Origin of the sequence: Streptomyces sp. NPDC051364 (assembly GCF_040682115.1) — a bacterium.
In the GTDB taxonomy this organism is placed as follows: domain Bacteria; phylum Actinomycetota; class Actinomycetes; order Streptomycetales; family Streptomycetaceae; genus Streptomyces.
Map to the genome: position 1 here is coordinate 110722 of NZ_JBFBAH010000006.1, position 166108 is coordinate 276829.

The window sequence follows — 166108 nt, forward strand, 5'->3', positions numbered from 1 at the left end:
CTTCGGGGAGTACGGCCAGGCGCTCGGCTTCGTAGGGGTCCCCGCCGGCTTGGGAGAGCGCGGATTCGAAAGCGGCTGCCACGCTGCGGGAGACACCCGGGCGGGTCTCTTCCTTGCGGGTGTCGCTCATGACGCCCTTGAGCGTGCGGTCTACGTAGGCGAAGAACTCCGCCACGGTCGTACCGGAGAAGCGGCTCAGGCACTCCCACACGGCTATGCGGCCGGTCTGGGCAAGGTCTTCGGCAAGGGTGGCGTCTGTGCGGCCACGGCCGGTGGCGTACTTCCGCGCCAACTGGTTGACCCGGTCTTCGGTGGCTTCCACGACGGCGGTGACGGCCGCAATGTCGTTGGCCTTGGCGGCAGAAAGCTGGGCTTCGTTGAGCTGAATCAAGGGGGGCGCTCCGCGTGTTCCTGGGCTGGTTGCGCTCCCGGGGGGAGCGCGTGGGTTGCCCGGAACGGGGCGGAGCGTGCGCAAGACCTGAGTGACCGAAGCCAGCCGAAGCGTCTGGACATGCAGGGGCACGACAAAGCCCCGTCCGGATTCGCTCGGACGGGGCTTGCGCATTGCCTTCGTCGTCGCTGACGCCTACCTAAATTCGGAAAGCGAAAAGCGACCACGGGTTAGATATAGAATTAGACTGCTTGTCTTTTGGGGGTGGAATGGCTGTGATTTAGCCGGGACCGACCGTCAGACTTGGGCAGGAGGAATAGGTAAGGGGTTCTCCTTCTCAGGGATGACGGGAAGCGCCTCAGGTAACGGGCGGGTCACGGGGCAGTGCGTCACGTGACGGGGTGCTCAGAAGTCAGCGCCGTAGAGGGACCCCCACGACCGTTTTCCTACGTCGGCGGTGGCCACGATGGGCACGCCGAAGAGGTCCATCGTCATGGCCTTTTCAAACTCACGGGCGACTTCTTCGGCGTCCGCCGCCGGTGCCGACGCGAGGATTTCGTCATGGATCGGCAAGCGCATCAGGTGGCCGACGCCTGCCGCCTCGGCGTTGAGCATGGCCTGTCCCAACAGGTCACGGGCGGCCGACTGGCACTGATAGTTGACGACGGCGTATGTCCGATCACGGTCCAACGGCATGCGCCGGCCCGTGGCCGATACCGTGACCATGCCGGTTGCGCGGGCTTCGCGTTGCCAGCGTGCGGACGCTCGCTTGATCTCAGGAAACGCCCGGTCGTACTCCGCGAAGGCGCGGGCCATGTCCTCTTCCGGGGCACCCGTCTGGCGGGCTGCCGTACTGACTCCGCCCCCGTAGACCTTCGAGAAGCCAGCCCCCTTGAAAACTTTCCTGTCTTTCTCGTCGGCAGCCAATCCCTTGATTAGCTGAGCCGTGAACATGTGAATATCAAAGTCGGTTCCGCCGCCCTGGAACCCCTCCTTCATGCGGCGGACGTTTGCCAGCGCTGCCAGGACCCGCATTTCTACAGCCTGAAAGTCCGTACTGATGATTACGTGGCCTTCGTCGGCAAGAAGTGCGCGGCGAATCATCTGGTCCGAAGAGGGCAGCGTTTGAAGCGCCGGGCGGGTCACACTCATACGTCCCGTGCGTGCGGCCAATGACTGCACATTGGGGTGCACCCTGCCGGACGGATCCACCGTTTCTAGGAACGTCCCGACGTACGCGGACCGCCACTTTCCAGCGCGCTTCGACCTGAGCACGGCTTCGGCAAGGGGGTTGGGTGTGCGGGTGCCGAGACGCTGCCAACGAAGGTCCATGTCGGCCATGGCCAGCAAGACGTTCTTGTCCACCTTGAGGGCGCCGCCGGCCGTGCGGTCCGTCAGGGTTTCTCCCATGCCCAGCAGCGCGTCAGCTATCTGTCGGGTGCTGTTGACGGATTCGACTCCGTATCGGGCTGCCAGCACGGCGAAGGAGTCGGCCTCTTCGCCCAGCATGCCGTCAAGCTCACGCGTGTACGGCTGATCAAGGACCATGCCCCGGCGCTGCATGAGGGCGCACAGCCGGGAAATTTCGTGCTCGTACTCAACCAGCCGGTCACGGACGCCAAGGCGGTGGAGTTCTTCGAGTAGGCGGGGGTACAGCCGGGCCGTGAAGATCACGTCAAGTCCGGCGTACAGGTTGTACGTTGGGTTTCCCAGGTCGATGCGGGCAAAGCCGTTGGCCTTCGTGAGCCCCAGCCCGCGGAAGACCGTCGTGAGGTCTCCTTGGGTGTCGGGGGCCGTGCGGTCCACGTAGTACGCGGACAGGGGTTTGAGGCCCGACCCGATCCCCCCTTCTTGTGGCTGCCGGGGGTCAACCAGCGTGGCCATGACCTTCGTGTCACGGGTTCGCGGGGCCAGCTCTTCAAGCGGGATGCCGGCGTGCTGGTCCAGGACCAGCCAGTCAAAGGCCGCGTTGTGGATCAAGAACCGGCGGACCCGGGTCAGGGCCTCAAGGGCTGTTTGCCGGAAGGGCCCGCCCCGCTCCCAGTGGATGACCCACGCGTCGTGGGCGTCTCCGAACTGCACCGTGCGAAGTCGGTAGCCGCTGGAAAAGACATCGAGACCGCTGGTCTCTGTGTCCAGCGCGACCGGACCGCGCCGATTGGCTTCTGTAAGCCACGCGGTGAAGGCGTCAAGGTCTGCACGGTCCTGGGGAACGTGGACGGTAATGGTGTCGTCGGCCACGGGGTGGCGGTAGGTCTGCACTGTCTCTCCCCCCAGACAGCAAAAAGCCCACCCGGGGTCACCGAATGGGCTTTCTGCTGTCCTGTGTAGTTGGCTATGCGAGTAGGCGCCTCAGGGCCTCAATCGCCTGTTGGGGCATGACTCCGTTGCCGATGGCGCGGAGCTGGTCCGCACGCTGGAGGCCATCGACTTCGGTGACCCATCCGGCGGGCAGCCCCATGAGCCATTCCGCCCATGCGGCGGCCAGACGTAGGCCCCCGCGGGGGCCCCGCTCAGTGGGCGGGGGTGCGGCGCGTCCGGTCAGGTCTTCCCACCCCTCTCTGTCAGTCTTGGGTGAGACATCCCGCTTTGGCGGGTTAGCCTGAGAGGGCACGACAGGAGTACCACCCCTCATGACCAGCAAGAACATCCCCGGCATAGACCCTGCGTCGAGGCCGAAGCGTCGTTCCTTCTCTCCCGAGTACAAGCTGCGGATCGTGGCCGAGTACGACGCCGCCCCGAAGAATGAGAAGGGCGCGGTCCTGCGCCGCGAGCGTCTGTACCACTCGCACGTCACCGAGTGGCGGGCCGCGTGTGATGCCGGGGCCCTGGAGAAGCTGGTCGACCGCCGCACGAGCCCGGCGCGCCCGAAGAAGTCCGGCCTGGAGGCGGAGAACGGGAAGTTGCGGCGCCAGGTGGAGCGGCTGGAGAAGGAACTGGCCCGGAACAAGGCCGCGTTGGAGGTCCTGGGAAAAGCGTCGGCGCTCTTGGAAATGATCTCCGAGAGCGCGGACTGACGCACGCCGCCGAGCCGGTCGTGGACGCCGCGTTCACCGGGGTCGAGGGCGAGCTGGGCGTGACGGCCGCGTGCCGGCTGACTGGCCGGTCGCGGGCCAGTCACTACCGCAGACTCAAGCCGCCGCTGGTGCGTGACCACACGCCGAGGCCGTCGCCGCCCTCGGCGCTGGACGCGGGTGAGCGGGCCGCGGTGCTTCAGCTGATGAACTCGCCCGAGTACGCCGAGCTGCCGCCGGCCCAGATCTGGGCCCGTGAGCTGGACGCGGGCCGCTACCACTGCTCCGTCTCGACGATGTACCGGATCCTGCGGGAGAGGGGCCAGTCCGGCGAACGCCGACGCCAGGCCACCCACCCGGCCCGGGTCGTGCCCGAGCTGGTCGCCACCGGACCGTCGCAGGTGTTCACCTGGGACATCACCAAGCTGGCCGGGCCCGCCAAGGGCATGTGGTTTCACGCCTACGTCATCATCGACATCTTCAGCCGGTACGTCGTCGGCCATACCGTCGAGAAGGCCGAATCCGCGGAGCGGGCCGAGGAGTTGATCCGCGAGACCATCGAGCGCAACGGCCTGATACCCGAGACCGTGCACGCCGACCGCGGCACGTCGATGACCAGCAAGAAGGTCTCTCAGCTGCTGATCGACCTCGGAGTCACCAGAAGTCACTCACGGCCCAAGGTCAGCAACGACAACCCCTACTCGGAGGCCCAGTTCAAGACCACCAAGTACGTTTCCGACTACCCCGAACAGTTCGATTCGCTGGCCCACGCCCGCGAATGGTTCGACGCGTTCACCTCGTATTACAACCATGAGCACCGACATTCCGGTATCGGCTTCCATACCCCGGCCAGCGTTCACTTCGGCACCGCCGACGAGGTCCGTGACCAGCGGGCCACCACCCTCGCCGAGGCATACGCCCGCCACCCTGACCGTTTCGGCCGGCGCCCGAGACCACCCCGGATCCCTCAGCGAGCCTGGATCAACGACCCGGCCAAACGCCGGGAACCCGCACTACAAACCCCATAGCGACACAACCGTCTCACTTGACTTGAAATCTTCCGCACTGCCGGACGGCGGGGAGGTAGTCCCCCCACCATGCGGCAGGAGAGTGACCAGGGTCCTGAGGTTGTGGCCACCCTGCCGACTCTTCGAGTAGCCGGGTCCGCCAGTCCCGTCGGACGCCACCGGAGTCGGGAAGACGAAGGTGAGCTTCGCCGGCATCGCGGGCAGCTCCGGAGAGTTGACCGGCCCCGGCGGAAGCGGCCCCTTGTCCAAGCCCTTCGACGGCGTGACGCCATCGGGCCCACGGATCTGCCCCCAGCGTGCGGGGGACGGCAGCGCAGAACCACCGTTCACGGCTGTGGGCCGCGCCGACTTCGGTAGCTCGAATGCTGATCCATCTACTGTCGTACCCTGCTTCGGCCAGTCCCCCGAGAACTTCCGGGAGTCCTCTTCGGCGGATTGCGGCCACGTTTTCCAGGCAGACAAGTTCGGGTCGTATTGCGCGAATGGACTTGAGGACGTCAAACCAAATCGCTGATCTTTCGTCGGCCAGCCCCTTTCTCTTCCCGGCGTTGGATATTCCCTGGCAGGGGAATCCCGCCGTGGTGACGTTGACTTCGCCGATGAGCGAAGCCCAGTCGATGGCCGTCACGTCGCCCAGGTTCACAGCCTGTGGAAAACGGGCGGCAAGAATCTTCGACGCGTGGGGGTCCACTTCCGCCACGTAGTGCAGTCGTTCCCCGGTTAGCGCTTCGACGGCCAGGCCAAGCCCGCCGTAGCCGGCGCACAGCTCAAGAATCGGCATGTGCCCCCTACTCAGCTTCCGAAGATGCCGGGGCCTTCGCCCCGCGGGTCGGCCTCACGGATGCCCACCAGGACCACGCCCTTGCGGACCACCTTCCGGGTCACTCCGCGCTCTTCCATGGCCGCGTAGAAGGTGCGGCGGGTCCAACGCTCACGGGTGGGAAGGTTCTCGGCTTCACACCAGTCGAGATAGGCGGAGAAGCCCTCATTGCCGCTCATGGTGTGGTCGTCGCTGGCAGGCTCAAGGACACCCGGGAAGAAGCCCGCCAGGGCATCGGACGTCTCCCTGTACTCCTTGCTTGCCCGCACGACGACGGACGGGTCTCGAAGCCCGTCACTGTGCCACTGCACGGCCCCCTGTACTGCCCAAGCTGCGATGCCTTCGGCTTCGGCCATGAGCTTGGCGTCTAGGGTGTAGTCGCGCTCATGAGGGGCGAACCAACGCCGGAAGGGCACCAACTTCACGCGCCGCCAAAGCCCTTCGTCGGCGCCCCTGAAACGGGGCTTGTGGTTCGTCGCCAGCAGCAGCAGGAACGTGGGCTTGTACTCAAAAAATTCTTGCCTCAGAAAACGGGCGCTGATCATGTCCTTGCCCGTGACCCGCTTGAGTACGGCTTCGGACATGGGCTTGCCCGCTTCACCCTCCGACGCCATGACGAGCCTGGACCCGCGCAACGCGGCAATGTCATTCGGGATGCCGCCGGACGTCTTTTCTTCGAAAGTCGCGAATGGCGTCGTCTTCGAAATGGTGCGGAAGACGTGCGTGAGGACGTCGGTAAGAACGCTTTTTCCGTTGGCACCCTTTCCCCACAACACGGCGAACGACTGCTCTGCCGTACTGCCCGTGATGCCGTAACCGATGAGCCGCTGAATGTAGGCGGGGAGGTCCGGATTATCGGGGAAGATTTCCGTGAGGAACTGTTCCCAGCGGGGGCACGTGGCTTGGGGTCGATAGTCGATGTCCAGCGCATACGTGAGCATGTCGCTTTGGTCGTGCGGCTTGAGCTGGCCCGTGCGAAGGTCCACGGTGCCGTTCTTGAAGCTGAGGAGTTCGGGCCGGTCATCGAATTCGGACGCGTCCACGTGGACGGTCGGGACGCTGCGAAGTTCTGTCAGCAGGGCGTCAATGCGCGTGGTCATCGTGAAGCCGCGCGCCTTCTGTGTCTCGCCGGCCAGGACCAGCGCGGCGCCCATGCGGTGGATCTCCTGCCTGACCTTGACCTCTGAGCGCTCCCACACGGATCCGTTCCACACGTAGTAGCCCAGCCCCGGGGCGAAGCGCACCCGCCCGTTTGTCCACGCCACTAGAGCGTGCGCGTTCATGGCGTCGGATTCGCCGTACCGGTTGATGAGCCCAGCCAGGATGCGGGCAGCGTCGGCGCCCTGGTCCCGGCTGACGACGTCGGACCCGGTTCGTGTGGTCAGCTCTGCAGATGCGGCTTCGGCCTTCTCGTCTTCGGGGGCCGGTACCGGTCGGGCAGTCTTTACCGCACTATGCAGCCCCGGCGCGAAGGCGTGCGGGTCCCTCTCGCGCCAGCTGGTCAGGTCGTCCCCGTCGCCCGGAATCGGGAGGGCGTACACGGTGATCCCGTACGGCTTGAGCCCTTCGGCAAGTCGCCGGTTGAACCCCCGCCCTGCCGGGTCGTTGTCTCCGGCCGCGATGACGTGGCTGCCCTTGAGTCCTTCGGCCAGCTCCGCCACCAGCTCCGGACTGCCGGCGAGTGCGGCACCGCGGATGACTACGGCGTCGTAGCCGACGGCCACGGCGGTGAGGCCGTCGCCCGGTCCTTCGGAGACGATGGTGACTCCGTAGCCGCCTTGCCCCTTGAACACGCCGTAAGGTGCCCAGCGCGCCCCGCGTGGATTCATCAGCGAGACCCAGCGTCCGGGGCATTCCCCGCTGAGGTCTCGCCCCTGGAGACCACGGGGCACCCCCCGGAAGTCCATGAGCGGGACCGTCAGTCGTGGGAACTTCGTGAAGGCGCCCGACAGGAACGGGAAGCCTCCGGCGGCGCTGCCGTCGTCGGCTCCCAGCTCGAGGTCAGCGGCAAGGTCATCGTCCACCCCGAAACGGGTGGCCATGTAGCCGCGGGCCCGCTCGCCTACTTCGCTGGTGAAGTCGAAGAGCTGGGCGGAAGCCCGGTCCACGTACGCAGCAAGGGCGGCCGTCGGGCCGGGACCCACCAGGGCGGGACGCTCGTGCGGGACCGTGGCGCCGGGCCCGGTTGCGTCGAAGAGATCCGACCATGTGAGGCCGACGGACTTGACCACGTCTTCGTTCGGGCAGCCGGCCCGGCATGTCAGCCGTACCTTCCCGTCAGTACCCCGCCAGATGCGCAGAGACGGACGGGTGTCCCCGTGGGCGGGACACAGGGACAGATAGCCGCCGTCCGCCTCTTCGGTCACCTGGGAAAATCGGCTCAGCACGTCAATGAACTGCACGTCAGCAACTCCTTTAGTCCCCTACTGGGGAGCGCGAGGGTTGCTAGCGGGCGGAACGGACGTCCCGCAGCAGAGCGCTGAATGCCTCAAGGTCGGTGGTCATGTACCACTTGCCCGTGTCCAGCCCGCGCAGTGACGGCGTGAACCTGTACCGCTCCGTCATGTCGCCGGCAGCCAGCCCCACGGCCAGGCGTACGCGGGTCCATGTGCGAATGGTGAAGTGGACCTTGCCCCGGCCCGGCCCCTGCCGCGGGACCTTGACGACGGCTACGCCGTACGGAAAGCCCGCGTGGACGGCTTCGACTTCGGCTTGACGCAGGAAGCCCGGCACGCTCGGACGCTTCACGTTCTTGCACTCAAGGACGAAGGGGACCGCATGCACATCCCCCACGTCAGCCGCACCTTCCTGAGCGGGGCGCCTCACGTTGTGCGGGTCAAAGGGGTCGCGGAACCGCCCATAGACGTCCACCAGCCCGCCCGTCATGTTCAGGTAGTTCCGTACGTCGGACTCCCACTGTGTCCCTTTGGCCTTGTTGGGGTTAGCCATGGCGTCGCCCGAAGAGGACGGCGCCGACGAAGACCCCGGCGTTGAAGCACAGCCACCCGATAAGAATGCTCACCGGCGCTCCCAACGGGAGTCGGCACCGCGCCGTACAGCGTGGGCTATCGCGTCTGCGTAGCGGGTCCAATCGCGCCGCTGTGGCGCCGTCTCGTCAATGTGCACCGTGTCCCCCGTCTTCATCGCTCGCACGTCCCCCAGGGCAGGGGCGGAACTCGCGCTAATCACCCGGTCCATGTCCCTCCTTGCGTGGATACGCCGAAGGGCCGGACGGCCCCGTGATGGGATTCCGTCCGGCCCTTTCGTGGTGGTGCTAGTCGCCTGTCGCGTTCGCCATGACAAGGCGCGTGTGCTCTGCGCTGATCCACTCCGCGCGCATGGTCCGCCGCTTGGCGAAGCCGGACTCAGTGCCGGTCGGCTGGACCTTGAGCATGGGGCGAAGCCGCCCGTCCACCAGCTTGGCCGTGGCCTTGACGATGAGCGCGTCAGCCATGCGCACGCGGTTTCCCTGCCGTGCCGCGTAGGCGATCAAATCCCCCTCGTACAGCTCTTCGCCGGCGTAGTCCGTGATCACTCCGCGCTTACCCAATGTCGCCCCCGTCGTCGTCCACGCCGAACCGGCGTCGTCTCTCGCTGATCACTGCCTTGCGTTCCTGCGGTGCCCACTCCCACAGCGGGGAGCGGATCACGTCGTCAGGCACGGTGCGAAGCCGTGCCCGAAGCCCCGTCCCCACGGTCAGCGCTCATCGGTAATGGCGTCGTCGTACGCCTTGAGCACCTTCACGACCGGCTTGACGTAGGACACCTGTCGGCCCTTGTTCGGGCCCTTCTTGACCACGTACTCCACCAGCTCAAGGGAGAGGTCAGCGAGCGCCGGCCCGTCCACGGCCTCAAGCGCGTTCTCGTACTCGTGGAGCACGCTCGCGAGCGTCCAGCTACCGGACTGGAATCGGAAGAGTCCAAGGTCCGGGTCATCAGCCAGGCGGAACGTGATGGTGATGGACGGCGCCGGACCGATGAAGTCCTTCGCTGCCTGCTTGCGCTCCGCGAAGAGTTCCGGGCAACCGCACGCCTTGCCCGCCTTCTCCTCAGGGCTCAGGAACTCCGACCCGTCGCAGTGGTGGACCAGCTTCGACCGGTTCCACAGCTTCATGTCCGCGTAGATGGCGTCAGGCCCGTCCAGCACAACCGGGATAGACGCGCGGGTCGTGAAGACGTCCACGAAGTTTTCGGACGGCCGCTCGCTCTCGATCGGCTCACCGCCGAAGAGCTGGGCAACCGCCTGAGCAACGACCGGGTCACCGGTGCTGATCCGCCATTCACTCAGTGCCTCAGGGGTCCCGTCCTCCCCCTGGATGCCGGAGTGAAACCGGCCCACCGTGTCGTCAGTGAAGGTGACCCGCTCCTTCGGCTTGGCGTTCGGGTCGGTGTCGAAAATGGTCATCTTGTTAGCCATGAAAACCCCCCGGGCGTAGTAAGTGGTGGGGGCGAGCGGGAGAGGTACGGAGCACCAAGTCACGTGACGCGGTGGTCTTCCGTCTGCCGCCCGCCCCTTCTGCGTGACCTAGAGCGGGTCGGTTGCCCGGGGGCTACTTCGCGCGGCGCTGCGTGCCGGTGATCAGTGCGCCGGCGCTCTTCGCGATGGCACGGCCGATGACCGTCTTCGAGACCTCCCGGTCCCACACGAAGACCCGGCGCAGCGTCAGGAAGAACTCAAAAATCTCCGCGTCAATCCGGACGGGCTTGAGCGCCCACTGATCCGGGGTGATGTGCAGTACGGCGGCGCCGTCGAAGTCGGGCATCGGCAAGGCCGTGCCGTCCGGAGAGATCACAAGCTCCGCGTGGGCGTATGCGGCCATCTGTAGCGCGACGTCCGCATACGTGTCCTTGGACGTCTTCCAGTCCACTATCAGCAGATGCGGAGTACCGGATCGGTCAGGGGTCGGCTTCCCCTCTTCGTCCAGCCATACCGTGATCACCGCATCGAAGCTGCCGGCGTAACCGTGAGCATCGCTCCAAGCCACATCTTCCGCCCGCTCAAGGCGGGGGTTCACGGCCTTGAGGAAGTCCGCGAAGTGGGCCCGGTAGGGCTCAAGGTCCGGGTGGACGTGGCCGACCGTCTCACCGCGGATCATGCGCTCAAAGAGGTCATGGGCGGCGCTGCCGACGTCGGCGCGGATCTTCGTGTACCTGCGGGCGGCACCCTTCAAGTAGTCGATGGCGCCGGCGCGGTCCCGCTCTGCCATCTGCGCTACGAAGTGCAGTGAATCGACGGCCAGTTCAGCCGTCATCTTGGCGTACCAGAACGTCAGGAAGGGCTTCGGCAGCATGCCGATAATGGACGTCACACCCGGGTGCTTGATCTCCGGCTTGTCCGGGTGGATATAGAAGCGGCTGCCGCTTCGCTGGATGGTTCGTACGCGTCCCACTGTGCCCCCTACGGGCTAGGCGTTGTGTCGCCTTGTGTGGAGCGCGGGGGTTGGTCCGTGAACGCAAAAACCCCGCCCGGCGCGTGGCCGGACGGGGCTGGTTGGGTGTCCGTGGGGGCTATTCCTGGTCGTCCGTGTCGGCGTCCTCAGCGTCCTTCGGCATGTTGTTGCGGATCTCCCGGCGGACGTCGGTGAGGATGGCGGCAAGTTCCTTGAGCCGCTTCTCCTTGGCCTTCGGGTCCTCAATGGACTTGGCGTCTTCCACCAGGTCCATGAGCGTGGTCCGTGCCTTCTTCGCGGCCCTCTTCCGAATCTCCGCGGGCTCGGGCTGGGGGTTGAGGGACGCCTCAGCCTCTTCGGCGGTGATGTCTCCCGCCTCAACTGCCGCTTCCAACTCCGCCTTGCGTCGCGCCTTGACGGCCCGGTCGTTTCGCGCCTTCTCCGCGCGGGTCAGGCGGGGCAGCGGCTTGCCCAAGGCTTCGTAGTAGTCGAAGACCTTCTCAGAGAACGGCTTGTCGTTGTACTTCTCATCGGCGAACATGGCCGCCGCGTTGTGGAACCGGGCCCGCTCAACTTCGAATTTGGCCGTGGCCTCTTCGTCCTCAGGGTTCGGAACGATGTCCAGCCCCCGGACGTATTCGGGGACAAGTGAACGCAGTGCCAGACTGGCGTCAGACTGGATGGACTTGACCTTGGCGCGGACGGCATCCGCGTCTTCGTCCTCCCCTTCGTCGGGCAGCCCGGCAACAACAGCGCCGTAGAGGTTACTGGACCCGGTCTTGGAGACGTGGGTACGGCCGCCCAGGTCCGGGTCAAGGTCTTTGTCCAGGGTGTTGAGCCGAAGGGAAAGCTGGACTTCTCCAACGCCCCGCCCCTTCTCCCAGGAATCAACTGCCGCTTCCTTGACGCGCTGGATGCCCAGGGAGAGCAGGGGGCCGTAGTCGGGAATCTCCGAGACGTCCTGAGTCTGGGCGCGGACCACGTCAGTGGCGGCAGGCGTGTCCGCCTCAGGCTCTTTCCGAGTTTGCGCGGGGATCTTCACTGCGTCGAGAAGAGCCCCTTGCAGCTCCTTCTTCACCTTGACCGATCCCTGGCCCTTGACCGTGCCGATCAACTCGTTGGTCTCCTCTACCAGCTCCGCCAGCGCTTCGGCGGAACCCTCCCCCTCACGGGCCAGCGAGACCACCCGCTCTACGTTCGCCATTACTTCCGCCGTGATCGTGTCGTGCGAACCCATGTCGGACCCTCTCCCCTGTTTTGTTCGGTTCAAGCCGCTGGTACAGCCCCGTTTTCTGCGCCGACCGTACCAGCAACCTTCTTGTTTTTGCTTAGACTTCGCGCTTTTCAGATGAGCGTTTTTGGACATGCCGAAGCCCCCCACCGGTGAGGGTGAGGGGCGATCGGTCACGGGCGCTTCGTCAGCCAGTCGGCATAGCCATCCAGGTCAGCGAGCGTGCCGGTATTGGTGACCGTCAGGTCTGCCGGGTAGGCATCCAGGGCGGATTCACTTTCATGAGTAGCCGGAGCGTCGGTGAAGCCGGGCCGCACAACCCGAACCAGGGTGAATCCGCGGGCCCGAAGCGCTTCGGCTTCGTTGGGATAGCGGCAGTCGGTGACCACCACAGGCAGCGCCCACGTGTCGGCCACGGCCACCTTGTCCAGCGCAAGGCCCAGCCAGAATCCGGAGTCTTGCCCGCGGACTGCCTGACCGGCGCGCTGTAGGGTGCGGCGGACTTCGGGGAACTTGTCCTTGGCCCGTTCCCATCCGTGACGCTGGACGATGGCGCTCAGGCGCGTGGGCAGGGGGCCGTAACCCGAAGGTTCGTAGGCGACGATGGGGTCAAGGCTGAGCACAACGTCCTTGAGCGGGTCCGCGAAGGCAAGCCGGGTATAGGCGTGCCGGCGGATCAGTGCGGCGGCCAATGAGTCCTTGCCGGACCTTGCTCGGCCTATCAGTGCGATGTGTGGGTACCCCATGGGTCAGCTCCCGCGGCTAGGTGTTCGGTCCCTGCCACGGGAGCGCGTGGGTTGCTACTGGATGCGGTGCCGTCCGGCAAGCTCCGCCGCCAGGCGCGCAGCGTCGGTCTTGCCGTCCTCAAGGCGCTGGACCGCCTCACCGGTACCGAGCACGGCCGCCGCCACGCCGAGGATCAGCACGGTCGGCAGCGCCGGCACGTAGTGGGCCACCAGGGCGAGCACGGCCACCAGCACGGCGTAGAAGCGGGTGGCGTGGGTCTTTACGAAGGTCATGCGGTTCTCTCCTTGGGTTGTAGATGATCAGATGCGGGGCACGCGGAGCGCATCCCACGTGGTCGGGCCGGGCCAGCCGTCGGCGTCACTTCCGGTGAAGCCCCGCTTGCGCTGCCACGCCGCGTACGACTTGCGGTCGGATTCCGTCCACTGGGGACCGGGGCCGGAGCTGTAGCGGCTGCACCCCTCAGCTACCAGCCGCTTGCCCATGGCTGTGATCAGTGCGCTGTACGGCTCGGACTTGAACCAGCCGGCGCCGGGAAACGGGGCGTACTGCGGTTCCGGCTTCGGGTCCGGAACAGTGCCCCCGTTGACTGCCGCGACGATGCCGGGGAAGACGACGTTGCGGAACTGGCGGATCCGCTCCGCCCCCGGGCACGCGGTGCCCCCGTCGGACCACTGGGGGTAGAGCGAGTGGTAACCGAATCCGGGATCGGAGTGCGACCGGCAGATACGGAGCGGTACGCCGTGCGTCTTGTGCATCCACACGCCCAGCGCAATGAGCGCACCTATCTGTGCGTCCGTCCACGGGTCGGAGTGGTCATCGTCGCTGGCCGTCTCGACACTGACGGCGCCGGTTCCGTCCGACCTGAGGTTGGCGTACATGTTGGCGTCGGCCTTCGTCTGCGTGCCGATGTACTGCGCCAGCCGGCCGTCATAGCCAAGCCCGAAGTGGGACTCGAGGTTGGTCGAATCCCGCCAGTATTCGTACGTCCTCTCCGGCGTCCAGGGGGCTGCAATCGAGTGAAGGATGAGCTGTGTCGGTCGGATGGCCGCCTGAGCGTCGCTCTCAGGCTGTAGCTCCATCTTCTTGGCCCCGGGGTACCACGCCATGCGGTTGCTCCTTCGTAGTCAGGCACCACGTCACGTGACGTGGTGGCCCTGACTGAGGAGCGGGAAGGTTGCTAGCCCAGCCCAACCCAAAAGCGGTTTGCCCCGTTGTCGATGTTGGCCGGGTCGAAGCTGGCCGGGGGCGTGGTGGCAACGGCGCCGTTCCACACGCCAAAGCGCTTGACGCTGTTGAGTCCGAAGACGTTGGGCGGTGCCCCGAATCCGTTCTCAAGCTGGAGCAACATCGGTCCATCGGATGCGGCGTACCGGAAGACGAAGCCCACGTAATACACCCCGGGCGTCAAGCTCACGCTTGCCGTGAGGGCGGCCCCCACGGTTGCCCCACCCGCGTTGTGCACGCCCGGCACGACGGCCACCCCCGCCATGTCCGCCGTGGCCCCCTTGAGTGCTCCCGCTGTGGTGTAGATGCCCGCCCATGAGCCTGCCGTCAGCTTTTCGCTGTACCCACCGAAGTGGAAAGCGATCTTGCCTATGGTGACGGTCTCCCTGATGACGACTGCCACGAATCGCAGCGTGCCGTTACCCGTGAAGGCGGGGGAGGATATCGCCGTTGCCGGGTCGAACGCCCACGCCTTGAGCCCCAGGTCCGCGGGCGCCCATTCATCAGGGATCGCCAGGTCGGGCAGGTTGGCCACAGGTACGCGAGACCCGGCGTCCAGGGGCGCTACACCGTTGGCGGCACTACGCGCCGTGGTTGCCAGGGCGGAGACGTCCGCGGCCGTCAGGGTGACCGTGGGGCCCGGCTTGCTGTTGACGCTAGTTACCACTCCGGCGGGGGTGGAGAGCTGGGCAGCCGGTACTTTCCCGCCGGCGTCCAGCGTGGCCACGCCGCTAGCGGCCCCCTTCTCTGTCGCCGGTATCGCGCCGACGTCTGCCGCCACCAGGACCACGTCAGGGCCCAACTTGCCGTTGACCTTGTTGACGCTGCCGTTGCCGGGGTCACCCTTCGGCCCTTGGGCGCCGGTCGCCCCCGTGGCCCCCGTATCACCCTTCGGTCCCTTGATGCTGCCCTTGCTGGTCCAGCCGGTCCCGGCCACGTACTGATAGAGGGTCCCCGTATCCGTGCGGATGGCGAAGTCATCGACCACGCCGACCCCCGACGCCTCAGCGCCACTAGCGAAGGCGTACACCTTGCTTCCGGCAGTCCCGACGTCACCCTTCGGCCCCTTGAGATTGCCGATGGCCGTTCCCCAGCCGGATCCGCTTCGCTGCCAGATATCGCCAGAGTCGGCGCGCAAAAGCATGTCCCCCGGCTTGGCGTCGGTGCTGGGCGTGGTGGTGCTGTTGACGTACCACTGGCTTCCGCGGACGTCGCCCCCGACCCTCGACCACGCGCCGGCCGCCCTGGTCCACATCGTGACCGTGGTGTGTGTGACGCCCAACAGGGTCCGGGTGTCGTACTGCGTGTAAAAGTCCCCGTCGCGCCCCAGTGCGGGCGCGGGAACGGCGGCACCCGTGAGGATCTGAGATCCCGCCACAGGCTGATAGTTGGGCGTCGTCGGGTCAGCGGGGGCAAGGTCGGCAAGGTCCACGTCCGGCTTCGCCCTGGGCAGCAGCAGCGAGAACGTTCGTCCGCCGATGACCCCGGATAGGTTCTCCTTCACCACGTACGCCCATCCCGACGGATTCATGCCGGGTGCATCCGTCGCGGGGAGCTTGACCTCAAAGCGGCCGTTCTCGTCCAGTACGGCGACGACGGGGCCAGCGACGAAGAGGTCACTGTCTGGGAAGGTCAGCATGTTGGGCGGGGAGAAGGTAACTGATCCGGCGAGTGGTCGCGCGTCCGGCCCCACATAGGTGCCGTGAACGGTGACGGTCGGGATATTGACGGGTAGTGCAGCCACGGGCCCCCCTAACGCAAAGGCCACCGCGTCACGTGACGTGGTGGCCTCTTCGGTCTCTGGTCTATCGGTTCAGCAGTTCGGTGATGCGGTCTCGCAGCTCCCTGTTCTCCCGTCTGAGTTCCTTGATCTCTTCGCGCAGTGAGGCAAGCTCTTCGGCTTGCCGCTCCGTCTTGCTGGCCAGGGCTTCCGCCTCTTCCCGCCAGACGTCGCGCATACCGGTCTTCCATCGGGCCAGCACCACGCCGACGAAGACCAACACGGGTGCGACAATTTCGGCGGCGCCGTACAGGCGTGCCAAGTCCATGTAGCCCCCTAAACGCCGAAGTCGTCTTCGGTGACATCGGGGTCACGGCCCCACGATGCGCCGGTGTTCCACCATGTGCCGGTGCCCTTGGCGGTTGCCTGCGGGAGTCGTTCCTTGGGGAGTCCTACGCAGTAGTGCATAGCGCTGATTCCGTACGCCCCGGATTCGTCGGCGCCGTCGGGAATCGTCACGTATCCGATCCCGCTGCGGTTGTTGCCGGACTGGTAGGCCACCCAGTTGCCGCCGCCCACATCGATGCCGCCGCCCCCGTCGGCGCCTCGCTCCTTCTCGAGCTTGTTCATGGCGAAGACCTGCGTCCGGTTGGACACGAAGGGTTCGGGGCCGACCTTGTAACGGTGCTGGAGTTCGATCGTGTAAATGGTGGTGGAGTCCGAGTAATCCCAGCCGTACGGGATTCCGTGAATCCAGCGCAGTACCACCACGCCGATTCCACGTGTGGGGTTGCCGGTGATGTTGAGAACGCTGGACGCGCTGACACAGGTTCGGCTGTTGCCGTTGTGTCGGTAGGCGGCAAGCCTGACTTCGGCTTCTCGCTTTCCTGTCAGCATGTGGTCGGTGATGAACTTGGTTTCGATTCTGTCGAAGGTCATTCCGGTCACGTTCGCGATGCCGACACTGGACCAGACGTTGCCGCTTACGTCGGGGCGGCCCTGGGCTGCCCACTCGACCACTGGATACCGGTCGAAGCGGGTGACCGGTTCCGGTGCCCGCTCAATGGCGGACATGCGTCGCTTGAGTTCGGCTAGCTCGTTCACAAGGGACGGCGGGACGGCGTTAGCTTGGGTTGGCATTGCTCCACAACTCCTTTGAGGCCAGGGCCAGACGGATGGATTCGTTGCCGTTGGCGTCCACGGTCGTGCCGCATTCGGTAACGGTAAATTCGTCGTACAGCGCGACGTATCCGGCATCGACGTTGACGGCCGTGAAGTCGCCAGGCTTGAAGCTCAGGGGGTCGTACTGCCCCGGGTACAAGGTGAGTTCCGGGATGGCGACGGGTACGGCGCCGGCGTTTACGGTGGCCTGCGCCTTGTCGATGAGCGTTCGGGTTTCCTTGACGTCGGAGTAAGAGCCGATCATCACGCGCTCTGGCATTCGCGCGGCCAATGCGGGGTTCTCGAAGATGCCGACCACCTTCTCTCCGGCCCCGTTGTCGGCCCCGGTCGCGTAGGCCACGGTGCACAGCGCTGTGCTGTCGTAGGAGACCGTGGTGACGTCGCAGTTGACGCGGTGGGTCAGCACGTGAGGCGACGTGGCGGCGCCCCTCTTCGTGAGGATCAGCCGGTGTCCAAGCCGCTTGCCCGCCTCTATCCAGTACGGGACGTAACGGAAAATGAAGCCGCCAAGGTTGTCGGCCAACTCCTCTATTGCTTCGGCCACGTTTTTGAGTTCGTAGCGCGTCCACACAGTGGTTCTCAGGTTGCCCGTCGGGCGGATTTCGTCCGTATCGGTGTTGATGCCGTTGTCTGCGTTGGCGGCTGTGATCCACGCCTTGACGATGTCCGCTTGTTCCTTGGACTTCGCCGTGTACCCGTCCACCAGGTGGCGGCCCTGGTAGTGCGAGTGGTAGCCGGATGCTGACAGGCTCAGCGTGCCGGCGGCTATGTCGGCTGCCAGCGCCCACAGGATTCCAGCCCACACGATGGCGCCGTCTCGGACGATGGCAAGGCCGCTGATACCGGGGCTGAGGGATTCGGGGTCGGCCTCAGGGGCGAACAGGGGAATCCCGACCGTGGCCGCCCCGGACGCGTTGAGAGTGTGCGTGAACTGGATACCGGTTACCGGCAGCTGCTTGATGACGTTGCCGGTTCGGACGTCGGTCTGTAGGACCGTGTACTTGGCGCTCATCAGACCCACCGGTCCCGCCATGTGACAACGGCCGTGGTCGGGCTGTTGACGGCAGCGCTGGTCAGGGTGAGTCGGTGGTCACCGAATCCGAATTCGGGCCAGGTGGACCCGGCGGTGATCCTGTCGTTGAAGTTGGTTCCGCTCGCCGTGGCCGTGACCGTCTGAGACTCGGAGTCGATGGTGAGACCCCCGGCCAGGTTGGTCATGCCGAACCACAGACCGGTGACTTCGTCCTTGAGGACACAGTCTTTGGCGTTGGTCAGCTTGATGAGCGGCAACACTGGTTCTGATCCCGGGGACGTGAATCTCAGTTTGGGGTCTGACCCCTGCCACGGGGCGGCCAGCGTTCGCGTGACCAGCGCATCCCCGTAGACGTGAGGGTCGGTTGCGTACAGCTCAACATTGACGTTGCACACCAGGTAGCCGAAGTTCAGGTCAATGGGCGCGACGCGCTTGCGAGCCCGGACGTTGACGAAGGCGGTTCGGTCGCCGGCCAAGCCGGGGAACTTGAACCGTAGGGGCCTCTCCCGCTCCGCCGGTCGGAAGGCCGCTTGAACGGCCCCCAGTGCTTCCGCGAACTCAGCCCGTGTGCGCCCGTAGACCTCAAGGGTCAGAGTGACGGCGCGGCCCCCCATGTAGTCGTCACCCGGGTACAGCCCATGGCGCTGCACAAGGGTGAGGTCTGCGGACCGGATGTCCGGCAGCGAGACCAGCCCGTCCACGGCCACCAGAGAGAGGGCGGAGTCTGGGCGACCGATGACCAACCCGTTGAACTCACACGTCCAGTCGTCCAACTCCATACCCGCCCCCTGTTGTGTTGTCGTTGCGGCATCGCGTCACGTGACGCGGTGGTCTACCGGGCGCCGACCCGAAGGGCCCAAGCCACTTCCCGACCAATGGCGTGCGGGTCCGCGGTGCTGCGGACGTTCACGACGACTCCCCCGCCGGTCGATGCGGCGTGGTTGGGGACGACGTGGGAACCACTGGGGAGGTAGACCTCTTCGGGTCCGCGCTCGCCTACGCGAGTCCAGCCGGAAGCCGGGCCACCCATGGCGCGGATTTTCGGGATCGGATTCTTGGGCAGGTCCACGCCCACGGGGCCAATGCCAAGCCTGTCGGGGATGGCCCAGTTGAGAAGGTCAATCAGTTGGTTGATGGAGTCCTTTACGGCTCGCCAGACAGCGGACCCGATGTCCTGACCGAAGGACGAAAGCCGAGACAGCCCCTCACCCAACTTGTTGATCAGTTCTGCGCCGACCTCACGCGCGGCACTTCCCATGCTGCCGACGTAGCCCATGATCCGGCCCGGCAGATCACGGAAGAATCCGATGACGGCATCTAGTCCTTCCTGGGCTTTGTCTCGCACCCATAGAAAGGCTTCGGCTGTCTTCGTCTTGATCGTGTCCCAGTGTTTGATCAGCAGACCGGGGCCGGTGAAATTCAGGAAGAGATCAACCAGCCAGGCGAAGACCTGTTGGACCTTTTGCCAGACCCATTCGAAGGCTTCCGACGTCCACGCTTTGATCTTGTCCCAGTTGGCCCAGATCAGCAGAGCGAGCCCGACTATGGCCGCGATGATCAGCGGGATCGGGCCCATGGCGAGAAGCCACGCGGCAGCCATCCGGGCGCCCTGTATGAGGGACTGCGTGCCCATGAGAACCCACTGAGCAACCATGATCGCGCCGTTGACGACGGCAGCGGCAGCGCCGGCAACCCACTGTCCCGCGATGACAAGACCGGAGACGACTGCCTGACCGGCTGCCTTGAGCCACCCTCCGACCACTGCCCAGTGAGCGAGCACCTGTGTGGCTGAGCTACTGGTGGCTGTGGCGGTGCTGGTGAGCCACGCGGTGGCGCTCGCTATCCCGGACTGTACGGACGTGACGCCCCACGCGATGATTGCGGGCAGGAGAACGACGGTGATGACGCCCGCGATGGTGAGGAAGATTCCCTTGTTGTCCTCAACGAAGCGAATCGTTTCTTCTGTGCCGTCCTTGAGTGCCTTGAGGACCGGAAGAACCTTCGCAGCCAAGTCCATGGCGGCGCTGCCAATGGGGGCGAACTTCTTCGCCAGGGCCTCGAGCCGGGGCAGCACTTCCCCGCCGATGACTTCGACGGCGCCCTGTTGCAGCGTCCGCCAGAACGCCGTCAGACGCGTCGAAGCGTTGTCGTGCAAGGTGTCACCGGCCGTCTTGGCGGCGCCGGCGAAGTTGCCCAGGGAAGCGGCAGCCGTCTTCGGGTCCATGGCCGCCAACGCCCCACCAAGGTCTTCTGCCTTCGTACCGAAGAGCCCCAAGGCCACGGTGTTGAGCTTTACCGGGTCCTTGATCTTGTGCATGGCAGTGAAGATCGCCTCAGTGGCGGCAGCGGCCTTCGGACCACCGCCGGCGAGCGCCTTCACCATGGCTTCGCCGTTGAGGCCAAGCTCCTTGTACGCATCCCCCGACGCCTTGAGATCCAGGCTCAGGAGCGTGAACTCCTTGATCGCATCAGCCGCCGTATCCGCGTCTCGCGCACCCGCCTGTAGGGCCTGATTCATCAGACCAATGGCGGTGGGGCCATCCATTCCGATCTTGCGGAATTGAGTGCTGTACTCATTCATCGTGTCCAAGAAATCCTCGGACTTGTTGATGCCCACCTGTGTGCCGCGAACGAGCAAGTCCATGGCTTCGTCAAAGTCCTTGACTAGCCCGTTCTTGAGCATCTGCCCGGCAGCGTTGGCCGTCGGGCCCAGGTCTTCGCCCATGATTTTCGAGACGTCCATGAGCTTGGACCCGATGCCGGATATCTCGTCTGCCGTGGCACCGGCGGGAATGAGTCCCTGCTGCCAAAGGCTCTTCAAGCCCTCATTGACTTCGGCCACCGATTCGCCCAACCCGGACGCGTAGATTCGTCCGGCCGCCTGGCCGAGGGTCTTGGCCTGTTCCGGTGTGGCGCCGACCTGGGCGGCAAGAAGGTCATTGCTGGCTTCCTGGTCCATGGACTCTTTGAGTCCCATCACCAAGGCGGCACCGATGGCGAGACCCGCGGCAGCCGCAAGCCCGCCGAACTTCGACGCGAAGCCGTCCATCTCCTTACCGGCTTCGTCTCCGGCGTCGGCTACCTCAGCGCCCAGCTTCCCAGCCTCTTCGGTGGCCGCCTTGAGTGCGTCTTCGACCTTGTCAGCGAAGCCGGTGACGTCGGCCACGCCCTCACTCAGGGACGCGCTCAAGTCGTCCAGATCACCGAGGAGGGTGATCGTAATTGGCTTGGCCACGGCGGCGCCCCCTATGCAGTTACGTCATTACTGGCGTCCGTCGCTCCCCTTGCGTCGGCGCCCCGGAACGGCCGCGTGTTCCGCGTCGCTCCGCCTTGCGTTGTGCCTCTATGTCGTCGGTCATCTGGTCAATCAGCGCGTTGAAGTCCCTCAACGGGAGCGCGCGAACGTCCGACCACGTGAGCCCCCGGAAGTGGCCGGTGATCCGCGCGCACGCGACTACCCGTTGAGCGCGGGAGGGTCCTGCCGGGCCTTCTGCTTGAACTCGATTCGCAGCTTCCCGGCGTCCTCGGCGGAGAAGGACGGGTCTTCGCGCTGCTTGATGACCACAGCCATGGCACGCAGGAGCTTGGCCTTACGGGCGCCGGGCTTGGCCAGGGAGTCCAGGGGGCCGTCAATGATGTCTTCGATGACGTCAATCTCATCGATGGTGAGACTGTCGATATCCAGGCTCAGCACGTCGCCCAGGGCGCCGGCGTCCGTCTTCTTACCCATGTGTCAGCTCTCCAGTTTGGATCGGAGTACGGCGGAGATCTCACGCTCGTACGTTTCGGAAACGGCGCCGCTCTTGCGCGCCATGGCCCGGTAGAGAAACCTGTTCGGCTTGATGCCCCGGCGGGGGAACCCGAAGTGAATGGCCCCCGCATACGGGGAGCGGGCGGCAGTGCCCGCCTTGATGGCGGCAGAGTTGGCCGACGCGACCACCTTGACGGATTTGGCCAGCTTGCCGGGCCGGTACTTCTTCGCGTCCTTCGGGGAGCGTCGGTGTTGCGGGACGCCCCGTTGGGCTTCGGGCTGGACCAGCTCCGCCGCCATCTTGTTGACCTCACGCACGCGCTTGCTCAGGTCTTTGTCCTTGAGCTGGCGAAGCGTCTTCTTGAGCTGGTTGAGCCCTTCGACCTGGACCGAAAAGCGTGACCCTGCCACGGCGCCCCCCAGCACCGCGTCACGTGACGTGGTGGTCTACTTCGGCGGGACGAATCCCGGGGTCGGCTCGACGTAAGTGACCTTGACGGCCGCGCGACTGTCGCCCGGGTCCAGGATTCGGAAGGGCAGCTCAGTGACGGTGACGTCGTCCACGCTGGCTTCCGGGGAGTCGCCGGTGAACTGCACGGCGGGAAGTTCCACCTTCATGGACGTGCCCGGGGCAACACCGGCGAAGTCCACCACCAGGGCGGCCACCTTGCCGGCGGTAAACGCTTCGTACGCCTTGAGGGCGCCTGCGGTGAACTCTCCGGCCAACGTGCCTTCGTAGGTAGGCATGGCGGCCCGAGTCGGAACCTTCTTGAGCGCGTTCGCTCGCAGGAAACGCCGGTCAGTCTTCATGCCCCGGTCTCCGGACAGTTCAACGCTGTTGATGTCCAGCGGCACGGCGGTGCCGTCGATGCTCAGGGCAATGGCCGTACGGGTCCAGTCGTAGGCGTAGGCGATGGCCGGGTATGCGATGGGGAGGGCATCGGCGGGCTTGTCCGAGTGCGTCACGTCCTGGAAGTCGAAGCCGACTGTCAGCGTGACGGCGTTCTCCACTTCCGCCTTGATGGCCCACTCCGTGGCCACACACCCGACGTGCTTGTATGCCACGGTCTTGCCGTCGGTGGTCGGGCGGAGCATCTGGGCGGTGAAGCTGGGCGCCTCGCTCAGCGGACCGGTCTCGAAGACGTGGCGGGTGACTCCGGCCTGCGCGTCTGGGGTCGGCCCCGTGTACCGGTCGAAGGCGGCAGACAGGAGAGCGGCGGCGCCGGCGTCCAACATGTCGATCTCTAGTTCGCCCTCACCGCCCATATTGACCACGTTTCGACGGTCGGCGCGGGCGGTCTGCTGACCTGCCCGGAATCCAACGCTCTCGATGAATTCGCGGGTTGTCTTCCAACTGTCGGCCTTGCCTTCGTAGCCGAGCATGGCCGTGGCCGCCGTGCCGTAGGTGGCTTCCTTGCCAATGCCGATGGCAGCGTCAAGCGCCATGTGTTCCCCCTATGTGACTCTGCCGCGGATTCGAACGCGGACGGTAAGTGCGGCGAAGGCGCCGTCAGTTGATTCGGCCGTCTCGGTTTCGGACGACTCGGGGCGCACGTCCAGTAGCCCGGGGACGGCTCCGGCGGGAACCGCGCGACAGGCGTCCGCAATGGCCTCACGCAGTACGTACACGGACCGCTCAGCGGCCATGGGACTACCGGGCTGCACCACCAGGGCGTGAACGTCCACGAAGGCCGTGACGGCGGTGGGCTTGCGCGGCCCCTGCCGGAGCGCCGTCACGGCCATGTCGTCTTCCGTGGTGGCGCCCATCCACACCTGTTGGCGCCGGTCGGCCTTGCCGGTCTCAGCCCATGTGCACTGAACCCCCGCGGGGACTGCCGCCTTGAGTGCGTCGAACAGGGCCGACTTCGCTTCGAAGGTGAACGACACGGCAACCCCTTACATGAAGATGAATGGCAGCCGGACCCTGTACCTGTTCAAGTGCGCGTTGACCTCAGGCAGGGAGGTAGGGCGCCAGTTGCCGCCCGCTTGTGCTAGCTGGACCGATCCGAATTCGGATTGGAGCTGTAGCGCCCGGTCCGGTACGCGTGACACAAGGTCCAGGCAGTATTGGCGGGCCAGAGTGCGGACGCACCAGCGGATCGTTTCCGGGGGTGCGTCGGTGCCCTCCCACTTCCGGCCGCAGTAGCCTTCAACCACTTCCACGGCGTACGCGATGGCGTCGGCCAGGGTTCCGTCAGGGAAGGTCGATGCGTCGTCCAGGCCGTCTAGAGCCCGGACGTCTTCAATCGTCGCGTAAGACATTCCACCCCCAGGGGGCCACCACGTCACGTGACGTGGTGGCCCGTGTCGGCTGCCTTACGGCTTCGGCGTGACGGTCAGAACCTTCGCGGCGCGAAGGTCGGTCAGGAGACCGTCCGCGCGCTGGATGAACCGGTAGACGATCTGGTCCGTGGTGAACTTCGCATCGACGGAGCGCTCAACGCGGAGCGGACCGGCAAGCCGGATCTTGTACTTGCTCAGGTCCGCGAACAGAACCTTGTCGTCCGGCATGACGGCGTCGGTCTCGATCGTCTTGCCGTTGAAGGTGTCCGGCGCACCAGCGGTAAGAGCGGACTGCCACAGGTAGGCGCCGTTCGCGTCCTTGAGCTTGCGCATGGTCGCTGCGGTCTTGTCCGACACGATGAACGTAGCCCCGCCCCGGTAGGACGACGGCAGTTCGTAGAAGAGGTCAATGAACGCGTCACTGACCTTGCCGTCGGTCGCGCCGGCGGTCCAGGTGGCCACCGCCGGAGAAGCCGAAGGCACGAGGCCCTTGGGCTGGCCGGTGCCGGTACCCGTCAGCCAGTGGGCGCCCATGCCGTGGCCCAGTGCCGGACCCGCGTCGCCCACCAGGAAACCGACCAGGTCAAGGGCCTGATCCTGGACGAACTCCGTGGACACCACGGACGCATACGCGTACTTGAACGCGCCGACCGACCGCTGAACGGTGGTCGGGGTGGACTCAGGAATGTTGGCATTCTCGGCAACGATGCCCGCAGACGCCCGACCGGTGACGACCGTGAAGTCTATGGACTCACCGCCACTGGTGGTCAGCAGGGACGCGCCGTTGCGCATGACCGTGGACCGCTCCACAGCCTCAGCGAGGAGCTGACCGAAGAGGGTCCGCGGGATGACGTTCTTGCCGGTGGTGGTATCCACGGCGCGGGTCTCAGGCGCAAAGGTGGCCGACTCGTGCAGGCCCAGCGAGCGAAGCTGTGCAGCCGCTTCGGTGAGCTTGTCCTGAGTGGCCTTCTTGCTGCCGGTGCCCTTGAGCCCGCCCATGAGAGAGGTGATGGACTCCGACGCCTTGAGGGCTTCCACCCCCCGCTTGATGCGGCCGTCAAAGTCCGCAATGGCGTCAAGGAGCTTGTCCTCCTTCTCGCGCGCCGACGCGTCCATGTCCTTGCCGGCGAACTCCTCAGCGAGCGTACGCAGCTCCGCCGTGGCCTTCTCCCGCGCTTCGAAGTTTGCGCTGAGCGTGATTGCGTCCATTACTGGACACCCCCCTTGGTGAGAGCGCGGAACAGTTCACGCGCCGGATGGAATGGCGCCGCTTCAAGCGGCGTGGTGGACGCCTGACCGATCCCGAGACTCAGTGCGATGGAGCGGCTGAGACCGGCGTCTGTGGTCGGGTAGGCGGGATTCAGAACCGGCCCCAGCTCCACCACGTTCATGCTGGTGATCTCCCGAATGGGGAGACCGGATTCTTCGTCAAGGACGTCGTGGACTCGCTGGCCCCCGTCGTTCACGCGGAAGGTGAAGGAGGACCCGCGGACGTCTCCGCGCTTGAGGAGTTCGGCAAGGTCCCGACCGGCCGTGGTGTTGGGAAGGTCGATTTCGTACCAGCCGCCTTCGGCGTCTTCGCCGGTCCGCAGCGTCCCCGAACTCATACGTCCTAGAGCGAGGTTGTTGTCATGGTTGAAGGTGGCGATCACATCGTTTGCGCGAAGGGAGTCCGCGCCGGCGCCGGGAATGATCCGCTCACGGAAGCCGCCAAGATCAAGGCTCAGCTCATGGAAGCGGTAGGCGTACCCGCGCATGGTGACGGTCTCGCCTTCGGCGCGAACCTCAGCCGGAAGGGTCAGGTTCCTGCGTTCCATCATCGGGAGACTCCCCCTTGTCGTCGTCTTCCCCGGCGTCTGCCGGGGGCTCTTCTACGGGTGGGGGCGCGATGGGCTCGGGCTCTTCGTCGGCCGTCACCTCAGCCAGATTCATGGGCACGCGGTGCGTCTGGCCCAGACCGTCCGGCAGGGGCGGAAGGTCTTCCCATGCGCGGACTTCATCCAGCGTGTAAATGCCCTGCTGTAGGCCGACGCTGTAGACGTTCACGCGCTCGCTGCGGGCCCCCCGCCGGATGCGCGAAAGGTCGAAGCGGACTTCAAGAAGACGGTTCGCCGTCTCCGCGTAGATCAGCCGTGTGAACCCCGCCTGAATGCGTTCGATCCACGGCTGTAGGGAGAAGTCCGAGAAGGCTTCGTTCTGCTCAGCCAGGCCCGATCCCCAGCTAGTTGAGTTCGTCGCGTCGGCAATCAGGTGGGGTGGCACCCCGAAAATCCGGGCTATCTCCGGAACCTGAAACTGCCGGGTCTGCAAGAACTGGGCTTCATCCGGCGACAGGGCCACCTTCGAGAACTTGGCGCCTTCGGTGAGCAAGGCAACGCGGTGGGCATTCTCGGCACCGCTGTTGGCCAGGCGCCACGCCTCACGGGCGCGGGCAAGCCCCTCTTCGGACATCGCGCCGGGCACTTCGATGAGCGCGCCGGGCATCGCCCCATTGGCGAAAAATTTCGCGCCGTAGGTCTGCGCGGCCATGGCCAGGCCGATGGACTCACGGGCGAACGCGATGGGTGAAGCGCCGGTCACCTCACCTGGCAGGGTCATGCCGGGGATGTGAAGGATCTCCCGCGTGGTGTACCAGCCCAGCGCGATTTCATTTCCGTCGTCGTCGTAGTCGGCAACGTGGAAGACCTTGCGCCGGCGACCACCGGCAACCACCGAATGGACTTCAATGCGGCTGGGGTCCAGTACCTCAAGGCCGACGATTGACGGGCCGTCCCAGATGATCGCCAGATAGGCGTTCCCGTCCAGCAGCAGACTGAGCACTATCTGAGACAGAAGGTCGATGCGGCCCACCCCACCCGGGTCCGCGTTCGGGTAGTCCAGCCACGCCGGAGACTTGACCTGTCGCACCACACCACCACGGGTGGAGTACAGCGCCACGGGCAGCGTGCATATCGTCTCGGAGAGAAGCCGAACGCATGCGAAGACCGCGGAGACCGTGAGGGCTGCGTTCGCGTCCACCTTCTGACCGGCAGCCGACATGACACCCGGTAGCGGGAACAGATCCGTTGCCGGGTCCCACTGGGCGCGGGTCACCACTTCCCGTGTCGGCCACCGAATGAGGTCACGCCAAAAGCCCATGCGGGCCACCCCCTCTTGCCCGCACGGCAGGCCACCGCGTCACGTGACGTGGTGGCGCCCAGGGCTACAGATCATCGAAGAATTCGGCGGACCCGCCGAAGGTGAACACCGCGCCGTCGCTCTCCCACGTGGCGACAATCGGCGCGTCTATCAGGCTGGGGTTTTCCTCACGCCACATGACGGCGCCGTGGACCGCCAAGATCATGGCGACGGCTAGGTCAATTTTTCGGCGTGAGGCCGCGAACTCCTTCGTGATGCGGGCCCCGTACTTGTCCTCACGAAGCACCGCGTTGCCGATGTGGCGGGCAAGCGCCGGGCTGCCGTCGTGTGACAGGCGGCCATCCCGTGCAGCGTCGTACACGGCCTGAGTCGCCGGAACCATTCGAGCGAGTGAGTTGGTCGGAAACGCTTCGACCGGGAAGCCTTCGGCCTCAAGGTTCTCTAGCGTCTCCTCCCACCTGTAGGGGTCGGCCACCAGGTTCCGCACCGTGTACGTGTCCAGCGCGGAGCGGAGCGCGTCCCGTACGTCCACCATGGGCACGCGCCAATGCGCATCGTCAGCCGGCGCCTCCCAGTGGCCCAACACGAAGACGCGAAGGTCTGCCACGCGGGTGGCCACCAGCCCCGTGCTGTCGCCCTTCCAAGATCCGTCGAAGCCCAACACAACTGCGTCTCCGGGCTGCAAGGTGTCGTCCACTGCCAGGGAGTCCCACAGGCCGTGAGGCAGCCACGTGGACGCACCACGGACGAACTGAGACAGCCTGTAGATACGGAAGCTGGCCTCAGTGCTTCGCTGGGCTGCTGCCTTGAAGTCCTCTTCGTTGAGGATGTCGAAGCTGGGGTTGCATGCGCGCCAAACTTCCGGGTCCAGGTGGTCCACCTGGGCCCCGATGCGGGGGCCCCATGACCGATAGAAGAGAGTCGGGTCCTTGGCCTCACCAGAGTTGACCCGCTCGCCCTGTTCGCAGAGCATCGCGAAGGGCCCGTCAGGGTCGGGTCCGGCAGTCGAGACCACCCAAGTCATGGGCTGGTTGCGGGCAGCAGAACCCAGCGTCAGCGCGTCGAAGAGATCAGCGTTCTTGGAGAAGGCGTATTCGTCCAGGCTTACAGCGCTGGGGTTGAGACCCTGCTGACGGCCAGCGTCCGCGGACACCACGCGGTAGGTCGAATCCTTGAAGCGGATGACGTCCCGCTGGACGTCGCACACGGCCGACAACTTCGGGGACGCGTTGACCATTTGCTTGGCAGCGTCAAAGACCATGCGGGCTTGGTTCCGGTCGTTGGCCGCCGCAATGATCTGCCGCTGACTGTCAGCCCGGTCCGCCACCAGGTGATAGAGCATGATGGCCGCGGCAATCGTGCTCTTCCCGTTCTTGCGCGCGATGCACACCACGGCCATGCGGTGCTTGCGGCGCCACCCGCCGAAGTCGTCCCGCTCAAGGCGGTACGCGTCGATGAGAAGTTCCCGCTGCCAGGGCAGCAATGCAAAGCGCTGACCGGCAAAGGACCCTGTGAGGTAGCAGAACCGTTCGATCCACGCGGCCACCCGGTAGCCCTCACTCGGGAACGGGGCGCCGGCGGGGATGTGGCGGGCGATGACTGGATCAATCGACTCCATGCCCGCCCCCTTAATTCACTAGTGCCCATCCCAGAGCGAGGGCCCTTGCAGGTGGTTCGACCCCAACGCACAATGGATGTGAGAGCCTGTTTCCGGCCCCAAAATTCATGCCACCCAAGGGGGCCTGAGGTCGGCGCCTGCCGGGCAGTGAACTTGCCGACCGCACCTTGGCGACTAAGGGAGGCGGGATGAATATCTGGCGACAGATTCGACGCCTCCGGGGCCTACCCCGGGGCATTTACTACGAGTACGCACCAGACGAGTGCCCTCACGAACGCGTCGTGGAAAAGACAATCGAGTACGAACGGCAGGACGGCGACTGGCATACGAGGAACGAATCCAAGTGCAGGCAATGCGGCCGTGAATGGGGATAACTTCTAGAAGTCCTCCGGGCCGGAAGCCACTCGGCGAGCCTCAGCCGCCACGATCCCCAGACGCATACGCGCTTCCGGCGTGAAGCCGATGACGGTCTCAATGGCGCGGAGTTCGCGCTCCGTGGATTCCACGTACTTCATGGCCGGATGTACGGCGGGCTGACCGGTAGACCCCACGGTCATGAGCCCGTCATTCTCGACGGCAGCGAGAAGGGCCGCGCGCCGGTCGTGCAGCTCCGCGTACCGCTGGATGATGTTGCGGTCCGTGTCGGGCGAGTAGGCGCCGGACCCGGCAGCCCATACAGCGCGCCAGACCTCACGGCCAATCGGCTTGAGGTGAGACGGCACGCGCGGGGCACGCCCCTCGTACACGACAGGGGCGACCGGGTCAGCGGCCGTGTTGGCGTTGCCCGTCCGCTGGTCTGCCGCCTTGCTTCGGGACATGCTGACACCACCTTCCGGGGGCTTACGCACCCCTTAGCGGTGCCTTTCTCGTCGGCCCGAAGCGGGGCTTGCCCAGTCGCCCCAAGGGTCGGCCACCCAAAAACAGGGCCACACCTAGAGCGCGTGTTTCGAGCTTGGGCCGGGATCGCCGGCAGGCACGCGCGGGAACTTCGGGACCGCTTTCCCCTCCCTCGGAAGGGAGGAGCGGCACAACCCGCGCCCATCGTTGCCGTGAGGTACGGACCGCACTGTGAGATCCGGACCAAAACGCTGGCAACAGTCCAGGATTTAGGGTCTACCAACGGCATCGCGGTAGACAGGCAGCCCAACATCCCCTCTACTCTCCCCATCCAGTCGCTCACGGATTGCAGAAGTCTTGAGGGAGAGCCATCACATGGAACGCACCCCGAAAGCCCCCGTGCTGGACATCCGAATCGGTGGATTCCACATGACAGTTCAGCGCGTCCCCGTACGTCTCGTGACAGCCCTGGTGACACTCGGCGGCTCTGCGCTGACCACATGGTTCACCACGCGATGAACACGTCAGAACGGCGGAGCCGAGTAGCCCATGTCCACGCGGGTCTTCGCCTTGTGGCACGGACGGCATAGAGCCTGCACATTGCCGGCGACGTCCTCACCACCACGGGCCAGCGGGATCACGTGGTCCACGTCCACGGCCGATGCAAGGAATGTCAGGCCGCAGCGCGCGCACGCACAACACCCAGCCTTGCGGATGGCTCGTCGCATGATGGCTGCTGCGTTGTGCCCACGCGCGATGGCCTCACGGCGCTTGCGGTGGGACTGGCGTGCACGCCCGTTCTCGTACGCCTTGTGATGCACGGGGCAACGCCCCTTGAGGGTGGCCCACTCACGGCACTCTAGACACCTGACGCGCATGGGCCACCCCCCCTACATGAGCACCGCGTCACGTGACGTGGTGGTATCTGGTCGATGTCCACGCCGCACCGCCCGAACGGTCTTACAACCCTGTTCGGCACACCCCCTCAAGGGGCGGGTTACTGGTGGGCGGTTCAGGCGCCATGAACGGCGTGGACAAGCACCCGCCCCGGGATTCGAACCCGGATCTCTGTGGCCTTCGCCCCGGGACAAGCCGGGTGGCCACGCACCTCTACCGATTGGGTCAGGCGGGCTAGCTTGCGACGGACCGGATTCGAACCGGTGTTGACCCCTGCCCGGGGTTGTCTTGGGCCGCTAGACGACCGTCGCTTTAGGCGATTCCGTGAGAGCTACCCACCACGCCAAGGGATCGTTGCCGAGCCCCAAGGAGTCGAGAACGGGCCGGACTCAGTCCGCCGTATCCGCTGAGGGGTGCGCGGCACCCGGCCCGTTCTCTGCCCTTACTAGAGCGCGTGGGTTGCCCGGAACGGGAACGGGCAACACGGGCCCGACGGAGCGCCGTTGAGGCTGTGCGGTGTTGCGGTGGTTCTAAGTCGTTTTTCGTTTCCCTCGTAGGTTTCTATATGCATTCCAAAAAACTCAAAGAATCACCGCAACACCGCGCCCGCTGACTCTGAGCAAGCGCCGAACCCGTCATGCGTTACGCTGCGTGGCCACACAAGACGTGTTCATGTCAAGTTGCCGCCACGAAAGAACCCCGCCGGCCCGAAGGGGGCTAGCGGGGCTCAGTGGGGCTACGCCGCTTCTGCTAGGTCTTCCTGGTCAGGGTCGTCGTCATCCACCGTCGCCCAGACGATTTCAACTCGGTTCGGTCCATCGAACCGGCCGCTTCCCTCTGGGGCCTTGCACACCTTCACGTAGTCGATGGCAAGCCCGATCAGATCACGCTTCATCGCGTCGTCCGCGGCTTCCCACGCCCCCACGGAATGCCCCTCCAAAAGGAATGTCACATCCGTCGTGCTTCCGCCGGTCAGTTCCTTGACTCGCGCTTCGGCAGCGTCCAACTTCTCTTCTGCCTCTCGCTTCGTGGGTAGGCGGTACCGAGCAGACCGGCCCTTGTAGAAGCCGTCCCGGTCGTCCTGGTGGAACTTGTCCAAGGCCGCGTTCGCCTCACGGACGGCCGCTTGCGCCTCACGCAGCTCCGTTGACTCCTTGGGATGTCGAAGCTCGTAGAGACGGTCCGCAATGATGCTCAGAAGGGGGTCTTCGTTGTCCGCGGCACTCAGGCGAGCGTGCCAGCGATCCAAGACATACGCTTCGAGCGGTGGCCGGTAGGCCATGGCCGGGCTTGGGCAATCCGGCCCGCTGCACTGATACGAAGTGCCGTTGAGCGTCATTGCGTAGTCGCAACCGGCGCACCGCGTTCGTTCGGTCAGCGGATACTTCGGGCGCCCTGCCACGGGGGTGTTATCCAGGATCAAATGCCCCTTGAGCACCTGCCGGGCCTTCTCTGCGGTGGCCGCCGGAATCATCTTGCGCTTGTCCGCAGCGACGATGACGCGCCTCCCGTTGTCGTCCAGGTAGGGCACGGGCTTTCGATTTACGGTGACCGTGAGCCAACCCTCATACACGGGGTTGTGCACGATGTAGCGGATTGTTTCGGCCCGCCACGGCTTGCCCCAGGGCGACGGAATTCCTTCGTCGTTGAACTTGATCGCCAATCCTCGCGCCGATATGCCGGCCACGATCTCCTTGAAGATCCGAAGGACGATTTGCCACGGCGTGTGACGAAAACCGGAGACCTTGGCCCGGTCCGGGGACAGCTTTTTGGTGACCTTGTCCACGGATAGCCCATAGGGCGCGCGTGAAAGCCAGCGTCCCTCTCTCCGCTGCTTGGCCTTGGTGTTTGTCACATTGTGGGACAGCCGATTGGAGTATTCGCGGGCGTTCTCTGCGCGGTCGATGATCCACCGTCGGTCGCGTTCGTCCATAGAGTCGAGACGTTCGTAATCGAAGATCACGCGCGCCTTACCGAGGATCGGAACGACCGCTTCGGCGCCCTTCCGACTGAACCTGTCCATCGCGTAAACCCACAGACAAGGAACCTCACCCGCCAGAACCGCATCCATAGCAGCGTCGTACTTTGGCCGCCTGACGTCCGACCACGCCGAAAGGTTCTCCTTCCACACCTTCCGAACCCTGTAGCCGTTCTCATCAGCCCACGAACGCCCCCGGTCCTCCTGCGCGCGGATGGACAGGGCGTCCTCACCCTCCCGTACCACCTTCGACTTACGTAGGAGTAGATCCACCCATGGCCGGTCGTCTGTCGTGCTCTGACTCATGCCCACACCCTCTGATCTGCGGAAACGATCCGCAAGCGGTTTATTGCAAGGGTGTCCGAGTGCTCCAGATGAACCAGCTCCACACTCCGAAGGCGAGCAGGAACCAGGAGACGGCGCGGCTGAGTTTCATGCCCCCAGTATCGGTTTGGTCCCCAGGACGGACGCGTCGGGGTGGGCTGTACCGGCGGTGGTTCGGACAAGTTGGCCGGTCCCGGGCTGCAGACAGCCGATCGGGATGTACTTTCACCTGCGTGTCTGCCAAGAAGACCGCGCTGACGGTCCTTTCCGCCGGGCTGCTGGTCCCCGCGATGCTCGTGGTGCCCGCGCACGCCGCGCCCACCCCGCCGCAGGACAGGAAGGGGCAGCCGCCCAAGGCCCCGGCCGCGGCCGGGCCGCCGGCGTCTATGTCCACCGTCGGCGGAGCTCTGCTCGGCAAGCCGGGCGTCCAGGTGAACCCGCTGGCCGGCGCCCCCGCCCTGCCGACGAACCTGACGGGGCGTTCGTGGATCGTGGCCGACGCCGAGACCGGCGAGGTCCTGGCCGCCAACAACGCGCACTGGCGGCTGCCCCCGGCCTCCACCCTGAAGATGCTCTTCGCGGACACGGTGCTGCCCAGCCTCCCGAAGGACAAGGTCCACAAGGTCACCGACCACGACATGGAGGGCGTCGGGGCCGGCTCCAGCCTGGTCGGGGTCAAGGAGGACCACGAGTACTCCGTGCACGACCTGTGGCTCGGGGTGTTCCTGCGGTCCGGGAACGACGCCGTGCACGTGCTCGCCGCCATGAACGGCGGCATCGAGAAGACCGTCAAGGACATGCAGGCGCACGCCGAGGAGCTCCAGGCCCTCGACACCCACGTCGTGTCCCCCGACGGGTACGACGCCCCGGAGCAGGTGTCGAGCGCGTACGACCTCACCCTCATCGCCCGCTCCGGCCTGCAGAAGCAGGACTTCCGTGAGTACTGCGGGACGGCGGAGGCGAAGTTCCCCGGCCTGCAGGAGCCCGGGAAGCCGCGCGAGTACTTCGAGATCCAGAACACCAACCGGCTGATGACGGGCTCGGGCAGCCTCTCCCCGTACAAGGGCATCGCCGGGGTGAAGAACGGCAACACGACCATGGCCGGCTCCACCTTCACCGGCGCGGCGCAGCAGGGCAACAAGAAGCTGCTGGTCACGGTGATGAACCCGAGCGCGGGCGGCCTGAACTCCGTCTACGAGGAGACCGCCGGCCTCTTCGACTGGGGCTTCGCGGCGATCGGGAAGGTCAAGCCGGTGGGCGAGCTGGTCCCGCCGAAGAGCGCGGACACCTCCTCGCTCGGCTCCCCCGCCCAGTCGCACGAGAACAACCCCTCGGCGGCCGGCGAGGGCGCGGGCGGCGGTGTCGGCACCGCGCTCGGCGTCGCGGGCGGGGCGCTGGCCGTGATCGCGGGCGGGGCGTACGCCGTCAACCGCCGCTGGCCGCGCGGCCCGCGCGGCCGCCGCAGCGGCGGCGGCCAGGCGTCCTAGGCCTCCTAGGCCTCTTGCTCCTGGTTCGCGGGCTCCTCGAGGTCTTCCGCGCCGTCGCCGTCCGCGGCGGCGCGGGTGGCCGTCCAGGCCGAGCAGTACAGCAGCAGCTTCGCCATCAGGTTGATCCAGATCAGCAGGGCGACCGGCACGCCGAAGGCCCCGTACATGCTCTTCGCGGCGACCCCGCGCATATAGCCGCTGAGCAGGAGTTTCAGCAGTTCGAAGCCGGCCGCGCCGAGGAGGGCCGCCTGGATGAGGTGGCGGCGCGGCGGTTCGACGCCCGGCAGCAGGGTCAGCACGTAGAGCAGGAGCAGGAAGGCCGCCACGACGCCGACGAGGAAGGCGCCGGCCCGCAGGAGTGCGCCGCCCGCGCCGTGCTGCGGCACGCCCAGCCAGCTGCCGAATCTGCCGACCGCGCTGGAGCCGAGGATCGAGGCCGCGGCCGAGCACAGGCCCACGCCGCCGAGGCCGACGAGCACGAGCGCGTCCTTGCCCTTGCGGACGACGGGGTTGCCCAGGTCCTCGTCGTCCTTGTCCCACACGGCGCGCAGGCAGTCCCGCATCGAGCCGACCCACCCGATGCCGGTGACGAGCAGGAGGGCGCCGGCGACGAGCCCGACCGTGCCCGCGTTGGCGACGAGGCCGTTGATGTCGAGCTGCTCGGAGATGCCGGGGACCTGCTCGGCGAGGCTCTTCTGGAGCCGGTCCAGCTGCTCCTGGCTGAGCAGCGCCGCGCCGATGGCGGCGGCCACGGTGATCAGGGGGAAGAGCGCGATGAAGCTGATGAAGGTGATCGCGGAGGCGAGCCGGCTCCAGTGGACCCGGTCGAGGCGTTCGTAGGCACGCCACGCGTGCGTCCGCATCAGCCGTACCACGAGTGGCCCGATCACCGGGAGTTTCGTCAGCCAGTCCATAGGGTCACCGTAAAGGAGCTGACGGAAATAGCCAGGATTGCCGGTTTTGGGCACTACGGTCGTCGATTGTGACTTTTCGCGAAGCGCGTCCGATGGACGACCGCCCGTTCCACACCCTGGTCCTGCGCACGCTCCGGTTCCACGCCCGCCAGACGCTCAGGCCGCGCCGTCAGGAGCGCCGTACGGCGGTCCCGGCCGCACCGGCGGCCCCCGCGGCCTCGTCGACCGGTGACCCGAGCTGCGCCGGGACGCCGGTGATCGGGCCGCTGCCGAAGGGGTACTCGCGCAGCTTGCGCCAGACCCCGTCCGAGCCCTGCTCGTAGAGCGCGAAGCCCGTGCAGGTCCACTGCGCCGCGTACTCGGCGAGGGTCGTGAACGCCAGGTCCATCGCCTCCTCGGAGATCCCGTGGGCGACCGTGACGTGCGGGTGGTACGGGAACGCCAGCTCCCGGTCGAGCGGCCCGTCCGGGTCGCGGACCAGGCCCTGGAGCCGGGTGCAGCCCGTACCGCCCTCGACGACCTGGACGAAGACCACCGGGGAGAGCGGGCGGAACGTGCCGGTGCCGGCGAGCCGCATCGCGAAGGGGCCGAAGGCGGCCGCGACCTCGGTCAGGTGGGCCCTGATCTCCGGCAGCCGGTCCGCCTCCACCTCGGTGGGCGGGAGGAGGGTGACATGCGTGGGGATGCCGTGCGCGGCAGCGTCCCCGAAGCCGGCGCGCAGCTCCTGGAGCTGGCTGCCGTACGGCTCCGGGACCGCGATCGAAACGCCGAGCGTTACGGTCCCCACGTATGTCTCCTCCGTCGTCCGGTCCGTCGTCCGGTGCGTACAGGTTGTGTACGGGTCCTGTCGACCCAGTGTGGGGCCAGCACCCCCCGGATTGCCAGGGCCTCTTTCCCTGACCGATTTGTCAGCCCCGGTTCAGTGCTTGGCGGGGACCAGGCCGAGGCGGTCGTAGGCCTGCGCCAGGGTCTCGGCGGCGACCGCGCGGGCCTTCTCCGCGCCCTTGGCGAGGATGGAGTCCAGCGTCTCCGGGTCGTCCAGGTATTCCTGGGTGCGCTGCTTGAACGGTGTGACGAAATCGACCATCACACCGGCCAGGTCCGTCTTCAGCGCGCCGTAGCCCTTGCCCTCGTACTTGGCCTCGAGGGCGGGGATCGGCTCCCCCGTGAGGGTGGAGTAGATCGTGAGCAGGTTGCTGACGCCGGGCTTGTGCTCGGCGTCGAAGCGGACCTCGGCCTCGGTGTCGGTGACCGCGCTCTTGATCTTCTTCTCCGTGACCTTGGGCTCGTCGAGGAGGTTGATCAGGCCCTTGGGGGACGACGCGGACTTCGACATCTTGATCGTCGGGTCCTGGAGGTCGTAGATCTTCGCGACCTCCTTGACGATGTGCGCGGCGGGGAGGGTGAAGGTCTGGCCGTAGCGCTGGTTGAAACGCTCGGCCAGGTCGCGGGTCAGCTCGATGTGCTGGCGCTGGTCCTCGCCGACGGGGACGGCGTTCGCCTGGTAGAGCAGGATGTCGGCGACCTGGAGGATCGGGTACGTGAACAGGCCGACGGTGGCGTTGTTGACGCCGCCCTTGGCGGACTTGTCCTTGAACTGGGTCATCCGGCTGGCCTCGCCGAAGCCGGTGATGCAGTTCATCACCCAGCCGAGCTGCGCGTGCTCGGGGACGTGGCTCTGGATGAAGAGGGTGCAGCGCTCGGGGTCGAGACCGGCGGCGAGCAGCTGCGCGGCGGAGAGCCGGGTGTTCGCGCGGAGATCCTTCGGATCCTGCGGCATGGTGATCGCGTGCAGGTCGACCACCATGTAGAAGGCGTCGTGCGTCTCCTGCAGGGCGACGTACTGGCGGATGGCTCCGAGGTAGTTCCCGAGGTGGAACGAACCGGAGGTGGGCTGGATACCGGAGAGCGCGCGAGGACGATCAGAAGCCATGGCTCCATTCTCTCAGGTACCGAAGCCCTGCCGGGCCGCACCCGACCGATTCCCGCGGCTCCGCCCCGGACCCCGCGCCTCAAACGCCGGCGGGGCTGGATTTGCCGCACAGCGGCATCTTCAGCCCGTCCGGCGTTCGAGGACGTCCCGGGTCAGGACAGGGGGAGGCCCGGGGCCGGGAAGGCCGACAGGAGATCCGCCACCTCCGTGCGGATTGCCGCAAGGGCCGACTCGTCCGACTTGGCGGCGGCGTCCACGGCTCGGGAGATCCAGTCCGCCACCACCGGCATGTGCTCCACGCCCAGGCCCCGCGACGTCAGCGACGGCGTGCCGATGCGGATGCCCGACGGGTCGAACGGCTTGCGCGGGTCGAACGGGACCGTGTTGTAGTTCACCACGATCCCCGCGCGGTCCAGCGCCTTGGCCGCCACCTTGCCCGGGACCCCCCGCGAGGTCAGGTCCATCAGGATCAGGTGGTTGTCCGTACCGCCCGAGACCAGGTCGAAGCCCCGGGAGAGCAGGGCCGCCGCCAGCGCCTTCGCGTTCGCCACCACCGCATGCGCGTACGTCACGAACGACGGCTGCGCCGCCTCGTGCAGCGCCACCGCGATGCCCGCCGTCGTCTGGTTGTGCGGACCGCCCTGGAGGCCCGGGAACACCGCCTTGTCGATGGCCTTCGCGTGCTCCTCCCGGCACATCAGCATGGCGCCCCGCGGGCCGCGCAGCGTCTTGTGGGTAGTCGTGGAGACCACGTCCACGTGCCCGACGGGCGACGGGTGCGCCCCGCCCGCGATCAGGCCCGCGATGTGCGCCACGTCCGCGACCAGGATCGAGCCCGCCTCCTGCGCGATCGAGGCGAACGCCTCGAAGTCGATCGTGCGCGGGAGCGCCGTACCGCCACAGAAGATGATCTTCGGGCGCTCCGCGAGCGCGAGGTCGCGCACCGCGTCGTAGTCGATCAGGCCCGTCTCGGCGGACACCCCGTACTGCACGCCCCGGAACCAGGACCCCGTCGCCGAGACGCCCCAGCCGTGCGTCAGGTGCCCGCCCATCGGCAGGGCCATGCCCATCACCGTGTCGCCGGGCTTCGCGAAGGCCAGGTACACCGCGAGGTTCGCCGGCGAGCCGGAGTACGGCTGGACGTTGGCGTGGTCCACCCCGAACAGGCCCTTCGCCCGCTCGACGGCCAGCGCCTCGACGCGGTCGATGTTCTGCTGGCCCTCGTAGTAGCGGCGGCCCGGGTAGCCCTCGCTGTACTTGTTCTGCAGCACCGTGCCGGAGGCCTCGAGCACGGCGGCGGACACGTAGTTCTCACTGGGTATCAGGCGCAGGGTCTCCGCCTGCAGGGATTCCTCGGCGGTGACGTAGGACGCCAGCTCGGGGTCGGTGGCAAGAAGGGCGGGGTGGCGGCTCGCGCTCATGGCGGCTCCTCCGGGGTCGATGTCAGTTCTCGTCCCCGCGAGGCCCAGGCGAGCGGCCCTGAATGCGGTCGTGCGCGCACGACTCCCCCGGAGTTGGTTCTCCGTACGCCAGTCGCCGTGCGTGCCGCCCACCTTAGCGGGCGGTCCACAGGAAAGGTTTCCCCGTCCGGTATACGAGCGACGTATAGCCGTATACAAGGTGATGTGACGCCGGTGGCACCACCCTCGTCACCCCTGTCACCCGGCCCGCCTGACCGACGATCGGAGACCCCGTGTCGACAACTGCTGAAGCCATGCGTTCCGCCGAGGCCCACAGCGCGCACAACTACCACCCGCTGCCCGTCGTCGTGGCGTCCGCGGAAGGCGCGTGGATGACCGACGTGGAGGGCCGCCGCTACCTGGACATGCTCGCGGGCTACTCGGCGCTCAACTTCGGCCACGGCAACCGGCGTCTGCTCGACGCCGCCAAGGCGCAGCTGGAGCGGGTCACCCTCACGTCGCGGGCCTTCCACCACGACCGGTTCGCCGACTTCTGCACCGAGCTCGCCGCGCTGTGCGGCAAGGAGATGGTGCTGCCGATGAACACGGGTGCGGAGGCCGTGGAGACGGCGGTGAAGACCGCGCGCAAGTGGGGTTACGAGGTCAAGGGCGTCCCGGACGGGCAGGCCAAGATCGTGGTCGCGTCAGGCAACTTCCACGGCCGGACGACGACGATCGTGAGCTTCTCGACGGACCACGAGGCCCGCGACCACTACGGGCCCTACACGCCGGGGTTCGAGATCGTCCCGTACGGGGACCTCACCGCGCTCGCCGCGGCCGTCACGGCGAACACCGTGGCCGTGCTGCTGGAGCCGATCCAGGGCGAGGCGGGGGTGCTGGTGCCGCCCGCCGGGTACCTGCGGGGCGTACGGGAGCTCACGCGCGAGCGGAACGTGCTGTTCATGGCGGACGAGATCCAGTCGGGGCTGGGCCGGACCGGGAAGACGTTCGCGTGCGAGCACGAGGAGGTCGTGCCGGACGTGTACATCCTCGGCAAGGCGCTGGGCGGCGGCGTGGTCCCGGTGTCGGCCGTCGTCGCCGACCGGGACGTGCTCGGGGTGTTCCGGCCCGGCGAGCACGGCTCCACCTTCGGCGGCAACCCGCTGGCCTGCGCGGTCGCCCTGGAGGTGATCGCGATGCTGCGCACCGGCGAGTACCAGCAGCGCGCCACCGAGCTCGGCGACCACCTGCACCGGGAGCTGAACCTGCTGGTCGGCGGGGGTGCGGTGACCGCCGTACGCGGGCGCGGGCTCTGGGCCGGCGTCGACATCGCCCCGGGGCACGGCACGGGCCGGGAGATCTCCGAGAGGCTGATGGAGCTGGGCGTGCTGGTCAAGGACACGCACGGGTCGACGATCCGGATCGCGCCGCCGCTGGTGATCAGCAAGGAGGACCTGGACTGGGGCCTGGACCAGCTGCGGTCCGTGCTCGCAGCCGGCTGACCCCGGATCCGCCACCGCGGGCGCGGCCGGGAACCGGGCAGGTCCCCGGCCGCGCTTGCGGCTACAGGATGACGTGCGGCAGGAAGCGGGCGTATTCGTCCGTGACCGGGCCCGCCGACTCGCGGATGCCGAGGCCCGCCGCCTCCTCCTCCACGACCCACGCGCCGAGCACCACGCGGTTGCCGTCGAAGTCGGGCAGCGGGGCCAGGCCCTGGAAGACGTACGCCTCGCCCTCGTCCGGTACGAACGGCTCGCCGCCGCCGGCCGGGTGCAGGGTGACCCCTGCGCCCTCGCGGCCCAGCAGGGGCTTCGCGGCGTACCCGGTGGTCTCCGCGAGCTCGCGCGGGCCGTCGAGGTAGGCCGGCAGCAGGTTCGGGTGCTCCGGGAAGAGCTCCCACAGGATCGCCAGCAGTGCCTTGTTGGACAGCAGCATCTTCCACAGTGGCTCGATCCAGGTGGTGGTCCCGGTTCCGCCGCCGTGGTCGTACGTACCGAGGACCTGCGGGCCGAACGCGTCGGTGGCCAGCCATTCCCACGGGTAGAGCTTGAAGCAGCTGCGGATGAAGCCGAGCTTCTGGTCCACGAACCGGCCGGACAGGCTGTCCCAGCCGATCTGCTCGACGGCCAGCGCCTCGGTCTCCAGGCCCGCCTGCTCGGCGGTCTCCTGGAGGTAGGCGACCGTCATCAGGTCCTCGCCGAGCTCGTCGGTCTCGGAGTGCGCGAAGTGCAGCGGGCCGGGCGGCAGCAGCTCCGCCTGCCGGCGCCAGGCCTCGACGAGCCGCTCGTGGAGGGAGTTCCACTGGTCGGCGCCGGGGAAGCGCTCCTCCATCCAGAACCACTGCGGACTGGCCGCCTCCACGAGGGAGGTGGGGGTGTCGGCGTTGTACTCCAGCATCTTGGCCGGGCTGCCGTCGCCCTCGTAGCGCAGGTCGAACCGGCCGTACAGGGACGGCTGTTCGGCGCGTCGGCGCCAGGACTCGGCGATGCGCTCCGCGAGGTGCGGGTCGGTGATGCCGAGGTCCGCGAAGCGGTCGTGCTCCACGATGTGCGCGGCCGCGGCCAGGCACATGGCGTGCAGCTCCTCGACGACGTTCTCCAGCGCCTCGACCTCGGGGAGCGAGAAGGAGTAGTACGCGCTCTCGTCCCAGTAGGGGCGCAGGGAGTCGTCGGGGTAGCGGGTGAGCGGGTAGACGAGCCCCTGCTCCTCGACGGTCTTCTGCCAGTCGGGGCGCGGCTCGATGGTGTGACGGCGCACGCGGTTCAGCCGCCGCTGGAGCTGGAGTGGCCGCCGATGCCGCCGCGGGTGACGGCGGACTTGTCGAAGCTGCCGCCGCTGACCCGGTTGTTGGAGACGCTGCCGCCGTAGTAGTACACGCCGCGGCTGCTGCTGCTTCCGCTGCCGCTCTTGCACTCCTTGCTGTTCAGCTTCTCCATGGTGGCGCGGTCCACGCAGCGCTTGTCGGGCTCGCTGCTGCTGCCGCAGGCCACGAGGGCGGCGGCGAGCAGGCCCATGCCGCCGAGGGCGACGCTGCCGGAGCGCATACGGCGTCGGGTGGTGCTGCTTCTACTACTACTGCTGCTGCTGCTGTCGTCCATGCCATCCATGGCGGACAGACTAGAACGGGGCGGCGAAGCGATGGAATCCGGCCGTCGAAACCCTCTCATCACCTCCATGACCTAGAGTCAATTCGTGCTTCTTGGGATGGTTTGCGCGCTCGGTGCGGCGGTCTGCTTCGGCACGGCGTCGGTCCTTCAGGCGATGGCCGCGCGGGCGGTGGAGCCGGGAACCGGGTCGGGGGTGGACACGGCACTGCTGCTGCGGGCGGCACGGCAGTGGCGGTACGTGCTGGGCCTGGGGCTGGACGCGGCCGGGTTCGTCCTCCAGATCGTGGCGCTGAAGAACATCCCGATCTACACGGTGGGGGCGGCGCTGGCGGCGAGCCTCGCGGTGACGGCGGTGGTCTCGGCGTGGCTGCTGCACGTACGGCTGCGCGGGGCCGAGTGGGGCGCGGTGGGCGTGGTGTGCGCGGGGCTGGCGATGCTGGGGCTGGCGTCGGGCGAGGAGGGCTCGGGGACGGGGTCGTTCGCGCTGCAGCTGGGGCTGCTGGTGGTGGCGGGGCTGGTGCTGCTGGTGGGGGCCGCGGCCGGCGGACTCCCGGACCGCTCCCGGGCGCTGGTCCTCGGCCTGGCGGCGGGGACGGGCTTCGGGGTGGTGGAGGTGGCGGTCCGCCTCATCGACGACATCTCGTTCGCGTCGCTCACGAACCCGGCGCTGTACGCACTGCTGCTGGGCGGGGGCGCGGCGTTCCTGCTGCTCACCTCGGCGCTGCAGCGGGGCTCGGTGACGACGGCCACGGCGGGCATGGTGATCGGCGAAACGATCGGCCCGGCGGTGGTCGGGGTGGTCTGGCTCGGCGACCGCACCCGCGAGGGCCTGACCTGGCTGGCCGTCCTCGGCTTCGCGGTATCGGTCGCCGGAGCCCTCCTCCTGACCCGCTTCGGCGAACCCCCGACGGAACCCGGCCCCGCCGGCGTCTGAGGCGCGGGGGCTCGGGGGCGGAGGCTCGGGGGCGGAGGCTCGGGGGCGGAGCCCCTGCAACGGCGCCGCACCGGGACCGGCACCCGCACCGGCCCCCGCACCCGCACCCGCACGCGTCACGGCAGAGCGGAAAGCAGGGCCGCCAGCGTCGGGGACCATGCGCTCGTCGATGGGGTCCCGTAGCCCACCACCAGCGCCTCGCGGGGCGGAAACCCCGCCTCCGGGTGGGTGTAGCGGGACAGGGTCTCCAGGGCCAGGTCCTGCCAGGCCGCGGCCCGGAGCACCGAGGCCTGCGTCCCCGCCGGGAGGTCCAGCACCGCGTGCAGGCCCGCCGCGATGCCCGACACCGCCACCCGGCCGGAGACGGCCGCGACCAGCTCGTCCCGGCGCCTCCGGTACCGCAGCCGCATCCCGCGCACGTGCCGGTCGTACGCCCCGGACCGGATGAACTCCGCGAGCGTCAGCTGGTCCAGCGCACTCGACGTCCAGTCGGTCCGCCCCTTCGCCGCGACGACCTCGTCCAGCAGCCCCGGCGGCACCACCATCCACCCCATCCGCAGCCCCGGCGCGAGCGACTTGCTCGCCGTGCCGAGGTACACCACCCGGTCCGGGTCCAGTCCCTGCAACGCCCCCACCGACTGGCGGTCGTAGCGGAACTCCCCGTCGTAGTCGTCCTCCAGGATCAGCCCGCCCGTGGTCCGGGCCCAGTCGACCGCCGCCGCCCGCCGGGCCGGGGTCAGTGCCGCCCCGGTGGGGAACTGATGGGCGGGGGTCAGCAGCACCGCCCCCGACTCGGCGGACAGGTCCGGCGTCCGCGCCCCCGAGGCGTCCACCGTCAGCGGCCGGGTCCGCAGCCCCGCTCCCGTCAGCAGGTCCCGGTGCAGGTCGAGGCTGTACCCCTCCACCGCCACCTCCCGTACCCGCCGCGCCCGCAGCACCCCCGCCAGCAGCGTCAGGGCATGCACGAACCCCGCGCACAGCACGATCCGCTCCGGGTCCGCGTACACCCCGCGCGCCCGCGCCAGGTACCCGGCGAGCGCCTCCCGCAGCTCCACCCGGCCCCGCGCGTCGATCCCGTACCCGAAGGCATCGTTCGGCGCGTCCGTCAGCGCCCGCCGGGCGGCCGTCAGCCAGGCGGCGCGCGGGAAGCCGCCCAGGTCCGGGGTGCCCGGCTGCAGGTTGTACGAGGGCCGCCGCCGCTCGGGATGCCGGACCCGGGCGGCGCCCGCGGGCCGCCGCGGCCGGGCCCGTTCGGCGACCCGGGTGCCCGAGCCCTGCCGGGCCGTCAGCCAGCCCTCGGCGACGAGCTCGGCGTACGCCTCCGCGACCGTGTTGCGCGCGATCCCGAGGTCGGCGGCGAACGACCGTGAGGACGGCAGCCGGGTCCCGGGCGCCAGCCGCCCGCTGCGCGCGGCCTCGCGCAGCGCGTCGGCGAGACCGGCCCGCAGACCTCGCCCGGCGGAGAGGTCCAGATGCAGGTCGGCACCGAAAGTGGCCCATGATTCCGTCATGGATATGGACCATATCGGCGGGCCGCCTGCTGCCTAGGGTGGAGACATGACCACCACGCACGAACACACCGCCGCACACGCACCCGAGCACACCCCCCGCATGGGCTGGGCCCAGCACGCACCCGAGGTCTACAAGGCCATCGTGGGCCTGGAGATCGCCTCGAAGAAGGGCCTGGACCCGGTCCTGGTCGAGCTGGTCAAGATCCGCGCCTCGCAGCTCAACCACTGCGCGTTCTGCCTGGACATGCACTCGAAGGACGCGCTCGCCGCGGGCGAGAGCGTCGAGCGGATCGTCCAGCTCGCCGCCTGGGAGGAGTCGCGCCACTTCTACACCGAGAAGGAGGCCGCGGCGCTCGAGCTGACCGAGGCCGTGACCGTCCTGACCGACGGGTTCGTTCCCGACGAGGTGTACGAGAGGGCCGCGAAGCACTTCGAGGAGAAGGAGCTCGCCCAGCTGATCGCCGTGATCGCGACGATCAACGTCTGGAACCGCTTCGCGGTGACCACCCGCATGGTCCCGGGCCACTACACGCCGGGCATGTTCAAGTAGCGGGCAGCCGGTCCGGCGGCCGGACTGACGACCGCTGTCAGTCCGGCCGGAACGAGCCCAGGGCCGCCGCCACGCGCGTGCGGACGGCCTTGGCCTCGGCGACCGGGCCGAACCCCATGAGCACCCAGCGGCTGCCGTCGGACGCGACGGTCAGCCGCCCGACGGCGTGCACGGTCTCGTTCAGGCTCCCGTCGGGGAGTTCGTAGACGATCTCGCAGCCCGTGGTGTCCCTCGATTCGAGCGAGATCCGCCGGAAGCCGTCCCGGGAACTCAGCTCCTTGGTGCCCTCGACCAGGACCTCGCACGGGTTGTCGGGGCCGCTGGTGATCCGGAGGACCTGGAGCAGGCTGTCCCGGCCCGTCTCGGGGCGGAACACCGTGCCGGCTGCGGTGCCGCTCTCGGAGGTGCTGAGCTGCCAGTCGTCCGGGACCGCGACCTGGAAGCCCGACCCGGCACTGCGCAGCACCTTGTACCCGTCGGGCAGCGCCGTCGTCGGGTCCGCCATCAGGTACGAGGTCGCCAGCGCGGCCCCGCCGACGGTCACCGCCACGCCGATCGCGATCCCGAGGCGGAGCCGCCACCGGCGCCCCGTGCGCTGCGCGGGCGGGGCGTCGGCCGCGGTGTCCGCGTCCTCCGGGTCCGGCGGCTCGGTGCCCGGCGGGTAGGCCGGCATCGGCGGGAGCTTCGGCCCCCCGGGTCCTGGCTCCCCGCGCCCGGCCCCGGGCTCAGGGCGCCCCCGTCGGCTGCGCCGCTCCGGGTCCTCCGGGCGCTCCCACTGCTGCGACTGCGGGTTCCAGCGGACGGGGCCGCTCTCCGGGGCCACGGATCACCCCCCGAACGAGGTCAGCAGGGCGGCCAGCGCCGTGGCCGCGCTCACCGAGTCCACCAGCGGGGCCCACCGTTCCAGCGCCCCGCGCAGCCGGGCGGGCAGGCCCGGCCGGAACTCCTCGCCCGCCGACTCCAACTCCTGGGCCGCCGCGTCCAGTTCGGCATCGAGGGCGGCCCGCCCGTCGCTGCGCGGCAGCCGTACGAGGGCCGCGCGGAGGTCTCGTACGGCCTCCAGCAGCTCCTCCGCGGTCGGGCCGGCCGCACCTGTGCCCGGGTCCGTACCGGCGTGGTTGACCGTGCTGTTGCCGACGTCCGTGCCGCCGATGCTGAAGGCGCTGCCCTGCACGTCGCCGATCCGCACCGAGGGCAGCGGCTGCCCGGCGTCTGCGCTACTTGCCACTTCTGCTCTCCTTGCCCGCGCGCACGCGCCCGTCCTTGCGTTCCGCCTTGTCCGTCGTCCCGTTGTTCACCGTGCTGTTGTGGCTCACGCCGTGGATCCCGAAGGCGCTGTTGCTCACCGACTGGATGAACACCCCGCCTTCCGCGACGTTGACGGCGCGCTCCGCGAACTCCTCGGTGTGCCAGCCCGCGTCGTGCAGCGCCAGCGTCACGCCGCCGACGATCCGCTCCTGGATGGTCTTCAGGTACCGGTCCAGGTCCATCAGCTGGAACAGCGATCCGTCCTCCTGCGACGCCAGTTCGCGTACGGAGGCGGCCGGCCCCGCCGCGTACGCGACGCCGTGCCCGGCGGTCGCCAGCCGCCACGGGACCCGGCAGGCCCCGCCCAGCGTCGCGAGGGCCACGCCGAGGGAGCCGGGCGCATGGGTGAGGGCCAGGAGCACCTTGGCCACGGGGGTGTTGCGGCGGTACCGGCGGGCGATGTCGTCGGCCCGCTGGAAATCGGGCCGCACCGGCAGCAGCACGTGCGGCGCGACCTCCAGCATCAGCATGCCGCCCTGCGTGTGGACCCGGATGAAGACGGTGATGACGAGGTTCTCGTCCCAGCCGCCGATCCGGACGCGCAGGAAGTGCCGGCGCCGCTCGCCGCCCTCCTCGACCGCGGCGGCGCGGTGCTCGGCGAAGGCCTCCGCGGACAGGTCCACCGCGTCCACGTCGGGCACTCCGGCGGCCGGCAGGAACACGCACTCGTCGACGACCAGCTCGCGCAGCCGGTCCAGTACGGCGTCGTCCGCCGCCTCGGAACCGCGCGGCGAGGGGGTCCGCAGGGCCTCCAGCCTGGGCCGGATCTGCTCGATGATCCGTTCGTTGTCGAGGCGCCGGGCTCCCGCCCCGGTGCGCGGGCGCAGCTCCACGGCGAGCTGCCACGGCAGATGGGCCTTGCCGGCGCCGCAGAACGGATTGCCGACGTCGTAAAGGACCAGCGGCGCGTGCTGGGCGCGCTCGATGTCCTCCCGGGCCCGCTCGAAGCGCCGGCCCGCCGCGGGGTCGCCGGACCGGTCCTCGTACTGTGCCCGGCTGAGCGAGGAGCGGATGATCTGCGCGAAGTGCCCGCGCTGCAGGCCGACGAGGACCGTGACCAGCACGACGATCAGGACGACCGTCCACGAGTAGGCCTCCCCGTATACCTGGCCGATCCTCGGGATCTCCAGGAAGACGGCCGGCGGGTCGGTCTGCAGAAGCTGGGTCAGGTACGTGCCGAGGTCGCTGAGGTCCAGGTTGTCCCCGTTGCTCGCGTCGTCCGCGAAGAACCCGCGGAGCACACCCCACAGGATGCGGCCGAGGAGGAAGCAGGCGCAGCCGCGCAGGATCCATTCGAAGACCCGGCCGCCGCCACGGCCGTTCCGCTCGCGGCGCTTCTTGATCCGCCCGGCCCCGCTCAGGAGCAGCGCCGGGACGAGCAGGAAGACGAAGAACGCACGGGTGAGGAAAAGGCCGAGGCCCCACGCCGCGACGATCGCAGCCGACCAGGCCACTTCGGTGCGCAGGGCACGCAGGGCGTGGGCGAGTACGCGGGCTGCGTCGAACCCGTACGAGGGGGCGGGGAACCGTTCCTCGTGGACGTACAGCTCCTCGATCACCCGGTCGCGGTAGGCGGCGTCGAGGTAGGTGCCGGCGCACAGGAGGCGTCCCGCCTCCGATACCGCCGGATCCACGGGAGTCCTGCCGTCCGGTGTGCCGCTCACGAGTTCCCCTCGGTCGGGAGGAGGGAAACCGTACGGGGCGGGTGGGGTGAGGGACAGGGTGGTTCACGCCAAAAGGCCCCGGCGCGCAGTGCGCCGGGGCCCTTTCAGGCGTTTCGGATCAGACCGGCCGGATCGGATCGGCCGGATCGGATCAGATCAGGCCGAGCTCGCGGACCGCGTCGCGCTCCTCGACGAGCTCGGCGACCGAGGCGTCGATGCGGGTGCGGGAGAACTCGTTGATGTCCAGGCCCTGGACGATCTCGTACTTGCCGTCCTTGGTGGTGACGGGGAAGGAGGAGATGATGCCCTCAGGGACGCCGTAGGAGCCGTCCGACGGGATGCCCATGGAGGTCCAGTCGCCCGCGGCGGTGCCGTTGACCCACGTGTGGACGTGGTCGATGGCGGCGTTGGCGGCCGAGGCGGCCGAGGACGCGCCACGGGCCTCGATGATCGCGGCGCCGCGCTTGGCGACGGTCGGGATGAAGGTGTCGGCGAGCCACAGCTCGTCGCTGACGACCTCGGCGGCGTTCTTGCCGGCGATCTCCGCGTGGAAGATGTCCGGGTACTGGGTCGCCGAGTGGTTGCCCCAGATGGTGAGGCGCTTGATGTCGGAGACGGCGGTGCCGGTCTTCGCGGCGAGCTGCGAGATCGCGCGGTTGTGGTCCAGGCGGGTCATCGCGGTGAAGCGCTCGGCCGGTACGTCCGGGGCGGCGGCCTGCGCGATGAGCGCGTTGGTGTTGGCCGGGTTGCCCACGACCAGGACCTTGATGTCGTCCGCGGCGTGCGCGTTGATCGCGGCGCCCTGCGGCTTGAAGATGCCGCCGTTGGCGGCGAGCAGGTCACCGCGCTCCATGCCCTTGGTGCGCGGGCGGGCGCCCACGAGCAGGGCGACGTTCGCACCCTCGAAGCCCGCGTTCGGGTCGTCGAAGATGTCGATGCCCTTGAGCAGCGGGAAGGCGCAGTCGTCGAGCTCCATGGCGGTGCCCTCGGCGGCCTTCATGCCCTGGGGGATCTCCAGAAGACGGAGCTTGACCGGCACGTCCGCGCCGAGCAGGTGACCGGAAGCGATGCGGAAGAGCAGCGCGTAGCCGATCTGGCCGGCGGCGCCGGTGACGGTGACATTCACGGGAGTGCGGGTCATGGCCTTCTCCGTTAGACAGCTGGCGGTGGGGCGTCCCCGCCCCATGTGCTGGCGGACGCCGCTCCCCTGCGAATCTTGACGTGAAGAGACATCCGGCGTCAGGCTATCCGACCTTCCGGCGGCCCAATCCCCCGGTCTGTGTGGTGCACGGCACACGGACCGGGAGTTCGAAGGCGCGGAGCGGGATTTCCCCCCGCTTTTCAGCCATCCAGTACCGCCGGACGGGTGTCGCGCAGGCGTACGAAAGGCTCGGCGGGCCTCCGTGGGCGCCTCAGCGGACCGTGAAGCGGACCGCGCTCTCCAGGAACGGGATCTCCAGCAACGGCCTGGGCTCCATCACCAGCGCAAGCAGCGTGATCGCCACCCCCAGCAGCCCGTACGTGACCATGTCCGTGAAGCGGGAGCGCACCGCGAGCATCCCCACCGACGGCAGCACGCGCCGCAGTACGGAGGCCGTGATCAGCGCCACGCCGATCACCAGGCAGCCGGCGCGGGGGTGTCCCAGCGCGGTCAGGAGCAGTCCGACCGCGGTCGCGGCGAGCACGCTGAGCATCGGCCACTGGCGCGCCGCGAGGGCGTCCCCGGGCGCGGCGCGGCCGTGGCCCTCGGGGCGGGCCGTGTCCTGGGTGACGGAGGGGAAGCGGCGCGACTTCGCGGCCTCCGTGCCCGCGGCCCCGGCCGCGGCGGCTTCGGCGCCACGGCCGGCTTCGGACGTGGCGCCGGTGTCGGCGCCGCCGCCGATGCCGGCCCCGGGGCCGATGCCGGCGCCGGCGCCGGTCCCCGAGTCGGCGCCGGTCCCGGCTTCCGCTTCGTGCTCAGCCTGCACTGGTCGACGTCCGTTCCGCCGCCTCGACGACGTTCACGAGCAGCTGCGCGCGGGTCATCGGACCGACTCCGCCCGGGTTGGGGGAGATCCAGCCGGCCACCTCGGCGACGCCCGGGTGCACGTCGCCGACGATCTTGCCGTGCTCGTCGCGGCTGACGCCCACGTCCAGGACGGCCGCGCCGGGCTTCACGTCCTCCGGCTTGACCAGGTGCGGGACGCCGGCGGCCGCGACGACGATGTCCGCCTGGCGCAGCTGGGCGGGCAGGTCGCGGGTGCCGGTGTGGCACAGGGTCACGGTGGCGTTCTCCGACTTGCGGGTCAGCAGCAGGCCCATGGAGCGCCCGACGGTGATGCCGCGGCCGAGGAGCACCACGTGCGCGCCGTTGATCTCGATGCCGTGGTGGCGCAGCAGCCGGACGATTCCGTACGGGGTGCAGGGCAGCGGGCCCGGCTCGTTCAGCACCAGCCGGCCGAGTGACATCGGGTGCAGGCCGTCGGCGTCCTTGGCCGGGTCCATCAGCTCCAGGACCCGGTTGGTGTCGATGCCCTTGGGGAGCGGGAGTTGGACGATGTAGCCGGTGCACTCCGGGTTCGCGTTGAGTTCCCGTACGACCGCCTCGATGTCCTCCTGGGAGGCCGTCGCGGGCAGTTCGCGCTGGATGGACGCGATGCCGACCTCGGCGCAGTCCTTGTGCTTGCCGTTGACGTACCAGCGGCTGCCCGGGTCGTCGCCGACCAGCAGGGTGCCGAGGCCGGGGGTGATGCCCCGGGCCTTGAGCGCCGCCACGCGGGCGGTCAGTTCGGACTTGATCGCGGCGGCGGTGGCCTTGCCATCGAGAATCTGGGCGGTCATGGACCCATCCTCCCGGATGGGACGCCCCCGGTTCCAGTCGTGGGGCCGCCGCGGGTTCGTCACAGGCTTGAACCATTCATTGCACTTGCACAACAAGTGACGGGTCGGTCGCACCGCGGCTGGACAACTCCGGCCCGATCGGACGACGATGAACGAAAGAGTGCCGCGGGCAGTGCCGGGGGGTGGACCGCAAATCGCAGTATTTTCCTCCGTGCGTGCCGTGCGTCCCCGCACTTCCACGGAGGAACACCCCAAGATGAGCTTCGGCGACCCGAACAACCCGTACGGGCAGCAGCAGCCGGCCCCGCAGGGGCAGCCCGGCTACGGCTACCCCCAGCAGGCACCGCCCAGCGTCCCGCCGCAGGGTGGCTACGCCTACCCGCAGCAGGCACCGATGGGCTACCCGAACCAGGCTTACCCGGCGGGTCCCGGCGGATACCCGGGCGCCCAGATGCCCATGCCCGGCGGGGTGAAGGCCGCTCGCGTCATCCTGTTCATCGTCGGTGGTCTCCAGGTCCTGGGCGGGATCGTCGTCCTTCTCGGCGGGGCCCTGTTCGCCTCGGCGTTCTCGGGCTCCTCCAGCTCCTCGGACTACGGCTCCTCGGCGAGCGACGCGGGCGCGCTCGCGGGCGGCGTGATCGTCGTCGCCGGCATCTTCGCTCTGGCCTTGGCGCTGTGGCCCATCCTGACCGCCGCCAAGCTGGGCAAGGGCCGCGGCGGTGTCCGGGTCTCCGGCATCATCTACGGCTCGCTGATGACCCTCTTCTCCGGGATCAGCCTGATCGTCAACTTCGTGGCGCTCGGCAGCGACACGGTGGCGGGGGCCGTCGTGTTCTCGCTGCTCCTGGCCCTGATCCAGTTCGGACTGGCCCTGTGGGTCCTCGTCGGTCTGGCCAACTCGGCCGCCGGCGCGTACTTCCGGCGCCCGCAGTACTAGGACGCAGCACAAGACCCCGTCAGTACGGCGAAGGCCGCCACCCGCAGTGCTGCGGGTGGCGGCCTTCGCCGTACTCGGGGCGCCGGCCCGGCGCCCGGTGCTCAGTGGAAGAAGTGCCGGGTGCCGGTGAAGTACATGGTCACTCCGGCCGCCTTCGCAGCCTCGACGACCTGCTCGTCACGGACCGAACCGCCCGGCTGGACCACGGCCTTGATGCCCGCGGCGGTCAGGATCTCCAGCCCGTCCGGGAAGGGGAAGAAGGCGTCGGAGGCGGCGTACGAGCCCTGCGCGCGCTCGGCGCCCGCCCGCTCGACGGCGAGCTTCGCCGAGTCGACGCGGTTGACCTGTCCCATGCCGACGCCGACCGAGGCGCCGTCCTTGGCGAGCAGGATCGCGTTGGACTTGACGGCCCGGCAGGCCTTCCACGCGAAGGCGAGCTCGGCGAGCTCCTCCGGGGAGAGGGCGTCGCCGGTGGCGAGGGTCCAGTTCTTCGGGTCGTCACCCTCGGCCTGGAAGAGGTCGCTCTGCTGGAGCAGCGCGCCGCCGGAGATCGGCTTCAGGTCACCGGGCTGCTGCGGGGTGCCGTCGACCTTCAGGACGCGGATGTTCTTCTTCTTGGCCAGGATCTCGACCGCGCCGTCCTCATACGCCGGGGCGGCGATGACCTCGGTGAAGATCTCCGCGACCTGCTCGGCGAGCTCGACGGTCACCGGGCGGTTGACCGCGATGACGCCGCCGAAGGCCGAGAGCGGGTCGCAGGCGTGGGCCTTGCGGTGCGCGCCGGCGACGTCCGCACCGATGGCGATGCCGCACGGGTTGGCGTGCTTGATGATCGCGACGCAGGGCTCGTCGTGGTCGTACGCGGCACGGCGGGCGGCCTCGGTGTCCACGTAGTTGTTGAAGGACATCTCCTTGCCGTGCAGCTGCTCGGCGTTGGCGAGCCCGCCCGGCTGCCCGTCCGTGTACAGCGCGGCGGCCTGGTGCGGGTTCTCGCCGTAGCGGAGGGTGGACTTGCGGTCCCACGCGCCGGCCAGGAACTCGGGCAGCACGGCCTCCGGCTCCGGGGCGTACGCATTCGTGAACCAGGAGGCCACGGCGACGTCGTACGCGGCGGTGTGCTGGAAGGCCTCGGCCGCCAGCCGCTTGCGCGCGGTGAGGTCGAAGCCGCCGCCCTGGGCCGCGGCGAGGACGTCGGCGTACCGGGCGGGGCTGGTGACGACGGCGACCGAGGGGTGGTTCTTGGCGGCGGCGCGGACCATCGACGGGCCGCCGATGTCGATCTGCTCGACGCACTCGTCGGGGGTGGCGCCCGAGGCGACGGTCTCCCGGAACGGGTAGAGGTTGACGATCACCAGGTCGAACGGCTCGATGCCGAGCTCGGCGAGCTGGCTCCGGTGGTCCTCCAGGCGCAGGTCGGCGAGGATGCCGGCGTGCACGCGCGGGTGCAGGGTCTTGACCCGGCCGTCCAGGCACTCGGGGAAGCCGGTGAGCTCCTCGACCTTGGTGACGGGCACGCCGACGGCGGCGATCTTGGAGGCGGTGGAGCCGGTGGAGACGAGCGCGACGCCCGCCTCGTGCAGGCCGCGGGCCAGCTCCTCCAGTCCCGTCTTGTCGTAGACACTGACGAGCGCGCGCCGGATCGGTCGCTTCGACGAGCTCGACGAGGTGGTGCTGCTCTCTACGGCGGTCACTGGATTGTTACCTTTCGTCCCTCAATGCGGTAGCCGTGCCGGGCCAGGCGCCCCACGACGTCGACGAGCAGCTGGCGCTCGACTTCCTTGATGCGCTCGTGCAGAGCGGCTTCGTCGTCCTCGTCCCGGACCTCGACGACACCCTGGGCGATGATCGGACCGGTGTCCACGCCGGCGTCCACGAAGTGGACCGTGCAGCCGGTGACCTTCGCGCCGTAGGCGAGGGTGTCCCGTACGCCGTGGGCGCCCGGGAAGGCCGGGAGGAGGGCGGGGTGCGTGTTGATGAAGCGGCCGCCGAAGCGGCCGATGAACGACGCGCCCACGATCTTCATGAACCCGGCGGACACGACGAGGTCCGGCGCGTGGGCGGCGGTCGCCTCGGCGAGGGCGGCGTCCCACTCCTCACGGGTCCCGTACGCCTTGACCGGGCACACGAAGGTGGGGATCCCCGCCTTCTCGGCCCGCTCCAGGCCGACGATGTTCTCGCGGTCGGCCCCCACGGCGACGACTTCGGCGCCGAAGCCCTCGGATCCGCCCGGGTGGGCGTCGATGGCGTCGAGCAGGGCCTGGAGGTTGGTGCCGGAACCGGAGACCAGCACGACCAGGCGGGAGGCGGCCATGGGAGGCCCTTTCTGCGGGAATGCTTCCATACATCTTGTGTGATCAGACAAAACTTCGGTATCCCGAAATACGGGGGACCCTACGAAGCCGCCGACCGCCTGCAACGATACCGGCACACCGGACAGCCCCCGAGGGACGGGGGGACGGGCGGGCGGTAGCGTCTGGCGTACAAGCCGCAAACGGCCACGACACAGGGGAAGAAACGCACTCGATGCCGGATCGCCGCCAGCCCGACTCCTCCACTGACGACAACCCCTTCGCGGCTCCCCCGGAAGGCCGGCCCGACCAGCCGTGGCAGCCGCGCAGCGGTGGCGACGGCGATGGCGGCCGCCCCGGTGAGGACCCCGGGACGGGCCCGAGCGGACCCGTGCGCTGGGACCCGACGGACCCGGTCCAGCGGCGCGCCCGGTACGCGCTGCTGGCCGGCATGTGGGGCTTCTTCTTCGGGATCTTCGGGATCCCGTCGGTGGGGCTGCTGCTGGGTGCGCTCGCCATGTACTGGGGGATCAGCGGGCTGCGCGGAAGGCCGGCGGCCGGATCCGCGTCGGACGCGAGGGCCGACGCCGTGGCGGGCCCCGCCGCCCAGGGGGGCCTGGCGGCGCTCGGGCCGGCCGCCCGCCCCCAGCGGACGGCGGCGCTCGGCGGGCTGGTCACGGCCTCGCTGGCGATCCTGCTGGCCCTGAGCTCGTACGGCTTGCAGCTGGCGTACAAGGACTTCTACATCTGCCGCGAGGACGCCCTCACGAAGTCGGCGGAGCTGCAGTGCAACACGCTGCTGCCGGACAACATGCTCGGCAAGATCCTCAAGGTCCAGCAGTAGCGTCCGGCAGCAGCGGCCACCGGTTGCGATTCCGCCGGCTCAGGCCGGGGGCTTGCGGCGGGCCAGTACGCGGGCGCCGGTCACGGGCGGTACGAGTGACCCGGACGGCTCGGGTTCCTGTGGCGGGGCCTGCTCCGCCGGGACCGGAGCCGGCGTCAGGTCCAGGTGAAGTCCCGTCACGACGGTGAACCGGCGCGATGGTTTGACGGGTGCGGCGGGTGCGGCGGGGGCCGGGGCGGCGGGCACGGGCTCGGCGGGGGCCGGCGGCGCGTCCTGGGTCAGGTCGGGGATCAGGGCGCCCGCGGCACGCCGCAGGGCCTCCCAGCGCAGCTCCCGTCCGCCGCTGTCGTGCCACTCGTCCTCCCCCTCCATGGCGATCGCGTCCGCCTGCCGGGCGGGCCGGTTCCGCCAGGAGTGCACGGCCACCGCCACCGGCACCGCCGGGAGCAGCGTCCACGCGAAGGCCGCCGCGCCGGTCGCCCACCACACCGGGCCGAAGCTCGCCAGCCCCCGCGAGCCGAGCGGCCCCGACGAGGCCGCCGCGAGCCCGGCCAGCACCAGCGCGCACACGAGGGCGCCCAGAGCAGCCGTCAGAGCGGTTTCCCTGTACGAGACTTCACGCGCCCGGCGTACTGCGAACCACCCGACTGCCAGCCCGGCCACCAGCGGCACCCCGGCGGTCGCACAGGTCAGCAGCGTCCCCGGCCCCTCCGGCGGCAGCGCCGCCAGCAGCGGGAACCTCGGCAGCGCGGGTACTCCGGCGAAGCCGAGCGGGGTCGCGGTCGCGCCGGCGCCGAGGGCGAAGCCGGGCCCCAGGGAGTAGGCCGCGCCCCACACCACGGCGTTCGGGAGCAGCGCAAGGGCGAGGAGCAGGACGGCGAAGCGGCCGGACCAGACCCCGGTCAGCGTCAGGAAGGACCCCTGAACCTCCGCGGCGTGCCAGGCGAGCGAGGCCCCGACGAGCAGCGCGCCGCCGCCCAGGAGGACGAGGGCCCCGGCGGCTCCGGCGCGCAGCGCGAGGGCGTAGCGGGGGCGTGCGACGGCCCTCCGTACGCCCCCTGGCACCCACTCGGGCAGCGGCCCCACCGGACGCCCCTTGGCCGCCCACACCCCGCCGGCGGCGGCGAGCACGGCGACCAGCGGGACGTGCCAGGCCGCGCTGAGCGGGTCGGCGGGCATGGGGCCGCCGGCCGCATAGACGGTGGCCAGCGATCCGACGGAGAGGTATCCGCAGGTCACGGCGGAGAAGACGGCGCCGGCGGGCAGGACCTCGTCCCCGTCGCTGCCGTCCCCCGAGGCGCTGCCGAGGCGGGCGGCCCGGCGCATGAGCAGGGCGGGCAACGCGACGAGCAGCAGCGGGGTCACCCCGACGGGGGCCGGGACCCCGGAGAGGGTCTCGTACCGGACGAGCTCGGTCCCGTGGGCGAGCAGCCAGAGCCCGGCGGCCAGGTGCAGGGCGCCGCCGGGGCCGCTGTCGGGGTACGGGGAGCTGATCCACAGCACGATGACGAGCACGGCGAGGAAGCCGAGCCCCAGCCCGGCGGCCACGGCCCCGCCCAGCACACAGGCCGCGGCGGCCGGCGAACGGCGCCGCCCGGCGGCGGCCCGCGGGGCGGGCGGCAACGCCGTCGGCAACGGGGTGCCGCGTTCGGTCACTTGGGTCACCCCGCCATGGTGCCAACGACACGCGCTATGGGCTAGTAACAGGCGAATGTCCGTGGTGTCGCTCAATATACGTTTTATGTACTTTTTCGCCCAGGGCTGCCGGCAGGTCACGGGGAGTGTGGCATGACAGAGAGCGTCGAGGAGCCGAGGCTCCCCTCGCCCAAGGAACGCCGCAGACTGCGCGAGGCGGCGGGCCTGACGTACGAGGACGTCGCGACGGCGGTGGGCGTCACGGTCAGCACGGTCCGCTCGTGGGAGACGGGCCGCACGGGCCCCCGAGGCCGCAAACGCGAGGCGTACGCGGGCTTCCTGACGGCCCTCCACCCCCCGGAGGCGCAGAAGTCCGCCGCTGCGGAGTCGGACCCGGGCACGGACCCCGCCCGAGCCGCCGGGCCTGCGCCGGGAGACACGGACGCGAACGCGCAGAGCACCGGCGCGGCCGACATCGAAGCGACCCCGGCGCGGATGGCAGGCGGCATCCGGCCCTTCGGCATGGGCGGGCACGGGCCGTGGACCCGGCCGCCGGTCGCGGCCAAGCGGGCTACGAGGCCCCCCGCGGCCATGCCCCGCCACGCGGCCGAGATCAACGTCAAGGCCACCGCCCGCGGCATCGGCACGCCCGGGCGCGGGGCCTCCGGCCCGGCCGACCGCCCCCCGGAGCCCCCGCATCACGACGGCCACGCACCCACGTCCGAGCAGGAACCGCCCCACGCCCCGTCAGAAACCACCCCGGAGGGGCACGAGCACGCGCCCGCCGGTGAGGCCGCACCCCACCCGGAGGGTCCGGGACAGACCCCCGCTGACACCGCGCCCGCAACCCCGGAGGAGCACGGGCCCACACCCGAAGGGGCCACTGCACCCCACCCCGGAGGGCCGGCACAGGTGCCGGCCGGGCCGGAGGGGCACCCGCAGCCACCGGACGGCGCCACCGGGCAGCCCGGGGCGTCGCCCGACGCGGCCCAGCCCGAGGGGGAGGGACAGGCGCCGGGCGGGGCGGAGGGGGAGCCGGAGGTTCCGGATGACGGGGCTGCGGAGGGGCCGTTGGGGCCCAGAGAGGTGTTCGATGCGCTGTACGGGTACGCCGCCCCCGCCCTCACGCGGCAGGCGTACCTGCTCACCGGCCGCCGCCGCCTCTCCCAAGAGGCCGTCGAGCGGGCGTTCCAGGTCGCCTGGGCGCGGTGGCCCGAGGTGGCCACCGATCCCGACCCCGTCGGCTGGGTGCGCGCAGCCGCGTACGAGTACGCCCTCTCCCCCTGGCACCGGTTCCGCCGCGCCCACAAGCACCCCGACAAGGCCCCGGCCGCCCCTGCCGACCGGATCCTGATGGACGCCATGCTGGCGCTCCCACCGACCCACCGCCGTACGGTCCTGCTCTACGACGGCGTCGGCCTCGACCTCCCCGACACCGCCGCCGAGACCGAGGCCAGCACCCCCACCGCCGGCAACCGCCTCCTGCACGCGCACGCCGCCCTCGCCGACCGGATCCCGGAACTGGCCGCTGCGCCGCCCGAGAACCGGTCCGCGCTGCTGCGCGAGCGGCTCGGCGCGGTCAAGCCGGCCGTCCGGCTGGAACCCCGCGCCGCAGCCGCCGTACGCGTCGCCGCCGAGCACCGCGCCACGCGGTTGACCCGCGCGGTCCTCGGCCTGAGCGCCGTGATCGCCGTCGCGACCGCGTACACCGCCGCGACCGCGCCCCGGCAGTACGAGCCCCCCATCGCGGCCGGCGCGAGCGTCTCCGGGGTCCCCCCGCTCGGCGGCCCCCAGCGGCTCACCGACGAGACCCGGCAGCTGCGCGAGAAGCTGCGCGCGCATCCGGCGCACAGGCCCGAGCGGCTCGCCCCCAGCCTGGAGTAGAAACGGAGCAGAAACGGGCGTGGCCCGCACCCCATCCGGGATGCGGGCCACGCCCGTACAGCCGTACACACGTACACACGTACGGCAGCGGCAAGCGTTACTTCGCGGCGTTCAGGATCTCGCGCGCGAGCTTCGCCGTCTCGGTCGGCGTCTTGCCGACCTTGACGCCGGCGGCCTCGAGGGCCTCCTTCTTGGCCTGCGCGGTGCCGGAGGAGCCGGAGACGATGGCGCCGGCGTGGCCCATGGTCTTGCCCTCGGGGGCGGTGAAGCCCGCGACGTAGCCGACGACCGGCTTGGTGACGTTCTTCGCGATGAAGTCCGCCGCACGCTCCTCGGCGTCGCCGCCGATCTCGCCGATCATGACGATCAGCTCGGTGTCCGGGTCGGCCTCGAAGGCCTCCAGGGCGTCGATGTGCGTGGTGCCGATGACCGGGTCGCCACCGATGCCGACGGCGGAGGTGAAGCCGATGTCACGGAGCTCGTACATCATCTGGTAGGTCAGCGTGCCGGACTTGGACACGAGACCGATCTTGCCGGGCTTGGTGATGTCGCCCGGGATGATGCCGGCGTTGGACTGGCCGGGGGTGATCAGACCCGGGCAGTTCGGGCCGATGATCCGGGTCTTGTTGCCCTTGGCGGTCGCGTACGCCCAGAAGGCGGCGGAGTCGTGCACCGCGATGCCCTCGGTGATGACGACGGCCAGCGGGATCTCGGCGTCGATGGCCTCGACGACGGCGGCCTTGGCGAAGGCCGGCGGGACGAAGAGGACGGAGACGTTGGCGCCCGTCGCCTTCATCGCCTCTTCGACGGAGCCGAAGACCGGGACCTCGGTGCCGTCGAAGTCGACGGTCGTGCCGGCCTTGCGCGGGTTCACGCCACCGACGATGTTGGTGCCGTCAGCCAGCATCAGCTTGGTGTGCTTCATGCCCGTGGCACCGGTCATGCCCTGGACGATGACCTTGCTGTCCTTGTTGAGGAAGATAGCCATGTGAGTCTGTGACCTCTGCCCTTACTTCGCAGCCGCGAGCTCGGCGGCCTTGTCGGCCGCGCCGTCCATGGTGTCCACGCGCTGCACCAGCGGGTGGTTGGCGTCCGAGAGGATCTTGCGACCCAGCTCGGCGTTGTTGCCGTCGAGACGGACGACGAGCGGCTTGGTGACCGCCTCGCCCTTCTCCTCCAGCAGGGCCAGCGCCTGGACGATGCCGTTGGCGACCTCGTCACAAGCGGTGATGCCACCGAAGACGTTGACGAAGACGGACTTGACGTCCGGGTCGCCGAGGATGATCTCGAGACCGTTGGCCATGACGGCGGCGGAGGCGCCACCGCCGATGTCCAGGAAGTTGGCGGGCTTGACGCCACCGTGGTTCTCGCCGGCGTAGGCGACGACGTCGAGGGTGCTCATGACGAGACCCGCGCCGTTGCCGATGATGCCGACCTCACCGTCGAGCTTGACGTAGTTGAGGTTCTTCGCCTTGGCGGCGGCCTCGAGCGGGTTCGCGGCCGCGTGGTCCACGAACTCCTCGTGGCCCGGCTGGCGGAACTCGGCGTTCTCGTCGAGCGAGACCTTGCCGTCGAGCGCGATGACGTCGCCGTTGGCGACCTTCGCGAGCGGGTTGACCTCGACGAGGAGCGCGTCCTCGGCGATGAAGGTCGCCCACAGGGTCACGAGGACCTCGGCGACCTTCTCGGCGACCTCGGCCGGGAACTGCGCCAGCGCGACGATCTCGCGGGCCTTCTCGATGGTCACGCCCTCGTTGGCGTTCACCGGGACCTTGGCGAGCTTCTCCGGGGCCTCCTCGGCGACCTGCTCGATGTCCATGCCACCCGCGACCGAGGCCATGGCCAGGAAGGTGCGGTTGGTGCGGTCCAGCAGGTACGAGACGTAGTACTCCTCGAGGATCTCGGGAGCGGTCTCGGCGATCATCACCTTGTGGACCGTGTGGCCCTTGATGTCCATGCCCAGGATGTCCGTCGCACGGGCGACGGCCTCGTCCGGGGTGGCGGCGAGCTTGACGCCGCCGGCCTTGCCGCGGCCGCCGACCTTCACCTGCGCCTTGACGACCGACTTGCCGCCCAGCCGCTCGGTGGCCTCGCGAGCCGCCTCAGGCGTGTCGATGACTTCACCGGCCAGCACCGGTACACCGTGCTTGGCGAAGAGGTCCCTCGCCTGGTACTCGAACAGGTCCACGCGCGTCCGTCCCTTGTCTTCAAAGATTCGCAGTGATTCGCGGTTGTCTGCGTGGGCGTGCCGCGGAGGGCAACGTGACGGCGCTGTCACTAGGGAGGCGCACACGGTGACCGTGGACGCGGCATGTCCGTCCCGCAGGTTATCCCCGTGGGACGTGGGTCCCTAAATCGCAGATCACACCTGAGCGGTGATACCTGTCACAGATCGCCTCACGGTTGAACTGGAAGTTCGTGTGATCTGCCATGCCCGGCGGCGCCGATCGGGGACGGGTCAGGGGGCGGGCAGGGGGCGCTTCTCCAGGGCCGCGGCCATGATCTCCGGGAACAGGTCGGGGGTGCAGGCGAAGGCCGGGGCGCCCAGTGCCGCAAGGGCCGCGGCGTGCTCGCGGTCGTAGGCGGGAGCGCCCTCGTCGGAGAGGGCCAGGAGGGTCACGAACTCGACTCCCGACGCCTTCATCGCCGCGACGCGGCCCAGCATCTCGTTGCGTATGCCGCCCTCGTAGAGATCACTGATCAGGACCACGACGGTGTCGGCAGGGCGGGTGATCTTCGACTGGCAGTAGGCGAGGGCGCGGTTGATGTCGGTGCCGCCGCCGAGCTGCATGCCGAACAGGACGTCGACCGGATCATCAAGCTGATCCGTCAAGTCCACGACGGCGGTGTCGAAGACGACGAGCCGGGTCGCGATCGAACGCATCGAGGCGAGCACCGCGCCGAAGACGGAGGCGTAGACGACGGAGGCGGCCATCGATCCGGACTGGTCGATGCAGAGGACCACCTCCTTCTTCACCGCCTGGGCGGCGCGCCCGTACCCGACGAGCCGCTCAGGGACGACGGTCTTGTACTCCGGCAGGTAGTTCTTCAGATTCGCCCGGATGGTCCGGTCCCAGTCGATGTCGGCATGCCGGGGGCGGCCGGTCCGGGCGGAGCGGTCGAGGGCGCCGGTGAGGGTGGCGCGGGTGCGGGACGCGAGCCGCTTCTCCAACTGCTCGACCACCTTGCGGACGACGGCGCGGGCCGTCTCCCGGGTCGTCTCGGGCATGACCTTGTTGAGGGAAAGCAGCGTTCCCACGAGATGGACGTCGGGCTCGACGGCCTCCAGCATCTCGGGCTCCAGGAGGAGGGTGGACAGGCCGAGCCGCTCGATGGCGTCCCGCTGCATGACCTGGACGACGGAGCCGGGGAAGTACGTACGGATGTCCCCGAGCCAGCGGGCCACATGGGGCGCGGACCCCCCGAGCCCCCCACTCCGCTCCCCGCCGCTCTTCGCGGCCCCGCCTGCGCCGTACAGCGCCGAGAGCGCGGCGTCCATGCCGGCATCCCGCCCGCTCAACACGCACCCGGTCCCGTCCCCGTCCCCCCCGAGCACCATCCGCCACCTCCGCAACCGCGCCTCCGCGGCGGCGTCGCCCACTGCCGGGATCCCCGTACTGCTCATCTACCCGTCCCCCTGCTCATCCCGGCCACCGGCCCGTGCCGACGGCGCGTATCCATTCCGTCTCCGATGCACCGAGCCCCCGTACCCACCGGATGCCGTGCGTCCCGCCCCGCCCCACCGCTGCGCGGAGCCTCTCCCCGCCCCGCCCTTCCCCCGTTCCCCGGGCTCCGCCCGGACCCGCCCGAATCCAGCCCCGCCGGCGATTGAGGCGCAAGGCCCAGGGAGCCTGGCGGGGCGTCGGTGGTCGTCACGGGGCGGGGAGAAGGAGGCGGAGGACGGGGAGGACTGCGTCCGCGCGGGTGGGGTCCAGGGTGAGGGCGAAGCCCTCGGGGGCCTGGGACGGCGCGGGCTTCGCCGACGGGCCGCGGCGGACCAGCTCGCCCAGGCTTCGCTTCACGCCCGCCTCGTACGCCCCGAACGTCCTCCGCAGCAGCGGCAGTACGTCGGTGAAGGCCTGCTCCGGCACCCCCGCCAGCCACGCGTCGATCAGCCCCAGCAGCCGCTCGTCGTGGACCAGCAACGTGCCCCCGCCCCCCGCGAATCCGTCGATCCAGCCCGCCGCGTCCGCCGGCGACGCCGCCGGGGACAGGGCGAGCCCCATCAGCCGCGCCGTCTCCTGCGCCGGCAGCTGCCCGTCGTCCAGGAGCAGCCGGGCCGCCCGCCCGCGGATCACCCCCGGCACCGTGTCCCGCCCGGCCAGCGCCCGCAGCACCGCCGCCCAGCGCTCCCGCAGGCCGCCCGCCTCCAGGAGTCCGATCGCGCCGTGGACCCCGTCCACATGGCCCCGCAGTTCCGCCGCCGCGTCCCCGTCCAGACCCGCCGCGCACGCGGGCGGCAGCGCCACGCATATCCGCTCCGCGAGCCCGCCCGCGACCGTGCCCAGGGCCGACGCGTCCGTCCCCCGTACGTCTCCGTACCGCAGCGAACGGGCCAGCGCCGGCAGGGCCTTGGCGAGCCGTGCCACGTCGGTGTCCAGTGCGGCCCGGTCCGCGAGGGCCCGCAGTACGGCGGGCAGGGCTTCGGACAGCCCGGCCAGCAGGCACCGCTCGGCCAGCGCCGTCACCTCGCCGAGCTCCGCCGCCCCGGCCGCATCCGCCTCGGCCTTGGCGGTGGCGGCCGCCACGACGGTGGTGCCCCAGATCCCGGCCTCGGCGACCCGCACCGACAGCTCCGGCTCCCAGCGCAGCCGCCACGTCTCGCGGAACGTCCCCGTGCTCCCCCGCGAGGCGGCCGGCGTGCCCCAGTCGATGCCGAGCAGCCGCAGCCGGTGCAGCAGCAGGGACTTGGCCGCGTCGGTGTCCTTGCGCAGGTCGAGCTCCAGCTCGCGCTCCTGCGCCTCGGCCTTGAGCCGCAGCGAGCGCTGCTGCCGGGTAAGGTCCCGCTGCAGCGGCACGACGGGCGCCCCGTCGGGGATCTCGCCGAGCACGTCGCCGACGACCAGGCGGTCCTCGACGAGCGCGAGCGGTATGTCGGAGCCGTCGCACATCACAGCCCGCACCGCCTCGAGGGTCTCCGTCAGCCCGGCCACCGGCCGCCCCCGCACCGCGGCCAGCGTCCCCGCCAGCCGGACCGCCTCGATGACGTGTGCCGGGGAGACCTGCCGGTCCTCCTCCCGCAGCAGCCCGGCGACCTTGGTCAGCCAGCGCTCCACCGGCCGGTCCCGGGCCGCGAAGAGGTGCGCGTACCAGCCGGGCGAGGTGATGCCCGCGCCGTACCCGCCGGCCCGGGCGAGCCGCCGGTGGGTCCAGGGCACCCAGGTGGTCTCCACCTTGACCTTGGGGAGCCCGGTGAGCAGCGCCTTGTCCGCGGCGGCCGTGGTCTTCGCGCGCAGCGCCGGCACGTGCCAGGCCCCGCACACGACGGCGTACGCGTCCCCGAACTCCCGGCGGGCGGCCCGCATCCGCTGCCGCATGTACGCCTCGCGCACCAGGTCCCGGGCGTGGCCGCCGTCCCCGTACGCCTCGCGCAGCGCTCCCATCGCCTCCCCGAGGGCCTCGAACGCGGCGAGAGGGTCTTCCCGGACGGCGCCGCGGTGCTCGACCACGTCCTCCCACCAGCGCTCGGGGTCGTCGTACCCGGCCGTTCCGGCCAGCACCGCGAGGGGGTCCGGCCGTACGGACTCGGCCGCATCCGGGTCGGTGTCGGTGTCGGTCTGCGCGGCCAGCGTGTGCGCGGCCGGGAGGTCGATGAACCGCACCGGAACGGGTACTTCCTGCTCCTGCGCCCAGCGGATGGCGACCCACTCCGGCGAGAACGCGGCCAGCGGCCAGAGCGCGGCCCTGCCCGGATCGTCGGCGGCGTGCGCGAGCAGGGCGACGGGCGGCCGCATCCCCGGGTCGGCGGCCAGCGGCAGCAGCGCGTCCCCCTCCGGCGGGCCCTCGATCAGCACGGCCGCCGGGCGGGCCGCGTCGAGGGCGGCCCGCACCGCGCGGGCCGAGCCGGGCCCGTGGTGCCGTACGCCCAGCAGCAGCGGCCCCCGCCACCCGGCGGCCGGGCTGCCCGTACCGTTCACGCCGTCACCTCCCGGCAGGCGCGGTAGAAGTCCTTCCAGCCGTCCCGCTCGCGCACCACGGCCTCGAGGTACTCCTGCCAGACAATCTTGTCGGCGGCCGGGTCCCGGACCACGGCGCCGAGGATCCCGGCGGCCACGTCGGACGGGCGCAGTACGCCGTCCCCGAAGTGGGCCGCCAGGGCGAGACCGCCGGTGACGACCGATATGGCCTCGGCGGTGGACAGGGTGCCGCTCGGCGACTTCACCTTCGTACGGCCGTCGCCGGTGACCCCGTCGCGCAGCTCGCGGAAGACGGTGACGACGCGGCGGATCTCCTCCAGGCCCTCGGGCACGGCCGGCAGGTCGAGGGCGCGGCCCATCTGGTCGACGCGGCGGGCGACGATGTCGACCTCGGCGTCGGCGGTGGCGGGCAGCGGCAGCACGACGGTGTTGAAGCGGCGGCGCAGCGCGCTGGAGAGCTCGTTGACCCCGCGGTCGCGGTCGTTGGCGGTGGCGATGAGGTTGAAGCCGCGCACGGCCTGCACCTCCTGGCCGAGCTCCGGTATGGGGAGCGTCTTCTCGGACAGGACGGTGATGAGGGTGTCCTGGACGTCGGCCGGGATGCGGGTGAGCTCCTCGACGCGGGCGGTCATGCCCTCGGCCATGGCCCGCATGACGGGACTCGGTACGAGGGCTTCGCGGCTGGGCCCCTGGGCGAGGAGGCGGGCGTAGTTCCAGCCGTACCGGATCGCCTCCTCGGGGGTGCCGGCGGTGCCCTGGACGAGGAGGGTGGAGTCTCCGCTGACGGCTGCGGCCAGATGCTCGGACACCCACGTCTTGGCGGTGCCGGGGACGCCGAGCAGGAGCAGGGCGCGGTCGGTCGCGAGGGTGGTGACGGCGACCTCGACGATGCGGCGCGGGCCGACGTACTTGGGCGTGATGACCGTGCCGTCGTCGAGGGTGCCGCCCAGGAGGTAGGTCGCGACGGCCCACGGGGAGAGCTTCCAGCGCGTCGGGCGGGGCCGGTCGTCGGCGGCCGCGAGGGCTTTCAGTTCGTCCGCGAAGGCGTCTTCGGCGTGCGGTCGCAGCACCTCGGCGCCCTTGCCGTTCTCGGGCATGGTCATGGTCCCCCTCCAATGCTCGGCAGCCGCTCCCGACTGCTGGAACAACCGTGCACCACACCACTGACAACGCTCCCCGCTCGCACGGTTGTTGCAGGTCAGAGCGATTGTCAGTGGGGGTCTCTACGGTGGGACACATGACTGAGCAGGGGGTCCGCCGGACGGCGGAACAGGTACTGGCTCTGGCTCCTGACGATGCATCACGCAAGGCGGGGGCCAAGCTGGGCGGGGCGGGTCCGTGGTCACAGACCGGAGATTCCGCTTCCGGTTCGGTGTGGGGGTTGTGCAAGGGCAGCGGCAGTACGCCGTACCGGACGGTCGTGGACCTGAGGGGCCCGGCGTACAAGTGCTCCTGTCCGAGCCGGAAGTTCCCGTGCAAGCACGCGCTCGGGCTGCTGCTGCTCTGGGCGGCGGAGGGGTTCGGCGAGCCCGGCGAGGCGCCGGACTGGGCCGCCGGGTGGCTGGCGGAGCGGGTGGCGAAGGCCGAGCGCCCCGCGGCCGCGGCAGGCAGACCGGTGGACGAGGAGGCGGCGAAGCGCCGGGCCGAACGGAGGGCGGCCCGGATCAGTGCGGGCGTCGGCGAACTGGAGCAGCGGCTCGAGGACGTGCTGCGCGCGGGCCTGGCCGGCCAGCAGCAGGCGGGGTACGCACCCTGGGAGGAGACGGCCGCCCGGATGGTCGACGCCCAGGCGCCCGGACTGGCGGCGCGGGTGAGGGAGTTGGGGACGATACCCAGTTGCGGTCCCGGATGGCCCGCCCGGATGCTGGAGGAGGGCGCGCTGCTGCACCTGCTGAACCGGGGTTGGCTCGGGCTGGCAGGCCTGCCGGAGCCGCTCGCCGCGACGGTCCGGAGCAGGGTGGGGCTTCCGGGTACCGCCGCGGAGGGGGAGGTCGTACGGGACCGCTGGCTGGTGCTCGCCCAGTACGACTCGGTGTCACCGGACGGCCGGCTCACCACCCGGCGGACTTGGCTGCGCGGGCTGGGGAGCGGGCGCCCGGCCCTGGTACTGGACTTCGGTCCGCCCGGGCGGCCTCCGGGGCTGGCACTGCCCGTGGGGCTGGTGCTGGAGGCGGAGGCTCGCTTCCGGCCCGGTTCGGCGGGGCTGCGGGCGGATCTCGGGGAGAGATCCGCGGCGGCCACGCCGTGCGACCGGGTCCCGGCCGGGGTCGGTACGGGGGCGGCACTGGAGGCGTACGGGGCGGCGCTGCGGGAGGACCCGTGGCTCGACTCGTGGCCGGTGGTGCTGGGCCCGGTGATCCCGATACCGGGGGAACCGGGCTGGCAGCTGGCGGATGCCGAGGGCAACTCCGCGCTGCCGGTCGCGCTCGCCGACGGCGGGTCGCGGTCCGGGCTGTGGCAGCTGGCCGCGCTCTCGGGCGGCGGCCCGGTCACGGTGTTCGGCGAATGCGGACACCGCGGATTCACTCCATTGACGGCGTGGCATCCGGGCTGCCCGGAACCGGTCGCCTTGGGGTGACGGGGCCGGGGGGCCCGTAGGGGAGGGAGCGTTGGCGCGGGGGCGCCGGCGTGCACGAACGACGAAGCCGGGGGGCTTTTGTGAACGACAACCACGCAAGCTGAAGGGTCGGCAGACGGGGCGCGAAAGCTGCTCCGGTCCCGCGGAGGGGGCGGGACCGGAGCACTGCACGACGAGAGGGAGGGACGCGGTGACGGCCACGACGACCATGGGCACGACGACAACCACGACTACGACTACGACTACGGGTGCTACCGCGAACGCGGTTTACGGGGAGTGGGAGGAGCTGGTCGGGGCCGCGCTGTTGGGGACCGGGCGGCGGCAAGGGAGTCCGGCGGCGCTGCTCGATGCGGCGGCCGTGCAGACCGTACGGCGCCGGGCCGGGCTGCGGCCCGCCGAGGCGGGTCCGCGGCCGGAGCCCGCACCGCGGGATCCGCGCCCGGCCCCGCCGGAGCCGGCCCGGCGGCGGCTCGCCCAGCTGCTGGCCGGCCGGACCGGCGCGGGCAGCGGCGGCGGGCGGCGCGGGGCCGCCCCGGATCTGACGGAGCTGCTGCCGCAGTGGCTGGCCGCCGCCGGGCGGTACGGATACCGGGCGCCGGCCGCGCTGGTGCCGGCGCTGCTGGACGCGGCCCGGGCCCGTACGGACCTGCGCCCGCAGGCGCTGGCCCTGGCCGGGGCGCGGGGACTGTGGCTGGCCCGGCTGAACCCGGACTGGCGGTTCGCCCTGCGCGGCGGCGCGGGCGGCGCCGGGAAACTGCCTGACCCCGAGGACCGGGCAGGGGTGGAACGGCTGTGGCAGGAAGGACTGTTCGCGGAACGCGTGGCCCTGCTGGGAGCCGTACGGGCGCACGAGGCGGCGGCCGCGACACGGCTGCTGTCGACGACCTGGGCGACGGAACGGGCCGAGGACCGGCTGATGTTCCTCGATTCGCTGCGGGTGGGGCTGAGGGCGGGCGACGAGCCGTTCCTGGAGGCGGCCCTGGGCGACCGGAGCCGCAACGTCCGGGCGACGGCCGCCGAGCTGCTGTCCGCGCTGCCGGAGTCCGCGCTGGCCGGGCGGATGGCGGAGCGGGCGCTGGCCTGCGTGGGGCCGGAGGGGGTGACTCCGCCGGCCGAGTGCGATGCGGGGATGCAACGGGACGGAGTGGTCAGACGGCCGCCGGCCGGGCGCGGGGAGCGGGCCTGGTGGCTGGGCCAGCTGGTGGAGGCGGCGCCGCTGTCCTGCTGGCGGGAGCGGTTCGGCGGGCTTGCCCCGGCGGAGATCGTGGCGCTGCCGGTGGCCGAGGGCGAGAGCTGGCGGGAGGAGCTGCATGCGGCGTGGTGCCGGGCGGCGGTCCGCCAGCGTGATCCGGACTGGTCGAAGGCCCTGCTCGGCGCGGCCTCGGCACCGCCCGCGACGGCCCCCGGCACGGCGTCGCTCGCGGAGCGGGCGAAGCTGCTGTCGATCCTGCCGGACGGGGAACGGGCGGAGTGGGTCGCGGGGTTCATACGGGCCCACGGCCTCTCGGAGGCCTTCCAGCTGCTCGGCGTGTGCCTGGTGCCGTGGGCGGGGACGCTGGGGCGGGCGGTGGTGGACGCGCTGGACGCCGCACGGGAGGCGGGCAGCTACCCGTGGAGCTTCAGCGGGGTGATGGGCCTGGCCGAGCGCTGCCTGGATCCCGCGGCGGCCAACCATCTGGAGTCCCTGACGACGGCGTCGGACGGCCCGCCGGACACGTCCCCGGGCGCGGCGGCGTACTGGTCGGAGGCCTTCCAACGCCTGGTCGCCACGCTGCGCCTACGCGCCACGATGCTCGCGGAGCTGGCCCCGAGGCCCTGACCTGCCCGGGGTACCGCTGCGCAGCATCGACTCCGCGCAGCGGTGGCCCGGCGGCTACACGGTACGGACGTTGGCGCGGACCCAGTCCACGATCGACGTCGTCGTTGCGCCCGGGGTGAAGATTTCGGCAACGCCCTTTTCCTTCAGGGGGGCGATGTCGTCGTCCGGGATGATGCCGCCGCCGAAGACCTTGATGTCCTCCGCGTCGCGCTCCTTGAGGAGCTCGAGGACGCGCGCGAACAGCGTGTTGTGGGCGCCGGAGAGGATCGAGAGGCCGATCGCGTCGGCGTCCTCCTGGATGGCGGTGTCCACGATCTGCTCGGGGGTCTGGTGGAGGCCGGTGTAGATGACCTCCATGCCCGCGTCCCGCAGCGCACGCGCGATCACCTTGGCCCCGCGGTCGTGGCCGTCGAGACCCGGCTTGGCCACCACCACACGGATCGGACCGGTCACACCCATCGCACTGCCTCCCGAGTGAACGAACGTTAAGTACAGCATCGCGCACACCCCCGTTTCACGGTGAACCACGAGGGGGAAATCACACGTGGGACGGCGTTGATTCACCGCCAGGGGAGCCGCACCGGGGGCGCTGCGCCACCGTACCGACAGCCGCACGGCACGGTGGCGCGGCCTGCCTCAGCCCCAAGAGGCGCTGTCCCACAAGGCTTAGGGGGGCCGTCCATGGGGGTGTCCATACCCGTACCCGTGTCCGGGGCCGCACTGCGGGCGGGCGTGCTCGAGGCGGTGGTCCTCGGCGGCCATCTGCTTCTCTACCCGACCGGGATACGCCAGGAGAAGCCCGCCGAAACCAGCAGAAAACACCTCGGGCAGACACCCGCACTCCTCCTGCACGGGTTCACCGACAACCGGTCCGTCTTCGTCCTGCTGCGCCGCACGCTCGCCGCGGGCGGACGGCGGCAGGTGGAGACGTACAACTACTCCCCCTTCACCCGCGACCTGCGCGTCACCGCCCGCCACCTCGCCCGGCGCGTCGAGGAGCTGTGCGAGCGCACGGGACAGGAGCAGGTGGACCTGGTCGGGCACAGCCTGGGCGGGCTGGTCGGGCGGTACTACGTCCAGCGCCTCGGCGGCGAGGCCCGCGTCCGCACGCTCGTCACGCTCGGCACCCCGCATTCCGGCACGCGGGTCGCCCCCTTCATGGACGCCCACCCGCTGGTCCGGCAGATGCGCCCGGATTCCGAGGTGATGGCCGAACTGCGGGCACCCGCACCCGGCTGCCGGACCCGATGCGTGGCGTTCTGGAGCGAGTTCGACGAGCTGATGGATCCGACCGAGACGGCCCGCATCGAGCATCCGGATCTCCGCGTCGAGAACGTGCAGGTCACCGGCATCGGACACCTCGCCCTGCCCGCCCATCCCGCCGTGACGGCGGCGGTCCGGCGCGCGCTCGACGGTCCCGGTCCGGCCGCGGTCGAGAACCTGGGAGACGCCGCTTCCGTCGCGTGAACTCCAACCCACCCGGACTCGAACGAATTTCGAACTCAAGGCCAAGGCTCGGCCTTGCCGCGACCGAAAGGCGGCCGAATGCCCGGTTCCGGAAAGCTCGGAACCCCTCGAAGATTGTCGTTGCCAGTAACCGCCGGGTACAGTCACGCCACTGCTCTCCCCAGGGAACCTCGAGTTCCCTGGCCACCCAGGCCCCCACTGCCGAGGCGAAAGAGAAGTTGGTGAACGACCGCCCCTCGTCGGGCCTGTACCCCGATTCCGGGTACGACGGCCTTTCCGACACCACTTTCACTGGTGGCTCGGCCTACGTTTCCTACGAAACGCAGGGCCAGGGGTACGACTACGCCTCTTACGCCTCCTACGAGACCGGCGCGTACGACTCCACCGCCTGGTCCGCCCAGGGCAGTTACACGCAGGACGGCGGCTATCTGTCGACCATCCCCGCCCAGGGCGGCGTCACCGAGGACGCCGGCACCGGACAGTGGGATGCGAGCGCCTGGAACCAGCCGGGCAGCACGGACTACCAGGCCACCGCCTTCGGCTACGAGCAGACCGGGCAGGCCGCTCAGACCGGGCAGTGGGCGATGCCGGGTTACGGCACCACGGGCACCGAGACCGGCGCGTACGACGCCACCGCCTGGAACACCGTCCCGCAGCACGAGCAGCAGACGCAGACCTTCTCGTACGACTACCAGTACGAGTACCAGCAGCAGCACGAGGCACAGCCGCAGCAGCACCACCAGCAGCAGCAGGACACGGCCTACGCCTACGAGGCGCCGGCCGCCCCCGCCGCCGACGTCTACAGCGAGACCGCAGTCTTCGAGGTCCTCGACAACGAAGCCCCCGAGCAGGACCACGACCTCGGCCTCGACCACGACTTCGGGCTCGATCTCGAGCACGGCCTCGACCACGACTTCGGGCTCGATCTCGATGCCGACCTCGCGGCCGCCCCGGTGCACGACCTGCCCACCCAGGCCATGCCGGTCACCCCGGCCGCCGCGCCCGTGCCGCGCGGCTCGCGCCGGGCCGGCGCCAAGACCAAGTCGGCGTCCACGGCCGCTTCCCCCTCCGGAAGCGGCGGCAACAGCCGGCGCCGCACCCCGGCGAAGCGTTCCGCCTTGCTGACCGTGGCCGTGCCCTCCGCCTGCGTGATGGGCGTCGCCGGTGTCGCGGCCGCCTCCGTCGGCGGACTCAGCGCCGTGGACAGGCCCGCCGAGGACACCACCACGATGGCCGCGCCCGACCCGGCCTCGGTGAAGCCCGTAGCGGCGAACAGCAAGCTCGACACCCAGCTGACGGCTCTCAGCGCCGACGCGGGCGACTTCGCGGACCGCGCGAGCCGCACGCAGGAGCGCATCGACCTCCACCAGCGCCAGGAAGACGAAAAGAAGAAGAAGGCGGAGGAGGAGGCGGCCAAGGAAGCGGCCCGCCCCAAGTTCGCGATCCCGGTCGGGCAGCACGGCCTCAGCGCCAGCTTCGGCCAGGCCGGCGGCATGTGGATGTCCGTGCACACCGGCATCGACTTCCCGGTCTCCTACGGCACCCCGGTCATGGCCGCCACCGACGGCACCGTGCGCACCCAGTGGAACAGCGCCTACGGCAACATGGCCATAGTGACCTCGCCCGACGGCACCGAGACCTGGTACTGCCACCTCAGCAGCACCAAGATCCGGTCCGGCAAGGTCAAGGCGGGCGACGTCATCGCCTACTCGGGCAACTCGGGCAACTCCACCGGCCCGCACCTCCACTTCGAGGTACGCCCCGGCGGCGGCTCGGCGATCGACCCCCTGCCCTGGCTCCGCAGCCACGGCCTGGATCCGACCTAAGCCCGACCGGCCGGGGAACCGATCCCCCGGCTCCGGCCCCGGCCCCCCGGTTACAGCTTCTGCACCGGCGCGTAGCGCAGCAGCAGGCGCTTCGGCTTGTCGTCCCCGAAGTCGACGGTGGCCTGCGCGTCCGCGCCGGCGCCCCTGACCTCCATGACCGTGCCCAGCCCGAACTGGTCGTGCGTCACCCGGTCCCCGACCGCCAGCGCGATGACCGGCTTGTCGGCGGCCCGACGCGTCGCGAACCCGGACGGCCCCGACTTCGTACGGGACGAGGACAGGAACGCCTCCGGCGAGGTGCCGAACGTGGCCTTCCCGCCGCCCGAGCCGGACGACCCGTACCCCGAGCCCGAACTCCGCATCGGGCCCGCCGGCTTCTGCGCGGCGCCCGTGCGCTTCCACTGCAGGTACTCCGCCGGGATCTCCTCGAGGAACCGCGAAGGCGGGTTGTACGAGGGGGTGCCCCAGGCGCTGCGCATGCTCGACCGGGTCAGGTACAGCCGCTCGCGCGCCCGCGTGATGCCCACGTACGCGAGGCGGCGCTCCTCCTCCAGCTCCTTGGTCTGGCCTAGCGCCCGCATGTGCGGGAAGACCCCGTCCTCCATGCCGGTCAGGAAGACCACCGGGAACTCGAGGCCCTTGGCGGTGTGCAGGGTCATCAGCGTGATGACGCCCGAGCCGTCCTCGTCCTCGTCCGGGATCTGGTCGGAGTCGGCGACGAGCGCGACCTGCTCCAGGAACTCCGCGAGGGTACCGGGGTTGTCCTCTCCCCGGGCCTGCTCGAACTCCAGGGCCACGGCCGCGAGTTCCTGGAGGTTCTCGATCCGCGTCTCGTCCTGCGGGTCGGTCGATGCCTGGAGCTCGGCGAGGTAGCCCGTACGCTCCAGCACCGCCTCGAGGACCACCGCCGGGCCCGCGCCCGAGTCGACGATCGTGCGGAGCTCCTCCATCAGCACGTTGAACCGCTTCACCGCGTTGGTCGAGCGCGCGGCCATGCCGAAGGCCTCGTCCACACGCCGCAGCGCCTGCGGGAAGGTGATCTTCTCGCGCATCGCGAGGGCGTCGACCATCGCTTCGGCGCGCTCGCCGATGCCGCGCTTGGGCACGTTCAGGATCCGGCGCAGCGGGACGTTGTCTTCCGGGTTCGCGAGGACGCGCAGGTACGCGAGGACGTCGCGGACCTCCTTGCGCTCGTAGAAGCGGACGCCGCCGACGACCTTGTAGGGCAGTCCGACGCGGATGAAGATCTCCTCGAACACACGCGACTGCGCATTCGTCCGGTAGAAGATCGCCACGTCGCCCGCCTTGGCGTCGCCCGCGTCCGTCAGCCGGTCGATCTCGTCGGCGACGAACTGCGCCTCGTCGTGCTCGGTGTCCGCGACGTAACCGGTGATGACGGCGCCGGTGCCGGCCTGGGTCCACAGGTTCTTGGCGCGGCGGTTCTCGTTGCGCTCGATCACCGCATTGGCGGCGGAGAGGATCGTCTGCGTGGAGCGGTAGTTCTGCTCCAGCAGGATCGTCGTCGCGTCCTTGTAGTCCTCCTCGAACTGGAGGATGTTGCGGATGGTCGCGCCGCGGAAGGCGTAGATCGACTGGTCGGCGTCACCCACCACGCACAGCTCGGCCGGCGGCAGGTCCGGGTAGCCGGTGCCGACGAGCTCGCGCACCAGCGTGTACTGGGCGTGGTTGGTGTCCTGGTACTCGTCCACCAGGACGTGCCGGAAGCGGCGCCGGTAGTGCTCGGCGACGTCCGGGAAGGCCTGGAGCAGGTGGACGGTGGTCATGATGATGTCGTCGAAGTCGAGCGCGTTGGCCTCGCGCAGCCGCCCCTGGTACATCGCGTACGCCTGGGCGAGCGTCTTCTCGAAGCCGTCGGCGGCCTGGCCGGCGAACGCGTCCTCGTCGATGAGCTCGTTCTTGAGGTTCGAGATCTTGGCGTTGAAGGCCTTGGGCGGGAACTTCTTCGGGTCCAGGTCCAGGTCGCGGCAGACGAGCGCCATCAGGCGCTTCGAGTCGGCCGCGTCGTAGATCGAGAAGGACGAGGTGAAGCCGAGCCGCTTCGACTCGCGGCGCAGGATGCGCACGCACGCGCTGTGGAAGGTGGACACCCACATGGCGTTGGCGCGCGGGCCGACCAGGCCCTCGACGCGCTCCTTCATCTCGCCGGCGGCCTTGTTGGTGAAGGTGATCGCCAGGATCTGGCCGGGGTGGACGTTCCGCGCGGCCAGCAGGTGGCCGATGCGGTGGGTCAGCACCCGGGTCTTGCCGGAGCCGGCGCCGGCCACGATGAGCAGCGGGGATCCCGCGTGCACCACGGCCGCGGCCTGCTCCTCGTTCAGCCCGTCCAGGAGGGTCGCGGGGTCGATGACGGGCTTCGGGGAGCCGTCCCGGTAGTACGCGTCACCACCCATGGGCGCGTCGAAGCGGCCCCCGAAGAGATCGTCCGCACCCGGCTCCGGGGCGGCGTGCTCCTCGGGCGGCGGAGGGACCTCGTCGGAGGGGGTGAGGTCCGCCAGGAAACTGTCGTCAAAGAGGCTGCTCATCGCTTTCCGAGTCTAGAGGGCGGGACCGACACGCCAGTACGAGTTCCAGCAGACCGGGGAAACGCATCTCCAGGTCGTCCCGGCGCAGCGTGAGGCAGAGCCTGCGGCCCTGCGGGCTCTGGCGGATCACCCCGCCCTCGCGAAGCGTCTTGAGGTGGTGCGTGACGCTCGACCTGGGCAGGTCGGGGACCACCTCGCCGCAGAACGTCTCCTCGCCGGAGGCGAGCTTGCGGACGATCTCGAGGCGGGCCGGGTGCCCGAGGGCCGCGAGCACCTCGGCCAGGCCGAGATCCTCGGCGCAGGGGTGGGTCGGCTCGGCGGCGGCAGGCATGCCGCCACTGTACGCAGATCTCGTACGGACCCTCCCGGACGAGCGGACCCGCTTCCGGGGCCGCCCGGGAGCCCCCGTACGCTCGGCGCCATGGACGTACTCATCAATGTCTTCGTGGGCCTGCACATCATCGGTATCGCCGCCCTCCTCGGCGGCTTCCTGACCCAGATGAAGGCGATGAGCGCCGGCACCGCCCGCTTCGTGCCCGCGATGCTGCACGGCGCGCTGACGATGCTCGTCACGGGCGCCCTGCTGGTCGGCTTCCGTGAGATGGACGGCGGCCACGTCAACAACATCAAGATCGGCGTGAAGCTCGCCGTCCTCTTCGTGATCCTCGTCCTCGTCTACGTGAAGCGGGACGAGGAGCGGGTGGAGAAGGCGCTGTTCGGCGCGGTCGGCGGTCTAACCGTGGTCAATATCTTCATCGCCGTCCTCTGGCGCTGATCCGCAAGCGCCATATCCGGTCACGTCGGGTCACGTCAGGGCACTTGCGATCATCTCGTCATCCGACCGTTACCTTCAGGTCTAGCGTCCTCCTCCAAGCACCGAGCTCCCGAGCGAGGAAGGACGTGAGGCCCTCGTGGCCAGTCACCGAAAGCCCAGGCAGCGCCCGCTCCACCCGCTCTCCCGCGGCACCGTACGGACCGCCGCCACGCTCGCCCTCGCGGGCGCTGCCACCGCCACCGCCTTCGAAGGCACCTCGCAGGCCGACCCCCAGCAGACGCCCTCCCAGGTGAAGACGGAGGTGGACGGGCTCTACGAGGAGGCCGAGGCGGCGACCGAGCGGTACAACGGGGCGAAGGAGAAGGCCGACGAGGCCCAGCGCGCGCTCGACGGGCTGCGCGACGAGACGGCCCGCAAGACCGACCGGCTCAACACCGCCCGCAGGGCGCTCGGCTCCCTGGCCGCCGGCCAGTACCGCAGCGGCGGCCTGGGGCCCGCCATGCAGCTGGCGCTGGCCGCGGACCCGCAGGAGTACCTGGCCCGGGCCTCGTTCCTCACCCGGACCGGCGACCGCAGCGCCGCCGAGATCTCCTCCGTACGGCGGCAGCTCGACGAGGTCGGACAGCTGAGGGACCGGGCCGCCGGCCGGCTCGCCGACCTGCGCTCCCGCGAGGGCGAACTCGCCGAGTACAAGGCCACCGTCGAGGGCAAGCTCGCCGCCGCCAGGCGGCTGCTGGCCAAGCTCACCGCCGAGCAGCGCGCCGCGTACGAGGCGCAGTCGGCCGGCGCGGCCCCGGCCGGTCCGCGGGCCACGACCCCGCCGGTGCCTGAATGGGGGCACCTCCCAGCGGTAGCTGGGGGAGGTACGCGCGCCGCCCGCGCGGTGGCCTTCGCGTACGGGGCGATCGGCAAGCCGTACGTGTGGGGCGCGACGGGACCGGGCTCGTTCGACTGCTCCGGGCTGACCCAGGCGGCCTGGCGCTCGGCCGGGGTCTCCCTTCCGCGCACCACCTACACGCAGATCAACGCCGGACAGCGCGTCTCGCGCGACCAGCTGGCCCCCGGCGACCTGGTGTTCTTCTACTCCGGGGTCACCCACGTCGGCCTGTACATCGGCAACGGCCAGATGATCCACGCCCCCCGCCCCGGCTCGACGGTCCGCGTGGCCCCGATCGACTCGATGCCCTGGGCCGGCGCCGCTCGCCCGGCGTGAGGGGCCCTACGGCGCCTTGACCTGCGTGTTCAGCCAGCCGAAGGTCTGCGGGATCTGCTTCGACCACGAGTCGAGGTTGTGGCCGCCGACCACCTTCTCGGCGTGCACCGTGGTCGGGTTCTGCGCGATGGCCTTGAGGTCCGTGCCGGAAAGGTAGCCGTCCTGCTCGGCGCCCGACATCCACAGCGCGACCGCCGGCGGCGTGGGCGCGGCCTTGAGCAGGGCCTTCAGGTTGTGGGTGCGCCGCATCTCCGGGTCCTGGGCGACCAGCGAGGTGGGCTCCTGGCCCGGGTCGTTGTAGCCGGACAGGGAGACGGCCGCGCTGTAGCGGTCGGGGTGGAGGATGCCGAGCTTGGCGGCGCAGTACGCGCCTGCCGAGTACCCGGCCACGCCCCAGGTGCGGGCCTCGTCCGACGCCCGGAAGTTGTCGACGACCATCTTGCGGACGTCGACGCTGAACCAGCTGTCCGCGTTGACCTTGCCGGGGATGTTCGCGCAGCCGGTGTCGCCGTTGCCCAGCAGCATGGCGCGCGGCGAGACCAGGATGAACGGCTGCACCTTGCCGCTCTTCATCAGCGGCTCCAGCACCTCGTGCGCCTTGAGCCCCTGGAACCAGGACTTGCCCGTCCCCGGTATGCCCGGGATCAGCTCGACCACGGGGAACTTCTTGTTCTTGAACGCCGGGTCGTCGTACTGCGGCGGGAGCCACACCATGACCTCGCCCTTGACCCCGGAGATCTTGCCGTTGAGCTCGGTCTTCTTGACCCGGCCGCCGAGGCCGTCGACCGGCTGGAACTCCTGGAGCACCTTCGGCTCCGCCTTGACCTCCGTGGCCTTCTTCCCGCCGAGCCCGTCCGGGCCCAGGTCGGGGGCGGCGGTGACGTACTTGCCGGTGCCGAGCAGATCGCCCCAGGAGTTGTAGAAGGTCTCCTGCCGGTTCACCGCGATGAACACCAGCGCAACGGCGGTGACCTGGGCGAACACCACCATCAGGGCGCGGGTCGACACGCGTACGGCGGCGGGGCCGCGCACCTTGCTCCACACGGCCAGCGGCAGGACGACGGCGATCGCCGTGAGGGCGATCGCCGTCGCGAAGAGGGGGATCCCGGTCAAGCTCATCACGCCACCCAAGAGTGCCGCGTGACGCCGCGCGGTTGCCCCCGCCCCCTGCGGCGTGGGTCACACGCGCGCAGACCCGCACCTGCTCGGACCGGTGCGTACTCAGACCAGGCGGCGCGCCGTCGCCCAGCGGGTCAGCTCGTGCCGGTTGGAGAGCTGGAGCTTCCTGAGCACCGCCGAGACGTGCGATTCGACGGTCTTCACCGAGATGAAGAGCTGCTTGGCGATCTCCTTGTACGCGTACCCGCGCGCGATCAGCCGCAGCACCTCGCGCTCGCGCTGCGTGAGGCGGTCCAGGTCCTCGTCGACCGGCGGCGCGTCCGTCGAGGCGAACGCGTCGAGCACGAAGCCCGCCAGCCGCGGCGAGAACACCGCGTCGCCCTCCTGCACCCGGAAGACCGAGTCCACCAGGTCGGTCCCGGTGATGGTCTTGGTGACGTACCCGCGTGCGCCGCCCCGGATGACCCCGATGACGTCCTCGGCCGCGTCCGACACCGACAGGGCCAGGAACCGCACCGGGTCCTCGGCCGCCGACATCAGCGGGGCGCAGCGCCGCAGCACCTCGACCCCGCCGCCGCCGGGCAGGTGCACGTCGAGCAGGACCACCTCGGGCCGGGTTGCGGTGATGACGGTGACGGCCTGGTCGACGTCGGCCGCCTCGCCGACGACCTCGACGCCGGTCCGCGCGGTCTCGCCGATCTCGGCCTGCACGCCCGTACGGAACATCCGGTGGTCGTCGACGAGCACCACCCGAACGTTCCTGGCCACTCCCCCGCTGCCGGTCTCTTCGGTCATGCTGCGTTCGCCGCCCTCTCCATCTCCAGCTCGACTTCCGTGCCGCCGTCGGGCGCGGACCGCAGCCGTGCGGTCCCCCCGTTGCGCTGCATCCGGCCGATGATCGATTCTCGTACGCCCATGCGGTCGTCCGGTACCGCGTCGATGTCGAAGCCCGGTCCCCGGTCCCGTACGGACACGAACACCGTCTGCCCCTCCACCTCGGCGTACACCTGCACCGGCCCTCCCTCGCCACCGTACTTGGCGGCGTTGACCATCGCCTCGCGCGCGGCCTGGATCTGTGCGGCGAGCTTCTCGTCCAGCGGGCAGTCGCCGACCACGACGACCTCGATCGGGACCCCGTGGTGGTCCTCGACCTCGGCGGCCGTCTTCTTGACGGCCTCCGCGAGGGTGGCCGGTTCCTCGGCCTCGTCCTTGCCGGTGCCCTCCGGCTTGTACAGCCAGTTCCGCAGCTCCCGCTCCTGGGCGCGGGCGAGGCGGCGCACCTCGCCCACGTCCTCCGCGTTGCGCTGGATCAGGGTGAGCGTGTGCAGCACCGAGTCGTGCACGTGGGCGGCGACCTCGGCGCGCTCCTGGGCGCGGATGCGCATCAGGCGCTCCTCGGAGAGGTCCTGGGTCATCCGGATCAGCCAGGGCCCGGCGAGCAGGGCGGTGCCGACGAGGACGGCGAGGGCTGCGGTGAGCACGTTGCCGAGCTGCGCCGCGGAGCCGCGTACGACGATGAAGACGGTCAGGCCCACGCCGACCAGCGCGACCCCGGCGAACCCTCGGGCCATCTGCAGGAGGCGGGCATTGCGCCCGCCGGCGGCGCCCCAGTGGGCGCGGCGGGCGTTGTCGGCCTGCCGCCAGACGAGGACCACGCCGGCGCCGACCAGCAGCGTCGGCCACACGTAGCGCCCGGAAGCGCCGCCGACCTGGACCTTGGCGATGAAGATCCCGGCGCCGATGCACAGCGCGATGAGCGCGGTGATCTGCCCCTTGTCGGGCTTGCGCAGGCGCCGGGTGCCGTCCGGGAGGGTCTCGAAGAAGGAGCGGTGGCCGGTGCGCCCGCCGACGCCCAGCGGTACGAAGACCCAGAACGCGGCGTAGAGCAGCACGCCCAGCCCGTCGCCCCACATGAACAGGCCGAGGAAGGCGAGCCGGACCCAGATGACGGGCAGCCCGAGGTGTCCGGCGAGACCGCGCGCGACACCGCCGAGCATCCGGCCGTCGGCGCTGCGGTACAGCTTGCGCTGCGGCGGTTCGTCGGCGTCTGCTGCGTGCGGGGGACGGGGGGCGGCGGAAACGGGCATGTTCCTGATGGTCACACGCGCGCGGCGCGCGGGGCATCAGGGCATCCCCCCAGTTCTGTAGGGGGGATATCAGGGTTGTGCCAGGGTCGGGCCCGGTGCCGCGGGGCGCGGCGGCCCGTCACCATGGATCCATGACCAAGCACGACTCCCCGCCGTCGCCGGCCGGTGCCGGCACGGCACCGCCGCCGGGCGAGCCCGCCGCGGGCAGCCACTCCGCGGACCGGCCTACGGACCGGCCCGCAGACCGCGCCGCCGATCGCGCCGACCGGCCGCCCCTGCGCCGCAGCAAGCGCGACAAGGTCCTCGCGGGCGTATGCGGCGGCCTCGGCCGGTATTTCGACCTGGACCCGGCGATCTTCCGGATCGTGCTCGGCGTCCTCGCGGTCACCGGCGGCGTCGGCCTGATCTTCTACGGCTTCGCCTGGCTGCTGCTGCCGGTGGAGGGCGAGGACGACAGCGAGGCGAAGAAGCTGCTGACGGGCCGGGTCGAGGGCGCCACCCTGGCCGCGGTGTTCGCGGCCCTGGTCGGCTGCGCGCTGTTCCTGTCGATGCTGGACAACGGCGGACTGGCCGTGTTCTCCGTGCTGGTCATCCTGGCCCTCGGCGGGGCCTCGTACTGGTCGCAGCGGCGCCGCAGCACCGCCGCCCCCGAGGCGGAGCCCCAGGCGGCCCACCGCCCGGGCCCGCCGGAGACCCAGGCTCCGCCCGTGCCCGGCGCCCCCTCCTGGTGGCGGGACCCGCTGGTCAAGGACGGCACCACCGGCCCCGTCGGGGCCACCGGATACCTGTGGGGCCCGGACGACTCCGCCGAGGCCGGCGCCGTCCCGGACACCGCGGGCGGCAAGGCCGCGGTGGCGCCCGAGCGGGCCGCCGTCCCGAGGGTCCCGCGCGGCGGCATCGGCGGCCGGGTGTTCGTACTGGCCCTGCTGGCCGGGGGCGCCGCCACGGCCTCGGTCTGGCAGGGCAGCACCCTCTCGCACGCCCTGCAGATCGGGCTCGCCTCGGCCCTGGCGGTCTTCGGTCTCGGCCTCGCGGTCAGCTCGGTCAAGGGCCGCACCGGCTTCGGCACCGTCCTGCTCGCGATGATCACCGCCGGGCTGCTCGCCGGGGCCTCCGGGCTGCCCCGGGAGATCGGCACCGACTGGAAGGCCGTGGCCTGGCGGCCGGCCGCGGTGGCCGACGTCAAACCCCTGTACACGGCGGGCACCGGGCTCGCCACGCTGGACCTGAGCCGACTGGACGTGCCGAAGGGCACCACCCTGTCCGTCCGCGCCACCGCGGAGGCGGGCCGGCTCAAGGTGATCGTGCCCCGCGAGGTCACGGCGCAGGCCGACGTCTCGGTGAAGCTGGGCGACATCAGGCTGCCCGGGGACACCAGCCAGGAAGTACGTATCAAGAGCGGCGGCGAAACCCAGCAGGCGACCCTCAGGCCGCCCGCCGGCACCGAGGCCGGGGGAACGATCGAGCTGCACCTGAACGCAGGTGTGGGACAGGTGGAGGTGGCCCGTGCGGCGTCATGAGTTCCAGCCCGGACGGCTGCTGGCCGGCCTGGTCCTGGTGGCCGCGGGCGTGCTGTACCTGCTCGACGCGACCGGCGAGGCCGACCTGCCCTGGTTCCTGGTCATCCCGATGACCATGGGCGGCCTCTGCCTGGCCGCGCTGGTCGGGGTGGTGACCTACGCCGTACGCCGGGACCGGCGCGACCGGATCACCGAGTCCAGCGACAGGTAGGGAGCACCGGCCAGGATCATCGGGATCCAGGCCATCAGGTAGATCAGGTCGTTGCCGTAGTAGTACGGGGACACCTGCCAGGTCACCGTGAGCCACAGGCTGAGCGAGATCAGCGCTCCGCCGGTGGCCGCGATCCGGGTCAGCAGGCCGGCCAGGACCCCGAGGCCCACCAGGAGCTCCCCGATGGCGAGCACCACGGCGAAGCCGACGGGCGAGAGCAGGGCCCAGTCCACCAGGGCGGGGATCGCGGAGGTGTCGCGCACGCCGTGCATCAGCTCGCCGATGGATCCGGGGCCGGAGGCGGACAGGAACGCGGAGTCGGTCAGCTTGTCCAAGCCCGCGTAGACGAAGGTCACGCCGAGGAAGATCCGCAGCGGCAGCAGGGCGTACCGGGCGGCCTGTTCCCGCAGTCCGGCCGGGGCGGCGGAAGGGACATCAGTTCGGGTCACGCCCCATGTGTACCCCGTTCACTCGGCCACGTCGATGGTGCAACGGTTGGATTCCACTCCGGCGGCCGTGACCACCTGGACGTCGATGCGCCCGGGTTCCACTTCCGCCGGGACCGGCACCGTCAGGACCGAGTCCGAGGGGTTGGTGAAACCGCCCGCGACCGGCACCAGCGGCACGTGCACGTGCACCGCGCCGACCCGTACGACCAGCCGGGCCAGCATCTCCGGCGTCTGCGCCCCCGGCGGTACGAAACCCACGCCGCGGATCTCGATGTCGTCGCCCGGCCGGATGGCCGCGTCGAAGTCGCCGGGCTCCCGTCTGCGGACCACCGACAGCACCAGCGGACGGGTCACCTCCGCGTACTTCGCCGCGAGGTACACCGCCGCCGACAGGGCCACCAGCACGGCCAGCGCCCACGGCAGCCGCGGCAGCCGGTCCGGGAACCGGGCCATCGACACCGCCGCGAAGGCCAGCACGACCGTGGAGACCAGCACGTACTGCGCGTCCGGGAAACTCCCGCGGCCCGCGTCGTCCGTCAGCAGGTCCACCCCGCGCGGCCGGTCCGCCGGCAGCTTCTGCATCCGCTGGGCCATGATCCGTACGGTGACCACCCGGCGCACCAGCACCGCCACGGCCGAGGTCAGCGCGACCACCGCCAGCAGCGGCAGCGCCCGCCCCAGCGCCAGCCCCGCGTACAGCGCCTGCCGCTCCGGCCCGGGCGAGGAGGCCGCCAGCCGCAGCGCGGGCAGCAGCGCGGCGAACGCCGTCAGCACCACCCACGCGCTCGGCACCGCCTTCGAGGTGGACAGCCGGTTGTCCTCCCCGACCAGCGGGGCGAGCAGCCCGCCGCGCACCGACTGGGCGCGGGCGGCGACCGTGAGCAGCCCGGCCAGGACCACCGCCGCGAGCAGCCCGGCGGTGCGCGCCGCGGACCAGCCGGTGCCGAGCGCGGTGCCGACCTGGACCAGCAGCAGCACCCCGGCGGCGATCCACACGGCGAGCACGGCCCGCCGCGAGAACAGGTACAGCCAGGAGTTGCCGGCCTCCCGGCCCCGGTCGGCGACCGTACGGGCCGACAGGGTCAGCTCGTCGGAGACCCACTGCCGGGACGCCCCGGCGGACCGGGCCACCGCCGCCGGCAGGCCCTGGCCCGCGGCGAACTCGTCCCTCTTCTCCGTGAACGCGGCGACCGCGCGCCGGTGCCCCTCCTGCGCGCCGTGCGGGCAGTCGTCACAGGTGCAGGTGCCGCCGTGGGTGCTGCGGGACATCTCTTGGACAGCCACGTGCGTACCGCCTCTCTGAACTACGGTGCAATGCCAGCGAATTGTGCACCACTGCGGCACTGCTCCGGATTGCGCACGATGTCAGAGCAGGTGATTAACCGTTCATGATGTTGACGTCACCCGCCCGGCCCAGTCCCGCGTCACGGGGCGACGGTCTGCCAGAGGGGCTGGTAGCTGACCCAGGCGGCGAGATCCGAGCCGAACCGCTCCCGCGCCGCGAGCGCACTGCGGTGGTCGACCGGCACCGGCTTTCCGGCGGCCCGCGCGATCAGCTGCACCTGCGCCGCGCGCTCCGCCGCGACGAACCACCAGGCCGCCGCGTCCACGGAGTCGCCGACCGTCAGCAGCCCGCGGTTGCGCAGGACCAGCGCCTTGTGCGGGCCCAGGGCGCGGGCGATCCTCCCCGAGTCCTCCGGCCCCGCGAACCCGTCCAGGAGTGCGTGGTCCTCGTAGAAGGCGCAGGCCTCCTCGCTGATCGGGGCGAGCAGTTCCCCGAGCGCGGCCAGCGCCCTGCCGTACGGGGCGTGCGTGTGCACCACGGAGACGGCCTCGGGGCGGGCCCGGTGCACGGCCGCGTGCACGGCGAAGGCCAGCTCGTTGACCCGCCGGTCCCCCCGGCGCACGCGTCCGTCCCCGTCGACGAGGAGCAGGTCGTCGGCGGTGAGTGCGGACAGGGCCTGCCCGAAGGGGTTCACCCAGTAGCAGTCCTCGAACTCCGGGTCCCGCGCGCTGGCATGGCCGGTGACCCCGTCCTCGTACCCGAGCCGCCCGAACAGCCGCAGCGCCCCGGCCAGCCGCTCCTTGCGGTACGCGCGCTCCTCGGCCGCCCCGGTGTGCACGGGCGGCATCGAGAACCGCAGCCGGTCCACCGGGACGGGTGCGGGTGCGAGTGCGGGCTGCTGGGCCATGGGCGCTCCTTCGACGGCTCGGCTCGGCTCGGCTCGGCTCGGCTCGGCTCGGCTCGGCTCGCGGCGCAAGGTACCGGCGGCTCCCGCAACAGGCCATACCAACGGCGAAGCCGCCGCTCCCCGGGGGGAACGGCGGCTTCGTCACGGGCGGCGCGTGGGGACTACTCCCACTCGATGGTGCCCGGGGGCTTGCTCGTGCAGTCGAGGACCACGCGGTTCACGTCCGGCACCTCGTTGGTGATGCGGGTGGAGATCTGGGCGAGCACCTCGTACGGCATGCGCGTCCAGTCCGCGGTCATGGCGTCCTCGGACGAGACGGGGCGCAGCACGATCGGGTGGCCGTACGTGCGGCCGTCGCCCTGGACGCCGACGCTGCGGACGTCCGCGAGCAGGACGACCGGGCACTGCCAGATCTCGCGGTCCAGACCGGCCGCGGTCAGCTCGTGGCGGGCGATGGCGTCGGCCTCGCGGAGCAGGTCCAGGCGGTCCTTGGTGACCTCGCCGACGATGCGGATGCCGAGGCCGGGGCCCGGGAAGGGCTGGCGCTGGACGATCTCGTCGGGCAGGCCGAGCTCCTGGCCGACCATCCGGACCTCGTCCTTGAACAGCTGGCGCAGGGGCTCGACGAGCTCGAACTCGATGTCGTCCGGGAGGCCGCCCACGTTGTGGTGGGACTTGATGTTCGCGGTGCCGGTGCCGCCGCCGGACTCGACGACGTCCGGGTACAGGGTGCCCTGGACCAGGAAGGCAACCGCGGGGCCGTCCTCCTGGAGGATCTCCAGCTGGGCCTGCTCGAAGACGCGGATGAACTCGCGGCCGATGATCTTCCGCTTGGTCTCCGGGTCGGAGACGCCGGCGAGTGCGCTCAGGAAGCGCTCCTGCGCGTCGACGACCTTCAGCTGCACGCCGGTGGCGGCGACGAAGTCCTTCTCGACCTGCTCGGTCTCGCCCTTGCGCATCAGGCCGTGGTCGACGTACACGCAGGTCAGCTGGGAGCCGATGGCCTTCTGGACGAGGGCCGCGGCGACCGCGGAGTCCACGCCGCCGGAGAGGCCGCAGATGGCGCGCTTGTCGCCGACCTGCTCGCGGATGGCCGCGATCTGCTCCTCGACGATGTTGCCGGTGGTCCAGGTGGGCTCGAGGCCGGCGCCGCGGTAGAGGAAGTGCTCCAGCACCTGCTGGCCGTGCGTGGAGTGCATCACCTCGGGGTGGTACTGCACGCCGTACAGCTTCTTCTCGTCGTTCTCGAAGGCCGCGACCGGGACGACGTTCGTCGACGCGGTGACGGTGAAGCCCTCGGGGGCGGCGGAGCAGGCGTCGCCGTGGGACATCCACACCGACTGGTTCTCGGGGGTGCCCTCGAAGAGGGTCGAGCCGGCCTTGGAGACGGCGAGCGGCGTACGGCCGTACTCGCGGGCGCCGGTGTTGTCGACGGTGCCGCCGAGGGTGGTCGCCATCAGCTGGAAGCCGTAGCACATGCCGAAGACCGGGACCCCGGACTCGAAGAGGGCGCGGGCCTCGTCCAGACGCGGGGCGCCCTCCTCGTAGACGGAGGACGGGCCGCCGGAGAGGATGATCGCCTTGGGGTTCTTGGCCAGCATCTCGGCCACGGGCGTCGTGCTGGGCACGATCTCGCTGTAGACCCGAGCCTCGCGGACGCGGCGGGCGATGAGCTGGGCGTACTGGGCGCCGAAGTCGACGACGAGAACCGTGTCCGGGGCGCTGTCGTGGGCGGCGGAGGGTGCTTCTGGCACGGGGCGGCCTTCCGGCGGAAGAGGTGGCTGTTTTGTCGATTCTACCGGTGGCGCCGGCCGCCACTTTGTCGCACCATCCGAGGCCCACGTCACGGTGACGTCCCGCGACACCCCGGTCACAGCGCCCGCCGCGCCTCCCCGATCACCCGCTGGGCGTCGGCCCCGTAGACGGCGGACTCCCGCAGGGTGTTCCACACCCGGAGGTACGTCGCGACGCCGCCCGCGTCGTCGATCCAGAGCTCGGCGTGCCAGTCCTCGACGATCACCAGCCGCTCGTCATAGATCCAGAACCCGTTCCCAGGGTGGATCTTCAACGGCGCGGTGAAGGGGATGACGCCCAGCTCGACCGTGTCCAGGCCGATGATGCTCAGCAGCCGGTCGAGCTGCGCCGCCAGGACCGACGCCGGACAGACCCGGGCGTGCAGCGCCCCTTCCCACATCATGATCAGATGCCGCTTGTCGGAGTCGTACAGCGCTTCCTGACGGCGGACCCGTGCACGCACGGCGTCCTCGGTGTCCCGAGGCGACTGCATGAGTTCGGCGTGCCGGGTGAAGACCGCGCGGGCATAGTCGGCTGTCTGGAGCATGCCCGCGACGACGCAGTTCTCCCAGATGCGCAGATTGCTGGTGCGGGCGTGTTCGGCGGTGATCGCGTCCTGCACCACGCGGTGGCCCGAAGCCAGTTGGCGGCGCCAGGAGCGGATGTGCGATTCGAGGCCGCCGAGACGCGCGTGCAGTTCGCCGGCGGCGCCGGGCTGACCGGTCGCCTCGGCCCATGCCTTGAGGTCCTCAGCGGTCGCGGTCTGGCGGCCGTTCTCCAGCTTGTAGATCTTGGAGTGCGGCCAGCCGAGCCGGTCCGCGAGCTGTGTCCCGGTGAGCCTGCCGCCAGGCGCCGAGACCCGCAGGTCCCGGAGCCTGGCGCCGAGGGCGGCTCGCGCCGCCTGGAAGTCTGTGCTCACCAGGACACGCTACTTCGCGGTCTGGTCATCCGGTCAGGCCCGCGGCGAACTCCTCGTACCGCACGGCGTAATGCCAAGCAACGTCCCGTACCTGGGCGTAGCGGTTGACCTCCGCCGGCTCGGTGATCAGCTCGACGTCGAGCAGGTTGTCGTCGTCGTCGAAGTTGAGCAGGACGGCGAATCGGGAGTCGAAGATCCAGAAATCCTCAGCCGGCAGGCGCAGACGGTTCGCTTCCGCACGCGAGAGGTTTCGGATGTCCTCCCCCACCGCGCAGTTGCGCTTGGCGTTGTCGAGCAGGTACAGCTGCCCGGGCGTCGGCGGGTCGTCGACGAGCCGCACGCGCTCGACCCGCTTTCCCTGGGAAGTCTGCGACCGGATGGTGCGTGACCACTCGTCGTCGTAGTCCCACTCGACGGGCAGACCTGCCGTGAACTGGGCGTAGGTTTCGGCAGCTTCGTCGGAGGCGAAGCGGCGCCGCGTCTCCAGCCGCCAGGCGGTGTGCTCGAAGGTTTTGAAGAGCCGCCCGAACGCGTCCAGGTCGATGATGCGCGGCACGCGGACGACTTCCTTGGGGCCGAAGTCGACCAGCAGCTCTCGCGGGACCACGATCGGGATTTCACCCTCGCCCAGGTGCTGGAGCTGCGCGATGTCCTCAGGGTCACTGAGCGGGGTTCCGTGAACGATGACCTCTCGGCTGTCCAGGTCTTCGTGGACGGCCGGGCAGCCGCCACCCACTGATCCCGTGCCGTTGAAGCGCAGTCGACGCGCCATGGTCACACCCTTTCGCCGGAAACTGGTAGGCCCAGCATTCATGGGACCGCGATCGCCGCGATAGTCCATACCCGAGACCATCCGAGAACATGCGAGAACACCCGGCCGGCGTACGAGAACAGTCGAGAACATCGGATGGCACCATCCAACAAGCCAGTCCTAGCGTCCAGTTCATGGCAACTCGGACCACCATGAGCCCGCCCGTCCACCTTTCCCTGCCCCTCGACGCCCCCAGACCGGCCGTCGGCTGTGACGTGTGTGCGGCGCTGGCCGGGCAGCGTTCGGAGGCGTACCGGCGGGGGGACCGCTCGGCGGTGTCGGACTGCAACGTCGAGATCGTCGCGCACCGCGGGCGGAGCCGGTGCTGAGCCCGCGCGGCGTGTTCCGGTACGTAGCGCACACCATCCGGCATGCCCCCGAGGGCGGGATCACCTACGAGGTGTTCTGCGCCGCCTACCGGTGCGGGGCGGAGTCGGGCCCGCAGGACGAGCAGGGAGCGGCACAGGAGTGGGCGCTGCGGCACACGGGCCGGACCGGCCACGACCTGTTCCGCCGGGTGTTCACCGACCATGCGCGCGTCACCCGGGACGCCGAGCCGTCTCACGATCCGGGCCGGGTTGGCCCGGGCGGGGGCGGGCGGCCATAATCCACTCCATGCGCAAGCAGCTGAGCTTCCTCTTTACCTATGGCACCGGCCGGTCCGGTCGCCATGGGTCCTCGTGATGCTCGCTTGAGCCGCTGACTTCCCAGAGCGCCCCGGTCCGACAGGACCGGGGCGCTCTGGCGTTTCCGCTCCTGCCGGAACTACCCACAGGAGTAAGAACATGACCGTGACCACCACCCCCGCGCAGCTGATCGCCGACTCCCGCCGGCGCATCGACGCCATCGACGACCGGATCATCGGCCTGATCCAGGAGCGGATGGCCGTCTCGACCGTCATCCAGGAGGCCCGGATCTCCTCGGGCGGCCGCCGGGTAAACCTCTCGCGCGAGATGGAGGTGCTCGAGCACTGGCGCGATGCCCTCGGGAAGCCCGGGACCGCACTCGCCATGACCCTGCTGGAGCTGTGCCGCGGCCGCGTCTGACGCCGTCCCCGCCCCGTGCGCCTGCGCCTGCGCCTCTCGCGCCTCTTACGCCTGTTCGTCACTCGTCCGGACCGTGACCGGCCCCGACGGGCTTCGTTGGTGTGGATGGCCGCGTCAGCCAGGCGCGGGACCGAGCACCACGCGTGGCTCCGCCGGAGCGATGAGACGTACGGCCCGTCGGGGACGTGCGTCGTGGGACCTCGCTCCTTCGCGTGACCGGACGGCAGGGGACAGCAGCCCGGTCACCCCAAAAAAGGACGGCCGGCCCAGGGGACGCCCCGAGCCGGCCGTTCTCTGTGTTTCCGGCGCTTACGCGTGCCCGCCGGACCGGCGGCGCACCCCCACGTACAGCGCACCGCCGACGGCCACGGCCGCCAGCGCGCCCAGCGCGACCGGGCCGACGGAGCTGCCGGTCGAGGCCAGGTTGCCGCCCGTACCGCCGACAGCGGTGGTGGAGGACGACGCGGAGGGCGTGGCCGACGCCGAGGCGGACGCGGACCCGGACGGCGACGGCGACGCGGAGGCCGAGGTGCTCGGGCTCGGGCTCGTGCCGCCCTTGACCTCGACCACGAACGCGGCCTGGGCGTTGCCCGCGACCGGGTCGAAGGCGAGCGGCTTGGTGCCGCCCGCGACCGGCTCGCCGACGGTGACCGAGCCCTTGGCGTCCGCCACGGCCTTGTCGATCTTCATCGCGAACCGGCTGGCGTACGTACCGGGGACGTCCGCGAACAGCCCGCCGTCACAGAAGTAGCGCGGCGCGCCCAGCTGCTCCGCGCGGTCGCTCCCGTCGGCGTTGACCGCGCGGCAGTTCCGGGGCACGTCGGTGACCTGCACGCCGGCCGGCATGACGATGTCGGTACGGGCCACGCTCTGGCCCGAGCGCAGGTGGCTGATCACGGCCGGGCCCTTGTTGCGGAAGCCGAGCTCGGCCACGACCGTGTCGCCCACCTTGCCGGAGGGCGAGGCGGTGACCGCCTCGAAGTCGGCCCGGGCGCCGTTGGCGGTGAACTCGAAGCTGCGCTGGTTGTCACCGGGGTTGAGGTCGGTGTTTTCGGCGTGCCTGGCGTCCCGCGGGTCCGGGTTGGAGTCCGTGACCGGCACCGCGGCCGGCGCCTTGACCAGCTTCAGCTTCTTGCCGGTGGCCGGCTTGTCATCGGGCGCGTCCTTGCTGGGCGCCGGGTCGGGGACGACCCCGTACCTCAGCTGGTCCCGGTAGGCGCGCTCGGTCGTCTTGAGGTGCAGCGGGGAGTCGGGGGCGAGCTGGTAGGACTCGCCCGGCAGGAACTCGCCCTCGACGAGGCACACCGTGGTGGCGCCCATACCGCCGTGGTCCTGCCGCCGGCAGTTGTCGTACGTCTCCACCGGCTCGAGGCCGGCCGAGGTGTCCAGCTCCAGCGCCACCGACTTGGCGGGCAGCGTGCCCCGGTTCGCGAAGGCGAGCGGCAGGTCCTGCTGCTCGCCGGCCGTCACCTCGGCCTTGGGCTTCAACTCCCCCAGGTGCAGGTCGGGGCCGCCGACGGTCAGCTTGGTGGTGACGGGCGTGACGCTCGCCCCCGTCACCTTCCCGGTGATGGCGATCTCGCCGCTTGCGCCGTTCTTGCTGCCCTGGGCGGCGGCGACGAGCAGGTCGAAGCGGTTGTCGGCCGGGTTGCCGGCCGACAGGCCCTGCTGCTTGCAGACGATCGCGGTGGCGCTCGCGGTGCAGTTCGGCCGGGGCTTGGCCGGGTCGAGCCGGACCGACGCCACCCCGGCGACCTTGGTCAGGTCGACGGTGACGGTGAACTCGCCCGGGAAGCTGTTCCCGGGGCCCACGTAGTCGAGGGTGTAGCGAAGGCTCCGCTCCTTCGGGGCGCCCGTGTCCGGGTACGGCTGGAGCACCTGGGCGGAGGGGCCTTCGAGCGGGAAGGCGGGTTCCGCGGCGAGCGCGGGGGCGGCCACGCCGAGGCTCAGCGTCGCCAACCCCGTAGCTGCCAAAAGGGAGATGCGCTTGTCCATGAAGATCGAGACCGCCGAGGGCGGGTCACAGTTGCACACTTCGCGGCGTGACGGGCATCACATGCAACCATCCGGACTGATCACCTGTCACTTATGTACGCGGCGGCGGGTTCTGCGCTCGGAGGGGGAGCGCAGACCCTGCCGCCGCTACACGTGTCACGCCTTCTTCGGAACCTCCGGCACCGGCAGCAGCAAAGGCAGCCGCAACGCGCCGAACGCCTCCTTCGGGACCGCCGGACGGGCGGGTTCCACCGCCGCCAGCCGGGCGTAGGCCCCGCCCTGCTCCGGCCTCGGGTCCTGCTCGCCGTTGTTCGGCCAGTACGACATCGCCCGCTCCGCCTGCGCCGTGATCGTCAGCGACGGGTTCACCCCGAGGTTCGCGGAGACTGCCGAGCCGTCCACCACCGAGATGCCCGGGTGCCCGTACAGCCGGTGGTACGGGTCCACCACGCCCTCCTCCGCGGAGGCGCCGATCGGGCAGCCGCCGAGGAAGTGCGCCGTCAGCGGGGTGCCCATCAGCTCGCCGATGTTGCTGCCCGGGAAGCCGTTGATCTCCTCGGCCAGCAGGGTGGCCGCCTCGGTGGCCTCCTTGATCTGCACCGGGTTCGGCGCGCCGTGCCCCTGGCGGGCGGTGAGCAGGCCCTTCCCGAGCCCGCCGGGCTTGCGGTACGTCGTCAGCGAGTTGTCCAGCGACTGCATGACCAGCCCGATGATCGTCCGCTCCGACCAGCGCCGGTTGGACAGCGAGCGCGCCAGCTGCACCGGGTGCTTCGCGGTCCTGGCGAACCAGGCCCGGACCCGGTGCCTGCTGAACGGCACCTGGAGGACGGTCATGAACCCCATGGCATTGGAGCCCTTGCCGTAGCGGACGGGCTCGATGTGGGTGTCGGCGTCGGGGTGCACGGACGAGGTGATCGCCACACCCCGGGTGAAGTCCGCGCGCTGCTCCTTGCCGGGGCCCGCGCCGGGGCGCCGACGGTAGCGGCGGTCGTCGGTCTGCGCGCCGACCAGGCCCTCCGAGTTGGTCCGGGTCAGCTCCCCGAGCCGGTCCGAGATCCGCGGGAGGAGCCCGTTGTCCTTCATGGTGTGCAGCAGGGTCTGGGTGCCGTAGGTGCCCGCCGCGACGACCACGTACCGGGCGCGCAGCTCCTTGGCGATTCCCCGGCGGCGCGCGTCGGTGGGGACGGTACGGATCCGGTAGCCGCCGTCGGGGTGCTCGGCGAGCGCGGTGACGGTGGTCATCGGGTGGATGACGGCGCCGGCGCGCTCGGCGAGGTGCAGGTAGTTCTCGTTCAGGGTGTTCTTCGCGCCGTGCCGGCAGCCGGTCATGCACTCGCCGCATTCGGTGCAGGCCTTGCGGGCGGGGCCGGCGCCCCCGAAGTACGGGTCGGGCACCTCCTGGCCGGGGCGGGCCTCGCAGCCGCCCTCGGCGTCCGCGCCGTCGCCGAAGAAGACGCCGACCGGGGCCATGTGGAAGGAGTCCCCGACGCCCATCTTCTCGGCGGCGGCCTTCAGGTGGACGTCGGAGGGGGTCAGCGTCGGGTTGAGGCGTACGCCGAGCATCCGCTTGGCCTGGTCGTAGTACGGGGCGAGTTCCTCGCGCCAGTCGGTGATGGACGCCCATTGCCGATCCTCGAAGAAGGCGGCGGGCGGCACGTACAGGGTGTTGGCGTAGTTGAGCGAGCCGCCGCCCACCCCGGCGCCCGCGAGCACCATCACGTTTCCGAGCAGGTGGATCCGCTGGATCCCGTACAGCCCGAGGGCCGGGGCCCAGAGGTAGTTCCGCAGGTCCCAGCTGTTGCGGGGCAGGCTCTCGCGGGTGAACCGGCGCCCCGCCTCCAGGACGCCGACCCGGTACCCCTTCTCGGTCAGCCGCAGCGCCGAGACCGACCCTCCGAAGCCCGATCCGATGACGATGACGTCGTAATCGTGGTCGTACGACACTGCTTGTGCCTCCCGGTTGGGTCTCAGCGGTCTCGGGGAAGTGGGGTGCGTTTGCGCGTCGTGCGGTGCGGTGGATCGCACGGCGGAGCGGCGCCCCCGTACCGGGCGCACTCGGGTGCCGCGACAACGCGGCGACGTGCCGTGCCGGGCGACGCGGGGGCGTGCCCCACTTCCCCGAGACCGCTCAGCGCAGACGGAGAGCCTTCATGACCTTGAGGCTGCGGGTCATGAACGCCGCGTACTTCTCATCGTCCATGCCCAGCGAGGGCGCCATCGGCAGCAGCCGCTGGTGGGCGACGGTCTGGGCCTCGGTGTACTTGAGGATGCCCTCGGAGCCGTGGCGGCGGCCGAGGCCGGAGTCCTTCATACCGCCCATGGGCGCCTGGGCGCTGCCGTAGGCGGGGGCGTAGCCCTCGTTGATGTTGACCGTGCCGGTGCGCAGGCGGGCGGCGACGGCGTGGCCGCGGCGGGCGTCCTTGGTCCAGACGCTGGAGTTGAGCCCGTACGCGGTGGAGTTGGCCTGCGCGACGGCCTCGTCCTCGTCGGTGAACCGGTAGATGGAGACGACCGGGCCGAACGTTTCCTCGCCGCAGACCGCCATCGGCGCCTCGACGCCGTCGAGGATGGTGGGCTCGTAGAACAGCGGGCCGATGTCGGGGCGGGCGGTGCCGCCCGCGACGAGGGTGGCGCCCTTGGCGACGGCCTCGTCGACGTGCCGCTGGACGGTCTCCAGCTGGCGCTCGCCGACCAGCGAGCCCATGTCCGCGCCGTATGCGAGGGAGGCGCCGAGCCGCATGGCCTTCGTACGGGCGGCGAAGCGCTCGACGAACGCGTCGGCGATCGAGGCGTGGACGTACAGCCGCTCGATGGAGATGCAGAGCTGGCCGGCGGAGGAGAAGCAGGCGCGGACGGCGCCCGCGGCGGCCTTCTCGATGTCGGCGTCGTGCAGGACGAGCATGGCGTTCTTGCCGCCGAGCTCGAGCGAGACCCCGACGAGGCGGGCGGCCGCGCCCTGGGCGACCTCGCGGCCGGTGCGGGTGGAGCCGGTGAAGGAGACGTAGTCGGCGTGCCGGACCACCTCGGGGCCGACGACGGGTCCGTCGCCGAGGACTATCTGGAAGACCTCGGCGGGCAGTCCGGCCTCGATCAGCAGGTCACGGGCCCACAGGGCGGTGAGCGCGGTCTCGGTGTCGGGCTTCATGACGACGGCGTTGCCGGAGACGAAGGCGGGCAGCGCGTCACCGACGGACAGTTCGAGGGGGTAGTTCCAGGGCGCGATCTGGCCGACGACCCCGCGCGGCTGGCGCAGCTCGGTGACCTTGGTGAGGGTGGGCATGGCGCCCGTGTGGCCCTTGGGGCGCAGGTACGCGGGGGCCTTGCGGCCGTAGTGCCGGGCGGCGATGGCGACGGCCTGGACCTCCTCGTGGGCGTGCAGGCGCGCTTTGCCGGTCTCCAGCTGGATGAGGTCGAGCACCTCGGCCTGGCGGGCCAGGACCAGGTCGTGGAAGCGCAGCAGTACGGCGGCCCGCTTGCGTGCGGGGACCGCGGCCCAGGCGCTCTGGGCGGCGCGGGCCCGGTCGAAGGCCTCGGCCACGTCCTCGGGGGTGGCCTCGGGCAGGTCCGCCAGCTCGGCCCCGGTGAACGGGGTGTGGTTGGCGGTCCGGCCGGAGCCGATCACTCCGCGGGTGAGCCGGGTGACCAGGTCGGGGGTCACCACGTCGGCGGCGGTACGGGCACCGGCCGGGGCGGGGGCGACCGGGTTGGTGGGCTGCGGTGCGCTGCGGAGGGGGGCCGGGGCCTGCGAGTCCGTCATGGCGGTGAGCGTATTCCGCCTGCGGGGCTTTGGGTACCCGTCGGTAACCGGATTTTGCCATTTCTGCCAGCGATCGCTGGCAGGATGACGGAATCGGCCCGGAAAGCTCAGGGCTTCCCGGCGGGCGGCTCCCAGCCGCTGAGCACGACGTCGAACTGCTGGCGGGTCGTGTTCCAGTCGGCGACGGGGCTCGACATGTAGATCGCGTACTCGGTGCCGTCCGGGGCGACGTACATCTGCTCGATGGCCCGGCGCGGTCCGGCGTGCGTGCCCTTCTCGGTCCAGCTGAAGTCCCAGAGCGCGGCCCGGGTGCTGTCCCGGAAGGTGTTCTGGTTCAGCCGCTGCTTCTTGTAGTCCGTCCGCTTCGCCACCTGCTTCTCCAGGTCGGTCAGGTGCGCGTACGGGGTCTCGTAGTCCGGGGTCGGGTCGGCGGCGATCCGGATGAAGTGCTTCCCGTTGTCCGGGGTGTAGTCGATCTGGTCGCCGTCCATCTGGCGCTTCCAGCCCGCCGGGACGAAGAGGGTGAAGCCGGTGGGGTCGGTGACCTGGGTGTAGCCCGCGGGCGGGGCGTCCTCTTCGTCGCTGTCCTGCTGGTCGGGGGCGCTCGCGTTCTTGTCGGAGCCGCCGTCCTTCCCCGCCTCCGCGTCCCCGGTGAACTTCAGGACGCCGAAGACGGCGCCGCCGCCGACCAGAGCCGCCACGAGGGCGACGGCGGTGGCCCGCTTGATCCGGCCGCCGCCTGCGGTCGCCGGTGCGGGCGCGGGGCCGGGCTGTTCGGGCAGGGCTGCGGTGCGCGCCGGGTCGGGGGCCGGGGCGGGAGCGGGCTCCGCCTCCGGCGTCGTTTCCTCGGCGGCGTCGGCGAGCTCCTCCGGAGTCACCGCGCGGGTGGGCACGTACGCGTGCGCCGCCTTCGGCTCCCGGCCCTCCATCGCCTCGATCAGCATCCGCTCGGTCTCCTGGGCCGAGGGCCGCTCGTCCGGATCCTTGCGCAGCAGGGCGGTGATGACCGGCCCCAGGGCCCCCGACTGCCGCAGCGCCGGCGGCTCGTCGTTGACCACGGCCTGCAGGCTGGAGATGGGCGAGGTGCGGCGGAAGGGCGAACGGGCCTCGACGGCCGTGTACAGGGTCGCGCCCAGCGACCACAGGTCGGAGGCCGTGCCGGGGGTGCCGCCGGTGACCCGCTCCGGGGCCAGGTAGTCGATGGAGCCGACGATCTCGCCGGTCCGCGTGATGGAGGAGTCGCCCTCGATCGCGGCGATCCCGAAGTCCGTGAGCAGGACCCGCCCGTCCTTGGCGAGCAGCACGTTGCCGGGCTTCACGTCCCGGTGCAGGACGCCGACCGCGTGCGCGGCGCGCAGCGCGCCCAGTACGTGCAGCCCGATCCGGGCCGCCTCGGTGGGCTCGATCCGGCCGGCCGCCTTGGCCGCGTCCGCGAGGGAGGGGCCGTCGATGTACTCCATGACGATCCACGGCCGGTCGTCGTGCTCCAGCACGTCGTGGACGACGACGACCGCAGGGTGCTGGATCCTGGCCGCGGCCCGGGCCTCTTTCTGCGTCCGGGCGTGCAGGACCTCCCGGTCGGCCTGGGCGACGTACAGACCCGCCGTCAGTTCCTTGACGGCGACGGTCCTGTGGAGCAGCTCGTCATGCGCGCGCCACACCTTGCCCATGCCGCCGCTGCCGATGGGCTCCACGAGCCGGTACCGGCCAGCGAGCACCGCGCCCGCACCTGTCTGCTGTTCCACGAAACCCCGCCACTCTGTGCACTTCGGGCCAGATTACGGAGCGCCCGGGGCTCCCGGAACCGTGAAGGCTCGGTTCCGGCAGCACTGTGACGCAATCGCCGTACTGAGTCACCGTCAGTCGGCCTCAGCCGCCTGATTTGTAACTCCCCGTGGCCTTTTCGAAGACCTCGGTGACCTTGCCCTCCCCGTCCTGCGGACCGGTGACCATGACGACGTGGTAGCTGCCGCCGAGCGCCACGACGAAATTCCGGGCGACGACGCTGCGGCCGTTGCCGTCGATCCACGTGTACCGGCCGGTGACGCGGAGCTGGTTGCCGACCTTCGTGGTCTTGACGTCGCCGCCGCTGGCCCAGGTGGAGGACCGGTACGGGGCCAGCTCCGGCTCCTTGTCCTTCTGGTACGTCGCCGGGTCCGGGTTGCCGTCGACCTTGTCCCGGCCGGGGACGACGGTCAGGACGTACTCCCCGTCGGTGTAGCGGACCTGCCCGGCCTCGTTCATACCGCGCCGCTCCCAGCCGCCCGGGACGGCGATCTCGAAGTGCTCGGGGTCCTGCTGGGTGGTGTAGCCGGGCGGGGCGGGGGCGGGGGCCCCGGTCTGGGGCGTCTGGGGCGTCTGGCTCTGCTTCGGCGAGGGCGGAGCGGAGGGGGACGGGGACGGAGACTGCTGCGCCACCGGGGTCTTGTCGTCGGCATCCCCCTGGTCCCCGTCCCCGGGCAGGAAGAGCATGGCGTAGGCCACGGTCCCGGCGAGCAGGGCGAGGATGCCGACGAGCAGCATCCGCCCCAGCGAGCGCGGCTTGCGGGAGGGGGCGGGGTTGCGGTGCCGGCCGTGCAGGTCGCCCCGCCGGCGTACGACGGGCAGCCGCGCGGGATCCGGCTCCGGCATCGGGAGCGCGCCGAGGCCGCCGTCCGGCTCGGGGGCCGACCGTACGAGCGAGCGCAGCCAGCCGCGGAGCTCCTCGAAGTCGGGGCGCTCGGTGGGGTCCTGGCGCAGCAGCGACTCCACGACCGGGCGCAGCGGGCCGCACTCCTCGGCGAAGGCGGGGGACTCGGCGCAGACCATCTCGACGAGCTCGGTGACGCTGTCCTCGGGGTACGGGGCATGGCCCTGGACGGCGCGGTACAGCAGCGCGCCGAGCGCCCAGAGGTCGGTGGCGGGCCCGACGGGGGCGGCCAGCTGCCAGGGCCCGGTGACGGGCCCGGCCTGCTCGGGGGCCCACCGTTCGGTGACGGCCCCGACGACGGCCATCCGCGTCTGCCGCGCCCGCTCGGCGTCCAAGCCACTCCGAATCCCCCCACCGCCCCAACCCCCGCCGTGGCCGGGCCGGCTGGGCCGGCTGGTCTGGAGCAGGGCAGCCGACTCGCCGGGGAGCACGTACGAGCCCGTGTCCGTGCCCTCGGACCCGTTCTGCCGAACGGGGCCGGGCTCGCCCGGGGGCAGGTACGAGGCCATGTCCGGGCCCTCCGTCCCCTGCGGCGAGGCCGGGGGCGGGGGGTCGGCCTGGTGGTAGCCCTGGGGCAGGGCGAGTTGGGCGGGCAGCGCGGGACGGGGCGGCGCCGGGTCGGGCTGCGACTCGGGCTCGGGTTCCGGCTCCGGCTGCTCGGCGGGCGGAAGGGCGGCCTGCCGGCGCGGGGTGGCCCCGTGCCACGGCGCGCTCGTACCGCTCTCCGGGCCGCCGTAGGGGTACGAGTACCCCTGCGGCAGGTTCGACCCCTGCGGCCTCGGCTCCGGCGCGGGCTCGGAGCCACCCTTGCGCTGCTCGGTGACCCGCGCGGCGGCGGCCTGTGCCCCCGCCCGGTACGCGGCGATGGCCCCGGCGCGGGCGGCCGCCCTGAGGTCGGGCCGCTCCTCGGTCGCCGCGGGGGTGATGTGGTCGGAGTACCGCGGTCCGGTGTCGTAGCCGGGCGCCACGAGGGGCGCATAACCGCCCGCGCCCGGACCGGCATCCCGCCCGCCGCCCGCCGGCTCGTCCGGGTCCCTGCCCTGGGACCCCCGTACGGCAAGTCCCGCACCGGGCGGCGTCCCCCAGTCCTGCTCCCCGCCAGGGTTCGGTGCCGTGCCCCGGCCCGGGCCGGCGGCTAAGACGTCCGTGCCCGAGTCCGGTGACGCCGGGGGCGGTGTCATCCGGGCCTGGGCCGCGGAGTTCCGGCCCGGACCGGTGTCTGGGTTCGGGGAGGCCGCGGGGGGCTTGACCCAGCCCCGGGGCGGGGCTGGGGGCGGCGCTGCGGCGGGCGGGGCCCAGGCGTCGGATCCGCCGGGGTTCGGCGGGACCGGGTCGTAGCCGCACAGGGCGTCCTCGGCGGCACCCGCCGCCAGCCCCGTCAGCACGACCCTCCCGTCCTCGCATATCAACACGGTCCGGACCGTGATGTTCCGGTGCGTCCAGCCATGCGCGTGCAGCACCCGCAACGCGGTCAGCACGTCCGCAGCGACCTCCGCCGCCCGGTACGGGCTCAGCGGTTCATCGGCGATGAGCGCGGCCAGCGGACGCGCCGGCACCAACTCGCTCACTATCCACAGCGACCCGCCTTCGGCGAACACGTCGAAGACCTGGTCCAGCCGCGGATGGTCCGGCACGGACGCGGCCGCCTGTGCAGCGGCGATGGCCCTCCGTACGGCCGGCAGATCCCCCGCCGCCCGGCGCCCGGGCACCATCGGGGCCCGCGCCCCGGCTCCGGCCGCCGCATCCCCGTCCAGCAGCTCGGCATCCACGAGCTCCGGCAACGGCACCTGCCGTACCAGGACTTCCTGCCCGCTGCGGGTGTCGAAGGCGCGGGTCTCGACCAGTTCGTACTCGTCCGACGGCGGCAGCGGCAGACGGTAGCGGTCGGCCAGGATCCGGCCCGCGTAGTCCTCCACTTCGCCTCCCCCGAGTGCTGGGGGCGCACGTGTCCCATGGCCCCGCTGCCACGATACGTCGCGCAGGGCGCCCGCGTCCCGGGCCTGGAAAGGCTCGTGGCGAGCGGCTGCTCAGCCGAGCGGCTGGAAGGTCTGGAACGCCGTGTTGCGCATCGTCGTGCACTCCGGGCCGTCCCACTGGTCCGCCGCGCAGCTGATCATGATGGCGTAGCCGCGCTTCGCGTCCACCTTGAAGCCGCGGTTGAGCACCCGGACCTTGATGCCCTTCTGCTCGCGCTCGAACTCCCAGTCGGCGACGGTCGGGTAGCCGTTGTACTCCGTCGCGTCGATACGGATCGTGCGGTAGTTGGTGCTGTCGCTCGCCACCCCCGCGACGGCCGCGGCCCACGCGGCGCGGGCGTCGTTGCCGGGCCTGTTGGTGTAGTCGACCTGGATGCGCGGGAAACCGCCGTCGCGGTTGTATATCGCGCCGGAGTTCTCGCCGGCTATGCCCATCACCTTGAAGCCCGACGGCATCGCCATGGAGAAGTGGAACCCCGGGTCCGTCACCTTGGCGTAGCCCTCGGGGAGTCCGGCTCCGGGACCGCCCGGCGAGGCGCCCTGGCCCTGGCCCTGGCTCTGGCCCTGGCTCTGGCCCTGCTGCCCGCCCGGGGACTGGCCCTGGCTCGGCTCGGTGCTGCCGGAGCCGGTCCCGGTGCCGCCGCTGCCCTTGCCCGCGGTGGCATTGGTCTCGCCCGCCTTGGCGGACCCGCTGGGGTTCGGTGTGCCGGAAGCCGTCGTACCCGGACCGCCCTTGCCCTCTTCCTTCTTCTTGCCGGACGGGTCGTCACCGCTGATCGCGTACGCGATCAGGGATCCGATGACGGCGAGCACGACGACCACGCCCGTTATCGCGAGGGCGATGGTGCGGCGGGACATGACGTCGGTGAGGGGCGCCGCGACCGGCGAGCGCTTGCCCGTCGCCGGGGGCTCGGCCGCCGAGGCCGCCGTCGTCGCCGCTGCGGCTGCCGCGGCCTTGCGGGTCGCCTTCAGCGCAGCGCGGGCCCGTTCGCGCTGCTCGCGCTCGAGCCGCTCGCGCTCCTTCTTCTCCGCCTTCTCGGCGGCCCTTTCGGCGGTGACCTTGGCCGCGGCCTCCTTCGCGTCGGCCAGCGAGATCTGCCGGGTCTCCTCGACGGCCGGGGCAAGGACCGGGGCGGGGGGCGGCTCCGGCGCGTTGATGACGGCGGTGAGCATCGCCCGGGCGCGCGCGTCGTCGAGGCGGCGGGCAGGGTCCTTGGCCAGCAGGCCGTAGATGACCTCGGTCAGCGGACCCGCGTTCTTGGGCGGATCCACGGGCTCGGTCATCACGGCGGTGAGGGTGGCGAGCGCGGACCCCTTGTCGTACGGGGGGACGCCCTCGACGGCGGCGTAGAGCAGTCCGCCGAGGGACCACATGTCGGCGGGCGGGCCGGGCTTCTGGCCGCGGGCGCGCTCGGGGGAGATGTACGAGGGGGCGCCGACGAGCATGCCGGTGGAGGTGACGGAGGGGTCGCCCTCGACCTGGGCGATGCCGAAGTCGGTGAGGACGACGCGGCCGGTGCGGGCGATGAGCACGTTGGACGGCTTCACGTCCCGGTGCAGGATGCCCTGGCCGTGCGCGGCGCGGAGCACGTCGAGTACGGCGAGGCCGACCTCGGCGGCGCGGTGTGGGGTCAGCGGGCCCTGTTCACGGATGAACTCGGCGAGCGAGGGGCCCTCGATGAGCTCCATGACGATCCACGGGCGGGCGTCCTCGTCCACGACGTCGAAGACGGTGACGGCGCCGCCGCTGCGGATCCGGGCAATGGCCTTGGCTTCGCGCAGGGTGCGGGTGATGAGGCGGCGCTTCTCGTCCTCGTCGACGCCGCTGCTGAAGCGGAGTTCCTTGACGGCGACCGTTCGGCCGAGGGTCTCGTCCTCGGCGCGCCAGACGGTGCCCATGCCGCCCTTGCCGAGCACTTCGCGCAGCCGGTAGCGCCGCGCGAGCAACCGCCCCTCGTCCTGCCCGCCCCCGGCGGCCTTGGCGGCAGCCGCCTTGACCGCAGCCGCAACGGCATCGGCCTTCTCGACGACGGAATTCCCGGCGGCCACAGGCTTCGCCGCAGCAGCAGGCTTCTTGTCCTCAACCTCGGCAGACGCCGCGGCAGCCTTGCCCGGGTCCGGCTTCCCGCCCTCGGCGACACCGGCGGCAGCCGCAGGCTTGCCCAGGTCGGCCTTCGCCGCAGCAGGCTCCTTGCCCTCCGGCTCCGCCGGCTCGGCAGACGCAGCGGCAGGCTTCGCGTCCTCGGACGCACCACCACCGGCCCCGCCCGGGGCCGACTTCCCGGCCTCGGCGGCACCAGCCGCAGCCTCGGCCGGCTCTGCGGCACCAGACGCAGGCTTGCCCACGTTCGGCTTCGCCGCAGGCGGGACGGCAGGCTTCGCAGCGTCAGGCTTCGCAGCCTGCGGTGCCTCAGGCTTCGCCGTAGGCGACTCCGGCTCCGCCGACACAGGCTTCGCCCGGTCCTGCTTCGCCGCAGGCGACTCGGCGGGCGACTCGGTGTGCTCCGGCTTCGACATGCGTCCCCTCTGCGATCGTGCCGCCTGCTCCGGCTGCTCCGGCAGCCTCCGGGGTCCCCGGTGGTTTGCCCCGGGAGAACCCGTGCGGTAACCCGCCCCGGCGGAACCCTCATTGTTCCTCACTCCGCAACGGACGGGCGCCCCGGGTCCGCGGTTCCCCCCTCCGCATCCCGGAGTTACAACGGAACGATGTCGGGAGCCCCCAACCGCGCCGCATCCGCCGTCTGGTCGTCCGGCTGACGTTGCGATTCCCGTTCCGCCTGTACCCGCTTCTCGTAGTGTTCCACTTCCTTCTCGATCTGCTGCTTGTCCCACCCCAGGACCGGAGCCATCAGCTCCGCGCACTCCCTCGCCGACCGCGTCCCACGGTCGAACGTCTCGATCGAGATCCGCGTCCGCCGCGTCAGTACGTCGTCCAGGTGCCGCGCCCCCTCGTGCGAGGCCGCGTAGACCACCTCCGCCCGCAGGTAGTCGTCCGCCCCGCCCAGCGGCTGTCCCAGCCCGGGGTCCGCCGCGATCAGGTCCAGCAGTTCTTCCGTCATCGAGCCGTACCGGTTCAACAGGTGCTCCACCCGCACCACGTGAAGGCCCGTCCGGGCCGCCATCCGGACCCGCCCGTTCCACAGCGCCCGATACCCCTCCGCCCCCACCAGCGGCACGTCCTCCGTCACGCATTCCGCGACCCGCTGGTCCAGCCCGTGCACCGCCTCGTCCACGGCGTCCTTCGCCATGACCCGGTACGTCGTGTACTTGCCGCCCGCGACCACCACCAGCCCCGGTACGGGATGGGCCACCGTGTGCTCGCGCGAAAGCTTGCTCGTCGCGTCCGATTCCCCGGCCAGCAGCGGCCGCAGGCCCGCGTACACCCCCTGCACGTCGTCCCGCGTCAGCGGTACCGCCAGCACCGAGTTCACGTGCTCCAGCAGGTAGTCGATGTCCGCGCTGGACGCCGCCGGATGCGCCTTGTCCAGGTCCCAGTCGGTGTCCGTCGTCCCCACGATCCAGCTCCGCCCCCACGGGATCACGAACAGCACGGACTTCTCCGTCCGCAGGATCAGGCCCGTCGAGGAGTGGATCCGGTCCTTCGGGACGACCAGGTGGATGCCCTTCGACGCCCGGACGTGGAACTGCCCCCGCTCCCCGATCAGCGCCTGCGTGTCGTCCGTCCACACCCCCGTCGCGTTCACGACCTGCCGCGCGCGGACCTCGTACTCGCCGCCGCCCTCCACGTCCTGCACCCGCGCCCCGACGACCCGCTCCCCCTCGCGCAGGAAGCCGACCACCCTCGCCCGATTGGCGCACTGCGCCCCGTACGCCGCGGCCGTCCGGACCAGCGTGGCCACGTACCGCGCATCGTCCATCTGGGCGTCGTAGTACTGCAGGGCCCCCACCAGCGCGTCCTTGCGCAGCGCCGGCGCGACCCGCAGCGCGCGCTTGCGCGACAGGTGCCGGTGCACCGGCAGCCCCCGCCCGTGCCCGCTGGACACCGACATCGCGTCGTACAGCGCGACGCCCGATCCGGCGTAGAACCGCTCCCAGCCCTTGTGCCGGAGCGGATACAGGAACGGCACGGGCTTGACCAGGTGCGGGGCCAGCCGCTCCAGCAGCAGGCCGCGCTCCTTGAGGGCCTCCCGTACGAGGGCGAAGTCCAGCATCTCCAGGTACCGCAGACCGCCGTGGATCAGCTTGCTCGACCGGCTGGAGGTGCCGGACGCCCAGTCCCGGGCCTCCACCAGCCCCGTCGAGAGGCCTCTGGTCGCGGCGTCGAGGGCGGTGCCGGCGCCCACCACGCCCGCGCCCACCACCAGCACGTCCAGTTCCCGCTCGGCCATCCGGGCGAGCGCCTCTTCGCGCTGGACCGGCCCCAGTGTCGCTGTCCTCACGGCTGCCTCCCGTTCGGTGCGGGTGTTCCCCGCTCGGTGCGGGTGATCCCGCTCACATCCCCCGCCCTCGATTCTGACCCGCCGCACCCACATCAGCCACCGCCTGTGGACAACACAACGGCGACCATCACCCCGTAATACGACACATCGGTCATATATACGCCTAGTGTGACATCGCGCCAGCTCCACACCTGGACCCGCACGGTCCACAGGACTTGCGCACCCAGCCCCCTCATGCATGCCAGGGAAGGGACGGCACCCCATGCCCGCAGATCTCGCCGTCATCGGACTCGGCCACCTCGGCCTCCCGCTGGCCCAGGCGGCCGTCGCCGCCGGAATCGAGACGGTCGGCTACGACAGCGGTCCGGCCACGGACTCCACCCTCACCGCCGCCGAGGTCCGCCGCATGTCGGCCGCCGGCTTCCGGGTCACCACCAACCCCGCCGAACTCGGCAGGGTCCGCACCGCCGTCATCTGCGCCCCCACCCAGCTCGGCGCCGACCGCGCGCTCGACCTCTCCGCCGTCGGCGAGGCGGGCCGCACGCTCGCCGCCCGGCTGCGCCCGCACACCACCGTCATCCTCGAGTCCGCCGCCCACCCGGGCGTCACCGAGGACTACCTGCGCCCGATCCTCGAGGCCGGCTCCGGACTGCGCGCGGGCCGGGACTTCCATCTGGCCTACTCCCCCAGCCGCCTCGACCCGGGCAACCGCACCCACGGCATCGCCAACACCCCCAAGGTGATCGGCGGCCTCACCCCCGCCTGCACCGAGTCCGCGCACGCCTTCTACGCCCGTCTCACCGAGAAGGTGGTCCGCGCACGCGGCCTGCGCGAGGCCGAGACCGTACAGCTCCTGGAGACCAACTACCGGCACGTCAACATCGCCCTCATGAACGAGATGGCGGTGCTCTGCCACGACCTCGGCGTCGACCTGTGGGACGTCATCCGCTGCGCCGAGACCAAGCCGTACGGATTCCAGGCCTTCCGGCCCGGCCCGGGGGTCGGCGGCCACGGTGTCCCCCTCGACCCCAACTACCTCCCCCACACCACCCGCACCCCGGGCCACCCCCTGCGCATGGTCGGGCTGGCGCAGGAGATCAACGGCCGGATGCCCCAGTACGTCATCCAGCGTTCCGCCACCCTGCTGAACGAGCACGGGAAATCGGCCCGCGGGGCCCGGGTCCTGCTGCTCGGCGTCACGTACAAGCCCGATCTGGGCGACCAGGAGGGCTCACCGGCCTGCGAGATCGCCAGCCGCCTCCTCGACCTCGGCGCACTGATCAGCTACCACGACCCGTACATCGCCGGATGGCGCGTCAGGGACCAGCCCGTCCCCCGCGCCGAATCGTTGTACGAGGCCGCCGCGAACGCCGATCTGACGATCCTGCTCCAGCACCACCGCACGTACGACCTCCAAGGTCTGGCGGTGAAGGCACAGTTGCTCCTGGACACCCGCGGCGCCAGCCCGGCGGGCGCGGCACACCGGCTCTGACCACGCCCCAAATCCCTTCTCCGGATGTCGGATCCGGCTGCTAGCCTGCGGCGACTTATCTCGCACATACGTCCGCGGCGCCCCGTGCCTCCTGCACACGCCCCACGTATGCCCGAATCCCTGGGGGGGATTTCTCCATGAGCCAGCACATCCAGCCGCCCGCGCCCGACTCCGCGACCCCGGCCGTCCCGTACCCGGCCGAGCCCGCCCGGACCGGCAACATCGGCCTCGGCATCGCCGCGGCCCTGGTCGCCGCCCTCGCCGCGGCCGCCGCGTACGGCGGGATGATGAACGCGATCGACCGTCAGGTCGGCTACGCGGCGGTCGGCGTCGGCATCCTGGTCGGCTTCGCCGCCGGAAAGCTCGGCGGCAAGAACCCCGTGCTCCCCGTGGTCGGCGCGATCCTCTCGCTCGGCGCCGTCTACCTCGGCCAGCTGTTCTACATCGCGCTGAAGCTGGCCGACTACGGCAACGTCGGCCTCGTCGACGTCCTGAACCACGCGGGCGTCAGCGGCCTGGGCGACATCTGGCAGGAGGGCGCGGAGGCGATGGACTACGCCTTCCTCGTCATCGGCGGCTTCGTCGCCTTCGGTACCGCCAAGAAGATCAGCGACTGATCCAAGGGCGGCTCTGAGCAGGCACGTTCGGCAGAAATCCCTGTTGACGGCCCGTCCGGCGCTCATATGATCCGCACGTGTCCGCTCACCCCCGGCTCGGCCGTTCCCGTGGGACTGCATCGGCGGCTCCGACCACGAGGCCGAGTTCAGCCGCCACCGCATGACCGCCCTGGCGAAGGGCTGAGGGGGACACCATGGACACGACCGACGCCGACGGCATCACCACCACCACCGTGGACGGCATCCGCACCGTCCTCGCCCCCCGCTCGGGACTCCTCGGCGCCGGGCTCCTCTTCCGCGTCGGACGCGCCGACGAGACCCTCGCCACCAGCGGCATCACCCATCTGGTCGAGCACCTCGCCCTGCACCGGCACGGCCTCGGCGACGTGCACCACAACGGCGCCACCGCCGCCGCGTACACCCAGTTCCACGTCACCGGCACTCCCGCCGACGTGGTCGAGTACCTCAACGGCGTGTGCGCGGCGCTGCGCGACCTCCCGATGGACCGGCTGGAGACCGAGAAGGAGATCCTGCGCACCGAGGCCGCCGGCAAGAGCCACGGCCCGGCCCACGCCGCCACCCTGTGGCGCTACGGCTCCCGCTCGTACGGACTCACCGGCTACGCCGAGACGGGCCTGTACCGCCTGACCGCGGACGACGTCCGCGCATGGGTGCAGACCCGGTTCACCGCCGAGAACGCCGTCCTGTGGATCACCGGCGACACCGTCCCCGAGGGCCTCGACCTCACGCTCCCGAGCGGCGAGTGGCACCCGGCCCCGGCGGCCACCTCCGCGCTGCCCGCCACCCCCGCCTACTTCCAGGGCGACGACCGCGGCGTCGTCCTGACCGCGGTCGTGCCCCGTTCCACCGAAGCGGGCCTGTTCGCCGAGGTCCTGGGCAAGGAGCTGTTCCGCGAGCTGCGCCAGAAGGGCGGCCACTCCTACACCGCGATCGGCGACTACTCCCCGCGCGACGCCGACTCCGCGACCGTCACCGCGTACGCCGACGCCCTCCCGCAGAAGCAGGACGCCCTGGTCGGCGCCTTCGTCGACGTCTTCGCGAAGCTCCGGGCCGGCCGGATCGAACAGGCCGACCTGGACTCCGTACGAGCATCCGCACTGGCGCAGTTCGACGCGCCGGAGCTCGCCGGCTGCATGCTCCCCGGGCATGCCATGAACCTGCTGCTGGGCCACCGCAACCTCACCGTCGCCGAGGCGAAGGCCGAGATCGAGGCGGTCACCGTCGCCGACCTGCACCGGGTCGCCCTCGCCGTGTGGGACGACGCCCTGATGCAGGTGCCCGGCCGGGGCGTGGACCGGGCGGGCCTGGCGGCCGCACCCACCGATTCCCCGGAGATCGTCAGCGGCAGGCGCCACCCGGCGGTGGCGGACACGGGCGTCTTCCTGCGTCTGGCGGACGACGGCGTCAGCCGGGTCTCGCCGGGCCAGCGGGTCACCGTCCGCTACGCCGAATGCTCGCTGATGCAGGTCTACCCGGACGGCGCCCGCCACCTGGTCGGCCACGACGGGTTCACCGTCACCGTCGAGCCGACCCTCTACCACCGGATCACCCCTGCCGAACTGGCGGCGATCGACACGGCCGTCCCGCCCGCGGTGGTGGTCGCGATGCCGCCCCGCCACCCGTCGCGGATCCCGCAGCCGGCCGCGCCCGGACCGGTGGCCGCGCCCGCCGTGCGCTCCGTCTGGTTCACCGCGCTGCTGTGGGTGCTCGGTGTGCCCGGGCTGCTCATCGGCGGGTCGGTGCTCCTGCTGGGCATCGCCCTGGGTGACGATCACGACCAGATACCCCAGGACACCGCGCAGGACCTGCTCAAGTGGCTGATCTTCGCGGGCGTCTTCCTGATCCCGTGGGGCGTCTGCCTGGATCGCCGGATCAAGGGCAAGAACTGACGCCGAACGCCGAAGGGCCGGCTCCCCCTCGGGGGAGCCGGCCCTTCGCGTGCGTGCGTGGGGGTCAGCGGCGGTGCTGCGAGTCCGCGACCGTGACCTCGACCCGCTGGAACTCCTTGAGCTCGCTGTAGCCGGTGGTGGCCATCGAGCGGCGCAGCGCGCCGAAGATGTTCATCGAGCCGTCCGAGATGTGCGACGGGCCGGTGAGGATCTCCTCGGTGGTGCCGACCGTGCCCAGGTCGACCTTCTTGCCGCGCGGCACGTCCTCGTGGACGGCCTCCATGCCCCAGTGGTGGCCCTTGCCGGGCGCGTCGGTGGCGCGGGCCAGCGGGGAGCCCATCATCACGGCGTCGGCGCCGCAGGCGACGGCCTTCGGGATGTCGCCGGACCAGCCCACGCCGCCGTCGGCGATGACGTGCACGTAGCGGCCGCCGGACTCGTCCATGTAGTCGCGGCGCGCCGCGGCCACGTCCGCGACGGCGGTGGCCATCGGGACCTGGATGCCGAGCACGTTGCGCGTGGTGTGCGCGGCGCCGCCGCCGAAGCCGACCAGGACGCCCGCGGCGCCGGTGCGCATCAGGTGCAGGGCCGCGGTGTACGTGGCGCAGCCGCCGACGATGACCGGGACGTCGAGCTCGTAGATGAACTGCTTCAGGTTCAGCGGCTCGGCGGCGCCGGAGACGTGCTCCGCCGACACGGTGGTGCCGCGGATCACGAAGATGTCCACGCCGGCGTCGACGACGGCCTTGGAGAACTCGGCGGTGCGCTGCGGGGAGAGCGCGGCGGCGGTGACGACACCGGAGTCGCGGACCTCCTTGATGCGCTGCCGGATCAGGTCCGCCTGGATCGGGGCGGAGTAGATCTCCTGGAGACGACGGGTCGCGGACTCCTCGTCCAGCTCCGTGATCTCGTCGAGCAGCGGCTGCGGGTCCTCGTACCGGGTCCACAGGCCTTCGAGGTTCAGCACGCCGAGGCCGCCGAGCTCGCCGATGCGGATGGCGGTCTGCGGGGAGACGACCGAGTCCATGGGGGCGGCGAGGAACGGGAGCTCGAAGCGGTAGGCGTCGATCTGCCAGGCGATCGAGACCTCCTTCGGGTCCCGCGTCCGCCGGCTCGGGACGATGGCGATGTCGTCGAACGCGTACGCCCTGCGGCCGCGCTTGCCGCGCCCGATCTCGATCTCAGTCACGTGTGGTGGCCTTTCCTCTGGGTCTGCCCGTCCAGTATCCCCGAACCCCGGCGCCCCGCGTTCCGGTGACCGCTGTACGGACGCCATTCCAGCCCGACGGCGTTTGAGGCGCGGGGGCTCGGGGGCGGAGCCCCCGCAACGGCGAGGAGCGGGCCCGCTTGCTCCGGACCCGCCCCATGCCCTGGCTCTGGCTGCTACCCCTTACGGGAGTAGTTCGGCGCCTCGACCGTCATCTGGATGTCGTGCGGGTGGCTCTCCTTGAGGCCCGCCGAGGTGATGCGGACGAAGCGGCCGCGGTCCTGCAGCTCCGGCACCGTACGGCCGCCGACGTAGAACATCGACTGGCGCAGGCCGCCGACGAGCTGGTGCACGACCGCGGAGAGCGGGCCGCGGTACGGGACCTGGCCCTCGATGCCCTCGGGGATGAGCTTGTCGTCGCCGCCCACGCCCTCCTGGAAGTAGCGGTCCTTGGAGAACGACTTCTGCTCACCACGGGTCTGCATCGCGCCGAGCGAGCCCATGCCGCGGTACGACTTGAACTGCTTGCCGTTGATGAACATCAGCTCGCCCGGGGACTCCTCGCAGCCCGCGAGCAGCGAGCCGAGCATCACCGTGTCGGCGCCCGCGACGAGCGCCTTCGCGATGTCGCCGGAGTACTGCAGGCCGCCGTCGCCGATGACCGGGACGCCAGCCGCCTTCGCGGCGAGCGAGGCCTCGTAGATGGCGGTGACCTGCGGGACGCCGATGCCGGCGACGACGCGGGTGGTGCAGATGGAGCCGGGGCCCACGCCGACCTTGATGCCGTCGCAGCCGGCGTCGATCAGCGCCTGGGCGCCGTCGCGGGTGGCGACGTTGCCGCCGATGACGTCGACGGAGGAGTTCGACTTGATCTTGGCGACCATGTCGCCGACCAGGCGGGAGTGGCCGTGGGCGGTGTCGACGACGATGAAGTCGGCGCCCGCCTCGATCAGGGCCTGGGCGCGGTCGTACGCGTCGCCGGCGACGCCGACCGCGGCGCCGACCAGGAGGCGGCCGCCCTTGTCCTTGGCGGCGTTCGGGTACTTCTCGGCCTTGACGAAGTCCTTGACCGTGATGAGGCCCTTGAGGATGCCCGCGTCGTCGACCAGCGGAAGCTTCTCGATCTTGTGGCGGCGCAGCAGCTCCATGGCGTCGACGCCGGAGATGCCGACCTTGCCCGTGACCAGCGGCATCGGGGTCATGACCTCGCGCACCTGGCGGCTGCGGTCGGACTCGAAGGCCATGTCGCGGTTGGTGACGATGCCGAGCAGCTTGCCCGCCGGGTCGGTGACCGGGACGCCGGAGATGCGGAACTTCGCGCAGAGCTCGTCGGCCTCGCGCAGCGTCGCGTCGGGGTGCACCGTGATCGGGTCGGTGACCATGCCGGACTCGGAGCGCTTGACCAGGTCGACCTGGTTCGCCTGGTCGGCGATCGACAGGTTGCGGTGCAGTACGCCGACGCCGCCCTGGCGGGCCATCGCGATGGCCATGCGGGCCTCGGTGACCTTGTCCATGGCGGCGGACAGCAGCGGAACGTTGACGCGCACGTTCCGGGAGATGAGGGAGGAGGTGTCGATCTCGTCCGGCGCCATGTCCGACGAGCCCGGCAGCAGCAGGACGTCGTCATACGTGAGGCCGAGTGTGGCGAATTTGTCGGGCACTCCGTCGGCGTTCACAGTCATGACACCTTCCCAATGGTCTTGCTCAGCGCGGATCTCCATGCTAACGGGATCGCGACGCGTCTCATTCCACGAGCCGGGTCAAGCCCAAGTTTCGTGGCTTCCTCCTATTGATCGTCGGCGTATTGACCGTCGACAGGATTCGGCCGGCGCCCGGCTGTGCCGGGCTACTGCTCGGCGAGCGCGCGCAGCCGGCTGAGCGCACGGTGCTGGGCCACCCGCACCGCACCGGGGGACATCCCGAGCATCTGCCCGGTCTCCTCGGCCGTCAGCCCGACCGCCACCCGCAGTACGAGGAGCTCGCGCTGGTTCTCCGGAAGGTTGGCCAGCAGCTTCTTGGCCCAGGCGGCGTCGCTGCTCAGCAGCGCCCGCTCCTCGGGGCCCAGCGAGTCGTCCGGCCGCTCGGGCATCTCGTCTGAGGGCACGGCCGTGCTGCCCGGGTGCCGCATGGCGGCCCGCTGCAGGTCGGCGACCTTGTGTGCGGCGATGGCGAAGACGAAGGCCTCGAAGGGGCGGCCGGTGTCCCGGTACCGCGGGAGCGCCATCAGGACGGCGACGCACACCTCCTGCGCCAGGTCCTCCACGAAGTGGCGGGCATCACCCGGAAGGCGCGAGAGCCGTGCGCGGCAGTAGCGGATGGCCAGCGGGTGCACGAAGGCGAGCAGGTCGTGCGTCGCCTGCTCGTCACCCTCCACCGCACGGCGTACGAGCGCGCTGACAGCCCCGGCGCTGCCGCTCTTGGCGGCGCCGGTGGAGCCTGTGGCCGCGGGTGACCCCATGGCCTCGTCGTCACGCATCAATCCATGGTGCCTTGGCGCCGCAGCATTCGCGCCGCCACGGCCCGTGTTGTGCGTCGAAGCGTTATGAGCGGGTGCGCCTGAACCCATCACTGCGCCCTCCCCTCCCGCTCGACCGAGTACTCCCCGAGGCCCCATCCCAGAAAATGCGCCACACCTCAAGCATGCGGCATCGCGCGCGAAGCGACACGCCCCCCGGATTGTGCCCCGCCGATCCCCGGGTACGCACCGGGTGCGACGGGACGGAAACGGGCGGGACGGTCCTCCGGACGGACCGTACGGGACACGGGACCGGACCGGACCGGACCGGACCGGACCGGACCGTACCGGACGGGGCCGGCCGCGGTCGGGCCCGATCGGCGGGCACGCCCGCGATCGGCGGCACGCGGCGTGCCGCCCCGCCCGCCGGTGGCGGACGGGACCGCTCTCAGCGTCCGGCCTGCGGGCTCGCGGTCAGCGGACCAGGCCCCAGCGGAACCCGAGCGCCACGGCGTGCGCCCGGTCCGAGGCGCCCAGCTTCTTGAACAGCCGGCGGGCGTGCGTCTTGACCGTGTCCTCGGAGAGGAAGAGCTCGCGCCCGATCTCCGCGTTGGACCGGCCGTGGCTCATTCCCTCCAGAACCTGGATCTCGCGCGCGGTGAGCGTGGGCGCGGCGCCCATCTCGGCCGAGCGGAGCCGGCGCGGGGCCAGTCGCCAGGTCGGGTCGGCGAGTGCCTGGGTGACCGTGGCCCGCAGTTCGGCGCGCGAGGCGTCCTTGTGCAGATAACCCCGGGCGCCGGCGGCGACCGCGAGGGCCACGCCGTCCAGGTCCTCGGCGACCGTCAGCATGATGATGCGGGCGCCCGGATCGGCCGAGAGCAGCCGGCGCACCGTCTCCACACCGCCGAGCCCGGGCATCCGTACATCCATCAGAATCAGGTCGGAGCGGTCGGCACCCCAGCGGCGGAGGACTTCCTCGCCGTTGGCAGCCGTCGTCACACGCTCGACGCCGGGCACGGTGGCAACCGCGCGACGGAGCGCCTCTCGGGCAAGCGGGGAGTCGTCGCAGACGAGGACGGAAGTCATGACCGCCCTCCGCAGCTGCTGATGCGCGTCACCTTGAGCCTCCAGGCTGGTACGTATCGTCACCTGTGCGGTCGATGCCCTCGGACACCTGTCCGGGAACTTCTTGGTTCAACCGCCTTCGCACTCTCAACGATGGTCACTCGAAAGAGTTACGGGTCGGACGGACACCTTCGGCACTCTACGTGAGGAGGCGATCACGACGTGGGTGCCACTCGCGGCGCGTCCTCCATCTGGAGCTATGCCCTATTTGGCGGCTTTTCTTCCGTTTGGCACGTGTCTGAGGCTAGATTCCCAATGAGTCATATTTACATCTACTCCGACAGTAGGTGTGGAGACTTGGACCGTATCCGTCTCAGTACCGGCACCAAGAGGACTACCCATGGCAGATTTCTCCCGCCTCCCCGGACCGAACGCCGACCTCTGGGACTGGCAGCTGCTGGCCGCCTGCCGAGGGGTCGACAGCTCCCTCTTCTTCCACCCGGAAGGCGAGCGGGGCGCGGCGAGGAGTGCGCGCGAGGCCTCGGCTAAAGAGGTCTGCATGAGATGCCCGGTGCGCTCGGAATGCGCCGCGCACGCACTGGCCGTCCGCGAGCCCTACGGGGTGTGGGGCGGGCTCACCGAAGACGAACGCGAAGAGCTCATGGGGCGCGCGCGCCATCGCCTGATCCCCGCATCGAGCACGATCGGCCCCATCCCCCCGCACTGATACACGGGTTCGCCGAAACGTACGAAGGAACGTTTCTTCAACCCGCACACGGACCGGAACGCCACGCGTTCGGCCGTATCGCCGTACCTCCGTACGGTCACGGTCAGCGCGTGGCGGCCCGCTCCAGTTCGGCCAGGGTCGCCGCCACGGCCGGCACCCGCGCCAGGTCGGGCAGGGTCAGCGCCACGACCTCCCGCTCCACGGCCGGTTCCACGGCCACCGTGCTCACGCCCTTGGCCCGTACGGACTCCACCGCGAGCTCCGGCAGCACCGCGACGCCCAGCCCGGCGCCGACCAGGCCGACCACGGCCGGGTAGTCGTCGGTCGCGAAGTCGATGCGCGGGGTGAAGCCCACCTCCTCGCACACCTCCACCAGGTGGCGGCGGCAGCGCGGACAGCCCGCGATCCAGGGCTCGTCGGCGAGTTCCGCCATGCCCACCCGCTCGGCCCCGGCCAGCCGGTGCCCGTCCGGCACCAGCCCGACGAGCCGGTCCGTCAGCAACGGCCGCACGACGAGGTCCTCCCACTCGGCAGCCGATCCGGTGGCCCCGCCGTACCGGAAGGCCAGCGCCAGGTCGCAGTCGCCCTCGCGCAGCATCTCCACGGACCGCGGGGGCTCCGCCTCGACCAGCGAGATCCGCGTACCGGGGTGCTCGGCGCGCATCGCGGCCAGCGCGGTCGGCACCAGCGTGGAGCTCCCGCTGGGGAAGGACACCAGCCGGACCCGGCCCGCGCGCAGCCCGGCGATCGCCGCGACCTCCTCCTCGGCGGCGGTCAGCCCGGCGAGGATCCCGGCGGCGTGCCGCACCAGGGCCGTACCGGCCTGGGTCAGCCGCATCTCGCGGCCCGCCCGGATGAGCAGCGGGGTGCCGGCCGACTGCTCCAGCGCCTTCATCTGCTGGGAGACGGCGGGCTGGGTGCACCCGAGCTCGCGGGCGGCGGCGGAGAAGGACCCGGTGCCGGCCACGGCGCGCAGCACCCGGAGATGACGTGCCTCGATCATCCTCCGAGCATAAGCCCAGCTTTGAGCACAGCGCGAATACTCCCGTGCCCCTTTGAGGAAGGTGGACTACCGTGGTCCCCATGGCCTCCATCGCCCCCCTTGCCCCCATGCACGTCCTCTCCGTGAACCTCGGCCGCGCGACGGCCGTCGACTACACCGACGCGGCGGGCGGATTCACCGGCATCGGCAAGCGCCCCGCCCCCGGCCCGGTCCGGGTGTCCGCCCCGGGGCCCAAGGGCATCGGCGGCAGCGGCCTCGAGGGCGACGCCGTCTGCGACCTGCGCCACCACGGCGGGGACCACCAGGCCGTCTACGCCTGCGCGCGCGAGGACCTGGACTGGTGGGAGGGCGAGCTGGACCGCGAACTGCCTGCCGGGCTCTTCGGCGAGAACCTCACCACCTCCGGCCTCGACGTGACCGGTGCGCTGCTCGGGGAGCGCTGGCGGATCGGCGCGGGCCTCGTCCTCGAGGTGGCCTCGGCCCGCATCCCGTGCCGGACCTTCCAGGGCGCCCTCGGCGAGACGGCCTGGGTCAAGCGGTACACGCAGGCCGCGCGGCCGGGTGCGTACCTGCGCGTGGTCCAGGAGGGCACGATCTCCCCCGGCGACGCCATCGAGGTCATCCACCGCCCGGACCACGACGTGACGGTGGAGCTCTGGTTCCGGGCCTTCACCACGGACCGGTCACTGCTCCCGCGCACGCTGGCGGCGGGCGAGGCGATGGAGCCGCAGGCGCACGACACGGTCCGCGCGTACATGGAGAAGTACGGGACGCAGCACGGGGAGTAGCCCGGCGAGCGACCCGGCAAGTGACCCGCGAGCAGGGCGAATGTAGCCGGAAGTAGCGGTTCCGCAGCGGGAAGCGACGACGGGCGGCGTGAACCGTCACGAAGGGGTACCGCCCGGCGGGCTCCCCTTGAGCTGTCATCCAGGGCGGCTAGGTTGCGCCTATGACGACTGCGTTGATTACGGGATCCACGGCGGGCATCGGCGCCGCATTCGCCCGGCGGCTCGCCGCCCAGGGCCACAACCTCGTACTGGTGGCCCGCGACACGAAGCGGCTCGGCGAGCAGGCCACCGAGCTGCACGACCGGCACGGCATCGAGGCCGAGGTGCTGACCGCCGATCTGTCCACCGACGAGGGCATCGCGGCGGTCGAGCAGCGCCTCGGCGACCGCACGCACCCGGTGGACCTGCTGGTCAACAACGCGGGCTTCGGCAACAAGGGCCGCTACCTCGAGGTCTCCATGGCCGACGAGCTGACCATGCTGAAGGTGCACATCGAGGCCGTCCTTCGGCTGACCTCGGCGGCCACCGGGTCGATGCGCTCGCGCGGCCGGGGCGGCGTCATCAACGTGGCCTCGGTGGCGGCCTTCCTGCCGCGCGGCACGTACGGGGCGAGCAAGGCCTGGGTCGTGCAGTTCACCCAGGGCGCGGCGAAGGACCTGGCGGGATCCGGCGTACGGCTGATGGCCCTGTGCCCCGGCTTCGTACGGACGGAGTTCCACGAGCGCGCCGGCATGGGCACGGACAACATCCCCAACTGGATGTGGCTGGACGCGGACAAGCTGGTGGCCGCAGCCCTGGACGACCTGGCGCGCGGCAAGACGGTCTCTATCCCGGATCCGCGGTACAAGGCGCTGATGGGCGTGGTGAAGCTGACGCCGCGCGGGCTGCTGGGCGGGGTGTCCTCGCGTACGGGCCGCAAGTACGGCCCCCAGTAGTCCGAGTGACCGCGAAGTGACCTACGGGTAGGCCGGTCCCGAAAACCGGCCGACCGGGTGAAATCTCCATAAACTGGACGTGTCCGATCCAGCCCGGGAGGCACCATGACATTCGTACAAATAGTCGATTACGAGACCAGCAGGCCCGAGGCCGTCAACGAGGTCTTCGACCGGTATCTGGCGCAGACGCAGGGCAAGCGCACCGTGTCCCACACCATGGTGGGCAGGGACCGCGAATCCGACAGGCACTTCGTCGACGTCGTCGAATTCCCGTCGTACGAAGAGGCCATGAAGAACTCTCATCTCGCGGAGACGGACAAGATGTTCCAGGAGATGGTGGCCCTCTGCGACGGGATGCCCCGGTTCACCAACCTGGACGTCATCCGCGACGAGCACCTCAACACCCTGCTCGCGAACCGGATGTTCGACGAGCTCGCGATGAAGGGCGACATGTCCACCGCCGACGAGATCTTCGCGTCGGACTACCGCGACCACGACATCAGCAACGCCATGGACAAGATGGGCCCCGAGGGCATGCACGAGGACGTGCAGATGTGGCGCAGCGCCTTCGACTTCACCTTCACGCGGGACGCCCAGATGGCGCAGGACGACTACATCACCACCCTGTGGACCTGGACCGGCAAGCACAAGGGCGAGTTCATGGGGATCGCCCCGACCGGCAAGACCTGCACGATGACCGGCACGACGGTCTTCCGCTGCGAGGGCGGAAAGATCAAGGAAGGCTGGTGGCACTACGACGCCATGCGCCTGATGAAGGAACTCGGCGCGATGTAGTCGCCCCTCCCGCACGCCCCACCCACGGAAAAGGCCCCGGTCACCACCGCGTTGACGGCGGCGACCGGGGCCTGTTCAGCTACTGACGGGTCAGTGGCTGTGGCCGTGGCCGTGCCCGTGACCGGCGTCGGCCTCGTCATCGGCCGGCTTCTCGACGACCAGGGTCTCGGTCGTGAGCAGCAGGGAGGCGATGGAAGCGGCGTTCTCCAGCGCGGAGCGGGTGACCTTGACCGGGTCGATGACGCCGGCCTTGACCAGGTCGCCGTACTCGCCGGTCGCGGCGTTGAAGCCCTGGCCCTTCTCCAGCTCCGCCACCTTCGAGGTGATGACGTAGCCCTCGAGGCCGGCGTTCTCGGCGATCCAGCGCAGCGGCTCGACGGCGGCGCGGCGGACGACCGCGACACCCGTGCCCTCGTCGCCGGTCAGACCCAGGTTGCCCTCGAGAACCTTCACGGCGTGGACGAGCGCGGAGCCACCGCCGGAGACGATGCCCTCCTCGACCGCGGCGCGGGTCGCCGAGATGGCGTCCTCGAGGCGGTGCTTCTTCTCCTTGAGCTCCACCTCGGTGGCGGCGCCGACCTTGATGACGCAGACGCCGCCGGCGAGCTTCGCCAGGCGCTCCTGCAGCTTCTCGCGGTCCCAGTCCGAGTCGGTGGACTCGATCTCGGCCTTGATCTGGTTGACGCGGCCGACGACTTCCTCGTGGCTGCCGCCACCGTCGACGATGGTGGTGTCGTCCTTGGAGATGGTCACGCGGCGCGCGGAACCGAGGACGTCCAGACCGGCCTGGTCGAGCTTGAGGCCGACCTCCTCGGCGATGACGGTGGCACCGGTGAGGGTGGCCATGTCCTGGAGCATCGCCTTGCGGCGGTCACCGAAGCCGGGGGCCTTGACGGCGACCGCGTTGAAGGTGCCGCGGATCTTGTTGACGACGAGGGTGGAGAGCGCCTCGCCCTCGACGTCCTCGGCGATGATCAGCAGCGGGCGGGAGCCGCCGGCCTGGATGACCTTCTCCAGCAGGGGCAGGAGGTCCTGGATGGAGGAGACCTTGCCCTGGTTGATCAGGATGTACGGGTCGTCGAGGACGGCCTCCATACGCTCCTGGTCGGTGACCATGTACGGCGAGAGGTAGCCCTTGTCGAAGGCCATGCCCTCGGTGAACTCCAGCTCCAGGCCGAAGGCGTTGGACTCCTCGACGGTGATGACACCGTCCTTGCCGACCTTGTCCATCGCCTCGGCGATGAGCTCGCCGACCTGCTGGTCCTGCGCGGAGAGCGCGGCCACGGCGGCGATGTCGGACTTGTCCTCGATCGGGCGGGCGGTCGCGAGGAGCTCCTCGGACACGGCCTTGACCGCGGCGTCGATGCCCTTCTTCAGGGCGGCCGGGGAGGCACCCGCGGCGACGTTGCGCAGACCCTCGCGGACCAGCGCCTGGGCCAGCACGGTGGCGGTGGTGGTGCCGTCACCCGCGATGTCGTTGGTCTTGGTCGCCACCTCCTTCACGAGCTGCGCGCCCAGGTTCTCGTACGGGTCATCCAGCTCGACCTCGCGGGCGATGGTGACACCGTCGTTGGTGATGGTGGGGGCGCCGAACTTCTTGTCGATGACGACGTTGCGGCCCTTGGGGCCGATCGTCACCTTGACCGTGTCGGCAAGCTTGTTGACGCCGCGCTCGAGGGCGCGACGGGCGTCCTCGTCGAACTTCAGGATCTTCGCCATGGGAGCGGTTCAGCCCTCTCGAAAACTCGGGTTTAACGAACTGCGCCCCTTGCCGCCCGGCAATCAGCGGGGTGACCAGGGGCGCAGCTCAGCAATACAGGTGAAGCGAAATACCGGTGCGTCTTACTTCTCGATGATCGCGAGCACGTCGCGAGCCGAGAGGACGAGGTACTCCTCGCCGCTGTACTTCACTTCGGTGCCGCCGTACTTGCTGTACAGCACGATGTCGCCGACGCTGACGTCCAGCGGGAGACGCTGGCCGTCCTCGAAGCGACCCGGGCCCACGGCGAGGACGACGCCCTCCTGGGGCTTCTCCTTCGCGGTGTCCGGGATGACCAGGCCGGAAGCCGTGGTCTGCTCGGCGTCGAGCGGCTGGACCACGATGCGGTCCTCGAGCGGCTTGATGGCAACCTTGGAGCTGGTGGTCGTCACGATCCGACCTCCCCCTTCGGAGATCTCACGGGGCTAACTGTCTGGGTGGCGACCAGGTGGATCCGTCGTCGCGGGTGCCGGACCTGCCCGTCGCTGTGTTGGCACTCACCGGTGGCGAGTGCCAGGTGCGAGACTATTCCGGCGATTAGCACTCGGTCAAGCGGAGTGCCAACACGCTCCGCGAATCCAGCCGCGCCGGCGTTCGAGGCGCGGGGGTCCGGGGGCCGCCCCCGGCAGCGGCGCCGCACCGGCCGCGCCCGCCGTGCGCCCGTCACGGGCACCGTGCAGCGGAGGGTGAGCGCGACCGGTATGTGGCAGTTGAGGGCGTGCACATTCTCGTGGTCGAAGACGAAGAAGGCCTCGCCGAGTCCCTGCGGCGCGGCCTCTCCGCCGACGGCCACTGGGTCGACATCGCCCACGACGGCCACCGCGGCCTGGACCAGCTCGACCGGCTGGAGCGGTCCGACGCCCGGCAGCGGCAGTTCACCGCCGACGCCTCGGGCGGCCGGGGACCCGGCGCGCCTCGAGCGGGCGCTGGCCAACCTGGTGGACAACGCGCTGCGGCATGCCCGTACGCAGGTCGTCGTACGGGCGGCCGCCGAGTCCACGGAGTACCCGGGTGGTGCCGGCTGGACGGTGCTGGAGGTCGAGGACGACGGCCCGGGCATCCCGGCGGCGGACCGGGACCGGGTCTTCGAGCGGTTCGTACGGCTCGACGCGGACCGCGGCCGGGCCGGCGGCGGTACGGGCCTCGGCCTGCCCATCGTCCGCGAGATCGCCCGCGCCCACGGCGGCGAGGCGCACGCCCTGCCGCCGCGCTCGGGCGGGCCAGGCATCCGCCTTGTTCTGCGCCTGCCGACGGGCGGGCCCGGACCGGCGACGCGGTCCCGGTCCCGGTGCCGGTGCCGGTCCCGAGAGTTCTGAACGTCCCTTCAGGACTCTCAGGAATCCTTCAGCGCCCCTCCCCCACCATCGACTGCCATGAGCGCGCACCGGAGGAAGACCAGCCACCCCGCCCGCCGGCCCCGTCGGCAACCGGCACGGCGCCGCCCCCGCCGCATCGCCCGCACCCTGCTCGTCACCGCCTGCGCGCTGGCCGTCATGGCCGCCGCCGGCGCCTGGTACGTGTACCGGGACCTCGCCGGCAGCATCGGCAGCTCCAAGGCCCTCGACGGCGCCGAGAAGTCGAAGTACGGCGACACCAACATCCTGCTGATGGGCCTGGACAGCCGCCGCGACCAGAACGGCGAGAAGCTGCCGGAGGAGGTCCTCGACAAACTGCACGCCGGCAGCTCCGACATCGGCGGCTACAACGCGAACACCCTGATCCTGCTCCACGTGCCCGGTGACGGCAGCCAGGCGAAGGCCTTCTCGGTCCCGCGCGACGACTTCGTCGGCATACCGGACCAGGGCAAGGACAAGATCAAGAAGGCGTACGGGCTGGCGAAGGCGAAGGAGGAGGAGCGGCTCTCGGGCCAGGGGGTCAAGGACCGGCGCCAACTGGAGCGCGAGGGGCGGGAGGCCGGGCGCAAGGCCCAGATCGAGACGGTACGGAACTTTCCGGGCGTCCCGATCGATCACTTCGCCGAACTGAACCTGGCCGGTTTCTATCACGTGGCGGGCGCCACGCAGAAGCTGAACTCGGCCGGGACCTTCACCGATCCGGTCAAGCTGATGAAGCTGGCCGACGCCGCGAAACAGGACGTGGTGACGGACGAGGGCTGGGACCTGCTGTCGTTCGTGAAGCAGGCGAAGAACCTGTCCGGCGGGAAAGTGGCGTTCACGACCCTGCCCGTCGAGCGGTTCGGAAGGAACCATGGCGAGGACATAAACGTCGTAGACGATATGAAGATAAAGCGCCTCATTGCCGAGCAGATCGGACGGGAGGCTTCCGCCTCTGCGGCCGCTCCGAGCCCGAGCGACGCACCGGGGGCGCCTCCGGGACCGGCTGCCGCCGCCCCGGCTCCGACCGCGAGCGGCAGCCCCGCCGTCGACGGTGGCGGCATCCCGTGCGTGGACTGAGACCCCTCACGACGGCGGGCGCGCGCCGCCGTACCGAGGCGCTGCTCCTCGTCTTCGTCGTCGCCCTCACCGTCTTCGGGCATGCGAGCGCCGGCCTGGCGATGAACGGCGAGCTGCCCGCCAGCCTCACCGGTTTCACGATCAGCATGACGCTGCTGGCGCTGGTGGGGCACCTGGGCGTGCGCCGGTTCGCGGCGTACGCGGATCCGCTGATCTTCCCGCTCGCGATGCTGCTGTCCGGGCTGGGGCTGGTGCTGCTGCACCGGCTCGACCAGTCGTACATCGCGCGGTACGGCGGCGAGGCGAACGCCCCCGGGCAGCTGCAGTGGACGGTCATCGGCGTGGCCGCGTGCCTGGCGGTGGTGGCGCTGCTGCGCGACCACCGGCTGCTGCAGCGGTTCATCTACATCACGATGGCCGTCGCGCTGGTGCTGCTGATCGCGCCGGCGTTCTTCGGCGCGGACACGTACGGGGCGAAGCGCTGGATCATCCTGTTCGGATTCTCGCTCCAGCCGGGCGAGTTCGTGAAGATCATGATCTCGGTCTTCTTCGCGGGGTATCTCGTCATCCACCGCGATTCGCTGGCCCTGACGGGGCGGAAGTTCCTGGGCATGCGGCTGCCGCCGATGCGGCAGCTCGGGCCGATCATCACGGTGTGGATCGTGTCGCTGCTGGTGCTGGTCTTCGAGCGCGACCTGGGTACGTCGCTGATCTTCTTCGGTGTGTTCGTGGTGATGCTGTACGTCGCCACCGAGCGCACGAGCTGGATCGTGACGGGGCTGTTGATGGCGGGGGTCGGGGCCTTCGTGGTGGGGTCGACGGAACCGCACGTCAAGGGGCGTGTGGCAGCGTGGCTGGAGCCGCTGTCGTACTACTGGAAGGAGCGGCCGCCGGGGGTCATCTCGGACCAGTCCGCGCAGGCGCTGTTCAGCTTCGGGACCGGCGGCATGTCGGGCACGGGGCTGGGGAAAGGCCACCCCGAGCTGATCGGCTTCGCGGGGCGCAGCGACTTCATCCTGACCACGGTGGGCGAGGAGCTCGGGCTGGCCGGGGTCATGGCGGTGCTGATCCTGTACGCACTGCTGGTCCAGCGGGGGCTGCGGATGGCGCTGGGCGCCCGCGACCCGTTCGGGAAGCTGCTGGCGGTGGGCCTGTCGGCGGCGCTGGCACTGCAGGTCTTCGTGGTGGCGGGCGGCGTGACGGGCCTGATCCCGCTGACCGGCAAGGCGCTGCCGTTCCTGGCGAAGGGCGGCTCGTCCCTCCTGGCCAACTGGATCATGATCGCCCTGCTCATCCGCATCAGCGACAGCGCGGAACGCCAACGCGAGGCGGACGCCCAGGGCCCGGCGGAAACGACGATCACGCCGGTGGTGGCGGCCCGCTGAGGGCCGCCGCCGGCCCCGCCCCGTTTCTTTCCCCTCACCGCGCCGTGAGCAAGCGGTGTCCGTCGTGGCTTCGCACATGGGGGCCGCTGTCGTCGAGGGCGTCCAGCAACCGGATCGCATAGACCTCGGACATCCATCCGGACACTTCTTCGGGAGTGAGCCACTGGACAGCCGTCACTTCCTCGGAGAGGTGCGCCTTGCCACCTGAAGGTTTGCAGCGGAACACCAGGGCCACCACTCCCGCCGCCACGTTCTTGTACACGCCGGTGAGTTGATCCACCTCGACGTGGATCCCGGTCTCCTCCAGAACCTCCCGCCTCACCCCCTCATCCGGAGTCTCCGCCAGCTCCAGCACCCCGCCTGGCGGCTCCCAGGTCCCGTTGTCGGCCCGGCGGATCGCCAGCAGTCGGCCGTCATCCCGCACCACGGCTCCGGCAACCGACACGGAATGACGAGGCGTTGACCCGTTCGACAGAGGGCTGTTACTCATATACATGAGCATAGGAGGAAGCGAAGGGACCATGGGAGCAGCTGCAAGAGCCGACAAGGCCGTACCCCGCTATGTGCAGATCGCCGAGGACATCGTCCAGCAGATCCGCGCCGGCGCCTTGACGCCTGGCGATCAGATCCCGAGCGAAGCCGAGATGGTCGAGCGCTACGGCGTCTCGGGCGGGACCGTTCGCAAGGCCATGTCGGAGATCCGCGCCAGCGGGCTCGTGGACACACGGCACGGCAAGGGTTCGTACGTGAAGGCACGCCCGCCTGTGCGTCACCGGTCTTCGGACCGCTTCCGCCGATCACTTCGACAGGGCGGCAAGGCCGCGTACCTTGCCGAGTCCGAGCAGTCCGGCGCTACCGCGAAGGTCAGCGTCATCTACGTCGGCCCGATGCAGGCCCCGGACGGAATCGCCCAGCGGCTCGGCGTGGATATCGGGACGCAGGTGCTCACTCGCCGCCGCCTGTACTTCCGTAACGGCACGCCCGTGGAGTCCGCCACGTCGTACCTGCCTTGGGACGTGGTCCGCGACATCCCGGAGCTCTTCGCCGAGAACCCTGGTGGCGGCGGTATCTACGCCCGCCTGGAGGAGCACGGTCACGTCTTCGCGGAGTTCGTGGAAACGTTGCAGGCGCGGCCGAGTGCCAAGGCCGAGGCGTCGGAACTCGGGCTGAGCCCGGGCGCACCGGTTGTGCATCTGGTGAGGGAAGCGGTCACGAAAGAGGGTCGCGTGGTGGAGGTCTGCGACACCCTCATGGCCGCCGACCACTTCGTCTTCGAGTTCCGCATCCCGGCAGCCGACTGACGACCACCCTACCCACCACAACCCGCTGCGACGCCTCCGTCACAGCGGGTTGACTCTTGCATAGGAGTTGGGCACTCTTCTCCACATCACTCCTATACATGAGTGATGGAGTTCGGCCTCTGCAGAGGAGTCGCACATGTGTGAGATCGCCGCCGACGCGACGCACGCCTCATCAGCAACCGTGATGACGCCCGGCGAACCCAGCGGGGACTTGCTCGACCGGGCACTGGTCGGCTGGGAACGCTTCATCAGCTCCTTCGAGGAGTCGTCCGATGGCTGAGCAGGACGCGTGCGTGCGGCACAGGCTCCTGGGCCGTCGCGTGCGTGACATCGCGTCCGGGACGGAGGGCGAGCTGATGGCCGTGATCAACGAGAACGTGTCGGACAGCGGGGCCGCGCGGTGGATGCCGCTGGCCTATGTCCGGGACGCGTCCGGTCTCGAATTCACGACCGCAGTCGGCAACATCGTGCCCGCCGGGTACATCGAAGCCCTGGAAGGGCCCCTCAAGCGACGTTGGCCGCCGGCTTGACCACCGCAAGGGCCTCGACCCCCGCCCCGCCCCCTACAGGTAGTCCTCCAGGCGGCCTATGCGGTAGCCCTGGTCCTGGATGCGCTGGAGCATGCGGGTCGTCATCTGGATCTCCGTCGAGCCCTTGAGTTCCGACGGGCCGCGGAAGTGGGCCAGGATGATGTCGCCCGGTTTGAGGGCGGAGCCCTCGGCGTACTGGAAGTTGTTGATCTGCATCGACACGCGCCACAGGACCACCTGCGAAATGCCGCATTCGGCGGCGGCCTTGAGGGTGTCGTCGTTGTAGTTGCCGTACGGCGGGCGGAAGCGGACCGGCTTGGTGCCGAAGCGCTTCTCCAGGCGTTCCTGCTGGCCGCAGATCTCCTTCTTCTGCGCCGCGAAGGGCAGGGTCCGGAGGTTCGGGTGCGTCAGGGTGTGGTTGTTGATCGTGCTGCCGGAGCCGTTGTCGCGGAGCTTCTCGAAGTACCCGTAGTCCGACGAGGCGATGTTGTCCGTCAGGAACATGCTGATCGGCAGCTTGAGGTCGGCCGCCATCTTCAGGAACTCGGGGTCCTTCTCCGCGCCGTCGTCGAAGGTCAGGAAGACGACCTTGTCCGTGGGCGGGACGGGTATTCGGTCCACCACCTGGGCCTTGCCCGGGGCCGCCGGCGCGAGGGAGGGCTTCTGGGGCGGCTTCGGGGCGAAATCCAGAGGGGACTTCAAGCCCCACTTCTTGTATGCCTCGTCCCCGGGCACGGCAGTGGCCGCCGACTGCGACGGAGTCGCCGTCGGCGACTGCTGCGCCTCCGTCGTCCTGCGGCCCAGTCTTTCGATCGGGTCCACGCTGTTCCCGCACCCCGTCAGGGACAGCGCGAGCGCGCCGGCCGCCAGCGTTCCGGCCGTCAACCGGCGCGCGTACCTCACAAGTAGTCCTCCAGGCGAGCCACGGCATACCCCTTGTCCGTGACGGTCTTCATGACATGCCGGATCATGTCAGGCATCGACCCCTTCCAGTCTTCCCGCCCTCGGAAATGAGTCAGGATGATGTCGCCGGGGTGGAGGTCGCGGTCCCACTCCCGCCAGTCCATGCGGTTCGGGAAGGCCTCGGCGTTCCACAGCGGGACCGCCTTGATGCCGCAGGACTTCGCCGCGCGCAGCGTGTCCTCGTTGTAGTTGCCGTACGGCGGCCGGAAGAGCGTCGGCCGTTTGCCGAACTGCTTCTGGATCGTGTCCTGCTGGCCGCAGATCTCCTCGTGCTGCTCCTCGTAGGAGAGGGCCGGCATGTACCGGTGGTTGAGCGTGTGGTTGTTCAGGGTGACGCCGGCGGCCTGCATCTCCTTGAAGTAGGGGTAGTTGTCGCGGACGAGGTAGTCGCTGAGGAACGCCGTGTACGGGATCTTCAGCTCCTGCATCATCTTCAGGAACTCGGGGTCCTTCTCCGCGCCGTCGTCGATCGTCAGGAAGACGACCTTGTCCTCCGTGGGGACGGTGGTGAAGACCGGCGGGAGTTCGCCGCCGCCCTCGACCTCGAAGCCCTCGCGGGTGCTGATCTCCGGCTTCGTCTGCGGGGCGGCCGGCGCCATCAGCGGCGGCTTGGCCAGCTTCCACTTCTTCGCCGCGGCGATCCGGGCCTGCTGGGCGGCCTTCAGCTGCTCGGCCGAGCCTGCGACCGCGCCCGCCGCGCCCGCTGCCTCGGCGCCCTTGCCGGCCTTGGTCTTGGCGGGCGTTTCGGAGTCCGCGGAGGAGCCGCAGCCGGTTCCGAGGGCGGCGACCAGCAGTGCGGCCAGTGCCACCCCGACTCGGCCGCGCGGACCCGCCGCGGACCGGTGACCATGGAGCGTCTTATGTTCCTTTTGTCTGACTAGCTGCATAGCAGCGCATCCTGGCATCCGACACGCACGCCGCCCCGCCGACACCGCGAACGGAAGACGACCTTCCATCGAGTGGCCCACACTGACCGACAATGAACCGGTGACCCCCGAAGACTTCGCCGCGCTCCTCACCCCCGAGGGCCGCGCCCTCCTCGACTCCCTGCGCGACTACGACCCGTCCCAGGAGCTCGCCGTCGCCACGCGGCTGCGCCGCGAGCACCCCGCCGCACTGGTCTCCGCCGCGCTCGGGCAGGCCCGGCTGCGGCAGCGCGCGGTGGCGAAGTTCGGCGCCGAGGACGCGTTCCGGATGTACTTCACGTCCGGCGGCGGCGAGATGGCCACCCGCGCCTCGGTGGCCTCGTACCGCGCCGAGCGGCTCGCGGAACTCGGCGTGCGCAGCGTCGCCGACCTGTGCTGCGGCATCGGCGGGGACGCCCTCGCCTTGGCCCGGCTCGGCATCCGCGTGCTGGCCGTGGACCGCGACCCGCTGACCGTCGCCGTCGCCCGCGCCAACGCCGAGGCCCTGGGGCTGGCGGAGCTCATCGAGGTCCGCGAGGCGGACGTGACCGACGTGGACACCTCCGGGTACGACGCCGTCTTCCTCGACCCGGCCCGGCGCGGCGGCAACGGCCGCGGCCGGATCTTCGACCCGGAGAGCTACTCGCCGCCGCTGTCGTGGGCCGTCGAGGCCGCCCGTACGGCCAAGTACGCCGCCATCAAGATCGCCCCCGGGATCCCGCACGAGGCCGTGCCGCAGGAGGCCGAAGCCGAGTGGATCTCGGACCGTGGGGACGTGAAGGAGGCCGTGCTGTGGTTCGGGACCGCGCCCGGCACCGTCCGCGCCACCCTGCTGCCCGGCCCGCGCACCCTGCACACCGCCGATCCGCTGCCCGACCCCGAGGCCGGGCCGGTCGGCCGCTACCTCTACGAGCCCGACGGCGCCGTGATCCGCGCCCACCTCGTCGCCGAGGTCGCCGAGCAGCTGGCCGGCCGGCTCATCGACCCGACCATCGCCTACGTCACCGCCGACGAGCTGCGCGCGACGCCGTACGCCACCGCGTACGAGATCACCGACGTGCTGCCTTTCGGCCTCAAGAAGCTCAAGGCGCTGCTGCGCGAGCGCGAGGTGGGCATCCTGACCGTGAAGAAGCGCGGTTCGGCCATCGAGCCCGAGGAACTGCGCAAGAAGGTCAAGCCGCAGGGGCCGCACTCCGCGACCGTCTTCCTCACCCGGGTCGCGGGCGCCCCCTCGATGCTGATCGGCTCGCCGGTCAGCGCACCGCAGTAGCGCCGCCGCGGAAGGCGCGCACCGCCCACCGGTAGTGCGCGCCCGCCTTGCCGAGGCCCAGCAGGCCCGTGATCCACAGGATCATGCCGAGGCCCATGAAGTACGTGACCTCGCCGTACGTCGACTCGCCCGGACGGGCCGACGCCGCGGACCCGAAGGTCACGTACAGCCCGAACACGCCCAGCGCGAAGGAGGCCAGCAGCCACGTCAGGCTCAGCCCGGGGGCGCGGAGCCGGGCGTCGGCGGCCGGATCCCGGTCCGACTCCGCCCAAGCGCACAGCAGTTGGCGCACCCGGCGGTCCCGCTTGGCGCCCCAGGCGAACCAGAACCCGGCAGGGATCAGCACGCCCGCGCCGAGCAGGGCGAAAATGAGGCCGAAAACGTACGCGAACGGGTCGCCGGGTACCTCGAAGGACATCAGGGCCATGCCGACGAAGGACCAGCCGAGCGCGAAGACCGCGGCGACGGTCCAGAGCAGCAGCAACCGCCCCAAGCCCAGGCTGCGCCGGCGCAGGTCCTGCAGGAACCGCGCCCGGTCGGCCCGTACGGTGCTCTCGTCCAGCCAGGCGCGCAGGTGGGCGGGAGGCGGCGGAGGCGGCAGGTCACGACGAGGCATGCGCATGACGATATCGGCATCCGGCCACAACTCCGGTCCGGAGCCGCTCGAGAGGCCCCGGCGTGTCAACTGCCGGTGGTCTCCACCGACTCGAAGCGCCAGCGATGCACCGGACGGGTGATCAGATCGGCGTCGGGCTCCGGGAGTTCGGGCAGCTCTGCCGCCAGGCCCTCGGCGGCCTCCCACCACGTGACGACCAGCACCCGGTCCTGCGGCCCCCGCAGCAGCTCGCGGCGCACCGGCTCGCGCGCCAGCACTTGCGAACGGGCCCACTCCAGCAGCTCGTTGCCCCGCCCGGCGGCGGCCCGGGCCTCCCACATCAGCGCGACGGCGCCCATCAGTACAGGTTGTCCTTGCTCAACTCGTGCACGTGGTCGTGGTCATGGCCGTGGCCGTGAGCGTGGGAGTGCGTGTGAGCGGTGCCCGGAACATGCGGGTCCGTCACCGGCAGCGAGGAGTCCGCCGACAGGTCCCAGTCCGAGGCCGGCCGGTTCCGCTTGACCATCTCCGCGCCCAGCGCCGCCACCATCGCACCGTTGTCCGTGCACAGCTTCGGCCGCGGCACGCGCAGGATGATCCCTGCGTCGTCGCACCGCTCCTGCGCCAGCGACCGCAGCCGGGAATTGGCCGCCACACCGCCGCCGATCATCAGGTGGTCGACACCCTCGTCCTTGCACGCGCGGATCGCCTTACGGGTCAGCACGTCCACCACGGCCTCCTGGAAGGACGCCGCCACATCGCGCACCGGCACCTCCTCGCCCGCGTTCCGCTTCGCCTCGATCCAGCGGGCCACCGCCGTCTTGAGCCCGGAGAAGGAGAAGTCGTACGCCGCGTCGCGCGGCCCCGTCAGCCCGCGCGGGAACTTGATCGCCTTCGGGTCGCCCTCGCGCGCGAGCCGGTCGATGACCGGACCGCCGGGGAAGCCCAGCTGCAGCACACGCGCGATCTTGTCGAAGGCCTCACCCGCCGCGTCGTCGATGGTCGCGCCCAGCGGCCGTACGTCGGAGGTGATGTCCGGGGCGAGCAGCAGCGAGGAGTGCCCGCCGGACACCAGCAGCGCCATGGTCGGCTCCGGCAGCGGCCCGTGCTCCAGCTGGTCGACGCAGATGTGCGAGGCCAGGTGGTTCACCCCGTACAGCGGCTTGCCGAGCGCGTACGCGTACGCCTTGGCCGCCGAGACGCCCACCAGCAGCGCCCCCGCGAGGCCGGGACCCGCGGTGACGGCGATGCCGTCGAGGTCGCGGGCGCTGACCCCGGCCTCCTTCAGGGCGCGCTCGATGGTGGGGACCATCGCCTCCAGGTGCGCCCGGGAGGCCACCTCGGGCACGACGCCGCCGAAGCGCGCGTGCTCGTCGACGCTGGACGCGATCGCGTCCGCCAGCAGGGTGGTGCCGCGGACGACGCCGACGCCGGTCTCGTCGCAGGAGGTCTCGATGCCGAGGACGAGCGGTTCGTCAGCCATTGCTCTCACTGCTCTCAGTGCTCTCAGTCGTTGCTTGTGCGGGGTCGGTCAGGCGCATCACGAGCGCGTCCACGTTGCCGGGCTGGTAGTAGCCCCGCCGGAAGCCGATCGACTCGAAGCCGAAGCGCTCGTAGAGCTTCTGGGCCCGGGTGTTGTCCACCCGTACCTCCAGCAGCACCTCGGCGCACTCGAACGCGGTGGCGGCGCGCAGCAGGTCGGTGAGGAGCCGGGCGCCGAGCCCGGTCCCCCACTGGTCGCGTGCGGCCGCGATGGTCTGTACGTCGGCCAGGTCGCCGGCGGCGGCCAGCCCGGCGTAGCCGACGAGACGGCCGGTGGTGGGGTCCTCGGCGACCACGTAGCGGCGGGTGGCGTGCGGGCCGCGGGCGTGGGCGAGCTCGGACCAGAACATGCCCGCGGACCAGGCATCCTCGGGGAACAGCTCGCGCTCCAGTTCCAGCACCGGCTCGATGTCCCACCAGCGCATCTCACGCAGCACTGCGGTCACTTCCGTCACTGCGGGGTGACCACCTTGTAGTTCTTCGGCACCTGCGCGTCGGGCCGGCGCAGGTACAGCGGCGTCGGAGGCAGGCCGGGACCATTTTCGAACGCGGCCCCGGCCGCGAGCCGTTCCACCGCCAGGGCGGCGAGGGCGGCGGCGCTCTGGTGCTCGGGGGCCCGCGCGTCGGTGAAGACGTCCGGGTAGAGCAGTGCGCCCTGGCCCACCGCGGGCAGGCCGGCGACCTGCTCGGCGATGTCGGCCGGGCGGTCCACCGCGGGCTCGCCGACGCGCGTGCGCGGGTCCTCGTACCGGGCCCAGTAGACCTCCTTGCGCCGCGCGTCGGTGGCCACGGTGAAGGGGCCCTCGATCCCGGCGGCGCCCGCGGCGTACGCGAGGCCGTCGAGGGTGCACAGGCCGTGCACGGGGATGCCGAGCACGGTGGCGAAGGTGGAGGCGGTGACGAGGCCGACGCGCAGCCCGGTGTAGGGGCCGGGTCCGACGCCGACGACGATGCCCGTGAGGGCGTCGAGCTTCAGCCCGGCCTCGGCGAGGACCTTGTCGACGGAGGGCAGCAGGAGTTCCCCGTGGCGGCGGGCGTCGACCTGGTTCGACTCGGCGAGGACGGACTCGCCGTCGTGCAGGGCGACGGTGATGGCGGGCGTGGCGGTATCTACAGCGAGCAAGAGCACGCGAACAGCCTACGACTCCGGGGCCCCGGGCCCTCGCGGCCGGTCGCGGGGCACCCCGGCTGCTACCTTCGACCCAGGTATCGGCCGAGGTCCGAGCCGGGGCACGGAGTGCCCGGCCGGCGCTCGGCGCAGGGGAAGCACGGGAGAGGTGGAGCAAGGTGGCACGCAGCAGCTCGGGAATCGTGGCCGGGCTCACCGTGGTGGCGCTCGCCGCCGTCGGCTTCCTCGGTTACCAGGCCTCTGCGACCGCGCCGGCGCACCCTCCGCAGGCTGCCCCGCCGGCCACGGCGCCCTCCCCCGTCCCGTCCGCCCACGCGGCCGACGCGGCGAAGCCGGTGGCCGTGCCGGCCGAGTCGGGTACGGGCTCGCGCGTCGTGTACTCGGTGAGCCTGAAGCGGGTGTGGCTGGTCGGCGAGAGCGGGCAGGAGCAGAAGTCGTTCCCGGTCAAGCCGAGCACGGCGCACCCGAAGCCGGGCACGTACCTGGTGAACTCGCGCTCGGGCGCGGTCACCGGCTCGGACGGGGTGCCGATCGAGCACGTCGTACGGTTCGCCACGGCGGACGGCGTCGTGGTCGGGTTCAGCTCCCGGGTGGACGGCCAGACGCCGGAGCCCGACCCGAACAAGAAGACCGGCGGGATCCGCATGACGCGGACCGACGGCGATGCGATGTGGGCCTTCGCGACGATCAACTCGAAGGTCGTCGTCCTCCCCTGACGCCCCGCCCCCGACCGGGGAGCCCGCCGCGGATTCACCCCTACGGGCTACCGGACGTGCGGGCCACCCACCGCTCATTGCGGGCCTCTCAGGCCGCCTCGGACTCCGGGGCGGCCTGTTCGCGTACGTCGGCCACGTCGGCGCCGGTGCCTTCGGGCGCGTCCGGGGCGTGCTCCGGCGCGGGTGGCGTCGAGACCGCCGTGGCGGCCGCGCCGGCGGCGAGCAGCGCCCCCATGGACACGACGGACGAGCGGGGGTCGCGCTGCACTCCTGCTGCGGACATGGCTGCCTCCTGGCCCGGGCCGGCCCGTACTTAGGTAGGCCTAACCAGCCCTCTGTACCATGTCACCACGCGCGACTCCATCGGCGCAATATCTTGCCGACGAGTTGTCGGTACGTTTTCCCGCGATGCCCCTCGGCCGCCCCTCGCGGTACCCCTCGGCTGCCGTCGGCTCAGCGCACCGGGGCCAGCGCCGCCAGTGCGCCCGGCCCGGACCAGCGCGCCCCGATCCCGCGCACCGAGACCTCCCGTACGTCGTCCAGGACCTCCTCGTGGCCGACCGCCCGGGCGATCACCACGTGCAGCCGGTCGTCGGAGAGCTCCTCGACCTTGCCGTCGCCCCATTCCACGACGACCACGGACTCGGGCAGCGAGACGTCGAGGTCCAGGTCCTCCATCTCGTCCAGCCCGCCGCCGAGCCGGTACGCGTCCACGTGCACCAGCGCCGGCCCGCCGCGCAGCGAGGGGTGCACCCGGGCGATCACGAAGGTCGGCGAGGTCACGGCGCCCCGGACGCCCAGCCCCTCGCCCAGGCCCCGGGTCAGCGTGGTCTTGCCCGCGCCGAGCTCCCCGGTCAGCAGGACGAGGTCGCCGGGGCGGAGCAGGCCGGCGAGGGTGCGGCCCAGCTCCTGCATGGCCTCGGGCGAGTCGACGGTGATGCGCGCCTCGGCGTCGGCCGCCTCAGTTCCCTGCTGCGGTGCCTGACTGTGCAGTGCTCGTGGCGCTTCCAGCGGTACTTCTTCCATGCCCGCCAACGTTAGTCGCTGCGGGCACCGCACCGGTGCGCGCCAGCAGGTCGGTGAGCAGCCCGGTCACCGTCTCGGGGTACTCCAGCATCATCAGATGGCCGGCGGACTCCAGGACCACGAGCTCCGCGGCCGGCAGCGCGTCCTTGATGGCCTGGCTGTGCGCGGCCGGGGTGACCATGTCGCGGTCGCCGGCGATGACGGTGACGGGGATGTCGGCGAACCGCTGGAGGGCGGCGCTCTTGTCGTGGATCTGGAAGGCCGGGTAGAACTCGGCGACCACGTCGATCGGGGTGGCCTCGATGAGCCGCTCGGCGAAGCGCGCGACACCCGGGTCCACCTCGCGGGGGGCGCCGAACGAGTACATCTTGATCATGCCCGCGAAGAGGTCTGCGGTGGCCCGGCGGCCCTTCTCCACGAGCTCCACCTGCGAGCCGAGCGCCTTGAGCACGGGCGGCAGGATGCGGCGCACGGCGCCCATGCCGACCGAGGGCAGCCCGTACGTCACCTGGTCGAGGTGCCCGCTGGAGGTGCCGACGAGGGCCACACCGATCACCCGGTCGCGGATGAGCTCGGGGAACTGCTCGGCCAGCGCCATGATCGTCATGCCGCCCATCGAGTGACCCACCAGGATCAGCGGGCCCTCGGGCACGGCGGCGTCGATGACGGCCTGCAGGTCGCGGCCGAGCTGGTCGATGGTCACGCGCTCGCCGTCGGCCTGGGAGAACCCGCGCGCGCTGCGGCCGTGGCTGCGCTGGTCCCAGTACACGGCGCGGACCAGTCCGCGCAGGGCGGCGCGCTGGAAGTGCCAGGAGTCCTGGCCGAGGCAGTAGCCATGGCAGAACACGACGGTCGGGGCGGCCGGTTCCTTGCGGCGCAGCCGGGGCCGCTTCTTCGGGCCCTCGGACGGCTCGTCGACCTCGTAGTAGATCTCGGTGCCGTCCTCGGCGTAGCAGGCTCCGGCGGTGCCGCGCAGGGAGCCGTAGTCCCCGGTGGCGTCGAGCGCGAGGCGCGCCTTGCGGCGCATGCCGCGTCCGACCGTGATCCGTTCGACCGCTACGCCGGCTGCCGCGCCTGCGGCTATCACGCCGATCGCGGCACCTGCCCAGCCGGCTTTGCGCCAGTTCTCGCTCACGCCGTCCTCACGCTCACGTCGTCCTCACTCAGCCTCAGCCGTTGCGGTAGACCCGAGGAACGCGCACCCCGATACGGGTGACGATCTCATAGGCGATGGTGTCTGCTGCTCGAGCCCAGTCCTCGGCGGTGGGCTCGCCGTGCTCGCCGCTGCCGAAGATGACGGCCTCGTCCCCGGCGCGTACCAGGTCACTGCCCAGGTCGACGACGAACTGGTCCATCGCGACGCGCCCGGCGACGCGGCGGACCTTCCCGCCGACGAAGACCGGCCCGCGGCCGGAGGCGTGCCGGGGGATGCCGTCGGCGTATCCGGCGGGGATGAGGGCGAGGTTCGTCTCGGCCTCGGTGACGTAGTGGTGCCCGTAGCTCACCCCGTGGCCCGGGGGCACGGCCTTGACCAGCGCCACGGAGGCCTTGAGGGTCATGGCGGGCCGCAGGCCCAGCTCCTGGGAGGTGCCGAGCTCGGGGGCGGGGGACACGCCGTAGACGGCGAGGCCGCAGCGCACGAGGTCGTAGTGGCTCTCGGGCAGCGTCAGCGTCGCGGGCGAGTTGGCGATGTGCCGGACCTCGGGCCGGGCGCCCTCCTTCTCCGCGTACGCCAGCATGTCGCGGAACGCCGTCAGCTGGAGCGCGATGGAGGGGTGGCCGGGTTCGTCGGCGCAGGCGAAGTGGGACCAGACGCCGGTGATCTTGACGGTGCCCTCGGCCTCGGCGGCGACGGCCGCGCCGACGAGCTCCGCCCAGTCGGCGGGCTGGCAGCCGTTGCGGCCGAGGCCGGTGTCGGCCTTGAGCTGGATCCTGGCCCGGCGGCCGGCGGCGTGCGCGGCCTTGCGTACTTCGTCGAGGGCCCACATCCCGCTGACGGAGACGTCCAGGTCGGCCTCGACGGCCGCCTGCCAGGGGCCGCCGGGCGTCCACAGCCAGCACATGACCGGCCCGCCGATCCCGGCGGCGCGCAGCGCGAGCGCCTCCTCGGGGGTGGCTGTGCCGAGCCAGGTGGCACCGGCCTCCTGGGCCGCGCGGGCGCAGGGGATCGCACCGTGGCCATAGGCGTCCGCCTTGACGACGGCCATCAACTCGGCCCCGGGCGCCCGCTCGCGCAGTGCGCGTACGTTCGCCCGTACGGCGTCAAGATCGATCTCGGCGTACACGCGCGTCGGTGTCTCGTTCATCGCCCCCAGTCTCTCAGAGCCCGGCCCTGGCCTGCGCGACCGCCGTCCCAACCCTGCATACCGGGATGTTTCACCCCCGTTGGGGCCACTCCGGTGGCGCCGCGGGTCCGCTACCGACCTCGGGGAGCGGGGCCGTCCGGGTGGGGCCGGGGCGTCACGGGCTCTGGATGCTGCGCCAGGCCTCCGGGAGGGATTCCGCGATCTGCTGGGCGAGGAGCGGGGCTCCGGAGGCGGCCCGGCGCCCCGCCAGGCCGTGGAGGTACGCCGCGACCGAAGCGGCGTCGACCGCCGGCAGGCCCGAGGCCAGCAGGGAGCCGGCCAGGCCCGACAGGACGTCACCGCTGCCGGCCGTCGCCAGCCACGCCGTTCCCGTCGGGTTGACCCGGACCGGGCCGCCGCCGCGGGACACCAGCGTCGTCGACCCCTTCAGCAGGGCCGTCGCCCCGTACCGCGCGGCCAGCGACCGTACGGACGACAGCCGGGCCGACTCCACCGCCTCCCGGGACATCCCCAGCAGCGCCGCCGCCTCCCCCGCGTGCGGGGTCAGCAGCGTCTCGGCCGGCCGGGCCCGCAGCACCGCCGGGTCCAGCCCGCGCAGCCCGTCCGCGTCCACCAGCACCGGCACCGGGTCGGCCAGGACCTCCGCGACCTCCGCCGCCCGGCTCTCCCCCAGCCCCGGCCCGACCACCCACGCCTGCACCCGGCCCCGCCCGATCAGCGTCTCGGGGTAGCGCGCCAGCACCGCGTCCGCCGCCGGCCCGACGTACCGCACGGCGCCCGCGCCGCCCCGCAGCGCCCCGGCGACGGCGAGTACCGCCGCGCCCGGGTACTGCGCCGACCCGGCGACGATGCCGACCACGCCCCGGCGGTACTTGTCGCTCGACGCCGTCGGAGCCGGCAGCAGCGCCGCGACATCGGCGTGCTGCAACGCCTCCGCGTCCGGGTCCGGGAGCGACAGCCCGATGTCCACCAGGCGCAGCGCGCCCGTGCGCGAAGCCCCCGGGTCGATGAGCAGCCCGGGCTTGTACGCCCCGAAGGTCACCGTGACATCGGCCCGGACGGCCGGCCCGGCCACCTCCCCGGTGTCCGCGTCGACCCCGCTCGGCAGGTCCACCGCGACCACGACCGCACCGGCCGGGATCTGCTCCACCAGCGCCGCCGCGGCCGGCCGCAGCCCGCCGCGCCCGCCGATGCCGACGAGCCCGTCCAGTACGAGATCCGCCCGGCCGGGAACGCCCGGCGCGACCCGGCCCCCGGCGGCCAGCAGCGCCCGCAGCCCGCCCGCGTGCACCCGCTCCGGATCCATCGGCACCGCCGTCACCCCGGCGCCGCGCCGGGCCAGCCGGGCGCCCGCGTACAGGGCGTCACCGCCGTTGTCCCCGGGCCCGACGAGCAGGACGACACGCGCCCCGTACACCCGGCGCAGCAGGCCCGCGCACACGGCGGCCAGTCCGGCCGCCGCCCGCTGCATCAGGGCGCCCTGCGGCAGCCGGGCCATCAACTCCCGCTCGGCGGCCCGTACGGTCTCCACGCTGTAAGCAGTACGCATGACACCAGCGTGCCCGAAAAGCCGGCCCTGCCCGTCGCTATCCTTCGGCGATCACCACGGCCGAGGCGACACCCGCGTCGTGGCTCAGGGAGATGTGCCAGGACTTCACGCCCAGCGCCAGCGCCCTGGCCTCGACCGTCCCCGACACCCGCAGCCGCGGCTGCCCGGTCTCCTCGACGTACACCTCGGCGTCGGTCCACAGCATCCCGCCGGGCGCGCCGAGCGCCTTGGCGAGGGCCTCCTTGGCCGCGAACCGGGCGGCGAGCGAGGCGATCCCGCGCCGCTCGCCGCTCGGCAGCGTCAACTCTGAGTCGACGAACAGCCGTTGAGCCATGTTCGGGGTGCGCGCCAGCGCCTCACCGAACCGCTCGATCTCGGCAACGTCGATCCCCACACCGATAATCACAACGCCAACTCGCTTCGCTCACTCGCTGCGCTCACTCCACCGTCACGGACTTCGCGAGATTACGCGGCTGGTCCACCTCGTTGCCCCGCACCGTCGCGAGCTCACACGCGAAGACCTGTAGCGGCACCGTCGCCACCAGCGGCTGCAGCAGCGTCGGCGTCGCCGGGATCCGGATCAGGTGGTCGGCGTACGGGACGACCGCCTCGTCGCCGTCCTCCGCGATCACGATGGTCCGCGCCCCGCGCGCCCGGATCTCCTGGATGTTCGACACGATCTTGTCGTGCAGCACGGAGCGCCCGCGCGGCGACGGCACGACCACCACCACCGGCAGGTCCTTCTCGATCAGCGCGATCGGCCCGTGCTTGAGCTCGCCCGCCGCGAAGCCCTCGGCGTGCATGTACGCCAGCTCCTTGAGCTTGAGCGCGCCCTCCAGGGCCACCGGGTACCCGACGTGCCGCCCGAGGAACAGCACGGTGTTCTTGTCCGCCAGCGACCGCGCCAGCTCCCGTACCGGCTCCATGGTCTCCAGTACGGTGTCCACGGCCGCGGCGATGTCGGACAGCTCGCGGATCACCGCCTCGATCTCGTCGCCCCACTTCGTACCCCGTACCTGCCCGAGGTACAGCGCGACCAGATAGCAGGCCACCAGCTGCGTCAGGAACGCCTTGGTCGAGGCGACTGCCACCTCGGGACCGGCGTGCGTGTACAGCACCGCATCCGATTCGCGCGGGATCGTCGACCCGTTCGTGTTGCAGATGGCCAGCACCCTGGCGCCCTGCTCGCGCGCGTGCCGCAGCGCCATCAGGGTGTCCATGGTCTCGCCGCTCTGCGAGATCGCGACCACCAGCGTCCGCTGGTCCAGGATCGGGTCGCGGTAGCGGAACTCGCTCGCCAGCTCCGTCTCGCACGGGATGCGGGTCCAGTGCTCGATGGCCAGCTTCGCGATCATGCCCGCGTGGTACGCCGTACCGCACGCCACGATCACGACCTTGTCGACCTCCCTGAGCACCGAGACGGGGATGCGCACCTCGTCCAGGGTCAGCGAGCCGCTCGCGTCGATCCTGCCCAGGAGGGTGTCGGCGACAGCCTTCGGCTGCTCGGCGATCTCCTTGAGCATGAAGTAGTCATAACCCCCCTTCTCGGCCGCCGAGGCGTCCCAGTCGACGTGGTACGCCCGCACGGATGCGGGCGCACCGGCGAAGTCGGTCACCGTGACCCCGTCGCGGCGGAGTTCGACGACCTGGTCCTGCCCCAGCTCGATCGCGGACCGGGTGTGGGCGATGAACGCGGCCACGTCCGAGGCGAGGAAGTTCTCACCTTCCCCAACGCCCACCACCAGGGGGGAGTTCCGGCGCGCCCCGACCACCACGTCCGGCGCGTCGGCGTGCACCGCGACCAGCGTGAACGCACCCTCCAGCCGCCGGCACACCTGCCGCATGGCCTCCGCGAGATCCCCGCCGGCCTCGAACCGCTCCGCCAGCAGGTGCGCGACGACCTCGGTGTCCGTCTCGGACTCCAGCCGGTGTCCGCGCTCGGCCAGTTCGGCGCGCAGCTCGGCGAAGTTCTCGATGATGCCGTTGTGTACGACGGCCACCCGGCCCGCGTTGTCCAGGTGCGGGTGGGCGTTGACGTCGGTGGGGCCACCGTGGGTGGCCCAGCGGGTGTGCCCGAGTCCCGTGGAACCGGCCGGCAGCGGGTGCCCGACCAGCTCCTTCTCCAGATTGACCAGCTTCCCGGCCTTCTTGGCGGCGACGAGCCCCCCGTCGGCGAGCACGGCGACGCCCGCCGAGTCGTAGCCGCGGTACTCGAGCCGCTTGAGTCCGGCGATGACCACATCGAGCGCCGACTGCGCTCCCACGTAACCCACAATTCCGCACATACGGCGCAGCGTACGCGGAACCTTGCCGCCTGCCCCGTACCTGAACAAGACGAAAAACCCGCCCCGGCGAATGCGCCGGAGCGGGAATGACGTTGTTCGACGGCCCTGCGGGCCCGGGGTCGGCCGAGCCGTCAGCCGAGCTTCTTCGCCTGCGCGTCGACGACGGCCTTCGGCTGTTCGGCGGCACCGCTCAGGCTCAGGGCCGAGAAGGTCGCAAGCGTGTTGCCCTTGCGCACGACGACGAGCTGCGTCGTGAACTTCTCGCCCTCCGCGTCGCCCTCCACCGTGTAGGCGAGCGCCTCGTCGCCGGCGGTGACGGGGGCGCCGGCGCCGACCTTGGTGACCTTGCCGGCCTGGCCCTCACCGCTCGCGGTGTAGCCGCCGGCGCACGCGGTGCCCGCGGTCTTCAGGCTCGCGAAGGCCTCCTCCGCGCCCTTGCCGTCGTAAGAGGTGAGGGTGACGGCGGTGGCGGTCGCGCCCAGGGCGTCCATCAGGCCCTTCAGCTTGTCCTCGGGGCTCTGGCTCGCCGCCTGCTCCTTCGGCTTCGCGACGACCTTGGTCCGCGCGGTGCCGGTGGACGTGCCGACCGCCCCCATGGCCTGCGCCTTGACCAGCGGCACGCACTGGGGCTTGTCACTGGTGGCCGAAGCCCCCGCCGCGGCCTCGGCCGGCGTGGCCGCCTTGAGCTGGTGGTCGGGCAGATCGGCCTGGGCCACGATCACGGCGGCCAGCTCGGTGTCCGTCTTGCCCTTCGCGGCCGGGGCCGCGGACGACGCGGCGGCGGACGGCTTGGCTTCCGCCTTCTTGTCGTCCGCCTTGTCGGAACCGCAGGCGGTGGACAGCAGGGCCAGGGACACCGCGGAGGCGGTCAGGACGGTACGACGGACAAGGGTGCTACGCACGAAGAATCTCCCCCAGAACACACGAAAACAACAGCAGCGGCAGCAGACAGAGAGCCGCGATGATCAGCAAATCTACGGGCGATCCGATCACGAACAGTCCATTTTCCGCCGGATACAGCCAATCGTGACCAGGGCGAGATCCCGTACCCCGGCTCCAGCCGCCGCCCCGGCACGAGCCCCGGCCCAGCCCGGCTCGCAGCCGGCTCGATACCGGCACGGGAACCACTGCACGTCACCCCGCAGACACCGCTGCGACGGCCCGGAGCCCCCGGCACGTGACCGACCACACCACCCACAACCGCCCCTGAGCCACGACAATGGCCCTGTGATCACTTCGCCGCCACGAAGCACGCCGGACAGCGCAATGGAGCGCCCCGACCGTCCCGAGCGACCTCACCGCCGGGCCGACGTCTCTCCGTACGTCGACCTCACCCGGGACGAGTGGAGCGCCCTGCGCGAGCGCACCCCGCTCCCCCTCACCGCCGACGAGGTCGAGCGACTGCGCGGTCTCGGCGACGTCATCGACCTCGACGAGGTCCGGGACGTCTACCTTCCGCTCTCCCGCCTCCTCAACCTCTACGTCGGCGCCACGAGCAACCTCCGCGGCACCCTCAACACCTTCCTCGGCGACGCCGGCAACGGCCACGGCGCGCAGCAGGGCACCCCGTTCGTCATAGGGGTCGCCGGCTCCGTCGCCGTCGGCAAGTCCACCGTGGCCCGCCTGCTCCAGGCCCTGCTCGCCCGCTGGCCCGAGCACCCCCGCGTCGAGCTGGTCACCACCGACGGCTTCCTGTACCCCATGAAGGAGCTCCAGCGCCGCGGGCTCACCTCCCGCAAGGGCTTCCCGGAGTCGTACGACCGCCGCGCACTCACCCGCTTCGTCGCGGACATCAAGGCGGGCAAGGACGAGGTGACGGCCCCCGTCTACTCGCACCTGATCTACGACATCGTCCCGGGCGAGCAGCTCGTCGTACGCCGCCCGGACATCCTGATCGTCGAGGGGCTCAACGTCCTCCAGCCGGCCCTGCCCGGCAAGGACGGCCGCACGCGCGTCGGCCTCGCCGACTACTTCGACTTCAGCGTGTACGTGGACGCCCGGCCGGAGGACATCGAGCGCTGGTACCTCAACCGGTTCCGGAAGCTGCGCGAGACCGCCTTCCAGAATCCTTTCTCCTACTTCCGCAAGTACACCCAGGTCTCCGAGGAGGAGGCCATGGAGTACGCGCAGACCATGTGGCGCACCATCAACAAGCCCAACCTGCTGGAGAACGTGGCCCCCACCCGGGGCCGCGCGACCCTCGTCGTACGCAAGGGCCCGGACCACAAGGTGCAGAAGCTCAGCCTCCGCAAACTCTGACGCGGCGCTAGGGTGCGGCCATGCTGCACCTTCGGTTGATCACCCCGGCCGACCGGACCGAGGCCGTGGTCTCGGCCATCGAATCGACGGTCGGCACCACCCATCTGGTCGTACTGCCCGGCGTCGCCCGCGAACCCCGGGGCGACGTCGTGCTGTGCGACGTCGCCCGCGAGGCGGGGGACGAGCTGCTGAACGAGCTCCGGGAGCTGGGCATCGAGCAGGACGGCTCGATCGCCGTCGAGACCATCGACCTGTCGCTGTCCCGGCGGGCCGACGCGGCCGAGGAGGAGGCCCCGGGCGAGGCCGCCGACGCGGTGCTGTGGGAGCAGCTGACGGAGGCCACCCACGAGGAGTCCACGCTCACCATCACGTACGTCGCGTTCATGATCCTCGCGACCATGATCGCGGCATGCGGTGTCGTCCTCGACAACGCCATCCTGATCGTGGGAGCCATGGCGGTCGGTCCGGAGTTCGGCCCGCTCACGGGCGTCTGCACCGCGGTGGTGCAGCGGGCGCCGCGGCTCGCCCTGCGGTCTCTCGGCGCACTGCTGATCGGCTTCGCCGCCGCGATCGTCGCCACGACCGTCTTCAGCCTGGGGATGGACGCGATCGGGCAGTTCCAGGAGGGGATGCTGGAGCGGCCCCGCCCGAACACCGGCTTCATCTGGCAGCCGGACCCGTTCTCCTTCGTGGTGTCGCTGCTCGCGGGCGTGGCGGGGGTGCTGTCCCTGACCTCCGCCAAGTCCGGGGCGCTGGTGGGCGTCGCGATCTCCGTGACCACCGTCCCGGCCGGTGCGAACGCCGCCGTGGCCCTCAGCTACGGCGACTTCTCCCAGATGTGGGGGTCGGCGGAGCAGCTGCTGCTGAACCTGGGCGGGATCATGCTGGCGGGCGTCCTGACCCTGTACGGGCAGAAAGCGCTCTGGCGGACCCAGCGCGGCCGCTGGGTCCGCCGGCCGAAGACCTGAGCGGCCCGGTGACGCCGTCGGCCCCGCCCTCCGGAATCGACGGAAGGGCGGGGCCGACGTACGAACCGGGGCCGGACCTAGCCGAGCGCCGACTTCACGACGTCCGCGAGCCGCCCGGCGACCGCGCGGGCCTGCTCGATGTCGGCGGCCTCGACCATCACCCGGACGAGCGGTTCGGTACCCGACGGACGGAGCAGCACCCGGCCGGTGGTGCCCAGCTCGCGCTCGGCGTCGGCGACGGCCGCGGCCAGCTCGGCGGAGGTCCCGACCCGGGACCTGTCCACGTCGGGGACGTTGATCAGCACCTGCGGCAGCCGCTGCATGACGCCCGCCAGGTCGGCCAGGGACCGGCCGGTGGCCGCGACGCGCGCCGCCAGCATCAGGCCGGTGAGCGTGCCGTCGCCGGTCGTGGCGTGGTCGAGGATGATCACGTGGCCGGACTGCTCGCCGCCCAGTGCGTAGCCGTGCTGCTTCATCGACTCGAGCACGTACCGGTCGCCGACGCCGGTCTGCACGACCTGGATGCCCTCGCCCTCCATGGCCAGCTTGAAGCCGAGGTTGGACATCACGGTCCCGACGACGGTGTCGCCGCGCAGCTGGCCGGCCTCGCGCATGGCCAGCGCCAGCACCGCGAGGATCTGGTCGCCGTCGATCTCCGCGCCGGAACCGTCGACCGCGAGGCAGCGGTCCGCGTCGCCGTCGTGCGCGATGCCGAAGTCGGCGCCGTGCTCGACCACGGCCTGCTTGAGGAGACCCAGGTGGGTGGAGCCGCAGCCGTCGTTGATGTTGAGGCCGTCCGGCTCGGCGCCGATGGTGACGACCTCGGCACCCGCCCGGGTGAAGGCCTCGGGCGAGACGCGGGAGGCGGCGCCGTGCGCCTCGTCCAGGACGATCTTGAGCCCGTCCAGGCGGTTGGGGAGGACCGCGATGAGGTGCGCGACGTACTTGTCGAAGCCCTCGTCGTAGTCGGAGACACGGCCGACGCCGGCGCCGGTGGGCCGGTCCCAGGGAGCGCCGGTGCGGTGCTCGTCGTAGACGGCCTCGATGCGGTCCTCGAGCTCGTCGGCGAGCTTGTGGCCGCCGCGGGCGAAGAACTTGATGCCGTTGTCGGGCATCGCATTGTGGCTGGCGGAGAGCATCACGCCGAGGTCGGCACCCAGCGCACCGGTGAGATACGCCACCGCCGGGGTGGGCAGCACACCGACGCGCAGGACGTCCACGCCCGCGCTCGCGAGGCCGGCGACGACCGCGGCCTCCAGGAATTCGCCGGAGGCGCGGGGGTCGCGGCCGACGACCGCGGTCGCCCGGTGGCCCGCGAAGGTGCCCGCCTCAGCGAGTACGTGGGCAGCTGCCACGGAGAGACCGAGCGCGAGCTCAGCCGTCAGATCCGCGTTGGCGACGCCGCGTACACCGTCCGTCCCGAAGAGTTGTCCCACTGTTGTCCTCCCGAGTTCACGCTTCGTTTGTGACCGCTTGTGACATGTATTTGCCGCTTGTGGCGGTAAACGAACCGCCCCGGCAGCACGGAGAGTGCTGCCGGGGCGGTTGTTGCTGAACAGCAGGCGCAGATTAACGCTTGCTGTACTGCGGGGCCTTACGGGCCTTCTTGAGACCGGCCTTCTTGCGCTCGACCGCACGGTCGTCGCGGGAGAGGAAGCCGGCCTTCTTCAGCGCCGGGCGGTTGTTGTCGACGTCGGCCTCGTTCAGGGCGCGGGCCACACCGAGGCGCAGGGCGCCGGCCTGGCCGGAGACGCCGCCACCCGAGATGCGGGCGATGACGTCGTAGCGACCGTCGAGCTCGAGCAGCTTGAACGGCTCGTTGACTTCCTGCTGGTGCACCTTGTTGGGGAAGTAGTCCTCAAGGGTACGACCGTTGATCTTCCACTTGCCGGTGCCCGGAACGATCCGGACGCGGGCGATGGCGTTCTTGCGACGGCCCAGGCCTGCGGCCGGCTGCGGGTCGCCGAAGCGGCCGGCAAGGGACTCGGAGGTGTAGTCGCCCTCGACGACAACCTCGGACTCGCTGGTGTACTCCTCGACGTTGCCCTCGAACTCTTCGACGGGGGTCGTCTCGGCGGTGGTCTCGGCCACGATGCTCCTCAGAATTTTCTACGTCTTAGGGGGTGGCCGGAACTACTGCGCGACCTGGGTGATCTCGAACGGCACCGGCTGCTGGGCAGCGTGGGGGTGCTGGTCGCCCGAGTAGACCTTCAGCTTCGAGAGCATCTGACGGCCCAGGGTGTTCTTGGGGAGCATGCCCTTGATGGCCTTCTCGACGGCCTTCTCCGGGTTGTTCGCCAGGAGGTCGTCGTAGCGCACGGAACGCAGACCGCCCGGGAAACCGGAGTGGCGGTACGCCATCTTCTGGGTCGCCTTGTTGCCGGACAGGTGAACCTTGTCGGCGTTGATGATGACGACGAAGTCGCCCATGTCCATGTGAGGCGCATAGGTCGGCTTGTGCTTGCCCCGCAGGAGGGCAGCGGCCTGGGTCGCCAGACGGCCGAGGACAACGTCCTGGGCGTCGATGACGAGCCACTGGCGCGAGATGTCGCCGGGCTTAGGGCTGAACGTACGCACGCGTATGCCTTCGCTTCTTCAGTGGTGGTATCCCAAGGGCGCAAGCCCCCACGGGAAGGTCCTGACAGGGTCACCACGGACGATCACGACAGCCCTCGTTCACAACGGGGACGCAACCCATGTGAACCGCTGGTCATCGGTCCGGTGGACCGGCGCAAGGCCCTTTCACGTGAGAATGAGAAAGCCAATACGCATAACAAACCAGCAGGATACCCAAGCAGACCCGTACGGGTCAAAACGCGGTCCGCGATGCCGATTCTGCTGGCGTCGCGGTGCACTCCGGTTCGGTCCTGGATGGGGACCCCGCAGTTGTTACAGGCTCCACAGTAACCCGACCGGAGCGCAGCGCACGACGCGCCAGGAGGATCGCGAGCCCGCACAGGGTGGCGCAGTCTTTGAAGGCGCGCCGCTTGTGGGCCAGCTCGGAGGGCCACGGCACCAGCGCCACCTGGGGCGTCAGGGCCAGCCAGAACCAGGGCGAGCGGGGCATCGACCCCGGCCGCACCGCCGAAGCCAGCAGCAGCGGCAGCACCACCAGCAGGTAGTGGTCGAAGGACGGCCGCGAGACCAGGAATGCGGCGAACATCACCATGCAGGCCGTCTCCACGAGCCGCAGCTCTCCCCCGTCCGTCTCCTCCCCCGTACGCCGCCACCGCGTCCAGGCGGCCCACAGCCCCGCCCCGGCCCCCGCGAAGGCCACCAGCACCGCCACCGGCTCCGGCACCCCCAGCCGGGGCAGCACCGCGATGGGCGAGGCGTCCCAGGGCAGCGCGTACGCGTCCTGCCCCCGGAGCAGGAACGGCAGGGTCTTGGTGAAGAACAGCGACGGGCTCGGCATCAGCAGCGCGCCCGCCAGCGAGAGCCCCAGCGGCACCAGCACGGCCGCCGCCAGACCCCGCCACCGCCGCGCCATCACGAACAGCAGCCCGACCGGCACCAGCATCGGCTTGCAGGCGATCGCCAGCCCGACCACCAGCCCGGCCGTCCCCCAGCGCCGCCGGTGCGCGAGCAGCAGCGCCACCGGCAGCGCGGCCGCCGAGATCGCCGTCCAGTTGCCGATCAGCACGAGGTTCACGTACGGCTTGTAGGCCAGGGCCAGCACCGGGAACCCGACGACCGCGAAGCGCGAGCGCAGCGGCACCGAGAACATCCGCAGCGCGGCCAGCCACCCGATGCCCAGCAGCCCGGACATCGCGACCGGCAGGCTCCAGCGCAGCACCGTCGTCGGCAGCAGCGCCTCGGGAACGGCCATCAGGACCGCGCTGGGCAGGTACAGGAAGCGCTTGTCCTCGTACGGGGACCCGCCGGCCAGCAGCGTCTGCGCCGCCTTGACCACGAAGGCGTTGTCGGAGCCCCAGTTCTCCCGCAGGCTCGTGGAGACGCAGACCCCCAGGACCACCGCGAGGGAGACGAGCTGCCAGGGCCGGGACGCTGGCCGCAGCAGCCAGTCGAGCAGCCGGTGGCCCAAGCCGTGGTACTCCCGCTTCATGAGCCAGATGCCAGGCCGCAGGCCCACAACGCCTCCCCCTCACTCCGGCCGAGGGGGCGGTCTCCCCCTAGCGCTTCCGCTCGACCCTACGTTCGTCCCGAACGGGTTCCTGAGACCCACCCCCACCGCCGCCCTCGCACCCTTCGGCCCCAGGGGGCCTCAGGGGCTTCGGACGGCTGCGCTGGGGGCACCTCCCAGCGGTAGCCGGGGGAGACTCCGTCCGTCGAACCGGGCCGAACACCCGTCTCAGCGGCGGCGCTCGACGCGCCGCTCGTCCCAAACGGGTTCCTGAGTCTCTCGCACAACACCGTCGGAACCGAAGACCAGGAAACGGTCAAATGTCCGCGCGAACCAGCGGTCGTGCGTGACGCACAGCACAGTGCCCTCGTACGACTCCAGGCCGTCCTGCAGCGCCTCCGCGGACTCCAGGTCCAGGTTGTCGGTCGGCTCGTCCAGCAGCAGTGCCGTGGTGCCCGCCAACTCCAGGAGCAGAATCTGGAAACGCGCCTGCTGGCCGCCCGACAGCTTCTCGAACGGCTGCTCCCCCTGGCGCTCCAGCTCGTACCGGCGCAGGACGCCCATCGCGGCGCCGAGCGGCTTCGCGGCCTCCGTCCACAGGATGTCGACCAGGGTGCGGCCGAACAGCTCGGGGTGCGCGTGGGTCTGCGCGAAGTGTCCGGCAACCACCCGGGCACCCAGCTTGAAGTCGCCCGTGTGCTTGACCTCCTCGCCCGCCAGCAGCCGCAGGAAGTGCGACTTCCCGGAGCCGTTCGAGCCGAGCACCGCGACCCGCTCTCCGTAGAAGACCTCCAGCGAGAACGGTTTCATCAGGCCCGTGAGCTCGAGGTTCTCCACGGTCAGCGCGCGCACGCCGGTCCGGCCGCCCTTCAGGCGCATCCGGATGTCCTGCTCGCGCGGCGGCTCCGGCGGCGGGCCCGCCTCCTCGAACTTCTGGAAACGCGTCTGCATCGCCCGGTAGCGCGAGGCCATGTCGGGGCTGCTCGCCGCCTGGTTGCGCAGCCGCAGGACCAGCGCCTTCAGGCGGGCGTGCTCCTCGTCCCAGCGCCGCTTGAGCTCCTCGAAGCGCGCGAAGCGCTCCTTGCGTGCCTCGTGGTACGTGCCGAAGCCCGAGCCGTGCACCCACACGTCCGTGCCCATCGGGCTGGGCTCCAGGCTGATGATCTTCTCGGCGGCCGTGGACAGCAGCTCCCGGTCGTGCGACACGAACAGCACCGTCTTGCGGGTTGCCCCGAGCTGCTCCTCCAGCCACCGCTTGCCCGGGACGTCCAGGTAGTTGTCCGGCTCGTCGAGCAGCAGCACCTCGTCCGGACCGCGCAGCAGGGCCTCCAGGACCAGCCGCTTCTGCTCACCGCCCGACAGCGTGCGCACCTCGCGGAACTGCGCGGCGTCGTACGGGACGGCCAGCGCGGCCATGGTGCAGACGTCCCACAGGGTCTCCGCCTCGTAGCCCTGCACGTCGGCCCAGTCGCTGAGCGCCTGCGCGTACGCCATCTGGGCGGCTTCGTCGTCCACCGTCATGATCAGGTGCTCGGCGTGGTCGACGGCCTTCGCGGCGGCCCGGATCCGGGGCTGGGCCACCGAGACCAGCAGGTCCCGTACGGTCGTCTCGTCCCGTACGGAGCCCACGAACTGCGACATCACGCCGAGGCCTCCGCTGACGGTGACCCCGCCGCCGTGCGGCTGGAGGTCACCGGAGATCAGCTTCAGCAGGGTGGTCTTGCCGGCCCCGTTCGCCCCGACCAGGGCGACGACCGACCCCTCCCCCACGCGGAAGGAGACGTCGGGGAGCAGGACCCGCCCGTCGGGAAGGTAGTACTCCAGGTGGCCGGCTTCGAGATGTCCCATGCCGGGCATTGTCCAGGCCCGGCGCCGATCCGCCCAAACGGATTGGACAACGGTCACCGGCGGATCAGCAGCAGCCTGTGCCCGGGAGGGTGCGCATGTTGCGCGCTTCCTTGCTACGGGCGGCCAGCAGCTCGTCCGCCGGGTAGCCGACCTCCTCCAGGGTGAGCCCGTGCGGCTTCACGACGTGCACCGAGGAGTCCCGTACAGCGGCCCGCAGGACCTTCCCGGGCCAGTCGGTCGGCCGGTGCCCGTCCCCGACGTGAAGGAGTGCGCCGACCAGCGAGCGGACCATGTTGTGGCAGAAGGCGTCGGCGCGGACGGTCGCCGTGATGATCCCGTCCTCGGCGCGCTCCCAGCTGAGCTGCTGGAGGGTGCGGATGGTCGTGGCGCCCTCGCGCTTCTTGCAGTACGCGGCGAAGTCGTGCTCGCCGAGCAGCGGGGCGGCGGCCTCGTTCATGGCGTCCACGTCCAGGGGCCACTGGTGCCACAGAACGTGCCCGCGGCGCAGCGGGTCGACGCCGCCCTGGTGGTCGCCGACGCGGTAGGCGTAGCGGCGCCAGATGGCGGAGAACCGGGCGTTGAAGCCCTCCGGGGCCTCGGCGGCCTTCCATACCCGTACGTCGTGCGGCAGCCGCCCCGCGAGGCGGCGCAGCAGCTTGTCGTGGTGCTCGGCCCACACCTCCTCGGCCAGGTCGAACTGGGCGACCTGCCCGCGCGCGTGCACGCCGGCGTCGGTCCGCCCGGCCACGGTCAGCTCGACCGGGTCCGGCAACCGCATCACGGTCTGCAGGGCCGACTCCAGCTCGCCCTGCACCGTCCGCAGCACGCGCTGCTTCGCCCAGCCGGAGAAGTCCTTGCCGTCGTACGACAGGTCCAGCCGCACCCGGACGTGCCCGGGCTCCACCTCGTCACTCACGTGACAGATCCTCTCAGAAGCTCCAGAACGTCAAGAAACACAGAACGGGCCCGCCCCGGGAAGGGGCGGGCCCGTTCAGAGCCGATCAAGCAAGCGTGATCCCGAGGGATCAGGCCTCCTTGGTCTCCTCGGCGGGGGTCTCGACAGCCTCCGCCTCCTTGACCGCACGCTTGGTGGCGGCCTCGGCCTCACCGGTGGCCTGCTGGGCGACCGTAAGGGCCTCGACCAGCTCGATCACGGCCATCGGGGCGTTGTCGCCACGACGGTTGCCGATCTTGGTGATGCGCGTGTAACCACCGGGGCGGTTCTCGTAGCGCGGGGCGATCTCGGTGAACAGCGTGTGCACGATGCTCTTGTCCGTGATCGTCTGCAGCACCAGGCGACGGTTGTGGATGTCGCCCTTCTTGGCCTTGGTGACCAGACGCTCGGCGTAGGGACGCAGGCGACGGGCCTTGGCCTCGGTGGTGGTGATGCGGCCGTGCTCGAAGAGCGCCTTCGCGAGGTTCGCGAGAAGGTGCTTCTCGTGCGCGGCGGAGCCGCCCAGACGGGCACCCTTTGCGGGACGCGGCATGGTGTTACTCCTTCATATCTGCACCGGCCGTGTCAGGTACCGGTGTCAGTTCCCCCGGGGCGGCTGCCCCGGGAAAGTCTTTTCTTAGTACTGCTCGGTCTCGACGAAACCGGCGTCCGCGTCGTCGTCGGCGCCGAAGGCGTCGGCAGCGGCGGTCGGGTCGAATCCGGGCGGGCTGTCCTTGAGGGCCAGGCCCATGCCGGCCAGCTTCGCCTTGACCTCGTCGATCGACTTCGCACCGAAGTTGCGGATGTCGAGCAGGTCGGCCTCGGAGCGGGCGACGAGCTCACCCACGGAGTGGATGCCCTCGCGCTTGAGGCAGTTGTACGACCGAACGGTGAGCTCGAGCTCCTCGATCGGCAGCGCCAGGTCGGCGGCCAGGGCGGCGTCCGTCGGGGACGGGCCCATGTCGATGCCCTCGGCGTCGATGTTGAGCTCGCGGGCCAGACCGAACAGCTCGACCAGGGTCTTGCCGGCGGACGCCATGGCGTCACGCGGGCGCATGGCCTGCTTGGTCTCGACGTCGACGATCAGCTTGTCGAAGTCGGTGCGCTGCTCGACTCGGGTCGCCTCGACCTTGTAGGTGACCTTGAGGACCGGGCTGTAGATGGAGTCGATCGGGATACGACCGATCTCCTGGCCCAGCTGCTTGTTCTGGACGGCGGAGACGTAGCCGCGACCGCGCTCGACGGTCAGCTCCATCTCCAGCTTGCCCTTGCCGTTGAGCGTGGCGAGGACCAGGTCCGGGTTGTGCACCTCGACACCGGCCGGGGGCGCGATGTCGGCAGCGGTGACCAGGCCGGGACCCTGCTTGCGCAGGTACATCACGACCGGCTCGTCGTGCTCCGAGGAGACGACCAGCTGCTTGATGTTGAGGATGATGTCGGTGACGTCTTCCTTGACACCGGGCACGGTGGTGAACTCGTGCAGGACGCCGTCCACGCGGATGCTGGTGACAGCGGCACCCGGGATCGAGGACAGGAGCGTGCGGCGCAGCGAGTTGCCGAGGGTGTAGCCGAAGCCCGGCTCGAGCGGCTCGATCACGAACCGCGAGCGGTACTCGTCGACGACCTCTTCGGTCAGCGAAGGACGCTGAGCGATAAGCATGTCTGTGTTCCTTCAGTCGTGGACGCCCACTATTTGACGCCCGACGGGTAAAGCCAGGTACAGCAAGGGTACGGGCGGTACGTCCCCCCGAAGGGGTTCGTACCGCCCGAACACTCAAAGACGCACAGGCGTCGCTGCGTCAGACGCGGCGGCGCTTCGGCGGGCGGCAGCCGTTGTGCGGGGTGGGGGTGACGTCCTGGATCGAGCCGACCTCGAGGCCGGTGGCCTGGAGGGAGCGGATCGCGGTCTCGCGGCCGGAGCCGGGACCCTTGACGAAGACGTCGACCTTGCGCATGCCGTGCTCCTGCGCGCGACGGGCGGCCGACTCGGCGGCCATCTGCGCGGCGAAGGGGGTGGACTTGCGCGAGCCCTTGAAGCCGACGTGGCCGGCGGAGGCCCAGGAGATCACGTTGCCCGAGGGGTCGGTGATCGAAACGATGGTGTTGTTGAACGTGCTCTTGATGTGGGCGTGCCCGTGAGCGACGTTCTTCTTTTCCTTGCGGCGCACCTTCTTGGCAGCGCCCTGACGACCCTTGGGGGGCATCTAAATCTCCTACGGGAGGTGGTCGGTCCTACAGCGCAAGACCGCTGAACAGGACTACTTCTTGCCCGGCTTCTTCTTACCGGCGATCGCGCGACGCGGGCCCTTGCGGGTACGCGCGTTCGTGCTGGTGCGCTGACCGTGCACCGGCAGGCCACGACGGTGGCGGATGCCCTGGTAGCACTGGATCTCGATCTTGCGGCGGATGTCGCCCTGAATCTCGCGGCGGAGGTCACCCTCGGTACGGAGGTTGGCGTCCACGTACTCGCGGATCTTGACCAGGTCCTCTTCGGCCAGGTCACGAACGCGGGTGTTCGGGTTCACACCGGTGGCCGCAAGGATTTCCTTGGACCGGGTGCGACCGACACCGAAGACGTAGGTAAGTGCGATCTCCACACGCTTTTCGCGCGGGATGTCAACACCGGAAACGCGTGCCATTCAATGGCTCCTGTGTGTTCGGGGGTCTTCAGCAGAACCGACCCCGACCGCCGACCACCCCGAAGTGGGTGATGGTACGCCCGGGTCCCCGGCCCCCGCCGGAGGTGCCGCCGGCCCTTCTCAGGGCTGGGCGGGTTCTGCGTATGTACGTTTTCTTACGTCGCGCGAAGAACTGCGTAGTGCAGGTCGGTCGGCGTGCGTCAGCCCTGGCGCTGCTTGTGGCGCAGGTTGTCGCAGATGACCATGACCCGGCCGTGACGGCGGATCACCTTGCACTTGTCGCAGATCTTCTTGACGCTCGGCTTGACCTTCATGTTGGTGAGGTTCTCCGGGTCAGTGCCACCACCCGCACCGGGACAAGACGCCCAGGCAGGAGTGAGGACAAGATCTACTTGTATCGGTAGACGATCCGGCCACGCGTCAGGTCGTACGGAGACAGCTCCACAACGACCCGGTCATCCGGGAGGATGCGGATGTAGTGCATACGCATCTTGCCGCTGATGTGCGCGAGGACCTTGTGACCGTTCTGCAGTTCCACCTTGAACATCGCGTTCGGGAGGGACTCGATCACGGTGCCCTCGATTTCGATGGCACCTTGCTTCTTGGCCACGCTTCGCCCTTCGAATCGGCTACCTTGATCAGCTCCCTGCTTCACATGAAGACATGCGGGTGCAAAGGAGCCGACGAGTCAGTCTACGTCAGGGCACCCAGAAAGACGAATCCGGAAAGTTTGCCCCACAGCGTAGATCATTAACCGAGAGGGTCGGGCGCCGTGGTCACGCCGTACTCCGCCAGCTTCGCCTTGCCGCAGTCCGGGCTGGTCAGAACGATGGGCCCGGCCTCCGTCAGGGCGATGGAGTGCTCCCAGTGCGAGGACCAGGTGCCGTCCGTCGTGATGACCGTCCAGTCGTCCGCCAGGACCTCCGTCTGGGGCGTGCCCAGGGAGACCATCGGCTCGATCGCCAGGCAGAGGCCCGGGACCAGCTTGATGCCCTTGCCCCGCTTGCGCGAGACGTAGTTCAGCAGGTGGGGGTCCATGTGCATCTCGGACCCGATGCCGTGGCCGCCGTAGTCCTCGATGATCCCGAACTTGCCGAGGCTGTGCTCGCCGGTGCTGGGGCGGGGCTGCCGCTTGATGTACGTCTCGATCGCCTTGGAGATGTCCACGAGGCGGTTGCCGAGCTTCATGGCGGCGATACCGGCCCACATGGACTCCTCGGTCACCCGGGAGAGCTCGACGAGCTCCGGAGCGTGACCGGTGCCCACGAAGGCCGTGTACGCGGCGTCGCCGTGCCAGCCGTCGACGATCGCGCCGGCGTCGATCGAGATGATGTCGCCGTCCTTGAGGACCGTCTTGTCGTCCGGGATGCCGTGGACGACGACCTCGTTCACCGAGGTGCAGATCGTCGCGGGGAAGCCGCCGTAGCCGAGGAAGTTCGACTTGGCCCCGGCATCCGCGATGACCTTGCGGGCCACCATGTCCAGATCCCGCGTCGTGGCGCCCGGCACGGCCGCCTCACGGGTCGCCGCGTGGATCGCGGCGACGACCAGCCCCGCCTCGCGCATTTTCGCGATCTGCTCGGGGGTCTTGATCTGGACCATGGGAAGTGCCTTCCACCTTCGGATCTGCGTGTTCAGGTCGTCTCAACAGTACGGCCGCGGGGTCCTGGGGACACCGCGGCCGTACTGCACGAGACAGGGGTACTACTTCTTGAGGGCGTCCATCGCGCGCTGCGTGACGTCCGCGACCTCACCGAGGGCCGGGATGGTCACCAGCAGGCCCTGGGCCTTGTAGTAGTCGATGATCGGCTCGGTCTGCGTGTGGTAGACCTCGAGCCGGTTGCGGACCGTGGCCTCGGAGTCGTCGTCGCGCTGGTACAGCTCGCCACCGCAGGCGTCGCAGACGCCCTCGGTCTTCGGCGCCGCGTACACGACGTGGAAGACGTGCGCAGAGTCGTTGCGGCAGATCCGGCGTCCGGCGATGCGCTTGACCACCTCGTCCTCCTCGACCTCGAGGTCGAGGACGGCGTCGAGCTTCATGCTCGCCGTCTGCAGCATCTCGTCCAGCGCCTCGGCCTGCGAGACGTTGCGCGGGAAGCCGTCCAGCAGGAAGCCGTTCACGGCGTCCGGCTGCTCCATCCGGTCCTTGGCCATGCCGATCGTGATCTCGTCGGGGACGAGATCACCGGCGTCCATGAACGCCTTCGCACGCTGGCCCAGCTCGGTGTTCCGGCTGATGTTGGCACGGAAGAGGTCGCCCGTGGAGATGTGCGGGATCGACAGGTTCTTCGCAAGGAACGCGGCCTGCGTTCCCTTGCCCGCACCGGGCGGTCCGACGAGGACGATTCGCATCAGCGGAGGAACCCTTCGTAATTGCGCTGCTGGAGCTGGCTCTCGATCTGCTTCACGGTTTCCAGACCCACACCCACGATGATGAGGATGCTCGTCCCGCCGAACGGGAAGTTCTGGTTCGCTCCGAAGCCGGCCAACGCCATCGTCGGCACAAGAGCGATGAGACCCAGGTACAGCGACCCCGGCCAGGTGATCCGGTTGAGCACGTAGCTCAGGTACTCGGCGGTGGGTCGACCGGCACGGATACCCGGGATGAACCCACCATACTTCTTCATGTTGTCTGCAACTTCCTCGGGGTTGAACGAAATCGCCACGTAGAAGAACGCGAAGAAGACGATCAGGAGGAAGTAGGCGGCGATGTAGTACGGGTGGTCGCCCTTGACGAAGTGCTTCTGGATCCAGGTGGCCCAGCCGGCGGTCGAACCGCTGAACTGCACGATCAGCGCCGGGATGTACAGCAGCGACGAGGCGAAGATGACCGGGATGACACCGGCCTGGTTCACCTTGAGCGGGATGTACGTCGAGGTGCCCCCGTACGCACGGCGGCCGATCATGCGCTTCGCGTACTGGACCGGAATCCGTCGCTGCGCCTGCTCGACGAAGACCACCAGGGCGACCATGGCCAGGCCGACGAGGATGACCACGCCGAACTCGACCCAGCCGTCGGCGATCTTGCCCTGGAGCTTGATCTGCCACAGGGCGCCGATGAAGCCGGCGGCGATGGAGATGAACATCAGGATCGACATGCCGTTGCCGATGCCGCGGTCGGTCACGAGCTCACCGAGCCACATGACGACGCAGGTGCCGGCGGTCATGGTGACCACCATGACGATCGTGGTGAAGATCGACCGGTCCGGGACGATCTCGCGGGCGACCGGGCAGGTCCCGAAAAGGGCACCCGTGCGGGCGGTGGCGACCAGGCCGGTGCCCTGCAGGATCGCGAGGGCGACCGTCAAATAGCGCGTGTACTGAGTGATCTTCGCCGTGCCGGACTGTCCCTCTTTTTTGAGGTTCTCCAGCTTCGGGATGACCACGGTCAGCAGCTGCAGGATGATGCTCGCCGTGATGTACGGCATGATGCCGAGCGCGAAGATCGTGATCTGCAGCAGCGCACCGCCGCTGAACATGTTGACGAGACCGAAGAGGCTGTTGCTGCTCCCGGCCTGGTCGACACAGATCTGAACGTTCTTGTAGCTCACGCCGGGTACCGGGATGTGGGACCCGAGCCGGAACAGCACGATGATGCCGAGCGTGAAGAGCAGCTTCTTGCGCAGGTCGGGCGTCTTGAACGCCCGGGCGAACGCGGTGAGCACGGTGCCTCCTGCGACCCCCGCGCTACTGCGTCAGAGGTGACGGTCTGAGGGATCGGTGAATACGTACAAGCAAAGGTGCAGGCCACCTTACCGGCGACTGCGCCCCCCGTGGAACGACCAACCGGGGATGCCCCATATGTGAGGCATCCCCGGTCGGGTTTCTATCTATTTGTCACAAGAGTTCGTCTTAGACGAGCTCGGTGACGGTGCCGCCGGCAGCGGCAATCTTCTCCTTGGCGGAGGCGGAAACGGCGTCAACCGAAACCGTCAGCGCCACGGAGATCTCGCCCTGGCCCAGGACCTTGACGAGGCTGTTCTTGCGAACCGCGCCCTTGGCGACCAGGTCGGCCACCGTGACCTCTCCACCCTCGGGGTAGAGAGCGCCGAGCTTGTCCAGGTTCACGACCTGGAACTCGGTGCGGAACGGGTTCTTGAAGCCCTTGAGCTTCGGCAGGCGCATGTGGAGGGGCATCTGCCCACCCTCGAAGCGCTGCGGGATCTGGTAGCGGGCCTTCTGGCCCTTCGTACCACGACCGGCCGTCTTACCCTTCGACGCCTCACCACGACCGACACGGGTCTTCGCGGTCTTGGCACCGGGGGCGGGACGGAGGTTGTGGGCCTTCAGCGGGCTGTTCTCAGCCATGATTAGTCAACCTCCTCAACCGTCACGAGGTGGCGGACGGTCTGCACCATTCCGCGGAACTCGGGGCGGTCCTCCTTGACGACGACGTCGTTCAGGCGCTTGAGCCCGAGCGAACGCAGCGTGTCGCGGTGGTTCTGCTTGCTGCCGATGTACGACTTCGTCTGCGTGATCTTGAGGCGAGCCATTACGCACCCGCCCCGGCACGTGCACGAAGGAGAGCCGCGGGGGCGACGTCCTCGAGGGGCAGACCACGGCGAGCCGCGATCTCCTCGGGACGCTGCAGGCCCTTGAGGGCCGCCACGGTCGCGTGCACGATGTTGATCGCGTTGGAAGAGCCGAGCGACTTCGACAGGATGTCGTGAACGCCGGCGCACTCCAGAACGGCGCGCACCGGGCCACCGGCGATAACGCCGGTACCGGGGGAAGCCGGCTTCAGCAGCACGACGCCCGCAGCACGCTCGCCCGTGATCGGGTGAGGAATGGTGCCCTGGATACGCGGAACCTTGAAGAAGCTCTTCTTGGCTTCCTCGACGCCCTTGGCGATGGCCGCGGGAACTTCCTTGGCCTTGCCGTAACCGACACCTACAGTGCCGTCACCGTCGCCCACCACGACCAGCGCGGTGAAGCTGAAGCGGCGACCACCCTTGACAACCTTGGCGACGCGGTTGATCGCGACAACGCGCTCAACGTAAGCGGTCTTCTCGGCGGCAGGGCCACCGTCGCGACCCTTCCGGTCCCGCCGCTCGCCGCCACCGGCACCGCTTCCGCGGCGCTGGGGTCCAGCCATTGGATTACCTCTCTCTGTTACGTCCGTGAGTCCCGGAACCGGGGCTTAGAACTTCAGCCCGGCTTCGCGGGCGGCGTCAGCCAGAGCGGCAATGCGCCCGGCGTATCGGTTGCCACCGCGGTCAAAGACAACGGTCTCGACGCCGGCAGCCTTCGCACGCTCGGCCACGAGCGCGCCGACGGCCTGGGCCTGGGCGCTCTTGTCGCCTTCGCCACCGCGGATCGAGGTGTCCAGGGTCGACGCGGACGCCAGGGTGTGACCCTGGAGGTCGTCGATGACCTGAGCAACGATGTTGCGGTTGGAACGCGTCACGACGAGGCGCGGACGCTCCGCCGTACCCGACACGTTCTTGCGAATGCGGATGTGGCGGCGAGCCTTGGCAGCGCGCTTGTACGCGTCGCCCTTGGCGATCTTCACACCGTATGCCATGGCTACTTACCAGCCTTTCCGACCTTGCGGCGGATGACTTCGCCGGCGTACTTGACACCCTTGGCCTTGTACGGGTCGGGCTTCCGCAGCTTGCGGATGTTGGCGGCGACCTCGCCGACCTTCTGCTTGTCGATGCCCTCGACCGTGAACTTGGTGGGCGACTCGACCTTGAAGGAGATGCCCTCGGGCGCCTCGATCAGGATCGGGTGGCTGTAACCAAGCTGGAACTCCAGGGAGGAGCCCTTCGCGGCGACGCGGTAACCGACACCGCTGATCTCGAGAGCCTTGACGTATCCCGCGGTCACGCCGGTGATCATGTTCGCCACCAGCGTGCGGGACAGGCCGTGCAGGGCCTTGTTCTGACGCTCGTCGTTGGGGCGGGTGACGTTCAGAACGCCGTCCTCACCCTTGACGATCTCGATCGGCGCGGCGACGGTGTGCGAAAGGAGACCCTTGGGGCCCTTCACTGCAACCGTGCGGCCATCGATGGTGACGTCCACACCGGCGGGAACCTGGATGGGGAGCTTGCCGATTCGCGACATTGCTTTTCCTCCGTTCCCGACTACCAGACGTAGGCGAGGACTTCCCCACCTACGCCCTTCTTGCCTGCCTGCTGGCCGGTGAGGAGACCGTGGGACGTGGAGATGATCGCCACGCCCAGGCCGCCGAGCACCTTCGGCAGGTTGGTGGACTTCGCGTACACGCGCAGACCGGGCTTCGAGATCCGCTTGATGCCCGCGATGGAGCGCTCACGGTTCGGCCCGAACTTCAGCTCGAGGACGAGGTTCTTGCCGACCTCGGCGTCCTCGACCTTCCAGCCGGTGATGAAACCCTCCTGCTTGAGGATCTCTGCGATGTGCGACTTGATCTTGCTGTGCGGCATCACGACGGTGTCGTGGTACGCCGAGTTAGCGTTACGCAGACGGGTCAGCATGTCTGCGATCGGGTCAGTCATGGTCATGAAGTGGCCTTCGGCCTCTCTCGCCGGGGTTTCCTGTATGCGCCATCCCTCTCCCCACTCAGTGGCGGGACGGGTGCGGTGCGGGGACCTACGGCGTAGTAAGTCGTTATGGACGGCGGACGCCCAACCCCACAAGCCTACGGCATGCGGAGCAGGGCACCCACCGACCAGATGCTTACCGAGAGTGCCTGGAAGTTCCCAAGTCCTTGCGGACGGGAGGGAATTACCAGGAGCTCTTGGTCACGCCCGGCAGCTCGCCACGGTGAGCCATCTCACGAAGGCAGACGCGGCACAGGCCGAACTTGCGGTACACGGAGTGGGGACGACCGCAGCGCTGGCAGCGGGTGTACGCACGCACACCGAACTTGGGCTTGCGGGCAGCCTTCGCGATGAGAGCCTTCTTCGCCATCTCGCTTACGCCTCCTTGAAGGGGAAGCCGAGGTGACGAAGGAGCGCGCGGCCCTCAGCGTCGTTGGTCGCCGTGGTGACCACGGTGATGTCCATACCCCGGGTACGGTCGATCTTGTCCTGGTCGATCTCGTGGAACATGACCTGCTCCGTGAGACCGAAGGTGTAGTTGCCACGGCCGTCGAACTGCTTCGGCGACAGACCACGGAAGTCACGGATACGCGGCAGCGCGAGCGACAGCGTACGGTCCAGGAACTCCCACATGCGGTCACCACGGAGGGTGACGTGGCAGCCGATCGGCTGACCCTCACGCAGCTTGAACTGCGCGATGGACTTGCGGGCCTTCGTGACGGCCGGCTTCTGACCGGTGATCGTCGTCAGGTCGCGGATGGCGCCGTCGATCAGCTTGGAGTCGCGGGCGGCGTCGCCCACACCCATGTTGACCACGATCTTCACGAGGCCGGGGATCTGCATGACGTTCTCGTACGAGAACTCTTCACGCAGCTTGCCCGCGATGTCCTCGCGGTACTTCGTCTTGAGACGCGGAGTGGTAGCCATCAGATGTCCTCACCCGTCCGCTTGGCAACGCGGATCTTGTTGCCCTCGTCATCGAAGCGGAAACCGACGCGGGTAACGACCTTCTGGCCGTCCTTCTCCACAACCAGCTGAACGTTGCTGACGTGGATCGGCGCCTCGGTGATCACGATGCCACCGGTCTGCGAGCCACCAGCGGTCTGGCCGGCCTTGGTGTGCTTCTTGACCCGGTTGACACCCTCGACGAGGACACGGTTCTCAGTAGGGATGGCCTGAATGACCTTGCCCTGCTTGCCCTTGTCCTTACCGGTGATGACCTGAACCAGGTCGCCCTTCTTGATCTTCATGCTTACAGCACCTCCGGCGCGAGCGAGATGATCTTCATGAACTTCTTCTCGCGCAGCTCACGGCCCACGGGGCCGAAGATACGGGTGCCACGAGGGTCGCCGTCGTTCTTGAGAATGACAGCGGCGTTCTCGTCGAAGCGGATGTACGAGCCGTCCTGGCGGCGGCGTTCCTTGACGGTGCGAACGATGACCGCCTTGACGACGTCACCCTTCTTCACGTTGCCACCGGGGATCGCGTCCTTGACGGTGGCGACGATGACGTCACCGATGCCCGCGTAGCGGCGACCGGAACCACCGAGAACACGGATGCAAAGGATTTCCTTGGCACCAGTGTTGTCGGCGATACGCAGTCGCGACTCCTGCTGGATCACGTGTATCTCCTGATTTGTCTGCCGGTTCCCGGCGAGGGGTCCGTCACCGGAACCCCTCGCCGAGCCTGGCGGAACTGACCTGAGGGAAACCCCTCAGGTGATTACTTGGCCTTCTCGAGGATCTCGACGATGCGCCAGCGCTTGCTCGCCGACAGCGGACGCGTCTCCATGATGAGGACGCGGTCGCCGACGCCGGCAGCGTTCTGCTCGTCGTGAGCCTTGAGCTTGTTCGTACGGCGGATGACCTTGCCGTACAGCGCGTGCTTCACGCGGTCCTCGACGGCGACGACGACGGTCTTGTCCATCTTGTCGCTGACGACGAGACCCTCACGGGTCTTGCGGAAACCGCGCTCGTTCGTCTCAGTCACGTTCTTCTCGCTCATCAGGCGCTCTCCACCGTCTCGATACCGAGCTCACGCTCGTGCATCAGGGTGTAGATGCGAGCGATGTCCTTACGGACGGACTTGAGCCGGCCGTTGTTCTCCAGCTGACCCGTGGCCGCCTGGAAGCGGAGCTTGAACAGCTCCTCCTTGGCCTCGCGCAGCTTGCCAACGAGCTCCTCGTTGCCGAGCTCACGCAGCTCGGACGCCTTGGTTCCCGTCGCCATCACGACTCACCTGCCTCGCGCCGAACAATCCGGCACTTCATCGGAAGCTTGTGAGCAGCGCGGGTGAGCGCCTCACGAGCAATCTTCTCGTTCGGGTAGGACAGCTCGAACATGACCCGGCCCGGGTGCACGTTCGCGATCCACCACTCGGGAGAACCCTTACCGGAACCCATGCGGGTCTCGGCAGGCTTCTTCGTCAGCGGACGGTCCGGGTAGATGTTGATCCAGACCTTGCCGCCACGCTTGATGTGGCGGGTCATCGCAATACGAGCCGCCTCGATCTGGCGGTTCGTCACGTACGCCGGGGTCAGCGCCTGGATGCCGTACTCGCCGAACGAGACCTCAGTACCGCCCTTGGCCATACCGCGGCGCTTCGGGTGGTGCTGCTTGCGGTGCTTGACCCTACGAGGGATCAGCATGTCGGTCAGGCCTCCGTTCCGGTGCTCTCGGCCGGAGCGGCGGCGGGAGCGTCGGCCTTGGGGGCCTCGGCACCAGCAGCCTGCTGCGGCTTGCGGCCACCACGGCCGCCGCGCTCGCCACCACGGCCACCACGGCCGGCGGGACGGTCGCCAGCGCCTGCTGCACCACGGGCCGGGCGGTTACCCGCACGGGCCGCAGCGTTCTCGGCGCGAACCTCGGCGATGTTCTTGACGTCGCCCTTGTAGATCCAGACCTTCACACCGATACGGCCGAAGGTGGTCTTGGCCTCGAAGAAGCCGTAGTCCACGTTCGCGCGCAGCGTGTGCAGCGGCACACGACCCTCGCGGTAGAACTCGGAGCGGGACATCTCGGCGCCGCCGAGACGGCCGCCACACTGGATCTTGATGCCCTTGGCGCCGGCCTTCATCGTGCCCTGCATGCTCTTACGCATGGCGCGACGGAAGGAGACGCGGGAGGAGAGCTGCTCGGCAACGGCCTGGGCAACCAGCTGGGCATCGAGCTCGGGGTTCTTGACCTCGAGGATGTTCAGCTGGACCTGCTTGCCCGTGAGCTTCTCGAGGTCACCGCGGATGCGGTCGGCCTCGGCGCCACGGCGGCCGATGACGATGCCCGGACGAGCGGTGTGGATGTCCACACGCACGCGGTCACGGGTGCGCTCGATCTCAACCTTCGAGATGCCGGCGCGCTCCATGCCGGACGTCATCATCCGACGGATGGCGACGTCTTCCTTGACGTAGTCCTTGTACAGCTTGTCGGCGTACCAACGCGACTTGAAGTCGGTGGTGATGCCGAGCCGGAACCCGTGCGGGTTTACCTTCTGGCCCATTACCGGGAACCTTCCTTGCTGCTGACGACCACGGTGATGTGGCTGGTCCGCTTGCGGATCCGGTAGGCACGGCCCTGCGCACGCGGACGGAACCGCTTCAGGGTCGGGCCCTCGTCCACGAACGCCTCGCTGATGACCAGCGTGGAGGCGTCCGGGTGGTTGTAGTTGTGTGCGGCGTTGGCAATGGCGCTGTCCAGCACCTTGCCAACCGGCACGCTCGCGGCCTGCGGGGCGAAACGCAGGACCGCCTGAGCCTCCGTGGCATCCATGCCACGGATAAGGTCCACCACTCGGCGGGCCTTCATGGGCGTGACGCGGATGTACCGCGCCTGGGCCCTGGCTTCCATGGTTGTCCCTTCGGTGTAAGTCATAGTCGTAACCACCCCGCCTTTAGCGGCGCTTCGACTTCCGGTCGTCCTTGACGTGGCCGCGGAAGGTGCGAGTCGGCGAGAACTCGCCGAGCTTGTGGCCGACCATCGACTCGGTGACGAACACCGGGACGTGGGTCTTGCCGTTGTGCACCGCGATGGTGTGACCCAGCATGCTGGGGATGATCATCGAGCGACGGGACCAGGTCTTGATGACGTTCTTGGTGCCGGCTTCGTTCTGGACGTCCACCTTCTTTACGAGGTGGTCGTCGACGAAGGGCCCCTTCTTGAGACTGCGCGGCATCTAAACCCGCTCCTAGCGCTTCTTGTTCGTCTTGCGGCGGCGGACGATGTACTTGCTCGAAGCCTTCTTCGGCGAGCGAGTACGACCCTCCTTCTGACCCCACGGGGAGACCGGGTGGCGACCACCACTGGTCTTGCCCTCACCACCACCGTGCGGGTGGTCAACCGGGTTCATCGCGACACCGCGGACGGACGGGCGAACGCCCTTCCAGCGCATGCGGCCGGCCTTGCCCCAGTTGATGTTCGACTGCTCGGCGTTACCGACCTCGCCGATCGTGGCGCGGCAGCGCGCGTCGACGAGACGGATCTCGCCGGACGGCATGCGGAGGTGGGCCATGGTGCCCTCCTTCGCCAGCAGCTGCACGGAGGCACCAGCGGAGCGGGCGAACTTGGCGCCGCCACCGGGACGGAGCTCGATCGCGTGGATCGTGGTACCGACCGGGATGTTGCGAAGCGCCAGGTTGTTACCGGGCTTGATGTCGGCCGTGGGGCCGTTCTCAATCCGGTCGCCCTGCTTCAGAGCCTTCGGCGCGATGATGTAGCGCTTCTCGCCGTCGGCGTAGTGCAGCAGCGCGATGCGCGCGGTGCGGTTGGGGTCGTACTCGATGTGCGCGACCTTGGCCGGCACGCCGTCCTTGTCGTGACGACGGAAGTCGATCACGCGGTAGGCGCGCTTGTGTCCACCACCCTGGTGGCGAACAGTGATCCGACCGGTGTTGTTACGGCCGCCCTTGCTGTGCAGGGGGCGAACCAGCGACTTCTCCGGCGTGGACCGCGTGATCTCGACAAAGTCGGCGACGCTGGAGCCACGACGGCCCGGGGTCGTCGGCTTGTACTTGCGGATACCCATTTCTCAGTCCTCGTCCGATTCCGGACGACTAGACCTCCGTTAGGAGGCCTGGCCGCCGAAGATGTCGATTCGGTCGCCCTCAGCGAGGGTCACGATGGCGCGCTTGGTGTCAGCGCGCTTGCCGAAACCGGTCTTGGTGCGCTTGCGCTTACCCTGACGGTTGATCGTGTTGACCCCGGTGACCTTGACCCCGAAGACCGCCTCGACGGCCTGCTTGATCTGGGTCTTGTTGGAGCCGGGCGCGACGATGAACGTGTACTTGTTCTCGTCCAGCAGCGCGTAGCTCTTCTCCGAGACAACCGGCTTGATCAGCAGGTCGCGCGGGTCAGTGAAGGTCTTGCTGGTAACGGTCGCCTCAGACATCAGGCGTCGCTCCCTTCGGTCTCATCGGCCTTGGGGCCAGACACGAAGGACTCGAAAGCGGCCTGAGTGAAGACCACGTCGTCAGAGACGATCACGTCGTACGTGTTCAGCTGGCCCGGCTCCAGGATGTGAACCTGGGGCAGGTTGCGGGCGGACAGCCACGCGGCCTCGTCGGCGCGCTCGACGACCAGGAGCAGGTTCTTGCGCTCCGAGATCTTGCCGAACAGCGTCTTGGCGGCCTTCGTGGAGGCGGCACCCTCGACCACGCCGGTGACGACGTGGATGCGGGAGTGACGCGCACGGTCCGAGAGGGCACCGCGGAGGGCGGCGGCCTTCATCTTCTTCGGGGTCCGCTGGGAGTAGTCACGCGGCTGCGGGCCGTGGACGACGCCACCGCCGACGAACTGCGGAGCACGGGTGGAACCCTGGCGAGCGCGGCCGGTGCCCTTCTGGCGGTACGGCTTGCGGCCACCACCACGGACTTCGCCACGACGCTTGGTCTTGTGCGTGCCCTGACGGGCAGCAGCCAGCTGGGCGACAACGACCTGGTGGATCAGCGGAACGCTGGTCTTCGCGTCGAAGATCTCCGCGGGGAGCTCGACGGTACCGGCCTTGTCGCCTGCCGGCGAAAGGATGTCAATGGTGCTCATTACCTCAAGCCCCCTTGGCCGCGGTACGGACCAGGACGAGGCCGCCGTTCGGACCGGGGACTGCGCCCTTGATGAGGAGCAGACCCTTCTCCGCGTCAACCGCGTGGATGGTCAGGTTCTGGGTGGTGACGCGCTCGTTGCCCATACGACCGGCCATGCGCATGCCCTTGAAGACACGCCCAGGGGTGGCGCAGCCACCGATCGAACCGGGGGAGCGGTGCTTGCGCTGGACACCGTGACCGGCGCCGAGGCCCTTGAAGTTGTGACGCTTCATGACACCGGCGAAGCCCTTGCCCTTGCTGTTGCCCGTGACGTCAACCTTGACGCCCGACTCGAACACAGCGGCGGTGATCTCCTGGCCGAGCGTGTACTCGCTGGCGTCGGAGGTGCGGAGCTCCACCAGGTGGCGGCGGGGGGTCACGTCGGCCTTGGCGAAGTGGCCCTTGAGGGGCTTGTTCACCTTGCGCGGGTCGATCTCGCCGAAGGCGATCTGGACCGACTCGTAGCCGTCGATGTCGTTCTTACGGACCTGGGTAACGACGCAGGGTCCGGCCTTGACCACGGTCACCGGGACGACACGGTTGTTCTCGTCCCAGACCTGGGTCATGCCGAGCTTCTCGCCCAGGACGCCCTTGATCTGCTTTGCCATCTTCTCGACGCCTCTCAGAGCTTGATCTCGATGTCAACGCCGGCCGGAAGGTCCAGGCGCATCAGCGAGTCAACGGTCTTGGGCGTCGGGTCGAGGATGTCGATCAGGCGCTTGTGCGTGCGCATCTCGAAGTGCTCGCGCGAGTCCTTGTACTTGTGCGGCGACTTGATGACGCAGTACACGTTCTTCTCAGTGGGCAGCGGCACCGGGCCTGCGACCGACGCACCAGTGCGGGTCACCGTCTCGACGATCTTCTTCGCCGAGGAGTCGATGACCTCGTGGTCGTAGGCCTTGAGCCGGATGCGGATCTTCTGTCCCGCCATGGCTACTCCGTAGTCCTGTCTGTTGTGGAAACGCTCTGGCGCTCGGTCGGCTGTGGATCTCTCCACTGCTTCTCTCCGACCCACGCGGTCGGGCGTGTCGCACTCCCTCCACAGAAAATTCCCATACGGAAATTCCCTCGTCCAAGGGGGTGCGGTCCCAAGACCGCGGTTCGGGGGAGAAACACCCACCGAGTGCCTGGCCGACACCGTGCTGACGCTTCCCAGAAGATTCCCGTACGTCCGCCCCATTGCTGCCCCGAGAGGCAGATAAAGGCGACGAGTACTGTGGGACTCGCTTCCGGTCCTCCCGGCGGGAGGCGCGCAGCATCGGCACTCAGCCGAGCAACTTGAGTAGTCTGCCATACAAGACACGTACTGCGCCAATCGGGCCGAAGAGAATACCCCTCCACGGTGATCGGTCAAACTGCGCCGCGCAGTGGGGTTGCCCGGGCGCCCCTTGGGGTCCGCCCGGGCCCGTCCACAGGCCTCGGAAACCTTTCCGCGGCCCTCGCTCAGGTACGCGAGACGGTGCCGCAGCCCTCCTGGCCGCCGGTCTCCATGCTGTTGCTGCGGTCGTACGGGTCCACGGGCGTCCCGGAGGGCGCGGGCCCGGTCGGCGTGTCCTCGTCGAAGACGGGGTGCAGGAATCCGTCGTAGACGTTGCAGGCGCTGTTGGCGAGGTCGACGTTGAACTTCTCGAGCCAGATCTTGCCCGCGGTGGCCTGCCACTTGCGCGGGTCCGCGATCGAGAAGGTGATCTCGCGCCGCACGACGGTGCGCTCCACCTGCTCGGCGCCCGGCTTCGCCTTCACGAACGGGTAGACGAAGGTGTAGTCGGCCAGCACGTTGGTCTGACCGGCCTCCTTGCCGGGCTCCACCCACATCCGGCCGCGGACCTTGACCACGTCGCCTGCGGGCTTCAGCTCGGCCGGCTTGACCCGGCTGAACAGGTGCAGCGGGTCGTTCTCCTTCGTCGGAGCCGTCAGCGACCCCTCCAGGCGGCCCAGCTGCTCCTCGAGCTTCGGGTCGAGGAGCGCCAGCGCCGCCGCGGGCCGCTCCCCGCGCAGGGTCGCCGGGTCCAGGTTGGCCGCGACCAGGAACTGCTTGGCCTTCTCCAGCGCGTCGGCCACCTGCTCCTTGCTCATCCCGCCGACGGCCTCCGCCACCGGGACCTCGATCCCGGCCGCCCCGTCGGCCCACTGCAGGGCCGGGGACCCCTTGAAGGGCTCCTTGAGGGTGGGCCGGTCCGGGTACAGGGCGGAGGGCGGGGCGCTGGGCCGGGCGGTCTCGCCGGGCAGCGGCTCGGCGGCCTTGCCGTTCTGTGCGGCCTTGCCGGTGACCCGGTCGATGACCAGCTCGGGGCGGATGGCGATCAGTGCGAGGGCGGCGATGAAGACGATCGCCCCGGCGGCCTTGATTCTGCGCTTGCCCCTCCCCTGCCGTTCCCTCTCCTGCCAGGCCGGGCCGGTGCGCCAGCCGGGCGGCTCGGCGGGCTCGCCCTGCAGCCGCGCGGTGACCATGCGCGCCCGGGCGGACGGCTCCCGGGGGGCCTGGCCCGTGCCCGCCTGGGCCTGCTCCATGAACCGGGCCCACTCCTCGTCCGAGACCGCTGGTCTGTGGTCGTCGTTGTTCGTTCCCATGTCCCGCCCCTGGAATGTCCGGGGCCCCCAGGACCAGGTCCTGGGGGCCCCGCCGAAACGTCTCTGCTACTTGCTGAAGTAGCCGGTGATGTCCGCGATCAGATCCACGGTGCCCTGGTTGTTGAAGAAGCTGACCTTCCCGTCCACCACCGGGACGACCACCAGGTTCGGGATCGTCTGGCCGGGGGTGAAGTTCAGGTTCGAGGCACTGGTACGCGTCGTACCGCTGGGGTACACCGACACGAAGCTCGGCTGCGTCGGGTTGGTCGCCGTCACGTTCAGGACCACGGCGGTCACACCGGTCGCCGGGATCCCGTTGGTACCGGCCACCGGCAGCGTCACCACGCCACCCGCACCGACCTTCGCCTGCGGCACACCCAGACCCGACCGCGTGTCC

General features: G+C 70.1%; 165 protein-coding genes, 2 tRNA genes, 3 pseudogenes and 1 riboswitch (1 of these 171 cut by a window edge). Of the genes and pseudogenes, 38 read left to right on the top strand and 132 right to left on the bottom strand.

The annotated features are described in order from the left end of the window. Positions 1 to 391 carry the beginning of a sigma factor gene (locus AB0M76_RS15145; protein ID WP_365953292.1) on the bottom strand. Its footprint begins 413 nt before the window's first position, so 391 of the gene's 804 nt are visible here — the first part of the coding sequence; the start codon lies at positions 389 to 391; the stop codon falls past the left edge of the window. 405 nt (positions 392 to 796) lie between these two features. Beyond that, positions 797 to 2632, bottom strand: a complete 1836-nt coding sequence (locus AB0M76_RS15150; RefSeq protein ID WP_365953293.1) for a DNA polymerase — start codon at positions 2630 to 2632, stop codon at positions 797 to 799. A 392-nt stretch (positions 2633 to 3024) separates the two neighbouring features. On the opposite strand from AB0M76_RS15150, the gene AB0M76_RS15155 reads away from it, so the two are divergent. Together AB0M76_RS15155 and AB0M76_RS15160 are read left to right on the top strand one after the other, a co-directional pair. Beyond that, positions 3025 to 3408 (top strand): hypothetical protein, encoded by a 384-nt coding sequence (locus tag AB0M76_RS15155; RefSeq protein WP_365953294.1) that lies wholly within the window; start codon positions 3025 to 3027, stop codon positions 3406 to 3408. A 20-nt stretch (positions 3409 to 3428) separates the two neighbouring features. Next, positions 3429 to 4433, top strand: a complete 1005-nt coding sequence (locus tag AB0M76_RS15160; RefSeq protein WP_365953295.1) for an IS3 family transposase — start codon at positions 3429 to 3431, stop codon at positions 4431 to 4433. Positions 4434 to 4446: 13 nt separating this feature from the next. Here the strand turns inward: AB0M76_RS15160 and AB0M76_RS15165 are convergent, their stop codons facing one another. The 25 genes from AB0M76_RS15165 to AB0M76_RS15285 form a co-directional block, all read right to left on the bottom strand. Further along, complete coding sequence (locus AB0M76_RS15165) at positions 4447 to 5214, bottom strand: DNA cytosine methyltransferase (RefSeq protein WP_365953296.1); 768 nt, start codon at positions 5212 to 5214, stop codon at positions 4447 to 4449. An 11-nt stretch (positions 5215 to 5225) separates the two neighbouring features. Then, positions 5226 to 7655 carry a phage/plasmid primase, P4 family gene (locus tag AB0M76_RS15170; RefSeq protein WP_365953297.1) on the bottom strand — a complete coding sequence of 810 codons (2430 nt, stop codon included), beginning with the start codon at positions 7653 to 7655 and terminating at the stop codon, positions 5226 to 5228. 43 nt (positions 7656 to 7698) lie between these two features. Beyond that, the gene (locus AB0M76_RS15175; RefSeq protein ID WP_365953298.1) at positions 7699 to 8202 is read right to left on the bottom strand and encodes a hypothetical protein; all 504 of its coding nucleotides are present in this window, start codon (positions 8200 to 8202) and stop codon (positions 7699 to 7701) included. A gap of 325 nt (positions 8203 to 8527) precedes the next feature. Continuing rightward, complete coding sequence (locus AB0M76_RS15180; protein ID WP_327384885.1) at positions 8528 to 8788, bottom strand: hypothetical protein; 261 nt, start codon at positions 8786 to 8788, stop codon at positions 8528 to 8530. Positions 8789 to 8950: 162 nt separating this feature from the next. Beyond that, the gene (locus tag AB0M76_RS15185) at positions 8951 to 9733 is read right to left on the bottom strand and encodes a hypothetical protein (RefSeq protein WP_365953299.1); all 783 of its coding nucleotides are present in this window, start codon (positions 9731 to 9733) and stop codon (positions 8951 to 8953) included. A gap of 70 nt (positions 9734 to 9803) precedes the next feature. After that, positions 9804 to 10643, bottom strand: a complete 840-nt coding sequence (locus AB0M76_RS15190) for a hypothetical protein (RefSeq protein WP_365953300.1) — start codon at positions 10641 to 10643, stop codon at positions 9804 to 9806. A gap of 118 nt (positions 10644 to 10761) precedes the next feature. Then, positions 10762 to 11880: a hypothetical protein gene (locus tag AB0M76_RS15195; RefSeq protein WP_365953301.1), complete on the bottom strand. Its 1119-nt coding sequence runs from the start codon at positions 11878 to 11880 to the stop codon at positions 10762 to 10764. Positions 11881 to 12047: 167 nt separating this feature from the next. Further along, on the bottom strand, positions 12048 to 12566 hold the full coding sequence (locus AB0M76_RS15200) for a hypothetical protein (RefSeq protein ID WP_365953302.1): 519 nt from the start codon (positions 12564 to 12566) through the stop codon (positions 12048 to 12050). A gap of 108 nt (positions 12567 to 12674) precedes the next feature. Continuing rightward, complete coding sequence (locus tag AB0M76_RS15205) at positions 12675 to 12893, bottom strand: hypothetical protein (RefSeq protein ID WP_365953303.1); 219 nt, start codon at positions 12891 to 12893, stop codon at positions 12675 to 12677. Between the two features lie 27 nt (positions 12894 to 12920). Further along, a complete protein-coding gene (locus AB0M76_RS15210) occupies positions 12921 to 13727 on the bottom strand; it encodes a peptidoglycan-binding protein (RefSeq protein ID WP_365953304.1) in 807 nt (268 codons plus the stop codon). 71 nt (positions 13728 to 13798) lie between these two features. Continuing rightward, a complete protein-coding gene (locus tag AB0M76_RS15215) occupies positions 13799 to 15484 on the bottom strand; it encodes a hypothetical protein (RefSeq protein WP_365953305.1) in 1686 nt (561 codons plus the stop codon). Positions 15485 to 15650: 166 nt separating this feature from the next. Further along, positions 15651 to 15893 (bottom strand): hypothetical protein, encoded by a 243-nt coding sequence (locus tag AB0M76_RS15220; protein ID WP_285529559.1) that lies wholly within the window; start codon positions 15891 to 15893, stop codon positions 15651 to 15653. Positions 15894 to 15901: 8 nt separating this feature from the next. Beyond that, positions 15902 to 16639 carry a hypothetical protein gene (locus AB0M76_RS15225; protein WP_365953306.1) on the bottom strand — a complete coding sequence of 246 codons (738 nt, stop codon included), beginning with the start codon at positions 16637 to 16639 and terminating at the stop codon, positions 15902 to 15904. Between the two features lie 49 nt (positions 16640 to 16688). Continuing rightward, positions 16689 to 17759, bottom strand: coding sequence for a hypothetical protein (locus tag AB0M76_RS15230; RefSeq protein WP_365953307.1), 1071 nt, complete (start codon positions 17757 to 17759; stop codon positions 16689 to 16691). Beyond that, positions 17759 to 18559, bottom strand: a complete 801-nt coding sequence (locus AB0M76_RS15235; protein ID WP_365953308.1) for a hypothetical protein — start codon at positions 18557 to 18559, stop codon at positions 17759 to 17761. Before AB0M76_RS15235 ends, AB0M76_RS15230 begins: the two co-directional genes overlap by 1 nt. A 53-nt stretch (positions 18560 to 18612) precedes the next feature. Further along, entirely contained in the window at positions 18613 to 21015 is a 2403-nt protein-coding gene (locus tag AB0M76_RS15240) for a phage tail tape measure protein (RefSeq protein ID WP_365953309.1), read from the bottom strand. Positions 21016 to 21234: 219 nt separating this feature from the next. After that, positions 21235 to 21510: a hypothetical protein gene (locus AB0M76_RS15245; RefSeq protein WP_365953310.1), complete on the bottom strand. Its 276-nt coding sequence runs from the start codon at positions 21508 to 21510 to the stop codon at positions 21235 to 21237. A 3-nt stretch (positions 21511 to 21513) separates the two neighbouring features. Next, a complete protein-coding gene (locus AB0M76_RS15250) occupies positions 21514 to 21942 on the bottom strand; it encodes a hypothetical protein (protein WP_285529553.1) in 429 nt (142 codons plus the stop codon). A 36-nt stretch (positions 21943 to 21978) separates the two neighbouring features. Then, positions 21979 to 22977, bottom strand: coding sequence for a phage tail tube protein (locus AB0M76_RS15255; RefSeq protein ID WP_365953311.1), 999 nt, complete (start codon positions 22975 to 22977; stop codon positions 21979 to 21981). 9 nt (positions 22978 to 22986) lie between these two features. Then, positions 22987 to 23418 (bottom strand): hypothetical protein, encoded by a 432-nt coding sequence (locus AB0M76_RS15260; protein ID WP_365953312.1) that lies wholly within the window; start codon positions 23416 to 23418, stop codon positions 22987 to 22989. Between the two features lie 429 nt (positions 23419 to 23847). Beyond that, positions 23848 to 25023: a phage major capsid protein gene (locus AB0M76_RS15265; RefSeq protein ID WP_365953313.1), complete on the bottom strand. Its 1176-nt coding sequence runs from the start codon at positions 25021 to 25023 to the stop codon at positions 23848 to 23850. Further along, the gene (locus AB0M76_RS15270; protein WP_365953314.1) at positions 25023 to 25634 is read right to left on the bottom strand and encodes an HK97 family phage prohead protease; all 612 of its coding nucleotides are present in this window, start codon (positions 25632 to 25634) and stop codon (positions 25023 to 25025) included. Before AB0M76_RS15270 ends, AB0M76_RS15265 begins: the two co-directional genes overlap by 1 nt. Then, positions 25600 to 26907, bottom strand: a complete 1308-nt coding sequence (locus tag AB0M76_RS15275) for a phage portal protein (RefSeq protein WP_365953315.1) — start codon at positions 26905 to 26907, stop codon at positions 25600 to 25602. Before AB0M76_RS15275 ends, AB0M76_RS15270 begins: the two co-directional genes overlap by 35 nt. A 109-nt stretch (positions 26908 to 27016) precedes the next feature. Further along, positions 27017 to 28570, bottom strand: coding sequence for a terminase large subunit (locus tag AB0M76_RS15280; protein WP_365953316.1), 1554 nt, complete (start codon positions 28568 to 28570; stop codon positions 27017 to 27019). 377 nt (positions 28571 to 28947) lie between these two features. Next, positions 28948 to 29388, bottom strand: a complete 441-nt coding sequence (locus AB0M76_RS15285) for a phage terminase small subunit P27 family (RefSeq protein WP_365953317.1) — start codon at positions 29386 to 29388, stop codon at positions 28948 to 28950. 246 nt (positions 29389 to 29634) lie between these two features. Between AB0M76_RS15285 and AB0M76_RS15290 the strand changes: the two are divergent. After that, positions 29635 to 29712 (top strand): annotated as a pseudogene (locus AB0M76_RS15290) (FHA domain-containing protein); the annotation flags it as partial. 219 nt (positions 29713 to 29931) lie between these two features. On the opposite strand, the gene AB0M76_RS15295 reads toward AB0M76_RS15290, so the two are convergent. From AB0M76_RS15295 to AB0M76_RS15310, 4 genes are all read right to left on the bottom strand, one after another. Beyond that, on the bottom strand, positions 29932 to 30228 hold the full coding sequence (locus tag AB0M76_RS15295) for an HNH endonuclease signature motif containing protein (protein WP_365953318.1): 297 nt from the start codon (positions 30226 to 30228) through the stop codon (positions 29932 to 29934). Positions 30229 to 30446: 218 nt separating this feature from the next. After that, positions 30447 to 30539 (bottom strand) — tRNA-OTHER (locus tag AB0M76_RS15300). Between the two features lie 5 nt (positions 30540 to 30544). Then, a tRNA-Ala gene (locus tag AB0M76_RS15305) sits at positions 30545 to 30615 on the bottom strand. 425 nt (positions 30616 to 31040) lie between these two features. Further along, entirely contained in the window at positions 31041 to 32588 is a 1548-nt protein-coding gene (locus tag AB0M76_RS15310; RefSeq protein WP_365953319.1) for a recombinase family protein, read from the bottom strand. A 251-nt stretch (positions 32589 to 32839) separates the two neighbouring features. Between AB0M76_RS15310 and AB0M76_RS15315 the strand changes: the two genes are divergently transcribed. After that, positions 32840 to 34093, top strand: coding sequence for a D-alanyl-D-alanine carboxypeptidase (locus AB0M76_RS15315; RefSeq protein ID WP_365953320.1), 1254 nt, complete (start codon positions 32840 to 32842; stop codon positions 34091 to 34093). A 5-nt stretch (positions 34094 to 34098) separates the two neighbouring features. Here AB0M76_RS15315 and AB0M76_RS15320 read toward each other — a convergent pair whose 3' ends face one another. From AB0M76_RS15320 to glyA, 4 genes are all read right to left on the bottom strand, one after another. Beyond that, positions 34099 to 35007 (bottom strand): YihY/virulence factor BrkB family protein, encoded by a 909-nt coding sequence (locus AB0M76_RS15320; RefSeq protein WP_365953321.1) that lies wholly within the window; start codon positions 35005 to 35007, stop codon positions 34099 to 34101. Positions 35008 to 35176: 169 nt separating this feature from the next. Continuing rightward, positions 35177 to 35794, bottom strand: coding sequence for a 2'-5' RNA ligase family protein (locus AB0M76_RS15325; protein WP_365953322.1), 618 nt, complete (start codon positions 35792 to 35794; stop codon positions 35177 to 35179). Between the two features lie 132 nt (positions 35795 to 35926). Beyond that, complete coding sequence (gene trpS, locus AB0M76_RS15330; RefSeq protein ID WP_365953323.1) at positions 35927 to 36940, bottom strand: tryptophan--tRNA ligase; 1014 nt, start codon at positions 36938 to 36940, stop codon at positions 35927 to 35929. A 152-nt stretch (positions 36941 to 37092) separates the two neighbouring features. Beyond that, positions 37093 to 38361 (bottom strand): serine hydroxymethyltransferase, encoded by a 1269-nt coding sequence (gene glyA, locus AB0M76_RS15335; protein ID WP_365953324.1) that lies wholly within the window; start codon positions 38359 to 38361, stop codon positions 37093 to 37095. Between the two features lie 35 nt (positions 38362 to 38396). Then, positions 38397 to 38487: riboswitch (ZMP/ZTP riboswitch) on the bottom strand. Between the two features lie 146 nt (positions 38488 to 38633). Here glyA and rocD point away from each other — a divergent pair. Continuing rightward, positions 38634 to 39842, top strand: coding sequence for an ornithine--oxo-acid transaminase (gene rocD, locus AB0M76_RS15340; protein WP_365953325.1), 1209 nt, complete (start codon positions 38634 to 38636; stop codon positions 39840 to 39842). 61 nt (positions 39843 to 39903) lie between these two features. Here rocD and AB0M76_RS15345 read toward each other — a convergent pair whose 3' ends face one another. After that, positions 39904 to 41097, bottom strand: a complete 1194-nt coding sequence (locus tag AB0M76_RS15345; protein ID WP_365953326.1) for a glutathionylspermidine synthase family protein — start codon at positions 41095 to 41097, stop codon at positions 39904 to 39906. 5 nt (positions 41098 to 41102) lie between these two features. After that, positions 41103 to 41447, bottom strand: coding sequence for a hypothetical protein (locus AB0M76_RS15350; RefSeq protein ID WP_365953327.1), 345 nt, complete (start codon positions 41445 to 41447; stop codon positions 41103 to 41105). A gap of 97 nt (positions 41448 to 41544) precedes the next feature. Between AB0M76_RS15350 and AB0M76_RS15355 the strand changes: the two genes are divergently transcribed. Next, on the top strand, positions 41545 to 42381 hold the full coding sequence (locus tag AB0M76_RS15355; protein ID WP_365953552.1) for a hypothetical protein: 837 nt from the start codon (positions 41545 to 41547) through the stop codon (positions 42379 to 42381). Positions 42382 to 42497: 116 nt separating this feature from the next. Here AB0M76_RS15355 and AB0M76_RS15360 read toward each other — a convergent pair whose 3' ends face one another. Continuing rightward, a complete protein-coding gene (locus AB0M76_RS15360; protein ID WP_365953328.1) occupies positions 42498 to 43892 on the bottom strand; it encodes a PLP-dependent aminotransferase family protein in 1395 nt (464 codons plus the stop codon). A gap of 46 nt (positions 43893 to 43938) precedes the next feature. Between AB0M76_RS15360 and AB0M76_RS15365 the strand changes: the two genes are divergently transcribed. Further along, positions 43939 to 44442 (top strand): carboxymuconolactone decarboxylase family protein, encoded by a 504-nt coding sequence (locus AB0M76_RS15365; protein WP_365953329.1) that lies wholly within the window; start codon positions 43939 to 43941, stop codon positions 44440 to 44442. A gap of 37 nt (positions 44443 to 44479) precedes the next feature. Here the strand turns inward: AB0M76_RS15365 and AB0M76_RS15370 are convergent, their stop codons facing one another. From AB0M76_RS15370 to AB0M76_RS15395, 6 genes are all read right to left on the bottom strand, one after another. Next, positions 44480 to 45115 carry a hypothetical protein gene (locus AB0M76_RS15370; RefSeq protein WP_365953330.1) on the bottom strand — a complete coding sequence of 212 codons (636 nt, stop codon included), beginning with the start codon at positions 45113 to 45115 and terminating at the stop codon, positions 44480 to 44482. Positions 45116 to 45268: 153 nt separating this feature from the next. Continuing rightward, positions 45269 to 45670, bottom strand: coding sequence for a hypothetical protein (locus tag AB0M76_RS15375; protein ID WP_365953331.1), 402 nt, complete (start codon positions 45668 to 45670; stop codon positions 45269 to 45271). Continuing rightward, positions 45660 to 47414 (bottom strand): hypothetical protein, encoded by a 1755-nt coding sequence (locus tag AB0M76_RS15380; RefSeq protein ID WP_365953332.1) that lies wholly within the window; start codon positions 47412 to 47414, stop codon positions 45660 to 45662. Before AB0M76_RS15380 ends, AB0M76_RS15375 begins: the two co-directional genes overlap by 11 nt. 151 nt (positions 47415 to 47565) lie before the next feature. Further along, positions 47566 to 48555, bottom strand: coding sequence for a malate dehydrogenase (locus AB0M76_RS15385; protein ID WP_266626289.1), 990 nt, complete (start codon positions 48553 to 48555; stop codon positions 47566 to 47568). Between the two features lie 271 nt (positions 48556 to 48826). Further along, the gene (locus AB0M76_RS15390; RefSeq protein ID WP_365953333.1) at positions 48827 to 49381 is read right to left on the bottom strand and encodes a DUF3017 domain-containing protein; all 555 of its coding nucleotides are present in this window, start codon (positions 49379 to 49381) and stop codon (positions 48827 to 48829) included. Then, entirely contained in the window at positions 49371 to 50234 is an 864-nt protein-coding gene (locus AB0M76_RS15395; protein WP_365953334.1) for a bifunctional methylenetetrahydrofolate dehydrogenase/methenyltetrahydrofolate cyclohydrolase, read from the bottom strand. Before AB0M76_RS15395 ends, AB0M76_RS15390 begins: the two co-directional genes overlap by 11 nt. A gap of 256 nt (positions 50235 to 50490) precedes the next feature. Here AB0M76_RS15395 and AB0M76_RS15400 point away from each other — a divergent pair, with 256 nt between their 5' ends. Then, entirely contained in the window at positions 50491 to 51171 is a 681-nt protein-coding gene (locus AB0M76_RS15400) for a hypothetical protein (RefSeq protein ID WP_365953335.1), read from the top strand. Positions 51172 to 51272: 101 nt separating this feature from the next. Here AB0M76_RS15400 and purH read toward each other — a convergent pair whose 3' ends face one another. Then, a complete protein-coding gene (gene purH, locus AB0M76_RS15405; RefSeq protein ID WP_365953336.1) occupies positions 51273 to 52862 on the bottom strand; it encodes a bifunctional phosphoribosylaminoimidazolecarboxamide formyltransferase/IMP cyclohydrolase in 1590 nt (529 codons plus the stop codon). Continuing rightward, the gene (purN, locus tag AB0M76_RS15410; RefSeq protein ID WP_365953337.1) at positions 52859 to 53482 is read right to left on the bottom strand and encodes a phosphoribosylglycinamide formyltransferase; all 624 of its coding nucleotides are present in this window, start codon (positions 53480 to 53482) and stop codon (positions 52859 to 52861) included. The genes purH and purN overlap by 4 nt, the downstream gene beginning before the upstream one ends. Positions 53483 to 53694: 212 nt before the next feature. Between purN and AB0M76_RS15415 the strand changes: the two genes are divergently transcribed. Continuing rightward, positions 53695 to 54303 (top strand): hypothetical protein, encoded by a 609-nt coding sequence (locus tag AB0M76_RS15415; protein WP_365953338.1) that lies wholly within the window; start codon positions 53695 to 53697, stop codon positions 54301 to 54303. A gap of 39 nt (positions 54304 to 54342) precedes the next feature. On the opposite strand, the gene AB0M76_RS15420 is transcribed toward AB0M76_RS15415, so the two are convergent. Beyond that, the gene (locus AB0M76_RS15420; protein WP_365953339.1) at positions 54343 to 55968 is read right to left on the bottom strand and encodes a DUF6350 family protein; all 1626 of its coding nucleotides are present in this window, start codon (positions 55966 to 55968) and stop codon (positions 54343 to 54345) included. Positions 55969 to 56091: 123 nt separating this feature from the next. Between AB0M76_RS15420 and AB0M76_RS15425 the strand changes: the two genes are divergently transcribed. After that, positions 56092 to 57822 (top strand): helix-turn-helix domain-containing protein, encoded by a 1731-nt coding sequence (locus AB0M76_RS15425; protein ID WP_365953340.1) that lies wholly within the window; start codon positions 56092 to 56094, stop codon positions 57820 to 57822. Positions 57823 to 57919: 97 nt separating this feature from the next. Here the strand turns inward: AB0M76_RS15425 and sucD are convergent, their stop codons facing one another. From sucD to AB0M76_RS15450, 5 genes are all read right to left on the bottom strand, one after another. Beyond that, positions 57920 to 58810, bottom strand: coding sequence for a succinate--CoA ligase subunit alpha (sucD, locus tag AB0M76_RS15430; protein ID WP_266626306.1), 891 nt, complete (start codon positions 58808 to 58810; stop codon positions 57920 to 57922). Positions 58811 to 58831: 21 nt separating this feature from the next. Beyond that, a complete protein-coding gene (sucC, locus tag AB0M76_RS15435) occupies positions 58832 to 60010 on the bottom strand; it encodes an ADP-forming succinate--CoA ligase subunit beta (protein WP_365953341.1) in 1179 nt (392 codons plus the stop codon). A gap of 270 nt (positions 60011 to 60280) precedes the next feature. Continuing rightward, positions 60281 to 61447: a VWA domain-containing protein gene (locus AB0M76_RS15440; protein ID WP_365953342.1), complete on the bottom strand. Its 1167-nt coding sequence runs from the start codon at positions 61445 to 61447 to the stop codon at positions 60281 to 60283. A 247-nt stretch (positions 61448 to 61694) separates the two neighbouring features. Then, positions 61695 to 63959, bottom strand: a complete 2265-nt coding sequence (locus AB0M76_RS15445; protein WP_365953343.1) for a DUF5682 family protein — start codon at positions 63957 to 63959, stop codon at positions 61695 to 61697. After that, a complete protein-coding gene (locus AB0M76_RS15450; RefSeq protein WP_266664607.1) occupies positions 63956 to 65062 on the bottom strand; it encodes an AAA family ATPase in 1107 nt (368 codons plus the stop codon). The genes AB0M76_RS15445 and AB0M76_RS15450 overlap by 4 nt, the downstream gene beginning before the upstream one ends. 134 nt (positions 65063 to 65196) lie before the next feature. On the opposite strand from AB0M76_RS15450, the gene AB0M76_RS15455 reads away from it, so the two are divergent. Next, positions 65197 to 66537, top strand: coding sequence for an SWIM zinc finger family protein (locus AB0M76_RS15455; RefSeq protein ID WP_365953344.1), 1341 nt, complete (start codon positions 65197 to 65199; stop codon positions 66535 to 66537). A 208-nt stretch (positions 66538 to 66745) separates the two neighbouring features. Further along, positions 66746 to 68356: a DUF5691 domain-containing protein gene (locus AB0M76_RS15460; protein WP_365953553.1), complete on the top strand. Its 1611-nt coding sequence runs from the start codon at positions 66746 to 66748 to the stop codon at positions 68354 to 68356. A 54-nt stretch (positions 68357 to 68410) separates the two neighbouring features. Here AB0M76_RS15460 and AB0M76_RS15465 read toward each other — a convergent pair whose 3' ends face one another. Next, on the bottom strand, positions 68411 to 68815 hold the full coding sequence (locus AB0M76_RS15465) for a cobalamin B12-binding domain-containing protein (protein ID WP_266664611.1): 405 nt from the start codon (positions 68813 to 68815) through the stop codon (positions 68411 to 68413). Positions 68816 to 69037: 222 nt separating this feature from the next. Here AB0M76_RS15465 and AB0M76_RS15470 point away from each other — a divergent pair, with 222 nt between their 5' ends. Together AB0M76_RS15470 and AB0M76_RS15475 are read left to right on the top strand one after the other, a co-directional pair. Then, positions 69038 to 69823 carry an alpha/beta fold hydrolase gene (locus tag AB0M76_RS15470; RefSeq protein WP_365953345.1) on the top strand — a complete coding sequence of 262 codons (786 nt, stop codon included), beginning with the start codon at positions 69038 to 69040 and terminating at the stop codon, positions 69821 to 69823. A gap of 221 nt (positions 69824 to 70044) precedes the next feature. Then, positions 70045 to 71649: a peptidoglycan DD-metalloendopeptidase family protein gene (locus tag AB0M76_RS15475; RefSeq protein ID WP_365953346.1), complete on the top strand. Its 1605-nt coding sequence runs from the start codon at positions 70045 to 70047 to the stop codon at positions 71647 to 71649. Positions 71650 to 71699: 50 nt separating this feature from the next. Here AB0M76_RS15475 and pcrA read toward each other — a convergent pair whose 3' ends face one another. Then, positions 71700 to 74192 carry a DNA helicase PcrA gene (pcrA, locus tag AB0M76_RS15480; RefSeq protein ID WP_365953347.1) on the bottom strand — a complete coding sequence of 831 codons (2493 nt, stop codon included), beginning with the start codon at positions 74190 to 74192 and terminating at the stop codon, positions 71700 to 71702. After that, positions 74176 to 74523: a helix-turn-helix domain-containing protein gene (locus AB0M76_RS15485; protein ID WP_365953348.1), complete on the bottom strand. Its 348-nt coding sequence runs from the start codon at positions 74521 to 74523 to the stop codon at positions 74176 to 74178. Before AB0M76_RS15485 ends, pcrA begins: the two co-directional genes overlap by 17 nt. 90 nt (positions 74524 to 74613) lie before the next feature. On the opposite strand from AB0M76_RS15485, the gene AB0M76_RS15490 reads away from it, so the two are divergent. After that, positions 74614 to 74967, top strand: a complete 354-nt coding sequence (locus tag AB0M76_RS15490; RefSeq protein ID WP_365953349.1) for a hypothetical protein — start codon at positions 74614 to 74616, stop codon at positions 74965 to 74967. A gap of 136 nt (positions 74968 to 75103) precedes the next feature. Then, positions 75104 to 76180, top strand: coding sequence for an NlpC/P60 family protein (locus AB0M76_RS15495; protein ID WP_365953350.1), 1077 nt, complete (start codon positions 75104 to 75106; stop codon positions 76178 to 76180). Between the two features lie 6 nt (positions 76181 to 76186). On the opposite strand, the gene AB0M76_RS15500 is transcribed toward AB0M76_RS15495, so the two are convergent. From AB0M76_RS15500 to AB0M76_RS15510, 3 genes are all read right to left on the bottom strand, one after another. After that, complete coding sequence (locus AB0M76_RS15500) at positions 76187 to 77299, bottom strand: alpha/beta hydrolase-fold protein (RefSeq protein WP_266664622.1); 1113 nt, start codon at positions 77297 to 77299, stop codon at positions 76187 to 76189. Between the two features lie 102 nt (positions 77300 to 77401). Then, on the bottom strand, positions 77402 to 78094 hold the full coding sequence (locus AB0M76_RS15505) for a response regulator transcription factor (protein ID WP_266664623.1): 693 nt from the start codon (positions 78092 to 78094) through the stop codon (positions 77402 to 77404). Further along, a complete protein-coding gene (locus tag AB0M76_RS15510; RefSeq protein WP_365953351.1) occupies positions 78091 to 79386 on the bottom strand; it encodes a PspC domain-containing protein in 1296 nt (431 codons plus the stop codon). The genes AB0M76_RS15505 and AB0M76_RS15510 overlap by 4 nt, the downstream gene beginning before the upstream one ends. 131 nt (positions 79387 to 79517) lie before the next feature. On the opposite strand from AB0M76_RS15510, the gene AB0M76_RS15515 reads away from it, so the two are divergent. Both AB0M76_RS15515 and AB0M76_RS15520 read left to right on the top strand, forming a co-directional pair. Further along, complete coding sequence (locus AB0M76_RS15515; protein WP_365953352.1) at positions 79518 to 80906, top strand: PspC domain-containing protein; 1389 nt, start codon at positions 79518 to 79520, stop codon at positions 80904 to 80906. Next, positions 80893 to 81117, top strand: a complete 225-nt coding sequence (locus AB0M76_RS15520; protein ID WP_266626340.1) for a hypothetical protein — start codon at positions 80893 to 80895, stop codon at positions 81115 to 81117. Before AB0M76_RS15515 ends, AB0M76_RS15520 begins: the two co-directional genes overlap by 14 nt. Here AB0M76_RS15520 and AB0M76_RS15525 read toward each other — a convergent pair. The 6 genes from AB0M76_RS15525 to AB0M76_RS15550 form a co-directional block, all read right to left on the bottom strand. After that, positions 81063 to 81566, bottom strand: coding sequence for a DoxX family membrane protein (locus AB0M76_RS15525; protein ID WP_365953353.1), 504 nt, complete (start codon positions 81564 to 81566; stop codon positions 81063 to 81065). The two genes, AB0M76_RS15520 and AB0M76_RS15525, sit on opposite strands and share 55 nt — an antisense overlap. 18 nt (positions 81567 to 81584) lie before the next feature. Then, positions 81585 to 82850, bottom strand: coding sequence for a hypothetical protein (locus tag AB0M76_RS15530; RefSeq protein WP_365953354.1), 1266 nt, complete (start codon positions 82848 to 82850; stop codon positions 81585 to 81587). A 140-nt stretch (positions 82851 to 82990) separates the two neighbouring features. Next, a complete protein-coding gene (locus AB0M76_RS15535) occupies positions 82991 to 83758 on the bottom strand; it encodes a class II aldolase/adducin family protein (protein ID WP_365953355.1) in 768 nt (255 codons plus the stop codon). A gap of 161 nt (positions 83759 to 83919) precedes the next feature. Further along, positions 83920 to 85512, bottom strand: a complete 1593-nt coding sequence (guaA, locus tag AB0M76_RS15540) for a glutamine-hydrolyzing GMP synthase (protein ID WP_365953356.1) — start codon at positions 85510 to 85512, stop codon at positions 83920 to 83922. 116 nt (positions 85513 to 85628) lie between these two features. After that, positions 85629 to 86471, bottom strand: a complete 843-nt coding sequence (locus tag AB0M76_RS15545; protein WP_365953357.1) for a helix-turn-helix transcriptional regulator — start codon at positions 86469 to 86471, stop codon at positions 85629 to 85631. Positions 86472 to 86496: 25 nt separating this feature from the next. Beyond that, positions 86497 to 87243 (bottom strand): DUF6879 family protein, encoded by a 747-nt coding sequence (locus tag AB0M76_RS15550; RefSeq protein ID WP_365953358.1) that lies wholly within the window; start codon positions 87241 to 87243, stop codon positions 86497 to 86499. Between the two features lie 173 nt (positions 87244 to 87416). Here AB0M76_RS15550 and AB0M76_RS15555 point away from each other — a divergent pair, with 173 nt between their 5' ends. From AB0M76_RS15555 to AB0M76_RS15565, 3 genes and pseudogenes are all read left to right on the top strand, one after another. After that, positions 87417 to 87611: a hypothetical protein gene (locus AB0M76_RS15555; RefSeq protein ID WP_365953359.1), complete on the top strand. Its 195-nt coding sequence runs from the start codon at positions 87417 to 87419 to the stop codon at positions 87609 to 87611. A gap of 11 nt (positions 87612 to 87622) precedes the next feature. Continuing rightward, a complete protein-coding gene (locus tag AB0M76_RS15560; protein WP_365953360.1) occupies positions 87623 to 87889 on the top strand; it encodes a hypothetical protein in 267 nt (88 codons plus the stop codon). A gap of 142 nt (positions 87890 to 88031) precedes the next feature. Beyond that, positions 88032 to 88328 (top strand): annotated as a pseudogene (locus AB0M76_RS15565) (chorismate mutase); the annotation flags it as partial. 309 nt (positions 88329 to 88637) lie between these two features. Here AB0M76_RS15565 and AB0M76_RS15570 read toward each other — a convergent pair. The 7 genes from AB0M76_RS15570 to AB0M76_RS15600 form a co-directional block, all read right to left on the bottom strand. After that, positions 88638 to 90287, bottom strand: coding sequence for a peptidase (locus tag AB0M76_RS15570; protein ID WP_365953361.1), 1650 nt, complete (start codon positions 90285 to 90287; stop codon positions 88638 to 88640). A gap of 192 nt (positions 90288 to 90479) precedes the next feature. After that, positions 90480 to 92267 (bottom strand): GMC family oxidoreductase, encoded by a 1788-nt coding sequence (locus tag AB0M76_RS15575; protein ID WP_365953362.1) that lies wholly within the window; start codon positions 92265 to 92267, stop codon positions 90480 to 90482. Between the two features lie 184 nt (positions 92268 to 92451). After that, positions 92452 to 94080: a succinic semialdehyde dehydrogenase gene (locus tag AB0M76_RS15580; protein WP_365953363.1), complete on the bottom strand. Its 1629-nt coding sequence runs from the start codon at positions 94078 to 94080 to the stop codon at positions 92452 to 92454. Positions 94081 to 94187: 107 nt separating this feature from the next. Further along, positions 94188 to 95825, bottom strand: coding sequence for a serine/threonine-protein kinase (locus tag AB0M76_RS15585; protein ID WP_365953364.1), 1638 nt, complete (start codon positions 95823 to 95825; stop codon positions 94188 to 94190). A 124-nt stretch (positions 95826 to 95949) separates the two neighbouring features. Beyond that, entirely contained in the window at positions 95950 to 98685 is a 2736-nt protein-coding gene (locus tag AB0M76_RS15590) for a serine/threonine protein kinase (protein ID WP_365953365.1), read from the bottom strand. Positions 98686 to 98796: 111 nt separating this feature from the next. After that, positions 98797 to 101262 (bottom strand): serine/threonine-protein kinase, encoded by a 2466-nt coding sequence (locus tag AB0M76_RS15595; RefSeq protein WP_365953366.1) that lies wholly within the window; start codon positions 101260 to 101262, stop codon positions 98797 to 98799. Between the two features lie 176 nt (positions 101263 to 101438). After that, positions 101439 to 103145 carry a glycerol-3-phosphate dehydrogenase/oxidase gene (locus AB0M76_RS15600; protein ID WP_365953367.1) on the bottom strand — a complete coding sequence of 569 codons (1707 nt, stop codon included), beginning with the start codon at positions 103143 to 103145 and terminating at the stop codon, positions 101439 to 101441. A 262-nt stretch (positions 103146 to 103407) separates the two neighbouring features. Between AB0M76_RS15600 and AB0M76_RS15605 the strand changes: the two genes are divergently transcribed. From AB0M76_RS15605 to AB0M76_RS15615, 3 genes are all read left to right on the top strand, one after another. Then, complete coding sequence (locus AB0M76_RS15605) at positions 103408 to 104637, top strand: nucleotide sugar dehydrogenase (RefSeq protein ID WP_266664651.1); 1230 nt, start codon at positions 103408 to 103410, stop codon at positions 104635 to 104637. A gap of 137 nt (positions 104638 to 104774) precedes the next feature. Further along, a complete protein-coding gene (locus AB0M76_RS15610) occupies positions 104775 to 105254 on the top strand; it encodes a hypothetical protein (protein WP_365953368.1) in 480 nt (159 codons plus the stop codon). A 194-nt stretch (positions 105255 to 105448) separates the two neighbouring features. Then, on the top strand, positions 105449 to 107164 hold the full coding sequence (locus AB0M76_RS15615; protein ID WP_365953369.1) for an insulinase family protein: 1716 nt from the start codon (positions 105449 to 105451) through the stop codon (positions 107162 to 107164). Positions 107165 to 107228: 64 nt separating this feature from the next. Here the strand turns inward: AB0M76_RS15615 and AB0M76_RS15620 are convergent, their stop codons facing one another. The 4 genes from AB0M76_RS15620 to AB0M76_RS15635 all read right to left on the bottom strand — a co-directional run bounded on the left by AB0M76_RS15620 (position 107229) and on the right by AB0M76_RS15635 (position 111912). Continuing rightward, positions 107229 to 108353: a GuaB3 family IMP dehydrogenase-related protein gene (locus AB0M76_RS15620; protein ID WP_266626374.1), complete on the bottom strand. Its 1125-nt coding sequence runs from the start codon at positions 108351 to 108353 to the stop codon at positions 107229 to 107231. Positions 108354 to 108547: 194 nt separating this feature from the next. Then, a complete protein-coding gene (gene guaB / locus AB0M76_RS15625) occupies positions 108548 to 110053 on the bottom strand; it encodes an IMP dehydrogenase (protein WP_365953370.1) in 1506 nt (501 codons plus the stop codon). 164 nt (positions 110054 to 110217) lie between these two features. Continuing rightward, a complete protein-coding gene (locus AB0M76_RS15630) occupies positions 110218 to 110829 on the bottom strand; it encodes a sigma-70 family RNA polymerase sigma factor (protein WP_365953554.1) in 612 nt (203 codons plus the stop codon). 471 nt (positions 110830 to 111300) lie between these two features. Continuing rightward, complete coding sequence (locus AB0M76_RS15635; RefSeq protein WP_003948568.1) at positions 111301 to 111912, bottom strand: response regulator transcription factor; 612 nt, start codon at positions 111910 to 111912, stop codon at positions 111301 to 111303. A gap of 379 nt (positions 111913 to 112291) precedes the next feature. On the opposite strand from AB0M76_RS15635, the gene AB0M76_RS15640 reads away from it, so the two are divergent. Next, the gene (locus AB0M76_RS15640) at positions 112292 to 112618 is read left to right on the top strand and encodes a WhiB family transcriptional regulator (RefSeq protein WP_053786417.1); all 327 of its coding nucleotides are present in this window, start codon (positions 112292 to 112294) and stop codon (positions 112616 to 112618) included. Positions 112619 to 112721: 103 nt separating this feature from the next. Here the strand turns inward: AB0M76_RS15640 and AB0M76_RS15645 are convergent, their stop codons facing one another. Next, positions 112722 to 113621, bottom strand: a complete 900-nt coding sequence (locus AB0M76_RS15645; RefSeq protein ID WP_365953371.1) for a LysR family transcriptional regulator — start codon at positions 113619 to 113621, stop codon at positions 112722 to 112724. A gap of 107 nt (positions 113622 to 113728) precedes the next feature. On the opposite strand from AB0M76_RS15645, the gene AB0M76_RS15650 reads away from it, so the two are divergent. From AB0M76_RS15650 to AB0M76_RS15660, 3 genes are all read left to right on the top strand, one after another. Then, positions 113729 to 114409, top strand: a complete 681-nt coding sequence (locus AB0M76_RS15650; protein WP_365953555.1) for an MOSC domain-containing protein — start codon at positions 113729 to 113731, stop codon at positions 114407 to 114409. Between the two features lie 161 nt (positions 114410 to 114570). Continuing rightward, positions 114571 to 115344 carry an SDR family oxidoreductase gene (locus tag AB0M76_RS15655; protein WP_365953372.1) on the top strand — a complete coding sequence of 258 codons (774 nt, stop codon included), beginning with the start codon at positions 114571 to 114573 and terminating at the stop codon, positions 115342 to 115344. Positions 115345 to 115449: 105 nt separating this feature from the next. Further along, the gene (locus tag AB0M76_RS15660; protein ID WP_365953373.1) at positions 115450 to 116139 is read left to right on the top strand and encodes an ester cyclase; all 690 of its coding nucleotides are present in this window, start codon (positions 115450 to 115452) and stop codon (positions 116137 to 116139) included. A gap of 90 nt (positions 116140 to 116229) precedes the next feature. Here the strand turns inward: AB0M76_RS15660 and groL are convergent, their stop codons facing one another. Next, positions 116230 to 117858 carry a chaperonin GroEL gene (gene groL / locus AB0M76_RS15665; RefSeq protein ID WP_365953374.1) on the bottom strand — a complete coding sequence of 543 codons (1629 nt, stop codon included), beginning with the start codon at positions 117856 to 117858 and terminating at the stop codon, positions 116230 to 116232. Between the two features lie 123 nt (positions 117859 to 117981). Further along, positions 117982 to 118290: a co-chaperone GroES gene (gene groES / locus AB0M76_RS15670; protein ID WP_030154760.1), complete on the bottom strand. Its 309-nt coding sequence runs from the start codon at positions 118288 to 118290 to the stop codon at positions 117982 to 117984. Between the two features lie 294 nt (positions 118291 to 118584). Between groES and AB0M76_RS15675 the strand changes: the two genes are divergently transcribed. From AB0M76_RS15675 to AB0M76_RS15685, 3 genes are read left to right on the top strand one after another with little or no spacing between them, the layout of a single operon-like run. After that, positions 118585 to 119214: an ATP-binding protein gene (locus tag AB0M76_RS15675; protein WP_365953375.1), complete on the top strand. Its 630-nt coding sequence runs from the start codon at positions 118585 to 118587 to the stop codon at positions 119212 to 119214. Between the two features lie 57 nt (positions 119215 to 119271). Then, positions 119272 to 120312 carry an LCP family protein gene (locus AB0M76_RS15680; RefSeq protein WP_365953376.1) on the top strand — a complete coding sequence of 347 codons (1041 nt, stop codon included), beginning with the start codon at positions 119272 to 119274 and terminating at the stop codon, positions 120310 to 120312. Further along, complete coding sequence (locus AB0M76_RS15685; RefSeq protein WP_365953377.1) at positions 120300 to 121697, top strand: FtsW/RodA/SpoVE family cell cycle protein; 1398 nt, start codon at positions 120300 to 120302, stop codon at positions 121695 to 121697. The genes AB0M76_RS15680 and AB0M76_RS15685 overlap by 13 nt, the downstream gene beginning before the upstream one ends. A 34-nt stretch (positions 121698 to 121731) precedes the next feature. On the opposite strand, the gene AB0M76_RS15690 is transcribed toward AB0M76_RS15685, so the two are convergent. Beyond that, positions 121732 to 122199, bottom strand: a complete 468-nt coding sequence (locus AB0M76_RS15690; RefSeq protein ID WP_365953378.1) for an NUDIX hydrolase — start codon at positions 122197 to 122199, stop codon at positions 121732 to 121734. Between the two features lie 19 nt (positions 122200 to 122218). Between AB0M76_RS15690 and AB0M76_RS15695 the strand changes: the two genes are divergently transcribed. The 3 genes from AB0M76_RS15695 to AB0M76_RS15705 all read left to right on the top strand — a co-directional run bounded on the left by AB0M76_RS15695 (position 122219) and on the right by AB0M76_RS15705 (position 123528). Continuing rightward, the gene (locus AB0M76_RS15695) at positions 122219 to 122998 is read left to right on the top strand and encodes a GntR family transcriptional regulator (RefSeq protein ID WP_365953379.1); all 780 of its coding nucleotides are present in this window, start codon (positions 122219 to 122221) and stop codon (positions 122996 to 122998) included. A gap of 136 nt (positions 122999 to 123134) precedes the next feature. Next, positions 123135 to 123278 (top strand): hypothetical protein, encoded by a 144-nt coding sequence (locus AB0M76_RS15700; RefSeq protein ID WP_266996589.1) that lies wholly within the window; start codon positions 123135 to 123137, stop codon positions 123276 to 123278. After that, the gene (locus AB0M76_RS15705; RefSeq protein ID WP_365953380.1) at positions 123271 to 123528 is read left to right on the top strand and encodes a hypothetical protein; all 258 of its coding nucleotides are present in this window, start codon (positions 123271 to 123273) and stop codon (positions 123526 to 123528) included. Before AB0M76_RS15700 ends, AB0M76_RS15705 begins: the two co-directional genes overlap by 8 nt. Positions 123529 to 123561: 33 nt before the next feature. Here AB0M76_RS15705 and AB0M76_RS15710 read toward each other — a convergent pair whose 3' ends face one another. Together AB0M76_RS15710 and AB0M76_RS15715 are read right to left on the bottom strand one after the other, a co-directional pair. Further along, positions 123562 to 124413 (bottom strand): polysaccharide deacetylase family protein, encoded by an 852-nt coding sequence (locus AB0M76_RS15710; RefSeq protein ID WP_365953381.1) that lies wholly within the window; start codon positions 124411 to 124413, stop codon positions 123562 to 123564. 14 nt (positions 124414 to 124427) lie between these two features. After that, positions 124428 to 125300: a polysaccharide deacetylase family protein gene (locus AB0M76_RS15715; protein ID WP_365953382.1), complete on the bottom strand. Its 873-nt coding sequence runs from the start codon at positions 125298 to 125300 to the stop codon at positions 124428 to 124430. 178 nt (positions 125301 to 125478) lie between these two features. Here AB0M76_RS15715 and AB0M76_RS15720 point away from each other — a divergent pair, with 178 nt between their 5' ends. Continuing rightward, positions 125479 to 126666 (top strand): methyltransferase domain-containing protein, encoded by a 1188-nt coding sequence (locus AB0M76_RS15720; RefSeq protein ID WP_365953383.1) that lies wholly within the window; start codon positions 125479 to 125481, stop codon positions 126664 to 126666. Here AB0M76_RS15720 and AB0M76_RS15725 read toward each other — a convergent pair. The 5 genes from AB0M76_RS15725 to tsaB all read right to left on the bottom strand — a co-directional run bounded on the left by AB0M76_RS15725 (position 126650) and on the right by tsaB (position 129932). Further along, positions 126650 to 127282: a hypothetical protein gene (locus tag AB0M76_RS15725; protein ID WP_365953384.1), complete on the bottom strand. Its 633-nt coding sequence runs from the start codon at positions 127280 to 127282 to the stop codon at positions 126650 to 126652. The two genes, AB0M76_RS15720 and AB0M76_RS15725, sit on opposite strands and share 17 nt — an antisense overlap. A 65-nt stretch (positions 127283 to 127347) precedes the next feature. Then, positions 127348 to 127620, bottom strand: a complete 273-nt coding sequence (locus tag AB0M76_RS15730) for a hypothetical protein (RefSeq protein ID WP_365953385.1) — start codon at positions 127618 to 127620, stop codon at positions 127348 to 127350. Next, positions 127620 to 128744 carry a tRNA (adenosine(37)-N6)-threonylcarbamoyltransferase complex transferase subunit TsaD gene (gene tsaD, locus AB0M76_RS15735; RefSeq protein WP_365953386.1) on the bottom strand — a complete coding sequence of 375 codons (1125 nt, stop codon included), beginning with the start codon at positions 128742 to 128744 and terminating at the stop codon, positions 127620 to 127622. The genes AB0M76_RS15730 and tsaD overlap by 1 nt, the downstream gene beginning before the upstream one ends. Beyond that, the gene (gene rimI, locus AB0M76_RS15740; RefSeq protein ID WP_365953387.1) at positions 128737 to 129258 is read right to left on the bottom strand and encodes a ribosomal protein S18-alanine N-acetyltransferase; all 522 of its coding nucleotides are present in this window, start codon (positions 129256 to 129258) and stop codon (positions 128737 to 128739) included. The genes tsaD and rimI overlap by 8 nt, the downstream gene beginning before the upstream one ends. Next, complete coding sequence (gene tsaB / locus AB0M76_RS15745; protein ID WP_365953388.1) at positions 129255 to 129932, bottom strand: tRNA (adenosine(37)-N6)-threonylcarbamoyltransferase complex dimerization subunit type 1 TsaB; 678 nt, start codon at positions 129930 to 129932, stop codon at positions 129255 to 129257. Before tsaB ends, rimI begins: the two co-directional genes overlap by 4 nt. A gap of 158 nt (positions 129933 to 130090) precedes the next feature. Between tsaB and AB0M76_RS15750 the strand changes: the two genes are divergently transcribed. Continuing rightward, positions 130091 to 130648 (top strand): hypothetical protein, encoded by a 558-nt coding sequence (locus tag AB0M76_RS15750; protein ID WP_365953389.1) that lies wholly within the window; start codon positions 130091 to 130093, stop codon positions 130646 to 130648. 88 nt (positions 130649 to 130736) lie between these two features. Here the strand turns inward: AB0M76_RS15750 and AB0M76_RS15755 are convergent, their stop codons facing one another. The 8 genes from AB0M76_RS15755 to AB0M76_RS15790 form a co-directional block, all read right to left on the bottom strand. Continuing rightward, complete coding sequence (locus AB0M76_RS15755; RefSeq protein WP_365953390.1) at positions 130737 to 130931, bottom strand: hypothetical protein; 195 nt, start codon at positions 130929 to 130931, stop codon at positions 130737 to 130739. A 170-nt stretch (positions 130932 to 131101) separates the two neighbouring features. Further along, positions 131102 to 131674 (bottom strand): tRNA (adenosine(37)-N6)-threonylcarbamoyltransferase complex ATPase subunit type 1 TsaE, encoded by a 573-nt coding sequence (gene tsaE / locus AB0M76_RS15760; RefSeq protein WP_365953391.1) that lies wholly within the window; start codon positions 131672 to 131674, stop codon positions 131102 to 131104. Further along, the gene (locus AB0M76_RS15765) at positions 131610 to 132809 is read right to left on the bottom strand and encodes an alpha/beta hydrolase (RefSeq protein ID WP_365953392.1); all 1200 of its coding nucleotides are present in this window, start codon (positions 132807 to 132809) and stop codon (positions 131610 to 131612) included. The genes tsaE and AB0M76_RS15765 overlap by 65 nt, the downstream gene beginning before the upstream one ends. Positions 132810 to 132843: 34 nt before the next feature. After that, positions 132844 to 133980, bottom strand: a complete 1137-nt coding sequence (gene alr / locus AB0M76_RS15770; protein ID WP_365953393.1) for an alanine racemase — start codon at positions 133978 to 133980, stop codon at positions 132844 to 132846. A 154-nt stretch (positions 133981 to 134134) separates the two neighbouring features. Next, positions 134135 to 135529 (bottom strand): NAD(P)H-hydrate dehydratase, encoded by a 1395-nt coding sequence (locus tag AB0M76_RS15775; RefSeq protein ID WP_365953394.1) that lies wholly within the window; start codon positions 135527 to 135529, stop codon positions 134135 to 134137. 37 nt (positions 135530 to 135566) lie between these two features. Then, complete coding sequence (locus tag AB0M76_RS15780) at positions 135567 to 135935, bottom strand: holo-ACP synthase (protein WP_266664704.1); 369 nt, start codon at positions 135933 to 135935, stop codon at positions 135567 to 135569. Positions 135936 to 135966: 31 nt separating this feature from the next. Then, positions 135967 to 137814: a glutamine--fructose-6-phosphate transaminase (isomerizing) gene (gene glmS / locus AB0M76_RS15785; RefSeq protein WP_365953395.1), complete on the bottom strand. Its 1848-nt coding sequence runs from the start codon at positions 137812 to 137814 to the stop codon at positions 135967 to 135969. A 131-nt stretch (positions 137815 to 137945) separates the two neighbouring features. Continuing rightward, complete coding sequence (locus tag AB0M76_RS15790; RefSeq protein WP_365953396.1) at positions 137946 to 138716, bottom strand: hypothetical protein; 771 nt, start codon at positions 138714 to 138716, stop codon at positions 137946 to 137948. A 364-nt stretch (positions 138717 to 139080) separates the two neighbouring features. On the opposite strand from AB0M76_RS15790, the gene coaA reads away from it, so the two are divergent. Next, positions 139081 to 140073, top strand: coding sequence for a type I pantothenate kinase (coaA, locus tag AB0M76_RS15795; RefSeq protein ID WP_365953397.1), 993 nt, complete (start codon positions 139081 to 139083; stop codon positions 140071 to 140073). Positions 140074 to 140093: 20 nt separating this feature from the next. After that, positions 140094 to 141041 carry a DUF389 domain-containing protein gene (locus AB0M76_RS15800; RefSeq protein WP_365953398.1) on the top strand — a complete coding sequence of 316 codons (948 nt, stop codon included), beginning with the start codon at positions 140094 to 140096 and terminating at the stop codon, positions 141039 to 141041. 77 nt (positions 141042 to 141118) lie between these two features. Here the strand turns inward: AB0M76_RS15800 and glmM are convergent, their stop codons facing one another. From glmM to AB0M76_RS15990, 38 genes and pseudogenes are all read right to left on the bottom strand, one after another. Next, on the bottom strand, positions 141119 to 142477 hold the full coding sequence (gene glmM, locus AB0M76_RS15805) for a phosphoglucosamine mutase (RefSeq protein ID WP_365953399.1): 1359 nt from the start codon (positions 142475 to 142477) through the stop codon (positions 141119 to 141121). A 133-nt stretch (positions 142478 to 142610) separates the two neighbouring features. After that, positions 142611 to 143132: a 30S ribosomal protein S9 gene (rpsI, locus tag AB0M76_RS15810; protein ID WP_362882682.1), complete on the bottom strand. Its 522-nt coding sequence runs from the start codon at positions 143130 to 143132 to the stop codon at positions 142611 to 142613. 42 nt (positions 143133 to 143174) lie between these two features. Beyond that, positions 143175 to 143618, bottom strand: a complete 444-nt coding sequence (gene rplM / locus AB0M76_RS15815; RefSeq protein WP_030864410.1) for a 50S ribosomal protein L13 — start codon at positions 143616 to 143618, stop codon at positions 143175 to 143177. Positions 143619 to 143850: 232 nt separating this feature from the next. Next, entirely contained in the window at positions 143851 to 145107 is a 1257-nt protein-coding gene (locus AB0M76_RS15820) for a glycosyltransferase family 87 protein (RefSeq protein WP_365953400.1), read from the bottom strand. A gap of 246 nt (positions 145108 to 145353) precedes the next feature. Continuing rightward, positions 145354 to 146982 carry an ATP-binding cassette domain-containing protein gene (locus AB0M76_RS15825; protein WP_365953401.1) on the bottom strand — a complete coding sequence of 543 codons (1629 nt, stop codon included), beginning with the start codon at positions 146980 to 146982 and terminating at the stop codon, positions 145354 to 145356. Positions 146983 to 147037: 55 nt separating this feature from the next. After that, positions 147038 to 147889 carry a tRNA pseudouridine(38-40) synthase TruA gene (gene truA / locus AB0M76_RS15830; protein WP_365953402.1) on the bottom strand — a complete coding sequence of 284 codons (852 nt, stop codon included), beginning with the start codon at positions 147887 to 147889 and terminating at the stop codon, positions 147038 to 147040. A 109-nt stretch (positions 147890 to 147998) separates the two neighbouring features. Then, positions 147999 to 148460, bottom strand: a complete 462-nt coding sequence (gene rplQ / locus AB0M76_RS15835; protein WP_030154710.1) for a 50S ribosomal protein L17 — start codon at positions 148458 to 148460, stop codon at positions 147999 to 148001. Positions 148461 to 148544: 84 nt separating this feature from the next. Continuing rightward, the gene (locus tag AB0M76_RS15840; RefSeq protein ID WP_008739666.1) at positions 148545 to 149567 is read right to left on the bottom strand and encodes a DNA-directed RNA polymerase subunit alpha; all 1023 of its coding nucleotides are present in this window, start codon (positions 149565 to 149567) and stop codon (positions 148545 to 148547) included. 139 nt (positions 149568 to 149706) lie between these two features. Continuing rightward, positions 149707 to 150111, bottom strand: coding sequence for a 30S ribosomal protein S11 (gene rpsK / locus AB0M76_RS15845; protein ID WP_003956432.1), 405 nt, complete (start codon positions 150109 to 150111; stop codon positions 149707 to 149709). Between the two features lie 54 nt (positions 150112 to 150165). Beyond that, the gene (rpsM, locus tag AB0M76_RS15850) at positions 150166 to 150546 is read right to left on the bottom strand and encodes a 30S ribosomal protein S13 (RefSeq protein ID WP_069921529.1); all 381 of its coding nucleotides are present in this window, start codon (positions 150544 to 150546) and stop codon (positions 150166 to 150168) included. A 200-nt stretch (positions 150547 to 150746) separates the two neighbouring features. Further along, positions 150747 to 150860, bottom strand: a complete 114-nt coding sequence (gene rpmJ, locus AB0M76_RS15855) for a 50S ribosomal protein L36 (RefSeq protein ID WP_003956441.1) — start codon at positions 150858 to 150860, stop codon at positions 150747 to 150749. A 74-nt stretch (positions 150861 to 150934) separates the two neighbouring features. Then, positions 150935 to 151156 carry a translation initiation factor IF-1 gene (gene infA / locus AB0M76_RS15860; protein ID WP_003956442.1) on the bottom strand — a complete coding sequence of 74 codons (222 nt, stop codon included), beginning with the start codon at positions 151154 to 151156 and terminating at the stop codon, positions 150935 to 150937. Between the two features lie 140 nt (positions 151157 to 151296). Continuing rightward, positions 151297 to 152148 carry a type I methionyl aminopeptidase gene (gene map / locus AB0M76_RS15865; RefSeq protein ID WP_365953403.1) on the bottom strand — a complete coding sequence of 284 codons (852 nt, stop codon included), beginning with the start codon at positions 152146 to 152148 and terminating at the stop codon, positions 151297 to 151299. A 102-nt stretch (positions 152149 to 152250) separates the two neighbouring features. Beyond that, the gene (locus AB0M76_RS15870; RefSeq protein ID WP_365953404.1) at positions 152251 to 152898 is read right to left on the bottom strand and encodes an adenylate kinase; all 648 of its coding nucleotides are present in this window, start codon (positions 152896 to 152898) and stop codon (positions 152251 to 152253) included. Then, on the bottom strand, positions 152898 to 154211 hold the full coding sequence (gene secY, locus AB0M76_RS15875; RefSeq protein ID WP_365953405.1) for a preprotein translocase subunit SecY: 1314 nt from the start codon (positions 154209 to 154211) through the stop codon (positions 152898 to 152900). Before secY ends, AB0M76_RS15870 begins: the two co-directional genes overlap by 1 nt. Before the next feature lie 187 nt (positions 154212 to 154398). Beyond that, a complete protein-coding gene (gene rplO / locus AB0M76_RS15880) occupies positions 154399 to 154854 on the bottom strand; it encodes a 50S ribosomal protein L15 (protein ID WP_030154704.1) in 456 nt (151 codons plus the stop codon). A gap of 2 nt (positions 154855 to 154856) precedes the next feature. Further along, positions 154857 to 155039: a 50S ribosomal protein L30 gene (gene rpmD, locus AB0M76_RS15885; RefSeq protein ID WP_053682614.1), complete on the bottom strand. Its 183-nt coding sequence runs from the start codon at positions 155037 to 155039 to the stop codon at positions 154857 to 154859. Next, complete coding sequence (rpsE, locus tag AB0M76_RS15890; RefSeq protein WP_073912880.1) at positions 155039 to 155641, bottom strand: 30S ribosomal protein S5; 603 nt, start codon at positions 155639 to 155641, stop codon at positions 155039 to 155041. The genes rpmD and rpsE overlap by 1 nt, the downstream gene beginning before the upstream one ends. Before the next feature lie 45 nt (positions 155642 to 155686). Further along, complete coding sequence (gene rplR / locus AB0M76_RS15895; protein ID WP_008739696.1) at positions 155687 to 156070, bottom strand: 50S ribosomal protein L18; 384 nt, start codon at positions 156068 to 156070, stop codon at positions 155687 to 155689. Between the two features lie 2 nt (positions 156071 to 156072). Further along, positions 156073 to 156612: a 50S ribosomal protein L6 gene (gene rplF, locus AB0M76_RS15900; protein ID WP_328620547.1), complete on the bottom strand. Its 540-nt coding sequence runs from the start codon at positions 156610 to 156612 to the stop codon at positions 156073 to 156075. A 20-nt stretch (positions 156613 to 156632) separates the two neighbouring features. Next, a complete protein-coding gene (gene rpsH / locus AB0M76_RS15905; RefSeq protein ID WP_007265911.1) occupies positions 156633 to 157031 on the bottom strand; it encodes a 30S ribosomal protein S8 in 399 nt (132 codons plus the stop codon). A gap of 223 nt (positions 157032 to 157254) precedes the next feature. Then, positions 157255 to 157440 (bottom strand): type Z 30S ribosomal protein S14, encoded by a 186-nt coding sequence (locus AB0M76_RS15910; RefSeq protein ID WP_003956452.1) that lies wholly within the window; start codon positions 157438 to 157440, stop codon positions 157255 to 157257. Between the two features lie 5 nt (positions 157441 to 157445). After that, positions 157446 to 157997 (bottom strand): 50S ribosomal protein L5, encoded by a 552-nt coding sequence (gene rplE / locus AB0M76_RS15915; RefSeq protein WP_030154702.1) that lies wholly within the window; start codon positions 157995 to 157997, stop codon positions 157446 to 157448. Next, positions 157997 to 158320: a 50S ribosomal protein L24 gene (gene rplX / locus AB0M76_RS15920; RefSeq protein WP_266626434.1), complete on the bottom strand. Its 324-nt coding sequence runs from the start codon at positions 158318 to 158320 to the stop codon at positions 157997 to 157999. Before rplX ends, rplE begins: the two co-directional genes overlap by 1 nt. Positions 158321 to 158322: 2 nt before the next feature. After that, positions 158323 to 158691: a 50S ribosomal protein L14 gene (gene rplN / locus AB0M76_RS15925; RefSeq protein WP_008739701.1), complete on the bottom strand. Its 369-nt coding sequence runs from the start codon at positions 158689 to 158691 to the stop codon at positions 158323 to 158325. A 101-nt stretch (positions 158692 to 158792) separates the two neighbouring features. Beyond that, on the bottom strand, positions 158793 to 159074 hold the full coding sequence (gene rpsQ / locus AB0M76_RS15930; RefSeq protein ID WP_030026328.1) for a 30S ribosomal protein S17: 282 nt from the start codon (positions 159072 to 159074) through the stop codon (positions 158793 to 158795). Then, complete coding sequence (rpmC, locus tag AB0M76_RS15935) at positions 159074 to 159298, bottom strand: 50S ribosomal protein L29 (RefSeq protein ID WP_008739703.1); 225 nt, start codon at positions 159296 to 159298, stop codon at positions 159074 to 159076. Before rpmC ends, rpsQ begins: the two co-directional genes overlap by 1 nt. Then, positions 159298 to 159717 carry a 50S ribosomal protein L16 gene (gene rplP, locus AB0M76_RS15940; RefSeq protein ID WP_030026326.1) on the bottom strand — a complete coding sequence of 140 codons (420 nt, stop codon included), beginning with the start codon at positions 159715 to 159717 and terminating at the stop codon, positions 159298 to 159300. Before rplP ends, rpmC begins: the two co-directional genes overlap by 1 nt. 5 nt (positions 159718 to 159722) lie before the next feature. Beyond that, the gene (gene rpsC / locus AB0M76_RS15945; protein WP_266626437.1) at positions 159723 to 160565 is read right to left on the bottom strand and encodes a 30S ribosomal protein S3; all 843 of its coding nucleotides are present in this window, start codon (positions 160563 to 160565) and stop codon (positions 159723 to 159725) included. Beyond that, the gene (gene rplV / locus AB0M76_RS15950) at positions 160565 to 160912 is read right to left on the bottom strand and encodes a 50S ribosomal protein L22 (RefSeq protein ID WP_037792011.1); all 348 of its coding nucleotides are present in this window, start codon (positions 160910 to 160912) and stop codon (positions 160565 to 160567) included. The genes rpsC and rplV overlap by 1 nt, the downstream gene beginning before the upstream one ends. Positions 160913 to 160955: 43 nt before the next feature. Continuing rightward, positions 160956 to 161237, bottom strand: coding sequence for a 30S ribosomal protein S19 (gene rpsS, locus AB0M76_RS15955; RefSeq protein ID WP_008739713.1), 282 nt, complete (start codon positions 161235 to 161237; stop codon positions 160956 to 160958). 12 nt (positions 161238 to 161249) lie between these two features. Next, a complete protein-coding gene (rplB, locus tag AB0M76_RS15960; RefSeq protein ID WP_266664742.1) occupies positions 161250 to 162086 on the bottom strand; it encodes a 50S ribosomal protein L2 in 837 nt (278 codons plus the stop codon). Positions 162087 to 162125: 39 nt separating this feature from the next. After that, positions 162126 to 162449, bottom strand: coding sequence for a 50S ribosomal protein L23 (gene rplW / locus AB0M76_RS15965; protein WP_030154694.1), 324 nt, complete (start codon positions 162447 to 162449; stop codon positions 162126 to 162128). Continuing rightward, entirely contained in the window at positions 162449 to 163099 is a 651-nt protein-coding gene (rplD, locus tag AB0M76_RS15970) for a 50S ribosomal protein L4 (RefSeq protein ID WP_030008466.1), read from the bottom strand. Before rplD ends, rplW begins: the two co-directional genes overlap by 1 nt. 4 nt (positions 163100 to 163103) lie before the next feature. Continuing rightward, positions 163104 to 163748 carry a 50S ribosomal protein L3 gene (rplC, locus tag AB0M76_RS15975; RefSeq protein ID WP_215015311.1) on the bottom strand — a complete coding sequence of 215 codons (645 nt, stop codon included), beginning with the start codon at positions 163746 to 163748 and terminating at the stop codon, positions 163104 to 163106. Positions 163749 to 163762: 14 nt separating this feature from the next. Next, on the bottom strand, positions 163763 to 164071 hold the full coding sequence (gene rpsJ, locus AB0M76_RS15980) for a 30S ribosomal protein S10 (protein ID WP_003948644.1): 309 nt from the start codon (positions 164069 to 164071) through the stop codon (positions 163763 to 163765). A gap of 512 nt (positions 164072 to 164583) precedes the next feature. After that, on the bottom strand, positions 164584 to 165711 hold the full coding sequence (locus AB0M76_RS15985) for a hypothetical protein (RefSeq protein WP_365953406.1): 1128 nt from the start codon (positions 165709 to 165711) through the stop codon (positions 164584 to 164586). A 66-nt stretch (positions 165712 to 165777) separates the two neighbouring features. Next, positions 165778 to 166108: pseudogene (locus AB0M76_RS15990) on the bottom strand (hypothetical protein); the annotation flags it as partial.

Coding starts and splice junctions, on each gene's coding strand:
- AB0M76_RS15155 (WP_365953294.1), top strand. CDS start 3,025: ATGACCAGCAAGAACATCCCCGGCATAGACCCTGCGTCGAGGCCGAAG.
- AB0M76_RS15165 (WP_365953296.1), bottom strand. CDS start 5,214: ATGCCGATTCTTGAGCTGTGCGCCGGCTACGGCGGGCTTGGCCTGGCC.
- AB0M76_RS15175 (WP_365953298.1), bottom strand. CDS start 8,202: ATGGCTAACCCCAACAAGGCCAAAGGGACACAGTGGGAGTCCGACGTA.
- AB0M76_RS15195 (WP_365953301.1), bottom strand. CDS start 11,880: ATGGGTTCGCACGACACGATCACGGCGGAAGTAATGGCGAACGTAGAG.
- AB0M76_RS15205 (WP_365953303.1), bottom strand. CDS start 12,893: ATGACCTTCGTAAAGACCCACGCCACCCGCTTCTACGCCGTGCTGGTG.
- AB0M76_RS15210 (WP_365953304.1), bottom strand. CDS start 13,727: ATGGCGTGGTACCCCGGGGCCAAGAAGATGGAGCTACAGCCTGAGAGC.
- AB0M76_RS15215 (WP_365953305.1), bottom strand. CDS start 15,484: ATGCTGACCTTCCCAGACAGTGACCTCTTCGTCGCTGGCCCCGTCGTC.
- AB0M76_RS15220 (WP_285529559.1), bottom strand. CDS start 15,893: ATGGACTTGGCACGCCTGTACGGCGCCGCCGAAATTGTCGCACCCGTG.
- AB0M76_RS15225 (WP_365953306.1), bottom strand. CDS start 16,639: ATGTCCGCCATTGAGCGGGCACCGGAACCGGTCACCCGCTTCGACCGG.
- AB0M76_RS15230 (WP_365953307.1), bottom strand. CDS start 17,759: ATGAGCGCCAAGTACACGGTCCTACAGACCGACGTCCGAACCGGCAAC.
- AB0M76_RS15235 (WP_365953308.1), bottom strand. CDS start 18,559: ATGGAGTTGGACGACTGGACGTGTGAGTTCAACGGGTTGGTCATCGGT.
- AB0M76_RS15245 (WP_365953310.1), bottom strand. CDS start 21,510: ATGGGTAAGAAGACGGACGCCGGCGCCCTGGGCGACGTGCTGAGCCTG.
- AB0M76_RS15255 (WP_365953311.1), bottom strand. CDS start 22,977: ATGGCGCTTGACGCTGCCATCGGCATTGGCAAGGAAGCCACCTACGGC.
- AB0M76_RS15265 (WP_365953313.1), bottom strand. CDS start 25,023: ATGGACGCAATCACGCTCAGCGCAAACTTCGAAGCGCGGGAGAAGGCC.
- AB0M76_RS15270 (WP_365953314.1), bottom strand. CDS start 25,634: ATGATGGAACGCAGGAACCTGACCCTTCCGGCTGAGGTTCGCGCCGAA.
- AB0M76_RS15280 (WP_365953316.1), bottom strand. CDS start 28,570: ATGGAGTCGATTGATCCAGTCATCGCCCGCCACATCCCCGCCGGCGCC.
- AB0M76_RS15285 (WP_365953317.1), bottom strand. CDS start 29,388: ATGTCCCGAAGCAAGGCGGCAGACCAGCGGACGGGCAACGCCAACACG.
- AB0M76_RS15310 (WP_365953319.1), bottom strand. CDS start 32,588: ATGAGTCAGAGCACGACAGACGACCGGCCATGGGTGGATCTACTCCTA.
- AB0M76_RS15320 (WP_365953321.1), bottom strand. CDS start 35,007: ATGGACTGGCTGACGAAACTCCCGGTGATCGGGCCACTCGTGGTACGG.
- trpS (WP_365953323.1), bottom strand. CDS start 36,940: ATGGCTTCTGATCGTCCTCGCGCGCTCTCCGGTATCCAGCCCACCTCC.
- glyA (WP_365953324.1), bottom strand. CDS start 38,361: ATGAGCGCGAGCCGCCACCCCGCCCTTCTTGCCACCGACCCCGAGCTG.
- AB0M76_RS15350 (WP_365953327.1), bottom strand. CDS start 41,447: ATGGATGGCATGGACGACAGCAGCAGCAGCAGTAGTAGTAGAAGCAGC.
- AB0M76_RS15355 (WP_365953552.1), top strand. CDS start 41,545: ATGGTTTGCGCGCTCGGTGCGGCGGTCTGCTTCGGCACGGCGTCGGTC.
- AB0M76_RS15360 (WP_365953328.1), bottom strand. CDS start 43,892: ATGACGGAATCATGGGCCACTTTCGGTGCCGACCTGCATCTGGACCTC.
- AB0M76_RS15365 (WP_365953329.1), top strand. CDS start 43,939: ATGACCACCACGCACGAACACACCGCCGCACACGCACCCGAGCACACC.
- AB0M76_RS15370 (WP_365953330.1), bottom strand. CDS start 45,115: ATGCCGGCCTACCCGCCGGGCACCGAGCCGCCGGACCCGGAGGACGCG.
- AB0M76_RS15385 (WP_266626289.1), bottom strand. CDS start 48,555: ATGACCCGCACTCCCGTGAATGTCACCGTCACCGGCGCCGCCGGCCAG.
- AB0M76_RS15395 (WP_365953334.1), bottom strand. CDS start 50,234: ATGACCGCCCAGATTCTCGATGGCAAGGCCACCGCCGCCGCGATCAAG.
- AB0M76_RS15400 (WP_365953335.1), top strand. CDS start 50,491: ATGAGCTTCGGCGACCCGAACAACCCGTACGGGCAGCAGCAGCCGGCC.
- purN (WP_365953337.1), bottom strand. CDS start 53,482: ATGGCCGCCTCCCGCCTGGTCGTGCTGGTCTCCGGTTCCGGCACCAAC.
- AB0M76_RS15415 (WP_365953338.1), top strand. CDS start 53,695: ATGCCGGATCGCCGCCAGCCCGACTCCTCCACTGACGACAACCCCTTC.
- AB0M76_RS15425 (WP_365953340.1), top strand. CDS start 56,092: ATGACAGAGAGCGTCGAGGAGCCGAGGCTCCCCTCGCCCAAGGAACGC.
- sucD (WP_266626306.1), bottom strand. CDS start 58,810: ATGGCTATCTTCCTCAACAAGGACAGCAAGGTCATCGTCCAGGGCATG.
- AB0M76_RS15440 (WP_365953342.1), bottom strand. CDS start 61,447: ATGAGCAGTACGGGGATCCCGGCAGTGGGCGACGCCGCCGCGGAGGCG.
- AB0M76_RS15450 (WP_266664607.1), bottom strand. CDS start 65,062: ATGACCATGCCCGAGAACGGCAAGGGCGCCGAGGTGCTGCGACCGCAC.
- AB0M76_RS15455 (WP_365953344.1), top strand. CDS start 65,197: ATGACTGAGCAGGGGGTCCGCCGGACGGCGGAACAGGTACTGGCTCTG.
- AB0M76_RS15460 (WP_365953553.1), top strand. CDS start 66,746: ATGGGCACGACGACAACCACGACTACGACTACGACTACGGGTGCTACC.
- AB0M76_RS15465 (WP_266664611.1), bottom strand. CDS start 68,815: ATGGGTGTGACCGGTCCGATCCGTGTGGTGGTGGCCAAGCCGGGTCTC.
- AB0M76_RS15470 (WP_365953345.1), top strand. CDS start 69,038: ATGGGGGTGTCCATACCCGTACCCGTGTCCGGGGCCGCACTGCGGGCG.
- pcrA (WP_365953347.1), bottom strand. CDS start 74,192: ATGAGCAGCCTCTTTGACGACAGTTTCCTGGCGGACCTCACCCCCTCC.
- AB0M76_RS15485 (WP_365953348.1), bottom strand. CDS start 74,523: ATGCCTGCCGCCGCCGAGCCGACCCACCCCTGCGCCGAGGATCTCGGC.
- AB0M76_RS15490 (WP_365953349.1), top strand. CDS start 74,614: ATGGACGTACTCATCAATGTCTTCGTGGGCCTGCACATCATCGGTATC.
- AB0M76_RS15500 (WP_266664622.1), bottom strand. CDS start 77,299: ATGAGCTTGACCGGGATCCCCCTCTTCGCGACGGCGATCGCCCTCACG.
- AB0M76_RS15505 (WP_266664623.1), bottom strand. CDS start 78,094: ATGACCGAAGAGACCGGCAGCGGGGGAGTGGCCAGGAACGTTCGGGTG.
- AB0M76_RS15510 (WP_365953351.1), bottom strand. CDS start 79,386: ATGCCCGTTTCCGCCGCCCCCCGTCCCCCGCACGCAGCAGACGCCGAC.
- AB0M76_RS15515 (WP_365953352.1), top strand. CDS start 79,518: ATGACCAAGCACGACTCCCCGCCGTCGCCGGCCGGTGCCGGCACGGCA.
- AB0M76_RS15535 (WP_365953355.1), bottom strand. CDS start 83,758: ATGGCCCAGCAGCCCGCACTCGCACCCGCACCCGTCCCGGTGGACCGG.
- AB0M76_RS15550 (WP_365953358.1), bottom strand. CDS start 87,243: ATGGCGCGTCGACTGCGCTTCAACGGCACGGGATCAGTGGGTGGCGGC.
- AB0M76_RS15555 (WP_365953359.1), top strand. CDS start 87,417: ATGGCAACTCGGACCACCATGAGCCCGCCCGTCCACCTTTCCCTGCCC.
- AB0M76_RS15580 (WP_365953363.1), bottom strand. CDS start 94,080: ATGACGGACTCGCAGGCCCCGGCCCCCCTCCGCAGCGCACCGCAGCCC.
- AB0M76_RS15595 (WP_365953366.1), bottom strand. CDS start 101,262: ATGTCGAAGCCGGAGCACACCGAGTCGCCCGCCGAGTCGCCTGCGGCG.
- AB0M76_RS15605 (WP_266664651.1), top strand. CDS start 103,408: ATGCCCGCAGATCTCGCCGTCATCGGACTCGGCCACCTCGGCCTCCCG.
- AB0M76_RS15610 (WP_365953368.1), top strand. CDS start 104,775: ATGAGCCAGCACATCCAGCCGCCCGCGCCCGACTCCGCGACCCCGGCC.
- AB0M76_RS15615 (WP_365953369.1), top strand. CDS start 105,449: ATGGACACGACCGACGCCGACGGCATCACCACCACCACCGTGGACGGC.
- guaB (WP_365953370.1), bottom strand. CDS start 110,053: ATGACTGTGAACGCCGACGGAGTGCCCGACAAATTCGCCACACTCGGC.
- AB0M76_RS15630 (WP_365953554.1), bottom strand. CDS start 110,829: ATGGGGTCACCCGCGGCCACAGGCTCCACCGGCGCCGCCAAGAGCGGC.
- AB0M76_RS15635 (WP_003948568.1), bottom strand. CDS start 111,912: ATGACTTCCGTCCTCGTCTGCGACGACTCCCCGCTTGCCCGAGAGGCG.
- AB0M76_RS15640 (WP_053786417.1), top strand. CDS start 112,292: ATGGCAGATTTCTCCCGCCTCCCCGGACCGAACGCCGACCTCTGGGAC.
- AB0M76_RS15645 (WP_365953371.1), bottom strand. CDS start 113,621: ATGATCGAGGCACGTCATCTCCGGGTGCTGCGCGCCGTGGCCGGCACC.
- AB0M76_RS15650 (WP_365953555.1), top strand. CDS start 113,729: ATGCACGTCCTCTCCGTGAACCTCGGCCGCGCGACGGCCGTCGACTAC.
- AB0M76_RS15655 (WP_365953372.1), top strand. CDS start 114,571: ATGACGACTGCGTTGATTACGGGATCCACGGCGGGCATCGGCGCCGCA.
- AB0M76_RS15660 (WP_365953373.1), top strand. CDS start 115,450: ATGACATTCGTACAAATAGTCGATTACGAGACCAGCAGGCCCGAGGCC.
- groL (WP_365953374.1), bottom strand. CDS start 117,858: ATGGCGAAGATCCTGAAGTTCGACGAGGACGCCCGTCGCGCCCTCGAG.
- AB0M76_RS15680 (WP_365953376.1), top strand. CDS start 119,272: ATGAGCGCGCACCGGAGGAAGACCAGCCACCCCGCCCGCCGGCCCCGT.
- AB0M76_RS15690 (WP_365953378.1), bottom strand. CDS start 122,199: ATGCTCATGTATATGAGTAACAGCCCTCTGTCGAACGGGTCAACGCCT.
- AB0M76_RS15695 (WP_365953379.1), top strand. CDS start 122,219: ATGGGAGCAGCTGCAAGAGCCGACAAGGCCGTACCCCGCTATGTGCAG.
- AB0M76_RS15700 (WP_266996589.1), top strand. CDS start 123,135: ATGTGTGAGATCGCCGCCGACGCGACGCACGCCTCATCAGCAACCGTG.
- AB0M76_RS15705 (WP_365953380.1), top strand. CDS start 123,271: ATGGCTGAGCAGGACGCGTGCGTGCGGCACAGGCTCCTGGGCCGTCGC.
- AB0M76_RS15725 (WP_365953384.1), bottom strand. CDS start 127,282: ATGCCTCGTCGTGACCTGCCGCCTCCGCCGCCTCCCGCCCACCTGCGC.
- AB0M76_RS15730 (WP_365953385.1), bottom strand. CDS start 127,620: ATGGGCGCCGTCGCGCTGATGTGGGAGGCCCGGGCCGCCGCCGGGCGG.
- tsaD (WP_365953386.1), bottom strand. CDS start 128,744: ATGGCTGACGAACCGCTCGTCCTCGGCATCGAGACCTCCTGCGACGAG.
- AB0M76_RS15755 (WP_365953390.1), bottom strand. CDS start 130,931: ATGTCCGCAGCAGGAGTGCAGCGCGACCCCCGCTCGTCCGTCGTGTCC.
- tsaE (WP_365953391.1), bottom strand. CDS start 131,674: ATGGAAGAAGTACCGCTGGAAGCGCCACGAGCACTGCACAGTCAGGCA.
- alr (WP_365953393.1), bottom strand. CDS start 133,980: ATGAACGAGACACCGACGCGCGTGTACGCCGAGATCGATCTTGACGCC.
- AB0M76_RS15775 (WP_365953394.1), bottom strand. CDS start 135,529: ATGCGTACTGCTTACAGCGTGGAGACCGTACGGGCCGCCGAGCGGGAG.
- glmS (WP_365953395.1), bottom strand. CDS start 137,814: ATGTGCGGAATTGTGGGTTACGTGGGAGCGCAGTCGGCGCTCGATGTG.
- coaA (WP_365953397.1), top strand. CDS start 139,081: ATGGAGCGCCCCGACCGTCCCGAGCGACCTCACCGCCGGGCCGACGTC.
- AB0M76_RS15800 (WP_365953398.1), top strand. CDS start 140,094: ATGCTGCACCTTCGGTTGATCACCCCGGCCGACCGGACCGAGGCCGTG.
- AB0M76_RS15820 (WP_365953400.1), bottom strand. CDS start 145,107: ATGAAGCGGGAGTACCACGGCTTGGGCCACCGGCTGCTCGACTGGCTG.
- AB0M76_RS15825 (WP_365953401.1), bottom strand. CDS start 146,982: ATGCCCGGCATGGGACATCTCGAAGCCGGCCACCTGGAGTACTACCTT.
- rplQ (WP_030154710.1), bottom strand. CDS start 148,460: ATGCCGCGTCCCGCAAAGGGTGCCCGTCTGGGCGGCTCCGCCGCGCAC.
- AB0M76_RS15840 (WP_008739666.1), bottom strand. CDS start 149,567: ATGCTTATCGCTCAGCGTCCTTCGCTGACCGAAGAGGTCGTCGACGAG.
- rpsK (WP_003956432.1), bottom strand. CDS start 150,111: ATGCCCCCCAAGGGTCGTCAGGGCGCTGCCAAGAAGGTGCGCCGCAAG.
- rpsM (WP_069921529.1), bottom strand. CDS start 150,546: ATGGCACGCGTTTCCGGTGTTGACATCCCGCGCGAAAAGCGTGTGGAG.
- rpmJ (WP_003956441.1), bottom strand. CDS start 150,860: ATGAAGGTCAAGCCGAGCGTCAAGAAGATCTGCGACAAGTGCAAGGTG.
- map (WP_365953403.1), bottom strand. CDS start 152,148: ATGGTCCAGATCAAGACCCCCGAGCAGATCGCGAAAATGCGCGAGGCG.
- AB0M76_RS15870 (WP_365953404.1), bottom strand. CDS start 152,898: ATGCGAATCGTCCTCGTCGGACCGCCCGGTGCGGGCAAGGGAACGCAG.
- rplO (WP_030154704.1), bottom strand. CDS start 154,854: ATGGCTGAGAACAGCCCGCTGAAGGCCCACAACCTCCGTCCCGCCCCC.
- rpmD (WP_053682614.1), bottom strand. CDS start 155,039: ATGGCTCGCCTCAAGATCACGCAGACGAAGTCGTACATCGGCAGCAAG.
- rpsE (WP_073912880.1), bottom strand. CDS start 155,641: ATGGCTGGACCCCAGCGCCGCGGAAGCGGTGCCGGTGGCGGCGAGCGG.
- rplR (WP_008739696.1), bottom strand. CDS start 156,070: ATGGCATACGGTGTGAAGATCGCCAAGGGCGACGCGTACAAGCGCGCT.
- rplF (WP_328620547.1), bottom strand. CDS start 156,612: ATGTCGCGAATCGGCAAGCTCCCCATCCAGGTTCCCGCCGGTGTGGAC.
- rpsH (WP_007265911.1), bottom strand. CDS start 157,031: ATGACCATGACTGACCCGATCGCAGACATGCTGACCCGTCTGCGTAAC.
- AB0M76_RS15910 (WP_003956452.1), bottom strand. CDS start 157,440: ATGGCGAAGAAGGCTCTCATCGCGAAGGCTGCCCGCAAGCCCAAGTTC.
- rplE (WP_030154702.1), bottom strand. CDS start 157,997: ATGGCTACCACTCCGCGTCTCAAGACGAAGTACCGCGAGGACATCGCG.
- rplX (WP_266626434.1), bottom strand. CDS start 158,320: ATGAAGATCAAGAAGGGCGACCTGGTTCAGGTCATCACCGGTAAGGAC.
- rpsQ (WP_030026328.1), bottom strand. CDS start 159,074: ATGAGCGAGAAGAACGTGACTGAGACGAACGAGCGCGGTTTCCGCAAG.
- rpmC (WP_008739703.1), bottom strand. CDS start 159,298: ATGGCGACGGGAACCAAGGCGTCCGAGCTGCGTGAGCTCGGCAACGAG.
- rplP (WP_030026326.1), bottom strand. CDS start 159,717: ATGCTGATCCCTCGTAGGGTCAAGCACCGCAAGCAGCACCACCCGAAG.
- rpsC (WP_266626437.1), bottom strand. CDS start 160,565: ATGGGCCAGAAGGTAAACCCGCACGGGTTCCGGCTCGGCATCACCACC.
- rplV (WP_037792011.1), bottom strand. CDS start 160,912: ATGGAAGCCAGGGCCCAGGCGCGGTACATCCGCGTCACGCCCATGAAG.
- rpsS (WP_008739713.1), bottom strand. CDS start 161,237: ATGCCGCGCAGTCTCAAGAAGGGGCCCTTCGTCGACGACCACCTCGTA.
- rplB (WP_266664742.1), bottom strand. CDS start 162,086: ATGGGTATCCGCAAGTACAAGCCGACGACCCCGGGCCGTCGTGGCTCC.
- rplW (WP_030154694.1), bottom strand. CDS start 162,449: ATGTCTGAGGCGACCGTTACCAGCAAGACCTTCACTGACCCGCGCGAC.
- rplD (WP_030008466.1), bottom strand. CDS start 163,099: ATGAGCACCATTGACATCCTTTCGCCGGCAGGCGACAAGGCCGGTACC.
- rplC (WP_215015311.1), bottom strand. CDS start 163,748: ATGGCAAAGCAGATCAAGGGCGTCCTGGGCGAGAAGCTCGGCATGACC.
- rpsJ (WP_003948644.1), bottom strand. CDS start 164,071: ATGGCGGGACAGAAGATCCGCATCCGGCTCAAGGCCTACGACCACGAG.
- AB0M76_RS15985 (WP_365953406.1), bottom strand. CDS start 165,711: ATGGGAACGAACAACGACGACCACAGACCAGCGGTCTCGGACGAGGAG.